Here is a 230,686-nt window from a genome sequence, read left to right as displayed (position 1 = left end):
GAATCAAAAATGAAGATTAGAAAATAAACGGTTGCTAACAGCCGGTCATACGCAATTGCCGGGTCGTGCGGGTGCTAATGTTATCTCACTTAGCATCATCAGTGGGTAACCCGACACCAAAGCGCCCTGAACCGGCAACAGCGTATACCGGCGAGCGTTAGCAACAAGCCTAAAAAAAAACCGACAACTTACTACCCGATTGAAAATTGAAAAAGAAAAAAACAAACACCCCGACACACAAAAGCAAGAGTTTGGCAGCCCTTCCCTGCAAGCTTCGCTTCGCTGCCAAACACATGCTTTTCTCCCACCGCACCTGCTTCGTGGATAGGGTCGTGCTAAATTGAAACATGGATTTAAAATAGATAGAAATGAAAGAAACCGACAAAAAACTCAAAATACGAAATATCAAACCAACAGCCATGCGTGAATTGGTTTTAAAAGTATTAACCGAACAGGATAGAGCAATTAGTTTAGCTGATTTAGAACAAAAATTTGACAACGCCGATAAAACAACATTATACCGTACACTCAAAACATTTGAAGAAAACAAACTTATCCATAGTATTGATGACGGTACAGGTTCAATAAAATATGCTCTTTGTAAGGAAACCTGTCAATGCAATCCATCCGATTTACACGTTCATTTTCTTTGTACAAAGTGCAAACACACATATTGCTTAAACGATATAGCGATACCAACCATTATATTACCTGCTGACTTTAAACTCGAAAACATTAATATGGTTGTTAAAGGTGTTTGTGCAAGTTGCAAATAAAAACTTTGCAACTCAGTTGCATGAACATTTTGCATATCTTCGCCGTTGTTATAGCAAATGAAAATACTAACGCTCATATTATCTATTTATGTTTTGGTTCTCACCGCAATTCCTTGCGTTGATGTTCCAAAGGAAAATAGCATGAACAAATATGAACTTACCAATACTTCATCTGACCAACACGAGAATGACACCGACCATTGCTCTCCTTTCTGTACTTGTGATTGTTGTGTTTCTCCTATTTTAAACAATTCGACTATTCATTTTACTTGTACTCCTATTACACAAAAATTAATAACAGAGTACAATAGCTCTTTAGTTTCTTCCCTTTTTGCTACCATCTGGCAACCGCCCAAATTAAGTTAATACAAATTCTCATCCGATTTAAACCTCGCATTCTTTTCATAAAAAGCATGTGTTGGAAAACTATGTATTAACCTTTTTCTAATAGATTATGATTGAACATATAATTCGTTTTTCGATAAAGAACAAGATAATTATCGGGTTATTTGCCCTTGCATTGGTTGCATGGGGTACATATTCGCTTGTTCATCTGCCCATTGATGCAGTTCCCGATATTACAAACAATCAGGTACAGGTTATCTCTCGTGCCCCATCGTTGGCAGTTCAGGAAGTTGAAAGTTTCATTACCGCACCTGTAGAGGTTTCGGTAGCCAATATCCCCGATGTGGTAGAGCTTCGCTCCATTTCACGATTGGGATTATCGGTTGTTACGGTAGTTTTTAAGGAAAATGTTGATATCTACTGGGCTCGACAACAGATTGGCGAACGGCTCAAAGAAGCCGAAGACCAGATACCGCAAGGTTTGGCAAAAATTGAAATGGCTCCTATCTCAACTGGTTTGGGCGAGATTTTTCAATACACCCTCGAAATAAAAGACGGGTTCAAAGACAAATTTACACTTATGGATTTGCGTACTTATCAGGATTGGATTGTACGCCGTCAAATGCTTGGAACGCCTGGTGTTGCTGATGTAAACAGTTATGGTGGGTTTGTAAAGCAATACGAAATTGCCGTAAACCCTGAACGCTTACGAGCAATGAACCTTTCTTTGACAGACATTTTCGAAGCCCTCGAAAACAACAATGAGAATACTGGGAGTGCTTATATTGATAAAAAACCCGAAGCATTTTTTATTCGTGGCATTGGATTGGTTAAAACCCTCGACGACATCGAAAATATTGTTGTAAAAACCATAAACGGTATTCCTGTTTTGGTGCGTGATGTAGCAACTGTCCAGTTCGGACATGCTACCCGTTACGGTGCATTAGTTTCCGATACCAGCGAGGCTGTGGGGGGTGTGGTAATGATGCTCAAAGGGGCTAACGCCAATGAAGTTATCGGACAGGTTAAGGAAAAAATCACATCTATTCAAAAGTCACTACCCGAAGGCATTGAAATAACCCCTTACCTCGACCGTACCGACTTGGTCGACCGTGCCATTGGCACAGTTACTCGCAACCTTCTCGAAGGAGCTTTGATTGTTATTTTTATTCTCGTTTTATTGCTTGGAAATTTTAGGGCAGGAATAATTGTAGCCTCAGTGATACCTCTTGCCATGCTTTTTGCAATTGGCATGATGCAACTTTTTGGCGTTTCAGGCAACCTTATGAGCCTTGGAGCTATCGACTTTGGTTTAATAGTGGACGGGGCAGTAATTATCGTCGAGAGTATTGTTCACCGTATTACCTTGAGCAAGCACCATCATACGGGCATAAAACGTCTCACACAGCCGCAAATGGATGAAGAAGTTTTCCTGGCTTCCAGTAAAATCCGTACCGCAGCAGCTTTTGGCGAAATTATTATCCTGATAGTATATTTACCAATCCTTGCATTGGTGGGTATCGAGGGTAAAATGTTCAAACCTATGGGTCAGGTAGTGAGTTTTGCCATTCTTGGAGCGTTTATATTGTCGCTCACATGGGTTCCCATGATTTCATCTTTATTCCTTAGCAAGAATACCGAACACAAACGGAATATTTCCGATAAGATTATGGATTTCATGCACAAAGCCTTTAATCCCGTTATTGCTTTTGCACTTCGCCGTAAACTGGCAATTATTGTTACTTCGGTAGTCCTATTTATTGGTAGTCTGTTCCTTTTTACCCGATTGGGAGGCGAGTTTATCCCTCAACTTGAAGAAGGCGACCTTGCAGGATTGGTTATTACTTTGCAGGGTGGTTCACCATCGAACACCGTTGAAGAAGTGAAACGTGCCAATACCATTTTGCGTGATAACTTTCCCGAAATAAAACATCTGGTTTGCAAAATCGGACCCGGAGAAATACCTACCGACCCCACTCCAATGGAAACAGGCGACTATATAATAACGCTTAAACCAAAAAGCGAATGGACAACTGCCGATACCCGTGAAGAACTGGTTGAAAAAATGGAAGAAAAACTGGCAGTGATGGCAGGGGTTAAATTCGAGTTCTCGCAACCCATACAACTTCGGTTTAACGAGTTAATGACTGGTTCACGACAGGACGTGGCAATTAAATTGTTTGGCGACAACCTCGATACGCTTGCCCTCAAAGCAGCTCAAATCGAAGAATATATACAAAATATCGAAGGAGTAACCGACATTAACGTTGAAAAAGTTACAGGTTTGGCTCAAATACAAGTCGAGTACAATCGCCCACGTATGGCACAGTATGGCGTTTCGGTTACAGAAATAAATAACATCTTAAAGGCTGCCTTTGCTGGTAGTTCCGCAGGTGTGGTTTTCGAGGAGGAAAAACGTTTCGACCTTGTAGTACGGCTCGACGAAGCCCATCGACGTGATATTTCAGACGTTAAAAACCTTAGTATTGCCTTGCCCGATGGTCGTTTAATTCCGCTCGACCAATTGGCAAGTGTTGAAATTAAAACAGGGCCGGCACAAGTGTCGCGCGAAAACACAAAACGCCGTTTAACAATCGGTTTTAACGTGCGTGGTCGTGATGTCGAAAGCGTGGTTGAAGATGCCCGTTCAAAACTCGATGCAAACCTAACATTGCCTGTTGGGTATTACACAACATTTGGCGGACAATTCGAAAACCTTATTGCAGCCCGTGAACGCTTGGCTGTTGCCGTTCCTGTAGCATTGTTGCTAATTTTCGTATTGTTGTTCTTTACTTTCCATTCGCTCAAACAAACCATTCTTATTTATACAGCAGTGCCTATGGCTGCCATTGGTGGAGTAGTTGCGCTGTGGTTAAGGGACATGAATTTCTCAATTTCTGCGGGTGTTGGGTTCATTGCGTTGTTCGGGGTTGCTGTGCTTAATGGCATTGTGTTGATTGCCGAATTTAACCGCCTCGAAAAAGAGGGTGTTTCCGACATCACCGAACGTGTATTACAAGGTTTAAAAACTCGTTTACGCCCTGTGCTAATGACTGCTGCCGTAGCATCGCTCGGGTTTCTGCCTATGGCTTTGTCAACTTCGGCGGGTGCCGAAGTTCAAAAACCTTTGGCAACTGTTGTAATAGGTGGACTTATTACATCAACGCTTCTTACCTTAGTAGTTTTGCCTGTACTTTATATCATTTTTACAAAACGTAATTTCAAACTTCCTTCTAAAAATAGAAAACTGAATACAGGCGGGTTGGCTATGATTCTTGTACTTTTGGGCACATTCTTTTTCAATAAAGCCGAAGCGCAGCAAACCAAGCAAATAACCTTGCAAAATGCCATTCAATTGGCTTTAGACAGTAATTTAGCGGTTCGTTCTGCAGCTTATTCGGTCGATGTGCAGAAAGCCCTCAAAGGTTCTTCGTGGGACATTCCAAAAACTGCTATAGATGGGCAGTATGGGCAGTTTAATTCTTATACTAAGGACAATAGCTTTACCATTTCACAATCTTTTGCTTTCCCTTCGGTTTATATCAATCAAAATAAACTGGCGAATGCAAATATAAAAAGTAGCGAATGGCAGCAAAAGTCCTCTCAACTCGAAATTGCCTCGCAAGTAAAACAGGCTTATTGGCAATTGGCTTACCTGTATTCCAAACAAAAACTTTTGAAGTATCAGGATAGTTTATATTCGGGATTTTTAAGGGCTGCCGAACTTAGGGCAAAAACAGGCGAAACAAATCGCCTTGAAATGATTACAGCACGTTCGCAAAGCCTCGAAATTAAAAACCAATTGCAGCAAACAACAGCCGATATTGAGGTTCTTATTCAGCGTTTACAAACCCTGCTGAATGTCGATTATGCTTTAATTCCTGCCGATACTGTACTTCGACGTTCGGGGTATATTACACTTTCCGATACTTTGGCAGTTTCTTCCAATCCGTCGTTGGGTTACATTCAGCAGCAGGTTGAAGTTGCACGTATCGAGAAAAATTTGGAACGCAGCCGTATGATGCCCGATTTCAGCATTGGATACTTTAGCCAAACCATGCAGGGCGTGCAGGAGATAAACGGGCTGCCCCGCACCTTTGGCACTGGCGACCGGTTTACAGGTATTCAGGCAGGCATTTCCATTCCGCTGTGGTTTGTTCCTTATACTTCTAAAACAAAGGCAGCAAAAATCAAACAGCAGGTGGCAAGCACCAACGCCGAGTATTACACCAAATCACTATCGGGTAGTTATCAGGCTCTTTTGAGTGAATACAGCAAGTTCAACAACAGTGTTGAGTTTTACGAAAAACAAGCCGTTCCCGAAGCCGATTTGATTATCGAGCAATCTACCCGCAGCTACAAAGCAGGTGCAATGGATTATCTCGATTATATCCTGTCGCTCAACCGTGCATTGTCTATCAAACAAAGCTATCTCGATGCACTCAACGGCTATAATCAAACTATTATTTCAATTGACTTTATTACAGGTAAAACATTTTAATTCTGATTTTTTATGAAAACATTAAAATATAGCATCATTCTTTTAGTAATGATTAGTGTAGCCGCTTTCACAGGCTGCAACAGCAAGAAACTTGATGAACACGGCCACGAGGCGGGAGCTCATGCCGAAAGCTCCGAAAAAGAAAGCCACGAGGGGCATAACCACGCCGAAGGCGAACATGAAGAAGAAGGCGAACACGAAGAGTTGCCCGAAGACATCGTTGAAATGAATGCAGAACAAATCAAACTGGCAGGTGTGCAACTGGGCAAAGTCGAAATGCGTCAGGTAAGCGGTGTTATCAAAGCCAACGGTATAGTTACCACTGCGCCCCAAAATTCGGCTTCTGTTAGTGTTCCATTGGGAGGGTTTGTAAAATCGTCAAGCCTTTTACCCGGCAATGCAGTTTCTAAAGGTCATACACTCGCAATCATCGAGAATACCGAGTTTGTCGATTTGCAGCAAAATTACCTCGATATAAAAAACAAGTACGAGTTTGCCGAAGCGGAATATAAACGCCACACCGAACTTTATAAGGACGATGTCTATTCCGAAAAAAACCTGCAACAAACTACCTCCGAATATCGGAGCCTCAAAGCACAATTAAAAGGCATAGGTCAAAAATTACAGGTTATTGGCGTAAACCCCGCCACACTTTCTGAAGATAATATCTCTGCAACCATTGCTCTTGTTTCGCCTATCAATGGTTATGTAAAAACGGCAAACCTCAGTATTGGTAAATATGTTTCGCCAACCGATGTGCTTTTTGAAATAGTTGGCAATGATAATTTATTGCTCGAACTCAGTTTGTTCGAAAAGGATGCAAATACCATTTCTATTGGTCAGTTTGCACATTTCACAATCAACAACGAAACACACGAGCATAAAGCAAAAATTTATCAGGTTGGCAAATCAATAAATGCTGATAAAACCTATAAAGTGTATGCAACCGTTCAGCAGCCTTGCAATAATGTGTTGCCTGGTATGTATGTATTGGCACATATCGAAAAAACCGACAAACAGGTAACTTCTGTCCCTGCCGATGCAGTGGTATCATTCGATAATAAGTATTACATATTTGCTTTTGAGAAAGATAAAGAAGAAGGCGGTAAACCATTTACCGAATACCGCTTTATCGAAATTACCAAAGGCGATACTAACGATGGCTTTACAGAAATTCTTTTACCCGCAGGTTTTGATATTCAAAACACCAAAATCGTAACCAAAGGGGCGTACAAATTACTTTCGGCTAAAAAGAACGCAGGAGAAATGACTTGCGGTTAATCTTTAATGAGTTTCAGTATGATTAATATTAAATCTATATTAAAATGTCCAAATTGTGGCTTTGAGCAGAGTATAACAATGCCTATGGATGCTTGTATGTACTACTATGAATGTAGCAATTGCAATAAAGTTATAAAGCCTAAATCGGGAGATTGCTGCGTTTTATGTTCCTATGGTACGGTAAAATGTCCTCCAATGCAAGTGCAAAACGATATAAAATAACATGGAGCACCAACATTCACACAGTCACGATATTAATTTAGGAAATGCCTTTAAAATAGGCATTTCCATAAATATCGTTTTTATTATTATTGAAGCAACCTACGGTTTTTTCTCAAACTCAATGGCATTGGTTGCGGATGCAGGGCACAACCTAAGTGATGTTCTTGCTTTAGTTTTCTCGTGGGTTGCGGTAATTCTGTCGCAACGCAAGCCAACGCTAAAATTTACCTATGGCTTCCGCCGTTCAACAATTCTCATCGCGCTGCTAAATACCATTTTGCTTTTAGCTGCTGTGGTGTTTATTATCTGGGAAACCATCGAACGACTAGGTAAACCGCTCGAAATTAACTCAAATAGTGTTATTACTGTTGCTGCCATTGGTATAGCCGTAAACGGCTTTACGGCATGGCTGTTTATGAAAGGCAAAAAGCACGATTTGAATATCCGCAGTGCCTTTATCCATTTTATTGCCGATGCCCTTGTGTCGTTGGGGGTAGTAGTAGCTGGTATAATTATGGCTTTCACCGGTATAGTTTGGGTCGATTCGTTGGTATCATTTGCAATCATTGCAGTAATCCTTTACAGCTCGTACCATTTACTTATCGATTCTGTAAACCTTGCCCTCGATGCCGTTCCCGAAAACGTGAATATCCAAGCCGTGCGAGACTACCTGAAAAGTTTGCCCGAAGTTTCCGACATACACGACCTGCATATTTGGGCATTAAGCACCACCGATGCAGCCCTTACCGTGCATTTGGCAACCAACACCCAAACCGATGTTACGTTTATCACCAACGTTCAACACCAGTTGCACCAGCAGTTTGATATTGAACACGCTACCATACAGGTTGAATATGGCAAAGCCGATTGCGAAACAAATTGTAATTTTTAATTTGCACTTCCCCATGATTAAAAGCACATATATTATCAGCAAAATGGATTGCCCTTCAGAGGAGAGATTAATTCGTATGAAACTGGATGGCATTTCCGCCATTCATGATTTGCAGTTTAATATAACCGAAAGAACGTTGATAATCGTACATTCCGAAAACAACGAGATTGAACGCAAATTAAAAAGCCTTGATTTGGGTTCCGAACTTAAAGAACAATCTGTAATTGATTGGCAATCGGCTAAGAACAAAAACGATGTACAATCAAAACTTTTATGGGCTGTTCTGGTCATCAATTTCGGATTTTTCCTAATCGAGATTGTTGCGGGATTATTTTCAGGCTCAATGGGCTTGGTTGCCGATTCGCTTGATATGCTTGCCGATGCTTTTGTTTACGGACTTAGTCTTTGGGCTGTTGGCAGTTTGGTTCATCGTAAACAAAAAGTGGCCGCTTGGAGCGGTTATTTACAGCTATTATTGGCATTAATTGGTTTGGTTGAGGTTGTAAGAAGGTTTATTGGTACGGATACCTTTCCCGACTATCGCACCATGGTTGCTGTTTCAGTTTTTGCCATGCTTGCCAATGCAATTTGCTTGTACTTGCTACAAAAATCTAATAGCAACGAAGCACACATGAAAGCAAGCATGATTTTCACTTCCAACGACATAATAATCAATGGAGGGGTTATAATTGCAGGCCTTTTGGTTTTGTTCACAAACTCAAAATACCCCGACCTTGTAATCGGTTCATTAGTATTTCTTATTGTTTTCAGGGGAGCTATCCGCATTTTAAAACTAAGTAAAAATTAATTAGTTATGTTCGAAAAAATATATATCCTATCGTTTTTGGTTGTGTACTTCCTCGTCGTGTTTGTTATCCCGTCAGTTCGGGTAAAACGCAAAACAGGCATTAATCCATATGTGTTTAAAAATACCGATTCGGCACACGACTTTTTGGGCAAGGTATCAGCACCCATAACATCATTAATCTTTATTGTGGCATTGGTAAACCTCGTTCATCCCGCAGGTTTGCAATATTTCGCACCCTTTGCGTGGCTCGAAATATCAATACTCAAATATGCAGGTTTTGCACTCATTCACCTTGCTTTGTTATGGATAATCATTGCACAGGTGCAAATGAGCAACTCATGGCGTGTTGGTATCGACCATTCGGCTAAAACCGAACTCAAAACCAACGGATTGTTTTCTATCTCCCGAAACCCAGTGTTTTTGGGTATGCTCTTAACATTGGCAGGGATATTCCTCATAATACCCAATGCCATTACCTTATTGGTTTTCGTTGCGTCAACCCTGCTTTTTCAGGTACAAGTAAGGCTCGAAGAAGAATACCTGAGAAGTGTACACGGCGAAAACTATTTACATTACTGCCAAAAAACTGGCAGGTGGTTTTAATATCTAAAATTTTGAAAAGTGAAAACACATATAAAAATCACAGCAATAGTAATGCTGTTAAGCCTTACAGGGCAAATTTTCGCACAACGCCAAAAGGAAATAAAAAACAGCGAAGTCGAGGGCTTGTATCTTACTCCTTCCGATTTCCAAACCGGAAAACTTACCTTTCCTACCGATAAACAGCACAAAGGAGATAAAATCAAACTCAAACAATTCTTTATCTCGCCCGATATTATCAGCATAGAGCAGGACAAAGAAACCGTTTTTTACAAGGATAGTATTTTTGCCATCCGTTTAACCAATGGCGAAAATTACCGCTTTATAAACCGCACCCCTTGTTTAATTGCCGATACTTCATATTTGTACATTTATACTTTCAAAACCACCAAAACCGAATACAAACAATCGGGCAGAAGTCGCAGGTCTAAGGAAGTTCCAATCACCTATTTTTATTTCAGTACAAGAAATCAAAATGCGGTATTCATGCTTACCTTGGCCAACCTTCGTAAATATGCCCTTACCGATACCTTTGTACACAAAACCGTTTGCGACAAATACACAACCGATGAGATGTTGTCTGAAATTAATCCGAAAACGGGTCACTTTACATTAAACGAAACAATTCTTTCAGTAATAAAAAAATGAATATGCTTTTTAGTATTAATTCCAAAATTTTAAAATTATGAAGACAAAATTATTATCACTCGCTATTGTTGGCTTAGCATTAATAAGTTCAACATTTGGACAATCTAACGAAGCTCTTTCAAATAAAAGTGGCTTATATCTGTCAGCTAACGATTTTTCTACAGGCAAGCTCACCTACGAAATAAACTGCCTTACCGAAAAACATAAAATAAGCACCTCCGATTTTTTCGGCTCAAAAACAGTAAAGGTTACCCATCGTGATAGTACCATTAAATTATCTAAATCGGAAATTTGGGGATTTCGCTTGTGCGATGGTAAGGAATACAGGGTATTTCAGGATAAAGAATATGAAATTATCGACAAAGGGCCAATTACAGTTTATCGGATTATAGAAAAATCAACCACAAGCCCTAAATCCAATCAGTCTGTTTCAAAAACAAGTTATTTCTTTAGCGAAGCCGCCAGTAACCCTTTGAAAGAATTAACACTCAAAAATATTGAAACATCATTTGCAAGCAATAAAAAGTTTCATGATTTAATTGATTTACATTTCAAATCAGATGCCGATTTGTTAATTTTCGATGATTATTATAAAATGCTTCGTTTAAATCATATTTATACCGAAAGCCTTAAATAAGTTACTAAAAATAGCCATCGTTTGGCTAAGCATGGTCAAACGATGGTTGTAAAGTTTTATAAGATGAATAAGACAACCTTCAATATTTCAAAAATGGATTGTTCTTCGGAAGAACAATTAATCAGGTTAAAACTCCAGGGTGTAGGTTCAATAAAATCATTGCATTTCGATATACCCAACAGGAAACTCGAAGTATTTCATTCTGGGGATAACGATGTTATTTTTCAAACTATTGACAGTTTGAAGCTCGATACAAAAATCATAGCAAAAGAAGCGTTGCCGGATGATTTTTTAATTTCAGAAGAAAGGGACGAGAAAAACTATTTTTTTGGGTATTTGGTATTAATTTTTCTTTTTTCGTTATCGAACTCATTGCAGGCCTGTTGGCCAACTCAATGGGTCTTGTTGCAGATAGCCTCGATATGTTGGCCGATGCACTTGTTTTTGGTATCAGTTTGTTTGTAGTTGGCAAAGCGCTCTCAAAGAAAAAAGTTGTTGCTAAAATAAGCGGTTATTTACAGCTTACGCTTGCAATTGCCGGGTTATTTGAGGTTATTAGAAGATTTTTAGGGTACGAACATATACCTGATTATAAAACCATGATAATTGTTGCATCTTTTACATTTATCGGAAATGCTCTAAGCCTCTATTTATTGCAAAAAGCTAAAACCAAAGATGAAGTACATATAAAAGCCGGAAAGATATTTCTTGCCAATGATGTACTTATCAGTATAGGCGTAATTATAGCAGGTATTTTAGTATTATTATTATCTTCCAAACTTCCCGATTTAATTGTAGGCTCACTTGTCTTTGTTATAGTAGCCCGGGGGGCTTTCAGGATTTTACAGCTCGCTAAATAAATTGACAATATTTTTAAACATCTAAATTCTAAAACTATGGAATACTATTTTAGCAAATTACTTAATACTTCATTTGATGAAGCAATTAAGTTAACCAATGAAGCTCTAAAAACCGAAGGGTTTGGCGTTATTACTGAAATAAACATGCACGAAAAGTTAAAAGAAAAACTTAATGTTGATTTTAAGCGATATACCATATTAGGCGCATGTAACCCACCATTTGCATTAAAGGCTTTACAGGCTGAGGATAAAATAGGAACCATGTTACCCTGCAATGTGCTTGTTATTGAACAAAGTCAGGATAAAATTGAAATAGCCGCCGTTAACCCGATTGCCTCAATGCAAGCCATTACCAACCCTGCGTTGGGAGACGTTGCCCAACAGGTTACCGCTAAACTTAAAAAGGTAATTGATACACTTTAATTGGCTCAGGATAATTTTTTCATACAAATAACCTTTGTAGATACAATAAAAGATTGCCCCGCATGTTTGCGGGGCAATCTTTGCTTAATTCTTTTCTAGTTCAATATTCAAGTTTGTAGTTTCACCATTTGCAACGGTTATTGTTACTTCCTGTTTTTTGTAACCAATTTTTTCAATTATTACACGATATGTATTTTCTGGCAATGTAGCACGGAATTTACCTTTATCGGCACTCTTTTTAACTATCGGCTTTGCAGTTTCGTTTGTAGCAGCAGCTTTCATCATTCCATTGGTTTCAGCAACAAAAGTAAACGACACCCCTTTCAGTGGTTCACCGCTTCCTGCAAGGTTAACACTGCCTAAAACAGAAGTAGCACCCCCACCTGTTGGGATAATAATTCGGGCAGTTTTATATTGACTGTAAAATTCGGGTTTCGAAGTTTTAAACAGTTCAATATCCAAATCCAAACGCTTAACTAAAAGTTCATCAGCTTCTTTAAACAGTTTGGTAAGGTTTTCAGTAGCCGTTTTAGTTTGCGATTTAGCAGCCTTTGGTTTGGCAAGTGTAGCCGAATAAGCAGTAATAGCAGCCTGTAATTCAGTTATCATAGCAGCAGTAACGCCATAAGTCACAATAGCAGCAGCATTGGCATTAGACTTGGCAAGCACCGTATTGCAAATACCTACAACATCGGTATCTCTCGATTTTTTCAAATCCGAAGCCGTATATTTTATACTTTCAAGCAATTCTGGATTATTTACAACATTCGCATACGACTGTAAACGATTAATCATGAATAGCGTTTTTTCAGTCATGCTGTTACGTTTCGCCGTTTTATCGGTGGTTATACCCGTTGTTTCAAGGGTTTGGGCATCCCTGTTTTGTTCAATCAACGGAATTTTAGCAACCCAAAGATTGTACGTTGCTGCAAATACAGCGTTTGTCGTCCAGGTGGTCTGATACTTTTCGCAAGTATTCTTTACCACGTAGTACATACTAAATTTGTCTTCTTGATTAATGTTCATTACGGTAAGATTTAAGAGTTAATATTAAGAGATTAAGGAAAAACTAACACTAATACTGAATTTCGCACATGGTACATTGATTTTCCTCCACTCCATACCTCTTTTCTTACCAACAATATTGACTCTCTACACAACAACCGAGGATTTCTTCGACCTGTTATTGGATTTCCATGTATAAAATCCGATTTTCACGATGCAAATTATGAATTTATTTTACATAAACTAACATTTCGACATAAAAATTATGATTTTCAACAAATTAAATACATATTTCTCAACAACAATAACGTTTTTCACTCGACCAATCATTGAATTCTTTACGACAATCGCATATTTCTTTACAACAACCATTCATTTCCCTGTTTTGACAGTTTATTACCATTTTGATAATTCACAAAACCCCGAAACAAAAGACAAAAACAAACAGCATACGTTCAAGCCGACCCGCCCATCCCTTCGCTGTCAGGCACATTTGCAAGCCCCCACGAGCCGTCGCTCCATCCAAAGGCTTACAAAAGAGCCTGTCAGCCCGTCCCACGCCAACGCACCAAGAAACGGCAGCACTTCGATTGAAAAGTTTGCGTATATTTGACAAAAAAATGACAAAAAACAAAAAAGGCCAGTTGCTAACACATGGTATAGTGCATGCGGGTTTCAGTGGTTTGCGAGCGTTTGTGGCTCGTAAAAAAGTCGGTGTAAACTGACAAGAAATCGCTTCGTAATCCCGCACGACACCATACCATCAAACGTTAGGTTTCATTGCAAGAGAACTCTACAAATAAAATTTTACTAAATGAATGCCATTAAAATTATTAATTGTACAGATAAATCCATTCCTTTTAATGCGAGAGAATATTTGAATTTTATTAGAAAATCTAATGATTTTTGGTGGAATGAAAACTATGAAAAATGTGAGTGGATTTTTCGTGGTCAATGGAACAGTAATTGGAATTTAAAACCATCTGCTTGGAGAGAGCCAAATACTACATTAGACCCATTAATAAAGAAAATTGATGATTCACAAGATTACCAAGACCAAGACATTAATGAATTTGAAAAAAAATTCATGTTACAAACGCAAGCGGAAATTAAGGCTGTGGCTGATTTCACAAATTTGGCAAGGATTTTAGGTTTTAAAATACCGGAAAAGAATTTTCATACGCCATTGAAAGCTTCCCCTAATTAGTAGCATTTAAAATTAAACTTTTTAAATTAATGTTTATGTCCTGTTGAAATGTGGGAAACTTTGTTGGGCCTTGTGGGCGGTGAAGTTTTCCATATTTCAATAGGAATGATACCGGAGTGTGGTACATCAGCGAACTATGGGGTCGCTCATTATTGTAAGACCATAGCCATGCATTTGAGATTAGTTGTGCCTGTCGGATGTTTTCAAATAGGTAACTATCCAGAACTTCTTCACGATAGCTTCTGTTGAATCGCTCTACATAACCATTTCTATGCGGTTTTCCTTTGGGAATAAACTTGAGTTTTATATTCTTATCGTTTGCCCAGTCTTCCATAGCCTGGGCGATAAATTCCGGCCCATTATCAACCCTTATGTGTTCGGGTTTGCCTCTCCAGTCGATTAATCGTTCCAGTTCCCTGATTACCCGCAGACTTGTAATACTTGTACCTAAGGTGATAGTCAAAGCTTCCCGGTTAAAATCATCGATTACATTAAATGTCCTGAATTTAACTCCGTTATTAAGCACATCATGCATAAAATCCATGCTCCAGGTTAAGTTAGGTAATAGCGGCTGTAACAAGGACTCCTGCGGGCGCAATGGCAGCCTTCTTTTACATTTTCTTCTCAAGTTAAGCTTCATCTCGGTATAAACCCGATAAACTCTTTTATGGTTCCAGAAATGATTTAATTGCCGCAGGTGATAGTGCATCATCCAAAATCCCCACCGGCGATGAACCTCTGCTAGTTCTGCCAGCTTGTCCTTAATTTCCTGATCATTCCCCGCAATGGGTTGATAATAATATACACTCTGGTATATATTAAATAGCACACAGGCCTGCCGAATGCTCAACGTGTGCCTTTGTTGAGCATAGGTTACCAATTCCCGTTTCTCTGCAGGCCTTAGAGCTTTTTTCAATTACATCTTTTAAAACCGTGATATGCAACGCCTGTTCAGCTACAATCTTCTTGTATTGCGAAAGTTCTCGTTCCAGTTCCTTAAGTCTTTTCAACTGGGTTACCTCCATCCCTGAATACTTTGATTTCCACTGATAAAAAGTTGGTTGGCTTATACCATGCTCCCGGCAGATATCCGAAACACTCTTGCCTTGGTCCTGCTCTTTCAGAATCTTGATGATTTGACTCTCTGTAAATTTTGTTGTTTTCATTCTACCAAAGTTAACGATTAAACTATATTTTTAATCGCTACTGTTTTGGGGGAAGCTTTCACCATCATATTCTGATAAAGTTCAACATTCTTCTGATTTTTTTCTTAAAGACCATTTTCCTCTTGCTCAACATCATGGAATCCCAACTAGACTTTTAGATTGGACTACTGACCCTGTATTTGCAGCATATTTTGCAGTCGGCAGAGAATATAGGAATGAAGAAGAATTTGAAAACATATGTATTTGGGCTTTTAATAAAAAAAGATATTCAGAAGTTTGGAGTACAAATGAAAATAAACTGTTTGCTATAAATACCTTTTTTGATTTTAATCATGGAAATGAATACATAAAATCTCAAAAAGGAGTTTTTACAAGAATTGATGGAAAAATAAAAGATTTCTATTTAAAATATCATGAATTTCCAAGTTTGGATAAAACCATTGACATTGAAACAAAAGAAATTGAATTAGAAAATCCGATTCTTTATAAAATAGAATTAGCAAAGAGTGAAGCTGATAATTTATTAGTTTTGCTTGAAAAGGAAGATATTAATCAGGCACAATTAATGCCAAATCTTGATAAGATAAGTGAAACTCTAATTGCAAGATGGAAACATCTGTAGAAGCAACGAAAACCTAACACATGGTCAGCGAGCATGCGGGTTTCCGAGGTTTGCGGGCGTTTGGGGCTCGTAAAAAAGACAGGTAGTAAACTGATAAGAAACAGCTTCGAAATCCCGCACGACTCGCTACCATAAAACGTTACAGCCAAGTGTCACCTGCCAATTTTAAGGTCATTTTACTGATAGTGCATCTAAGTTAGCTCCGGTTTGATAACACATTTTGCATGCCCCAGTCCCACCCCTTCATTTAATTGGAGCGCTATTGTAACGGATTGCAAAGTGTCACAAAACTTGGGTAAAGTTCAAAAACCAGTTCCAAAACCATGAGTAAGCTTTGGCTCTTTTGGCAATAAAGCCTTTTGTCTGCTGAATAATAACCATTTACTCAGCCTCTGAGCCAATGGTTTGGCTAATGGTTTTTGAAACAACTTTTCCGCCACTTTGCTTTGCACCCTGACAAGTCCTGCAGCTATTAAATGCCCGGCAGATAGATGAGATAGCAATTAAATCCGGTTCCGGGGGCAAAATGATGTTCCAAACCTTGTGCGCCCATATAGGTTTGCGCTTTTAACACGCCGCCACCAGGCTATAACAGCCAATATAAGCAAGCTGGGGGTTGCAGAAATAGAAAAGTTTGTATATTTAATCCGCGGTATCGCTGGTTTTTTGGGTTGGCGGTTTTAAGCCCAGCCTGCTCATATTGGCGTACCGTTATGCACAATTTTAAGACAAAAACGCAATTTCAATAATATAACAATAATTATATGGCAACAACTGTAATTGGAGCATTTAATGACTTTTTGAATAATTCTGTTAATCTTGATCCTGATCAAACTAAAAAGGCACGTGGTAGTCGAGACTGGCTAGTTGGTCAAATAGGTTCATTCCCAAGCAAAGACGAAAAGTTTCCAGATATTTATACTGAAAAAAATATTTTCTATGGTTCACTTACAAGAAGGACGAAGAAAAGGCCATTAGATGATATTGATATGATGATTTGTTTAAAAGCTAATGGTTGTACTTATTCTGAGTATTTTGATAGAATCGAAATGATAGTTCCTGAAACTGCATCAAGATTTTTAGAATACAGGAATGATGGAACAGCAATTTTAAACTCCAGAAAAATAATTAATGCTTTTGTCCTTAAGTTAGTTGATATCCCTCAGTATAGAAGCGCAGATATTAAAAGGAATTTAGAAGCTGCTACGTTGAACTTGAACTCTTACGATTGGGTGTTTGACATTGTTCCATGCTTTTTTACCACACCAGAATTAGATGGAAGAACTTACTATATAATTCCTGATGGTAAAGGTAATTGGAAGAAAACTGACCCTAGAATTGATCGTGACAGATTATCCGCTCTCAATACCTCGCATGATGGGAATATTTTAAATGTAATAAGGTCTGTGAAATATTGGAACAAACGAGCGACAATGCCTACAATGAGCTCATATTTGTTAGAAAATATGATTATTGAATACTATATCGGTAGAACGACAAAGGCTTCAAAATATGCGGATATTGAACTTGTCAATGTTTTCTTAGATTTGCATACACGAGTCTACAATACAATCAATGATCCAAAAGGAATCCAAGGTAATATCAATAATTTGTCGCATGAGGATAAAGTTAAAATATCAGAAAAGGCATATAATGATTACGTAACTGCTTTTAATGCACGAGAAATGGAAAAGCGTAATGATATGAGAGGTTCAATCAACAAATGGAGAGAAATATTTGGAAATGAATTCCCTAAATACGAAGAATAATGAGTAACAATATCTTAACAAAAGAGAACGAAAGTTCAAACATAGAAAAGTTATCGGCACAGAGAGAAATCTATTCTCTAGCTAAACGACTTTTCTATTTACAAATATTCATTACTGTTATTAGTCTTGTCTTATTATCATTTGCCCAAATGATCTTTAGTAAGGTAGATTTTACGTTAGTAATTGCTACAGTAAGTTTGTTTGCTGTAATTGTGGATAATCTTTTGGAAAAACATATTAGTGGATTGAAAGAAAAAGCTGCAAAAATTCAAGAGTTTTTTGATACTTATGTATTGGATATTGCTTGGAATAGCATTCTATGTCTAGACAAACCTGAATACAACGAAATATTCAAGTATCATACAATACATAAATCAAAAAAGGATTTATCTAAACTAATAAATTGGTACGAACCTGCAATTGCGACCGTTTCAGAAAAAACAGGAAAGATAATCTGTCAAAAGACAAATTGTAACTACGATTCAAGCATAAGGAAAAAATATGGCAATTTCATTTTAACAATCGGAGTTACAACTATACTCATGATATTGGTTTTTACTATATTCTCTGACATAACACTTCGTAAAGTATTATTAACTGTAATTTTCCCTGCTGTTCCAATAATTCAATGGACACATAAAAATATGTTGACTAATAATGATTCAATCAAAAACCTTGAGCAATTAAATAGTCTAATAAATGCGACTTGGAATGATTTGGTTGCAGGCAATACAGTGAGCGATGAAGCCATAAGACAAATACAAGATGGGATCTATCTTAACAGAAAAGGAAGTCCACTTATTCCTGACTTTGTCTATGACAAACTTCGTGACAAATTAGAAATGCAGACTTACTATTCTGTCGGCCAACTTGTAAATGAAATAAACAGACAATAAAAAACTGTGCATAACAAACGCTATAGCAAATGCGGGTTTGCGTGTTCGTTGAAACATTTGAAATCTTTATATACATTTGTGCTGGCAGACAGTTGAGCAGCAATCTATTCCCGCACTTGCCATAGCGTCAGCCGTTAGCGCCAAGCCTAAAAAAAGACCAGCGACCATGATAACGGATGAAAATGAAAGAAAAAGAGAAAGACCCAGCGCACAAAGCAAAAGTTTGGCAGCCCTTCCCTGCAAGCCTCGCTTCGCTGCCAAACACTTGCTTTCTTCCCACCGCACCCGCTTCGTTGATAGGTTCGTGCTAAACTGATAAGTTGATAAAATGACAAATAATAATTTAAACGTCATGTTCTGGCGTAGTCGATTAATATTTTTGAAATCAAAACAGGATAGCCGAAACCTGATAATAGTAGGCAATTTTTAAAAAACATAATTATGGCAAAAGTTTTATGTAAGTATTGCGGCTCAAGTGCCTCTACAATTTCAAGTTTAACAGCAAACACATGTCCAAGACACCCACTTGGCTCACATAAGGGTAAACATGCACTATATGAAGGTGCTGAAAAATCTCAATATGAATGTAAATATTGTGGTTCAAAAGCTTCATCTATTTCCAGTTTAACAGCCAATACCTGCCCACGTCATCCAAACGGTTCGCATAAAGGTAAACATGAACCTGCTATGTAGTTTATGATAAACTCATTTACAGCAATTGATTTTGAAACGGCTCAAGGCTACCGTTGGAGTATTTGCCAAGTCGGTTTGATTAGAGTTGAGAATGGGGAGATTGTTAAGCAAATCAATTTGCTTGTGCAACCTCCCCATAATTATTATTGGGATAGGTTTATTGATATTCATGGGATTACTCCAGAGGATACCGAAAACGCCCCAACATTTGATATTGTTTGGCCTCAAATAGAACCATACATAACGGGGCAACATGTTGTTGCCCATAATGGATTCTCTTTCGATTTTCATTGTATAAAACAAACACTTGAATACTATAATTTGTGTGTTCCCGAGTACGATAAACATTGTACATATCGGATTTATGGAGCTAATCTTGCTTCGCTTTGCGAAGAATATTGTATAGAACTTAATCATCACGATGCTTTGTCTGATGCTTTGGCATGTGCAAAGCTATTTTTGCAGCATATAAAGAACAATTAACAAACTTCTTAAAGATGGATAGAGAATCAATTATTCGTAAATTGTTTGTCGATACAGACGTTCAATTCGCAATACCACCTTACCAAAGAGCCTATTCTTGGGAAAAGGATAAGCAAATCAAACAGTTTATTACAGATTTAAAAGAACAAAACCCGAAAAAGAAATATTTTTTTGGTCATTTCCTGTTTGAAAAGGACGAGTTTAATGAAAATAAATATTGGGTTATAGATGGTCAGCAGCGATTGACAAGTATAGTTATATTCTTTAGCAGCCTGATTAAATGTTTAGAGGATAGGGAAAAACTTAGAGAAAAGATAATTGATAGTAATAACGATAAAGTAGAGCTTTGGCGTGTTCGGGAGGTTTATCTCTGTATTGGTAAAAAACGCAAATTCAAAACAGTAGATTACGACGATAATTATTTTGAGAACTTAATAATAAACGCTAATCAGGAAATCGTAGCCGACACAGATTCCAAAAAGAAAATTCACGATGCTTGGGAATATTTCAATGAGATTTTTCAAAAAGAGCCGACATCCGAATTGTTGAGATGGAAAAAAACAGTTGAAGAAGCAGTAGTTACAACATTTGAGGTGTCAGACAAGGTACAGGCAACTCAAATATTTGCATTTCAAAATGACCGAGGTAAAGATTTAACCAATCTTGAAAAGCTAAAAGCTTTTCTGATGTATCAAATCTATCTCAATGCAGCCGAAATAAACCCTATTGATGCAATTAAATTTGTTGAAAATGAATTTGCCGATATTTATAAACAAACTGAACGGATTGAAAAGCTTGATGAAGACCAGGTATTAAACCATTACAGCACAGGGTTTCTGAAAGGTTGGGAAAATCCGGTTGATAATATTAAAAAGAGTTGTCCAATGCGTCTGATAAGGAGCAATGGATTAAAGACTTTTGTACAAGTCTGAAAAATACATTTATCAATGTTGAAATCATTGAAAAACGAGCCAATGATAACAGTTATATTGGCGATGTTTTAATACTCGATGCCTACAACAGTTGGCCTTTACTATTAAAGATATTCCACTATCATAATAAAATCGCTGACCCTTCAAATATTGAAAAATACGAGGATTTGTTTCATTTAATGGAAATTACTCTTTTCAAAATGGTTTATAGCTACGGCGATTATCGGACAAACGATTTTCATTCTTATGCTAAACATTATACTGGCAATTCCGAAGATTTAAAGAGTAAACTTGTTGCTTCTTCAAATTCAGGGTTCAAATGGTACTGGCAATTTGACCAGAATTTTATGGCATACTTAAAAGGTAAAAACCATTATAATTCTACAACTCGCTATTTGCTTTGGAAATACGAAAACCATTTAAGGAACAAACATAAAGTTGTTCCTATGAAAGCCAGCGAATACCTGAATAAAATTGGTTCTAAAAAATGGGATAATACAATTGAACATATTACCCCACAGAACCCAGAATACACGACCTATTCAGAGGAGTTTAAAAACGACTTTTTAAATAATTTGGGCAATTTGGTTTTAATGACTTTAGGGAAAAACGCCCAGCTTAATAATGACAGCCCTGTTGATAAAGCAGACGGATTTCAGAACTCCACGTTGCTATCTCAAAAAGTTGTAGGGGATATTATTAAGTTAAAAGGTCAATGGACTGAATCCGAAATACAGGAACGACACAATGAGATTTTGAATTTTGCCATAAACAATTGGAAAATTAATTTGTAAGCACATTGAATTATTTTTCAGCGTCATGTTCTGTCATTGCCTCGGTCTAAATTTGTACTATAAATTAAAATATAGACAAATGAATACCGATTTATTTCAAGACAAATTCATACAATCGCTTCAATTGCGAAAGAATTACGATTTGTTTGGCAGTGATATTACAGAAGATTTACACTGGGGTAAATTATTTATCCATCTTTTTGGCGAATATTTTTCAAGATATAGAATCAGGCACGCTGTCAATAACGAAGAATTGATAAAATGCCTGATTCAAAAATATAATGTTGATTCAAAACATATATTGAGAATTGATAGGACTCTTGAAGAAGATTCTTATAAAATCAATTATGAACGTTCCGAAGTATTGCTAATACTCAAGGATGGTTTGTTTTTTGGAATAATTGACGATTGCATAGATATTATTTATGGTTCCGCTGTTTCAGAAGCAGAACGGCATGAGATTATTAAAATAGTCGATAGTTTTAAGGTAGCGCAAACGGTGGCAAGAAAATTTCACATGGTTCAGTATTCGAAAGGTTCTTTTGACCTTGCTGATTTTGATGTTAAACCTTTTGATATAGACATTCAAACGCATTATAACAACGACTTTATTGGCATCCATGATTTAATATTCGATTCTTTAAAAACAAAAATAAAAAACGGTCTTGTATTGCTTCATGGCAAGTATGGTTCGGGCAAAACGTATTATTTGCGTCATTTAATCAGTCAGATTGAGCGAAAATTTATCTATTTCCCTTTAAATATGATTGAGGCTTTAAACTCACCTGAGTTTTTGCCGTTTATTTCTGACCAGCCTAATTCCGTTTTAATATTAGAAGATTGTGAGAGCCTTCTTGTTCCTCGTGAAAATGGACATAATAATGCCTCTGCATTATCAAATCTGTTAAATCTTGGTGATGGTTTGCTTTCTGATGCTTTGTCGGTCAATGTAATTTGTACCTTCAATGCAGGGATTAAGAAAATTGATGATGCTATTTTGCGTAAAGGAAGATTACTTGCCCGCTACGAGTTTAAAGAACTCGAAATTAATAAGGCTCAGGCTTTAGCTTATAAAATCGGGAAGGATGTAATTATAGACAAGCCAATGACTGTTTCCGATATTTACAATATTGAGGAGCAAAGTTTCGAAAATGTACCTGTTAAATCAGTTGGCTTTACGGTTGCTTAAATATTTAACGACTTAATTATTCAAACAATGTCAAAACGAGATTACATAATTAGGTTCTTATTGATAATCAAAAAGCTTAGAAATTCTAAGTTTGCAACCTTTAATGAGATAAACGACTATATCGAAAGGGAATTTGATATAATGGATTCCCCGAAAAACATTTCATTGCGGACATTTCAGCGTGATTTAAACGAAATCCGCTCCATTTTCAATATTGATATTCATTGTAATAATTTAAACCAGTATTATATTGAGGAAGATGAGCATTCTGGTTTTAATAACAGAATGATGGAGGCTTTCGACATATTTAATTCATTAAGCACAGGGCAACAATTAACTCCTTTTGTCCTTTTGGAAAAACGTTGTTCTTTAGGTACAGAGCATATTTACGGATTACTTCATGCAATAAAAAACCGTTTGGTTGTTCGAATGGATTATCAAAAATTTTACGAAACAAACCAAACGACAAGAGAGGTTGAGCCATACGCTTTGAAGGAATTTAAAGGACGTTGGTATTTACTTTGCAAAGATTTTAAGGATAACTATACAAAAACATTCGCCCTTGACAGGATTCACGGGCTTGAAATAACAAAAAAGAAATATAATTATCCAGCCAATTTAAACCCCAATGATTATTTTGAAAATTGCTATGGTATTATCACTTCCGATGATTCCGACCCTGAAGAAATAGTGTTATCATTTGAGCCATTTCAAGGGAAATACATTAAATCTTATCCGTTGCATGAATCTCAAAAGATTCTTATTGACAATGAAACCGAATTGAGAATAAGCCTTTATTTATATGAAACCCACGATTTATTAATGGAACTGCTATCTTACGGGGCAAACTTACAAGTTATCCAACCCAAAAGTCTGATTGATAAAATGACAGGTGTTGTTAAGGATATGTACAAAATTTACAATACTGAGAAAAATAAAACATGATATAAAAACAAAACCCCGCTTCGCGGGGCTTGTTTTGCTATGCTTTATCGAGTTTTATATCTAAAACACTCATTTCTCCATCACTTACATTCACAGTTACAATTTGCTCTTTATAACCCGGTTTGGTAATAGTAACCTGATATGTACCTTCTGCAAGCGTTTTTATCATAAAACCACCTTTATCGGCAGTTTTCTTGGTTAAATCGCTATTGCCATTGGCAGCTTTAAGTTTTGAAGTTGTTCCGTTTGTCGAAAATTTCAATGTAACCGATTTTAAAGGTTCGCCACTATTCGCATCGGTAACAATACCTTTTACAGAAACACTGCCACCGCCAGTTAAAACAAGTTTACGGGCAGCCTTGTAACCATTATAAAAATTAACTTGAGTCAAACGAATAATTTCAACAGCCGTATCAATATTTTCCAAAGCGGTATCGGCAGTTTTAAAGAGCGCAGCAAGCTGCGTGGTAGATTGTTTTTCTCAGTAATCCCCAATCTTGGTTTAGGAATAGCAGTATTAAAAGCATTAATAGCATTTAATAAAGCTGTTTGGGTGGCAGCAGTAATGCCATAAGTGGCTAACGAAGCAACAATAGGCTGGGCACGGTCATAAATTCCCTGTGCAGCATCTTTCAAATTGGTATCTGCACGGCGTTTCAGGTCGCTTTCACTATAATTTATTTCGCTCAATAAGGTTTGATTGCTTGTAAACTTGGCATAAGCAGTAAGTTTTCGGGAGCTATCCGCAGCAAGTGTAACAAGGGTTTGTTTTAACTGACTTTTACTTCCTGCAATACCAGTTTTATCAAAGTTTTGCAGTTCTCCGCTTGCCTGAATTTGAGTAATCGCATTTTGAAAAGCGGTCTGATTTGTTGCGAAATTAGGCAGTGGGGTCAGGATTGTTGCATTGGCGGTCATATAATCACGAACGACCAAATACATGCTAAGTTTGCTTTCTTGATAATTGTTCATACTTTTTAATTTTTGAAGGGTTAAACAATATGGATTAAGTATTGTAAAAAATGAACTATCAAAATAACGCTGAGCAAGTTATAAAAATTATGCAATACCATCAAAATTATTTTGCATGTCATTTAATCGGCCATGTTTACCATTGAAATCGCTATGATTTTAATTAAAACTCGTATGATTGCCATTAATCGCCTTATGATTATTATCAATCGTGTTATGATTACCATTAAAACACAGTTTATCATCATCAATCGCTCTATGATAACTATTAAAATCCATTCGAGGAGCATTAAAATGTCTTCGCTTTAAATCAAATACCTTTCGCTGTGGATTAAAACCCTTTCGCTCTCCGTTGATACCTTTGCGATAAGGATTAAAATATAAAGAAGGATAGTTCAGTGGCACGCCAACGCTCCCTTCCCTTCGCTGTAAGGCACATTTGCAGCCCCCTCAGACCGACCCTGCAATCCAAAGGCTGCAAAAGAGCCTTCCAGCCCGTCCCGCCCCAACGCACCGTGAAAGGGTAGTGCTTCGATTGAAAAGATTGATTATATTTGACTGATAATAAGACAAAAAATAAAAAAGGCCAGGCGCTAACACGCGGTCATACGCCATAGGGGGTTTAGTGGTAAGGCAAGCGGTGTCACTCGCATCAAAGTTCGTAACGGGTGATAGGTTCGCAGCTCCGAAATCCCCTACGGCGCATACCGCCAAACGTTGGGCGCAACCTTGAAAAAACGAAAACTTGACCTACAATGAATTTTTCTAAAAAAATTTCGGATTTAATTTACATCGATAGATACAAGTTTGGACCTCTTGTTTTATTTCCTATGCTTGGATTAATGCTAATTGGATTCTCTTTTTATAAAATAGAAATTTTAATTGCAGATTTGAAAGACTTATCAATGATTGAAAATAGGATATATGATACAAGAATTGAAAGAAATAATTTTGCAATTAAACTTAATGACAATAAGAGTGAATTTTTTACTGACCACACAGAACTTGAAAATTTTTTAAAACCTGGAGAATTCATAAAGATTTATTATAAAAAAAGAATATTCTTCCCCAAACACTTAATAATATACCAAATTGAGGCGAATGGCAAAATTTTGATTGCATTTGAAATGAAAAAGAAAGAATCTTTGACTATTATGATAATATGTTTCGTTTTAGGATTTTCATTTTTGGGAATTAATTATTTTTATAGAAAACGAGTAAATAAATAAAAGGCAGCGCCCAACACGTGGTATAAAAAACTGCCGAGAGTTGCGCAATTTTCAGGTTCATCACCCGCATCAACACTCGTTTAGCTTGATAAATCATTCGCCCGCAATCGGCAGCTTCTCATACCACCACCGTTACAGCCAAGTGTCACCTGCCAATTTTAAGGTCATTTTACTGATAGTGCATCTAAGTTAGCTCCGGTTTGATAACACATTTTGCATGCCCCAGTCCCACCCCTTCATTTAATTGGAGCGCTATTGTAACGGATTGCAAAGTGTCACAAAACTTGGGTAAAGTTCAAAAACCAATTCCAAAACCATGAGTAAGCTTTGGCTCTTTTGGCAATAAAGCCTTTTGTCTGCTTAATAATAACCATTTACTCAGCCTCTGAGCCAATGGTTTGGCTAATGGTTTTTGAAACAACTTTTCCGCCACTTTGCTTTGCACCCTGACAAGTCCTGCAGCTATTAAATGCCCGGCAGATAGATGAGATAGCAATTAAATCCGGTTCCGGGGGCAAAATGATGTTCCAAACCTTGTGCGCCCATATAGCTTTGCGCTTTTAACACGCCGCCACCAGGCTATAACAGCCAATATAAGCAAGCTGGGGGTTGCAGAAATAGAAAAGTTTGTATATTTAATCCGCGGTATCGCTGGTTTTTTGGGTTGGCGGTTTTAAGCCCAGCCTGCTCATATTGGCGTACCGTTAGCGGCAAGGCAGGAAAAACCGCAGTGCCATTAATGAACTAAATAAACATTGATAATGAAAAAAACGAAAAACAAAGACCATCAGATTTTTAATAATCTTTATGTTTTGATTTATGTCCAATTTATGTTAAACTTTTAAAATTAAAATCTTTATGAAACAATTAAAATTTCTTTTAGTATTCATTGCTTTGGCTATAATTAGTTCTTGCAACAAAGATGAAATGCTTGTTGGCGATACAAATATTTCATCAAAAGGTAGTGTAAATGTTTCGGACATTCCGTTCTCAGACGATGCAACACTCTATGAAATAGGTTCAAATCCTGACAATGTTCCTTACAAAACTGCGCGTAAACTTGCTGTGTTAGAAATGGAACTTGGTATAAAAGAATCCATGAACTGGAATGGCACAAAATTATCTGAAAAGCCTGTTGTTGTTTTTGATGGTAAGTCAAGGGCAAAGTATTACGAATTTATTGTTACTGACGAATCAGGAAAAGCATTAGGAACTGTAACTGCCTGTGCCCAAAAAGAAACAGATGCCGCAGTGTCCCATGTTTTACCTTATGTTCGTGATTATTCCAACCTAACCACAAAAGGAGGCAGTTATAGAATGATTAGCGGAGGCTATCCATCAAGGATTTTACTTGGTGTTCCTGGAAAATCAGGTGATGAACCTTCGGCAGTTATTGACCCTGAGACTGGTAAATCAGTAACAGAAATAGTATCAGAAGATGCACAAGGCATGATTGACGCTTTATTATCTTTAACCGAGGATGAAAAAGAAAAATTGGAAATAACCGATTTAGAGTTGATTATATCAGGTGTTGAACAAAAGGACGCATTGAATCAGGAATATGCTGAGAAATATTGGAGTTTAATAGACACATTAAAAGCCGAGCTTGAATCAATGAGCGATGAAGAAATTGCATCAGCTATTAATGAAAGTAAAGGAAGCTGGACAACCTACGATGAATACAGGATACCTGCATACAATACAACTGCTATGCGCAACACTCGCTGGAGCGGATGGTGTGGGCCAAGTGCTTTAGCATGGGTTTACAGGGGGCAATACACTAGTTATAATGGAACTAATCTGCCTTTAGCTGGAGAGACTGGATTTTATAATGCGAAAGGTAGATTTACAAGTGGTTCAAAGGGTTATTATGATTTTAACGATGATGGTGATAGCGATAATGATAAACGCCAAAATGATTTAGACCCTGATTGGGTAAATTCTGTTAGCAATTCGATTGATGGTGGCTTATATGCAAAACTTGCCAATAATGGTGGTTTATATTTGTGGCCTTGGCTGACAGGTAATCAAAATGGACCAACTTTACCATTCGGTTTAAGTGTTGCTCTTACTTCTGTTACAAATGGAAAATATTCTGTTTGGCCTTCACATTTTAGTTTATTGAGTCTTGAGCCACTTGGCCATCAGCATATACGCAATACCCAGTTACCGATTATATGTATGGTCAATACCTTTTCGCATTATATAGTTGCTTTTGGTTCAAAATATGAATATTGGAATTGGGATGTTGTAATAAAAATATTCCGTAAGCGTATCACCCTTTTTGGTGGTAGTATTAGGACTAATAAATGGTTATTGGTGCAAGACAATGGCGCAACTACATCAAGCAATGGTTATGAACCATACTGGAAAAACGATAAGCTTACTTTCGATTTACAGTATGGTGTAATCAGGTTGTACTAACAAGAGGGAAATATATGAAAGCAATGTTTATTTTAATAACATTAAGCAGTTTTTTCCTATTGTCCTGTGAGGATAAAATAGGTGCTGGCAAAGATGATTGGTATTACATTTATATCACTGGAGATACTGGAAGAATTATAACAATATCCTATTTAGAGCGACCTGCTGGGGTTGAATTGCCTAAAGAAAATGTTACTGTAACCGAATCTGTCACCTTGCCGTTCTTTAAAGAAGTTCATACCATTGATTGGCCAGATGGTTTAGGCCCTGATAATTTTTTGGAAATTAATACTCAAAATGATTCAACAACAAGAGCCACTATATTTGATAATGAACTTTTATTGTCAGATTCCATTTGCAGAGTGTTTTTTGTATGGGAACCCGAGAATGCTCAAAACGAGTGTTCATATTGCAAGGAACTAGCAAAAGATAGCGTTTTAACTTATTTAAAAAGCATCAACTACCCTTGTTATTTGGAGTTCTCTAAAGGTGAAACCGTAAAAAAGGTAAGATTGCATGATTGGTGGTACAAAGGTCATTAATAGCTATGCTACAGAGGCAAAGCAATTGCTTTGCCTCTGTTTTTCTATTGTCATTTTGGTTTTAAGCTCCTGTCAAAAGGATGAATTAAGCGATAATCTTCCATTGAGGACAGTTATCGTGTACATGATTGCCGATAATAATCTCGATTATTTTTCTGTCAAGGATATTAACGAAATGGAAGCTGGCTTTGATAATGGTTTTAACGGCAACATGATTGTTTATGCGGACAGGGCAGAGGGAGCAACGCCCTCACATCCTATTGTTTACAAAATATCAAAAGATACAACTGAAACTATTTCAAGCGAAATTACTTTTGTTTATGGCGAGCAAAATTCTGCTAATGGAGCTGTTATGTTCAGTGTTTTATCCGACATCATAAATAAATATCCTGCTCAAAGTTACGGTTTGATACTTTGGTCTCACGGTACAGCATGGTACCCAGAGGGTACAAAAATAAGCGAAGTAAAAAATACTTTTTTAGGTAATAGTTTAAAACAGTTACCATTAACTAAGTCGTTTGGTAGGGATGGTAAAGGTGAACTAAATATCAAAGAATTAAAAAGTTCTCTACCTGTACACTTTGACTTTATTATTTTTGATGCCTGTTATATGGGTTCAATAGAAGTTGCTTATGAACTTAAAGATAACGCAAATTATATTTTGTCCTCGGCAACTGAAGTTTTATCGGCAGGATATCCATACAAACAAATTACGGGAGAATTGTTTGAGCAAAATGTTAATTATAAAAAAGTGGCAAATGATTTTTTTATTTCTTATGATACACTTTCAAATGCCCTAAAATCGGCAACCGTTTCCATAATAAAAACTTCAAAGCTAAGGGGGTTGGCAAACCAAGTATCTCTAATTATGAATGATACAAACAATTTGAAACAGGTCAATATTTCAGAAATTCAACAATATACAGTCAACAAAGCAAATTTTCTGTTTGATGTAGAGGACTTTATGTGCAATTCAACTACTAATTCAAAAACGCTTGAAGATTTTAAAAGAACATTAAATGAAGTAGTTATATTTAAAGCATCAACTCAAACAATATTAGACGAACTTGAAATAAAAAGCTTTTCGGGATTGAGTATATATGTTCCCGATTCATCTAATTATAAATATTATGATTATTATAAAACACTCGATTGGTATAAGGACTGCGGTTATTACAATTATTTCAATATGCTTAATATTTCTAAATAGCTGTTCGGAGGATATTGATTCTTATCAATTTACAATTAGTAATGAGTATTTTGAGCCTTTGTATCAGACAAAAGTTGGAGCAGTTTTTTTTGATACGATTTTGGTTAACGAGACAACACCAGTTACAATCATAAATCAAGGCTCTTACGACTTTAATACAGAAACAGAATCTGGATTGATTTTAACCTCAAAAATTACATTTAAAGGTGATAGACAATATATAAAACTGATAGTAAATAAAAATGGGAAATTGACAATAGAATGATGCCCAGCCGCTAACAAGCGGTCATATGCCATAGGGGTTTTAGTGGTTTATCAAGCGTTTCATCTCGCATCAAGGTTTGTAACGTGTGATAGGGACGCAGCTCCGAAATCCCCTACGGCGCATACCGCAGACCGTTGGGCACCATTTGAGCACACAGACTGCAATATTGATAAGTGAGAAAAATATAGAATTTTGACTACCAAATTTATGAGAGTTGATAAAGATGAAATAGTAATTGGGATTAGTAAAATTAAATCTTTCATAATGACATTTATTGCATTTGGACTCTTATCGATTGCAGTGTTTGCTATTACAAAGATTTTAAAAATGCCTACTGGATTTGATAGGACATTTTTACTGGCAGGGATTTCCATTTTGACAACAGTTTTTGGACTATCAATTATATCGGGAATTAGAAAACTGCTTTTGAATAATCAGGGATTAATAATTAATGACAAAGGAATTAACATTAATGTCGGACCAAATCGAGGACAATTTATAGAATGGGATGAGATTCGAGGAATTAAATTTCATAATCAGGTTCGTGGAAATATGTTTCTTTTGATTTTTATTGAAAACCCGACAAGGATTTTAAGAGAAGCGAAAGGACTAAACAGATTTCTATTAAAAATGAATAATTTATCTCATAAGACTCCTGTGAGTATTACATCGAATTGGTTAACATCGAATCTAACTGAGATAATGGAGATAATAACAGAAAAAATGAATAAAAACGGTGCCCAACACGCGGTATAAAAAATTGCCGGGTCATTAGGTTATTCAAGGGTTGTAGCCCGCTTCAACTTTTGTGTAACTGGATAGTGAATCGCCCGCAATCGGCAACTTTTCATACCGCCAACGTTAGCACCAATAATATGAAGACACGACACAGCATAAGAATATTGATTTTGTTGACTATGATAGCGATTTTTATAGTCGGATTTATCTCATTTGGGATATTTGTGATTTATAAAAGTTTTTTGACTTCAATAGATTTTATGGGAATTATTACTGGGACTACCCTTCTTTGGATAGGATTAGGATATTTGACGTTGATAGTGGGAAGAATAAAAACAATAGAATTGCGTGATAAGATTCTAATAATAAAAAAACCATTTTTAAATAAACGATACGAGATTGAATTGACTAAAATTAAATATCTGGATTTTGAATGGGAAATGACATGGAATACGATGAAAGGTATTCTGATTAAAATAAATAATAAAATCGAGCAAATTAGCATAAAGGAATACAGTAATTCAAAGGATTTCATTGACTTAATAAAAACTAATTGTGAAAAGGATAATTCTTTAAAACCAGCAATTTGGACAAAAGAATTAAAGCTTTTTTTACTTATTGGATTGATTATTCTATTTGGACTTATTGTATTCAAAATAATAAAATAAAAAATTACTGGTGCTAACACACAATATAGCCAAAAAGGGTTTTCGTGGTATGCGAAGGGTTGTAGCCCGCTTCAATTTTTCGTGCAATTTGATAGGAAATCACCCGCAAACCCTTTCAGGCCATATTGTCAAACGTTGGCCACAATTAAAAAAACGACAAAACATGAGAATATTGATTTTGATATTTTGCTTCTCTCTATTTTCTAATTTTGCTTATTCTCAAGGATTAAGTGAACCAGAAAAATCATTTGAGAACGTTTGGCAAGCATATGAAGATAATTATGCCTTTTTTAATTTATATGCAATCGATTGGAAACAACAACACGACTTGTTTCGAAAAAAAGTTACTCCAAAGACTACTGAAAATGAATTAATAAACATTTTTAAAGAAATGTTAGAATTATTGAACGATTGTCACTCTTATATTTATAAAGGCGATTCGTTAATTTTTAAAACTACCTATAAGTGCTCATTCGACATTGAATTTCCGAACAGAATACTAAAAGACAGTTTGTGGGCAGTATGCAATCATACTCTTACAATGAGTAATTTTGATAACATACAAGGACTCGGACCTGTTGAAAAAGGGATTTCTTTGTTTTATCAGGCAAAGTCCAATGATATTGGATACATCAGGATTAGTCGGTGCTATGGGAAAATAGAGGCTTTATTTGATGATAATTTATTAATTCCTGATAGTGTTAATTCAACTAATTTATTTGATTCAATCTTAACAAATATGATTGATAAAAAAGCATTAATCATTGATTTGAGGAATAATAATGGAGGAAATGACTGGAGCAATTATTTAGCGACCAGATTTTTGGATAAAGAAAGAATTACCTATTATTTAAGTACAAGATTAAATGGAGATCATGAAAGTTTTTCTGAATTGATACCTTATTCGCTAAGGCCAGATAAATCACTGCGTTTTCTTAACCCTATCGTAATATTGACAAACTGTAAGACGGCGAGTGCTGCTGAAAACTTTTTAATTGGAGTAAAGGATTTACCTAATGTTTCAATAATTGGTTCAAGGACAAAAGGCATTTTTTCTAATACTATGAATTATACTATTAATGAAAGTGAAAATGTCTGGGGAACTCTTTCAAATGAGAGAATATATGACGCTAATAAAATTTGCTATGAGAGAGAAGGTATTCCAGCAAACATTGAGATGTATAATAGGATTGAAGATTTGAAAAACAATTATGACCCTTTAATTTTGAAAGCAATAGAGATATTAAGTAAAAATAATTAACTGTGGCCAACAACCGGTATAGCCAATAAGGGTTTCAGTGGTATGCTAAGGTTTGTAACCCGCCTCAAAGTTCGTCGTAACTTGATAGGTGATTCACCCGCAATCCCTTACTGGCCATACCGGTGAACGTTGCCTGCTATAGCGGGAGACACTAACAGCAAAAATAATCTTGATTTGATTTTGAATAAGTAAACTGATTAGTTAACTTTGTGTCATGATTAGAAAAGTAATTGCATACAAGGATAACTTTGTGGACTTTTACAAGAGCCAGGATTCAAAGATTAAAGAGAAAATTGGATATGTTCTTGATTTAGTCAGATTTGAAAAGCATGTACCAAAGAAATTTTACAAATTACTTGAAAACACAGATGGTATTTATGAAGTTCGAGTAATCACGACTTTTAAAAGTATTCGGATTTTATGCTTTCAAGACAAAGGAGACCTTGTTGTACTAACAAATTGCTTTCTTAAGAAAACACAGAAAACTCCACAAAGGGAGATAAAAATGGCTGAGAAGTTGAAAAAGAGTATTTGAAAGAAAAATATGGAGGACAATAAGATGAAAAATGTAACTGATTTCGAAGACTTATTAAAAGAACAGTATGGAAAAAAAGGCACTCCATCGAGAGATAAGTTCGATGCTGATTCACTTGCATTCAGATTAGGAATAATGTTAAAAGAAGCAAGAAAAGAATCTAATGTGACTCAGGAAGAACTTGCCGAAAAGACTGGAACAAAAAAAAGCTATATTTCAAGAATTGAACGTGGACAAAGTGATATTCAGATTTCAACTTATTATAAATTAATTGAAACTGGATTAGGAAAGCATTTGAATATCTCAATTGGTTAAAAAAGCTACAGCAGGCAACATGCAGTATACGCAATACGGGTTGTTTTGCTATATTTGAGGCATGTACATGCAATCAATATTTAGCAGTTCTGACAGTCGGGCTTTCCAAAACTCCCGCACTGCGCATACTGCTGGGCGTTGCGTGCAATGGCATCAAAACCATGACACCTGTAAATCGGATGAAAGTAAAGTACACCGATAGGTATCCTTCGGTATTACATAAACCCATCTTGATTTGACTCTGTAGCCCGGCAAAAGTATTTACTCCGTTTTAAGCTTTCTGCATCAGGATTCCTATCGCTGCACTTTTATTTTGATTTGACCTGCAAGAAATCAATGATGCTGATACCATTTGAACTCAACGCTCGATAGGATTTGAGAAGTTTGTTATGATTTGCTACTGGATATGTATTTAACGTATGAAAACTCTATGATTTAATGATTTAAGAGTTATTGGGAGAGCCAATTCTGACAAGCCTCGCTACTACTCGTATTGTGATTTCCAGTGCAAGTAGATAAGTCAGACACAAATTGATTTCTGACTGCAAGTAGATTTTAATACACGGATTACAAAAAGCCTCTCTCCTACTTATATTATGACTTCCAGTGCAAGTAAATAAGTCAAACACAAATTGACTTCTGGCTGCAAGTAGATTTTTATGTGCTGATTTATAAAGGCTATCGTAAACGTGAGATTTCTAAAAATTAAGCTACAACGGGATTTTAAAATCCAATTGCGCTAAACTGTTTGGATATTTCGCTTTAGCTGTTTATTGGGATTGATAGAACAAAGAAATAAAACAAAAACCCCACTGCACGCAACAAGCAGTATACGCAATACGGGTTGTTTTGCTATATTTGAGCCATGTACAAGCAATTAACATTCAGTAGTTCTGACAGTCGGGCATTTCAAAGTTCCCGCACTGCGCATACTGCTGGGCGTTGCCTGCTATAGCGGGAGACACTAACAGCAAAAATAATCTTGATTTGATTTTGAATAAGTAAACTGATTAGTTAACTTTGTGTCATGATTAGAAAAGTAATTGCATACAAGGATAACTTTGTGGACTTTTACAAGAGCCAGGATTCAAAGATTAAAGAGAAAATTGGATATGTTCTTGATTTAGTCAGATTTGAAAAGCATGTACCAAAGAAATTTTACAAATTACTTGAAAACACAGATGGTATTTATGAAGTTCGAGTAATCACGACTTTTAAAAGTATTCGGATTTTATGCTTTCAAGACAAAGGAGACCTTGTTGTACTAACAAATTGCTTTCTTAAGAAAACACAGAAAACTCCACAAAGGGAGATAAAAATGGCTGAGAAGTTGAAAAAAGAGTATTTGAAAGAAAAATATGGAGGACAATAAGATGAAAAATGTAACTGATTTCGAAGACTTATTAAAAGAACAGTATGGAAAAAAAGGCACTCCATCGAGAGATAAGTTCGATGCTGATTCACTTGCATTCAGATTAGGAATAATGTTAAAAGAAGCAAGAAAAGAATCTAATGTGACTCAGGAAGAACTTGCCGAAAAGACTGGAACAAAAAAAAGCTATATTTCAAGAATTGAACGTGGACAAAGTGATATTCAGATTTCAACTTATTATAAATTAATTGAAACTGGATTAGGAAAGCATTTGAATATCTCAATTGGTTAAAAAAGCTACAGCAGGCAACATGCAGTATACGCAATACGGGTTGTTTTGCTATATTTGAGGCATGTACATGCAATCAATATTTAGCAGTTCTGACAGTCGGGCTTTCCAAAACTCCCGCACTGCGCATACTGCTGGGCGTTACAGCCAAGTGTCACCTGCCAATTTTAAGGTCATTTTACTGATAGTGCATCTAAGTTAGCTCCGGTTTGATAACACATTTTGCATGCCCCAGTCCCACCCCTTCATTTAATTGGAGCGCTATTGTAACGGATTGCAAAGTGTCACAAAACTTGGGTAAAGTTCAAAAACCAATTCCAAAACCATGAGTAAGCTTTGGCTCTTTTGGCAATAAAGCCTTTTGTCTGCTGAATAATAACCATTTACTCAGCCTCTGAGCCAATGGTTTGGCTAATGGTTTTTGAAACAACTTTTCCGCCACTTTGCTTTGCACCCTGACAAGTCCTGCAGCTATTAAATGCCCGGCAGATAGATGAGATAGCAATTAAATCCGGTTCCGGGGGCAAAATGATGTTCCAAACCTTGTGCGCCCATATAGGTTTGCGCTTTTAACACGCCGCCACCAGGCTATAACAGCCAATATAAGCAAGCTGGGTGTTGCAGAAATAGAAAAGTTTGTATATTTAATCCGCGGTATCGCTGGTTTTTTGGGTTGATGGTTTTAATCCCAGCCTGCTCATATTGGCGTACCGTTGCGTGCAATGGCATCAAAACCATGACACCTGGAAATCGGATGAAAGTAAAGTACACCGATAGGTATCCTTCGGGATTATGTGATTCGATTTTAACAAGACTTTATAGTCCGACAAGACTTAGTGCACTTTAATAACTTTCTGCATCAGGATTCCTATCGCTGCACTTTTATTTTGATTTGACCTGCAAGAAATCAATGATGCTGATACCATTTGGACTCAACGCTCGGAAGGATTTTTAGAATTTGATTGTGATTTGCATTTAGTGCAGTTTTTAATGTGTGAGAACTCTATAATTTAATGATTTAAGAGTTATTGGGAGAGCCAATTCTGACGAGCCTCGCTCCTACTCGTATTGTGACTTCCAGTGCAAGTAAATAAGTCAAACACTAATTGACTTCTGGCTGCAAGCAGATTTTAATGCGCTGATTTTTAAACGTCATCGAAAACGTGGGATTTCTAAATAATAAGCTCTCATCGGGATTTAAAATTGTAAAAGACATTAACTAACCGTGGATATTTAGCCTTCACCATCTATTTGGACAAAAGGACAAAATTTTAAAACAAAAACCCACTGCACGCAACAAGCAGTATACGCAATACGGGTTGTTTTGCTATATTTGAGCCATGTATAAGCAATTAACTTTCAGTAAGGCTGACAGTAGGGCTTTCCAAAATTCCCGCACTGCGCATACTGCTGGGCGTTGCCAGCAACTGAAATAATCATCATAACATGAAAATATTTTTAACTGTTTTTTTTGGATTTTGCTTAACTGTGACTCTAAATTCTCAGCAATCAAAGATGAGAGAATTAAAAGATTTGATAAATACTAATGAACCTGGCTGGGAATTAGTATCTGAATGGATTGGAAATGCAACAAATAAAGTTGAGATTCTGCCTAAAGATAATGATAGAGCTGATAGTGCTTTATATCAAGCCCAAGTGACAACTCGGTCACCAATGGGTGCTATAATTTATGAAACTGGCGGAATTTTCGTTGATAATGGATGGATAAGAATTCTAGGGTCTGGTTCACAAAGACTCAATAGAAGCCTTATGGAATGGAATAGAAATAAAACATACAGAAAATTTGGAGAGCAGCTTCCTTTTTTACTGGTAGCAGATGATGTACTGGGAGGGTTTTTTGCCATAAATGCCGGTGGACTGGATAAGAACTCTATTGGTCAAGTATTCTATTTTGCTCCTGACAATTTAACTTGGGAAAATACAAATTTAAGCTATTCCGACTTTCTGATTTTTTGCTTTCAAGGCGATTTAAATAAGTTCTATAAGGGTTATCGATGGGATAACTGGATTGATGATATTTCAAAAATGGATGGTAACCAAGGGATGCATATTATTCCTTTTTTGTGGACAAAGGAGGGAAAAGATATAAATAATACAAGCAAAAAAGCTGTACCAATAGAAGAATTATGGGGTATATATTTTGATGATAGAAATAATAAATAGTTAGCTGCTGGCAACACATGGTCTGCGAGCATACGGGCCTTGGTGGGCGGGCAAAGCAGGTGGCTCGTAAATGTAACTCATTGTACACTGATAGGTGATCACTCCGCACTCCACGCACGACTCGCAACCATCAACCGTTGCGTGCAATGGCATCAAAACCATGACACCTGTAAATCGGATGAAAGTAAAGTACACCGATAGGTATCCTTCGGTATTACATAAACCCATCTTGATTTGACTCTGTAGCCCGGCAAAAGTATTTACTCCGTTTTAAGCTTTCTGCATCAGGATTCCTATCGCTGCACTTTTATTTTGATTTGACCTGCAAGAAATCAATGATGCTGATACCATTTGAACTCAACGCTCGATAGGATTTGAGAAGTTTGTTATGATTTGCTACTGGATATGTATTTAACGTATGAAAACTCTATGATTTAATGATTTAAGAGTTATTGGGAGAGCCAATTCTGACAAGCCTCGCTACTACTCGTATTGTGATTTCCAGTGCAAGTAGATAAGTCAGACACAAATTGATTTCTGACTGCAAGTAGATTTTAATACACGGATTACAAAAAGCCTCTCTCCTACTTATATTATGACTTCCAGTGCAAGTAAATAAGTCAAACACAAATTGACTTCTGGCTGCAAGTAGATTTTTATGTGCTGATTTATAAAGGCTATCGTAAACGTGAGATTTCTAAAAATTAAGCTACAACGGGATTTTAAAATCCAATTGCGCTAAACTGTTTGGATATTTCGCTTTAGCTGTTTATTGGGATTGATAGAACAAAGAAATAAAACAAAAACCCACTGCACGCAACAAGCAGTATACGCAATACGGGTTGTTTTGCTATATTTGAGCCATGTACAAGCAATTAACATTCAGTAGTTCTGACAGTCGGGCATTTCAAAGTTCCCGCACTGCGCATACTGCTGGGCGTTGCGTGCAATGGCATCAAAACCATGACACCTGTAAATCGGATGAAAGTAAAGTACACCGATAGGTATCCTTCGGTATTACATAAACCCATCTTGATTTGACTCTGTAGCCCGGCAAAAGTATTTACTCCGTTTTAAGCTTTCTGCATCAGGATTCCTATCGCTGCACTTTTATTTTGATTTGACCTGCAAGAAATCAATGATGCTGATACCATTTGAACTCAACGCTCGATAGGATTTGAGAAGTTTGTTATGATTTGCTACTGGATATGTATTTAACGTATGAAAACTCTATGATTTAATGATTTAAGAGTTATTGGGAGAGCCAATTCTGACAAGCCTCGCTACTACTCGTATTGTGATTTCCAGTGCAAGTAGATAAGTCAGACACAAATTGATTTCTGACTGCAAGTAGATTTTAATACACGGATTACAAAAAGCCTCTCTCCTACTTATATTATGACTTCCAGTGCAAGTAAATAAGTCAAACACAAATTGACTTCTGGCTGCAAGTAGATTTTTATGTGCTGATTTATAAAGGCTATCGTAAACGTGAGATTTCTAAAAATTAAGCTACAACGGGATTTTAAAATCCAATTGCGCTAAACTGTTTGGATATTTCGCTTTAGCTGTTTATTGGGATTGATAGAACAAAGAAATAAAACAAAAACCCACTGCACGCAACAAGCAGTATACGCAATACGGGTTGTTTTGCTATATTTGAGCCATGTACAAGCAATTAACATTCAGTAGTTCTGACAGTCGGGCATTTCAAAGTTCCCGCACTGCGCATACTGCTGGGCGTTATGCCCAAGCTAAAAAAAGACAATGCCGACTGAATTAACAATATTACAATGGACTGAAATTCTTCTTGACAAGAATATCACAAAGGATTTGGATATTGCCATATTTCAAGGGCTTTACTCTTTTGAAGGGCAAAAAGCTCCAGCAAGTCAAATTGGACTTTTACTCGGTTACACAGGAAAAAACACTTCAAGTCCATTAAACTTAGAAATTGGACGATATGCCAAACGAATAGCGGAACATTATGAAATCAACTTCACGGAACGTTCGACAAGAAAATTTAAGTATTGGGACTTGTTTTTTAACGGTTGGGACGAAGAGCCATTTTTTATTTGGCAACTAAGACCTGAACTTTCAGAAGCACTTGAAGAAACAGGATTAACAGGAGAAGAACAATATCCAGAAGAAATCCCGATTGATGAACAAGCAACCCTAACTGAAGGACTGAAAAGAACAATTTTAGTAAACACATATGAGCGTAATCCAAAGGCAAGAAAGAAATGTATTGAACATTGGAAGCCAGTCTGTTCTGTTTGCGAATTTGATTTTGAAAAAAAATATGGCGACTTAGGAAAAGGATTTATACACGTTCACCATTTAGTTCCTGTTTCGGATATTGGACGAACTTACCAAGTTGACCCAATTAACGACTTGAGACCAGTTTGTCCTAATTGCCACGCAATGCTACACAAGACAAATCCGCCAATTAAAATAGAAGAATTGAAAATTAAAATTAAAGACATATGACAGACCAAGAAAAAATTGCAAGACACGACACTATAGACGAAATAAGGACTCGAATTGGCGGTTGCTTCGGAACAGCTGATGGAATTTTTGCAGGACACCCTTCGGATGAAAAAAGAGCAAAAGATTTAAGAAAACTTGCGAGTAACAACAATTTAACCTTGCAGGAAGTGAGAGAAATTGCTTTGAGTTATTTGTACGGTAAAGGGTATATCGCAGAACACATTTCGAAGCAAATGGACAAAGTGAATAAATTATTCGGCACAAAACTACATTAGCGATGACTAAAACAGAAGAGTATAAAAATGGAGTTATAGGCTTGACCAATCTTGCAAGAGCAATTGAACCTGAAATCGGATATTATCAAGAGCATTTTATAAACGAAAGTTTTGGCTTTTCGGTAAGACTATCTGATAATGGAGCAATTTCAATGTCAAGAGAAATTGCTCAAGACTATGAAGCAATGCCAAATAGCATTACGCAAGACAGAATTGAAAAAGTCGCCAAAACCTATAGAAAAATATAAAGCCAGGGCATAACAATGTATATAAAAAATAGGCGAAACAGTGCTACATTCAAGGTTTTTGGCTCGTATCAAACTTTGTGCTTAACGGAAAGTTTCGTGCTTCGAAAACGCCTACTTTTCATATACTAAACGTTGTATGCAAGGCTGGAAAAACAGCAGTACATTGATAATTTGATAGTTAATTGAAAAAACATACAGACAGAAAAAGAGCATTGATTGGAGGTTTGTGCAAGAAAAAATTAGTTTTTGCCCCCGCGCTTCTGCCCTTCGGGACAGTTTGGGAAGCCAACGCACATTGCACACATTTGCAAATCACACATGCTGCCGCACAAACCAAAATTTGCAAAAGAGTGCAATCTTGCCGACCCACAAATCGATAATCACCAATAAATCCTTTAAATAAAATAATGAAATATCTCGAATGGAATAATACAATATCAGAATACTTTTTCAATCCTGAAAACGCAGGAAAAGATATTCATTTGTATCTAACAAAGATTGATATTATCAATATTGCGAAACAATATTTTAGGGAAGAAACTGAAGATGAAATCTGGGAAAATTTTGTTAATAAAATAAGGATTGGCTTACCTGGAGCAACAGGTAATGTAATCGCACGAGCCAAATATGCATATGATAAACGAAGTTTGAAAAGTATTGATTCCATAGAAATAAAATATCCACCGTATATTTCATATTTAGTTTTTCTTGTACTTCCATTAATTGAAAACGTTGATATCAAAGATAAAAGAGCCAATAATTATTATGGTAGACTTAATGCTTTTTTGAAAAATCATCAAATAATTGAAAGCATTGGCACAACTGATTTTAGAAACAATCAAATAAATTTATTGTGGGAAGATTTAGCGATTTGGGCAAACAATAAAAACAATGGTGATTTTGGTCTGTTCAATGTTGTTCCATTTACAAACGCTAATTGGGTTTATGTAGGGAAAGTTTTCTCTCAATGCGTATTGCCACCCAAATTTTTAAATCGATTACCGGAATTGTTTGAATACATAGGTTTAGTACCTGATACGTTTTATGAAGACCGCTTTATAAAGGAAAAAATAAAAAACAGCCGAACTGATTTAATTCCGAAAACCACATTAGAATTTCTGAAAAAAGATGATGAGTTGTCAAATTCCATTATTCAGACAATACAACGCCAATACAAAAAATGGACAGGTGAAACACACGAAGAAATTGAAGAAGGAACAATTACAAGAAGAAAAAGGAACTATACAATTGCGCCTTTGTTTCTTCAGTTCAAAGTAAATACAAATGAAGAAGAAATTAAATTTTCGTACAGGATTCGTTCTCAAAACGACTATCCTGTAGATTTAAAATTTAAAGAATACGAAAATTTGTATGAAATTAACGGTTGGTCAAAAACACTTCCATTGGAATTTAAAGAAGGGCTTGAATTAAAAGACAGTTTTAATAAATGGATTGCTAAATTTCCTGACCGGGATGTAAGATTATTCGTGAGTGCAGGAATGTTTCAATTGAGCAATGATTTTTGGATTGAAACAGATTTTCTTTCCAAAACAGAACGAATGTATTTGCTATGCAAAAATGATAAAAAATCAATTATTGAAGAATGGGGAGAAACATTTAACAAAGGAAATTTTAAACAAGAAGATTTTGAAGGTTTACCTGAAAACTATTCGTTATTTTGGTTTCACAATCCAACACAAGGACTTTCTGAAATTTCGCTTCTAACACTTTACACCGAAAAACGAATTGAATTAGTTGGTGGTTTGAAAGTGAATTTCAGAACTTACTTCAATGACATCTTTCCAGAAGTTGAGATTGTAAATTCAGACGGTAATGAAAATATTTATCTTCAATACAAAGGAACAGAGGAAAAAATATTTCTAAGTAAAAAAACTTCACTAAATAATCGTTGGTTATTACCCGAAAATACAGCGATTAATACCGATTTTTACATAAATGTTGAAAACGAAAATTTTTCAGGAAATGAACTTGCTTATAATCTGATTTCATCAGAAAATTCAGCCATAAAAATTGATGATTCTAAGTTACCGAAACGAGATTCCTTTGGAAGATACATTACAAATAATGCGGAGCAATACTGTTTTGGTAGCAATATCGTCAATCCAATGTCATCATGCAAAAGATATTCATGTGCTTTAAGTTGGATGTTTACACCAATAACATATCAAATAGCAACGAATATATCAAAAGCAACTCTGAATAGTCATTACGGAAATAAACTTTGTGATTTCCTTTCGTTGAAAAGTGTACTTACAACAGAAGACTTTTTCAGAGCATTTGAATTTTATTACTCAAAAGAATTTTCAGAATACCAAGTAAATTCAAATTTCAATTTAACAAAACTCAAAAGAGCATCATTGAATTTTTATGATTTCATTGGGATACTTGACTACAATTATGAAACAAAAAATATTGTTCTTAATTCTCCTCAGTTTATTTTTATCCCGACTGTACAAGGAAGAAAGGTTTTACTAATTGGCGCAAGAGATTATGGACTCATTGAATCTATAGTAAATACTGCACCGGATTATAACTTACAAGTAGAAATTGTAAAACAATTTTACTCAAATGAAAGATTACTCTTACCAGATGCAATTATCATAAAAGCATTTGGAACAGCAAGTGAAAATTATGGAGAAAGAAATATTAAAGCATTGGCGGATACTTTGAAAATAATATTTTCAAACGACTACTTCCCACAATTAGCACTTCAAGATTTCTCCTCAAACATTTCGGATTACGAAAACTCTTTACAGGAAATTGACGAAAATGATTATGATTGGGCAAGATATATTTTTAATCCTGAAACGTTGAGATTTGAGAAGAGTGAAACCCTAGATTTTGATAAATCATTTTCACTTCTGGAATATAAATTGAATGAGTACACATATGAGCACAAATTATGGAGAGATAATAAGTGTTACCAAGTTGATTTGAATTGGGGAAGATTTTTAGCGTTAAAGCATTATCATAAAAATGTGATTTTGTTTGATAGTACTAGCAAAAAAGTAGCCATTCCTATTGAAACACCTTTACCAAGATTGCTGTCAGAAGCTATTATGTTATTAGCCGGATTAGCGCCAGATTTCAAAGAAATAGGCGGCAAAAAATATAGAGTTTTTGAAAATGTAATAGGAATTTTCACTCAAAATTTATTTAAGTTAAAATTAGGTCAAACAGCAATAAATAAGACATTATGAAAGACCCTATCGGTTCGTTTGAAACCATAAAAGAAAACTTTATTCGCTATATAAAAACAGCATTTGGGACAAAGTTTGAAGGAGTTGAAAAAGAACGTTATGATTTATTGAATTACGATAAGGTGTTTTATCGAAAACCTTGGATTGAGCCTTTGCCTGATTATGTTTCAAGTGGAAAGAAAATTAATGATTTAACTACTGAAGATTTAGGAAACGCATTGAATTCGACTGAATTACAGGTATTTAAAGGTCTTGTAAATACTGGGCTTGTTGGAAATTTCCCTTTGCATTCTCACCAAGCTGAAATGTTGAAACAAGCATTACTTGGAAATAATTGTATTATTACTTCTGGTACTGGTTCAGGTAAAACAGAATCTTTTTTACTTCCATTATTTGCTCAACTTTCAAAAGAGCTTACAAATTGGCAAACACCAAATTTAAAATCTACAAGTGTAAATAATTGGTGGATAGAAAATGGAGGACTTACTGTAAGCGAAATTGTTAATAATTCAAATTTTACTTTGAGTAATGCTGTACGTCAACGCCAACATGAAACAAGAAAAGCTGGAGTTAGAGCCTTAATACTTTATCCTATGAATGCTTTGGTAGAAGACCAAATGAGTCGTTTGCGAAAAGCATTAGATTCTGATGATACAAGAACTTGGTTAAACCAGAACACTAATGGAAATGCTATTTATTTTGGTAGATACAATGGAAGTTCACCAGTTGCTGGAGAATTAAAAAAAGTTAAAGAAGATGGAACACTTGCAATTAACACGAAAAAAGTAAACCAGCTCAAATCGCAATTACAACAAATTGAAACTGATTCAAACCGTGTAGCTCAATATATTCAGCAAACAGGTAAAACAGGAAGCGAAGCAAAAGATTTAAAATCATTTTTCCAACGTTTAGATGGAGCAGAAATGCGCAGTCGATTTGATATGCAAGTTGCACCACCTGATATAATGATTACAAATTATTCAATGTTGAGCATTATGCTAATGCGCGATATTGACAAAGGAATTTTTGATGAAACAAGGCAATGGTTAGAAGAAAATGAAAACAATATTTTTCACTTAATCATTGACGAACTACATTTATACAGAGGAACCCAAGGAACTGAGGTAGCATATTTACTTAAACTTGTACTAAACCGTTTAGGTTTACACCCCAATCACCCCCAATTACGAATATTAGCTTCAAGTGCATCATTGGAAGCCGGAGATGAAGCGAGTAAAAACTTTGTATGTGATTTTTTTGGAATAAGTCAAAACAATTTTCAACAAAAGTTTAAAATCATCGAAGGGAAAAATAATCCCATTACACCATTTCCAGAAAATGGAAGAAAACTTCCAATTAAGCCATTTGTTGGAATTTCAGAGAAATTTACAGAAGTAAAAGGAAATATTGCAAATACAAGTTTTATTTCAACTTGCGAGACAATAGCAACAGAAATTGCACGGTCTTTTAACATTACAGTAAGTGAGAATGGGATTTCAAAATTACTTTCAGTTATTACCAATCCAGACTTTCAATTGAAAGAACGATTGTTTTCGCCTTGCCCAAATTACAAAGCAGTTTGTTCAATACAAGCAACCGGTGATGATGCAGACGGAAGATATTTTGCTGAAATAATTTTTGAAAACGCAACCAAAAAAGAAGATTTAGAAAATGCCTTGCGTGGTTTGTTGATTGTAAGAGCAATGCTAGATGAGAAAGAATTTGAGACCATTGCAAAATCAATTCCTGATGAGAGAAAACTGCCACGTTTTAGATTTCATTATTTCTTTAGGAACATTGAAGGAATTTGGGCATCTGTAAAACCTGATGATGTTGATGATATTTATACAGATAATGAAAGGACAAACGGCAAACTTTATTCAACAACTCGGATAAATTCAGAAAATGGAAATCGAGTTTTGGAGTTACTCTATTGTGATAATTGCGGAACAACATTTTTTGGAGGAAGTCGATTAGTTGCAAAAGACGAAACTAATATTCATTCTTTTGAATTGTTGCCAATCAGTCCAAATATTGAAGGCATTCCTGAAAAAACACCTGCCAAGCTAGTAGAAAAAAGAAGTTATCAAGAATATGCAGTTTTTTGGCCATGTGGTAAGCAGGAATTTGTACAACATGATGCTGAACCTGGAATTTCTCAAAATTATTGGAGACAGCCAACTCTTAATGGTTTTAATCAAGGTGAATTTGAGGCGAATTGGATTCCTGCATCACTTAATAGTATTTCAGGCGATTTAAAATTTCAACATACTAAAGCAAATGAAAAGCCGGTTCAATGGATTAAAGGATATTACTTTACCATAACAGATAATAATTCAACTATAGATATTGCTTTGCCTGATTCAAATGGAAACATTCCCACAACAGAAACACATAAAGCTTTGCCAAGTGTTTGTCCTGGTTGCGGTGTAAATCATCAAAAACGAAGACAGGATTGGAATAAAAGCAAAACTTCCTCAATTCGAGGTTTCAGAACCGGTTTTGCCAAAACAACTCAAATGTTTGCAAAAGAGTTAATGTATCAATTACCAAGCAACGAAGCCGAAAGAAAATTAGTTGTGTTTTCTGATAGTCGTGAAGATGCTGCGCAGATTGCAAACGGCATTGAGAGGAATCATTTTACAGATTTGATGAGAGAAATTTTAGTTGATGAATTGCACAAAAATTTAATGTTACGTTTTCAGATTGTGGGGGCTTTTGATAATAGCGATACGGCAAAACAAAATGAATACAAACAACAAGTTTCATCAATTTTTGATGAAATTGAATACCTTATTGATAACTCAAATTACAATGGAAATAATTCAAACAAATTAAGAGAGAAACAAGAAGCTACTGCAAAAATAAATGCTTATCGTTCTTTAATTGTAAATGTTCGAGATTTAGTTGATATTACCAATTCTGTAAACCTTGCACCACTTATTAAACACTTCGTTGATTTAGGTATTAACCCAGGAGGAAACGAAATTTCACTTCAAACAAGATTATTAAATAGTAATTTTGTCCCGTGGTATGACCTAATTGATTTTACAAATTTTCAATGGTCAGCAGGTGCAGACCAAACTTATATACACGATTTAAAAGAAGGGTCTTTCAGTGGACTTGCTTCAATGTTTTTCGGTTCATTGTTCTATTCATTTGAATCTTCTGCACTAGGCTATGTGACTATTAATCCTGAATTACAAGTTATTACAGACCAAGCAAACAGCTTAGCAATTGCGAGCACAGATTTTCTTCAAATAGTAAATTCTACTATCAGAATTTTAGGTGACAAATACAAACACAACAAAGTTGATGATGTTGACCCATTTAACTTTATTCAATATAGTAACTTTCCCGGTCAAGTAAAAAGATACATTCGTGCGGTTGCAAATAGATTTTCAAAACAAGAAAACGAATTAGGTGAAGCAGTATTTAATACCCTCTCATTAAGCAATTTATTAAGAGGCGACACAGGTATTCAAATAGAAAATCTTTTTATAAAAGTAGCCCGTGCAACTGACTCAATTTGGACAAGTCAAAGAGGTAGTAGACCACACTTGCATTTTAGCGGAGGCATTTGTACTCATTCTGTTACTGCTCTCGAATTACAAGCTGATAAAATATGTGATGATATTTGGAAAGAAAATTACCTTTCTTTCAACGCAATTAAGCAACAAAGACCTCCTATAAGGTTGCATTGCGAAGAACTAACAGGACAAACAGACGACCAATTTGAAAGGCAAAGACATTTTAGAAATATCATTTTACCCGATGAAGGAAACAGGAATGTGAAAGCAATTGACTTGTTGAGTGTAACAACAACGTTAGAGGTTGGTGTTGATATAGGGGCATTGCAAGCTGTGATGTTGGGGAATATGCCACCACAACGTTTCAACTATCAACAAAGAGTTGGACGTGCAGGTCGTAGGGGGCAAGCCTATTCCGTTATTTTAACTTTTTGTAGAGGTAGAAGTCATGATGAATTTTATTTTGCCAATCCTCAAAAAATAACCGGTGATGCACCACCAACGCCTTTCTTAACAATGGGGCAAGAACGAATATTTAAACGATTACTTGCAAAAGAAATTCTACGTAGAGCATATTTTGAAAAAGATATTGATATTACTTCTGATGAAAAATCAAGTGTTCATGGTGAGTTTGGTTCTATTGTAAGTTGGAACAATTACAAAACAAAAATAATTGATTGGATAATTACAAATAGTGGAGCTATTCAAACAACTATAGATGCTTTATTAACACCCCAACTTCAAAACAAAAGAGATGAATTTATCAATTGGATTACTGATACAATAACTGAAAATGGTTTAATAGAAAAAGCACAGAGTATTATCAACAACGAAGAAATTTCAACGAATGATATTTCTGAAAAATTCGCCGAAGGCGGATTATTACCTATGTTTGGAATGCCAACTACTGTAAAGAATTTGTATCATGGTATCAACCAACGTCTTGAACCTCTTTCAATTGACAGAGCCCAATCAATGGCAATATATGAATTTGCACCGGGGGCACAAAAAACTAAAGACAAGGCTATTCATCAAGTTATTGGTTTTACAAGTGATTTTATCAATACTCGCAGAAATGGAACTCAAATTGTAACTAACGTTGAAACCAGCAATCAACTTCCTTTTTCGCTTAATCGATGGTGTGTTCGCTGTAGAGCTTGCGGATTTTTTGAAACTTATTCAGAAGAAAGAAAAATTGAATTGGAAAGCCAAAATCAATTTGGCGTTTGTCCGAATTGTGGTGAAGATAATCCAAGTAAATATCAACCACCTTTCAAATTAAAATCGCCAAAGGCATACAGAACAAATCTTTCTGCAGGTAGCGATACAAAAGATGATTCTGAATTTTTACTTTCACGTCCACCAATTTTTGCAGAAAAATTAGGTTCAGCAAAAATTGAATCAAAAAACAATTCCACAATATCAATTTCTGATAACGATGTTACTTGGCGAGTAAATACAAATTCAGATAGATTTTTTGAAGGGAAACTATACAACACAAGAAATTCCTTTCCTTTTAATCAAAATGGATTTTGGTTCAATAATCAATGGCTGTTGAACGACTTATCTTCAAACATAAATGACAATAATGGTAATTCAATGTTTGTTCAACAAAATGGAACAAGTGCTGATGAGTATATTGCATTAGCAAGTAATAAAAATACTGAGATTTTTAGAATTGCTCCTTCTTCTGTTCCATTTGAACTGGATTTAAATATGTTTTTTAGCGAAACAGATTTGCCACATATTAAAGCACAAAGCAACGGAGTTCGTTCAGGATATTATTCAGCTGCATTTTTACTACAAAGAACTTTAGCTGATAAACTTGATGTTGACCCTACAGAAATTGAAATTGCTGATATTTCAATGAAAGTACTTGATGATGGAACAAATCGAAGAATAGCTGAAATTATTTTGACTGATGAATTGCCTAATGGTTCTGGCTTTGTTAGGTATTTGCACGAAAATTTTGTGAACATCCTTTCCGAAGCAATAAATCCAAGTAAAGCAAATAGTTATTTAGGAAAAATTCATTCACAAACTCATCAAGTAAAGTGCATTGATGCGTGTTACGATTGCTTAAAAGTGTACCGGAATATGAACTACCATAGTTTACTCGATTGGCGTTTGGGTTTATCAGTACTTCGTGTTATGCTCGATTCAACTTTTGTATGTGGAGCAGACGGCAATTTTGGTTTCGTTGAATTAGAACATTGGCTTTCGTTCGCAACACATTTGAGAAACAATTTTGCTCTAAGTTTTGGTTTTTCAAATACTGAAGAAATAAACGGTTTGCCAATTATTAAATTCGGTAGAAACCAACGAAATATAATAATGGTTGTTCACCCATTCTGGGATTTGAGAAATATAAGAGAAGCAAATTGGTTGGCTGAAATAAAAGCTGAGATTGACGAATATGTTGCTCAAAGTGGTGGAAAAATCAGCATCATTGATACGTTCAATTTACACAGAAGACCAGGTTGGTGTTACGAAAGATTAGTGATTAGATGATTAATAAAATTGCAGATATAAGTTTTAAGGAAATTAAACGTATTTCCCCAAGCCAATTTTATTCAATGAAAAATTGTGCTTATAAATCATTATTGGCAGAGGCTTTTAATAAAAATCCATTACTTCCTGTTTCGCCCAATGCTTATTTTGGAACAGTATTACACAAAATGCTTGAATTAATTGCAAAAGGTATTGTTAAAAGCGAGGATGATTTTAATGATGAGTTTGATAAACAAGTTAATTTACTTGAAGATGATTTAATGAAAAAAGGGTTTGACTTTTTTGTTCCGCTTAAAATAAAATTAAAGAATTTCGGACTAAAAAAGGTTCAATTAAGAAAGCATTTGCGTAGCAAAACTGCACAACAAACAAATTTAAGCAACACAATATTTCTTACTGAAAAATGGTTTGAATCACAAGACAATTTAATAGGTGGAAAAATTGATTTGATAATTGAAAATGAAAATGAAGTTGAAATAATAGATTTTAAAACTGGGGCAATTAAACAAGAGAGTTTAGACGATGAAGGAGAAATAATTTCTGAAGTAAAAAATGAATATAAAGAACAACTTAAACTCTACGCTTACTTGTTTTTTGAAAACACAAATATATTTCCTTCAAGTTTGAGTTTGGTTGATTTGGCAAAACAAAAGTTCCCGGTTGAATTTTCTGAAGAGGATTGTAAAGCAATTTTTGAAGAAGCTAAAAACCTTTTAAAGGCAACGAATGATAGTATAAGTACAAAAACATTTTCAGCAACTCCTAATGAGCAAAATTGTAAATATTGCCTATATAGGCCAGCTTGTTCGTTCTTTCATAAAAAACTTGAAATTGATTTTTCCTTTAATGACGTTTTGGGTGAGATTAAAGATGTGAAGAAATTTCAAAATGGAAATGTTAGTTTGTTTTTACAAAATGGGACGAACTATATAACCATTAAGAATTTCACCTCTGAAAGATTTGATGAACTAAATAATAGCAGAAATAAAAAAATAAGTATTTATAACTTAAGAAAAGAAGCAATCGAGTTTGTTTATTCTGTTGCTGACACAACAATAATTTATGAGTAATAATAAAGAGCATAAAATTCCAATTCTTTCATTCTTTTCGGGTGGTGGATTTCTCGATATGGGTTTTGAACAGGCTAGTTTTGATATAGTATTCTCAAATGAATTAGACCCTGATTTTGCTCAGTTTTATCATGAGGGAATGAGTAATTGGTCAGGTAAAAGTAGAACTATTTCTGAAATTTGTAGTATAGACGATATTAATACTAGCAAGATTAAATTGCCACAAAAAGAGTTATTTGGTATAATTGGAGGTCCACCTTGTCAAGATTTTTCTATCAGAGGTTCTAAAAATGGGTTTGAGGGTCTTAGGGGTACTTTAACTTATCATTTCTATGAAAAGATTATGGATTTACATCCTGACTTCTTTTTAATGGAGAATGTGCCTGGTCTCGTTTTATTAAAGAAAACAAAAAAATCATTTGAAGCAATACTAGATTTATTTAAGGAAGAATACTTAATAAGTACAAATAGATTAAATTCACTACATTACGGTGTACCTCAGAGTAGAGAACGGCTCTTTGTATTTGGTGTAAGAAAAAGTTTATTAGAAAAGTCATTAATCGAAAAAGGTGAAAATTGGTTTAATTGGCCAACTCCTTTATATCCTAATGCAGAAAAGTCATTTAAGTGGGGTGAACCTTCAAAGCGTATTCTGAATAATGGGAATTTGCCAACTCCACCTAATTCATTATGTGTTGAACAATATTTAGTTTCAAAATCAGTAGAAGACTCCATACCTAATTCAGAAGAATTATTTAAACTAAAAAAGCTAGAAAAGATTAAGAGAATTGAAGAAGGTGATACTTATCGTCCTTCTTTCAAAAAGTTACATAGAGGTAAGTATAGTCCAACTGTTTGCTATGGTAATAATGAGGTTCATTTACACCCCACTGATAACCGGAGATTATCGGTAAGAGAAGCATTAAGGTTGCAAGGTGTTCCTGATAATTATATATTAACAACACCGGATAAATTAAGTAAAAAGTTTAAAATGATTGGAAATGGTGTTCCAGTACCTCTAGCTAAAATCATTGCAAAATCCATAAGAGTATTCATTGATGAAAATATCAAATAGTCAGCCCACACAGCCAAGCACATTTGCAATTCGCACAAGCCGACACGCAACCAAAAATTGCAAAAGAGCTTGGCTGTTTGCCACCGCTTTTTTGCCGACCCTAAAAACTAATTTTTTCGGGAACAGCAGTGCTTCGACTGAGCGGATTTTAGATTGTAAAAGATTGATAATTAACTGATAATGAATAAAGCCCAGCATACAACACGCGGTATAAAACATTGGGGTTTAGGTGGTTATTCAAACATTCTGCCACGCATCAAGTTTGGTGTAACTGGACAGGATAGTAGACCGCAATCCCCAACGATTTCATACCGCCATCCGTTGGGCGCAACCTTGAAAAAACGAAAACTTGACCTACAATGAATTTTTCTAAAAAAATTTCGGATTTAATTTACATCGATAGATACAAGTTTGGACCTCTTGTTTTATTTCCTATGCTTGGATTAATGCTAATTGGATTCTCTTTTTATAAAATAGAAATTTTAATTGCAGATTTGAAAGACTTATCAATGATTGAAAATAGGATATATGATACAAGAATTGAAAGAAATAATTTTGCAATTAAACTTAATGACAATAAGAGTGAATTTTTTACTGACCACACAGAACTTGAAAATTTTTTAAAACCTGGAGAATTCATAAAGATTTATTATAAAAAAAGAATATTCTTCCCCAAACACTTAATAATATACCAAATTGAGGCGAATGGCAAAATTTTGATTGCATTTGAAATGAAAAAGAAAGAATCTTTGACTATTATGATAATATGTTTCGTTTTAGGATTTTCATTTTTGGGAATTAATTATTTTTATAGAAAACGAGTAAATAAATAAAAGGCAGCGCCCAACACGTGGTATAAAAAACTGCCGAGAGTTGCGCAATTTTCAGGTTCATCACCCGCATCAACACTCGTTTAGCTTGATAAATCATTCGCCCGCAATCGGCAGCTTCTCATACCACCACCGTTAGCAACTAGCCTAAAAAAACCGAAAACCTCGAAAATTTTGCTACAAAAGACAGAAAAGGGGAAACAGCCAACGCACAAAACAGCACATTTGCAAACCGCACATGCCGACACACAATCTTTGTTTGCAAAAGAGCTGTTTCCTTGCCGACGCACCAGCGGAAATTGATACATTTGTAGATATTTGAAACGTTTAAAAAATGAATTTAGCCCAATACATTGACAATATTAACCAACGATATAAACTTGGTAATGCGACTGAACATACTTTCCGTGGCGATTTGCAAACTCTTCTAGAAAGTTTGGTTCCGACAATCAGGGCAACCAACGAACCAAAAAGGCAATCTTGCGGAGCACCTGACTATATTCTGACTAAGAAAGATATTCCTATTGGATTTATTGAAGCCAAAGACATAGGCGATAAAGACCTTGAAGGCGCAAAGAAAACAGGAAATAAAGAACAATTCGATCGGTACAAAGTTTCCCTCAGCAATCTTATTTTTACTGACTACTTAAATTTTCTGCTTTATCGTGACGGACAATTCGTAACCAAAATTGCCATTGGCGAAATTACTGACAAAGGCATAAAACCATTGACAGAGAATTTCATCAATTTTGAAAATCTGATTAAAGACTTTTGTTCACATGTTGGACAAACCATAAAAAGTTCAAAAAAACTAGCAGAAATGATGGCGGGCAAAGCCCGCCTTCTTTCTGATGTTATTGAAAAGGCGTTGACAAGCGATGAAGAAAAGCAGGAAGATAGCACGCTGAAAGACCAAATGAACGCTTTTAAGCAAATTCTGATTCACGACATCACGCCTAAAGGATTTGCTGATGTTTATGCGCAAACCATTGCTTACGGAATGTTTGCTGCTCGGCTGCATGACCCGACTTTACCGACATTTAGCCGACAGGAAGCTGCTGAACTAATTCCAAAATCAAATCCGTTTTTACGCAAGTTGTTTGGCTACATTGCAGGCCCTGACATTGATGATCGAATAAAATGGATAGTTGACAGCTTGACCGAAATATTTTTAGCTTGCGACGTTGAAGAAATTCTAAAAAATTACGGCAAGAGTACTAAAATGGAAGATCCGATTATCCATTTTTACGAAACTTTTTTACGTGAGTACGACCCGAAACTCCGTAAAGCCCGTGGCGTATGGTACACACCTGCACCGGTTGTAAATTTTATAGTTCGTGCGGTTGATGATATTTTAAAAGCCGAATTTGATTTGCCAAAAGGACTTGCCGACAACAGCAAAATCAAAATTAAAGTTGATTATCAAGGAAAAAAGATAGAACAAGAAGTACACAAAGTACAAATACTTGACCCAGCCACTGGAACAGGAACATTTTTAGCCGAAGTTGTAAAACTCATTCACAAAAATTTTGTAGGGCAGCAGGGCATTTGGAGCAATTATGTAGAAACCCAGCTTTTGCCCCGCCTAAATGGATTTGAGTTACTGATGGCTAGTTATGCAATGGCACATTTAAAATTAGATTTGCTTTTAACTGAAACAGGTTACAAACCTATAACTAACCAAAGGTTCAGAGTTTATCTTACCAACAGTTTAGAAGAACATCACCAAGACACGGGAACTCTCTTTGCAAATTGGTTAAGCACAGAAGCCAACGAAGCCAATCACATCAAAAGAGATACGCCAGTAATGTGTGTCATTGGAAATCCACCATACAGCGGAGAAAGCGCCAACAAAGGCGTATGGATTATGAGTCTGATGGAAGATTACAAAAAAGAACCAGGCGGGAAAGAAAAGCTGAAGGAACAAAACTCAAAATTTATAAATGACGATTACGTTAAGTTTTTACGTTACGGACAGCATTTTATAGAAAAAAACGGAAGTGGTATTTTGGCTTTTATTAATCCTCACGGTTATTTAGACAATCCTACTTTTCGTGGAATGCGTTGGCACTTATTGAAAACCTATGACAAAATTTATACAATTGACTTACACGGTAACGCCAAGAAAAAAGAAACAGCACCAGACGGAAGTGCCGACATAAATGTATTTGATATTGAACAAGGCGTTTCAATCAATTTCTTTATAAAGACAGGAAAGAAAAAAACAAATGAATTAGGACAAGTTTTTCATTATGATTTATTCGGGAAACGTGAATTGAAATATGATTTTCTATTAGAGAATAATTTGAAAAGTGTGCCATACAAAAAACTTGAAAATACTCAACCAAATTTCTTCTTTACATCAAAAGATTTTGTTGAAGAAAAAGCATACAGCAAAGGATTTTCAATTCCCGAATTATTCCCACTTAATTCGTTAGGACTTCTTACTAAAAGAGATGATTTGTCAGTTGATTTTGACAGACAGAATTTAGAAGATAAAATAACTTTCTTTTTAGATGAAACAAAGTCAGTAGATGAAGTTTGCAAAAGGTTCAAGTTAGTTATTAAAGACAACGATAAGTGGGATGCGAACCAAACAAGAAACAATGTTTCAAAATCAGATATTAAAGAACAAATAAGGAATTTTCAATATCGTCCTTTTGACAATAGAAAAGTTTTTTATAATCCATATTTCGTTGCAAGACCAAACACAAAAGTTTTAAGCCATTTCATTAAGGAAAACGCAGGTTTAATTATTTGCAGACAAGGTCAGGCTGTTGGTGGTGATGCATGGAATGTTGTTTTCATTTGTAAATATTTGACAGATCAAAACATTTACCGTAGAGGTGGTGGAACAGTTTTCCCCTTATATCTATATCCCGAAACTAACGGACAACAAAGCATTGGCCAAACTACCGAAAGAACGCCAAACCTAAACGCAGAAATTGTAAAGCAAATAGCTGAGAAATTGTACTTGTCCTTTAGCAATGAGAATGGAACAACCGAAAACACTTTTGCGCCAATTGACATTTTAGATTACATCTACGCGGTTTTGCATTCACCAACATACCGTGAGAAATACAAAGAATTTTTAAAAATTGATTTTCCGAGAGTGCCTTATCCAAAAGATACAGACACGTTTTGGAAGTTGGTAAAACTGGGCGGAGAAATACGGCAAATTCATTTATTGGAATCGCCAACCGTTGAGAAATACATAACTCAATATCCAGTTGACGGAAATAATGAAGTTGGTAAAACAAGATATCAAGACGGTAAAGTTTACATAAACGATACACAGTATTTCGACAATGTACCACAACTAGCCTGGGATTTTTACATTGGTGGTTATCAACCAGCGCAAAAATGGCTTAAAGACCGGAAAGAAAGAAAGTTAGAGTTTGATGATATTTTACACTACCAGAAAATTATTGTTGCGTTAACCGAAACTGACAGAATAATGAAAGTAATTGATAAAATTGAAATTGAGTAAAATGGTGAAGAGAAAGTAATTTGAAAATTTGTTTTTGACTACGTTAGACAAACATGAAAGTAAAGAATAATTGATATAATTGCCAACGCTTCGTAGTCAAGCACATTGGCTGGTCGCACATGCCAACGCACAAACCAAAACCAGCCAAAGAGCTTGCCTACCCAGACGCACAGACAGCCAAACAGTGCAGCAAATATGAAAGACAATTCAACCAAAGACAAATAAGGCCAGTTGCTAACAAACGCTATAGCAAATGCGGGTTTGCGTGTTCGTTGAAACATTTGGAATCTTTACATACATTTGTGCTGGCAGACAGTTGAGCAACAATTTATTCCCGCACTTGCCATAGCGTCGGCCGTTATGCGTCACCCTAAAAAAACGGACTGACCAGCAACAATTTGGCAGAAAGCGGAAAGACAGACAGACTGCCGACCCTTCTGCAAAATTAAAAGAGCTGCAAAGCCAGCGCACATGCTGACGCATTTTGCAGCACATTTAATTTTGCCCCGACGCACCCAAAGCTTTACATTCCCCGACAGGTAACACACCATAATTTTGTTAATAACTTTTCAAACCTACTTACGTTTATTATATTTTGACATATTATCTTTGACAAATATTGTCAAACAAACCTATTCAAATGGAAACATTGGGACAGATATTAAAAACAAAACGAGAAACAAAAGGATTGCTTCTTCGACAAGTTGCTGCTTATTTGGACATTGACCAAGCAATTTTAAGTAAAATTGAAAAAGGCAACAGAAAGCCAACTAAAGATAACATCTACAAGCTTTCAGAAATTCTAGAAATCGACAAAGAAAATTTAATGATACAATTTCTAAGTGAAAAAATAGCTTACGAAATTGCAGGAGAAGATTGTGCTTCACAAGCATTGAAAGTAGCAGAGAAAAAAGTTAAATTTATTCAAGCAAATAATAAATAGTATGATAACAAAATGGCATTGGGATCAGGGAAGGTTAAACTACTTTCAGTTTGAAAATCTGAAAGCAATTGCTCATTGCCTAAAAGATCTAGAAGGAATTGTCATTAATCAAAAAGGTGTTGATCCACTAAGGGCAGAACTAGAACGCTATACTGGACTTCCTTTTGCTCCTAACACTTATAGAGTTTGGCGTAATTATAAAAGAGTTTTTGAATGTTCATTCCTTGCAACAACTATAAATGACCGCCTATACATAACTGATTTTTGTAAAAGAGTTACTGAGAACGAGACTAAAAAAATTGATGTTGATGAATTCCTTTCTTTATTTATTCCTCGTTTTCGATTTCCTTTTGTAGCATTTACAGACTATCATAAATCAACCAATCTTGTTTATCCTTTCTGTGCTGTTCTAAAATATCTTATTTCAAATTTCCAATTAGGCAAACAGCTGAGCATCTCATTAGAAGAGGTTTTTGTTTTTATTATCGGCAATAATTGTACTGGTCTTGAACCGCTTGAACATTATACTACACTTAAAAAGACAAACTACGAACCTGAAGGAGACGAGAAAAGGCAAGTAAGAGAGATGTTGATTTTTATTAGTCAATTGAGCATACTTAAATGGTATCATGGTTCTTTATTTCTTGATATTTCTGCAAAAGATTTTGAAGACTACAATGGTTTCCAACATTTAATTAATCCAATATTTAAAGAACCAAAAGAGATAAGGGAAGAGGAATATCTGTCGATGACTTCTTTATCAAAAGAAATAGTATATCCTTTCAAACTTCAATCAAGAGAAATACCAACAGATGATATTTTTGTTGAAGGAAAACGGACGAGAGTTACCCATATAAAAATTGAAAGAAGTCCTCTGCTAAGAAAATTATTTTTTAAAGAATACCCTGAAACTATTTGCGACATGTGTGTGTGTGACACGAAGAAACGCTATCCATGGACAGATAATTTATTGGAAGTCCACCACGTTTTACCACTTTCATCAACACTTCTAATAACAGGATCGGGCACATCATTGTCTGATGTTGTTGGGCTTTGCCCAAATTGTCATAAAAGCGTACACACTTATTACAAGAACTGGCTAAACAAATATAAAGTTGACGACTTTAAAAATCGTACTGAAGCAAAAGAAATCTATCAACTAGCAAAAGGAAGCATAATATTATGAAGATAAACGTTGAAGAAAAAATATCTATTAAAGAACAAATAGCACTTTTATCAAAGTGTATTGATAAAGACTTGAGTTTAAACCAGGAATTGAAAAAACTGGGCTTAACTTACGACCATTTGCGTTACAGAGATTATTCACAAACTGATATTACTTTTAATGAATACAAAAGCATTGAAGAATTAAGACAATCTAAAAAAGGAATCCCATCAGTAAGCTTCTTTTCTGGAGCAGGAGGTCTTGATATTGGATTTGATTATGCTGGTTTTGACAATTTAGCATCAATTGAAATCAATGAGTTATTTTGCAAAACTCTTCGGCTAAATTATCCAAATCAGCTCGTAATTGGTCCTCCAGATTTTTCTGGTGACATGAAACATAGAGAATCTATTGCATCGGTTTTAAAAGAGTCTCTTGGTCTCAAATCACCATTTGACGGCGTTTTTCATGGTGGACCGCCTTGTCAGCCTTTTAGTATTGCTTCTAATCAACGCTTTAGTAAAGAAGATGAAAATTTCAAACGAAGAGGATTTGAGGACAAAGAAAAAGGAGATTTGCTAAATGACTATATTTGGTTTATAACTGAATTTATGCCGAAAGTTTTCATTATTGAAAATGTTCCTGGTCTAAATGAAATTGATAATGGCAAAGGATTGACAAAATCACTTGAACAACTAACTAAAGTCGGATATACTATTTCTAAGCCACAAGTTGTAAATGCTGCTGACTATGGAGTACCACAAAAGCGTTTGAGACTTATTGTTGTCGGGACAAGAGCAAAACAAAAATTTGTGTTTCCAGAAATAAGTTTTTTTCAAACACCATGCTTCGATGTTTTCTCCAAACCAATCGGCGATAATGAAAACCACATCACAAGAGAACATACAGCGCATTCAGTTTTGCGTTACATGGAACTTGATTATGGACAGCGAGATCATTTAGGGAGAGTTGACAGATTAAACCCGTTTTTACCTAGCAAGACAGTAATTGCAGGTGGAACAAAAGGTGGAGGGCGTTCTCACTTACATCCTTATTCTCCTAGAACTTTATCAGTTAGGGAATGTGCTCGCCTTCAAACTTTTCCAGACGATTATATTTTTGTCGGCCCGTCAGCAAGACAATTTACCCAAGTTGGGAATGCCGTCCCTCCATTATTAGCTTACAAATTAGCATTTCAGATTTATAACCAGTATTACAAATAGCCGACGCTTTTGGTAGCACATTTGCATTTTTTGCCAACGCACAAAGCCACATTAAAAAATGCAAAAGAGCTACCAAGCCAACGCACCCAGACAAGACAATTTATAGATACAAGGCAGAAAAACAAGGGCGAACGCATAACAAACGCTATAGCAAATGCGGGTTTGCGTGTTCGTTGAAACATTTGGAATCTTTATCTACATTTGTGCTGGCAGACAGTTGAGCAACAATCTATTCCCGCACTTGCCATAGCGTCAGCCGTTGCGTGCAATGGCATCAAAACCGTGACACCTGGAAATCGGATGAAAGTAAAGTACACCGATAGGTATCCTTCGGGATTGTGTGAACCGATTCAAATCTGACTTGGTAGCCCGGCATAAGTTTCTACTCCGTAGTTAGCGTTCTGCATCAGGATTCCTATCGCTGCACTTTTATTTTGATTTGACCTGCAAGAAATCAATGATGCTGATACCATTTGGACTCAACGCTCGATAGGATTTGAGAAGTTTGTTATGATTTGCTACTGGATATGTTTTTAACGTATGAAAACTCTATGATTTAATGATTTAAGAGTTATTGGGAGAGCCAATTCTGACGAGCCTCGCTCCTACTCGTATTGTGACTTCCAGTGCAAGTAGATAAGTCAGACACAAATTGACTTCTGGCTGCAAGTAGATTTTTATGCGCTGATTTTTAAAGGCTATCGAAAACGTGAGATTTCTAAAAATTAAGCTGCCATCGGGATTTAAAATTGTAAAAGACATTAACTAACCGTGGATATTTGACCTTCATTATCTATTTGGACAAAAGGACAAAATTTTAAAACAAAAACCCACTGCACGCAACAAGCAGTATACGCAATACGGGTTGTTTTGCTATATTTGGGCTATGTACAAGCAATCAACATTCAGTAGTGCTGACAGTAGGGCTTTCCAAAATTCCCGCACTGCGCATACTGCTGGGCGTTACAGCCAAGTGTCACCTGCCAATTTTAAGGTCATTTTACTGATAGTGCATCTAAGTTAGCTCCGGTTTGATAACACATTTTGCATGCCCCAGTCCCACCCCTTCATTTAATTGGAGCGCTATTGTAACGGATTGCAAAGTGTCACAAAACTTGGGTAAAGTTCAAAAACCAATTCCAAAACCATGAGTAAGCTTTGGCTCTTTTGGCAATAAAGCCTTTTGTCTGCTGAATAATAACCATTTACTCAGCCTCTGAGCCAATGGTTTGGCTAATGGTTTTTGAAACAACTTTTCCGCCACTTTGCTTTGCACCCTGACAAGTCCTGCAGCTATTAAATGCCCGGCAGATAGATGAGATAGCAATTAAATCCGGTTCCGGGGGCAAAATGATGTTCCAAACCTTGTGCGCCCATATAGCTTTGCGCTTTTAACACGCCGCCACCAGGCTATAACAGCCAATATAAGCAAGCTGGGGGTTGCAGAAATAGAAAAGTTTGTATATTTAATCCGCGGTATCGCTGGTTTTTTGGGTTGGCGGTTTTAAGCCCAGCCTGCTCATATTGGCGTACCGTTACAGCCAAGTGTCACCTGCCAATTTTAAGGTCATTTTACTGATAGTGCATCTAAGTTAGCTCCGGTTTGATAACACATTTTGCATGCCCCAGTCCCACCCCTTCATTTAATTGGTGTGCTATTTTAAGGCTTGCAAAGTGTCACAAAACTTGGGTAAAGTTCAAAAACCAGTTCCAAAACCATGAGTAAGCTTTGGCTCTTTTGGCAATAAAGCCTTTTGTCTGCTGAATAATAACCATTTACTCAGCCTCTGAGCCAATGGTTTGGCTAATGGTTTTGAAACAACTTTTCCGCCACTTTGCTTTGCACCCTGACAAGTCCTGCAGCTATTAAATGCCCGGCAGATAGATGAGATAGCAATTAAATCCGGTTCCGGGGGCAAAATGATGTTCCAAACCTTGTGCGCCCATATAGCTTTGCGCTTTTAACACGCCGCCACCAGGCTATAACAGCCAATATAAGCAAGCTGGGGGTTGCAGAAATAGAAAAGTTTGTATATTTAATCCGCGGTATCGCTGCTTTGTTGCGTTGATGGTTTTAATCCCAGCCTGCTCATATTGGCGTACCGTTACAGCCAAGTGTCACCTGCCATTTTAAGGTCTTTTTTTGGATTGTGCTTCTAAGTTAGCTCCGGTTTGATAACACATTTTGCATGCCCCAGTCCCACCGCTTCATTTAATTGGAATGCTATTTTAACGGCTTGCAAAGTGTCACAAAACTTGGGTAAAGTTCAAAACCAATTCCAAAACCATGAGTAAGCTTTGGCTCTTTTGGCAATAAAGCCTTTTGTCTGCTGAATAATAACCATTTACTCAGCCTCTGAGCCAATGGTTTGGCTAATGGTTTTTGAAACAACTTTTCCGCCACTTTGCTTTGCACCCTGACAAGTCCTGCAGCTATTAAATGCCCGGCAGATAGATGAGATAGCAATTAAATCCGGTTCCGGGGGCAAAATGATGTTCCAAACCTTGTGCGCCCATATAGCTTTGCGCTTTTAACACGCCGCCACCAGGCTATAACAGCCAATATAAGCAAGCTGGGTGTTGCAGAAATAGAAAAGTTTGTATATTTAATCCGCGGTATCGCTGGTTTTTTGGGTTGATGGTTTTAATCCCAGCCTGCTCATATTGGCGTACCGTTGCGTGCAATGGCATCAAAACCGTGACACCTGGAAATCGGATGAAAGTAAAGTACACCGATAGGTATCCTTCGGGATTGTGTGAACCGATTCAAATCTGACTTGGTAGCCCGGCATAAGTTTCTACTCCGTAGTTAGCGTTCTGCATCAGGATTCCTATCGCTGCACTTTTATTTTGATTTGACCTGCAAGAAATCAATGATGCTGATACCATTTGGACTCAACGCTCGATAGGATTTGAGAAGTTTGTTATGATTTGCTACTGGATATGTTTTTAACGTATGAAAACTCTATGATTTAATGATTTAAGAGTTATTGGGAGAGCCAATTCTGACGAGCCTCGCTCCTACTCGTATTGTGACTTCCAGTGCAAGTAGATAAGTCAGACACAAATTGACTTCTGGCTGCAAGTAGATTTTTATGCGCTGATTTTTAAAGGCTATCGAAAACGTGAGATTTCTAAAAATTAAGCTGCCATCGGGATTTAAAATTGTAAAAGACATTAACTAACCGTGGATATTTGACCTTCATTATCTATTTGGACAAAAGGACAAAATTTTAAAACAAAAACCCACTGCACGCAACAAGCAGTATACGCAATACGGGTTGTTTTGCTATATTTGGGCTATGTACAAGCAATCAACATTCAGTAGTGCTGACAGTAGGGCTTTCCAAAATTCCCGCACTGCGCATACTGCTGGGCGTTAGGTTGCATAAAAACCTCAGATACTACAATAATTATCAATTAAATAATAAACTATGAGAAAACTAATGACATTATTATTGATTTCATTTTCAATAGCTGGGTTTAGTCAAAAATACCTAAAATCTTATGACCCTTATACTGCTAAAAACGGACATGTTTATAAAGTTGGTGATAATATTTATATCACTGAGCCAAAAAACTTTAATAATGAATTTTTATCATTATACACCAACAAGGGTTTAACATCAAAAGCAGATGTATTATATATTTACACAAGTTCGACAGGTGAAAAAACAATCTACGATAGACGATTTAAAAGTTATCCTATTAGATACTTTCTAATACAGCCTGATGGTAAACATATAGCTGCATTAGAAATCAATACACTATTTAATTCTACTTTAACAGATTAAACAAAACCCTTGTAAACATTGATATTTCAAGGAAATTCAGTATCTTCAATGCACAGAAAAACAGGCTTATCGTTCCGAAAAATGTTTAATACAACGTAAAAATAATAATCGATATGGAAAAACACTGACCTCTGTAATAGAGCGAGTTAGTGTTCACCTTAATGATTATCAGCATGTATTTTGTAATTCAACAAAGAAGTTCTTTGACAAAGCACAGCAATATTCATTAGGAATAATACAAAGTCAGATGCGCAATATTGAAAGAATAAGCGAAGATTTGGGAGCTAACTACCATCAAATGCAGCACTTTATAACTGAGTCTAACTGGGATCATCGAGTTTTGATAAATCAAGTAGCCCAGGAAGTAAGCCAGGTTTTACCCAAAAGAAAACTTACAGGATTGATTATTGATGAAAGTGGTTGGGTAAAAAAAGGCGACCATAGCGTAGGCGTTGGACATCAATATTGTGGGAATGTAGGGAAACTATCAAATAGTCAGGTTGCGGTATTTGCTTGTTTAAGTAATGGGGATTTTGCATCAATGGTTGATGCCCGACTATACCTTCCCAAGGCTTGGTGTGACGACAAGACAAGATGCGAAAAAGCAGGCGTTCCTGTAAAGCACCGAACATTTAAAACTAAGCTCGAACTGGCATTAGAAATTATTCGCCAGCAAGTAACCAATGGCATCATCTTCGATTTTATTGGAGGCGATGGTTATTATGGTAACGATGTGGATTTTGCCAGCAGCATAGATTTGCTTGGTTATCTGTACATGCTGGATATCCATAAAGACCAAAAAATATATTTGGAACGTCCTGACTTGGCTATTCCCGAGCGAAAAAGCAATAAGGGTCGTGAACCCAAGAAATTAAAAGCAACTACAGACGAATTAAGTGTATCAAAATATTTACAGACTTTAAATGACGAAAATTGGCAGCGTATTAGTGTTCGTAATACAGCCAAAGGAGTTCTTGTAGCTGACTATCATTTTATAAAGCTTTGGATAATCAATAACAGTAAAATGCAAGTAGAGCAAAGGTTACTGGTTATCCGTAAAACGAAAACCAAAGAAGGCAAGGACGAAATAAAATATTCTTTTACCAATGCTAATCTTGAACAATACACTAAGAAAGCTATAGCCTATATGCAAGCACAACGGTACTTTGTAGAACATTGCATAAAAGAATCAAAACAGATACTCGGGCTAGACCAGTTTCAGACACGAAAATGGCTTGCATGGCAACACCAGGTTGCATTAAACTTTTTGGTCTCGTCATTTATTTTAAAAGAAAAATTGCATTGCTTTGATGATTTACCTTTACTATCGGCTCGTGATATTAAAGAATTTATCACTTTTAAACTTTATAAACAGATGACCGAAGAACAAATGATTGATAGAATTTATGACCGGCATTTAAAACGACAGCGTGATATAAATTACTCATATTCAAAATTGTAAATCTGTTAAAGTAGAATTAATTATTTCGTCGATATTGATAATGCTATCGAGGCAGATGAAATTGCAAATCTCAATAAAAAATTTTACGAATCAATTTGGGGAAATAAGTTTTATATTTCTGATAGTATAGCATTTTTGCAATATATATCAAGAGAGTCTGAGATTACTAAAGATTTAGCAAAGGAGTATTTATACCTATTTGAGAGGGAAAAATTCAATTCAATACGAGAAGATGAATTTGAATTTCATAAAGGAATTAAAAATACTCAAGCAGAGCTAAATAGTTTGATAGCGAAACAAAACAAAAATGAAATATTCACTATACTTTTCGAAGATGAAGTGGAAAACTACGATTTTGATTCAGAGTCTTTTCCTATAAAATGGATTCATAATGGAACACAAGTTTATAGCGACTTATGGGAAGGATTAACACCTGATGATATAAATAGAGATCGTGTTAAATTAACTGACTTGCGTATTAGTTTTATAAATACATCTGAATTTAAAAGTATACCACTACCTATGGATAAGGCAAATGCCTTTGTAAAATTCAAAAAGGATGAAAACGGGAATGTTGATAGGGATATTTTTATGAAAATAGGCTTTAGAATAACTGGAATATCGGACGGAAAAATTGTAACTGAGAGTTATTTTAGCGGAGAAAAGTATCTTTTAGCAGAGATTGTATACATAGACTTTTTTGCTGTTGATAATGAGAGATATATAAATTATTATCATTGGTGGTTGAATAGAATGGAAAAATAAATTACGCAACCTAACACATGGTATATTGCATGCGGGTTTCAGAGGTATTCGAGCGTTTGTAGTTAGTAAAAAAGGTCGGTGTAATCTGATAAGAAATCGCTTCGTAATCCCGCACGACACCATACCATGGGGGCGTTAGCCACAAGGCAATCAAAATACCTCACAATGAAAAAGATAGCAATTATTTATTTTATTCTAATTGGGTTTAGCTGCTCTTGTGATAATGAGACTAAGAATAAGGTGCAAGATATAAACTCAAGTCTTACTGAAAATGCTTCAAAGCAGGATAAAAAAGATGAATCTATTAATCAGAATAATGATGAAATTCCATCGATAAAGGAATTGAATGAATTCAAGAGATATGCTGATTCTATTGGATTGAAAAAATCAAGCGACTTTATTAGTTATTTCAAAATATATTGTAAGATTTATGATCAATTTGGAAATACTAAAAATATTTTTATCAAGAGATATTTGGATGAATATACTTTAAAGCTAAGTTATTTAAACGCATCATATAGAGAGTTATTGGACATAGAGAAGTTTGTAAATGATTCGATTAAAACAGAGGAGAAACGAGCCTTTTATTATTTTAGTTTAATAAGATTTGCAAATTATGAGGGTGAAATTTTTACAGTTCTAAGATATGATTCCATCATTAATAGTTACTATAGTGATTATAGAACAAATAAGTACATCGAGGACATTGAATTGGTTAAAAGGATTTATAAAAAAAATCAAGACTTGAAAAATGGTGATTCTCAAGTTGATTATATTTATTGGCAGTTAGGTAATAATTATTTTGAGTTGTTTAAAAAAGTTGGCAAAGAAGGTGAGGTTATGATTGACATGACCTATCCATTCTCATATTATGATAGCCTCTTAAGTCTTTATCCCAATAGCAAGTATGCAGATGATGTTTTATTTAAAAAATTAGACTACAATGAGAGTGGTTCACATGAAGGAGGTAGTAATTCCGCTAATCTATACTATATTGAGAAGTATTCTGAAATATTATCCAGATACCCTGATACACAATTAAAACCAAGGATACTTGAGAAGTTTTGTTTACTATACTTTAGTTATGAGTGTGAACCGATAGAAAAGAAGAGGTATCTGGAACTTTCAAAGAAATTCGGAGAACAACTTATTCAAGAATATCCCGACTTTGACAATATTGAGAGAATAATTAAAATATTAAATGATATTGATATAAGTCTTACTATGCCCAGTGGCTAACAGCCAATATAAGCAAGCTGGGGGTTGCTGAAATAGAAAAGTTTGTATATTTAATCCACAGTATCGTTAGTTTGATAGCTTGTTGGTTTTAATCCCAGCCTGCTCATATTGGCGGCCCGTTGGGCACTATTAAAATGAAACAGACAATTTCCATATTAGCAATACTGACCTTTCTCTTTGGTTGCCAGCCTAAACAGAGAAACATGAACGATTTTATGGACGATGTAAAAGAAGATTTTGCTAAGCAAGCTGAACAACAGAACAAGGAAGTTTACGCATGGGAAGCTAAAATTGAAGAATTATACAAACGCACAGACAGTAACTTGAGTTTTGGAGTAAACTATGCTGACTCATTAATAGAAAATGACAAATCTCTTGACGAATGGAAGGTTTCTAATCTTCACACTATCATTGGTGAAATCTATTACGACAATGACAAGATTGACCTTGCTCTCGAGCGTTTTAAGACGACAGAATCGTTGACTTTCGACTCTCCAAGAAATATGGCAAACAAGGCAGGCTGTTATGTCAAGCAAAGAGACTATGATAAAGCAATGACCCTACTAAAAGCAGCAGCAGAATTAAATCATGACTTCAGGTGGTATATTGGAAATCTTTACGAAATTCAAGGAGAACCAGAAAAGGCAAAACTAGAGTATCAGTACTTTTATCAGAAAGACACAGCTGTTTACGCATATTACAACCAAAGAATACAAGAATTGAATAACAACCCTGACAGATTGTTGACCGAACTTCGCTATAAAGACAGAAGAAAGAGGACTCTGTTACTATTGAAAGGTGTTGATTCTGATACAAATGAAACGGCAATTAGACGATTGGAAAATGAAAAGAAATAAAATTAACAGTGCCCAACATCATGTATAAAACATTGGGGTTTAAGTGGTTAATTGAAGTATTCTGCCCCGCATCAGCTTTTGCAACGGCAGACAGTGACGAAGCCCGCAATCCCCAACGTTTTATACATGTATCCGTTACAGCCAAGTGTCACCTGCCATTTTAAGGTCTTTTTTTTGGATAGTGCTTCTAAGTGAGCTCCGGTTTGATCACACATTTTGCATGCCCCAGTCCCACCGCTTCATTTAATTGGAGCGCTATTGAAACGGCTTGCAAAGTGTCACAAAACTTGGGTAAAGTTCAAAAACCAGTTCCAAAACCATGAGTAAGCTTTGGCTCTTTTGGCAATAAAGCCTTTTGTCTGCTGAATAATAACCATTTACTCAGCCTCTGAGCCAATGGTTTGGCTAATGGTTTTTGAAGCAACTTTTCCGCCACTTTGCCTGGCACCGTGACAAGTCCTGCAGCTATTAAACGCCCGGCAGATAGATGAGATAGCAATTAAATCCGGTTCCGGGGGCAAAATGATGTTCCAAACCTTGTGCGCCCATATAGCTTTTGCGCTTTTAACACGCCGCCACCAGGCTATAACAGCCAATATAAGCAAGCTGGGGGTTGCAGAAATAGAAAAGTTTGTATATTTAATCCGCGGTATCGCTGGTTTTTTGGGTTGATGGTTTTAATCCCAGCCTGCTCATATTGGCGTACCGTTGCGTGCAATGGCATCAAAACCGTGACACCTGGAAATCGGATGAAAGTAAAGTACACCGATAGGTATCCTTCGGGATTACATAAACCAATCTTGATTTGACTCTGTAGCCCGGCATAAGTTTCTACTCTGTAGTTAACGTTCTGCATCAGGAATCCTATCGCTGCACTTTTATTTTGATTTGACCTGCAAGAAATCAATGATGCTGATACCATTTGGACTCAGCGCTCAGAAGGATTTGAGAAGTTTGTTATGATTTGCTACTGGATATGTTTTTAACGTATGAAAACTCTATGATTTAAGAGTTATTGGGAGAGCCATCTCTGACGAGCCTCTCTCCTACTCGTATTGTGACTTCCAGTGCAAGTTGACAAGTCAGACACAAATTGATTTCTGACTGCAAGTAAATTTTAATACACGGATTACAAAACGCTTCTCTCCTATTTTGTACCGTGACTTCCAGCGCAAGCAGATAAGTCAGACACAAATTGATTTCTGACTGCAAGTAGATTTTAATGCGCTGATTTTTAAAAGCCATCGAAAACGTGAGATTTCTAAAAATTAAGCTAAATCGGGATTTTAAAATCCAATTGCACTAAACTGTTTGGATATTTCGTTTTAGCTGTTTATTGGGATTGATAGAACAAAGAAATAAAACAAAAAACCCACTGCACGCAACAAGCAGTATACGCAATACGGGTTGTTTTGCTATATTTGGGCTATGTACAACTTGGCAACATTTAGTAGTTCTGAAGGTCGGGCATTTCAATTTTCCCGCACTGCGCATACTGCTGGGCGTTGTGGTTAATTACAAATGAGAATTTTATAAAAGATTAAACGGACAAAGATTGGATTTTAGTATCTAATTAGATACTTTTGTGTAAAATGATTTTCAATGCCAACGATTGATAGTTTTAATGGTATTAAGATACATGTTTACAACGGAGAACATAGACCTCCTCATATTCATGCCGATTATAATGAATTTGAAGTTTTAATTGAGATTGAGCGAGGTGTGATTTATTCCGGGAATTTACCGAACAGACAATTAAAACAAGTTTTCGATTGGTTGGCTGGTAATGCTGATTGGGCTTTAGAAGTGTTTTATGAATTAAATCCTGAGTTAAAATGAGACAGAGTATAAAAATACCACGGATTTTAAAAATCAACTGGATTAGTGAATTGGCAATTTCAGTGGTTTTTAATAATGGAGAATCGAGAATTATTGACTTTAGGAAAATCCTTAAAAAAAATGGAGTGAATGAAAACTCACCAGTTAATATTCTATTTGATTCAAAAGAATTTGCAAAAGTTAAACTTGAAGGAAATACTCTTTCGTGGGATAACGTCGAGCAATACATTACGATGAGAAATGGAAAAAAAATGAAAGTCCCTTATGAGATTGGTGCTGATATATTGCTTAAATATAGCCAACCTGAGAAATCAGAACTATCATTAAAACTGGGACAAATGGTCAGAGAGGCAAGATTAAGAAGTGGATTAACACAACAAGATTTAGCTTTGAAAAGTGGTACTTCCAGAACATATATTTCTCGGATTGAGAATGACCGTTCAGATTTGGAGATTGCTACTTTGAGAAAGATAATTGAGACTGGTTTAGGAAGAAAATTAGAAATATCAATTAAGTAACTAACCACAACATGCAGTATACGCAATACGGGTTGTTTTGCTTTATTTGGGCTATGTACAAGCAATCAACATTCAGCAGTGCTGACAGTCGGGCTTTCCAAAATCCCCGCACTGCGCATACCGCCACCGTTAGCGTTCATTGCAAAGAACGACAGTGCATAACATTAACGGTAAAGATTATGGACACAAGTTGAGAACAATTAGAAATGAAAACCTGTCTTGTGAAACGATAAACAAGGCATTGCAATCCTTTTGGTTTTCATTAAATTTGAAAAAGGATTGAATTTTATAGTATTAACCATAAAATAATGATTTTCAATGAAAAATAAATTTCTTTTAGCAATCCTTGCTTTTAGTTTTGGTTTATTCTCGTGTGAAAAGGATAAATTGATACAGGATGAGAGCAATACAACAACAGAAGAACAAACCCACAAGGTATCAGATGGAATAGTAGTATTAGGTGAAAAGATTAATGACCCGTACGCTATCTACAACATGAAAGCTGCCTATTCGAACCTAAAATCAGCAGGTGAAGATGCCCCGGTAGACGAAATCCTACCAAATAAAAAATATCTTAGATTTTTACCGAAAGATGAGGCTGAATGGGGTTTGTTAAAGAGTGACACAAGTTTTGTTCTCTATGATTTTCCACTCGACTATGAAATTGAGGTATACGGTACTTATTACCATGACCCTGAGCTGCCTGATACCACTGTTACATGGCAATATTGTGTTGTACCAATTGACAAAGAAATACCTAATATTCAACACGAATTGTTGTATGAGGTTTTCATCCCAAATTTCGATACATTAGAATTAGACACAACTCTTAAAAGTGCATCAATCGGGGCTAATTTTTATGAGCAATTAGTTTATGAATCATACAAACTAACTGGAAACATAAAAGAAACCGAGAACAATCTAAAAAGCACAAATGGATTGTTTAAGCCAAAAAGATGGCATCCATCAGGTACAATAACTGTACAAGATGACATTTTAGGTTCTATCCCGTTGGAAGGAGCTAATGTTCATGCAAGATGGGCTACTCATATGGAAGATTGCAATACTAATAGTCTTGGGCAATTTAGTATGGGAGGATTTATTTATGAGGTAAACTACTCCATTAAATGGGATAGGTACGAGTATAGCATTCGAAGTGGAACCGCTGGCCAGGCTTGGTATAATGGACCTAAACAAAAAGGAGCTTGGAATTTACACATTTCAAGTGGAGCATCAATTTTTTATGCAACAATTCACAGGGCGGCTTGGCATTATTATTACGGTAATACAGGTGGCATTAAAAGGCCTCCTGGTAATTCTGCACTAAAGGCACAAATGAAAATTGCGGCAATGAATGAAAGTAACGATGATATAAATGGACAGCATGCTGCATGGAAAAGGGTTTTAGGCATTCTTAACTGGATAAAAATATGGAATCCTCAGCATGATGATGATGATATTTACGGAACTGTTATTCATGAATTAGCTCATGCTTCACATTGGGATATGGGACACGGAGATTTTAATGATACTGAAACTATAGTAAAAGAGAGTTGGGCACGGGGAGTCCAGAGAGAACTAACTCGTATGATTTACTCATCATATAACCCATCATATGCACGTATTAACTATACTGGAATTGTGAGAGATATGATTGATGGTTTTGGTACAAAAGGTACTTCATCTTGGTGGGATAACGATAAAGATGATTGGGGTTCTCCACCTTCATATAAGTCATATAACGACCAAGTTTCAGGTTATACCTTGAAACAGATTGAAGATGCCTTAAAAGGTCAAAAAAATTGGAACGGTTGGAGGGATAACATTAAAAATAAATACACAAATGGTACAGAAAATAATTTGGATGCAGCTTTTACTTATTGGAATACTAAGTAGTTTCCAGTCTTGCGATAAAGGAGAAACTGACAAAGTTTCCTACGAGGAATATTATTTTTTTAATAATTCTGATTATGATATCAGCATTAAAGCTATCTCAAAAATTGATGATGAGATTTATAGCAGTACGTATAGCATTGCAATTGACAGTACCTTTATTCAAGAGATAGAAATAATGTTCGGAAGTGTAACAGGTATTATTGCATATTCTGATTCAGTAGTTCTAGAATTTGGAAATGTAAAAGAAATAAACTTTTTGCCAAATTCTGAATCCTCTTATAATATTCTAAATAAGAATAATTACACAACAACAAACAAGGAGAATAATCGTGTTAAATACTCATATACTTTCACAAATGAGGATTTTGAAAACGCGAATAAATAGAGAAGCAACGAAACGCTAACACGGTATATAATTAATGGCGGGGCTTGTGCTACTATCAAGCCCCTTGCTATCTTGATAATGAATCGCTTTGAACTCCGCCACTAATCATATACCCATACGTTACCAACAAGCGTAAAAAGAAAACCATGATATTTCGAGGATTGCACGATCAGACTGTTGAATTTAAAGTGACTAATTATCAATATCCTGAAATTAAAACAGGTGATTGGGATGGAAACTGGTTATTGATTTACTTGAGAGTAAAAAGTAAACTTGGTAATTGGCAAACTGTCGATCCTTCTTTAACTACATGGGAACTAAGAAGATTAGCTAAATGGTTTAAAGATTTATCGCATAACCAGAAAGTTGAAATGAATCCGATAGAATTTACTGAACCCAATTTATGCTTTGAAAAACTAAATGAAGATCTGAATACCCAAACAATAAGAATAAGATTTGATCTTGAATCTAGACCACAATCTGCTGAAGAAAACAAAGAGTATTTCGTTGATTTTGAATATACTTGTAATGAACTTAACGAAGTTGCGATTGAATTACAGAAGGAACTTGATTCGTTTCCAGAAAGATAGAAAAAACGCCTGTTGGTAACATGCGGTATATTCCAGTCGGCGGTGAAGTGCGTGCATGTTGGTTTACAATTCCTATAAAGGTTTGTAACGGCAGAAAGGAAAGCGATTCCTAACGCCGCCCGTATTATACCGCCACCGTTACATGCAAGGCTGATGGCATCCTGCTAAAAATGAAACGATATGGCTGATAAAAAGATTTCAATTTTATTTGGTTCTGGAGTTTCTCTTTATTCAGACCTACCGAATGTAGGGAAAATTACTGATACCATACTTAATGCAGATAATGTTGCTAGAAATGGCGACATGAATTATTATCTCTACAAAAATCCTGAGACTTGTAATTACTCTGCATCGATTCAACTTTTACTAGATTACTTAAAGGATATTATTGAAAAATATCACACCCATGCTGAAATAAGATATGGTTTTAATTACGAAGAGCTGTATTATCTACTTTATCAAATATCAGAAAGTGAGAGTAAAGAATATGAGAATCCTGCCCTGTATCCCTTAATTCAAAAGATACTAACAGATTTCTCAGATGAACTAGGTTTATTTGATAATGACCTCACAAGATATATGAATGAGGCAAAACGATACATTCATTACATAATCTATCAGCTACTACAGCTTTCAAATGGAAATGTCTCTCAATTTGATATTATCTCTAAACTGTTGGATAAAACACCTGACATTGATGTTTATACTCTAAATCATGATATCTTATTGGAAACATATTTTGCTCAGAGTAATCTAGATTTCAATTTTGGATTTGAGAAGAGCGATAAAATTTCCTTCTTTAACAAAAGTTTATTAGCGAAAACTGAAGGATTAAATCTATTTAAACTACATGGTTCGATTGATTGGTTCATTTTTCAAGATAAAAATGGTAGCTCAAACCTATATAAGGTACCCTTAGATTACGATGCACAGATTGATAGGTATTACACTCTAGATGAAAGATTACATTTCACTGACGGATTACCATATTTTCTTATCGGGACTTTTAATAAAATGCTAAATTATTTAAGTGGTTACTATGAGATAGTATTTGATACTTTTAAAAACAGGATTTTAAATACAGATAAAATAATCATTTCAGGTTATGGCTTTTGTGATAAGGGAATAAACACTCGGATTACTCATTTTGCACATCAACCTGGCAAAGAATTAGTAATTGTACATCCTGACAAAAAGCAATTGGAACAGACAGCGAGAGGAAGTTTTCATATTAACTTGCTTAATAATCCATCAGTACGTTTTGTTGAGAAAAAGTTTGAAGAAATTACTCTAGATGAAATATAAGATTAATAAAGCCCAGCATGTAACAGCCGGTATAGTGCATAGGCTATGGCGTGCCACGGGAGATAGGAACGTAAGCCGCAAATTGTTATCTTTCATAGCAAAAACAGTGCGATGCAACGCCTACGACACCATACCGCCAAACCGTTGCCTGCTATAGCGGGAGACACTAACAGCAAAAATAATCTTGATTTGATTTTGAATAAGTAAACTGATTAGTTAACTTTGTGTCATGATTAGAAAAGTAATTGCATACAAGGATAACTTTGTGGACTTTTACAAGAGCCAGGATTCAAAGATTAAAGAGAAAATTGGATATGTTCTTGATTTAGTCAGATTTGAAAAGCATGTACCAAAGAAATTTTACAAATTACTTGAAAACACAGATGGTATTTATGAAGTTCGAGTAATCACGACTTTTAAAAGTATTCGGATTTTATGCTTTCAAGACAAAGGAGACCTTGTTGTACTAACAAATTGCTTTCTTAAGAAAACACAGAAAACTCCACAAAGGGAGATAAAAATGGCTGAGAAGTTGAAAAAGAGTATTTGAAAGAAAAATATGGAGGACAATAAGATGAAAAATGTAACTGATTTCGAAGACTTATTAAAAGAACAGTATGGAAAAAAAGGCACTCCATCGAGAGATAAGTTCGATGCTGATTCACTTGCATTCAGATTAGGAATAATGTTAAAAGAAGCAAGAAAAGAATCTAATGTGACTCAGGAAGAACTTGCCGAAAAGACTGGAACAAAAAAAAGCTATATTTCAAGAATTGAACGTGGACAAAGTGATATTCAGATTTCAACTTATTATAAATTAATTGAAACTGGATTAGGAAAGCATTTGAATATCTCAATTGGTTAAAAAAGCTACAGCAGGCAACATGCAGTATACGCAATACGGGTTGTTTTGCTATATTTGAGGCATGTACATGCAATCAATATTTAGCAGTTCTGACAGTCGGGCTTTCCAAAACTCCCGCACTGCGCATACTGCTGGGCGTTACAGCCAAGTGTCACCTGCCAATTTTAAGGTCATTTTACTGATAGTGCATCTAAGTTAGCTCCGGTTTGATAACACATTTTGCATGCCCCAGTCCCACCCCTTCATTTAATTGGAGCGCTATTGTAACGGATTGCAAAGTGTCACAAAACTTGGGTAAAGTTCAAAAACCAATTCCAAAACCATGAGTAAGCTTTGGCTCTTTTGGCAATAAAGCCTTTTGTCTGCTGAATAATAACCATTTACTCAGCCTCTGAGCCAATGGTTTGGCTAATGGTTTTTGAAACAACTTTTCCGCCACTTTGCTTTGCACCCTGACAAGTCCTGCAGCTATTAAATGCCCGGCAGATAGATGAGATAGCAATTAAATCCGGTTCCGGGGGCAAAATGATGTTCCAAACCTTGTGCGCCCATATAGGTTTGCGCTTTTAACACGCCGCCACCAGGCTATAACAGCCAATATAAGCAAGCTGGGTGTTGCAGAAATAGAAAAGTTTGTATATTTAATCCGCGGTATCGCTGGTTTTTTGGGTTGATGGTTTTAATCCCAGCCTGCTCATATTGGCGTACCGTTGGCCACAATTAAAAAAACGACAAAACATGAGAATATTGATTTTGATATTTTGCTTCTCTCTATTTTCTAATTTTGCTTATTCTCAAGGATTAAGTGAACCAGAAAAATCATTTGAGAACGTTTGGCAAGCATATGAAGATAATTATGCCTTTTTTAATTTATATGCAATCGATTGGAAACAACAACACGACTTGTTTCGAAAAAAAGTTACTCCAAAGACTACTGAAAATGAATTAATAAACATTTTTAAAGAAATGTTAGAATTATTGAACGATTGTCACTCTTATATTTATAAAGGCGATTCGTTAATTTTTAAAACTACCTATAAGTGCTCATTCGACATTGAATTTCCGAACAGAATACTAAAAGACAGTTTGTGGGCAGTATGCAATCATACTCTTACAATGAGTAATTTTGATAACATACAAGGACTCGGACCTGTTGAAAAAGGGATTTCTTTGTTTTATCAGGCAAAGTCCAATGATATTGGATACATCAGGATTAGTCGGTGCTATGGGAAAATAGAGGCTTTATTTGATGATAATTTATTAATTCCTGATAGTGTTAATTCAACTAATTTATTTGATTCAATCTTAACAAATATGATTGATAAAAAGCATTAATCATTGATTTGAGGAATAATAATGGAGGAAATGACTGGAGCAATTATTTAGCGACCAGATTTTTGGATAAAGAAAGAATTACCTATTATTTAAGTACAAGATTAAATGGAGATCATGAAAGTTTTTCTGAATTGATACCTTATTCGCTAAGGCCAGATAAATCACTGCGTTTTCTTAACCCTATCGTAATATTGACAAACTGTAAGACGGCGAGTGCTGCTGAAAACTTTTTAATTGGAGTAAAGGATTTACCTAATGTTTCAATAATTGGTTCAAGGACAAAAGGCATTTTTTCTAATACTATGAATTATACTATTAATGAAAGTGAAAATGTCTGGGGAACTCTTTCAAATGAGAGAATATATGACGCTAATAAAATTTGCTATGAGAGAGAAGGTATTCCAGCAAACATTGAGATGTATAATAGGATTGAAGATTTGAAAAACAATTATGACCCTTTAATTTTGAAAGCAATAGAGATATTAAGTAAAAATAATTAACTGTGGCCAACAATCGGTATAGCCAATAAGGGTTTCAGTGGTATGCTAAGGTTTGTAACCCGCCTCAAAGTTCGTCGTAACTTGATAGGTGATTCACCCGCAATCCCTTACTGGCCATACCGGTGAACGTTGGCTGTAATACAATCGCAGCAGGAACATTCAGATTATGCCATAAATATTAGGGGAGACGAAATTTGAGATTGTCATTTAAGAAAACTAGATTATGAGAAATTATATTTTACTACTTGGATTGATAATTTCAATCAATTTATTTGGACAAGAACTGACCAAAAAAGAAAAGAAATATATTCCAGAGGATTTTAGTGAATCATTAGAGCAGTTAGATAAAATTATTCCTGATTCTTCAAAAAATCTGATAAAAACTATGACTGAAAATGATTTTATTGCTCAAACGCATCTTACCATTGGAATGTGGATTAGGAATTATTGGTTATACAACAGATATTTACTTGGATTAATTGTTACAAAGTCAGATTTAAGAAAGGATTTAGCAGCAAAAGGATTATTTCATAACGATGATATGTCTGGAGTTATTTTACGCTCCTATTATAGAAAATTAAACGGATTGGATATTAATCTTGAACAACAGATTAAAGATATTCATCAATGGTATGTAAATATGAATAATCCTGAATGGAGAGCGGAACAAGATTCAGTTGCTTGGGTAAATCATATGAGTAAGTTTAATATTGGAGACACTATTGCTCAACACATTTATTACGAAAGAAACTGGCTTGGAGAACCAAGAAAAGACAACGTAATACTTGCTGAGATTACTGATAAGAATGAAAAGCAGATAAAAATAGAGATTGTTTCATTCGGAGAAGAAACCGAAAAACAACTTGTTTACGAAGAAATTGAATGCGATTCGACTGACTGTTGGATTTCACCTTATTTCTGGAAAAATATAAATGACTTTGAAGATTAAAGAAGTACTACAGCCAACACAGTATATACAAAATAGGCGCAATAGTAGTAAATTCAAAGGTTGTAGCCCGCTTCAAAATTGTTACGGTTTGATAGGTTTGAAGCCCGCAACCGCCTACTTTGCATATACTAAACGTTACAGCCAAGTGTCACCTGCCAATTTTAAGGTCATTTTACTGATAGTGCATCTAAGTTAGCTCCGGTTTGATAACACATTTTGCATGCCCCAGTCCCACCCCTTCATTTAATTGGAGTGCTATTTTAAGGCTTGCAAAGTGTCACAAAACTTGGGTAAAGTTCAAAAACCAGTTCCAAAACCATGAGTAAGCTTTGGCTCTTTTGGCAATAAAGCCTTTTGTCTGCTGAATAATAACCATTTACTCAGCCTCTAAGCCAATGGTTTGGCTAATGGTTTTTGAAACAACTTTTCCGCCACTTTGCCTGGCACCATGACAAGTCCTGCAGCTATTAAATGCCCGGCAGATAGATGAGATAGCAATTAAATCCGGTTCCGGGGGCAAAATGATGTTCCAAACCTTGTGCGCCCATATAGCTTTGCGCTTTTAACACGCCGCCACCAGGCTATAACAGCCAATATAAGCAAGCTGGGGGTTGCAGAAATAGAAAAGTTTGTATATTTAATCCGCGGTATCGCTGGTTTTTTGGGTTGGCGGTTTTAAGCCCAGCCTGCTCATATTGGCGTACCGTTGCCAGCAACTGAAATAATCATCATAACATGAAAATATTTTTAACTGTTTTTTTTGGATTTTGCTTAACTGTGACTCTAAATTCTCAGCAATCAAAGATGAGAGAATTAAAAGATTTGATAAATACTAATGAACCTGGCTGGGAATTAGTATCTGAATGGATTGGAAATGCAACAAATAAAGTTGAGATTCTGCCTAAAGATAATGATAGAGCTGATAGTGCTTTATATCAAGCCCAAGTGACAACTCGGTCACCAATGGGTGCTATAATTTATGAAACTGGCGGAATTTTCGTTGATAATGGATGGATAAGAATTCTAGGGTCTGGTTCACAAAGACTCAATAGAAGCCTTATGGAATGGAATAGAAATAAAACATACAGAAAATTTGGAGAGCAGCTTCCTTTTTTACTGGTAGCAGATGATGTACTGGGAGGGTTTTTTGCCATAAATGCCGGTGGACTGGATAAGAACTCTATTGGTCAAGTATTCTATTTTGCTCCTGACAATTTAACTTGGGAAAATACAAATTTAAGCTATTCCGACTTTCTGATTTTTTGCTTTCAAGGCGATTTAAATAAGTTCTATAAGGGTTATCGATGGGATAACTGGATTGATGATATTTCAAAAATGGATGGTAACCAAGGGATGCATATTATTCCTTTTTTGTGGACAAAGGAGGGAAAAGATATAAATAATACAAGCAAAAAAGCTGTACCAATAGAAGAATTATGGGGTATATATTTTGATGATAGAAATAATAAATAGTTAGCTGCTGGCAACACATGGTCTGCGAGCATACGGGCCTTGGTGGGCGGGCAAAGCAGGTGGCTCGTAAATGTAACTCATTGTACACTGATAGGTGATCACTCCGCACTCCACGCACGACTCGCAACCATCAACCGTTGCGTGCAATGGCATCAAAACCATGACACCTGGAAATCGGATGAAAGTAAAGTACACCGATAGGTATCCTTCGGGATTATGTGATTCGATTTTAACAAGACTTTATAGTCCGACAAGACTTAGTGCACTTTAATAACTTTCTGCATCAGGATTCCTATCGCTGCACTTTTATTTTGATTTGACCTGCAAGAAATCAATGATGCTGATACCATTTGGACTCAACGCTCGGAAGGATTTTTAGAATTTGATTGTGATTTGCATTTAGTGCAGTTTTTAATGTGTGAGAACTCTATAATTTAATGATTTAAGAGTTATTGGGAGAGCCAATTCTGACGAGCCTCGCTCCTACTCGTATTGTGACTTCCAGTGCAAGTAAATAAGTCAAACACTAATTGACTTCTGGCTGCAAGCAGATTTTAATGCGCTGATTTTTAAACGTCATCGAAAACGTGGGATTTCTAAATAATAAGCTCTCATCGGGATTTAAAATTGTAAAAGACATTAACTAACCGTGGATATTTAGCCTTCACCATCTATTTGGACAAAAGGACAAAATTTTAAAACAAAAACCCACTGCACGCAACAAGCAGTATACGCAATACGGGTTGTTTTGCTATATTTGAGCCATGTATAAGCAATTAACTTTCAGTAAGGCTGACAGTAGGGCTTTCCAAAATTCCCGCACTGCGCATACTGCTGGGCGTTGCCAGCAACTGAAATAATCATCATAACATGAAAATATTTTTAACTGTTTTTTTGGATTTTGCTTAACTGTGACTCTAAATTCTCAGCAATCAAAGATGAGAGAATTAAAAGATTTGATAAATACTAATGAACCTGGCTGGGAATTAGTATCTGAATGGATTGGAAATGCAACAAATAAAGTTGAGATTCTGCCTAAAGATAATGATAGAGCTGATAGTGCTTTATATCAAGCCCAAGTGACAACTCGGTCACCAATGGGTGCTATAATTTATGAAACTGGCGGAATTTTCGTTGATAATGGATGGATAAGAATTCTAGGGTCTGGTTCACAAAGACTCAATAGAAGCCTTATGGAATGGAATAGAAATAAAACATACAGAAAATTTGGAGAGCAGCTTCCTTTTTTACTGGTAGCAGATGATGTACTGGGAGGGTTTTTTGCCATAAATGCCGGTGGACTGGATAAGAACTCTATTGGTCAAGTATTCTATTTTGCTCCTGACAATTTAACTTGGGAAAATACAAATTTAAGCTATTCCGACTTTCTGATTTTTTGCTTTCAAGGCGATTTAAATAAGTTCTATAAGGGTTATCGATGGGATAACTGGATTGATGATATTTCAAAAATGGATGGTAACCAAGGGATGCATATTATTCCTTTTTTGTGGACAAAGGAGGGAAAAGATATAAATAATACAAGCAAAAAAGCTGTACCAATAGAAGAATTATGGGGTATATATTTTGATGATAGAAATAATAAATAGTTAGCTGCTGGCAACACATGGTCTGCGAGCATACGGGCCTTGGTGGGCGGGCAAAGCAGGTGGCTCGTAAATGTAACTCATTGTACACTGATAGGTGATCACTCCGCACTCCACGCACGACTCGCAACCATCAACCGTTGCGTGCAATGGCATCAAAACCATGACACCTGTAAATCGGATGAAAGTAAAGTACACCGATAGGTATCCTTCGGTATTACATAAACCCATCTTGATTTGACTCTGTAGCCCGGCAAAAGTATTTACTCCGTTTTAAGCTTTCTGCATCAGGATTCCTATCGCTGCACTTTTATTTTGATTTGACCTGCAAGAAATCAATGATGCTGATACCATTTGAACTCAACGCTCGATAGGATTTGAGAAGTTTGTTATGATTTGCTACTGGATATGTATTTAACGTATGAAAACTCTATGATTTAATGATTTAAGAGTTATTGGGAGAGCCAATTCTGACAAGCCTCGCTACTACTCGTATTGTGATTTCCAGTGCAAGTAGATAAGTCAGACACAAATTGATTTCTGACTGCAAGTAGATTTTAATACACGGATTACAAAAAGCCTCTCTCCTACTTATATTATGACTTCCAGTGCAAGTAAATAAGTCAAACACAAATTGACTTCTGGCTGCAAGTAGATTTTTATGTGCTGATTTATAAAGGCTATCGTAAACGTGAGATTTCTAAAATTAAGCTACAACGGGATTTTAAAATCCAATTGCGCTAAACTGTTTGGATATTTCGCTTTAGCTGTTTATTGGGATTGATAGAACAAAGAAATAAAACAAAAACCCACTGCACGCAACAAGCAGTATACGCAATACGGGTTGTTTTGCTATATTTGAGCCATGTACAAGCAATTAACATTCAGTAGTTCTGACAGTCGGGCATTTCAAAGTTCCCGCACTGCGCATACTGCTGGGCGTTGCGTGCAATGGCATCAAAACCATGACACCTGTAAATCGGATGAAAGTAAAGTACACCGATAGGTATCCTTCGGTATTACATAAACCCATCTTGATTTGACTCTGTAGCCCGGCAAAAGTATTTACTCCGTTTTAAGCTTTCTGCATCAGGATTCCTATCGCTGCACTTTTATTTTGATTTGACCTGCAAGAAATCAATGATGCTGATACCATTTGAACTCAACGCTCGATAGGATTTGAGAAGTTTGTTATGATTTGCTACTGGATATGTATTTAACGTATGAAAACTCTATGATTTAATGATTTAAGAGTTATTGGGAGAGCCAATTCTGACAAGCCTCGCTACTACTCGTATTGTGATTTCCAGTGCAAGTAGATAAGTCAGACACAAATTGATTTCTGACTGCAAGTAGATTTTAATACACGGATTACAAAAAGCCTCTCTCCTACTTATATTATGACTTCCAGTGCAAGTAAATAAGTCAAACACAAATTGACTTCTGGCTGCAAGTAGATTTTTATGTGCTGATTTATAAAGGCTATCGTAAACGTGAGATTTCTAAAAATTAAGCTACAACGGGATTTTAAAATCCAATTGCGCTAAACTGTTTGGATATTTCGCTTTAGCTGTTTATTGGGATTGATAGAACAAAGAAATAAAACAAAAACCCACTGCACGCAACAAGCAGTATACGCAATACGGGTTGTTTTGCTATATTTGAGCCATGTACAAGCAATTAACATTCAGTAGTTCTGACAGTCGGGCATTTCAAAGTTCCCGCACTGCGCATACTGCTGGGCGTTGCCGGTAATGCTAACACCGCAAAATGACATTTTTTACGTAATTTGAAAGATAGTTGTCTTTTCGGACTACTTTTTGTATATTTGCATCATGACTAAAAAACGTGAACTAATATTTTATAAGGACTATTTTCGGGACTTTTATAAATCGCAAACAAAAAAGGTTCAAACCAAGATTATTTGGACTTTTAGGATTATTGAAGATTTAGACATGATTCCGGAGATTTATTTCAAACATCTTGAAAATACAGATGGATTATATGAGATACGTATTCAATTAGGTAGTAATATTTATAGGATTTTTTGCTTTTTCGATGACCAAAATGTAGTTGTTGTAGGCCATGGATTTCAAAAGAAAACACAAAAGACACCGATAAAAGAAATAGAGAAGGCACAAAAAATAAGGAAGGAGTACTTAGATGAAAAAGAATAATGTAAAGACTTTAGACCAATTTATTGACGAGGAATTTGGCAAAAAGGGGACTAAAAAACGTGAAAAATTTGAAGCTGGATATGAAGCCTTCAAATTAGGAGTTTTGATTCAACAGGCTCGACAAGAAAAGGGCATGACTCAAGAACAGCTTGCAGGGCTAGCCGGGACAAATAAATCGTATATCTCAAAATTGGAAAAGGATTTAAAAGATATTCGATTTTCGACTCTTCAGCGGATTATTACAGAAGGACTTGGCGGACATCTTGAAATTTCGATAAAATTTTAAATGAAAGATTGAAAAAAAAGCACATACCGGCAACATGCAATATAAAAAATTGGGGTTTAATAGGTTATTCAAGGGTTTTGCTTCGTATTAAGTGCTGTTTAGCTTGATAGATAATCGCTCCGAACTCCCCAACTTTTCATATTGCCACCGTTACAGCCAAGTGTCACCTGCCAATTTTAAGGTCATTTTACTGATAGTGCATCTAAGTTAGCTCCGGTTTGATAACACATTTTGCATGCCCCAGTCCCACCCCTTCATTTAATTGGGCGCTATTGTAACGGATTGCAAAGTGTCACAAAACTTGGGTAAAGTTCAAAAACCAATTCCAAAACCATGAGTAAGCTTTGGCTCTTTTGGCAATAAAGCCTTTTGTCTGCTTAATAATAACCATTTACTCAGCCTCTGAGCCAATGGTTTGGCTAATGGTTTTTGAAACAACTTTTCCGCCACTTTGCTTTGCACCCTGACAAGTCCTGCAGCTATTAAATGCCCGGCAGATAGATGAGATAGCAATTAAATCCGGTTCCGGGGGCAAAATGATGTTCCAAACCTTGTGCGCCCATATAGCTTTGCGCTTTTAACACGCCGCCACCAGGCTATAACAGCCAATATAAGCAAGCTGGGGGTTGCAGAAATAGAAAAGTTTGTATATTTAATCCGCGGTATCGCTGGTTTTTTGGGTTGGCGGTTTTAAGCCCAGCCTGCTCATATTGGCGTACCGTTAGCGGCAAGCTATACAGAGCGGTACATTAACAGATTAATTAAAAAACAATGAAAGTAAGACTAATTAGAAAAGAAGAATATAAAAGCTATTTTATTCCGCCTTTGTTTTATGGGCCAATATTAGGACTGATTATTTTTCTTGTATCGCTTGTTGATAATGAATTTAATTCTACTTTAACAGATTAAACAAAACCCTTGTAAACATTGATATTTCAAGGAAATTCAGTATCTTCAATGCACAGAAAAACAGGCTTATCGTTCCGAAAAATGTTTAATACAACGTAAAAATAATAATCGATATGGAAAAACACTGACCTCTGTAATAGAGCGAGTTAGTGTTCACCTTAATGATTATCAGCATGTATTTTGTAATTCAACAAAGAAGTTCTTTGACAAAGCACAGCAATATTCATTAGGAATAATACAAAGTCAGATGCGCAATATTGAAAGAATAAGCGAAGATTTGGGAGCTAACTACCATCAAATGCAGCACTTTATAACTGAGTCTAACTGGGATCATCGAGTTTTGATAAATCAAGTAGCCCAGGAAGTAAGCCAGGTTTTACCCAAAAGAAAACTTACAGGATTGATTATTGATGAAAGTGGTTGGGTAAAAAAAGGCGACCATAGCGTAGGCGTTGGACATCAATATTGTGGGAATGTAGGGAAACTATCAAATAGTCAGGTTGCGGTATTTGCTTGTTTAAGTAATGGGGATTTTGCATCAATGGTTGATGCCCGACTATACCTTCCCAAGGCTTGGTGTGACGACAAGACAAGATGCGAAAAAGCAGGCGTTCCTGTAAAGCACCGAACATTTAAAACTAAGCTCGAACTGGCATTAGAAATTATTCGCCAGCAAGTAACCAATGGCATCATCTTCGATTTTATTGGAGGCGATGGTTATTATGGTAACGATGTGGATTTTGCCAGCAGCATAGATTTGCTTGGTTATCTGTACATGCTGGATATCCATAAAGACCAAAAAATATATTTGGAACGTCCTGACTTGGCTATTCCCGAGCGAAAAAGCAATAAGGGTCGTGAACCCAAGAAATTAAAAGCAACTACAGACGAATTAAGTGTATCAAAATATTTACAGACTTTAAATGACGAAAATTGGCAGCGTATTAGTGTTCGTAATACAGCCAAAGGAGTTCTTGTAGCTGACTATCATTTTATAAAGCTTTGGATAATCAATAACAGTAAAATGCAAGTAGAGCAAAGGTTACTGGTTATCCGTAAAACGAAAACCAAAGAAGGCAAGGACGAAATAAAATATTCTTTTACCAATGCTAATCTTGAACAATACACTAAGAAAGCTATAGCCTATATGCAAGCACAACGGTACTTTGTAGAACATTGCATAAAAGAATCAAAACAGATACTCGGGCTAGACCAGTTTCAGACACGAAAATGGCTTGCATGGCAACACCAGGTTGCATTAAACTTTTTGGTCTCGTCATTTATTTTAAAAGAAAAATTGCATTGCTTTGATGATTTACCTTTACTATCGGCTCGTGATATTAAAGAATTTATCACTTTTAAACTTTATAAACAGATGACCGAAGAACAAATGATTGATAGAATTTATGACCGGCATTTAAAACGACAGCGTGATATAAATTACTCATATTCAAAATTGTAAATCTGTTAAAGTAGAATTAATATATCTACAGTTAAAGCTTTTATTTTAGGTTTTGCTTTTACATTTGGATTACAATTATTCGGATTTATAATAATGGAAATAATCGTCCGTGGAAATCAGATTCAAAAATTACAAAAGGATAATTTTAAAATATTAGAGCAGTATGGAATTTATTTACATGACGATTTAGTGTTTAGAGGAATTTACAATGGATTTTGGATTCAAATTTATCCACATGAAGAAGTGATTAAAAAACGAAAAAAACTCTATTTCACAATTAATTCATACTATGATTATCCAGAAAACTTGGGTGATAAGGATATGAAATGGCATTTTGACCAGAAGAATTGTAATAAGTATGATATTGGGTCAATTAGTTTTGGTGGAAATGCTGTTACAGTGGTACCAATTGATAAATATAATCCCGACTTTAAATCTTCAATCGACTTCTTAATTTTTAAATTGCACGAATTAAAATTGAAACCCCTTGACTTTAAAATTTGGGAAGATAATTTTGTAAGACCAATAAAAGAGAAGCAAGAAAAAGAAAGGAAACTGCGGACTAAACAGATTATAAAGATTGGGAAATTTATAGACATAAAATATGAGAAGCCAGCCGCTAACAATGTATATACAAAATAGGCAAGATAGTAGTAAAGTCAACAGTTGTAGCCCGCTTCAAAATTGCGATGGTTTGATAAGTTTGAAGCCCGCAATTGCCTACTTTGCATATACTGGACGTTATGGGCAATTTTAAAAATGAGAATAGCGGTCAATTATGGACTGACCACCCGAGTATGAGAATAAGATGGAGTGATAAAATTTTAAAAAAATAGTTAAAAACAGTTTAAAACCTTTTAAATTTACAAATGATGAAAAAATTATTGATTTTATTTACAGTAGCAATTGTCTTTGGCAGTTGCCAAAAAGAAGATACCGGCAAAGACATTGTTGGAGATGAAACATTGATTAGCGATATTGATGTTTCAAAACTTAACAACGAAGCAAAAAGGTATTATGGAAACATGGCAAAATTCATGAGTCTTACAACTTCTGAACTAAAAAGTGCCCATGTCAGTAGGCTTAAATCTGCAACAAGTGAAGATTCTGACAGCTTGTTAAACCCTATAGTTGAAGAATTTGCCAATTTGGATATTATTGACGAGTCGGGTTCACAAATTTCATTTTTTGATTTGTCAGATAGCGACAGAGGAGTATTTTTAGACCATTGGGTCACTGCTGGTGCTGCTGATATGACACCTAAGTTGAATGATTCTATTATCGGAGAAGAATTAGAAGAATATGTTCAGATTCAAAACGATGTTTTTGATGAAGTAATGGAAGAATTAGGTAATTCTGATACAACTACATTGAAAAGTGCAGTTGCCAAATTATCGCAGAACGAACTATATGGTATGATTAGTTCAAGGGTTGTAGAAAGAATAAAAGAAAAGAGCGAAGCCTATGCAAAAGAACTGTTACTATCAAATCCAGAATTATCAAGCACTTTGAAAAGTTCGACAAGTCATCCCGACTATGTTGACCCAAGCAAAGTCTTAGGGCAATTGCGGAGTCATGCTGATAGGGGTAACGTATTGATTAACTTACCGGGTTCTGTTTGGCTTTCTGCTTATCTTTTTTATTATAACCCACTTGCTATTACAAGTTATGTGGGTGTTGGCAAATATCCTCCGGGTCATGTTAGTATTGTATTAAAAACCAAAACAGAAATTTCAAATATTTCTTCTAATGTTAGCATTAGTTCACAAAACTATACTAATACTAATGGGGTGCAGTATGAACAAATTGATCCTGAGTGGAACTGTAAGGCTCATTTGTGCTATGTTAAGAAAAGAGAATGGCAATGGAGAGGCTTTAAAAGTGGTTTTAAAACAGTTTACCCAAATGCAGATAAAGTAATTGCATATGCAGAAAGCCAAATAGGTAAGCCATATTGTTCTGGTTGGGATTTTATTACTGCTAAGAGTAGAACAAGTTGCTTTATTTGCACAACAATCACATGGCGTTCGTTTGATAATGAGGGGTTTAATATTCATCGCTTATTAGCTCGATGGATGCCAACCATTGCACCTGCTGATATTCTTTTGTCTGACCATGTTGTGGAAAAAAATAAAATCCAATAGATATGAAGAAAGTTTTTTTTGTTTTAAGTATTGTATTCCTTCTCGCATGCGAGAAGGAATATTTCCCTGATGTGAATGCATATAGGGATGAAGCATTATTTGGAACTTGGATTAATCGTTCAGATGATTTTAATGATTCTGTAATTATTGTTTTTACAAGACAAGGATACTATGACATTGTTAATCCTATGGAAAACGCTCCAACAATTAAATACACTGACCTAGATGGAATTTGGCATATATCAAAAAAAATCGAAGAAAACTCTTCGATTGGTGAAATATATTCTCGTTCGACTAGTTCAAATTTAAGCAACAAAGGTTGGGAACGTTTGGAGGATTACAGAGTTTCTAATTCAATGGATACATTATTCAAAAAAGGTAAAAATGAAGATAAATATCTTATTTTTTTAAAATATCGTTTTCAGTTAATTTATGATGGTGCCAGATATGTTGGTATAGATTCAATTAATTAAAACTGCCCATAACACGGTATATAATTAATGGCGGGGCTTGTGGTAGTGAAAAGGTTTGTGCTACTATCAAGCCCCTTGCTATCTTGATACTGTATCGCTTGTACTCCGCCACTAATCATATATCTTACCGTTGTGCATAATTTTCTAAAATATTTATGGAATTTACAGAACATATACATCCTGATAGAAATTAAATAATATGAAAGCAATTAACATTTTACTATTAAGTCTGATTTTCAGCAATTTATTTTCACAAGAGATTTTAGAAAAAGAAGTTAAAACCGAAGTTAATGAAGTAACGGTTTTCCTTGACGGTGCACAAATAGTTCGAAAAAAAACAGTTGAGTTAACAAAAGGTAAGTCGATTCTCAAGTTTGTTAATTTATCTCCCTTCATTGATGCCAAAAGCGTTCAGGTTAAGGCCGAAGGAGAATTAACGGTTTTATCGGTAAATCATCAGCAAAACTATTTGGATAAGTTGGAAAAATCTGCTGAATTGACAGATTTAGAAAAACAACTTGAAACTATTGAGGAAAATATTAAAATAGAGAATACTTACTTGACTATAATAAAGGAAGAACTTACATTTTTACAGGAGAACCGAAATATTGGCGGAAAAAATGAACAAGTTAATGTTTCAAACCTTCAACAAGCCTCGGATTTTTATAGTAACAAATTGACATCCTTGAAAATGAAAGAAATAGAGAGAAATAAAACTCTTAAAACTTTGAATGAACAAAAGAATGATTTGCAGAATCAAATTAAAACTTTGACAAGTAAAAAAGATTACCCAACAGGAGAAATCTTAGTAAAAGTAGATGCGAAAAACACAAATAAGTTTTCATTGGAATTAACATATTTGGTCGCAAATGCAGGTTGGTTTCCATCGTATGACATTCGAGCCAAGAATATAAATGAACCTGTCCAGTTAATTTATAAAGCAAATGTTAAACAAGACACAAAAGTTGATTGGTCGAATGTGAAACTAAAATTTTCCTCTGCTAACCCAAATGTATCAGGCGTAGCGCCCGAATTACAAACATATTTTTTAAATTATAACACATTACCACCTACATATAAATTGACAACTAATAGCGTCAGTGGAAAAATAGTTGATAGCAATGGAGAACCTCTTCCAGGAGCCAATGTGGTTGTTGAAGGCACTACAATTGGAACGGTAACAGACTTAGACGGAAATTATTCAATTACAATTCCTAACAATTCAAGCCAGTTGACATTTTCTTTCATAGGTTATAATTCAAAGACTTTACCTATTTCAAACACTGTGATGAATGTTTCATTAGAAGAAAGTGAAATGGAACTACAGGAAGTAGTCGTAATTGGATATGGTACCCAGAAAAAAGGATCTATAACCAGTGCTTTACAAGGCAAAGTAGCTGGTGTTAGCGTAGATAATTCTATCAATATCAGAGGTACAAGCAGTTTGGCTATACCAACATCACAAGTTGAGAATCAAACAACCGTTGATTTTGAAATCAACGCACCGTATACTATTAAATCTGATAATAAAAATTATACGGTCGACATGGAATTCTATGATTTACCTGCATTTTACCAATATTATTGTGTACCTAAAGTTGATAAAGATGCCTTCTTGATTGCAAACGTTGTAGATTGGGAAAAATATAACTTATTGGAAGGTGAAGCGAATGTCTTCTTCGAGGATACATATGTAGGTAAAACACTCATGGATGTTCGGTATGCATCTGATACATTGGAAATATCCTTAGGTCGGGATAAAAAAGTATCGGTAAATCGAGAAAAAATTAAGGATTTTACTAACAAACAGCTTATTGGAAATAAAAAGGAAGAAACTCGTGCTTGGAAAACAACCGTTAAAAACAACAAAAATCAAGCAATACATATGATTATCCTTGACCAAGTTCCAGTTTCTACAATCGAGGAAATAGAGGTTGATGTTCAGAATACTTCTGGTGCATTGCAAGATTCTGAGAGTGGAGAAATAAAATGGAAATTTGAATTAAACCCCACTGATAAAAAGGAATTTGAATTAAAATATACGGTGAGATATCCAAAGTACAGAAACTTGATAGTCGAATAAAAACTATGCACAACAAGCATTATACGCAATACGGGTTGTTTTGCTATATTTGAGCCATGTACAAGCAATTAACATTCAGTAGTTCTGACAGTCGGGCATTTCAAAATTCCCGCACTGCGCATACTGCTGGGCGTTGGGCAACATTCCCCACATCAGAGTAACCGATAAATTTCAATTGCTTACGACAAATGTGGGAATTGAAAAGGTGATTAAAATGTGGATAATTGCCAATATATATAAACAACTCATAATCAATAATAAGGCTTAATGTTAGTCGGAATTCTACACAAGAATAGAGATTCAAAGAGTCCTAAGTAGCTTGATTTATTTATTGAATGCTATATTTGAAGTGTTAATAGGTTGGAAAATGATAATTTCAATAAGGCTTTTGTACTGATAATCTGGCGTTAAAAAGAAAAAGACACAATGGAGGGTATTTTATGGCATGCTGAAATTTAGGTTTAAGAAGCCTCAACTTATATACTCAGATTTTAGTAGGAATTATTAATTAAATATGAAACTTATTTATTTGAATTATTAAATGTATATGAAGTATGAGTAAAAAAATATCGATAGTATTAATAATATTTCTGTACTCTCAACAAACATATTCTCAGGATAATGTCTTTATGACAGACATTCTTGGTTTTACACTTTATCCCATTTTATCAAACTCTCAAAATGCTCCTTCTACACTTTACTATTTTGATTTACAATATGAAAGAGGACTGAGCAATGATAGATCGTTACTTATTTCTTTGGAAAAGGGTAGATTAGCTTCCTCTGAGACATTTAGTAATAATATTCCTTTACATAAAATTGAAACAAACTCATTTGCTTTGACCTTTGAATTCAGAGAATATTATTCCAACCGAAAAAGTAGTCCTTTAGGGTTTTATTCTGGTCTTTTCTACAAACATTACTTCGTTAAAGAGAAATATTATGATTATGAAGAAGGAACTTATAATTTCTATGATTCGGATAAAGGGAATATTTTTTCTCTTGGAGGTCGAATAGGTTATAAATTTGGAGATCGAATCATATTTGATCCCTCTGTTCTTTTAAGTATCGCATACACTTCAGGTTTAGAAATACATGATAACCCTTATGATGAAATGAAATGGTTGCGAAGATTTTCTTTCCCTGTTTACTTGAAACTATCTATTGGATATAGATTTTAATGGGAGATAAAACGTTGCCCAACAAAAAATATAGGTCATTTGGCGGAAAGTGCTAATTTTGAGCATGGTAACAATTAATGAATCATGTGGGGGTTTGACAGGTGAGTGCTCCAAAATGCCAAACGACCCATATTTATACCGTTAGGCGCAATTGCAAGAAACCGCTCCGAAGCAAGGTTTTCGGTTGATAAAATGACTGATATATTTGTACAAGAATTATATTGATTTGATGCCATAAAAATTTAAATTTGTGGATTATATGTGAATTGTGATTTATGGAAAAACTAAAATTTATAGACCTGTTTTGTGGGATTGGTGGCTTTAGGACAGCAATGGACCAAGCTTGTATTGAAAACAACCTTATTCCAGAATGTGTGTTTTCGTCTGATATTGATAAATTCTGTCAAGATAGTTATGAAGCGAACTTTGGACACCGTCCAGCGGGTGATATTACTAAAGTTGACGAAAAAGATATTCCTGACCACGACATTTTATTTGCAGGTTTTCCATGCCAACCATTCAGCATTATTGGACAAATGCAAGGTTTTAACGATATTCGTGGTACTCTCTTTTTTGACATTGCACGGATTATTAAACATAAAAAGCCCAAGGCTTTTATTTTGGAAAATGTAAAGCAACTTGTTGGACACAATGGTGGTAAAACACTAAAGACTATTATTAAGACTTTAGAAAAAGATTTGGGTTACAATGTCCAATTTGCTGTATTAAATGCTCTTGACTATGGACTTCCTCAAAAACGAGAACGAGTAATAATTGTCGGACACAGAGAACCTATATTGTTTAACTATCCTTCTCCTGTTAGGCCATTCAAGCCCCTTTCGGAAATTCTTGAAAAAAAGGTTGACAAAAAACATTATGCTTCTGAATATATTGCACAGAAACGAAAAGATAAACACAAGTCAGCGTATCCGCTTTCTATTTGGCACGAAAATAAAGCTGGCAATATTTGTTCTTATCCATATTCTTGTGCTTTACGTGCTGGTGCATCATATAATTATTTACTAGTAAACGGAGAAAGGCGTTTAACACCTCGGGAAATGTTTCGTTTGCAAGGATTTCCAGATAGTTATAAAATTGTTGTAGCAGACACTCAAGCGAGGAAACAGGCAGGAAACGCAGTTCCAGTAAATTTAGTTAAAGCAGTTATTTTAAAACTATTACCGTTTGTTGCAACCTCAATGGATATGACTTCGGTTTTAAGAGAATATGAAGTCAGCTATGGAAAACAATAAATCACCAAAATTAAGAACAGTAAATAAATCCGTTTCGGCTTTTCCATTAAACGAATTTCCGAAAGAGTTTCCTTTTATACTTGGCAAAGAATTAATCTATCTTCTTGCTTCTAAAGGGAAACCTGAACTTGAAGGCTCTGATTGGGAAAGTATTTTCGCAACTTGCATTGGTGCTGATTGGAAACCTTCAAACGTTGGACTTGACGATGTTGTAATGGGCAACACGGCTTGGGGTGCAAAAACTGTTAAAGCGACAAAACCATCAACACAAAAAAGAGTAAGACTGATTTCAGGCAGAAATTCGCCAAACTACTCATTTGGTGAACGTAGCGACCAAAAAGCAGACCCAGTACTAATCGGCAAACTTGTTCTTGAAATTTGGAATGAGAGGGTTTCTGCGATTAGAGAAAAATTTAAACATTTAAGGACAGTTGTTTTGATTAAATCAAACGACTTGTCAGAAGTAGTAGTTTTTGAGTTTGATACAGTTCGTTATGATTATGAATTGTATAATTGGGAGTGGAATAAAAACAATAACCTTGTAGGTACACACAAAAAGACGGATGAACATTGTTTTACATGGCAACCTCACGGTTCACAGTTTACAATCATTGAAGATGTTCCTGAAAAAGGTTTAGTAATCAAAATAAAACAACCCAAAACGCTTGTCAAAGACCAAGTTTTAAAAGCATTGGGTTTTGATAAATCTTGGGTGACAGTAACTCAAAAGACAAGTTAAAACTGACAAAAGAAAAGCAAAAGCGCCTAACACGCGGTATAAAACATTGGGGTTTAAGTGGTTAAATCAAGCGTTCTGCCCCGCATCAAGTTCGGTGTAACTGGACAGGATAGTAGCCCGCAATCCCCAACGATTTCATACCGCCAACGTTGCGTGCAATGGCATCAAAACCATGACACCTGGAAATCGGATGAAAGTAAAGTACACCGATAGGTATCCTTCGGGATTATGTGATTCGATTTTAACAAGACTTTATAGTCCGACAAGACTTAGTGCACTTTAATAACTTTCTGCATCAGGATTCCTATCGCTGCACTTTTATTTTGATTTGACCTGCAAGAAATCAATGATGCTGATACCATTTGGACTCAACGCTCGGAAGGATTTTTAGAATTTGATTGTGATTTGCATTTAGTGCAGTTTTTAATGTGTGAGAACTCTATAATTTAATGATTTAAGAGTTATTGGGAGAGCCAATTCTGACGAGCCTCGCTCCTACTCGTATTGTGACTTCCAGTGCAAGTAAATAAGTCAAACACTAATTGACTTCTGGCTGCAAGCAGATTTTAATGCGCTGATTTTTAAACGTCATCGAAAACGTGGGATTTCTAAATAATAAGCTCTCATCGGGATTTAAAATTGTAAAAGACATTAACTAACCGTGGATATTTAGCCTTCACCATCTATTTGGACAAAAGGACAAAATTTTAAAACAAAAACCCACTGCACGCAACAAGCAGTATACGCAATACGGGTTGTTTTGCTATATTTGAGCCATGTACAAGCAATCAACATTCAGTAGTGCTGACAGTCGGCTTTCTAAAATCCCCGCACTGCGCATACTGCTGGGCGTTGTAGGCAAGCCTGAGAGACAGCTCGTAACAAATAAGCAATGATTAAGATAAAACTAGAAAAATATAAAATTCACAATTATTATATTGATGTTATTAAGGATAAAATGGCAGCGGAGACATGTAAAACGAATTTGAGCCCACAACTGATGTTTAAACAAAGTTTTACAGGGATTACTTTAAAAACTTTCGTTGGTAATTGGACTAAAAATGGATTTTGGATTTCAAAGTTCAGAATGCAACTTATGCAATTACGACCAGATATTATCGCAAAATTTAGATTTATTGATATTTCTGAATATAGTGAGCTTTCAATACGATATTCGATTGGTTTTTCAAGTCTTTTTATTGGATTAATGTGGATTACTATGTTTGCTTTGCCTTTTCTAGCTTTTGGATTAGTTGGATACTTGATTGGTTTAGCTGTAACTATTGGAGGTTATGTTTTATTGTCGATAATTGAACTTGGGAACTTGCAGGAGAAAATTTTAGAAAAGGTATTGAGTAATGTTGCTCGTGAATCTATTGAAACATGATTATATATTTAATATTAGGTCTATTCATACTGACGGCTTACTTTATCTATAAAGATAAAAAGGAGCGAAAAGACTTGATGAATGAGACAAAAAAATTTATTGATAAGAATTATGACAAGTTGGTCAATCTGGATTTATCAGCAACCAAATTTGATTATTTACCTTTAAAAACTAATATTTACTATTTGAAAAAAGGTGATTCTTATTTGATATGTATAAATCAGAAAAAACCTGACATTCAATTGTCTGACTTGATTTATAGTAAACATCAAAGATTTACTCAATACTTGACCAAACATAATGAACCTATGGTTTTTCAAGATAAACGGACGAATCATTTATTTTACCCTGTTAATTCAAACGATATTAATTCTACTTTAACAGATTTACAATTTTGAATATGAGTAATTTATATCACGCTGTCGTTTTAAATGCCGGTCATAAATTCTATCAATCATTTGTTCTTCGGTCATCTGTTTATAAAGTTTAAAAGTGATAAATTCTTTAATATCACGAGCCGATAGTAAAGGTAAATCATCAAAGCAATGCAATTTTTCTTTTAAAATAAATGACGAGACCAAAAAGTTTAATGCAACCTGGTGTTGCCATGCAAGCCATTTTCGTGTCTGAAACTGGTCTAGCCCGAGTATCTGTTTTGATTCTTTTATGCAATGTTCTACAAAGTACCGTTGTGCTTGCATATAGGCTATAGCTTTCTTAGTGTATTGTTCAAGATTAGCATTGGTAAAAGAATATTTTATTTCGTCCTTGCCTTCTTTGGTTTTCGTTTTACGGATAACCAGTAACCTTTGCTCTACTTGCATTTTACTGTTATTGATTATCCAAAGCTTTATAAAATGATAGTCAGCTACAAGAACTCCTTTGGCTGTATTACGAACACTAATACGCTGCCAATTTTCGTCATTTAAAGTCTGTAAATATTTTGATACACTTAATTCGTCTGTAGTTGCTTTTAATTTCTTGGGTTCACGACCCTTATTGCTTTTTCGCTCGGGAATAGCCAAGTCAGGACGTTCCAAATATATTTTTTGGTCTTTATGGATATCCAGCATGTACAGATAACCAAGCAAATCTATGCTGCTGGCAAAATCCACATCGTTACCATAATAACCATCGCCTCCAATAAAATCGAAGATGATGCCATTGGTTACTTGCTGGCGAATAATTTCTAATGCCAGTTCGAGCTTAGTTTTAAATGTTCGGTGCTTTACAGGAACGCCTGCTTTTTCGCATCTTGTCTTGTCGTCACACCAAGCCTTGGGAAGGTATAGTCGGGCATCAACCATTGATGCAAAATCCCCATTACTTAAACAAGCAAATACCGCAACCTGACTATTTGATAGTTTCCCTACATTCCCACAATATTGATGTCCAACGCCTACGCTATGGTCGCCTTTTTTTACCCAACCACTTTCATCAATAATCAATCCTGTAAGTTTTCTTTTGGGTAAAACCTGGCTTACTTCCTGGGCTACTTGATTTATCAAAACTCGATGATCCCAGTTAGACTCAGTTATAAAGTGCTGCATTTGATGGTAGTTAGCTCCCAAATCTTCGCTTATTCTTTCAATATTGCGCATCTGACTTTGTATTATTCCTAATGAATATTGCTGTGCTTTGTCAAAGAACTTCTTTGTTGAATTACAAAATACATGCTGATAATCATTAAGGTGAACACTAACTCGCTCTATTACAGAGGTCAGTGTTTTTCCATATCGATTATTATTTTTACGTTGTATTAAACATTTTTCGGAACGATAAGCCTGTTTTTCTGTGCATTGAAGATACTGAATTTCCTTGAAATATCAATGTTTACAAGGGTTTTGTTTAATCTGTTAAAGTAGAATTAATACTGATTTTCTGATTTTTGAAAAAGGAAGAACTGATTTTGATGATATTTTTACGAAACATAGATAAAGGCCAGCCTACAACAATGTATAAAAATAATAGCCGAGATAGTAGTAAATTCAAGGGTTGTAGCCCGCTTCAACTTTCGTGCAACTTGACAGGAAAGTGCCACGCAGTCGGCTACTATTCTTATACTCAACGTTATGGCCAATACAAAAATACAAAAGCAACTTGACATATAGATGCAAAATATAATTAAAATAGTTCCATTTTTTTTAATATTATCTTTTGGTTCTTGCGGACAGGATAATCATACTAAGAAAATTCAGAAACTTGTTGATTATTATATTAAAGATTATAAATTTAATGGTAATGTAATCATATATGAAGATGATAAATTGATTTTTCAACAATCACAAGGATTTGTTGATTATAAAACAAAACGAAAACTTGACTTTAATATTCCTTTTAGTATTGGTTCTGTTACAAAAACATTTACTGCTACTTGTATAATGATTCTGAAGGAGCAAGGAAAGTTAAATTATACAGATACTATTGGCAAGTTTATTCAAGATTTACCCCATATCATAAATAGAATTTCAATTCAACAACTATTAACATGAAAGCTTCCCCCAAAACAGTAGCGATTAAAAATATAGTTTAATCGTTAACTTTGGTAGAATGAAAACAACAAAATTTACAGAGAGTCAAATCATCAAGATTCTGAAAGAGCAGGACCAAGGCAAGAGTGTTTCGGATATCTGCCGGGAGCATGGTATAAGCCAACCAACTTTTTATCAGTGGAAATCAAAGTATTCAGGGATGGAGGTAACCCAGTTGAAAAGACTTAAGGAACTGGAACGAGAACTTTCGCAATACAAGAAGATTGTAGCTGAACAGGCGTTGCATATCACGGTTTTAAAAGATGTAATTGAAAAAAAGCTCTAAGGCCTGCAGAGAAACGGGAATTGGTAACCTATGCTCAACAAAGGCACACGTTGAGCATTCGGCAGGCCTGTGTGCTATTTAATATATACCAGAGTGTATATTATTATCAACCCATTGCGGGGAATGATCAGGAAATTAAGGACAAGCTGGCAGAACTAGCAGAGGTTCATCGCCGGTGGGGATTTTGGATGATGCACTATCACCTGCGGCAATTAAATCATTTCTGGAACCATAAAAGAGTTTATCGGGTTTATACCGAGATGAAGCTTAACTTGAGAAGAAAATGTAAAAGAAGGCTGCCATTGCGCCCGCAGGAGTCCTTGTTACAGCCGCTATTACCTAACTTAACCTGGAGCATGGATTTTATGCATGATGTGCTTAATAACGGAGTTAAATTCAGGACATTTAATGTAATCGATGATTTTAACCGGGAAGCTTTGACTATCACCTTAGGTACAAGTATTACAAGTCTGCGGGTAATCAGGGAACTGGAACGATTAATCGACTGGAGAGGCAAACCCGAACACATAAGGGTTGATAATGGGCCGGAATTTATCGCCCAGGCTATGGAAGACTGGGCAAACGATAAGAATATAAAACTCAAGTTTATTCCCAAAGGAAAACCGCATAGAAATGGGTATGTAGAGCGATTCAACAGAAGCTATCGTGAAGAAGTTCTGGATAGTTACCTATTTGAAAACATCCGACAGGCACAACTAATCTCAAATGCATGGCTATGGTCTTACAATAATGAGCGACCCCATAGTTCGCTGATGTACCACACTCCGGTATCATTCCTATTGAAATATGGAAAACTTCACCGCCCACAAGGCCCAACAAAGTTTCCCACATTTCAACAGGACATAAACATTAATTTAAAAAGTTTAATTTTAAATGCTACTAATTAGGGGAAGCTTTCAAACACACACCTCAGGGATTCCCGATTATATAGATAACTATCCAACACAATATGATAGATTAAACAATAATGATGTTTTAACCAGTCTAAAATTAAAGAGCTATCTTTATTTTCAACCTGGTTCAGATTATAGATATTCTAACTCTGGATATGTTTTATTGGCTCTAATAATAGAGAAAGTTTCAAATATACCATTTGAGGATTTTATAAAACAAAATATACTTTCCCCTCTTGATATGGATAATACATACTTCTTGGATTCAATAAATTATCTCACGGATAATAGGGCTATTGGATATGATTCTACCGGATTGGTTTGGGATTTGCCGTTGTTTGTTCATGGAGACGGAGGAATGATTTCAACCGTATTTGATTTACATAAGTGGTATCGAGGATTGCTTAGTAATAAAATAATTTCTGACTCTACATTTAGATTGGCAACCCAACCAAATAGATTAACAAATGGCGATACAACTGGATATGGACAGGGATTTGAAATATTAAAAACTAAACTGGGATTTAATATTATTGGACATCGGGGCGGGATTGGTGGTTCAGGAGCATATTTTTTATTTCAACCCAAGGATAAAAATTGTATAATTGTAATGACAAATAATAATTGTCAGAGGACTGAAGAAATGGTTGAGAGAATTTCAATGATAATGAATGATTTCGATTATAAAAAATAATGTACTTGCCATAACACCGCATCATACCCCATAGCCGTTTCGTGGGTATTCGGGCTTTTGTAACACGCATTGGCGGCGGCAACGGGCGATAATTATGTAGCTCCGCAGATACGGCTACGGTGCATATGCGAAACGTTGTGTGCTATTGTAAAAAGACACCGGACATTCTAGAAAAATTGAAATAATGATTACAGAAGAATACATTAAAGCATATCAAGATTTTGCAAAGATTGAATTGGAGTTGACAAGCCAGTACAGCGGGAATGAATATGCAAAAAGAATGACTCCCTATTATAATGGGATGGTTGACCATATTTCGAAAAATCCTGATGAATACATGATTTTTAAAGAAAGTGGAGTTCCTTATTATGAAATGGAATTTGTTGAAGCTGTAGAACCAATTAGAAATGAATTGCTGAAACTTGCAAATCAAAATGGAATTCCATCAAATATTCTTTTTATTCCGAGAGTAAAAATTAACGAAGGTTTTTGGGATAGCATTATTAATATCAATGTAATCAAGATTGTAAGAAAACTATTTGATGAAGCTACAGGAACTGATTTTGAAACATTACGACGGTTCAAAGCCTTTGAGAGATATAGTTCAATTAGCAAATGGATTAAGTCAAAAAACGGAAGAAATTTTCTTTTTGAATTTCAAGTATCAGAGGGCATAAGGTCAGAATTACTAATAAAAAAGCGACTTTATCTATTTGACAAAGAATTTGTTCGTCAACAAATGATGTGGATGAGTGAGCAAATATGGATTCATATCGAAGTAATCAAAGCGTTTGAAAAATGGGAATTAGATAAAACTCTATGGAATAAAATAGACCACATAAAGAGAAAAATTGAACTAAAAGAGATTTTAGATGAAAGTCGTCAAGAAATTAAATTCTTAAGAATTCTTGAAAATGCTGGTTTAAAAGGTCGGTTTATTCACGATGAGCATGTTAGTTGGCAATTAAAATATAGACCTGATTTCTGGTTCATAAATGAGAATCTTATTGTTGAATATGATGAATTAGCCCATAAATTTCGTATTGAAGAGGATATTCGAAGAGAAAAGATTATTAAAAAGCACTTGCCGAATATTCATTTTATTAGAGTTAGCGAAGGTTTTGAACAGGACGGTTTATCTGAAATCCTCTCATTTTTAGATAGTTTTAACAAGTAAATCAATGGGAAAATTTACATACAATGATGTTAATTGGAAAGTTTATAGCAATGTAAACAATGGGACTGTTCTTAATATTCTAAATCCAAAAGAAGAACATAGAAGTAAATTGTTCGGGTTTTTACATAATACATTGGGTATTATGAATTACACAAATAAAAGCGGTTCAATTTTTTATGAAATTAAAGAAATAGAACCAGGGTTTTCAATGACAATTAACTGGACTTCTACAAAACTCAAATCTGAAACCACCCAATACTTTTTACAACTTTTAAAAGACGGAAATAAACCGAATAATATTACAACTGATTGGCGAATTGCAATTTTAAGCTACTTAGAAAACCTTGTTGCAGATTGTACGGTAATAGTTTATAAAATTGAGACCGCAGAAAAAGAGTTTAAAGCAACCTTATATTGCGAAATACCATTTGACAAGTTGTATTCCTTTCCGAAAGGAGAAGACCAAATAGCTGAAAATTTCGATGATAGTGAAAAGGAGTATTCTGTTCCCTACGAACTAATTGAAGATTTTATAACAGAAAACATTCAAGGAGCTTTAAAATATTTTGGAAATGACCACCAAAAATTGTTTGACACCTTGCAACCATTTGAAGGGAAAGAGTTTTTGGCGGATTTTTTGATTGGAGCGACTTATTACCTTTATCTTGATATGCCAAATAAAGCCTATGGCTATTTTCAAAGAGCATTAAACATTGGCACTAAACAAGGTTTAGACGTTCCCCCTTTACTTCTTGACTTTATTGGGAGTATAGAATTCTTAACCGCAACGGACAAAGAAAAAGCAGAGCAAACCTTTATTAAAAGTTTACTTGTAGGGAATGAAAAAGGCTTTCTGAAATTAGCATATTTGTATCTTCAGCAAGGTCGGAATGATAAAAAAGAGATTGCATTTTCCTTAGCTCAGGTCGGAGAACAAATTCTGCCATTTGACGAAGATGAAAACCATAAGATTGCTGGTTATCATATTGTAGCATCGGTTTATCTTTGGAATAGAAAATATTCACTTGCTGAAAATATTCACGGAAATTTTCTTGTAAATCAGACGTGGAACAACGTTTATCCCGAATTAATAAAGGCATATCTTTTATTAGCTATTGTTTTAAATGACCTTGACTTTATTACCAACATCATAACTGATTATTCTTTTTTGACAAAGAGATTTCCTGCAATTTTTGACTGTTGGCAGTGTGAAACTATAAATCCATTTGACAAGAGATTTAAAGGAGAATTTATTGAAACCTTAAGATTATTGGAATTAGCGAAAGAAATATATGACAAAAAATAACAACAGCACACAACATCGTGTATAAAACATTGGGGTTTAAGTGGTTATTCGAGCGTTTTGCCCCGCATCAAGTTCGGTGTAACTTGACAGGAAAGTCGCCCGCAATCCCCAACGTTTCATACACGCAGCCGTTATGGGCAAGCAAAGACGACCACCTACAACATTGAAACATTGATAAGTAGTGATAAATACTATGAAAAGTAGTGATAAATACTATGAATAAAAAATGGGGATTTTTGAGAGAAACAAAAGCAATGGCTGAAAAGGCAGGCATTGATAAGGATACAGGACTTCATAGAACTGGACTTGAAGATTATCTAAAAGTAATTTTCCCAAACATAAGTGACTGGATACATGATAAAACATTAGGGAAAATTAATGGAGTATCATATAGGAGCCGTCCAGACTACAGAAGTGAAGACTTAAAACTAATTATCGAATTTGATGGACTTCCACATTATACAAATCCTGATATAATAGAAAAGGACTTAAAAAATACGGACTTATATAGGGATTTCGGATATAAGGTCATTAGGATTCCTTATTTTATACAATTGACTAATAAAGCAGTCGAAACTTTATTCGACGTTAAAGTTTCAGAGGATTTGTTTTATGGAGCTGTGCCATCTCTTGGGATTAAAGGACGAAATACACCTGCGTATTTATGTCCAGCAGGTATTAAACGAATGGCTAAGGATTTTAAGAAATTCCCAGAACAATATCAAACAAACATTGATGCCTTAAAAAGACAAAATGATATTTTTAAAAGTGGAATTGATTTTTTAGAAAAAGAATACAATAAATTAGATTAATAAAAACGGACTGATGATAGTTGATACTACATTTAATGTATACTCTGATGCACGTGGCGGAGACCCAGATAGTACCAGTCCGACCCTTCGTAATTATCACAAAATATTATGGAGTAAACCTCTTAAGAATGGGACGAAATTTGATTTGACTGATAATAAAAGCGGAATTTATTTATATCATAGTTCAGAACTTGGAGAATTCTTCTTGGGAAGTGATGCTATTACACACTCATACAAGAATCATAAACGGAAACAATGGCTGATAATACAAATCCCTACCGAAGTTGATGAACTTTTTAACTCTGGTTCAACGATTGGTGCATATACTCTTTTTCCAAATAACCGGATTGACGGAAAACATACAATCAATCAAGCACGTGGAGTAAACAGTTTTATAGATGATAGGTTTGACCTGACTTTAGAGTGTATCAGGCTTTTCTATTTAGGACTACAAAGCCCGTTATATGATACTTTGTTGAGATACAAATACTTCTTTGACTTGTTTGATGATTTTTTAGATTATATCAAGTTCTTTTTGCTTGATGACTTATTAGATGATAAGCAGAAAATTAGGTTTTACTTGCCGTTCGATGATTTTAAAACAAAGCCTTCATTTTTAAATATTGACGAATATTTAGTTTATAAAATCGGAGTGATAAATTTCATTGAATCAAGGAATAAAAGGATTGCGAATTATATAAATCTAAAAACGACATGATAAATTGCCAGCCCATAACACACGGTATAGCCAATAAGGGTTTCAGTGGTATGCGAAGTGCAGTAGCCCGCCTCAAAGTTTGTTGTAACTTGATAGGTGAATCGCCCGCAATCCCTTACTGGCCATACCGTCAACGTTAGCGCAAATTATAAAAAAGAAAGTTGTACTTTAGTGAAACATTTTGTATTTTTGTTGCATGGAATCAAAACGGAAATATAGGATTGCAATATTTTATAAAGATTATTTTGAAAGATTCTTTATTGAGCAAACGGATAAAGTAAAAGCGAAAATAATCTGGACGATTGAACTAATTGAGGAATTGGAAAGAGTTCCAGAGGTCTATCTAAAACATCTTGAATCAACTAATGGATTGTACGAGATTAGAATTAAACACGGAAGTGATATTTTTAGAATATTCTGCTTTTTTGACCAAGGAAAACTCATAATTCTGGCAAATGGTTTTCATAAAAAAACACAGAAAACACCTAAGAAAGAGATTGAGCGTGCACTAAAAATTAAGGAGGAATACGAAAATGAAAGCAAATAACAAAATGAACCTGGAAGAGTTCAAGGATAAACATTATGGTTTAAAAGGAACCCAATCAAGAGATGAACTTGAAAATGGTTACGAGAATTTTAAGCTTGGTGCATTACTGCAAGAGGCTAGAATTGAAAAGGGAATGACACAAGCGGAATTAGCAGAAAAAACAGGGACAACGAAATCCTATATTTCCAAGATTGAAAATAATATCAAGGAAGTTAGACTTTCGACTTTACAAAAAATAGTGCAATTAGGATTGGGTGGACAACTTGACCTTTCTATTAGATTGTAAAATAACTTGCGCTAACACGCGGTATAATTTACGCGGGTTTTCGTCGGACAAAAACAGCTTCCTGCTTTTTTCAAATCTCAGGTGGTTGGACAACGACAGAATATGAAATCCGCGCAAACCATACCGCCATCCGTTGTGCGTAATGCCTCGATACGATAATAACCAAACATATTAACCAACAAATAAAAAATATGAAACAAAGATTTGTACTTATTCTTGCCTTGACATTAATAGGGAAACTTTCATACAGTCAGATAATTGACCGATATGGAATTAACGTTGGAACTTCATATTCTACTCAGATTTGGGATTACAAATTAGTAAACGTTGATTCAGATAATGAATATAAATTTGGACTTCAAGCTTTTTTGCAAGCGGAAAAGGATTTTGGAAAACTCTTAGCTCTGCGGACGGAATTTGGATACATACAAAAAGGATTTAAAAATAATTTAACACTTACTTCCGCAGAAGGAACTTTTATTGGAACAAATAATGACAATGTGATATTGCATGACTTAGCACTTAATCTTGGATTAAAAATAAAACTGTTGAAAACTGATTTTTCTCCATATTTTTTAGCTGGATTACGTGGCGATTATATGATTTCATATAAAGACGTAGAAATAGAAGAGCCTGGTTCTGGACTGAAATTTAATATGTATGAATCAACAATAGAAGATTTCAATAAATTTAATATTGGTGGATTAATCGGATTAGGAATTGACATCAAGGATTTGATATATTTTGAGTTAGAATACAATCCAAATTTCACAAAGAATCTTGACAACGCAGGATTGAGTATAAAAGATATTTGTTGGGGAGCAAAAATTGGATTAAACATTAATAAATTGACTGAATAAAAAGCACATACGCACAACAATGTGTATAGTGCATGCGGGTTTCAGAGATATTCGAGTGCTTGTAGCTCGTAAAAAAAGTTGGTGTAAATTGATAAGTTTTCTCCTCGTAATCCCGCACGACACCATACACTCAACGTTGTGTGCAACCCTAAAAGACGACACTACCGACAGAAAATGAACAGAATAATGAAAGAGAAAAAGCCAACGCTTCAGCAAAATCAAAAGAGCTGCATCCCCACGCTTAAAACCGCCCCAATGCAGCACATTTGCTTTTGCCCCAACCCACTCAACAGACATTGTACTAATTAAAATGATATAAGGAAGAATGTTATATACAAGAAATGCTTTCCATTTTCGTAAATTCTACAAAGAAGAAGTTGCAAGAGAAAGAGGTCATTTAGACCTCAATTTTGTTGGTTCCTTACACCCGGACAAAAAACGAAACGAAACAGGATTTTCGAAACTCATATATGGGAACAGAGAAGATTTAGGTAAACTTTTAGGAACAATTGCATTAAACGTAGCGGCAGACGACCAAGCCATTTATGAGCTTATTCAAAATGCTGACGATTGTAAATCGTCATTTTTCAGTGTGAGTTACAATGAAAAATATTTACTCTGTATTAACAACGGTAATTATTTCTCAGACCTTGATATGTCAGCGATTATCAATGTGGCAGGTAACTATAAAGACGGAGAAGATATTGGCACATTTGGTATTGGTTTCAAAATATTACATAGATTAGTTGGTGCTGATGACGGGCGAGAAGCAATAATAAACGATTATGCTGGTCCAATAATTTTTAGTTGGAACAATTACTTTCAGTTAAAAAAATTTATTGAAGGAGAACCAATCTTTGTTTCTGGTATTGGAAAAGCAAAAGAAAATTATGACTACGAAAGGGACAGGGAAAATCCTTGGCTTGTTAAACTTTTATATACCTGTTTCCCTTCAAATTATAAGGAACCAATCAGATTAGGTGATTATGATACAAGGGATATAAAGTTTGATGAAACGGAATTAGCAGAAATGCGAGAGTTTTTAAATGGCTCTTTGCAAAATGTAAATTTAGCTGAGGACAACTATCTCAAGAATGGTTCAATTTTCTTTTTGAGATTAGGTAAAGGGAAAAGCAAATTCTTAGATGAAGGTATCGATAAAATCAAAAGCGGTCTGTCATACTCTTTCAAATTTTTAAATAGCTTGAATAAAATATATATTAATGGTGACGAAATTAAGGCGCAATCAGTTTTAGATTATTCACATTCGTTTCCTATTGATAGCCAAGAATTCATAGACATAAACCCTAAAAATAAAAATCGGGACATAAAATTCACATTCGCATTTTATCGTGATTATAAAAAGGCTGTTGATTTACAAAACGAATTAGCGCCAAATCTTTACACGTTCTTTTCAATGGACGAAGAAAAGAATGGTTTTAGTTTTTTATTGCATTGCAACGCCTTTGATATGAATAATGACAGGCGTAAACTTCAAGCTAATTCACAAATCAATGAAAAGCTTTTACCAATAATCGCAAAGAGCATAATTGCATATGCCAACACACAAAAAGAAAATAACCGTAATCTTTTCTTGTCTTTGTACGGTAATTTTTTGCTATCTAAAAGCCCGAAAAACAAACCACATATAGACAATAACTTTTTTAAATTTATTCATCAATATATACTTGAAAATATTCCTACTAAAAATGGGGTTTCGGACAAACCAGAGAATGTAAAAATCAATAAACTTCAATTAAACCTTGATTTAACTGAATTTGGACTAAATGATATTCAATGGTTTAAGTGGAATAATGAAACAGACATATTGTTGATTGAAGAAGCAAAAAAAGCTGAAAAATTAAGTATTGAAGAATGGGACATCAGAGATATTATTGAAAACGCTGACCTTGAAAGTATAAATAACTGGATTTCAATTTGTGATAATAAAACATACAGAGCATTTTTAAAAGAACTTGAAGAAAGCTATTTACGGAAAGAAACCAAAGATAGGATTTGTCAAATCAAACTTTTTAAATTCTCAAATGGAGAGTATTATTCAATCAACGATGTAATTAAAAAGGTTCGTTCACCTCAAAGCACACAATATAGAACAATTTATAATTTTAATTATAACTTTTCAGATGCCTTTTTTAAAATGACCAAAACAGAAGGCATAATTGATGAACTTGACAAAATTGGAATTATCCTTTCTGAAATTAGTACATCTGAATATCCAAATATTTTTTCTTCCATTGAAAGAATGCCCGATGAAAAGCAGATGTACGCTTTTATTGCAGAAAAATGTAAAACAAACACTTTGTCAGCAAAAGAAAAGAAAAAACTATTTCTCAATTTTATTAACGAAGGAACCAAATTTGACAACGTTGCAGAAAGCACATTAAAAGACTTGCAGTTGTTTTGCAATAGTAATTCAGAAATAAAACCGCTTAACGAACTTATTGGCAAAATTCAATCACCAAGTTGGCTAAACGCATACAAGATAAAACAAGATGAACACTTTCCAGAACTTAATCCATACTTAATTTCAGAATCGGAAGAAATATTCAAAAATATTTACCAACAAAATCAAGCTGATATAATTGCTGAATTAACGACAACAGAAGAAGTCAAATCGCTAATTAAACTTTATCAAGAAAATCAAAAACCCTTTTTCAAAGAATTTATTATCAGAAAAGAGAGTAACGGTTTTGTAATTGATGAAAAAACAAACGAGACTTATCAAGTTCAGTCAGCCGACAAGGATGCAAGGACGTTTTTAGATGATAATTGTAGTGATAACTTATTCGTTCTTCCGTATGAATTTTTGGAATATAAGGACGAAGAAGGCATAATAAAAGCTGATGATTTACACAGTTTGATTTTGGAGTTTGTTGATGTAGATGAACATAAAGATATTCTTGTAGATATTGTTAAGTATAAGGCTAAACACAAATTTTTACAGGAGCTTTCAGAGTTCAGGTTTAATTCAGAAACCCAGTACACCAAAGAGGACTACGAGTATAAAATTTTAGATTTAGCTTGTAGTGTGTTGATGGAAAGCGATTATCAAAAGTTCAAAGACAAAGTTGTCATAGAAACCGAAAATCAAGATTTAAAAATTTCTGAAATTCCACCTTTCATAGAAAAGATAAAAATTGACGATTGTGAATTAAGCCTTGCTAAAATTCTTCCTGACAATTACGAAAACAGCGACCATTTAAGCAGTTTGATAAATCAATTTATTGGACTTGGATTGAACAAAGAACGAATTAGAAATTTGTTTGGCATAAGTGAAGAACCTGAACCAAGCGATATCTTTCAAATGTTTTCAGAACAAGTTACAACGTTAGAGAATGCCGAACAGTTAGCGTTTGCAATTTTAATCGCCAAAAACAATAGTGTTGAGGTAGAAAAATTCAAAGTAGAAACATTAGATGATAAAGTATGGGAGCTTAAATACAATTATTATGTAAAACCATTTTCATTTATAGGCGAAGATTATTTACTAAAACAGCAATATTCTGATATTAGCGAACTACTTAAATTACCTGTAAATATTGGTAATACAGATAATCGAATTTTACTTGAACCCTATTTTGAAGATGAAAAATTTATTTGTCCTTGTTTGAAAACTGATTTATCTGATGAGCAGAAGATAAGTTTTGTGGAATTTTTATTCAATCAATGGAACCAGAAAAGTAAAAAAAATGCAATCAAAAATATTGATTGGAGTAAAATTGATGATGTAGAAACCGAAAACATTTTAGGATTTAATCCAAAAACAGCAGTTTATCCAAGTAAATACGCTTGTGAAAGTGAGGTCTTGCCCGATTATCTAATAAAATGGATTGGTAATGAAGAAATTAAAATTGAATTCCTTTCCGATTTAGGTGTCTGGACAGAAAACACAATTGCTGTTGAGTTACGAAAATATTTAAGTGATAAAATCAAAGATTTTCACAATAACCGTTTGGCACAAGAAACTCGCTTTAACGCAGATGAAACAAATCTATTCAATTCGTTTGAATGGTTAAAAGAAAAAGAAACTACACTCAAAACACCAGAACAATTTGAAACATTCAAGAAAGTAGTTAATGTTATCAATGAAAACAGAAGCAAAAATGGCGATTTAGAAATTAAAGAGGAATTTGATTTTGAAGAGTTGCGAGAAAACGCAGCAGAATGGGAAGAATCGTACTATGAAAATTGGAAAGAGGACTCTGATGTTTCTATATATCTATACGAAGGAGAATTACCTAAAACAATTTCACTTGATGAAATTGAAGATTTTGTGTTTTATTATTTCTATGAAGGAAACACTGCAATTGATGATGAAAATAACATCTACGTTAATCGTAATGCTGATGTTAAAAAAGAATTACGAAAATTAGAATTAGAAAATGACGATTTTAATTTTGACGGACTGTGGCAAAACAAATTAGATGTATTAGAAAAAGAGAATGCTCAATTAAGAAGAGCAAACGAAGCTACGTTAGGCTCTGAATTTAGCACAGATATTTCTATGAACGACCAAAAAGAAGCAAACCGAGAAGCAAAAGAAATTGTCAAAGAAAAATTAGAAAGAGAAGGATTTGAATTTACAGAAGGAATGGGCAGATTCTCAACAATAGACGGTGTATATAAAGATGATGTTGAATTTCCGCTTGTAGTAAAAAGTTATAAATACCAAGACGAACCTTTAAAAATTGGCGCAAACGAATGGATACAACTAATGAAACCAAACTCTATGTTTTGGTTACATTTTGGAAATAGAAAATTAGGTTGCTTAAAATTGTATGAGTTATTGAGAAATCAAGATAAGCTTACAATAAGTTTTAGTACAGAAAACCTTGATGTAGAGGACAGGTTAGAGAAATTTGCTGAATTGCTTCATTATTTCGGTAATGTTCATTTTGATTTCAACAGTGTAAAACCAAGCGATTACAGCGTAGCTAAAGATTTGAGCGATTATCGTTTTGACGAAAGAAGAAACGAAGAGGATTTAAGCGGTGATGACGAAAGCATATTGTAAAAATGAAATATACAAGGCAAGAACATAGTAATTTTCTTGAAGAAGAGCTTCAAGCACAAACGAAAGCATTTAACCAAAAATTAAATACTTCCGCTAAGTTTTTGCTTCAAGAAAGAGAAGAGCTTTTTGTTGCTCAATTTCTAGCATTCAAAGACGGAGAAATGATACTAAAATTTTCTACTAAGCGAGGTTTGCCACGCAAAGGAGAATATTTGTATTGTTTTACCGTTCCAAAGGATTTAAGAGATTTTAGAAATTGGGGAGAAAAAACTTATGGCGATTTAGTAAAAGAAAAAGCAAATTTTACTGAAACGGTTTGTGTGTGGCAAGCACCTTCAAAAGACAAGGATGGAAATCTTGAAAAAGATTTTTATATCGCTGGTTTTCGGGGTGTAGAAATAGAATTTTCTGTCAATATTTCAGAGGCAGAAAAGATGATTTTGCTTTTGGGGCCAAATAGACCACCTTTTGAATACATTGCCAATCTTCAAAAAATAGTTCAGAACAACTATTCAGAAAACGTAAGTTCAATTTTAGACCAAGATTTTCTAAAAACAAATTGGCAACCTTCATTACTTGACAACAAAAACGACATCCCGAATTTCATATTAAGTCAACTATCCTTAACAGACCAAGTTGTATTAATTGGACCGCCTGGAACAGGCAAAACATATCAAATTGCTGAAATATGTAAACGTTTATGTGAACAAGGCAAATCGGTTTTAGTAACATCACTTACAAACAGAGCGTTAATTGAAGTTGTTGAAAAACCAGCATTATCAAATTTATTAGATAACGGTATGATTTTTAAAACTAAAATCTCAACCGATGAGAAAAATGAATTTCCAAAATTGCAACCGACAAAAGAAATAAATCCGCAACCAAGTAATTTAGTTTTATCAACATTCTTTATTGCAAGCAGCGAAGCCGCTAAATTAAATGACAAACCACCTTTTGATTATGTAATAGTTGATGAAGCAAGTCAAGCATTACTTGCTATGTTTGGTGCAGCAAAACTTTTAGGAAAGAAGAATATTTGGATTGGCGACACAAAACAGTTACCGCCTGTTGTTGCTATCAATGATGATAAAGTTAGTAAAAAGAATTATGATTTTTTAGTGGACGGTTTGAAAGCTCTTTCGGATACTTCATCAGTTCCTATTTTTCAATTGACTGAAACATACCGTTTGCCCCAAAGAGGTTCTGATTACACAGGAATATTTTATAACAATAGCCTTAAATCAAGAGCTAAGACAGAAATACGATTATCTTTTCCTGAAATTCCTGATGACATAAATGTGTTTTTCAACCCGCAAGGTGGTTCTACTCTCATAAAAGCGGATTTAGAGGTTGGAAACAAAAAACCTTCTAATGCTATAGAAATAGCCAGAATGTTAGTGGCTCATTTGTTGAAAGTCAAAGAAAATTTGCACATATCTGTTTTAAGTAATTACATTGACACAGTAAAAGCCCTGCAAAAAAATATCTACGGTTCTATTGAAAATCCGAAAAATTTACTCATTGAAACTGTTGCACGTATACAAGGGTTAACAACTGACATAACAATATTTGTAATTCCAAATTCAGGTTACAATCATTCATTAGAAAAGCGTTTGTTTAATGTTGCTACAAGCCGTTCAAAACGTCATACAATCATTATTGCAGATAAAGATATTATCAGTTCTTACCCCCATTTAGACGAAGACGTGAAAATGTATCTTCAAAAACTAAATGATGAATATTCATTTTATTACACCACTGATAAAAAACTAATTGCAAGCAAAACCTCAGTAAAGAATGAACCACAGGTTGAAGAAAAGTTAGAAAGCCAAACAGGATTAAAAGTTCTTGGCAAAATAGACCTTTCTAAGTTTGAAAAGCCTAAGAAAGAAATCGTTAAAGGGAAGGAAAATATTTACATTATTGACACCAATGTATTTGTTGACCAACCCGACATAATTTCAAAAATTGACAAACAGTATCAAGTTGTTTTATCAGCAAAAGTTATTGATGAATTAGACAAATTGAAAGTTACATTACCGACAGAACAACAAAAACAAAATGTTCAAAAGGCAATTAAACAAATCAATGACAGCTTTGACAAACGCAATATAAAAATGGACACAGCCGACCTGACTTTGTTACCAAGCGACTTTGACAAAAAATCGCCAGACAATTTTATTTTGACAGTTGCCCTAAAATACAAAGACGAAAATCCGATTATGCTTACGTCTGACAATGGTTTACAGCTTAAATCAAAAGGTTTCGGAATAACGACAATTAAACTTAAAGACTTTTTAAAACAAATGAAATATTAGCCAGCGCATTTGGTGGCACATTTGCAAAACCGCACAAGTCCACTCTAAAGCCAAGTTTTGCAAAAGAGCCACCAAGCCAACGCACAACAAAAACGGACACTAAATGACTGATAGACAAAATGAAATGAAAAAAGGGCAGCACACAACATCATATATAAAATATTGGGGTTTAGGTGGTTACTTGAAAGTTTCTGCCCCGCACCAGCATTTGTAACGGCAGACAGTGATGACGCCCGCAATCCCCAACATTTCATATATGTGACCGTTGCGTGCAATGGCATCAAAACCATGACACCTGGAAATCGGATGAAAGTAAAGTACACCGATAGGTATCCTTCGGGATTATGTGATTCGATTTTAACAAGACTTTATAGTCCGACAAGACTTAGTGCACTTTAATAACTTTCTGCATCAGGATTCCTATCGCTGCACTTTTATTTTGATTTGACCTGCAAGAAATCAATGATGCTGATACCATTTGGACTCAACGCTCGGAAGGATTTTTAGAATTTGATTGTGATTTGCATTTAGTGCAGTTTTTAATGTGTGAGAACTCTATAATTTAATGATTTAAGAGTTATTGGGAGAGCCAATTCTGACGAGCCTCGCTCCTACTCGTATTGTGACTTCCAGTGCAAGTAAATAAGTCAAACACTAATTGACTTCTGGCTGCAAGCAGATTTTAATGCGCTGATTTTTAAACGTCATCGAAAACGTGGGATTTCTAAATAATAAGCTCTCATCGGGATTTAAAATTGTAAAAGACATTAACTAACCGTGGATATTTAGCCTTCACCATCTATTTGGACAAAAGGACAAAATTTTAAAACAAAAACCCACTGCACGCAACAAGCAGTATACGCAATACGGGTTGTTTTGCTATATTTGAGCCATGTACAAGCAATCAACATTCAGTAGTGCTGACAGTCGGCTTTCTAAAATCCCCGCACTGCGCATACTGCTGGGCGTTGCGTGCAATGGCATCAAAACCATGACACCTGGAAATCGGATGAAAGTAAAGTACACCGATAGGTATCCTTCGGGATTATGTGATTCGATTTTAACAAGACTTTGAAGTCCGGCAAATGTTTCTACTCCGTTTTAAGCTTTCTGCATCAGGATTCCTATCGCTGCACTTTTATTTTGATTTGACCTGCAAGAAATCAGTGATTCTGATACCATTTGGACTCAGCGCTCAGAAGGATTTTTAGAATTTGGGTCTGATTTGCAAAGGGATTAGCTTTTAATGTGTGAAAACTCAATGATTGAAGGAATATTGGTAGAACCGATTACAAAACGCTTCTCTCCTATTTTGTACCGTGACTTCCAGTGCAAGTAGATAAGTCAGACACAAATTGACTTCTGGCTGCAAGTAGATTTTAATATACTGATTTTTAAAGGCTATTGAAAGCGTGAGATTTCTATAAATTAAGCTAAATCGGGATTTTAAAATCCAATTTCCCCTAAACTGTTTGGATATTTCGCTTTAGCTGTTTATTGGGATTGATAGAACAAAGAAATAAAACAAAAACCCACTGCACGCAACAAGCAGTATACGCAATACGGGTTGTTTTGCTATATTTGGCCTATGTACAACTTGGCAACATTTAGTAATTCTGAAGGTCGGGCTTTCCAAAATTCCCGCACTGCGCATACTGCTGGGCGTTAGCGTTCATTGCAAAGAGCGACAGTACATAACATTAACGGTAAAATTATGAATACATCCTGAGAATAATGAGAAATGAAAACCAGTCTTGTGAAATGATAAACGAGGCATTGCGATCCTTGTGGTTTTCATTAGATTTGGATTAGGATTGAAGTTTTTTATTCTTATTTACCTTAAATCAATGATTTTCAATGAAAAATAAATTTTTTATAGCAGTCCTTGCTCTATGTTGTGGTTTATTCTCGTGTGAAAAGGATAAATTGGAACAGATTGAGAGCAATACACCAATCGAAGAACAACCCCATAAAGTAACAGATGGTATGGTGGTGTTAGGTGATAAAATTAACGACCCATACGCTATTTACAATATGAAAGCAGCGTATTCAAACCTAAAATCAGCTGGTGAAGATACGCCAGTAGACGAAATTCAACCAAATAAGAAATATCTTAGATTTTTGCCTAAAGATGAGATTGAATGGGATTTATTAAAAACCGACACAAGTTTCGTACTCTATGATTTTCCACTCGACTATGAAATAAATGTATATGGCACTTATTACCATGACCCTGATTTGCCAGATACCTCTGTAACATGGCAATATTGTGTTGTGCCAATTGATAAAGAGATACCAAATATACAGCATGAACTATTGTATGAAGTTTTCATCCCGAATTTCGACACACTTGAACTAGATACAACACTAAAAAGTGCCTCGATTGCATCAAATTTTTATGAACAGTTAGTATATGAATCATACAAGCTTACTGGAAATATCAAAGAATCAGATGATATTTTGAAAAGTACGAAAGGTTGGAATCCTTTTAAACCCAAAAGATGGCATCCTTCAGGAAGGATAACTGTTCAAGATGATGTTTTGGGTTCAATTCCGCTCGAGGGAGCTAATGTTCATGCAAGATGGGCTACTCACATGGAAGATTGCAATACCAATAGCAATGGAGAATTTAGCATGGGTGGTTTTATTTACGAGGTTAACTACTCAATAAAATGGGATAGATATGAATTTAGTATAAGAAGTGGTACAGCCGGTCAGGCATGGTTTAATGGACCTAAGCAAAAAGGAGCATGGAATTTACATATCTCTAGCGGTGCGTCAGTATTTTATGCTATTATTCATAGGGCAGCCCATCACTATTATTATGGTAATACAGGTGGAATCAAAAGACCACCACAAAATAATTTTTGGGATGCTCAAATGAAAATAGCAGCAATGAATGAGAGTAATGATGATGTTAATGGACAGCATGCTGCTTCGTTAAGAATTTTGGGAATTTTTAATTGGATTAAAATATGGAATCCCCAAAATAGGGATGATTATATTTATGGTACAACCGTTCATGAATTAGGTCATGCTTCTCATTGGGAAATGGATCATGGAAAATACAATGATTCTGAAACTAAAGTGAAAGAAAGCTGGGCAAGGGGTGTACAATGGCATCTTACACGAATGGTCTATACTGGCTATACTCCCGATTATTTTGGCAATTATACTGGTATTGTTCAAGATATGGTTGACGGTGTAAGTGGTTATGATCAAGTAAGTGGATATACAATGGTCGAATTGGAAAATGCCATTAAAGGACAAACATCATGGAATTCATGGAGAGATAACATAATAAATAGATATAATAATGGAACAGAAGGTAATTTACAAGCTCTTTTTACTCATTGGTAGTATATTGATGCTTAACAGCAGTTGTGAAAAAAATGATGTTGATAAAATTGTAACGAATACCTACAATTACATCAATAATAGTGGGAAACAACTACAAATGAAAATTTATAGTTCAAGTGATGAAATCATTAGTAATAATGAAATCCCTGTTGGAGACACTTTATCTTTTAAATTGAAAGCAGAAGGTGGGGCTGGTCCATTTCAGTTTGAAACGTCTCATGGAGATTCTATATATATAAACTTCTCAAATGAGCGTTATCAAATTTATCGAAAAGATTATGATAGCATATTTTTCGAAAAAGGATATAATAAGACTAAGATTTCTGACCAAGAATTTCAATTATTCTATGTGTTTACAACTGAAGATTATGAAACTGCAACCGTAATTGAATAGCAACGAAACGCTAACACGGTATATAATTAATGGCGGGGCTTGTTGTGGTGCAAAGGTTTGTGCTACTATCAAGCCCCTTGCTATCTTGATACTGAATCGCTACGAAATCCGCCACTAATCATATACCCTTCCGTTACCTGCTATGTTAAAAAAAACGACCGTGCAAATTGACAACGACATAATTTGACTGATTGAGAATTTAAATTAGCAAAATAAACGGAGAAGCCGAAAACCGATTTAGAGTAGGCAGAATTATAAACAAAAATATTATGGCACTTTACAAACTAACAGCACCAAGACAATTCGGAGATATGCCGAAAGGGTACACTTTTCAAGTTCCTTCTGCTACATCGCCGACACCAAATGCCCAAGATGTAGAAAAAGAAATCATAAGATTGGGATTTAACAAACAAGCTCAATCATACAAAAGTGCTGGAAATTTTAAAGTAGAAAAAATTAGCTAATGTCTTTAGTTGAAAACATTAAGCTAAATGACATTCTGAAAATTGAAAATTTAGACAATGTAAAAATTAGACTAAATCTTTCAAATGCTTCTTGGAATGCTTTGGAATTATATCACAACAATCCAGACTTACTGCTGATTGGTAATTTTCATAATAGTACTAAAAAGAGATGGTTTAAAGAAAATCAAATTGTCATTGGATTAGCTCAAATAAAAAATGATGATTGGTTATTAATTGACATTTCCATAATTACCAAAAGCTACAATAATTTTTGGGATGGCGTAACTCATTCTAACGTTCATACATTTTACGAACACGACAAATTGAGTGAATTTGAAAAGTATTGTGGAAGATTGATTGTGCAGTTTCACAAAAATAATGCTTACGTTACTTTATCAGGTAACAGCATTGACGATTTTATTGTGAAAGAAATATTGCCAAGCTCTTTAGACAAGGATTTGTTTCCCGGTTATGACAAAGTGAATATTTCTTGGGAAACAATGAAACGAGTATTGGAAAAAGACATTTGGAAAACTGCATTAGAAAACCAAAAAGGAGTTTATCTCATTACTGATATATCAAATGGCAAAAAATATGTTGGTAAAGCATCTGGCGAACATATGATTTTGGGGCGTTGGAAATCTTACATTCGGACAGGACACGGTGATAATGTTGAGCTTAAAAAGCTACCTTTTGATTATATTAAAAAGAATTTTAGATACTCGATTTTAGATATTTACAAATCTTCCACAAATGACCAAATAATTACAGACAGAGAAGGTTGGTGGAAAGAAGTATTATTGAGTAGACAGGAACAGTATGGTTACAATAAAAACTAAACGACAACGTTGTAGATGAAAAAAACACAGCAGGTAACACCGTATATAAAACATTTGGCAGTCACTGGGTTATCGAAGGTTTCAGCCCGTATCAAAAGTACTTGTAACTTGACAAGAAAGTGCTTCGAAATGCCAAACGTTTCATATACGTAAACGTTGTGGTGCATTTTAAAAAACACAGCCATAGCACGTTACAATTCATTTGATTTCTTAAATATTTCGAATTAAACCTTTCATAAATAGAAAAGATTGCATAAATTTGTATCCGAATGAATACACATTAATAAATGTATATAATTGAGAAAACAGACGAATTTGACAAATGGCTAAGAAAACTTAAGGATTTAAGAGCCAAAGCCAAAATATTGTTTCGCATTCAAAAGATTGAGATTGATGAGCACTTTGGAGATTGTGAACCTGTTGGCAATGGGATTCGGGAATTAAAAGTTGACTACGCTAAAGGATACAGAGTATATTTTAAAGAATCTGACGGAAAAATTATTATTCTGCTTATTGGTGGAGATAAGTCGACTCAGCAGAAAGACATAGAAAAGGCAAAGGAGATTTTAAAACGAATTAAAAAGTAAAGAGATGGAAACTTCAAAATTTGATATAGCAGACTATTTAGATAGTAACGAAATGATTACAGAATATCTTAATGCTGTTTTAGCAGAAGGGAATGATTCAGATGTAATTGCAGCAATCGGACATATTGCAAAATCAATTGGAATGACAAAAATTGCTCAAGAAACTGGATTAAGCAGGCCAAGTTTATACAAAGCTTTATCTGATGGCGCTAAACCTCAATTTGAGACTATAATGAAAGTACTAAGAGCAATCGGCGGACAAATACAAATAAATCCGGACAGCTTAAGAAAAAACGCACCACAACACGCAATATAGCCAATAAGGGTTTCAGTGATATGCGAAGCTTTGTAGCCCGCTTCAGCTTTTCGTGTACCTTGATAGGATATCGCCCGCAATCCCTTACTGGCCATATTGTCACCGTTAGCGCAAATTATAAAAAAGAAAGTTGTACTTTAGTGAAACATTTTGTATTTTTGTTGCATGGAATCAAAACGGAAATATAGGATTGCAATATTTTATAAAGATTATTTTGAAAGATTCTTTATTGAGCAAACGGATAAAGTAAAAGCGAAAATAATCTGGACGATTGAACTAATTGAGGAATTGGAAAGAGTTCCAGAGGTCTATCTAAAACATCTTGAATCAACTAATGGATTGTACGAGATTAGAATTAAACACGGAAGTGATATTTTTAGAATATTCTGCTTTTTTTGACCAAGGAAAACTCATAATTCTGGCAAATGGTTTTCATAAAAAAACACAGAAAACACCTAAGAAAGAGATTGAGCGTGCACTAAAAATTAAGGAGGAATACGAAAATGAAAGCAAATAACAAAATGAACCTGGAAGAGTTCAAGGATAAACATTATGGTTTAAAAGGAACCCAATCAAGAGATGAACTTGAAAATGGTTACGAGAATTTTAAGCTTGGTGCATTACTGCAAGAGGCTAGAATTGAAAAGGGAATGACACAAGCGGAATTAGCAGAAAAAACAGGGACAACGAAATCCTATATTTCCAAGATTGAAAATAATATCAAGGAAGTTAGACTTTCGACTTTACAAAAAATAGTGCAATTAGGATTGGGTGGACAACTTGACCTTTCTATTAGATTGTAAAATAACTTGCGCTAACACGCGGTATAATTTACGCGGGTTTTCGTCGGACAAAAACAGCTTCCTGCTTTTTTCAAATCTCAGGTGGTTGGACAACGACAGAATATGAAATCCGCGCAAACCATACCGCCATCCGTTGCGTGCAATGGCATCAAAACCATGACACCTGGAAATCGGATGAAAGTAAAGTACACCGATAGGTATCCTTCGGGATTATGTGATTCGATTTTAACAAGACTTTATAGTCCGACAAGACTTAGTGCACTTTAATAACTTTCTGCATCAGGATTCCTATCGCTGCACTTTTATTTTGATTTGACCTGCAAGAAATCAATGATGCTGATACCATTTGGACTCAACGCTCGGAAGGATTTTTAGAATTTGATTGTGATTTGCATTTAGTGCAGTTTTTAATGTGTGAGAACTCTATAATTTAATGATTTAAGAGTTATTGGGAGAGCCAATTCTGACGAGCCTCGCTCCTACTCGTATTGTGACTTCCAGTGCAAGTAAATAAGTCAAACACTAATTGACTTCTGGCTGCAAGCAGATTTTAATGCGCTGATTTTTAAACGTCATCGAAAACGTGGGATTTCTAAATAATAAGCTCTCATCGGGATTTAAAATTGTAAAAGACATTAACTAACCGTGGATATTTAGCCTTCACCATCTATTTGGACAAAAGGACAAAATTTTAAAACAAAAACCCACTGCACGCAACAAGCAGTATACGCAATACGGGTTGTTTTGCTATATTTGAGCCATGTATAAGCAATTAACTTTCAGTAAGGCTGACAGTAGGGCTTTCCAAAATTCCCGCACTGCGCATACTGCTGGGCGTTGCGTGCAATGGCATCAAAACCATGACACCTGGAAATCGGATGAAAGTAAAGTACACCGATAGGTATCCTTCGGTATTACATAAACCCATCTTGATTTGACTCTGTAGCCCGGCAAAAGTATTTACTCCGTTTTAAGCTTTCTGCATCAGGATTCCTATCGCTGCACTTTTATTTTGATTTGACCTGCAAGAAATCAATGATGCTGATACCATTTGAACTCAACGCTCGATAGGATTTGAGAAGTTTGTTATGATTTGCTACTGGATATGTATTTAACGTATGAAAACTCTATGATTTAATGATTTAAGAGTTATTGGGAGAGCCAATTCTGACAAGCCTCGCTACTACTCGTATTGTGATTTCCAGTGCAAGTAGATAAGTCAGACACAAATTGATTTCTGACTGCAAGTAGATTTTAATACACGGATTACAAAAAGCCTCTCTCCTACTTATATTATGACTTCCAGTGCAAGTAAATAAGTCAAACACAAATTGACTTCTGGCTGCAAGTAGATTTTTATGTGCTGATTTATAAAGGCTATCGTAAACGTGAGATTTCTAAAAATTAAGCTACAACGGGATTTTAAAATCCAATTGCGCTAAACTGTTTGGATATTTCGCTTTAGCTGTTTATTGGGATTGATAGAACAAAGAAATAAAACAAAAACCCACTGCACGCAACAAGCAGTATACGCAATACGGGTTGTTTTGCTATATTTGAGCCATGTACAAGCAATTAACATTCAGTAGTTCTGACAGTCGGGCATTTCAAAGTTCCCGCACTGCGCATACTGCTGGGCGTTGCCGGTAATGCTAACACCGCAAAATGACATTTTTTACGTAATTTGAAAGATAGTTGTCTTTTCGGACTACTTTTTGTATATTTGCATCATGACTAAAAAACGTGAACTAATATTTTATAAGGACTATTTTCGGGACTTTTATAAATCGCAAACAAAAAAGGTTCAAACCAAGATTATTTGGACTTTTAGGATTATTGAAGATTTAGACATGATTCCGGAGATTTATTTCAAACATCTTGAAAATACAGATGGATTATATGAGATACGTATTCAATTAGGTAGTAATATTTATAGGATTTTTTGCTTTTTCGATGACCAAAATGTAGTTGTTGTAGGCCATGGATTTCAAAAGAAAACACAAAAGACACCGATAAAAGAAATAGAGAAGGCACAAAAAATAAGGAAGGAGTACTTAGATGAAAAAGAATAATGTAAAGACTTTAGACCAATTTATTGACGAGGAATTTGGCAAAAAGGGGACTAAAAAACGTGAAAAATTTGAAGCTGGATATGAAGCCTTCAAATTAGGAGTTTTGATTCAACAGGCTCGACAAGAAAAGGGCATGACTCAAGAACAGCTTGCAGGGCTAGCCGGGACAAATAAATCGTATATCTCAAAATTGGAAAAGGATTTAAAAGATATTCGATTTTCGACTCTTCAGCGGATTATTACAGAAGGACTTGGCGGACATCTTGAAATTTCGATAAAATTTTAAATGAAAGATTGAAAAAAAAGCACATACCGGCAACATGCAATATAAAAAATTGGGGTTTAATAGGTTATTCAAGGGTTTTGCTTCGTATTAAGTGCTGTTTAGCTTGATAGATAATCGCTCCGAACTCCCCAACTTTTCATATTGCCACCGTTGCGTGCAATGGCATCAAAACCATGACACCTGGAAATCGGATGAAAGTAAAGTACACCGATAGGTATCCTTCGGGATTATGTGATTCGATTTTAACAAGACTTTATAGTCCGACAAGACTTAGTGCACTTTAATAACTTTCTGCATCAGGATTCCTATCGCTGCACTTTTATTTTGATTTGACCTGCAAGAAATCAATGATGCTGATACCATTTGGACTCAACGCTCGGAAGGATTTTTAGAATTTGATTGTGATTTGCATTTAGTGCAGTTTTTAATGTGTGAGAACTCTATAATTTAATGATTTAAGAGTTATTGGGAGAGCCAATTCTGACGAGCCTCGCTCCTACTCGTATTGTGACTTCCAGTGCAAGTAAATAGTCACCCCTTAAAATGACATTATGTTATTGTATATTAACATGTTATGTTGATAATTTTCCCTAGAAAGGCGATATAATTTGCAAGAAATTTGATAATTTGCTGAAAAGCTTTGCAAAATGGTGGCAAAAACAGAAAGGCATCCTCAATTGAGCATCTTCAGAACCCCGTTGAAACAGTTTATTAATTTGGATCATGAAATCTGCGTTTTGGCAGACAGAATTGATTGGGAATCAGTGACGAATGATTTTAAAGGGTATTACACGGAATTTGGACGACCCTCAGTTCCTTTACGAAGAATGATTGGGCTTGTCCTTCTCAAGTACATCTATAACCTTAGTGATGAGAATATTGTGGATAGATGGGTTGAAAATCCTTATTGGCAATATTTTACCGGAGAAACTAATTTTCAGACTGATAAACCATTCGATCCCAGTGAGTTTGTGCATTTCAGAAAGCGGATAGGTGAAAAAGGAGCCGAAAGATTATTGAAGTTATCCATTGACATATTTGGCAAAGAAGCCAAAGAAAAAGAAGTGCTGATTGATACTACTGTACAGGAAAAAAATATCACCTTTCCGACCGATACCAAGTTGCATAAGAAAATCATAGATAAGTGCAATACAATCGCTAAAACTGCCGACATACCACTTAGGCAAACCTATAAACGCACAGTTAAGCAATTAATGATAGATCAACGTTTTCGAACTCATCCGAAACGCAAAAAGAAAGCCATGGCAGCCGCCAGGAAGATTAAAACCATAGCCGGTCGGCTTGTACGAGATTTGCAAAGAAAAATGACTGATGATCAACTTAATTTTTATGGTCCAAGGCTCGAACTATTTCAACAAATACTACAACAACAAAGAGATACAAAGAACAAGATATACAGCATCCATGAACCTCATGTAAAAATGCATAGCAAAAGGAAAGGAAGCAAAACCTTACGAATTCGGAAATAAAAGTAGTATTGTAAAAACCCGTAAGAGTGGGATAATAGTTGGAGCCCTGGCATTTAATGAAAACATTTACGATGGAGATACCCTGGATCCACAATTAGCACAAATTCAACGGGTTGCTGCTTATAGCCCAAAAGTAGCCATTGTTGACAGGGGTTATCGGGGAAGGAAATATGTTGCAGACACACAAATACATACTCCAAAACATTTACCTTCTTCTGCCACAAAATATCAGAAACAACAGGCCAGAAAACGTTTTAGAAGCAGAGCCGGAATAGAACCCGTAATAGGCCACTTGAAACATGATCATCGTATGATCCGCAACTACCTTAAGGGTGAATTAGGTGACAAAGTCAACACAATAATGGCAGGAACTGCTTTTAATCTGAAGAAAATGCTCTTAAGAATTAAAGCAGATCTAAAGAATATTTTATGCCAATATATTGAAACAATTTTTCAAAGAACTTTTGATATTATTTTGATCTCAAAATATCCTTTAGCGTAAAAAGTGACTTTTTAAGGGACGACTAAATAAGTCAAACACTAATTGACTTCTGGCTGCAAGCAGATTTTAATGCGCTGATTTTTAAACGTCATCGAAAACGTGGGATTTCTAAATAATAAGCTCTCATCGGGATTTAAAATTGTAAAAGACATTAACTAACCGTGGATATTTAGCCTTCACCATCTATTTGGACAAAAGGACAAAATTTTAAAACAAAAACCCACTGCACGCAACAAGCAGTATACGCAATACGGGTTGTTTTGCTATATTTGAGCCATGTACAAGCAATCAACATTCAGTAGTGCTGACAGTCGGCTTTCTAAAATCCCCGCACTGCGCATACTGCTGGGCGTTGCGTGCAATGGCATCAAAACCATGACACCTGGAAATCGGATGAAAGTAAAGTACACCGATAGGTATCCTTCGGGATTATGTGATTCGATTTTAACAAGACTTTGAAGTCCGGCAAATGTTTCTACTCCGTTTTAAGCTTTCTGCATCAGGATTCCTATCGCTGCACTTTTATTTTGATTTGACCTGCAAGAAATCAGTGATTCTGATACCATTTGGACTCAGCGCTCAGAAGGATTTTTAGAATTTGGGTCTGATTTGCAAAGGGATTAGCTTTTAATGTGTGAAAACTCAATGATTGAAGGAATATTGGTAGAACCGATTACAAAACGCTTCTCTCCTATTTTGTACCGTGACTTCCAGTGCAAGTAGATAAGTCAGACACAAATTGACTTCTGGCTGCAAGTAGATTTTAATATACTGATTTTTAAAGGCTATTGAAAGCGTGAGATTTCTATAAATTAAGCTAAATCGGGATTTTAAAATCCAATTTCCCTAAACTGTTTGGATATTTCGCTTTAGCTGTTTATTGGGATTGATAGAACAAAGAAATAAAACAAAAACCCACTGCACGCAACAAGCAGTATACGCAATACGGGTTGTTTTGCTATATTTGGCCTATGTACAACTTGGCAACATTTAGTAATTCTGAAGGTCGGGCTTTCCAAAATTCCCGCACTGCGCATACTGCTGGGCGTTGCGTGCAATGGCATCAAAACCGTGACACCTGTAAATCGGATGAAAGTAAAGTACACCGATAGGTATCCTTCGGGATTATGTGATTCGATTTTAATAAGACTCTTTAGTCCGGAAAATGTTTTTACTCTGTAGTTAACGTTCTAAATCAGGATTCCTATCGCTGCACTTTTGTTTTGATTTGACCTGCAAGAAATCAATGATTCTGATACCATTTGGACTCAACGCTCGGAAGGATTTTTAGAATTTGATTGTGATTTGCATTTAGTGCAGTTTTTAATGTGTGAGAACTCTATAATTTAATGATTTAAGAGTTATTGGGAGAGCCAATTCTGACGAGCCTCGCTCCTACTCGTATTGTGACTTCCAGTGCAAGTAAATAAGTCAAACACTAATTGACTTCTGGCTGCAAGTAGATTTTTATGTGCTGATTTTTAAACGTCATCGAAAACGTGGGATTTCTAAATAATAAGCTCTCATCGGGATTTAAAATTGTAAAAGACATTAACTAACCGTGGATATTTAGCCTTCACCATCTATTTGGACAAAAGGACAAAATTTTAAAACAAAAAACCCACTGCACGCAACAAGCAGTATACGCAATACGGGTTGTTTTGCTATATTTGAGCCATGTACAAGCAATCAACATTCAGTAGTGCTGACAGTCGGCTTTCTAAAATCCCCGCACTGCGCATACTGCTGGGCGTTAGGCGCAAGGTAACAAAACCCAAAACATAGACAACATCCCGATAAATTGACAAAAAACAAAATAGTACCCCACGCACAAAGCAAGAGTGTGGCAGCCCATCCCTGCAACCGTCCCTGCGCTACCACACACTTTCTTTTTTGCCGTCACACAGTCAAAGTGGAATTCCAGAAAAATATTTATACCCGGACTAACATAGTATTTTTTGAGTTCAGAGACTATAAATTATTCTTCATTGGCTCAGCTTATTTAAATTTTACTAATTTATTACTCTATTAATTTCAATGCTAAGTATTTAAACTTAGATTAAAAATAAAGAAGATTATGTGGTATTGGAGTTTATCTTTAAAGGATATTTTCATTACATAATGATTGGTAATATGAATCCAAAGGTGAATCGTGAATCATAGAATAGTTAGTAAAAGGTAAGTGGGCAATAAAACATTTAGCAGAAAATGAAATCGTTTTTTTATATCTAAAGATTTGGCTTATTAAGAAAGTTGTATATTTTTGCACCTATTAATTATTTTTATTCTTGTATTAAAATATATCCGCCTTCTCTAAAACCTTAAGTCAGAATAAACAAATTTTAGAGGCATAATTGAGCGGAATAGAAGCTAATATTTTCATTCGTAGAAAGGAGGTGAAAACTAATAGTATATGTTAGGCCCAGCTGATCTAGGATCTTAAAGGCACAGATAATTTTGTTGTTACAAATAATCCGTAAAAAAAGCAAACAAAAAACCCCATCCTTCAAATTGACCGTGAAATCAGAATAAGGATGAGGCAGTTAACACAAAGTATTAACCTATAAATTTAACCAAAATGAAACGAATAGATATCTTTTTAAAAGAATCCCTAAATTTTTATTAATCCTTGCAACTATTTTACTTAACTCTTGTGATAAGTTAGAACAAGTAATTGATGAGAATTCCAACCAAGAAATCGAAAACCAAGAAATTACGGTTGAAAATGGTTATCTAAATTTTCCTAATCAGCTGTCTCTAGATAACTACATTTCTGAGATTGAAAATGAACTTAAAAATAATTCAACTGAAAAGAGTGGTTTAAAATCATCACATAAAATTACTATACCCGCAGGTTTTGAATCTCTTGCTGGTAAACTATCGCAAATAGAAAACAAATTAATTCTACTTTAACAGATTAAACAAAACCCTTGTAAACATTGATATTTCAAGGAAATTCAGTATCTTCAATGCACAGAAAAACAGGCTTATCGTTCCGAAAAATGTTTAATACAACGTAAAAATAATAATCGATATGGAAAAACACTGACCTCTGTAATAGAGCGAGTTAGTGTTCACCTTAATGATTATCAGCATGTATTTTGTAATTCAACAAAGAAGTTCTTTGACAAAGCACAGCAATATTCATTAGGAATAATACAAAGTCAGATGCGCAATATTGAAAGAATAAGCGAAGATTTGGGAGCTAACTACCATCAAATGCAGCACTTTATAACTGAGTCTAACTGGGATCATCGAGTTTTGATAAATCAAGTAGCCCAGGAAGTAAGCCAGGTTTTACCCAAAAGAAAACTTACAGGATTGATTATTGATGAAAGTGGTTGGGTAAAAAAAGGCGACCATAGCGTAGGCGTTGGACATCAATATTGTGGGAATGTAGGGAAACTATCAAATAGTCAGGTTGCGGTATTTGCTTGTTTAAGTAATGGGGATTTTGCATCAATGGTTGATGCCCGACTATACCTTCCCAAGGCTTGGTGTGACGACAAGACAAGATGCGAAAAAGCAGGCGTTCCTGTAAAGCACCGAACATTTAAAACTAAGCTCGAACTGGCATTAGAAATTATTCGCCAGCAAGTAACCAATGGCATCATCTTCGATTTTATTGGAGGCGATGGTTATTATGGTAACGATGTGGATTTTGCCAGCAGCATAGATTTGCTTGGTTATCTGTACATGCTGGATATCCATAAAGACCAAAAAATATATTTGGAACGTCCTGACTTGGCTATTCCCGAGCGAAAAAGCAATAAGGGTCGTGAACCCAAGAAATTAAAAGCAACTACAGACGAATTAAGTGTATCAAAATATTTACAGACTTTAAATGACGAAAATTGGCAGCGTATTAGTGTTCGTAATACAGCCAAAGGAGTTCTTGTAGCTGACTATCATTTTATAAAGCTTTGGATAATCAATAACAGTAAAATGCAAGTAGAGCAAAGGTTACTGGTTATCCGTAAAACGAAAACCAAAGAAGGCAAGGACGAAATAAAATATTCTTTTACCAATGCTAATCTTGAACAATACACTAAGAAAGCTATAGCCTATATGCAAGCACAACGGTACTTTGTAGAACATTGCATAAAAGAATCAAAACAGATACTCGGGCTAGACCAGTTTCAGACACGAAAATGGCTTGCATGGCAACACCAGGTTGCATTAAACTTTTTGGTCTCGTCATTTATTTTAAAAGAAAAATTGCATTGCTTTGATGATTTACCTTTACTATCGGCTCGTGATATTAAAGAATTTATCACTTTTAAACTTTATAAACAGATGACCGAAGAACAAATGATTGATAGAATTTATGACCGGCATTTAAAACGACAGCGTGATATAAATTACTCATATTCAAAATTGTAAATCTGTTAAAGTAGAATTAAAAAATGCTACTGTAGATAGCTCAAGTTTTGAAATTGAAAGGTTTTATGCTGAGTTAAATAAAGCTCTGATCCCCGAAGATATCATTCACTATGTTGTTGATACTGCAAGAAAAATGAAATTAGAAGGAAAAATTTATCAAATTACAGAAGCAGGCACTTTTATTTACACAGAAGATTTAAAATACGAATTTGAAGATTTATATACAAATTTCTTAGACCGCTATAAAAGTTATTCTTATCAAGTCGATAGCCTTACTTACCAGTATGGCAATATTAGGTTTATTGATTCATACAATTTTGTAAATAATGATAACCTTAGTATAGAAAATATTATTGCACTTATTAGTGGAGAAAATACGACTAAGGAAGAATTTTCACTAAAATCTGCAAGTGACAGGATTATCTCTGGTTATACATCCACATACAATTTAACTGATTATCTTGTTGGTGGCGGAACAGCGGTTGGAAAGGCATTTAGTAACATAGGTCTTAATAATTGGCGTAGCAAAGAATTTGATGGTGATCATCGAGTAAATGTCTGTTTGTATGCCTTAAACTATGGTTTCTTTAAATGTGCAGGTTTCAAGGTAAAATTCCAATATAAACATTATTCTAAAGTGAATGTTGGTGTTCTTGGTTGGAGAACCTGGGTTACCCTTGCTAGTTATTGGCTAACTACAAATGCATCTGAAATGGTTATCGGAATAGATTATTTCAAAGGATATACTTCTTTTAACTATAATTTAGAGCCCTCAGATTATACAGGAATTGCAAAGAAATTTTCTAATAATTTTGGTTCTGCAACTAGTAATATGGTTTTTAAAGGGTTTCTAAAAGAGCCTGAATCATTAGTTCGTGATTGGGTCAGTAATATTCATATTTTTGGTGGCAGTATCGACTTTATGGGCAATACGTACCAAGATACTGATGCATATAATGCTTTATATAGGAGTGGTTACGAATGGCTTACTAATGAACTAAAAAAGCGAACATCTTCTTTTGTATATGATAATGTAAAGAGTTCAAATTCTCCAGTAATGATGGTTTCTCCAGGAGTAGGTATAAGTGGCAGCAAAGAATATTTATATTTAAATGGAGTTTCTTCATATTTAGATAGATCTGAAAAGGGAATTCGATTAGGTTTTCCTTCTGCGGGGCTGAAGCTTATTTGGAATTCATCAGGGTACACACCATCTAGTTATGCTCCGTATCTTCCAATTTCATTTCAGGTTGAAGAAGCCTATATTTTCGGAGCTGTAAAATATAATGGAGTTTGGAAGGGTGTAAGAATGTATGTTCCTTAACCACTGTTAACAAAACAAAATGAGAGCGCTTATTATCAAAGGCGTTCTCATTTAATAGAAATAAAAAATACAATGAAACATCCATGAGCAAATAATCATTATTTCACACTAAAAATTTGATTATTTGTAAATGGTAATCCCGAATGGTTATCGGACAAAAAAATAAACACATGAGATATTTTTTCATATTTGGATTATTTGCTCTTTCAATGCACGCGGAAGCGCAGTCATTTAATATCGATGCAAGCATAGCAACTGATCCAGAGAATAGTATAATGATTTACAATGTAAGTCCTGGTTTGGGTTATTCTTTTACCAATAGCGATTATCTCTATGGAGGGATAAAATTTCAATCGTACAGTTTGGTTCCACGATACAGTAGAGATCAAAACGACCTTTGGTCAACCACAAATGTTCTAAACTTTATGTTTTATGGAGGAATACGATATAACATCCCACTTTTTAAAATTAAAAACGATGCTGATTTAGAACATATTATAGGCATTTTTCCTGAAAGTAGATTATATTTCAACCCTTATGTTCCACGCCAATTAAAATATATCGATGAAAATAATGCAGAAGTTACTGCTACTGGTGAATATGCAACTCAATTCGCCTATGGTATAGGCTTTGGCATATACATAAAAGAAAAAGAAAATAATGCCTCTTTTGCCTTAAAGTTTGAATACAGCAATATCGACGCTTTTCAAACCTTGCGAGAACTTGACTACGGAAACAAGCACTTCGATTTTCCTTCCACTACACAATATTCAATTGGGATTTCGTTATTCTTTCTATAACAATTATTAATAAAAATGAAGAAACTAACTTTTTTTATAATAGCAGCTTTTTATCTATTATTAAATGCCCAAACACAACAAGCAAGCATAGAAGAAAGAATGTTCGGAGTACAAGCGGGCTTTTTCGGCATCTGGGGTAATTATGAAAAAAACTGTCAAATACAACTACATTAAAAACAGAAATAGGTCTTGATTATGGCTTATGGCTAGAGGCCAACGAATACTTGGGATATTTCTTTGCACCCGCATTAATAGTAGAACCAAGATACTATTATAGTCTGCAAAAAAGACAAGCAAAATCAAAACGTATTGACGGAAACAGCAGTAATTACATTTCGTTATTCTTACGTCATCACCCCGATTGGTTTGTAATCTCAAACTATAATCTGGGGAGTGTAGTTCCAGATTTATCAGTAATTCCTACATGGGGTATTCATAGACGAATAGGAAAAAATTTCAACTTCGATACTTCGGTTGGTTTAGGCTATCGGTTCTACTTCATCAATAATAACGAAGTTTCATCAAATTATGGTGAACTAGACTTTAATATAACCCTAAGAATAGGGTATGAGTTTTAAATGATTGTCTTTTTAGTTTTGTCATAGTTTTGTATATTGCAATATATCAAACCGTTATTACTATTATTGTTATATAACCTAAGTTCAATTTAAATCTTACAATTATGGCAAAAAATCGAAATTACAGTTGTAAAGATGTCGATATGCTTATGGCATCAAAAACCATCGCCGAAAGTTTCAAAACAAACATTTCAGAACTTTCTACTACCCGTACAGATTGGACAGAACAGTATGCAACCGATTTGATTACACGAATCGACAATGCAATCGAAACCCATTTGGGTGTTGATGCAAAAAAAGATTTACGTAATGCAACAGCAACGTTGGCATCAATACAGGTTCCGGCCAAACGGGATGTATCCTACTTCAAAACACAAATAGACGAAGACTTTAAGAAAGAAACATCAAAACGTGATGAAATCCTTAAAAATCTTGGTTTTGCAAAACATCTTCGTGGAGTACAAAAAGGCAACCAGGAATCATTAATCCAGTTGCTCTATCAGTTCAAAACCAATATGAGCGAAACGTTACGTCAGGAAATTATCGTCAAAGGATTAAGCGCAACGCTTATTGACAACATTATCGGATATGCCGATTCCTTTAAACAAGCCAATGTTACACAAGAGACATTTAAAGGTTCAACCAAAGAAATTACACAAGAGGTAACCGATGTTTTCAATGCTATTTACGATGAGATAATTGGTATCTGCAAGAAAGCATCAAATTACTATCAGTACGAACCCTTAAAGAAAGAGCAATTCACCTTTGCAAAGGCACTTTCCAATCTTGGGGCAGCAGCTAAAGTAGCTGGTAAAGAAACTGCACAGGCATAAAATTAGTCTGACAAAATAGGGACAACGTTCTCAGAGAAGGGCCATCATCTGACAGACAAGGGAGCTAATATGACAAAGAAGGGAATGAATCTGGCAGACAAGGGACTTAATTCTCAGAGAAGGGAGCAAACCCGTCAATGAAGGGACACAATCTGACAGAAAAGGGCGCAAAGTTGACAAAGAAGGGAGTTAATCTGACAGAGCAGGGAGTTAACTTGACAAAGAAGGGACAATATCTGACAGACAAGGGAGCACGTACATAGCCCTTCGCACACCGTCCCTTCTGCTTGAAGGCACATGCGGCAAACCCCGCAGGCAAACACACAAGCAAAGTTTGCCGCAAGAGCCTTCAAGCCCGTCCCACCCCAACGCACGAAGGACACCCTACACCGATAGACAGTCCATTAAACGGATACTGAAACGATAGATAAATAACTGATAATCAATAACACCCAGCGCCTAACAGCCAATATAAGTAAGCTGGGTGTTAGTGGTTTACGAAAAGTACGTATATTTAATAAAATTTTTAGCGGTCTGACAAGTAAGTGGCTCCGAAATCCCAGCCTACTCATATTGGCCAACCGTTAGCGTTCATTGCGAAGAACGATAGTGCATAACATTAACGGTAAAATTATGGATACAAGTTGAAAATTAGGAAAAATGAAAACCAGTCTTGTAAAATGATAAAATAGGCATTGCAATCCTTTTGGTTTTATTAAATTTGAATAAGGATTGAAATTTTGTTCGTATTAACTTTAAAATAATGATTTTCAATGAAAAATAAATTTTTTATAGCAGTCCTTGCTTTAAGTTTTGGTTTATTCTCTTGTGAGAAAGACAAACTAGAACATAATGATAGCAACGCATCAACTGAAGAACAAACCCACAAGGTATCAGATGGAATGGTGGTGTTAGGAGAAAAAATAAATGATCCTTACGCCATTTATAACATGAAAGCTGCGTATTCAACCCTAAAATCAGCTGGTGAAGATGCACCAGTTGAAGAAATCCAACCCAATAAGAAATATCTAAGATTTTTGCCTAAAGATGAGATTGAATGGGATTTATTAAAAACCGACACAAGTTTCGTACTCTATGATTTCCCACTCGACTATGAAATAGAAGTGTATGGTACATATTATCATGACCCTGAACTGCCTGATACTGCTGTAACATGGCAATATTGTGTTGTTCCAATTGACAAAGAAATCCCTAATATTCAGCATGAGTTGTTGTATGAGGTTTTCATCCCGAATTTCGATACACTGGAATTAGATACAACACTTAAAAGCACATCAGTTGCAGCTGATTTTTATGAACAATTGGTTTATGAATCTTACAAACTTACTGGAAACATTAAGGAATCTGATGATAATCTGAAAAGCACGAAAGGTTGGAATCCATTTAAACCCAAAAGGTGGCATCCATCGGGAAGGATAACTGTACATGATGACGTTTTGGGTTCAATTCCCCTCGAAGGAGCAAATGTACACGCAAGATGGGCAACTCATATGGAAGATTGTAATACTAATAGTAATGGAGAATTTAGTATGGGTGGGTTTATTTATGAGGTTAACTACTCTATTAAATGGGACAGATATGAATTTGGAATTAGAGAAGAAGATTGGGGTCAAGCATGGTATAATGGGCCTAAACAAAAAGGTGCTTGGAACTTGCATATTTCTTCAGGTAAATCTTTAAGGTATGCAACAATACATAGGGCTGCCCATCAATATTATTATGGAAATACTGGTGGCATAAAAAGACCACCACAGAATAGTTGGTACAATAGAAAATTGATAATCGGATATTACCACAGAAAATCAAATGATGAAATAAATGGAGATGCCAATCCTTATTGGCCACAATGGTATACTTGGCCTGATTTAAGAATTTTCGGTGAGAATTCTTCTGGCTGGAGGAATACGCAGGATATTTATTCAACAACCATACATGAATTAGCACATGCTTCTCATTGGGACTTAAGTGGAAAAACGACTTTTATTGGTACAAATACTAAAGTTGCGGAAAGTTATGCAAGAGGAGTTCAATGGTGGTTGACTCGTATGGTGTATACTAACTATCGAGGAGGTCCAACAATCAGGCCTAATTATACTCAACTCGTTGTAGATTTAGTTGATTCAAGGACTGATGATTTAACGAATAATGGAGCAAATTTTCCGGATGACAAAGTAGCTGGTTATACCATGAAGGAAATAGAAGATGCCTTAAAGGAGCAAAAAACATGGAATGGATGGAGAGATAATATTAAAAACAAATACAACAATGGAACAGAAAATAATGTGGATGCGCTATTTACTTTTTGGAATTAGCACTATTATTGCAATTTTGACATTTAGTTGCGAAAGGACTAAAGACTATAGTGTAAATACTAAGTGGATTTATATTAATGAAACAAGTCATTCAATCACCTACGAACCAAGTCCAATATGGGATGAATTTAATATTTCTGGAAACGACACAGTAGTATATATTCAAAATAGTGAGGGGCCGAAAAATGTAGAAGCAAATGATTTTGTGCCTCCTATTAATGCTAATGTTTTAATTAACAGCTTGATATGTGACAGTTCGTTAACAAGTAAAATTCATAATATTTCTGAATATGAGAGTACTAAGCTATCGGAAAGAAACTTTGAATTTACTTTTAGATTCACTGATATTAATATTAATCTGACAGATACCTGTAAATAGCAACGAAACGCTAACACGGTATATAATTAATGGCGGGGCTTGTAGTGGTGCAAAGGTTTGTGCGGCTATCAAGCCCCTTGCTATCTTGATACTGAATCGCTTTGAAATCCGCCACTAATCATATACCCAACCGTTATGGGCAAGCAAAGACGACCACCTACAACATTGAAACATTGATAAGTAGTGATAAATACTATGAAAAGTAGTGATAAATACTATGAATAAAAAATGGGGATTTTTGAGAGAAACAAAAGCAATGGCTGAAAAGGCAGGCATTGATAAGGATACAGGACTTCATAGAACTGGACTTGAAGATTATCTAAAAGTAATTTTCCCAAACATAAGTGACTGGATACATGATAAAACATTAGGGAAAATTAATGGAGTATCATATAGGAGCCGTCCAGACTACAGAAGTGAAGACTTAAAACTAATTATCGAATTTGATGGACTTCCACATTATACAAATCCTGATATAATAGAAAAGGACTTAAAAAATACGGACTTATATAGGGATTTCGGATATAAGGTCATTAGGATTCCTTATTTTATACAATTGACTAATAAAGCAGTCGAAACTTTATTCGACGTTAAAGTTTCAGAGGATTTGTTTTATGGAGCTGTGCCATCTCTTGGGATTAAAGGACGAAATACACCTGCGTATTTATGTCCAGCAGGTATTAAACGAATGGCTAAGGATTTTAAGAAATTCCCAGAACAATATCAAACAAACATTGATGCCTTAAAAAGACAAAATGATATTTTTAAAAGTGGAATTGATTTTTTAGAAAAAGAATACAATAAATTAGATTAATAAAAACGGACTGATGATAGTTGATACTACATTTAATGTATACTCTGATGCACGTGGCGGAGACCCAGATAGTACCAGTCCGACCCTTCGTAATTATCACAAAATATTATGGAGTAAACCTCTTAAGAATGGGACGAAATTTGATTTGACTGATAATAAAAGCGGAATTTATTTATATCATAGTTCAGAACTTGGAGAATTCTTCTTGGGAAGTGATGCTATTACACACTCATACAAGAATCATAAACGGAAACAATGGCTGATAATACAAATCCCTACCGAAGTTGATGAACTTTTTAACTCTGGTTCAACGATTGGTGCATATACTCTTTTTCCAAATAACCGGATTGACGGAAAACATACAATCAATCAAGCACGTGGAGTAAACAGTTTTATAGATGATAGGTTTGACCTGACTTTAGAGTGTATCAGGCTTTTCTATTTAGGACTACAAAGCCCGTTATATGATACTTTGTTGAGATACAAATACTTCTTTGACTTGTTTGATGATTTTTTAGATTATATCAAGTTCTTTTTGCTTGATGACTTATTAGATGATAAGCAGAAAATTAGGTTTTACTTGCCGTTCGATGATTTTAAAACAAAGCCTTCATTTTTAAATATTGACGAATATTTAGTTTATAAAATCGGAGTGATAAATTTCATTGAATCAAGGAATAAAAGGATTGCGAATTATATAAATCTAAAAACGACATGATAAATTGCCAGCCCATAACACACGGTATAGCCAATAAGGGTTTCAGTGGTATGCGAAGTGCAGTAGCCCGCCTCAAAGTTTGTTGTAACTTGATAGGTGAATCGCCCGCAATCCCTTACTGGCCATACCGTCAACGTTAGCGCAAATTATAAAAAAGAAAGTTGTACTTTAGTGAAACATTTTGTATTTTTGTTGCATGGAATCAAAACGGAAATATAGGATTGCAATATTTTATAAAGATTATTTTGAAAGATTCTTTATTGAGCAAACGGATAAAGTAAAAGCGAAAATAATCTGGACGATTGAACTAATTGAGGAATTGGAAAGAGTTCCAGAGGTCTATCTAAAACATCTTGAATCAACTAATGGATTGTACGAGATTAGAATTAAACACGGAAGTGATATTTTTAGAATATTCTGCTTTTTTGACCAAGGAAAACTCATAATTCTGGCAAATGGTTTTCATAAAAAAACACAGAAAACACCTAAGAAAGAGATTGAGCGTGCACTAAAAATTAAGGAGGAATACGAAAATGAAAGCAAATAACAAAATGAACCTGGAAGAGTTCAAGGATAAACATTATGGTTTAAAAGGAACCCAATCAAGAGATGAACTTGAAAATGGTTACGAGAATTTTAAGCTTGGTGCATTACTGCAAGAGGCTAGAATTGAAAAGGGAATGACACAAGCGGAATTAGCAGAAAAAACGGGACAACGAAATCCTATATTTCCAAGATTGAAAATAATATCAAGGAAGTTAGACTTTCGACTTTACAAAAAATAGTGCAATTAGGATTGGGTGGACAACTTGACCTTTCTATTAGATTGTAAAATAACTTGCGCTAACACGCGGTATAATTTACGCGGGTTTTCGTCGGACAAAAACAGCTTCCTGCTTTTTTCAAATCTCAGGTGGTTGGACAACGACAGAATATGAAATCCGCGCAAACCATACCGCCATCCGTTAGCAGTAACCCTAAAAAATGACTCATCAGTGCATTAGATAATATAATAATAAAAAATATGGCAAAATTTTTGACAACAAAACAAATTTCTTCACAGTTAGAAGAACTTATTCAAGAGGCTGACAAAACACTTTATCTCGTGAGTCCTTATCTAAAACTTTCAAAGGATTTCCAGGAACTAATTAATTCAAGGAATAAAAACGAAAAGAAAACAATAATCATTTATGGTAAGTATGAACTAACTCCAGAGCAATTAAAATTTCTGACTGGTTTACGCCATGTATATTTAAAGTTTCATGAAAATCTACTGGAACTGCTATTTTTATCCGGACAGTAAGTTAAGCTAAAATGCTTAATTTAACGGATATGAGACAAAGAAGAAGATTTGATCGTGAGTTTAAACAGATGGTTATTGAACTCAGTTATAATCGGGAAGACATATCTGCACTGGCATCCGAACTGGATATAAGTGCCGATCTGATCTACCGATGGCGAAGAGAGGCAGAGCTTCATAGAGGTGCGAGCTTTCCTGGTCAGGGCAATAAGATTCTGACCGATGAGCAAAAAGAAATCGCAAGATTAAAGAAAGAGCTTCGTGATGCACAGCTAGAGCGCGACATCTTAAAAAAAGCTGTAAGCATTTTCTCCAAGAACGATGGCAAATATTCCAGTTTATAAGGTTAAATGACTCCATATTTCCCATTGAGAAGATGTGTAAAGTATTAAAAGTAAGCAGGAGTTCATATTACAGTTGGCTGATTCGTAAGCCCGGGAAGCGGGATATCGAGAACGAAGATTTATCAAATCGCATAAAAAGGATTTACGAGTTCAGCAAAAAGACCTATGGCAGCCCCAGGGTTACAATAGCACTTTTGGAAGAAGGGATCCCTGTGTCAAGACAAAGAGTAGCCCGGTTAATGAAAAAACAACATTTGCAGAGCATTATTCGTAAGAAGTGGGTTGTTACAACTGACTCCAGACATCATTACCCTGTGGTGGAAAATAAGCTCAATAGAGACTTTACGGTGACCAGAAGAGCGCAGGTGTGGGTGTCGGATATCACTTATATTAAAACCTGGCAAGGGTGGCTCTATTTGACGGTTATAATAGATCTTTATGATAGAAAAGTAATTGGTTGGGCATTTAGCAGATCTTTAAAGGCAATTCATACAACCATTCCGGCCTGGATGATGGCGGTCAGGAACCGCCCTATAACCCAGGTGCTTATTTTTCATTCTGACCGTGGTGTTCAATATGCCTGCAATGAGTTTAAAGAATTACTCGCATCCTACAAACTTGTCGAAAGAAGCATGAGCCGTAAAGGGGATTGTTGGGATAACGCTGTTGCTGAAAGTTTCTTTAAGACACTGAAAGTTGAGCTTGTTTATCAAAACAGTTTTAAAACTTTCGAAGAAGCTCAATTGTCTGTATTCGAATACATTGAGGCATGGTATAATGTAAACAGGATTCATACGACAATAAAAACATCAATAAGAAACAAAAAAGAGATTTTAATAAATCAATTAGTGGCTTAATAAAATGTCCGGAAAACTATTGCAGGATCATACATGCGAAATGTTACTTGAATGACACTAAGTTAATTATCACCTCGCTTAACTTCTATGAGTACTCAATGATTAACAATAAGGAAATGGGCGTTTTATACGACACTACAAATCCTGACGACCAAGAAATATATTCTAAGGCATTGGAACATGTTAAATTTATCGAAGAAAACAGCAACGATAAGCCCTTTGAACTCAATAGTAGCAATGCTAAACAGAATCCTATAATTGATAAAAAAGCTGATACAACTAAACAACAAATAGCTGTAAAAACAGAATCTAAAAATAGCAATAGTAAATTGACAGGTTATTGCATAAGGACAGGAGTAGAAATTCCATTCAATGTTGAAAAACCAATGTGTTATGAAGCGTTTAAATCTTGGAGCAAATATAGTGACCCTGACTATGCAGAAAAGTTTTGCCACTTTTCAGGTGAACCATCCAACGGTGAGACAAGTGTGAGTAAGCCGATTCTGAAAAAGAATTGGAAAAAAGCAAAGGAAATGTTTGACTTATAGACGAGTTGAAAAAAGGGCAACTGCTAACACGCGGTATAAAATATTGGGGTTTAAGTGGTATGCCAAGTGCATCGCTCGCTGGCAAGTTCTCTATCGGTTGATAGAGAAGCGTCCACGAACTCCCCAACATTTCATACCGCCAACGTTACAGCCAAGTGTCACCTGCCAATTTTAAGGTCATTTTACTGATAGTGCATCTAAGTTAGCTCCGGTTTGATAACACATTTTGCATGCCCCAGTCCCACCCCTTCATTTAATTGGAGCGCTATTGTAACGGATTGCAAAGTGTCACAAAACTTGGGTAAAGTTCAAAACCCAATTCCAAAACCATGAGTAAGCTTTGGCTCTTTTGGCAATAAAGCCTTTTGTCTGCTTAATAATAACCATTTACTCAGCCTCTGAGCCAATGGTTTGGCTAATGGTTTTTGAAACAACTTTTCCGCCACTTTGCTTTGCACCCTGACAAGTCCTGCAGCTATTAAATGCCCGGCAGATAGATGAGATAGCAATTAAATCCGGTTCCGGGGGCAAAATGATGTTCCAAACCTTGTGCGCCCATATAGCTTTGCGCTTTTAACACGCCGCCACCAGGCTATAACAGCCAATATAAGCAAGCTGGGGGTTGCAGAAATAGAAAAGTTTGTATATTTAATCCGCGGTATCGCTGGTTTTTTGGGTTGGCGGTTTTAAGCCCAGCCTGCTCATATTGGCGTACCGTTGCGTGCAATGGCATCAAAACCGTGACACCTGTGAAAGCTTCCCCTAATTAGTAGCATTTAAAATTAAACTTTTTAAATTAATGTTTATGTCCTGTTGAAATGTGGGAAACTTTGTTGGGCCTTGTGGGCGGTGAAGTTTTCCATATTTCAATAGGAATGATACCGGAGTGTGGTACATCAGCGAACTATGGGGTCGCTCATTATTGTAAGACCATAGCCATGCATTTGAGATTAGTTGTGCCTGTCGGATGTTTTCAAATAGGTAACTATCCAGAACTTCTTCACGATAGCTTCTGTTGAATCGCTCTACATAACCATTTCTATGCGGTTTTCCTTTGGGAATAAACTTGAGTTTTATATTCTTATCGTTTGCCCAGTCTTCCATAGCCTGGGCGATAAATTCCGGCCCATTATCAACCCTTATGTGTTCGGGTTTGCCTCTCCAGTCGATTAATCGTTCCAGTTCCCTGATTACCCGCAGACTTGTAATACTTGTACCTAAGGTGATAGTCAAAGCTTCCCGGTTAAAATCATCGATTACATTAAATGTCCTGAATTTAACTCCGTTATTAAGCACATCATGCATAAAATCCATGCTCCAGGTTAAGTTAGGTAATAGCGGCTGTAACAAGGACTCCTGCGGGCGCAATGGCAGCCTTCTTTTACATTTTCTTCTCAAGTTAAGCTTCATCTCGGTATAAACCCGATAAACTCTTTTATGGTTCCAGAAATGATTTAATTGCCGCAGGTGATAGTGCATCATCCAAAATCCCCACCGGCGATGAACCTCTGCTAGTTCTGCCAGCTTGTCCTTAATTTCCTGATCATTCCCCGCAATGGGTTGATAATAATATACACTCTGGTATATATTAAATAGCACACAGGCCTGCCGAATGCTCAACGTGTGCCTTTGTTGAGCATAGGTTACCAATTCCCGTTTCTCTGCAGGCCTTAGAGCTTTTTTTCAATTACATCTTTTAAAACCGTAATATGCAACGCCTGTTCAGCTACAATCTTCTTGTATTGCGAAAGTTCTCGTTCCAGTTCCTTAAGTCTTTTCAACTGGGTTACCTCCATCCCTGAATACTTTGATTTCCACTGATAAAAAGTTGGTTGGCTTATACCATGCTCCCGGCAGATATCCGAAACACTCTTGCCTTGGTCCTGCTCTTTCTGAATCTTGATGATTTGACTCTCTGTAAATTTTGTTGTTTTCATTCTACCAAAGTTAACGATTAAACTATATTTTTAATCGCTACTGTTTTGGGGGAAGCTTTCAAGATGAAATGTATATTAAATGGCTTACATTATTAAAGACAGAACCAGAAAAATATTTAGATAAAAAAGTAATTTATAAATTTGAAAACAAATAATCCTGAAATTATGAGAAAACTAAAATTATTAGGAGCTTTTGTATTTATTGGATATATTTCGGTAAATGCACAAAACCCATTAAAACAGTACGGTTACGATAAAGAATTTTTGACCTTAAGTAATGGGCAGTTTAACGAATTCTTTTACAATGATACTGTCGTTCAAGTTGGAACTGTACTTTTTAATACAATTACCAATAAAATTGTTGCTTTCATTGAAGAAGGTAATAATACTTATTCATTTTCAAAAGGTGATGTAAGCCGCTGGTTATCAGTTGACCCTTGGGCAGAAAAATACTATAGTTGGACACCTTATAAATTCTGCTATAATAATCCAATCCTATTTGTTGACCCAGATGGTCGAGGTGAATTTATTGATAATAAAGGCAACGTGATAGGTAATGACGGCATAGATGATAATAAAGTTTATGCAATGAAAACAACCCAAAAAGATTTTGATAGTAAAGCTAATAGTGCAGGTATATCTAAAAAAGATTATAAAAGTACAGTAGCATTCATTAAATCTAATAGTGGCAATAGTGATGCTTTTTCGGGAAATAATACAGCATATTCAAACAGTGTAGAAATTGAAGGTTCTCAAGATACTAGGCAAGCAATGTCAGATGCTGTTAGTCAAGATAATGGAAGAGGTGGGACAGATGCAAATAATAATAGGGAATATGGAGGAGCAGTAGACAAAAATGGAAATGTAACTGTTGCAACTCCTGGTGATGTCGCTAATCCATCAGTACAATCTGAGGCAAGTGTTACCATTACGACTACTTCTAATACAAATTCAACATTTCATAGTCATCCAAGTGGTTCTGTTGTGGTTGGAGGTAATTCTAATTCGTCAGGAGCTAGTACAAGTATTGGAGGAACAACAACTACATATAGCTTTGCACAAGCTCCTTCACAAACTGATATTAGAAATGCAGGAAGTCATACTGGTTATGTCTTTGGCAAAGGCAATAATACAGTTTATATTTATAATAGTAGTGGAGTCGTAGCAACAATTCCAATGAATAGATTTGTAAACTTTAAACGATGAAAAAAATATTAATAATATTGGGTTTAGTGACATGCATTTCTGCATTCTCACAGGAATATAATGACACAACAAACATTTATTACAAAAGTCTAAAATTGCATATTGCGTATTTAAAGAGCAATGTCAATAATGGTAGCAATAATGTAATTGTTGAGTACAATGAGCAAACTACAATAAATTTACCCACTCAAATCGATAATTTTAAAATTTCATATTCAAATAGAGATGAAATTAAGAAACTATCAGCAAAGGAAGCCATTCAGCTAATAGTAATTAAACCTGTAGTCATAAATCAGAATCGTATTTTTGTGAATATTATTGATTTTACAGTTAATTACAAAAGAGGTAATTTTAACTATGTTAACTGTGGTGGTAGTAAAATCGAATTTAAATATGATTGTTTGAACAACTATTTTAAAGTTGAAAATTTAAAGCAAGGTGGTATATGAAAAAAAGACCCTGATTGCTCAGGGTTCTTTTTTTATGCTTTATCAAGTTTAATATCTAATACACTCATTTCCCCATCACTCACATTCACCGTAACTGTTTGTTCCTTATATCCCGGTTTACTGATAACAACCTGATAGGAGCCTTCGGCAAGCGTTTTAATCATAAAACCACCTTTGTCGGCAGTTTTTTTGGTTATTTCGCCATTACCGTTTGTCGCTTTAAGTTTTGCAGTTGTTCCATTTGTTGCAAACTTTAAAGTTGCAGATTTCAAAGGTTCACCAGTTGAAGCATCGGTAACAATACCTTTTACCGAAACACTACCGCCGCCAGTCAATACAAGTTTTCTGGCTGCTTTGTAGCCATTATAAAAATTAACTTGTGTAAGTCTAATAATTTCAACCGCAGTATCAATGTTTTCCAAAGCTGTATCAGCAGTTTTAAAGAGCGCAGCAAGCTGGCTGGTTGATTGTTTTTTCTCTGTAATCCCTAATCTTGGTTTAGGTATGGCAGTATTAAACGCATTTATAGCGTTTAATAAAGTCGTTTGGGTTGCAGCAGTAATCCCGTAAGTTGCCAACGAAGCAACGATTGGTTGAGCACGGTCATAAATGCCCTGTGCAGCATCACGCAAATTTGTGTCTGCACGCCGTTTCAGGTCGCTTTCGCTATAATTTACTTCACTCAAAAGTGTTTGATTGTTAGTAAACTTAGCGTAAGCCGTAAGTTTACGGGAAGCATCGGCAACAAGGGTTACAAGTGTTTGTTTCAATTGACTTTTACTTCCTGCAATACCTGTTTTGTCAAAGTTCTGTTGTTCACCGCTTGCCTGAATTTGGGTAATCGCATTCTGAAAAGCAGTTTGGTTCGCAGCAAAGTTAGGGAGCGGGGTTAAGATAGTTGCATTGGTGGTCATATAATCACGAACCACTAAATACATACTGAGTTTGCTTTCTTGATAATTGTTCATACTTTTTAAATTTTTAAGGGTTGGACAATGTGGATTAAGTATCTAAATAATTGAACTATCAAAATAACGATGAACAAGTTATAAAAATTATGCAACACCATCAAAATTATTTTGCAAGGCATTTAATCTGCTATGTTTGTCATTAAAATCGCCATGATTTCAATTAAAACCCTTATGATTATCATCAATCGTGTTATGATTGCCATTAAAACCTAATCTATCGTCATCAATCGCTCTATGATAACCATTAAAACCCGTTCGAGTGGCATTAAAATGTCTTCGCTCTAAATCAAATGCCTTTCGCTTTGGATTAAAACCCGTTCGCCCTTCATTGATACTTTTGCGATAAAGATTAAAATATAAAAAAGGACAATTCATCGGCACGCCAACGCTCCCGTCCCTTCGCTGTAAGGCACATTTGCAGCCCCCACAAGCCGACCCTGCAATCCAAAGGCTGCAAAAGAGCCTTCCAGCCCATCCCGCCCCAACGCACCTTGAAACGGAAGTGCTTCGATTGAAAAGATTGTTTATATTTGACTGATAATAAACGAAAGACAAAAAAGGCCAGGCGCTAACAAGCGGTCATAAAACATTGGGGGTTAAGTGGTTATTCAAACGTTCTGCCTCGCATCAAGGTTCGTAACGGGTGATACAGACGCAGCTCCGAAAACCCCAACGTTTCATACCGCCGACCGTTAGCAACAAGCCTAAAAAAACGCTTCGACGACAATTATCGACTGATTTGAAAGAGAAATAAAAAAGGATTTCCGCATCTGGAAACCCCTACACATGGATTTTAATTTTTTTGCCCACGCTCTTTGCGCCTTTAAGGGCGCATTAGGATACGCACCTATCAATAGCCCACGCACATTGCAGCACATTTGCAAACCCGCACGAGCCAACGCTCAACCCAAAGGTTTGCAAAAGAGCTGCAATCTACCACCGCACCAGTGCCGACATTTAAATTGTGCTATCTGTATAAATGTTTTAAAGAATCCATTAAATTCATTAATTCAGCAGGTGTTTTATCATTGTGTGTTTGATAAATACCGGAATGAAATTCGTTTATTTCTTCAAAAACAGATAAAGTTTTTTTCCATTTATTCGTGCTGATACAAGCTAAAAACATTTGAATTTCGTCCGAAATCTTTCTTCCAGATAATTCAAGGACTTTTTTCCCTTCATTTGTAATTACTAATAATTTTGCTCTTTTGTCTGCTTCATCAGGCATTTCTTCAAGTAACCCATTATTAACTAATCGTTTTATGGTATCCATTCCCGTAGTGTAATCAACCAGATGGGTGTTAATTAATTCCGTTTTCTTTGCCTCTCTCCTTTTACTTACCGTATATAAAAAAAGATATTCCAATCGGTTATTTATAGGTAGGTCACTAAAAAATTTTTTGATGTAAAAATCATGAAGTCTTGATATTCTTGAAGTATATTCTAAAAACCTGATGGGCTCATCCAATTTTTTAAATAACATCTCTTTCTCAGGTTCTTCATTTTTAACTCTCCTTTTGGTCAGTTTTAAGTTTAATTCAGGTTTTTCTTTTAACCTTAATGTCAGCCATTCAGCAAACTCAAGTAATTCTTGTTGGTCTGTTTCTTCTTCATAAGCTTCCCAAAGCTCTATCAACCTCTTAATTGAATTGTACTTGTTCCCCATTTTTTTATTCTAAAAAAGTTTTTTACCTTTGCATCGAATCCGATACAAATATAAATCGAAACCGTTTTATTTATGTGTCGGATTTAAGTTTTTATATATACACAAACATACATTAAAATAAAGTTTTTACCGAAAATTAAACCATTCGGCACAATTGAAAGGGCAAGTATTATGGCAAAAAAAGGAAATATTACTGAAAGTGTTACTACAATTACAGTAACACAGTTGGATTTTTTAAGGTTAACTAAACTTATTCAAACTTTACGTGATAATAAAAGTGTTGACCCTGAATATTTAAAATTTCTTGGTATTGAATTGCAAAAAGCCTTAAAAATAGATTCAAAGCTTATAACTCCTGATTTTGTGACGATGAATTCAGTAATGAATGTAGTTTTTTTAGATACTGGTAAAACTATGGAATTGCGTTTAGTATATCCTCAAAGTGCCAATTTCTCAAAAGGTCTAATTTCTGTTCTTTCGCCTTTGGGCTGTGCTTTATTGGGCTATAAGGCCGGAGACGAGGTTACATTTAAAGCTCCTAAAGGCGAGCAAAAAGTAATGATTGAAAAAGTGATTTATCAACCGGAGGCTAATGGAGAGGATTTGTTATAGAATGTTGCAATTCTTGAAAACACTAATTTATCTCATATACAGGTTTAAATTATTTTTCAGACCAAGAAGAATTGTATCAGAGACTGACTATAAGAACATGAATATTATGTTTAAATATTTCGAAAAAAAATACCCTTATAGTACGAATCTTTCTTTTTTACTCTTCAAAGCTGAGATAGGAAGGGCTAAGAAAATACAGACTTGTGATATGCCGGATGATATTGTAAAAATGGATTCTGTTGTAACTTTTAAAAATATGCAAACAGACAAGAACTTAACTATCCAGTTAGTTTTTCCCAACGGTGAGCAGTTAAATACCTTAAAGTTATCGGTGTTTTCAGCCGTTGGTATGGCCTTATTCGCACAAAAATCAGGAAGAACGGTGTCCTGTTTTGAAGCTAAAAGAAAGATTCATTTAAAAATACTAAGTATTGTTTAACTAAATTCAAGTATCATGGAAAAAGAAAAAATTGGAACTGATGCCGGAAATATTTGGCAAATCCTTAACGAAAAAGGAAACGTTAAGATAATTGATTTAAAAAAAACTACTAAAATGGATATTAAGGATATATATCTTGCTTTAGGTTGGCTCGCAAGAGAAAACAAAATACAATTCTTCGAAATGGAAAAAGAATTAGCTGTATGTATTATCAGTTGATAAATTTGGGTTTAGGTTATTGGTTAATGCAAAAGCCGGAAGCCTCTTCCGGCTTTTTTAAAAATTCAAGAGGATATTAAATTTAAAAACAAGTAATTATGGATATTGATTGGAGTGTTAATGATGCGGATTTAAAAAAGATTACTGATTTTGTAAACCAGCAATCAAATGAGCATGTGGCAAACCGTATTGCCAGAAATATTAATTCTCAGGGTTTGCTTATTAACCGTGATACAATACTTCATGCTCTTTTGTACAGCATGTTATTGCCCAATCAGAAACATAGTTCAGATTCGCCAATTACATCTTTTTTTCAAAAAAGCCCGTCACCCTTTCTGTATATAACAATAATAAATGTGCCGGATGTTAAAAAATATGTTTTTGATACAATGAAAAAGCATGGTGTAATTTTGGACATAAATAAATCGCCCGAATACTTTGCCCATAATTTTCATTTGCTCGAATCTGCAAATTGGGCATTATTAGATATACTTATTAAAAAGTTGTGTCAAAAGGGAGGCAAACAGGCTGAAAGAGAAATTGCTGATTACGTTGATACTATGTTTAAAGGATTTGGAGCTATTGAAGCCCGCATTTTTCTTCAATATCTTGGCTTAACAAAATACGAAATACCAATTGATTCCGTTGTTTCTGATTGGCTAAATAACTTTGGGTTCCCGGTTAAATTATCTACAACAGCCCTTCAGGACAGGAACTACTATAATTTTGTTTCCGATGGTATTCATTTATTATGCAAAAAGGCAAATGTATATCCTTGTGTTTTAGAAGCTGCTATTCATTCAAATAATATTTAATAAGCAATAATAATCATGAAAAACCTCCTGTTAATAACAGCAAGTTTGGCTTTTTTTTGTCAGTGTCATTCACAAACTAACAACCAGCCCGTTGCAGTTTCGAAAGATTATATGAAAATTATTAGTCAACAATGCGCTAGACCCGACATTATTGAAGTGGAATCTACACCTGATGGATACGTAGAAATTGAATATTTCTGCGATGGCAAACGATATGAAATTGGCATAAAAGACAATACCCTGTTATTTAGCGAGCATGCCATGAAACAGGAAGAAATTCCATTGGACAAAATAAACCGCAAGCTCGAAAAAAAATATCAGGGGTGGACAATAGACGAAGTTGCACAAGTATCTGTAAATGATACAACCTTTATCAAAATAGAAATTTTGAAAGACGGCATTGAGCAAAATGTTTATTTTACCAACGACGGCAAATGGTTTAAAATTAAAGCTATTGATATTACTTCAACATTCGACCCCAAATCAATCGAAAAAAGCACAGTATATCAATCAGCAAAATATAAATTTCACCAGCCAGACAGTACTTATGAAATGCCTGATTTGTTAAAGGAAATTTCGGGTTTGGCGCTTGGAAGCGAAAATAATGTTTATTGCGTTCAGGACGAAATCGGTTCAATATTCGAGTATGAACTAAAAAAACAGGAAATCATCAAGTCGCACCGCTTTACCGATATTGGCGATTTTGAAGATGTTGCTATCAATAAAAACACTTTATATGTTCTCAGGAGTGATGGAAATATTTTTGTTTACGATTTAAAAAATAAAACAAAAACAAGCCAGTCAATGCTTCAAATAAATTCGCTGAATATTGAGGGTATATGCCATAACGGGGGTTACATTTACATTGCCTGTAAAGACGCATTGGTAAACCAACATGAAACAAAACGGATGGTTTACAGGGTAAATGCCAATAAATTAAACAACATAGAACCTTATTTAGAAATAAATGCAGACGATTTATCGAAATTTATAACAAGCAATTATCCCGAAACAGGGATTTCAAACATACACTTTAATCCTTCGGCTATAGCAATACATCCTGTAACAAAAGAAATGTATGTTCTTTCAGCTACCGACAGATTTATTGCTATATATAAAGAAAAACAGCTTAAAAACGTTATCCCATTGGTACCCGAAATTTACTATAAACCCGAAGGGTTGAGTTTTTACGAGAATGGCGATTTGCTTATTTCCTCAGAAGGCGATAAGAAAGGTTTTGTTAAGGGAACAATTAATTTGCTTAAATACAAATAAACATAGCTGCTTTTGAGAAACTATCTACTTTATGTTATCATATTTATACAAAAAAGATATTGCAGAACTCTATAATACGCCAATAGTGCAGCAAACGGCATTCTGGTCATTAGTCAAAAGTAAATTAGGGTTTAGTACGGTTGCTATAAATTTTCATGCCAATAATAGCGATTTATTTTGCAAACACAATTCGGACTTGTTTATCAATTCCGACTTGTTAATTATTGTACAGCAAATAAATAAAAGCGACAGTATTGCGTACGTGCCTTATGGTCCCGAATTAGAACCTGATACAGAATATCAGGGTGCATTTCTCGAAGAATTATCGGAATGTTTACGTTCTTTTTTGCCCAATAATTGTATTCTGATAAGATATGATTTATGTTGGGAATCATATTGGGCAAAAGAGAATCAATTTTATGATTCTGATGGAAACTGGTTGAGAGAGCCAGAAAGGTTCGCACAGGAAATAAGGTTTAACTTCAATACAATTAACAAAAATTTCAGAAAAACACAATCTAACATTCTCCCTTCAAACACAGTTTATCTTAACTTAAAGCCTGGTACTGATGATATTTTAGGGAAAATGAAACCCAAAACACGGTATAACATTCACTTGTCCGACAGAAAAGGGGTAATTGTAAAAGTGGCTGATATGAATAGTATAGATATTTGGTACAATTTATACAAGGAAACAGCCATAAGAAATAAAATTCACCTGAACGATATTAAATATTTCGAGGCATTGCTGAGCGCTAAAGCCGATAATACCAAATCGCCAGCCGAAGTGCAATTGCTAATTGCTGAAATAAGCAACACCCCTCTGGCTTCAATGTTTTTAATCATTTCAGGGCACAGGGGTTCTTATTTATATGGTGCTTCATCAAATGTGAACAGAAACTATATGGCTACTTATGCTTTGCAATGGGAAGCAATGAAAATTGCAAAAGAAAAAGGATGCACAGAATATGACATGTTTGGCATTTCTCCAAATCCCGATATATCCCATCCTTTGTATGGCTTATACAAGTTTAAAACAGGCTTCGGGGGCGATATATTTCACAGCCTTGGTTGTTGGGATTATCCGTTGGACGAAGAGAGATATAACTATTTCAAAACATCAGAGTTAACACTTCAAGGTTTTCATATTCATTAAAACAATATAAATTAATGATTCATCTTTATTTCATACCTATATTACTAATCCTTAAATATTTAAAAAAATGGCAAGTACAACAGAAACCGGACACGCAAAAAATGTAGCAAATTTCGATGATTTAATTTCATTCGTTTCAGGTTACGGAACAGCTTTCAACCCTTCAAAAGCTTCTATCAAATTAACCGCTTTACAAACCCTTTCAACCAGTGCTAAAAATGCAATTAATGCAGTAAACGCTGCACTTCCTGCATACAGCAATGCAGTTGCAGCCCGTGAAGCAGCGTTTGAACCTTTAAACAAACTCATTACACGAGTAAACAATGCCCTCAAAGCAACCGACACCACCGAACAAGTGGACGAGAGTGCAAAAACCTTAGTTCGTAAGATTCAAGGAACAAGGGCAACCGCAAAAAAGACAGATGAAGAAAAAGCAGCCGAAAAAGCAGCAGGTAAAGAAACCAAAGAAATTTCCGCTTCTCAAATGAGTTACGACAGTCGTTTAGATAACTTCGATAAACTCATTAAATTGTTGACCAGTGTTACCCTTTACACACCAAACGAGGCAGATTTAAAAGTAACAGCATTAATAACCCTTTACAACGATTTAAAAGCAAAAAATACAGCCGTTGTGACAGCAACTACACCGTTAAGTAACGCCCGTATTTCTCGCAACGATATTCTCTACAAAGCAAACACAGGCTTGGTTGATATAGCACTCGACACAAAGACTTATATTAAGTCGCTCTATGGTGCAACAAGCCCACAATACAAGCAAGTTTCAAAGTTGGAGTTTAAAGCAGTCAAAGCATAATTGCAAACAGACAACTTCGTTCTTTGAACAACGTACTCACTTTATCAATAAATAAACTGCGGTTGTCGTTATGACAACTGCGGTTTTAAATACACAAACTGATAGTTTCGATAAATTAACTGCGATATTAAAAATATCAACTGAAAGTTTCAAGAAACGAACTGTGGAAACAAATAAGCGGCCTGAAAATACAACAAGCAAACTGATAAGTTCGAGCAAGTCCCCGCACAAGTCCAAGCACATTTGCAATTCGCACAAAACCCACCCGCAGACCAAAAATTGCAAAAGAGCTTGGCCTTTTAGCCCCCCGCAAGGATAGTTTCGTGTAACTTGAAAGGTTTTAAAAGCCCCACGCTAAAAAAATTAAAACCCCCAACGCACCATCCACCTTGATTGAGACACAAATCATCTGGATAGGTTTGCAGATTGAAAAAATGATTTATATTTGACTAAAGATTAAAAAATAAAAAAGGCCAGTTGCTAACAAACAGTATAACCTATGCGGGTTCACGTCAGAAAAAAACAGCTCCCTGCTTTTTTCAAATTTCAGGTTGGCTGGACAATGAAGAACATGAAGTCCGCACAGGCCATACTGTCGAACGTTGGCAACAAGTGTAAAAAGACAGACGACCAGACAGATACGATAACGATAATAAATAACGAAAGAAAGGATTTAGCTTTTTGACAGGTCAGTGCAAATTTGATGGAAATTTATTTTGTTTTTTTCTCCCCTCGCGCAAAGACAAAATGAAACCCAGCCCGCAAACAGCACATTGGCAAACCACACAAGCCGACACACAACCAAAGTTTGCAAAAGAGCTGTTTTTGCCTACACACCTTTAGCATATTCATTGTACATTTGCATTTATGAGTAACGAAATAGATAAAAAATTAATACAAAAAAATATTAAGCCAACAGCTATGCGGGAGTTGGTTTATGAAGTATTAGACAAGAACAAAAAGGCGTTAAGCCTTTACGAAATAGAACAGCAATTCGATAATGTTGAACGTTCTACCATTTTTCGAACCCTTAAAACCTTTCAAGATAAAAATCTAATTCATAGTATTGATGATGGCACAGGAGCCGTTAAATATGCACTTTGCGATGATGATTGCACATGTAATTTAGATGACCTTCACATTCACTTTTTATGCAATAAATGCGGTCAAACCCATTGCCTGAAAAATATGCCTGTACCTCAAATGGATTTGCCCAAAGGCTTCACCTTCGAAAGCGCCAATTTTGTTATTAAGGGAACCTGTCCAAATTGTAAGTAGCATCTTTGCAATACTGTTGCAGAAGTTATTGCCGTAGATTTGCAGTATAAAATTTGTAAATTTAATGCAATGAAATATTTAATCTCAAGCCTACTTATCCTGTTCTCATCAGGGATTATTTTAGCACAGAACTCAGTTAGTTTTAAAGTAAAAGAAGAATCTGGCGAATCGCTGATTGGTGCAAATGTGGTAATTGAAGGGACAACAAATGGTACAATTACAAACACAGATGGTATTGCTAAATTTGAAAACCTACCCAACGGAGAAATCGAGTTCGTTATATCCTTCATAGGGTTCGAAGAAAAAGAAATCAAATTATCATTTCCCGAAAACAACAACAAATCAATTGAAGTTGAATTGGAGGAAGGTGAGGGAGAAGAACTTGAAGAAGTTGTTATTTCAACAACTAGGTCATCACGTACAATTCAGGATATTCCGACACGACTTGAAGCCATAACAGGAGAAGAATTAGGTGAGAAATCAGCAATGAATTCAACCAATATTGGCATGCTGTTACGAGAAACCACGGGGGTTCAAATGCAACAAACCTCGCTAAGTTCAGGGAATATGAGCATTCGCATTCAGGGGTTGGATGGACGTTACACCCAAATATTAAAGGATGGGATGCCTCTGTATGGTGGCTTTGCAGGCGGATTATCTATAATGCAAATACCACCACTCGATTTAAAACAAGTTGAACTTATTAAAGGAAGTAATTCGACCTTATATGGTGGTGGTGCGATTGCAGGTCTTGTAAATCTTGTTACAATCAAGCCACTTGATAAACCAAAGCTGGACATCATGCTAAATCAAACCAGCGCATTAGGAACAACAGGGAATGCTTTCTATGCGCAAAAATATGGTAAAGTAGGACTTTCTGTGTATGGCTCGGCAACTAATCAATTAGCATATGACCCTGATGATGATGGTTTCTCTAATATGCCAAAATCGCAAACTTTCAGTCTAAACCCAAAATTGTATTATTATTTAAATCCGAATACAGAACTAAGCTTAGGTTTAAACACCACCATAGATAACAGGTCTGGTGGAGATATGGAAGTGGTTAAGGGAAAGACCAGTGCAGAACATATTTTTTTAGAAGAAAACAAATCAGAGCGTTATGCTACTCTATTTAATTTCAGTAATACAAAAGACAACCGTACAATTAATTTCAAAAATAGTATTTCATATTTTGATAGAAAACTTTCAATCCCTGATTATGTTTTTGATGGTAATCAGGTTTCCAGTTTTACAGAGGCATTATATAATTTACATAGAAATGAAAAATCGGAATGGCAGTTTGGTATAAATCATTACCTCGAACAATTTACCGAAGAAAACGCCGATTCATTTCCAATTAGAGATTATACTCATAATTCAATTGGTGGGTTTATTCAAAATACATCTGATTTTGGTGAAAAATTTGTTTTAGAAACAGGATTAAGAACCGATTACAATACCGACTATGGAATTTTTGTTCTACCTCGATTTTCGCTTCTATTAAAGGCCAACAATAAACTTAGCTCTCGTATTGGTGGAGCAATGGGCTACAAACTTCCTACTATTTTTACTGAAGATGCAGAAAAACTCTACTTTAGGGGAATTAAACCTTTGTCAACCGACCAAGTAGAAGCTGAAACTTCCTTAGGTGGTAATTTCGATATAAATTATAAAACAACTTTGGGCGATAAAATGACTTTTTCAATTAACCAGCTGTTCTTTATTACTCAGCTTAAAAATGCGCTCGTTTTGAGAGAAGATAACTCGACAAATCTTGCTTTTTACGAAAGTGCTGATGGTAATATTTTAAGTTCTGGTTTTGAAACCAACATCAAGTTATCTTATGACAATTTTAAGCTTTACGTAAACTATGCCTTAATTAAAACCGATTTACAATACGATAATATCAATAACCAAAAACCATTAACCCCAAAACATAATGCTGGTTTTGTGTTATTTTACGAAATTGAAGAAAAGTGGTCAGCAGGATACGAAGTGTATTATACAGGACAACAGTACGATAATTTGTACAATTCAAAAAACGATTTCTGGACTATGGGTATAATGCTAATGCGCCATTGGGAGCGCCTATCGGTATTTGTGAATTTCGAGAATTTTACAAACATAATGCAGTCTGATTATGAACCTTTGGTATTACCACCAACAAATAATCCAACATTTCCTGACATTTGGGCACCGACTGATGGTTTTGTTTTTAACGGAGGCATAAAATTCAGTATATTTTAAAATTGGCGTAATGATTTTAAAATCAACCTACCTGATTTCAAAGATGGATTGCCCATCCGAAGTGAATATGATTCGCATCCAACTGGATGGATTACAAGTCATAAAAAAACTTGAATTCGATATTGAAAACCGTAACCTTACTATATTCCACTTAAAGGAAGATAAAGAGATATTATCTCGTTTGGAGAAATTAAATTTAGGGGCTAAACTAATAGAAATAAGTTCTATTGAAGATAATAAGATAGTGGCAGAAGATTCCAATGTGCAATTAAAGCTACTTTGGTCTGTTTTAATTATCAACTTTGGGTTTTTCATAATTGAAATGACAACAGGACTTATCTCTAAATCAATGGGTTTAGTAGCTGATTCTCTTGATATGTTAGCCGATTCCTTTGTATATGGTTTAAGTCTTTGGGCCGTTGGCTCCACAGCAATGAGAAAAAAGAAAGTAGCCCTATTAAGCGGATATTTCCAACTTACACTAGCGTTATTAGGCATAATTGAATTAACAAGACGTTTTATAAGTTCCGAGACAATGCCTGATTATCGAGTAATGATAGGTGTATCAATATTTGCATTAATAGCTAATGCAATTTGTTTGTATTTACTACAAAAAGTAAAAAGTAAAGAGGCTCATATAAAAGCAAGTATGATTTTCACCTCTAATGATGTGATTATTAATGCAGGTGTAATTATTGCAGGTGTTCTGGTACTATTCACCCAATCAAAATATCCAGATTTGATTGTAGGAACCATTGTCTTTTTGATTGTAATTAGAGGTGCTGTTAAAATACTGAATTTAGGTAAATAAAGAAAAGTTTTTATCAATTGCCACCCCACAGTCGTAAGCACATTTTCAAGCCCGCACAAGCCACCGCTAAAACCAAAGGCTTGCAAAAGAGCTTCCGCCTCTCCAGCCCGAGTAACCGCCTTTCAGGACGGTTTTAGGATTGCCCACGCTCAAAAAAACAAAATAAATTTGTACTTTGCGTATAGATTTTTGAAGATTGTTAATGAGAATATAATAAAGTTAAATAACTGACTAACAGTTTGAAATGAATGAACACCAGTTGCCAACACACAATATAGCCAATAAGGGTTTCAGAGGTATGCGAAGGGTTGTAGCCCGCTTCAACTTTGTATGTACCTTGATAGGAAAACGCCCGCAATCCCTTACTGGCCATATTGTCAAACGTTGGCTGTAATACAATCGCAGCAGGAACATTCAGATTATGCCATAAATATTAGGGGAGACGAAATTTGAGATTGTCATTTAAGAAAACTAGATTATGAGAAATTATATTTTACTACTTGGATTGATAATTTCAATCAATTTATTTGGACAAGAACTGACCAAAAAGAAAAGAAATATATTCCAGAGGATTTTAGTGAATCATTAGAGCAGTTAGATAAAATTATTCCTGATTCTTCAAAAATCTGATAAAAACTATGACTGAAAATGATTTTATTGCTCAAACGCATCTTACCATTGGAATGTGGATTAGGAATTATTGGTTATACAACAGATATTTACTTGGATTAATTGTTACAAAGTCAGATTTAAGAAAGGATTTAGCAGCAAAAGGATTATTTCATAACGATGATATGTCTGGAGTTATTTTACGCTCCTATTATAGAAAATTAAACGGATTGGATATTAATCTTGAACAACAGATTAAAGATATTCATCAATGGTATGTAAATATGAATAATCCTGAATGGAGAGCGGAACAAGATTCAATTGCTTGGGTAAATCATATGAGTAAGTTTAATATTGGAGACACTATTGCTCAACACATTTATTACGAAAGAAACTGGCTTGGAGAACCAAGAAAAGACAACGTAATACTTGCTGAGATTACTGATAAGAATGAAAAGCAGATAAAAATAGAGATTGTTTCATTCGGAGAAGAAACCGAAAAACAACTTGTTTACGAAGAAATTGAATGCGATTCGACTGACTGTTGGATTTCACCTTATTTCTGGAAAAATATAAATGACTTTGAAGATTAAAGAAGTACTACAGCCAACACAGTATATACAAAATAGGCGCAATAGTAGTAAATTCAAAGGTTGTAGCCCGCTTCAAAATTGTTACGGTTTGATAGGTTTGAAGCCCGCAACCGCCTACTTTGCATATACTAAACGTTAGCAACAAGCTTATTTCAATCCAAAAACTTAAATAAACCAAAAGAAAGAGAGCCATCTCACAAAAGCAAAAGTTTGGCAGCCCGTCCTTGCAGGCATCGCTTCGCTGCCAAACACTTGCTTTTTATACGTCCTTCTCTTAATAATATGTTATGCATAAAACAACTTAGATATAATTATAACTACTTAAAATTTAACAACATGAAAAGAATTATTGTTTTTCTAGTTTTTTCTATGTTCGCTTTAAAATTTGTTTATTCTCAGGACTTTATTTCTGATGGTATTGCTTATCAGATAATTTCTTCGTCAGAACCCTATTCAGTTTCTGTAACAAGCAAAGAACCTAAATATGAAGGTGTAATTTTAATTCCTGATACAGTAACTTATAATGCAGTTAAATACATTGTAAAATATATTGGAGTTTCGGCATTTTCAGGATGTGGTATTACAGAAGTAACCTTGCCAGTAACAATAAAGATAATTGCACCTGAAGCATTCCAAGGGTGTGAATTTTTAAATTCTATTAATATACCTGATTCAGTAACAACAATTGGTTATTCTGCTTTTGCAGGATGTTCAAGTTTGACGGAAATAATAATTCCGAATTCAGTAAAGTTTATTGAGCAAGGTGCATTCTCAGGTTGTTTGAATTTAATTAACCTCCAACTAGGAAATTCTTTATCTACTATTGGTAAATATGCATTCTTTGATTGTAAAAATCTAACTTCAGTTTTCATTCCAGCATCAGTTTCAAATATTGAAGGAGGTCCATTTGGACGATGTACAAATCTTAGTGATATTATCGTTTCTATAGACAATCCTCATTATAAATCGGAAGATGGGTTATTATACTACGAAAATTTTGAACTAATTCAGTGCCCAGCTGCAAAAACATCCATTAATATAGTAAACACGATACGCCTAATAGGTTGTGGAGCTTTTGCAGGTTGTTCTAATCTAGCGAGTATTATTTTACCAGATTCAGTTTATCAAATTGGTGATGACGCTTTTAATTATTGTACGGCACTAAAGTCAATTGTATTACGAGACTCAGTTTCATATATTGGCTCGGGTGCTTTTAATGGATGTAGCGGACTAATTTCTATTTCATCCTATGCAATAAATCCTCCAAGTTTAGGAACTTGGGTATTCAATGATGTACCCAAAGATATTCCTATATGTGTTCCAAATGAGAGTAAAGAAAAATATTTGGTTGCAGAACAATGGAATGAATTTAATATTCTTGCTAAACCTGATGTAGCAGGTTTAATTACTGGTGAAACTTCTGTTTGTGCTGGGCAAAATAATGTTGTCTATAGTGTTGAAAATATTGATAATGCCATTTCTTATATATGGAATCTACCAGCAGGAGTGAATGGAGAAAGTTTTACAAATACAATTAATGTCGACTATAGTTTAAGTGCTGAAAGTGGAGAAATTTCTGTCAAAGGAATAAATGATTGTGGTGAAGGTGAACTTTCGACTCTTATCATTACTGTAAATGAAAAACCTGAAACTCCTGTTATAACATTTAATCAAGAAACAAATACTTTGCATTCAAATGCACCTGCTGGCAATCAGTGGTATAATCAGTTTGGAGTTATTCCAGGCGAAACAAATCAGGAATTTCTTGTTTTACAAAGTGGTGAATACTATTCGATAGTTACTTTGTTTAATTGTAGTTCAGATACTTCTTACAAAATAGACATTTCTATTACTAGTATTGAAGAACATGTGCATTCTATAAAACCTTATATTTTCCCTAATCCAACTAAAGATAAGCTGTCCATAATAATGGATAGTGAAAAATATGGCAACGATATTTATTTTATTGAGTTTGTAAATTCCTCTGGTACAACCATATTAAGAGAATTAATTTTAGATAATAATTTAGAATTTGAATTGGAAGAGCTTTGTTCAAAAGGAATATGTTTTATTCGAATATTAAGTAGCGCGAATGATATATTATATACTGGAAAAATAATAATTGAATAATAATTATACTTACGACATTTGATGATTGTAGGTAGGAGCTAGCCAACGCGCCCATCCCTTCGCATGAAGGCACATTGCGTTTTTCCTCTCGCACGCGAGTCATCACGCGCATAAAAAAACGCAAAGAGCCTTCCTGCCCGTCCCGCGCAAACACACAAATGAGCGATGGCACTTCGAAGCATTGTTTTAAAAGCAAAAAATTATAACATGCCAAAAAACATTGTTACGCCAGTTGCTAACACATGGTCTGCGAGCATGCGGGCCTTGGTGGGTGGGCAACGTAGGTGTCTCGTAAATGTAACTCATTGTAAACTGATAGGTTATCGCCCCGCACACCACGCACGACTCGCAACCATCAACCGTTACAGCCAAGTGTCACCTGCCAATTTTAAGGTCATTTTACGGATAGTGCATCTAAGTTAGCTCCGGTTTGATCACACATTTTGCATGCCCCAGTCCCACCGCTTCATTTAATTGGAATGCTATTTTAACGGCTTGCAAAGTGTCACAAAACTTGGGTAAAGTTCAAAAACCAGTTCCAAAACCATGAGTAAGCTTTGGCTCTTTTGGCAATAAAGCCTTTTGTCTGCTGAATAATAACCATTTACTCAGCCTCTGAGCCAATGGTTTGGCTAATGGTTTTTGAAACAACTTTTCCGCCACTTTGCTTTGCACCCTGACAAGTCCTGCAGCTATTAAATGCCCGGCAGATAGATGAGATAGCAATTAAATCCGGTTCCGGGGGCAAAATGATGTTCCAAACCTTGTGCGCCCATATAGGTTTGCGCTTTTAACACGCCGCCACCAGGCTATAACAGCCAATATAAGCAAGCTGGGTGTTGCAGAAATAGAAAAGTTTGTATATTTAATCCGCGGTATCGCTGGTTTTTTGGGTTGGTGCTTTTATTCCCAGCCTGCTTATATTGGCGTACCGTTAGAGCGCATTTAGCAGAAACACACAGATAACAATGGATACAGAAAAAAGATTTAGAACAAAAACAGGATTTTGCCATATTTTATCGGACAAGATAGTCTTAACAAGAGACGGCATTGTAGGAAATCTTGCAAAAGTTACTGTTGGAAATTCCATTTCTAGGATATTAATAATCTATGGATTAGTTACCCTTGGATTGATATATTTTGCCTTTGATAATTTCAAAAAACAAGACAATTTCATGGCAGTATTATTATTACTGTTTGCTGTTTACCTTTTTTATGGAATAGTTGCAAGCCTAAACAATTCTGCAACGCCTATGATTGATAGAAAATCGATTCAACAAATAAAATTCAAAAAAGGGATTACAGGATTAACACGTACTAGATTCGAAGTGATTTTTACGGAGGAAAATGGTAAGTCTAAAAAGCGTTTGATTATGTTGCCAGGTTCATTGACTGGTGGACAAACTGAGACTGATATTGCTTATAAAATAATGACTGAAGAAAAATTACTATAAAACAAAATGCTAATAATATGATTAAGAAAATCATAGATAGATTTGCGTTAGTCCTTTGGATTATTTTAAGTGCAACATATCTGTTATCCTTATTTACATCCATTGAAATTTCGTCTTTAACACTTCGAAACATTTGTTTTCTAACGACAATTTCAGGTTTAATATTAATTATTCTGAGATTGTTAAAGATTAAGCTTAAAGAAAATATTTACAGGATTGTGATATTTTCATCCATTTTAATTGGTGGTTTTGTAATTACATGGTTTAAATGGACTGGAGATTGGAAAACGCAGACCATAATTTATGAGAATGGACATATAAGTTGCAAGACAATTGAGTTTCAAATGCATGATAAGGGAGCATTAGGATATAATAAACGAATAGTGGAAGTAACTAAATTGACTGGATTCTTAAAATTGATTGAACCTATAGATACCGCTGATATAGGACTCCCTTGGATTAAAGTAGATAAGGAAATAAATGAGTTGAAAATAAAATATTAATATAAACGCGCTCTAACAAATGGTAGAGTTCATGCGGGTTTCAGAGGTTTTCGGGCGTTGGTGGCTCGTAAAAAAAGTAGGTAGTAAACTGATAAGAAAAAGCTACGAAATCCCGCACGAAACCCTACCATAAAACGTTACAGCCAAGTGTCACCTGCCAATTTTAAGGTCATTTTACTGATAGTGCATCTAAGTTAGCTCCGGTTTGATAACACATTTTGCATGCCCCAGTCCCACCCCTTCATTTAATTGGAGCGCTATTGTAACGGATTGCAAAGTGTCACAAAACTTGGGTAAAGTTCAAAAACCAATTCCAAAACCATGAGTAAGCTTTGGCTCTTTTGGCAATAAAGCCTTTTGTCTGCTGAATAATAACCATTTACTCAGCCTCTGAGCCAATGGTTTGGCTAATGGTTTTTGAAACAACTTTTCCGCCACTTTGCTTTGCACCCTGACAAGTCCTGCAGCTATTAAATGCCCGGCAGATAGATGAGATAGCAATTAAATCCGGTTCCGGGGGCAAAATGATGTTCCAAACCTTGTGCGCCCATATAGCTTTGCGCTTTTAACACGCCGCCACCAGGCTATAACAGCCAATATAAGCAAGCTGGGGGTTGCAGAAATAGAAAAGTTTGTATATTTAATCCGCGGTATCGCTGGTTTTTTGGGTTGGCGGTTTTAAGCCCAGCCTGCTCATATTGGCGTACCGTTATGGGCAAGGGAAACAGAGATCCCGACATAGAAAATCTGATAAAAATCTGGAATTAATAATTAAACAGTAATTTTGTGGGAAAATAAGTCAGATGCAAGAAAATCAAAATATTGAATGGAAAGAAAATTGGAAAGATGAATACCTTAAATGGATTTGTGGTTATGCAAATGCATCTGGAGGAAGTATAATAATTGGGAAAAATGATAACGGAAGGATTGTTGAACTAAAGAATTCTAAAAAGCTTCTTGAAGATATTCCAAATAAGGTAAGAGACATTCTTGGCATTCTGGTTGATGTTAACCTACACACCACCAAAGAAGGAAATTTCATTGAAATAATCGTTGAATCACAACCTTTTCCTGTAAATTACAAGGGTCAATATCATTACCGAAGTGGAAGCACTAAACAAGAATTAAAAGGAGCCGCATTAGATAAATTCTTGCTTGAAAAGAAAGGCAAAAAGTGGGATGGCGTTCCGGTTCCAAAAGTTTCTGTGAATGATTTAAAGAATGAAACGTTTGAGTTTTTCAAGAAAAGGGCAATGATAAGTAAAAGAATTGATGAAAGTGTTCTAAATGAAAACAAAATCAACATCCTTGAAAATCTTAAATTAATAGAAAAACCTTATTTAAAACGAGCAGCAATATTACTTTTCCATCCCGACCCAGAGAAATATGTTACTGGAGCCTATATAAAAATCGGTTATTTTCAAACAGATACAGAATTAGTTTTTCAGGACGAAGTAAAAGGAAATCTATTTGAGCAAGTAGAAAGGACGATTGAAATTCTCTTTACAAAATACATCAAAGCCATTATTTCGTATGATGGTATACATCGGGTCGAAACTTATGAATATCCCAAAGATGCTATTCGTGAAGCATTACTGAATGCACTTGCACATAAAGATTATTCAAGTAGCACTCCAATTCAAATAAGTGTTTATGATGACAAAATAATGATTTGGAATTATGGTCAATTACCTGAAGACTGGACTGTTGACAATTTATTGCAGAAACATTCATCAATCCCTTACAATCCAGACATTGCAAACGCTTTTTTTAGAGCAGGTTATGTTGAGTCGTGGGGAAGAGGAACAATTAAAATTATTGAACAATGTAAAGAATTCAATATGCCAAAACCTGATTTTCAGAATAAAGGCAAAGATTTTTGGGTTATATTTAAAAAGGATATTTTTAATAAAGAATCCTTACAGAAATTAAACCTAAATGAAAGACAGATTAAGGCTTTACTCTTCGTAAAGGAAAAGGGAGAAATTTCAAATAAAGATTATCAAGAAATATGTAAAGTTTCAAAAGGAACAGCGACAAAGGAATTGCGAGAACTTATTGATGAATTTAATATTTTAGAAAGAAAGGGTAACGTTGGTGCTGGGACAATTTATGTAATAAAGTAAAAACGAATTGGATAATAATTGGATAAATTGGATAATCCAACCCCAGCCCATAACAGCCGGTATAAGTAATTTGGCACTTTTTGGTTTGCTAAGGTTTGTACTTTTATTTATGTTTACATTAACTTGATAACTATAAGCTACGAATCGCCAAACTACTCATACCGGCGGGGCGTTACAGCCAAGTGTCACCTGCCAATTTTAAGGTCATTTTACTGATAGTGCATCTAAGTTAGCTCCGGTTTGATAACACATTTTGCATGCCCCAGTCCCACCCCTTCATTTAATTGGAGCGCTATTGTAACGGATTGCAAAGTGTCACAAAACTTGGGTAAAGTTCAAAAACCAATTCCAAAACCATGAGTAAGCTTTGGCTCTTTTGGCAATAAAGCCTTTTGTCTGCTGAATAATAACCATTTACTCAGCCTCTGAGCCAATGGTTTGGCTAATGGTTTTTGAAACAACTTTTCCGCCACTTTGCTTTGCACCCTGACAAGTCCTGCAGCTATTAAATGCCCGGCAGATAGATGAGATAGCAATTAAATCCGGTTCCGGGGGCAAAATGATGTTCCAAACCTTGTGCGCCCATATAGGTTTGCGCTTTTAACACGCCGCCACCAGGCTATAACAGCCAATATAAGCAAGCTGGGTGTTGCAGAAATAGAAAAGTTTGTATATTTAATCCGCGGTATCGCTGGTTTTTTGGGTTGGTGCTTTTATTCCCAGCCTGCTTATATTGGCGTACCGTTACAGCCAAGTGTCACCTGCCAATTTTAAGGTCATTATTGGGATTGTGCTTTTCAGTTACCTCCGGTTTGATAACACATTTTGCATGCCCCAGTCCCACCCCTTCATTTAATTGGTGTGCTATTTTAAGGCTTGCAAAGTGTCACAAAACTTGGGTAAAGTTCAAAAACCAGTTCCAAAACCATGAGTAAGCTTTGGCTCTTTTGGCAATAAAGCCTTTTGTCTGCTGAATAATAACCATTTACTCAGCCTCTGAGCCAATGGTTTGGCTAATGGTTTTTGAAACAACTTTTCCGCCACTTTGCTTTGCACCCTGACAAGTCCTGCAGCTATTAAATGCCCGGCAGATAGATGAGATAGCAATTAAATCCGGTTCCGGGGGCAAAATGATGTTCCAAACCTTGTGCGCCCATATAGCTTTGCGCTTTTAACACGCCGCCACCAGGCTATAACAGCCAATATAAGCAAGCTGGGGGTTGCAGAAATAGAAAAGTTTGTATATTTAATCCGCGGTATCGCTGGTTTTTTGGGTTGATGGTTTTAATCCCAGCCTGCTCATATTGGCGTACCGTTGGCGGTAATTATACCTGCGACAGAAATTAGGGGTAACGATTTTTTGATTTGTCTCACGTAAAAAAACTATGAAAAGAATAATTGGATTATTATTATTGGTTTCAATTTCAGAATTATGCTTCTCGACAGGACAAGTTCCAGATTATTTGGTTATTGATAATGATACGATTGCAATTTTTGCGAATCCGCTTGAGCAATATTTCGAAAAAGTTAACAATCGAGAGATAATTGGATTAAAGGGCTGTGGTTCTACTGCATGCTGGAGAGGATATAAAGCCATTTGGAGACTACGAAATGATAGTTTATTCTTGACTGCTATCACAAGCTGTCATTCAGGAGACTGGTGCACTGACATTAGAGACGCTGATTTGGATTTAATGTTTGGTGAGAATTATAAAAATAATTCTGTTTTTGCATCATGGTTTACAGGCGACATTATGGCTCCAAAAGGTGAATTAGTCCAATATATACATATGGGATATGGTTCAATTTATGAAGAAGAACAGTATTTTACATTTGAGAAAGGTATTAAAATAAAAGAAAGAATAAAGTCAAATAGGAAAATCGCAGACAAGATTAGATTTCACAAGAAAGAAATGGAAGTTTCTAAGCAAGTTCAAGACACATTATTTTATTATGTGAAAAAAAATGTGAGTTGGGATACTATAACGACTCCTTGGTTCATGCTTTGTGATGAAAAATATATTTTGACTTTTAATCGAAGAGGAAAAATAAAGAAAGCATGGGTAGACTGGGAAGGTGAAACTTTTCGAGAAAAGATTGATGATTGGTGGTGGAATAATACAGATGACAGAAAATGCCGAATGACTATAAAAAAAGCCATAAAACCATTAAGATTATCATATTTAGATTTACCGAAAAAAAGATTTAAAATTACATTTGAGATTTTGTATGATAGGAAAACTGGAAAGATTGAATTATGGAAAGAATATTGGATGGAAAATGAATAATAACTACCGCCAACAAATGGTAGAGTTCATACGGGTTTCAGCGGTTTGCGAGCAGTTTTGGCTCGTAAATAAAGCAGGTAGTAAACTGATATGAAACAGCTTCTAAATCCCGCACGAAACCCTACCATAAAACGTTACAGCCAAGTGTCACCTGCCATTTTAAGGTCTTTTTTTGGATTGTGCTTCTAAGTTAGCTCCGGTTTGATAACACATTTTGCATGCCCCAGTCCCACCGCTTCATTTAATTGGAATGCTATTTTAACGGCTTGCAAAGTGTCACAAAACTTGGGTAAAGTTCAAAAACCAATTCCAAAACCATGAGTAAGCTTTGGCTCTTTTGGCAATAAAGCCTTTTGTCTGCTGAATAATAACCATTTACTCAGCCTCTGAGCCAATGGTTTGGCTAATGGTTTTTGAAACAACTTTTCCGCCACTTTGCTTTGCACCCTGACAAGTCCTGCAGCTATTAAATGCCCGGCAGATAGATGAGATAGCAATTAAATCCGGTTCCGGGGGCAAAATGATGTTCCAAACCTTGTGCGCCCATATAGCTTTGCGCTTTTAACACGCCGCCACCAGGCTATAACAGCCAATATAAGCAAGCTGGGTGTTGCAGAAATAGAAAAGTTTGTATATTTAATCCGCGGTATCGCTGGTTTTTTGGGTTGATGGTTTTAATCCCAGCCTGCTCATATTGGCGTACCGTTACAGCCAAGTGTCACCTGCCAATTTTAAGGTCATTTTACTGATAGTGCATCTAAGTTAGCTCCGGTTTGATAACACATTTTGCATGCCCCAGTCCCACCCCTTCATTTAATTGGAGCGCTATTGTAACGGATTGCAAAGTGTCACAAAACTTGGGTAAAGTTCAAAAACCAATTCCAAAACCATGAGTAAGCTTTGGCTCTTTTGGCAATAAAGCCTTTTGTCTGCTGAATAATAACCATTTACTCAGCCTCTGAGCCAATGGTTTGGCTAATGGTTTTTGAAACAACTTTTCCGCCACTTTGCTTTGCACCCTGACAAGTCCTGCAGCTATTAAATGCCCGGCAGATAGATGAGATAGCAATTAAATCCGGTTCCGGGGGCAAAATGATGTTCCAAACCTTGTGCGCCCATATAGCTTTGCGCTTTTAACACGCCGCCACCAGGCTATAACAGCCAATATAAGCAAGCTGGGGGTTGCAGAAATAGAAAAGTTTGTATATTTAATCCGCGGTATCGCTGGTTTTTTGGGTTGGCGGTTTTAAGCCCAGCCTGCTCATATTGGCGTACCGTTGGGTGTAATGCCAGAAAAACCTCACAAACTTGCTAAATTCTCGTTGATTTTTGGTAAATTTGAATTATGAAACAGAATCCTCAATATATTGATATAGAGATTGATAAATTGACTAATTCGATTGAGAACGTCATAACGGGAGATAGCTTTCAGACAGACGTTACGTTGATTGATAAAAGTGACTTAAAATCAATTACAAAGAAAAACGGATGGCTATTTAATTGGAAAAACGAGTACCAACAACCTGATCGTGACGTTTATAAACTGACAATTACAGGAAATCCAGACATAATCCAGGGATTGGTAAGTATAACTGAACGAGAAGACCATGTTTATATGCACCTGATTGAAAGTGCTCATTTTAATCTTGGTCGAAATAAAGTGTATTTAGGAGTACCAGGAAATCTTGTTGCATTTGTATGTCGAATATCATTTCATCGTGGATTTGATGGTTATGTTTCATTTACCTCAAAAACTCAATTAATTGAGCATTATGAAAAGACACTTGGAGCGAATAATGTTGGTGGCCATTTAATGGTTATCAATACGGATTCTGCGTTAAAGTTGATTGATAAATATTTTAAAAATTAAATACTATGGGATTGATTAGAGAACCTTTGGAAGTTGATTTCTTTGTTGACCCAAAACCATTGACAGAAAAAGAGAAAAAATGATCAGTGATTACATTAAGGCTGACAAAGAGAAAAGAAAGAGTAAAAAGCACATAAGAAAAGGCACATACACCCAACACGTGGTATAAAAAACTGCCGGGAGTTGTGAAATTTGCAGGTTCATCACCCGCATCAACAATTGTGTAGCCTGATAAATAATTCGCCCGCAATCGGCAGCTTCTCATACCACCACCGTTAGTGCTAATTAAAAATGAAATACCTACTTAAAAAGAAATATAGTCTTGACTTGAATTTTTCAGAAGAAGATTTTCGCAGAAAGTTCAAATCAAAGTTCTCTGAGAGGAATAAAGATTCCATACGAGGATTAAAAGGTGTAGTAGAGGCAAAGACATTTACTATTAATCATCCTTATAATATACTGATCCCTGATTATTCTGGAGATAGGTTTATATACAGTCTCTTTGAATTAATAGGTAGCTATAATTGTCATGAGGGAAAAACAAAAGTTGATTTAACTGTTAGACTTACCGTTTTTACAAAGTTTATGATGTTGCTCTGTCTAGGCATCACAAGCACTTTGATATTTGTTGCAAGTGGTATTTATGGCTTTCTGATATGCCCTTTATTAGTTGCTTTATTATATCTCTTTTTAAGGGTTGGCCTTTATATTTCAGAGCCTTTATATCTGGATAATTTCAAACTTGCTTTTGGACTTATTAACGAAGTATTAAAAGACTATAGTTTTGAGGTTAAAGAAAACATAGCAACCATTCGAATTAGCAGAAAAAAAAAATTCTCTATAACATATTAGCCATATCGATTTTATCTGCCGTATACCTATCTATGGTACTAACATCAAGTGACCAAGAATATATTTTATCAACAATCATCTTTATTTTTATTATACTTACTTCTCATCAAAACCATCTTGATTATAGCATAAAACTAATATTGAAAAATTCTCAAGTTGTTGATTTTTGGTTATTTTATAAAATGGCATTGATACCTGTTCCAAGTCTACTTTTTAAGATTAAAAAATCCCAAAAAAATGAAATTAAAAAACTGAGATTTAAATACAATATAATAACAGGACTTCTATATGGGTGTATAGTTGGCATGATATTCTATTTCTTATTTTGATTTAGGTGTCCTATAACTAGCACTAACAGCCAATATAAGCAAGCTGGGGGTTGCAGAAATAGAAAAGTTTGTATATTTAATCCGCGGTATCGCTGGTTTGTTTGGTTGGTGGTTTTAATCCCAGCCAGCTCATATTGGCGGCCCGTTAGCCTTAATTTTAGAAAATTCACATCAAGCATGAAACATAAACTGATAATTATAATAGTATTTTTAACTGGATTGATTTCTCAATATTCGTTTGGACAAAATGAGAAATCACCTGAAATAAATGTTGTTTATGGTGACAAGCATATTTTTACAATTGAAACTCCAAATGGTTGGATAAATGATAAAGAATCTGCTCAAACAATTGGATTGGTTTGTTTCTTCTATCCGAAGACAGAGATTGGTAAATCACACTTTAATTATTGTTATGCAAATGGATATGACAAAGTAAAATCCGATGAGAGCCTTTTCGATTTTATTAAAGGCGATTTGGATAAGTTCAATAAAAAATATCCCGATTTCACTTATAACAAACTTCCTATTGAAATAACTGGCGGTCTTAGAAATGCAGTTTTATACTCCTTTTCAAATCTCCCAGACAGATATAGAGAAGAAGTTCTTTATTCCGAAACGGACGATTCATTTATTATTTTTTCATTTTCAGCAAAGACCGAAGAGGATTATAAAGCCTATCAACCGATATTTGATGGTTTGATTGCATCATTTAATTATCGTGGAAATAATCCGAAACCGTTTTTGGATTTTATGAATAGTAAGAAATAATGAGATTTTAATAGTTCTATCTTTTAAATTACTCTCGTGAGACAGACAATTATATTGATAAGTCTTTTTCTATCGGCAAATCTTTTAGCACAATATAGATTTCCTGATATATCGAATGATTTTAAATCGGATATCTTGATAGGTATCGATAAAAACAAGAAGTTTAGAGACTACGATTTCATCTTGATTAAGTATGAAGACAACTATTGGTATTCTAATATTAATTATCGGCTATTTGCATATCGAGACAATTCAGTCGATTTTTATCATGTAATTAATTCTACTTTAACAGATTAAACAAAACCCTTGTAAACATTGATATTTCAAGGAAATTCAGTATCTTCAATGCACAGAAAAACAGGCTTATCGTTCCGAAAAATGTTTAATACAACGTAAAAATAATAATCGATATGGAAAAACCTGACCTCTGTAATAGAGCGAGTTAGTGTTCACCTTAATGATTATCAGCATGTATTTTGTAATTCAACAAAGAAGTTCTTTGACAAAGCACAGCAATATTCATTAGGAATAATACAAAGTCAGATGCGCAATATTGAAAGAATAAGCGAAGATTTGGGAGCTAACTACCATCAAATGCAGCACTTTATAACTGAGTCTAACTGGGATCATCGAGTTTTGATAAATCAAGTAGCCCAGGAAGTAAGCCAGGTTTTACCCAAAAGAAAACTTACAGGATTGATTATTGATGAAAGTGGTTGGGTAAAAAAAGGCGACCATAGCGTAGGCGTTGGACATCAATATTGTGGGAATGTAGGGAAACTATCAAATAGTCAGGTTGCGGTATTTGCTTGTTTAAGTAATGGGGATTTTGCATCAATGGTTGATGCCCGACTATACCTTCCCAAGGCTTGGTGTGACGACAAGACAAGATGCGAAAAAGCAGGCGTTCCTGTAAAGCACCGAACATTTAAAACTAAGCTCGAACTGGCATTAGAAATTATTCGCCAGCAAGTAACCAATGGCATCATCTTCGATTTTATTGGAGGCGATGGTTATTATGGTAACGATGTGGATTTTGCCAGCAGCATAGATTTGCTTGGTTATCTGTACATGCTGGATATCCATAAAGACCAAAAAATATATTTGGAACGTCCTGACTTGGCTATTCCCGAGCGAAAAAGCAATAAGGGTCGTGAACCCAAGAAATTAAAAGCAACTACAGACGAATTAAGTGTATCAAAATATTTACAGACTTTAAATGACGAAAATTGGCAGCGTATTAGTGTTCGTAATACAGCCAAAGGAGTTCTTGTAGCTGACTATCATTTTATAAAGCTTTGGATAATCAATAACAGTAAAATGCAAGTAGAGCAAAGGTTACTGGTTATCCGTAAAACGAAAACCAAAGAAGGCAAGGACGAAATAAAATATTCTTTTACCAATGCTAATCTTGAACAATACACTAAGAAAGCTATAGCCTATATGCAAGCACAACGGTACTTTGTAGAACATTGCATAAAAGAATCAAAACAGATACTCGGGCTAGACCAGTTTCAGACACGAAAATGGCTTGCATGGCAACACCAGGTTGCATTAAACTTTTTGGTCTCGTCATTTATTTTAAAAGAAAAATTGCATTGCTTTGATGATTTACCTTTACTATCGGCTCGTGATATTAAAGAATTTATCACTTTTAAACTTTATAAACAGATGACCGAAGAACAAATGATTGATAGAATTTATGACCGGCATTTAAAACGACAGCGTGATATAAATTACTCATATTCAAAATTGTAAATCTGTTAAAGTAGAATTAAATAGTGTATTGATTTCTAATGCAGCTATATGTTTACCATCAGGCTGTATTAGAAAGTATCTAATAGGATAACTTTTAAATCGTCTATCGTAGATTGTTTTTTCACCTGTCGAACTTGTGTAAATATATAATACATCTGCTTTTGATGTTAAACCCTTGTTGGTGTATAATGATAAAAATTCATTATTAAAGTTTTTTGGCTCAGTGATATAAATATTATCACCAACTTTATAAACATGTCCGTTTTTAGCAGTATAAGGGTCATAAGATTTTAGGTATTTTTGACTAAACCCAGCTATTGAAAATGAAATCAATAATAATGTCATTAGTTTTCTCATAGTTTATTATTTAATTGATAATTATTGTAGTATCTGAGGTTTTTATGCAACCTAACGCCCAGCAGTATGCGCAGTGCGGGAATTTTGGAAAGCCCTACTGTCAGCACTACTGAATGTTGATTGCTTGTACATAGCCCAAATATAGCAAAACAACCCGTATTGCGTATACTGCTTGTTGCGTGCAGTGGGTTTTTGTTTTAAAATTTTGTCCTTTTGTCCAAATAGATAATGAAGGTCAAATATCCACGGTTAGTTAATGTCTTTTACAATTTTAAATCCCGATGGCAGCTTAATTTTTAGAAATCTCACGTTTTCGATAGCCTTTAAAAATCAGCGCATAAAAATCTACTTGCAGCCAGAAGTCAATTTGTGTCTGACTTATCTACTTGCACTGGAAGTCACAATACGAGTAGGAGCGAGGCTCGTCAGAATTGGCTCTCCCAATAACTCTTAAATCATTAAATCATAGAGTTTTCATACGTTAAAAACATATCCAGTAGCAAATCATAACAAACTTCTCAAATCCTATCGAGCGTTGAGTCCAAATGGTATCAGCATCATTGATTTCTTGCAGGTCAAATCAAAATAAAAGTGCAGCGATAGGAATCCTGATGCAGAACGCTAACTACGGAGTAGAAACTTATGCCGGGCTACCAAGTCAGATTTGAATCGGTTCACACAATCCCGAAGGATACCTATCGGTGTACTTTACTTTCATCCGATTTCCAGGTGTCACGGTTTTGATGCCATTGCACGCAACGGTTTCATAATAGCGAGTCGTGCGTGGTTGGCGCAGTGATCACCTATCAGTTTACAATGCTTTTGTTTACGAGAGGTGAGGCCTGCAAACCACTGAAGCCCGCATGCTCGCTATTATGTGTTGTGTGCCGTTATTCATATTTTTCCATTAACATTGTATCAATATTTCCAACAGGTAAAAAATCCTTTGGTCTTTCAGAAGTGTCAAAGTTTAATCTTATTTTCATTTTCTTTTCATTTATAAATTCAATAATGCCAAGTAATCGACCAAGTTCTTCTTTAGTATCAGATAGAGATGCAATAAAATCTATAGTTATTGGAGTTACATTAGTATCTATTTGATAAGTTAGAACTTGTTTGTTTTCGCTTCCAGTTTGTTTTTTCCCGCCTAATGTATCATTCTGAATAATAATCATAGCATAACCAACAGAATCAAAACTTAAATATCCTACCTCCCCTTGTTCGTCTGTACCTTTCCACAAACCAATAAGAGATTTTTGACAATAAATATTTAATTCTACTTTAACAGATTAAACAAAACCCTTGTAAACATTGATATTTCAAGGAAATTCAGTATCTTCAATGCACAGAAAAACAGGCTTATCGTTCCGAAAAATGTTTAATACAACGTAAAAATAATAATCGATATGGAAAAACACTGACCTCTGTAATAGAGCGAGTTAGTGTTCACCTTAATGATTATCAGCATGTATTTTGTAATTCAACAAAGAAGTTCTTTGACAAAGCACAGCAATATTCATTAGGAATAATACAAAGTCAGATGCGCAATATTGAAAGAATAAGCGAAGATTTGGGAGCTAACTACCATCAAATGCAGCACTTTATAACTGAGTCTAACTGGGATCATCGAGTTTTGATAAATCAAGTAGCCCAGGAAGTAAGCCAGGTTTTACCCAAAAGAAAACTTACAGGATTGATTATTGATGAAAGTGGTTGGGTAAAAAAAGGCGACCATAGCGTAGGCGTTGGACATCAATATTGTGGGAATGTAGGGAAACTATCAAATAGTCAGGTTGCGGTATTTGCTTGTTTAAGTAATGGGGATTTTGCATCAATGGTTGATGCCCGACTATACCTTCCCAAGGCTTGGTGTGACGACAAGACAAGATGCGAAAAAGCAGGCGTTCCTGTAAAGCACCGAACATTTAAAACTAAGCTCGAACTGGCATTAGAAATTATTCGCCAGCAAGTAACCAATGGCATCATCTTCGATTTTATTGGAGGCGATGGTTATTATGGTAACGATGTGGATTTTGCCAGCAGCATAGATTTGCTTGGTTATCTGTACATGCTGGATATCCATAAAGACCAAAAAATATATTTGGAACGTCCTGACTTGGCTATTCCCGAGCGAAAAAGCAATAAGGGTCGTGAACCCAAGAAATTAAAAGCAACTACAGACGAATTAAGTGTATCAAAATATTTACAGACTTTAAATGACGAAAATTGGCAGCGTATTAGTGTTCGTAATACAGCCAAAGGAGTTCTTGTAGCTGACTATCATTTTATAAAGCTTTGGATAATCAATAACAGTAAAATGCAAGTAGAGCAAAGGTTACTGGTTATCCGTAAAACGAAAACCAAAGAAGGCAAGGACGAAATAAAATATTCTTTTACCAATGCTAATCTTGAACAATACACTAAGAAAGCTATAGCCTATATGCAAGCACAACGGTACTTTGTAGAACATTGCATAAAAGAATCAAAACAGATACTCGGGCTAGACCAGTTTCAGACACGAAAATGGCTTGCATGGCAACACCAGGTTGCATTAAACTTTTTGGTCTCGTCATTTATTTTAAAAGAAAAATTGCATTGCTTTGATGATTTACCTTTACTATCGGCTCGTGATATTAAAGAATTTATCACTTTTAAACTTTATAAACAGATGACCGAAGAACAAATGATTGATAGAATTTATGACCGGCATTTAAAACGACAGCGTGATATAAATTACTCATATTCAAAATTGTAAATCTGTTAAAGTAGAATTAAAAAGAAAAAAAATGACCGAATCAAGGTGAAGCGAAAAATCACTGCCGACTATTCAGATTTTGTAATCTTGATTGATTCCCTCATAAATAAAGGACTTTTCCATTTATCGGTTGATGATTTAAATAGTGATATTGTTAATTCCGATGGTTCGATAACAAGGCATCAGATTTCTGATGGAATTTCTGAAGTATTTGTGACTTATTCTAATGGAAAATCATGGGGTCTTGAGGTATATGAGCCTAAAAGTCATTATGATTTTTCAAGTAAAGAAAGTTTTAGGATTGTTTTGGAATCAATAGATTTGATTAATGAATATTACAGAAAAACTAAGGCTAACAAATGGTAGAGTTCATGCGGGTTTTGGAGGTTTGCGGGCGTTTGTGGCTCGTAAAAAAGGTAGGTAGTAAACTGAAAAGAAACAGCTTCGAAATCCCGCACGAAACCCTACCATCAAACGTTACCTGCAATTCTGTTAATGCCATTTACCCCATTTATTTTGGCGAAAGGTTAATTTATTGTTTGATTGAATTTAATACTGTGAATAATAAAGAATTAAATATTGATAGCATTGAATTTAAAAAGATTAAAAAGTATTTAATTCTTTTAAATTTCAAGACGCTATTTGGCCTATTTTTTTTCTTAATTGGATTAGTCTTTACAATTGTGATTATTCAATCATTTAATAGAAGCAGCTTTATCTTAGATTGGGGAGAAACTTTTATAGCTGAAGGCAGAATAGTAAAAGTTAATAAAACTATGTTCGGTTATGGAGATGAGAATAGCCATGAGCCAATTTATGAATATTGCTATAGCTATATTGTAAATGACGTTGTATTAAGGGATAAGGCTTATGGCACCAATAAAATCTATTCAGTTGGAGATATTGTAAAAGTAATTGTTAAATCTAAAAATTACAATATTAGTAAGATATCAGGTTTACGTAAATCGCCATTTGGATTATTAGCTTTAAGTCTTATAATTCTGCCAATAGCTGGGCTAATAGTTTTAATAAGTGGTATTTTATGGGGAAAAAATAAATCAAAAATTCTATCAAATGGAGTTTATACAATAGGTAGATGTTTTAAGAGCATTGAAGATAATTCAGCTCAATCGGATGATAAATATTTTAAACACTTTCTTGAATATATAGATTTAGATGGGAACAAATGTGTTACGTCATATTCTAATTTAAAAAAAGAAATCAAACCTGAGATTGAATTAGTCTTTAATAAAACAAATCCTCAAGAAAATTATATTTTTGATTCAATGCCAATAATTTTTAAAAATAAAATCATCAAAAACTGCAGGTAACAAATAACAACGTGCATGCGGGTCAAGGCAGGTGTAGCAAGGGTTACAGCCCGTAAACAAAGTTAGTGTACACTGATAGGTGATCACTTCGCACTCCGCGCACGTCTCGTTGTTATCAACCGTTGTGGGTAATGTTAAAAAACGACACGAAAATGAGACTAATAACTACATTGATTTTTATTTTTTTGCTTTATAGCAGTGTGATTTTTTCACAAGAAAAACATAAAGTTGTTTTTTACAATTACAATGAGTTTAACTCAAGAATCACGACTATTTTTAGCTCAGATACACTTATAATTACTCAATCAAGCAATTCGGATAGTATTTATTACTATGAATCATTCGGATACTTTAATATAAAAATGAAAGTTAATACAAAGCTGAAAACAGCTACATATGAAAATGGATTTTACGACGAGGATGGCAATGATGAAAACTCAAGAAATGAAATAAGAAATTCATTTGAAGTCAAATATATAGATAATAAAAACTTTGAATATAACGACAAGAAAATTCTTGTATATAGACTTTTAGTATTCAATAAAAAGGTTAATGAAAGTGCCGTTTTAGTTTTTTGGACAAAGGATTTTGGAATAATAATGCAAAAAGACCTTTATGTCAATAGCTTAATCAGATTTGATTATGCGAATAATGAGCAAAAGAATAAAACTATTCATCACTTATGCTATTTTGTGTTTAGTGATGCAGCGTTTAACAATTTGAAGGATTGGAAAGAATTCTTGAAATAAAAACACTACCCACAACACGTGGTATAAAAAACTGCCGGGAGTTGCGCAATTTGCAGGTTCATCACCCGCATCAACACTTGTGTAGCTTGATAATTCATTCGCCCGCAATCGGCAGCTTCTCATACCACCACCGTTGTGCCGCATGCAAGAGAAGCTTTCTGCCAACTAAAAAAAATTGTTTTTGTATTTATTTTTGAAATATTAAAGACTTAAATTCTAAATGTAAATTTATCAAACATGAATGAAATGATTAAATGTCCGACATGTAAGACTGAGTATGAACAACAACCTGATAATTGCGGAAATTGTGGCTACCCATTTTCAGGAACAGATAAAGAAAAATCACATTTTGTTGCTCACCAAATATTAAAAAAAGGAAAGATTTCAGACACAAAAGAAAATATTAGAAATGCAAGAATAATTTTATTTGTAATTGCAGCATTTAATATTTTATTGCCCATACTTAAATATTCAGAAGTTACAAATGGGGGTGTACAAATTGGTATAGGAATATTTATTGGATTTATATTCTTATTCTTTGGTATTATAGCAAAGAAAAAGCCATTTATCTCTATACTAATACCACTTATATTGTTAATTATTTTTTACGCTTTGATTGCCATAATCCAGCCAATTTCTTTGGTTCAAGGAGTAGTTTGGAAAGTAATATTTATTACTGGGTTAGTATATAGTTTGATAACAATTAAAGAATCTGACAAAATTAAAAAAGAGAGTAGTCATTTATCTAAAATAGATTACAAATAACTTTTTGCACGACTGCACAACACATAACAACGAGCATGCGGGTCAAGGCATGTGTAGCAAGTGTTACAGCCCGTAAATAAAGTTAGTGTACACTGATAGGTGATCACTTCGCGCTCCGCGCACGTCTCGTTGTTATCAACCGTTGTGCTTCATGCTTTTGGACATCTTCACATTTCAAAACAGTACTTTGTAAATTCAGTTTAAAACTATAAATGAAGTTTTTGGGGGTATTAGATTTAGTATTGTCAAACAGTAACTCTAATCTTAAATGATTTTTATTTATGAAAAAAACAGCCTTTATAATAATTATTTCAATTCTCTTGATAAATTTATCAGGACACTCGCAAGGTCTAAGAACTACTATATTAGATACTATCAATTCATTCGATTCATTTAATTTCGAAATTTCAAGCCCCTATAAAAAAGCAGATTTTAAAAAATATACTGAAAATATAAGAAAACTTTTTTGGCTTAAAGAATCAATTACCGAAAATGAATTAATTTATTTAATAAATTCATCTGATTCAATGTTGGTAGCTTTTGCATTTGAAGTTTTATACGAGAGGAAATCGCCAATACTGGCTGAGAATTATATAAATCTCTTACAAAAGGAGCCCTTATTGTTAAAAAGGATATTCAGACCTAGTTGCATAATTGTTCAAGATAACGAGATATATGATTTCACTTTAACTTTCTTTGAAAATGTCTATAATGTAAATTTATCTGAGAAAGAAAAAGATATAATTGATAGTATATGTTTATATAGTGATGGCAGGAATAGGGCGCTTCAGTCTGGAACGCTTGCAAGTACTAAACCTAAAGCAGAATATTATGAGAGGGTGAGGAAATTAGCATTAGATACAACAACTTCTAATTCAATATTTACTCTTCTTGCTAAATACAGAAAACAGCAAGATATTGAATTAATACAAACTTTGTATTGCAAACCAGATTCTAAAAATCAATTTATTAGAGCTGTTAGGTACTTTCCTGATTCAGCCTTCAAACCGCAGATTAAAAACATTTGCTATGATTTTGTTGATAAATCGAAAAATGGACTAAAAAGCGATATAAGCTATAGACTGTTTTGTTCATTATTAATTCAGTATCAAGGCAAATGGTTTGGAGATCTTTATTATTATGCAGAGAATAACCTAAATAAAGAAGATCTTAAGAGATTCAATGAGGCGATGTTGTATGCTTTAACTATATTTCCTAAACATATTTATTCTTCGACTTATAATTATTTGGTTAAAGATTTAAGTTTATTTGATCAAAGTGAATATATTTATCACATTAGGTCTTATTACGAAAAAGGATTTGATATTATTCATTAACTGTAGACAATAACCAGAAAGTATTAAATAATGCACGAAAGCACAACACACAATATAAAACAGTTGGGGCACAATGGTTTGCGAGGGTTTGGTTCCCGCTTCAGCTTTCTTGTCGGTGGACAGGAACGCGGCCCGCAAACCCAACCGATTTATATTGTCAACCGTTACAGCCAAGTGTCACCTGCCAATTTTAAGGTCATTATTGGGATTGTGCTTTTCAGTTACCTCCGGTTTGATAACACATTTTGCATGCCCCAGTCCCACCCCTTCATTTAATTGGTGTGCTATTTTAAGGCTTGCAAAGTGTCACAAAACTTGGGTAAAGTTCAAAAACCAATTCCAAAACCATGAGTAAGCTTTGGCTCTTTTGGCAATAAAGCCTTTTGTCTGCTGAATAATAACCATTTACTCAGCCTCTGAGCCAATGGTTTGGCTAATGGTTTTTGAAACAACTTTTCCGCCACTTTGCTTTGCACCCTGACAAGTCCTGCAGCTATTAAATGCCCGGCAGATAGATGAGATAGCAATTAAATCCGGTTCCGGGGGCAAAATGATGTTCCAAACCTTGTGCGCCCATATAGGTTTGCGCTTTTAACACGCCGCCACCAGGCTATAACAGCCAATATAAGCAAGCTGGGTGTTGCAGAAATAGAAAAGTTTGTATATTTAATCCGCGGTATCGCTGGTTTTTTGGGTTGGTGCTTTTATTCCCAGCCTGCTTATATTGGCGTACCGTTACAGCCAAGTGTCACCTGCCAATTTTAAGGTCATTTTACTGATAGTGCATCTAAGTTAGCTCCGGTTTGATAACACATTTTGCATGCCCCAGTCCCACCCCTTCATTTAATTGGAGCGCTATTGTAACGGATTGCAAAGTGTCACAAAACTTGGGTAAAGTTCAAAAACCAATTCCAAAACCATGAGTAAGCTTTGGCTCTTTTGGCAATAAAGCCTTTTGTCTGCTGAATAATAACCATTTACTCAGCCTCTGAGCCAATGGTTTGGCTAATGGTTTTTGAAACAACTTTTCCGCCACTTTGCTTTGCACCCTGACAAGTCCTGCAGCTATTAAATGCCCGGCAGATAGATGAGATAGCAATTAAATCCGGTTCCGGGGGCAAAATGATGTTCCAAACCTTGTGCGCCCATATAGCTTTGCGCTTTTAACACGCCGCCACCAGGCTATAACAGCCAATATAAGCAAGCTGGGTGTTGCAGAAATAGAAAAGTTTGTATATTTAATCCGCGGTATCGCTGGTTTTTTGGGTTGATGGTTTTAATCCCAGCCTGCTCATATTGGCGTACCGTTGGGCGCAACCTTGAAAAAACGAAAACTTGACCTACAATGAATTTTTCTAAAAAAATTTCGGATTTAATTTACATCGATAGATACAAGTTTGGACCTCTTGTTTTATTTCCTATGCTTGGATTAATGCTAATTGGATTCTCTTTTTATAAAATAGAAATTTTAATTGCAGATTTGAAAGACTTATCAATGATTGAAAATAGGATATATGATACAAGAATTGAAAGAAATAATTTTGCAATTAAACTTAATTCTACTTTAACAGATTAAACAAAACCCTTGTAAACATTGATATTTCAAGGAAATTCAGTATCTTCAATGCACAGAAAAACAGGCTTATCGTTCCGAAAAATGTTTAATACAACGTAAAAATAATAATCGATATGGAAAAACACTGACCTCTGTAATAGAGCGAGTTAGTGTTCACCTTAATGATTATCAGCATGTATTTTGTAATTCAACAAAGAAGTTCTTTGACAAAGCACAGCAATATTCATTAGGAATAATACAAAGTCAGATGCGCAATATTGAAAGAATAAGCGAAGATTTGGGAGCTAACTACCATCAAATGCAGCACTTTATAACTGAGTCTAACTGGGATCATCGAGTTTTGATAAATCAAGTAGCCCAGGAAGTAAGCCAGGTTTTACCCAAAAGAAAACTTACAGGATTGATTATTGATGAAAGTGGTTGGGTAAAAAAAGGCGACCATAGCGTAGGCGTTGGACATCAATATTGTGGGAATGTAGGGAAACTATCAAATAGTCAGGTTGCGGTATTTGCTTGTTTAAGTAATGGGGATTTTGCATCAATGGTTGATGCCCGACTATACCTTCCCAAGGCTTGGTGTGACGACAAGACAAGATGCGAAAAAGCAGGCGTTCCTGTAAAGCACCGAACATTTAAAACTAAGCTCGAACTGGCATTAGAAATTATTCGCCAGCAAGTAACCAATGGCATCATCTTCGATTTTATTGGAGGCGATGGTTATTATGGTAACGATGTGGATTTTGCCAGCAGCATAGATTTGCTTGGTTATCTGTACATGCTGGATATCCATAAAGACCAAAAAATATATTTGGAACGTCCTGACTTGGCTATTCCCGAGCGAAAAAGCAATAAGGGTCGTGAACCCAAGAAATTAAAAGCAACTACAGACGAATTAAGTGTATCAAAATATTTACAGACTTTAAATGACGAAAATTGGCAGCGTATTAGTGTTCGTAATACAGCCAAAGGAGTTCTTGTAGCTGACTATCATTTTATAAAGCTTTGGATAATCAATAACAGTAAAATGCAAGTAGAGCAAAGGTTACTGGTTATCCGTAAAACGAAAACCAAAGAAGGCAAGGACGAAATAAAATATTCTTTTACCAATGCTAATCTTGAACAATACACTAAGAAAGCTATAGCCTATATGCAAGCACAACGGTACTTTGTAGAACATTGCATAAAAGAATCAAAACAGATACTCGGGCTAGACCAGTTTCAGACACGAAAATGGCTTGCATGGCAACACCAGGTTGCATTAAACTTTTTGGTCTCGTCATTTATTTTAAAAGAAAAATTGCATTGCTTTGATGATTTACCTTTACTATCGGCTCGTGATATTAAAGAATTTATCACTTTTAAACTTTATAAACAGATGACCGAAGAACAAATGATTGATAGAATTTATGACCGGCATTTAAAACGACAGCGTGATATAAATTACTCATATTCAAAATTGTAAATCTGTTAAAGTAGAATTAATGACAATAAGAGTGAATTTTTTACTGACCACACAGAACTTGAAAATTTTTTAAAACCTGGAGAATTCATAAAGATTTATTATCATTAGTGGGCACTTAAAACCCACTGATTTTTAATTGTTTAACTTGAAGTTCTTTGACATATTTGTAATCGCATTTTGTAAGTATCTCTCTTACAGGCGTTTTATCGAGTAGAGAAATGCTGAATATTTGTAATATTTCGTAGATTGGACGGTCAACTTTCAGTTTGTTTCCAATTATGGCGACTAAACAGTAAGCAATGATCCCACAATATATTTGGATCTTAACAGCATTCATTGAATTTCCCCAAAAGGATTTAATCTTTAAGTGTTGTTTCATCCATTTGAAAAATAGTTCAACTTCCCAGCGTTTCTTATACAACATGGCGATCTCTTTGGCTTCTAACTCGGTATTATTGGTTAAGAAAACAAGTTCATTTTTACTTTCCTGATCATAATACTTTATTCTGCGAAGTTTATCGGGATATTCCTTTTTCGAATAGTGTGTTTCTAGCTTTCCAACCTGATCATATTGTACTCCTTTTGTTTTGTCAACAACTCTGGAATATAGTCGCCTAAAACGCATATTTTCTTTGGCTCTTGTTACAAAATATGCGCCTTGAGAATGCAATCTATGCAAACGACGGAAGTCAATATATGCTTTATCAACCACATAAAAACTTCCAGCTTCAAATTGGATGAGATCAAGTATATTGACATCATGGACACTTGCTTTGGTGATATGTAAAAAGCTTGGGATGGATGTCTTCACATCATATAAGGTGTGAAGTTTTATGCCTCCCTTTGCCTTTCGGAACTCAGCCCACCAAAAAACACTCAAACATAGATCAATAGTTGTGGAATCTAATGCATAAACGTTACCGTCTACCTTGACTTCGAAATCGGTTTTGTAGCAACTCCTTCTGGCCTGCTCAATTAAAACGTAAGCAAACTCTTCAAATATTCTATAACTGCGTTTTGCATTTGAAGTGCCTAGATTTCGTCGGGATACTGAAGGCCCAAATCCAAGGTGATAATATTTGGGTTGATGTGCTTCCAAACTAAGCATTAGATCACGCATACTGTCTCTTGAAGTTAGCTGTCCAAAGACCATGCAAAGCATCTGATTCCAACAAGTGAATGTTCTAACATACTTATTCCCTTCATGATTTTGAACAATCCGATCAAAAACCCTGCGGGGTAAAAAATCTGTAAGTTGTGCGAAGATAAATTTACCTTGATTCATAGAATTTGCTTGTTTTGAAGCAAATATCTAACTATTCAATTCAAATCGTCACGCTATCAAAAAACGCTACAACTGCGATGTACAAAGAATTTCAAAGAACGTAACTTAATTTATAATGCCCACTAGTGATTTATTATAAAAAAAGAATATTCTTCCCCAAACACTTAATAATATACCAAATTGAGGCGAATGGCAAAATTTTGATTGCATTTGAAATGAAAAAGAAAGAATCTTTGACTATTATGATAATATGTTTCGTTTTAGGATTTTCATTTTTGGGAATTAATTATTTTTATAGAAAACGAGTAAATAAATAAAAGGCAGCGCCCAACACGTGGTATAAAAAACTGCCGAGAGTTGCGCAATTTTCAGGTTCATCACCCGCATCAACACTCGTTTAGCTTGATAAATCATTCGCCCGCAATCGGCAGCTTCTCATACCACCACCGTTGTGTGCAAGTGTTTTAGAACCAAGATACATTGATACTTAATGGAAATCTGACATAAAAAATATGTTGGAAATTTAAAGTTTATATTATTGCATTTTAAAAATATTTTTTAATTTTTCATCAGATTAAATATTGTAATAATAGAACTTGCCGCATTTTCAAAACACTTAAACACACGTTTATCGAAAAAAAATAACATACCTTTTTATTTCACTTAAGTCAAACCTCAAAAACCCAACATTATGTTATTCAAACACATTAACCGTTTACAGCAAATTGACCAGCTAATACGGCAACAAAGAACAGGAAATGCCGATGAACTTGCAGAAAAGTTACAATTAAGCAGGCGACAAGTTTATAACTGGCTCGATGAATTGAAAAATTATGGCCTCGAAATAGATTATAACCGCGTTATAAAATCCTTTGTTTATTTAAAGCCATACCAGATTAATATTTTACTTGACATTCAAGAATTAACTTTAGAAGAAACCACAGAATTAGAAGCGGGAATAAATTTTTTCGAAAAGACTTGTTTTGTGCAATGAAATTGCACAAACGTAAAATATATTTGAACCAGCAAACTAATCATAACCCTACAGGCCTGTTAGTTCATAATGATGTTTGTTAGGCGATATTGCCAATATTTAACTAAAGATTACTAGGCATGAATACAAAAATTGATTTAAAAAATCTTTCCTTAGAAGAAATGTCGCACATTTCTGGGGGTAATATTGCACTTGCAATATCTATATTGGGTGCATGTATTTATATTTATAATAATTCTGGTGATTTTGCAGCAGGCTATAGGGCTGCTAGGAATTAATGTATTTTTAACATTACAAAATATACTATTATGCTTAAAGTAGAAGAATTATCGTTAAACGAAGCAATTGAAATATCAGGTGGTGATAAGTTCATGTATAATGTTGGATATGCAGTTGGGATGATTGCTAATCAACTCGACTATTGTCATCTATTTTTGCTTTGGTGATTTTTGAATTTTAATTAGAGGGCTGCTTTATGAATTTGAAGCAGCCTCTTTAATACAATAATATTTCAATCTTAATAGTTATGCAAGAAAACAATCTCGAAAAAAAAGTCAAAAGACAAAAGACCATTATTATTATATTAACAATCTATGTTGTATTATCCGTTATTATACAGCTTTTTAATATGCTTTTTTGTTAAACTCTCTGGTATCAACAAAGCTTTTTTATCTATTAGTTTTTTTCATTTTTTTCTCCAAACCACCCTACCAAAATCAATCTAAATTGTAGTTGTTTTGTCCTTTATTGCATTATTTTTTGCAATCCTTTCATATGTAAGCTCCACTTTTCCCCTTAATACCAAAACCATTTTCTTTGTTGCTTCAGCTTCCACACAACTCGTGGTAAAGCCAAGTTCATATGTTTCTTTAAAAAAAATGTTTTGTGCAATGAAATTGCACAAACGTAAAATATATTTGAACCAGCAAACAAATCATAACCCTACAGGCCTGTTAGTTCATAATGATGTTTGTTAGGCAATATTGCCAGAACAATTTTTAATAATAATACAATGAATATTGAAAATCTTCAACCTCTAAATTCGAAAGAATTAGTCGAAACCAATGGAGGTATTTTAGCTTTATTTATTATTGGTATTGCAGTCGGAATATCAATTGCTTTAATGATTAAGAATTAAAAAAGGAACAAATGGAAATTAGAGATTTAACACAATCAGAATTAGTCGAAACAAACGGTGGCAGCATCTTTTTGTTGGGCGTTTTAGTAGGATTCATAATTGGATACTATTTTTTGGATTAATTATCAAGTAGCGGACAATTGTTCGCTACTTTTTTAATCACTTTTATAATCATATTTTTAATCTATACAATTATGGAAAACAATGAATATCTCACTTTAAACAAATTTCAATTTTTATAAGGTGAAGAAGTATATTTTTAGTTTAATATGCCCTTTTGTATTTTACTTCCCCGTATATACACAAAATACTACTAATAATAGTCTATCTTTTATAATAGTAGATTCACCAACTCAATTATCAACAATGCGCCAATTTAATCAAAATTACATGAGCGCATTCACATATTCGACTAATAAGCTTTATGAAAAAGTTGATACTACTATTTCTGATTTAGCTGTTTTATTAATAAGTGGCTTATTTTCAATACCTTTAACTCATGAAGAAGGCCATCGTTCTATTTTAACAGCACAGAACATTGGTTCAATTTCAAAACCTTATCCAAACAAACACCTTGCAGCCTATGTAATTGGATTGGAAGATAATACTCTTATTAATTTAAGAGATAATCATTTTGAAGAATATATTCGATTACATACTGCTGGTCTTGAATCAGACTATTGCTTGACAAAAAAAGCGATTTCCATTTTAATAACTAATGACGTTAATAATAGAGGTGTGTATTTGGATAATTTAATGAGGGTAGGATCAGATGTTTTATATCTTACTTCTGGCTTATTCAAACTGAAAATTGGAATAACCGAGGAAGATGATGAATTAAAAAGAGATATAGTTGGCCATGATATTTATGGCATGGTACGGCATCTTCACAGACCGGACATGGATTTTTACCGTTATACCGAGTATGAAGATTTAACCTATGAGGAACAAAATTTTGTAAAAAGAATTGGCTATCGTTCTTTTATTAATCTTTTAAGTCCTACATTAATAGGGAAAAGATTCTTTCTAACAAAAAACTCATTAAAATATAATTTTAGCTTAGGTTACTCCTTATCTCCTTTTGGTGATTATATCGATGAAAACTTTTGGCTTGTTACGCAAAAAAGACATCTGATACATATATATTTAAGGCAATATCAAAATAAGTCAGATTGGTTTCCGGCAGGAGGTGTTACAATTGAAAATATGAGCTTTTTAAATGAACAACTATTACTAAACCTTTCCCTGCATGGTTGGTTACAGCCTGAAAATCAATATTTTATTAGTTCAAATAGTTCACAGGGATATGGAATAGATTTCTTATTTAAAGTGCCTTTAAAGTTAAAAACACACAGTAACGTTTTATCAATTGATTTTGGTTGTATTTATAAAACTTCTGGGTTCTTGCCTGAGGAAGTTAATATGGGTGAACATATAGGATTTAGACTTGGAACATCTTTTTATTTAAGGTAATATGATTATGTTAAAACTAAAATTTAAGCATAGCATTAATAGCAAAGATCTTAGTATTAATTATCAAATTGATGCTGATAAGGTTCTTATAGAAGTAAATGAAACTTTGATTCTCTATTTAAAAGAGAAGAATTGCTGTTATCGGGTAAATTCCTTATTTAATACTTTAACCCACATCGATTACAATAAATCTTTAGCACAGATTAATCATTTTAAAGAACAAGTAGGTGATATTGTATTCAAGAATGCGAACCTAAACTATCAAGAAAATATCCAAACTAGGAAAACCTTCTCAAACACAAATGAATTATTAAAGGTCCAAGGTGAATTTGAAATAACCAAAATTCAAGGGCTTGACAGCACTGCATACAACTCATTTTATAAATTTGATAGACAACAACAACTGATCGATATTCCTTTAGAGGATGATGAAATTATCTGTAAACTAAAAAGTGAAATTAATATGCAGCAATCTATCCAAATACAAATACTAGAGCTCATTTCATACGAAACTGGTTATGAAAATACTTTAAATGAATATTCAAACTATTCTATCATAAATTGAAATGACTAATCAACTACTTCCCTTCCAATCGTTTAATTCTAAAGAATCATTGATAGCTGACAATAAGGTTAAGACAAATCTTATTTATATCACAGTTATAATTGCGGTAATAACTACTATTGCTTTATTACCCATAATCAAAATATCCCTCTCCATTCAAGGCCGTGGCATTATTCGCCCCATAACCGAAAAAACTGAAATTAAGGCCATTCAGTCCGAAATGGTAACTGCTTTAAGTGTTCAAGAAGGTCAATTTGTAAAGCAGGGTGATACCCTTTTGCAATTACGGCAAGATATTCTAATTGGCAAGTTAACCTACCTTCAATCTGAACTCGACAAACAAAAAACTTTCATTAGTGATCTCAAAGGTTTAACTCTTAAAAATATAGTTCCGCCAACTTCTGGGTACTATTTAAGTAACTTCAATTCTTACCGACAAAGGCTAAAAGAAATTGAAAATAAAATTACAAAAGCGAAGGGTGAAATAGAACGAAATAAGGGTTTATACGAAAACGATGTGATACCTAAAAAAGACTATAGCGACCTTCAATTCAATCTAAGCCTCTTAGAAGAAGAAAAAAGCACACTAAAATATGAGCAACAAGCGCAATGGAAATCAGACTTGGATAAATACACCACAAGTGTGAATGACCTGAACAACCAAATATCAGAAACCGAGAAACAAAAGCAATTTTTCGTTATTACAGCCCCTGTATCCGGCACAATCGAGGAGTTTTCCGGTATTTATATTGGTAGTATGCTCCAGGCAGGCCAAACCATAGCGGTGATAAGTCCCGAATCGGAAAAAATTGCAGAAGTGTATGTTTCTGCAAAAGATATTGGTTATTTAAAAGAAGGTCAATTGACAAAAATACAGATAGATGCCTTCAATTACAACCAGTGGGGTTCATTACAGGGCGAGATAGCCGATATTTCGGGTGATTTTATACTTGTCGACAATACTCCTGTCTTTAAGGTAAAATGCAAACTCGACAAAGATTATCTGGAGCTTAAAAACGGAATAAAGGGAAAGCTTAAAAAAGGCATGACAGTGAATGCACGGTTTATGATTGCAAAGCGTTCACTGTTTGATTTATTATATCAGAAATCCGATGATTGGTTAAATCCCACAAGAAATTTAGCGGCACACTATTAGGTTTAAATAGGTTAACAAATGGCTGCCATGGGGTTCCTATGGCAGCTTAATCTTTTTTAATGAGGCAATGAATAAAAAAGTTAAGGTAAAACAACATGACATTACTGATTGCGGGGCAGCTTGCCTTGCATCAATAGCCGCTCATTATAATTTACGAATTCCTGTTGCACGTATTCGGCAATTTGCTTCAACAGATAAGCGCGGAACAAATGTACTGGGACTAATTGAAGCCGCTGAGAAGCTCGGGTTCACAGCTAAAGGCGTAAAAGGGCCTTTTGAAAGCCTTGAGAAAATTCCGAAACCCGCTATCATGCATGTGATTGTAAAGGAGGTATTGCATCATTTTGTGGTGTTCTATGGCATCACAAAAAAACATGTAATTGTCATGGACCCGGCCGATGGCAAAATATATAAAAAAACTCATGAGCAATTTCGTAAAGAATGGACAGGAATTATTGTTCTATTGGTGCCATCGGAAGAATTTAAAACCGGAAATAGCAATGAATCAATCGGAAAGCGATTTATAAGGCTGCTTGCTCCCCACAAAACAGTAATGACACAGGCATTTTTCGGGGCAGCTATTTATAGTTTATTGGGCTTAACAACCTCTTTATATGTTAAAAACATAGTTGACCATGTGTTGATAGATGGTAACCTAAACTTGTTAAGTCTTATGAGTATGGTTATGATTGTCGTTCTGGTGCTAAAAGTTTACATAAGCTTCATGAAAAGCATCTTTGCACTTAAAACAGGACAAAAAATTGATGCAACCTTAATTCTGGGATATTATAAGCACTTGCTTACGTTGCCACAGCGTTTTTTCGATACCATGCGGGTAGGGGAAATAATATCACGGGTTAACGATGCAGTTAAAATCAGGACTTTTATAAATAACGTTTCGCTGGATATTGTTGTAAACATATTAATTGTTGTATTTACATTGGGTTTAATGTTCGTATTTTCATGGAAACTGGCTTTGGTTGTTTTAATTGGCATACCGCTGTACTTTATTGTTTATGCAATATTTAATAAGTTGAACAAACTGTACCTGCGTACAATAATGGAGAGTGCAGCCGAACTGGAATCGCACCTTGTTGAATCGTTAAATGGCGTTGCAACGATAAAACAATTTGGTACAGAATATTCAGCAAACATTAAATCAGAAACCCGATTTGTACAGTTACTTCGTTCTACATATAAGTCATCGAAAAACTCAATTATATCTATAAATGCTTCCGAACTTATTGCTGGTGGGTTAACAATCGCAGTTTTATGGTATGGCTCCGTCTTAGTAGTTAATCAAGGAATGACTGCCGGAAAATTGCTTTCCTTTTACGCCTTACTTGGATACATTATTTCGCCTATTGCGCAGCTTATAAGTTCTAACCAAACCATTCAAGATGCCATTATCGCTGCTGACAGGTTGTTTCAGATTATGGATTTAGAACGCGAGGAGGATAAAGAGAACAAAATCATTCTCACAAAAGAACTAATTGAAGATATTCATTTTAAAGATGTTTCATTTCGATATGGTACCAGGGTGCAAGTGTTCGAAAAATTAACCCTACAAATTCCCAAAGGAAAAACAACAGCCTTTATTGGCGAGAGTGGCTCGGGAAAAACCTCATTGGTTGCACTGATTCAAAAGTTATACCCGCTGCAGTCAGGTTCCATAGAAATAGGCAATTACAATTTACAGCATATTGAAAATAACAGCCTAAGGCAACTGATCGGTGTTGTTCCGCAAAAAATAGAATTGTTTGCAGGTTCAGTTATTGAGAATATTGCCTTTGGCTCCTTTGAACCTGATATGAAGCAAATTATTGATATCTGCGATTTTTTAAATATCAGGGAATTTATTGAGAATCTTCCGGGAGGCTTTAATTCTTATCTGGGAGAACATGGCGTTTCATTGTCGGGTGGAGAACGCCAAAGAATAGCTATAGCCAGGGCCTTATACCATAATCCGGAAATTCTTATACTCGATGAAGCAACATCAGCCCTTGATTCAGCATCAGAAGAATATATTAAAAAGGCAATTGATGTGATGAAGCAACAGCATAAAACCATAATTCTTATTGCACACCGCCTGAGCACAGTTATGCAAGCCGACAAAATATGTGTATTACATAAGGGCAACTTGGTGGAAGAAGGTGATCACTATGGGCTAATGCAAAAACAGTCTTATTATTTTAATATGTGGAAGCAGCAGATCCCGATATTAGAAGATGTTTTTCAAGCAACAACAGTGAATTAAATAAGTACTGATTTTTTAAGATTTATTACTGATTCTTATTGCGATGGTTTGTGCAAGGCAGAAATTTGATAAACACGTTTTTAGGTTAATCGCTCTTAGAACCTATAAAGAGTAACACCAGCACACAACAAGCAGTATACGCAATACGGGTTGTTTTGCTATATTTGGCCTATGTACAACTTGGCAACATTTAGTAGTTCTGAAGGTCGGGCATTTCAAAATTCCCGCACTGCGCATACTGCTGGGCGTTACAGCCAAGTGTCACCTGCCAATTTTAAGGTCATTTTACTGATAGTGCATCTAAGTTAGCTCCGGTTTGATAACACATTTTGCATGCCCCAGTCCCACCCCTTCATTTAATTGGAGCGCTATTGTAACGGATTGCAAAGTGTCACAAAACTTGGGTAAAGTTCAAAAACCAATTCCAAAACCATGAGTAAGCTTTGGCTCTTTTGGCAATAAAGCCTTTTGTCTGCTGAATAATAACCATTTACTCAGCCTCTGAGCCAATGGTTTGGCTAATGGTTTTTGAAACAACTTTTCCGCCACTTTGCTTTGCACCCTGACAAGTCCTGCAGCTATTAAATGCCCGGCAGATAGATGAGATAGCAATTAAATCCGGTTCCGGGGGCAAAATGATGTTCCAAACCTTGTGCGCCCATATAGGTTTGCGCTTTTAACACGCCGCCACCAGGCTATAACAGCCAATATAAGCAAGCTGGGTGTTGCAGAAATAGAAAAGTTTGTATATTTAATCCGCGGTATCGCTGGTTTTTTGGGTTGGTGCTTTTATTCCCAGCCTGCTTATATTGGCGTACCGTTGCGTGCAATGGCATCAAAACCATGACACCTGTAAATCGGATGAAAGTAAAGTACACCGATAGGTATCCTTCGGTATTACATAAACCCATCTTGATTTGACTCTGTAGCCCGGCAAAAGTATTTACTCCGTTTTAAGCTTTCTGCATCAGGATTCCTATCGCTGCACTTTTATTTTGATTTGACCTGCAAGAAATCAATGATGCTGATACCATTTGAACTCAACGCTCGATAGGATTTGAGAAGTTTGTTATGATTTGCTACTGGATATGTATTTAACGTATGAAAACTCTATGATTTAATGATTTAAGAGTTATTGGGAGAGCCAATTCTGACAAGCCTCGCTACTACTCGTATTGTGATTTCCAGTGCAAGTAGATAAGTCAGACACAAATTGATTTCTGACCGCAAGTAGATTTTAATACACGGATTACAAAAAGCCTCTCTCCTACTTATATTATGACTTCCAGTGCAAGTAAATAAGTCAAACACAAATTGACTTCTGGCTGCAAGTAGATTTTTATGTGCTGATTTATAAAGGCTATCGTAAACGTGAGATTTCTAAAAATTAAGCTACAACGGGATTTTAAAATCCAATTGCGCTAAACTGTTTGGATATTTCGCTTTAGCTGTTTATTGGGATTGATAGAACAAAGAAATAAAACAAAAACCCACTGCACGCAACAAGCAGTATACGCAATACGGGTTGTTTTGCTATATTTGAGCCATGTACAAGCAATTAACATTCAGTAGTTCTGACAGTCGGGCATTTCAAAGTTCCCGCACTGCGCATACTGCTGGGCGTTGTGTGTAATGCTTACAGACACCAAGTAACAAAAAGATTGCTCATGAATAATCACATTAATCCAAAATATTATTTTTATCAAAATATAGATATATCTCCTATTCTTCAAGTGGGGGAAATTTATTTTTGACTTTAACAAGAAAGCAAGGATTTGGAGTTTATAGTTACACAATTAAGGTGGAGATTGAAAACATAGAAAATAAAGAACAAACAGAAAGGGAGATAGAAGAAATTTGTTCCGAATACATTGAAAATCCTGATAATTTTTCAAAAAAAAATAAAGAGATAATGTTGGAATCTGAAAATACTAAAAGAGCTCTTAAAGAGTGGATTTCAAAAAATGAGTAAACATTAACAATTAGGGATATGAAACAGACAATTGGATTGAGTATTATTCTTTTGATTCTTTCATTAAATTCTTATGCACAGAATAGCATAATTGATAAGATTGACAATAAAACATGGTTTGAGGAAAATGGGTTCGCAGGTACAACAATTGTTTTTTACCAAACTTCAAATGGACTTAATAAAGCGATAAAACAGATTAATGGTTCGGGAGTGCCAGTTGTTGCCTCTGGGATTTATGATGTAGAATTTCAGACAGATTCAATTATTTTGTTTAACGGATTAAATTTAAATACTTCTGATAAATTAGAGGACAGTAAATATTCGTATGATAAAACTTCTGGACATATTAGTTCTTTGGGAATAATGTTTGATGTCCCAACACTGTACACTTGGACAGATAAAAGGAAAGATGTTAATACACAGATTGATGTAAAAAGATTGACTGATATTCCTATTAAGACTAATGAGATTTATAAAGAAGAAGATTTAGTGAAAATATTGATTGATAAATAAAGCACATACACACAACAATGTATATACAAAATAGGCGTGATAGCAATGAATTCAATGGCTGTAGCCCGCTTCAAAATTATAACGGTTTGATAAGTTTGAAGCCCGCAATCGCCTACTTTGCATATACTCAACGTTGCGTGCAATGGCATCAAAACCGTGACACCTGGAAATCGGATGAAAGTAAAGTACACCGATAGGTATCCTTCGGGATTACATAAACCAATCTTGATTTGACTCTGTAGCCCGGCATAAGTTTCTACTCTGTAGTTAACGTTCTGCATCAGGAATCCTATCGCTGCACTTTTATTTTGATTTGACCTGCAAGAAATCAATGATGCTGATACCATTTGGACTCAGCGCTCAGAAGGATTTGAGAAGTTTGTTATGATTTGCTACTGGATATGTTTTTAACGTATGAAAACTCTATGATTTAAGAGTTATTGGGAGAGCCATCTCTGACGAGCCTCTCTCCTACTCGTATTGTGACTTCCAGTGCAAGTTGACAAGTCAGACACAAATTGATTTCTGACTGCAAGTAAATTTTAATACACGGATTACAAAACGCTTCTCTCCTATTTTGTACCGTGACTTCCAGCGCAAGCAGATAAGTCAGACACAAATTGATTTCTGACTGCAAGTAGATTTTAATGCGCTGATTTTTAAAAGCCATCGAAAACGTGAGATTTCTAAAAATTAAGCTAAATCGGGATTTTAAAATCCAATTGCACTAAACTGTTTGGATATTTCGTTTTAGCTGTTTATTGGGATTGATAGAACAAAGAAATAAAACAAAAACCCACTGCACGCAACAAGCAGTATACGCAATACGGGTTGTTTTGCTATATTTGGGCTATGTACAACTTGGCAACATTTAGTAGTTCTGAAGGTCGGGCATTTCAATTTTCCCGCACTGCGCATACTGCTGGGCGTTGTGGTTAATTACAAATGAGAATTTTATAAAAGATTAAACGGACAAAGATTGGATTTTAGTATCTAATTAGATACTTTTGTGTAAAATGATTTTCAATGCCAACGATTGATAGTTTTAATGGTATTAAGATACATGTTTACAACGGAGAACATAGACCTCCTCATATTCATGCCGATTATAATGAATTTGAAGTTTTAATTGAGATTGAGCGAGGTGTGATTTATTCCGGGAATTTACCGAACAGACAATTAAAACAAGTTTTCGATTGGTTGGCTGGTAATGCTGATTGGGCTTTAGAAGTGTTTTATGAATTAAATCCTGAGTTAAAATGAGACAGAGTATAAAAATACCACGGATTTTAAAAATCAACTGGATTAGTGAATTGGCAATTTCAGTGGTTTTTAATAATGGAGAATCGAGAATTATTGACTTTAGGAAAATCCTTAAAAAAAATGGAGTGAATGAAAACTCACCAGTTAATATTCTATTTGATTCAAAAGAATTTGCAAAAGTTAAACTTGAAGGAAATACTCTTTCGTGGGATAACGTCGAGCAATACATTACGATGAGAAATGGAAAAAAAATGAAAGTCCCTTATGAGATTGGTGCTGATATATTGCTTAAATATAGCCAACCTGAGAAATCAGAACTATCATTAAAACTGGGACAAATGGTCAGAGAGGCAAGATTAAGAAGTGGATTAACACAACAAGATTTAGCTTTGAAAAGTGGTACTTCCAGAACATATATTTCTCGGATTGAGAATGACCGTTCAGATTTGGAGATTGCTACTTTGAGAAAGATAATTGAGACTGGTTTAGGAAGAAAATTAGAAATATCAATTAAGTAACTAACCACAACATGCAGTATACGCAATACGGGTTGTTTTGCTTTATTTGGGCTATGTACAAGCAATCAACATTCAGCAGTGCTGACAGTCGGGCTTTCCAAAATCCCCGCACTGCGCATACCGCCACCGTTGCGTGCAATGGCATCAAAACCGTGACACCTGGAAATCGGATGAAAGTAAAGTACACCGATAGGTATCCTTCGGGATTGTGTGAACCGATTCAAATCTGACTTGGTAGCCCGGCATAAGTTTCTACTCCGTAGTTAGCGTTCTGCATCAGGATTCCTATCGCTGCACTTTTATTTTGATTTGACCTGCAAGAAATCAATGATGCTGATACCATTTGGACTCAACGCTCGATAGGATTTGAGAAGTTTGTTATGATTTGCTACTGGATATGTTTTTAACGTATGAAAACTCTATGATTTAATGATTTAAGAGTTATTGGGAGAGCCAATTCTGACGAGCCTCGCTCCTACTCGTATTGTGACTTCCAGTGCAAGTAGATAAGTCAGACACAAATTGACTTCTGGCTGCAAGTAGATTTTTATGCGCTGATTTTTAAAGGCTATCGAAAACGTGAGATTTCTAAAAATTAAGCTGCCATCGGGATTTAAAATTGTAAAAGACATTAACTAACCGTGGATATTTGACCTTCATTATCTATTTGGACAAAAGGACAAAATTTTAAAACAAAAACCCACTGCACGCAACAAGCAGTATACGCAATACGGGTTGTTTTGCTATATTTGGGCTATGTACAAGCAATCAACATTCAGTAGTGCTGACAGTAGGGCTTTCCAAAATTCCCGCACTGCGCATACTGCTGGGCGTTATAGCCCATTTTAGACGACCAAACGAGCAACTTTATCAAAAATAGAAAAGAATGAAAATACCGCAATTGATAATCATATTACAGTTCTTGATTGTAGGAATTCCTCTCAATGCACAGGATTTTGGATATATCAATGACCCAGACGGATATACAAATTTGAGACTTGAACCAAATGGAAAATCAGAAATTATTGGAATAGTTATAGCTGGACAGGTTTTTAAGTATTATCCTGATAACAATATAGATTGGTGGAAAGTTGATTTCAAATTCCGAACTGGATTTATGCACAAATCAAAGATTAAAGATTTCAATAAGGCAAAATCAGAGATAAGTAAATACTTTCAAGACTATTATTCAGCTGACAGAAACAATGTTGAATTAAGTGAGGGGAATAATGAGAAATTATTTAAGGTAACTCTAGATTATCCATTAGCAACAATGCAAGCATTTTGTGAACAATCAAAGGAAATCCAAGACTATTTGATTTCTGAATATAAATCGCCGATTCACGACATGATTGATTTACAGTTGATTTATTCTCGTTTGGAGGGCGAAAAAACAGAATGTTCAGAAATTTCAAAAATCAAAGATGCAATAATAAGAGCAGGGAAAAGTATCGGATTGGAAATAATTGAAAACGATATTGATTTCAATAAAATTCCAAACGAGAATAAGCCATGCGAAAAACTTTGGGGAGTAAATAATAATTTCACTGAAATTTTAAATGGAAAACCTATTACTTTTTATCTTAACAATCCTCAAATAGACAGATTTTCTAAAATGTATTATCAAGGACAATTTAAACTCTATGATAATTCTGAAACATTTGCGTTTCTTGACTCAGTAATGACTTTGAATAATGAAATACGACCATTTTATTTTTATATTTTCAATAGCGTTTTAAATCAAAGTGATGGAGCTTTGTCAGAATATGTTTCAGTGTTTTGCTTGAAATATTTCGAAACACAACCATGTGAATTTTTTAATTATTGCAAAAATGGTGAATATAAAGTAGACAAATCAAAATGGACTGGATTTATTGGTTTTCAATTATATTCAAAAACTGATTTTGATAAATTTGTAATAACAACTGACAGGAAAATTAATGGCAATTGTCAGGTACTAAAAAGTGATTGGAATATTTTAAAAAACGAGATAAAGACTAAACTAGAAGAATAAAAACGGGCTATAACACATGGTATAGTGCATGCGGGTTTCAGAGGTTTTCGAGCGTTTGTGGCTCGTAAAAAAAGCCGATGTAAACTGATAGGGAATTGCTTCGTAATCCCGCACGACACCATACCATCAACGTTACAGCCAAGTGTCACCTGCCATTTTAAGGTCTTTTTTTTGGATAGTGCTTCTAAGTGAGCTCCGGTTTGATCACACATTTTGCATGCCCCAGTCCCACCGCTTCATTTAATTGGAGCGCTATTGAAACGGCTTGCAAAGTGTCACAAAACTTGGGTAAAGTTCAAAAACCAGTTCCAAAACCATGAGTAAGCTTTGGCTCTTTTGGCAATAAAGCCTTTTGTCTGCTGAATAATAACCATTTACTCAGCCTCTGAGCCAATGGTTTGGCTAATGGTTTTTGAAGCAACTTTTCCGCCACTTTGCCTGGCACCGTGACAAGTCCTGCAGCTATTAAACGCCCGGCAGATAGATGAGATAGCAATTAAATCCGGTTCCGGGGGCAAAATGATGTTCCAAACCTTGTGCGCCCATATAGCTTTTGCGCTTTTAACACGCCGCCACCAGGCTATAACAGCCAATATAAGCAAGCTGGGGGTTGCAGAAATAGAAAAGTTTGTATATTTAATCCGCGGTATCGCTGGTTTTTTGGGTTGATGGTTTTAATCCCAGCCTGCTCATATTGGCGTACCGTTGGCTGTAATACAATCGCAGCAGGAACATTCAGATTATGCCATAAATATTAGGGGAGACGAAATTTGAGATTGTCATTTAAGAAAACTAGATTATGAGAAATTATATTTTACTACTTGGATTGATAATTTCAATCAATTTATTTGGACAAGAACTGACCAAAAAGAAAAGAAATATATTCCAGAGGATTTTAGTGAATCATTAGAGCAGTTAGATAAAATTATTCCTGATTCTTCAAAAAATCTGATAAAAACTATGACTGAAAATGATTTTATTGCTCAAACGCATCTTACCATTGGAATGTGGATTAGGAATTATTGGTTATACAACAGATATTTACTTGGATTAATTGTTACAAAGTCAGATTTAAGAAAGGATTTAGCAGCAAAAGGATTATTTCATAACGATGATATGTCTGGAGTTATTTTACGCTCCTATTATAGAAAATTAAACGGATTGGATATTAATCTTGAACAACAGATTAAAGATATTCATCAATGGTATGTAAATATGAATAATCCTGAATGGAGAGCGGAACAAGATTCAATTGCTTGGGTAAATCATATGAGTAAGTTTAATATTGGAGACACTATTGCTCAACACATTTATTACGAAAGAAACTGGCTTGGAGAACCAAGAAAAGACAACGTAATACTTGCTGAGATTACTGATAAGAATGAAAAGCAGATAAAAATAGAGATTGTTTCATTCGGAGAAGAAACCGAAAAACAACTTGTTTACGAAGAAATTGAATGCGATTCGACTGACTGTTGGATTTCACCTTATTTCTGGAAAAATATAAATGACTTTGAAGATTAAAGAAGTACTACAGCCAACACAGTATATACAAAATAGGCGCAATAGTAGTAAATTCAAAGGTTGTAGCCCGCTTCAAAATTGTTACGGTTTGATAGGTTTGAAGCCCGCAACCGCCTACTTTGCATATACTAAACGTTGGGTGTAATGCCAGAAAAACCTCACAAACTTGCTAAATTCTCGTTGATTTTTGGTAAATTTGAATTATGAAACAGAATCCTCAATATATTGATATAGAGATTGATAAATTGACTAATTCGATTGAGAACGTCATAACGGGAGATAGCTTTCAGACAGACGTTACGTTGATTGATAAAAGTGACTTAAAATCAATTACAAAGAAAAACGGATGGCTATTTAATTGGAAAAACGAGTACCAACAACCTGATCGTGACGTTTATAAACTGACAATTACAGGAAATCCAGACATAATCCAGGGATTGGTAAGTATAACTGAACGAGAAGACCATGTTTATATGCACCTGATTGAAAGTGCTCATTTTAATCTTGGTCGAAATAAAGTGTATTTAGGAGTACCAGGAAATCTTGTTGCATTTGTATGTCGAATATCATTTCATCGTGGATTTGATGGTTATGTTTCATTTACCTCAAAAACTCAATTAATTGAGCATTATGAAAAGACACTTGGAGCGAATAATGTTGGTGGCCATTTAATGGTTATCAATACGGATTCTGCGTTAAAGTTGATTGATAAATATTTTAAAAATTAAATACTATGGGATTGATTAGAGAACCTTTGGAAGTTGATTTCTTTGTTGACCCAAAACCATTGACAGAGAAAGAGAAAAAAATGATCAGTGATTACATTAAGGCTGACAAAGAGAAAAGAAAGAGTAAAAAGCACATAAGAAAAGGCACATACACCCAACACGTGGTATAAAAAACTGCCGGGAGTTGTGAAATTTGCAGGTTCATCACCCGCATCAACAATTGTGTAGCCTGATAAATAATTCGCCCGCAATCGGCAGCTTCTCATACCACCACCGTTAGTGCTAATTAAAAATGAAATACCTACTTAAAAAGAAATATAGTCTTGACTTGAATTTTTCAGAAGAAGATTTTCGCAGAAAGTTCAAATCAAAGTTCTCTGAGAGGAATAAAGATTCCATACGAGGATTAAAAGGTGTAGTAGAGGCAAAGACATTTACTATTAATCATCCTTATAATATGCTGATCCCTGATTATTCTGGAGATAGGTTTATATACAGTCTCTTTGAATTAATAGGTAGCTATAATTGTCATGAGGGAAAAACAAAAGTTGATTTAACTGTTAGACTTACCGTTTTTACAAAGTTTATGATGTTGCTCTGTCTAGGCATCACAAGCACTTTGATATTTGTTGCAAGTGGTATTTATGGCTTTCTGATATGCCCTTTATTAGTTGCTTTATTATATCTCTTTTTAAGGGTTGGCCTTTATATTTCAGAGCCTTTATATCTGGATAATTTCAAACTTGCTTTTGGACTTATTAACGAAGTATTAAAAGACTATAGTTTTGAGGTTAAAGAAAACATAGCAACCATTCGAATTAGCAGAAAAAAAAGAATTCTCTATAACATATTAGCCATATCGATTTTATCTGCCGTATACCTATCTATGGTACTAACATCAAGTGACCAAGAATATATTTTATCAACAATCATCTTTATTTTTATTATACTTACTTCTCATCAAAACCATCTTGATTATAGCATAAAACTAATATTGAAAAATTCTCAAGTTGTTGATTTTTGGTTATTTTATAAAATGGCATTGATACCTGTTCCAAGTCTACTTTTTAAGATTAAAAAATCCCAAAAAAATGAAATTAAAAAACTGAGATTTAAATACAATATAATAACAGGACTTCTATATGGGTGTATAGTTGGCATGATATTCTATTTCTTATTTTGATTTAGGTGTCCTATAACTAGCACTAACAGCCAATATAAGCAAGCTGGGGGTTGCAGAAATAGAAAAGTTTGTATATTTAATCCGCGGTATCGCTGGTTTGTTTGGTTGGTGGTTTTAATCCCAGCCAGCTCATATTGGCGGCCCGTTACCGGCAACCTTAAAAAATGACAGATTCGAACGATAAATATTAACTAATTATGGCAGAATTTTTAGACACACAAGGAGTATCTTATTACTTGAAAAAGTTGATTAATAATTCAAATGACAAGTTATATCTTATTAGTCCTTATTTACAGCTTAATAATCAACTTAAACTCTCACTTGAGGATAGACATAAATTTTCAATTGATATTGTTATAATTTATGGCAAAGTAACGGATATTAATCCCGATGATAGTGAATGGCTAAAGTCAATGCCTGGGATTAAATTGATGTTCCATAAAGACCTTCATGCAAAATGCTATTTCAACGAGCAGGAAGCGATTATTACATCAATGAATTTATATATGTTCTCTCAACAAAACAATGTTGAGATGGGGATATATATTTCCAAGGAGAAAGATGAAGAACTTTATAAGCAGATTGCCTCTGAAGTTGACAGAATAAAAAGAGGGAGTGAACATCGGACAATTTCTGTTCAAAAAGTAGAAGCAATAAAACCAGAGACAAAATCAGCTTCAAAACCTAGTCAAAAGCAGACTGGATACTGTATTCGGACTGGAGTTGAAATCCCTTTCAATATTGATAAACCTTTAAGTAAAGAGGCTTATAAGAAATGGAATGAGTATGCGGACCCTGAATATAAAGAAAAGTATTGCCATTTTTCAGGAGAGCCGTCTAATGGTGAGACAAGTGTGAGTAAGCCGATTTTAAAAAAAAATTGGAAAAAGGCTCAAGAGATACATGGATTTAAATAAAAAAGGCAGCCGGTAACACATGGTAGAGTTCATGCGGGTTTCAGAGGTTTTCGGGCGTTGGTGGCTCGTAAAAAAGCAGGTAGTAAACTGATAAGAAACAGCTTCGAAATCCCGCACGAAACCCTACCATAAAACGTTGTGCGTAATGCCAAATGATATTTAGGTTCAACAATTGAGTGTTATAAACTAATTCTACTTTAACAGATTAAACAAAACCCTTGTAAACATTGATATTTCAAGGAAATTCAGTATCTTCAATGCACAGAAAAACAGGCTTATCGTTCCGAAAAATGTTTAATACAACGTAAAAATAATAATCGATATGGAAAAACACTGACCTCTGTAATAGAGCGAGTTAGTGTTCACCTTAATGATTATCAGCATGTATTTTGTAATTCAACAAAGAAGTTCTTTGACAAAGCACAGCAATATTCATTAGGAATAATACAAAGTCAGATGCGCAATATTGAAAGAATAAGCGAAGATTTGGGAGCTAACTACCATCAAATGCAGCACTTTATAACTGAGTCTAACTGGGATCATCGAGTTTTGATAAATCAAGTAGCCCAGGAAGTAAGCCAGGTTTTACCCAAAAGAAAACTTACAGGATTGATTATTGATGAAAGTGGTTGGGTAAAAAAAGGCGACCATAGCGTAGGCGTTGGACATCAATATTGTGGGAATGTAGGGAAACTATCAAATAGTCAGGTTGCGGTATTTGCTTGTTTAAGTAATGGGGATTTTGCATCAATGGTTGATGCCCGACTATACCTTCCCAAGGCTTGGTGTGACGACAAGACAAGATGCGAAAAAGCAGGCGTTCCTGTAAAGCACCGAACATTTAAAACTAAGCTCGAACTGGCATTAGAAATTATTCGCCAGCAAGTAACCAATGGCATCATCTTCGATTTTATTGGAGGCGATGGTTATTATGGTAACGATGTGGATTTTGCCAGCAGCATAGATTTGCTTGGTTATCTGTACATGCTGGATATCCATAAAGACCAAAAAATATATTTGGAACGTCCTGACTTGGCTATTCCCGAGCGAAAAAGCAATAAGGGTCGTGAACCCAAGAAATTAAAAGCAACTACAGACGAATTAAGTGTATCAAAATATTTACAGACTTTAAATGACGAAAATTGGCAGCGTATTAGTGTTCGTAATACAGCCAAAGGAGTTCTTGTAGCTGACTATCATTTTATAAAGCTTTGGATAATCAATAACAGTAAAATGCAAGTAGAGCAAAGGTTACTGGTTATCCGTAAAACGAAAACCAAAGAAGGCAAGGACGAAATAAAATATTCTTTTACCAATGCTAATCTTGAACAATACACTAAGAAAGCTATAGCCTATATGCAAGCACAACGGTACTTTGTAGAACATTGCATAAAAGAATCAAAACAGATACTCGGGCTAGACCAGTTTCAGACACGAAAATGGCTTGCATGGCAACACCAGGTTGCATTAAACTTTTTGGTCTCGTCATTTATTTTAAAAGAAAAATTGCATTGCTTTGATGATTTACCTTTACTATCGGCTCGTGATATTAAAGAATTTATCACTTTTAAACTTTATAAACAGATGACCGAAGAACAAATGATTGATAGAATTTATGACCGGCATTTAAAACGACAGCGTGATATAAATTACTCATATTCAAAATTGTAAATCTGTTAAAGTAGAACTAATTTGATATTTTTACTTTGTGATAGAGTATTAATCAAGTAACTAATTCTAATTACCAAACCAAAATGAAAACTATATTACAACTCACTTTAATCTCAATTATCTTTTTTGGATGTGGAGATGATAACAAAGAAGAATCTGTAATTTCATACCAAAACATTAATGTTTCCATTAATTCAATAAACTATACATTTGAATTATATTTGATGTGTTACTATGCTTCACCGGAAGACTCCTCAGCATCAATTCTTGTTGATATAGATAATGATAATAATATTGATTTAGAACTAAGTGTTTCTCATCATATGGAATATGTGCTGCCAAGCAGATGCGAAGATATAATAGAAACATGCTTTATAAAGTCAATTTCATCTTCATACTCTATTGCCAAATTGAATGTAAATTGTGTTAAAACTTTTAACCAAAACGAAAGTATCAATAATAACAATGTTTGGGAAACAGAAGCTATAATTAATGATTCTTTTCAATATTGTTCCAATAATGATACCATCATTATTGGAATCAGAAATATTGAAGCTGATAAAATTAACTATGGGTGGTTGAGATGCCGATTTGACAGATATCGACATCAACTTGTCATTTTTGATTGTGCTTATAACTTAACTAATAATAATGAGATTTTTGCTGGTCAAATTAATTAAAGCACATACGCACAACATGCGGTATAAAAAATTTCCGGTTCATTAGGTTATTAAAGGGTTGCAGCTCGCTTCAACTTTTGTGTAACTTGACAGGAAATCACCCGCAATCGGCAACTTTTCATACCGCCGGCCGTTGTGCGTAATGCCTCGATACGATAATAACCAAACATATTAACCAACAAATAAAAAATATGAAACAAAGATTTGTACTTATTCTTGCCTTGACATTAATAGGGAAACTTTCATACAGTCAGATAATTGACCGATATGGAATTAACGTTGGAACTTCATATTCTACTCAGATTTGGGATTACAAATTAGTAAACGTTGATTCAGATAATGAATATAAATTTGGACTTCAAGCTTTTTTGCAAGCGGAAAAGGATTTTGGAAAACTCTTAGCTCTGCGGACGGAATTTGGATACATACAAAAAGGATTTAAAAATAATTTAACACTTACTTCCGCAGAAGGAACTTTTATTGGAACAAATAATGACAATGTGATATTGCATGACTTAGCACTTAATCTTGGATTAAAAATAAAACTGTTGAAAACTGATTTTTCTCCATATTTTTTAGCTGGATTACGTGGCGATTATATGATTTCATATAAAGACGTAGAAATAGAAGAGCCTGGTTCTGGACTGAAATTTAATATGTATGAATCAACAATAGAAGATTTCAATAAATTTAATATTGGTGGATTAATCGGATTAGGAATTGACATCAAGGATTTGATATATTTTGAGTTAGAATACAATCCAAATTTCACAAAGAATCTTGACAACGCAGGATTGAGTATAAAAGATATTTGTTGGGGAGCAAAAATTGGATTAAACATTAATAAATTGACTGAATAAAAGCACATACGCACAACAATGTGTATAGTGCATGCGGGTTTCAGAGATATTCGAGTGCTTGTAGCTCGTAAAAAAAGTTGGTGTAAATTGATAAGTTTTCTCCTCGTAATCCCGCACGACACCATACACTCAACGTTGCGTGCAATGGCATCAAAACCGTGACACCTGTAAATCGGATGAAAGTAAAGTACACCGATAGGTATCCTTCGGGATTGTGTGAACCGATTTTAATCTGACTTGGTAGACCGGCAAAAGTTTTTACTCCGTAGTTAGCGTTCTGCATTTGGATTCCTATCGCTGCACTTTTATTTTGATTTGACCTGCAAGAAATCAGGGCATTGACACCATTTGGACTCAACGCTCGGAAGGATTTTTAGAATTTGATTGTGATTTGCAAAGGGATTAGCTTTTAATGTGTGAAAACTCAATGATTGAAGGAATATTGGTAGAACCGATTACAAAACGCTTCTCTCCTATTTTGTACCATGACTTCCAGTGCAAGTAGATAAGTCAGACACAAATTGATTTCTGACTGCAAGTAGATTTTAATACACGGATTACAAAAAGCCTCTCTCCTACTTATATCGTGATTTCCAGCGCAAGTAGATAAGTCAGACTCAAATTGACTTCTGGCTGCAAGTAGATTTTAATGTACTGATTTCTAAAGGCTATCGAAAACGTGAGATTTCTAAAAATTAAGCTGAATCGGGATTTTAAAATCCAATTGCGCTAAACTGTTTGGATATTTCGCTTTAGCTGTTTATTGGGATTGATAGAACAAAGAAATAAAACAAAAACCCACTGCACGCAACAAGCAGTATACGCAATACGGGTTGTTTTGCTATATTTGGCCTATGTACAAGCAATCAACATTCAGTAGTGCTGACAGTAGGGCTTTCCAAAATTCCCGCACTGCGCATACTGCTGGGCGTTGGCTGCCATTTTGGAAGACACTACACAATGATAAATTAAACATATTGAAAGAATTAAAAAAGTAACGATATGATAACAAACCTTGACAATTACTTAGTCGGTATCGTGATTGGAATAAGATATAGAGCAAACTTTTCAATCGAAGATTCCCTTGGTGCCATTGTAGATAAAGTTCTTTATGACAAGAAAGCATTTTTTAATCCAAATATTTTTCCTTTAGTCCAAAATACTGGGAATGGAAAGCTTCTATTCAATGATAAAAACAGTGACAGACTAACAATTAATAATTCAAATATTGTTCTTGATTTATTATTTGATGGTTCTTTCCCCAAAGAAGATTGTGAACTCGTGATAAACAAATTCAATGAGCAAATAATTGAAGGGATTATGAAACAATATAAAATTACTGAGATAATAAGAATTGGAATTGTAATTCTACTTTAACAGATTAAACAAAACCCTTGTAAACATTGATATTTCAAGGAAATTCAGTATCTTCAATGCACAGAAAAACAGGCTTATCGTTCCGAAAAATGTTTAATACAACGTAAAAATAATAATCGATATGGAAAAACACTGACCTCTGTAATAGAGCGAGTTAGTGTTCACCTTAATGATTATCAGCATGTATTTTGTAATTCAACAAAGAAGTTCTTTGACAAAGCACAGCAATATTCATTAGGAATAATACAAAGTCAGATGCGCAATATTGAAAGAATAAGCGAAGATTTGGGAGCTAACTACCATCAAATGCAGCACTTTATAACTGAGTCTAACTGGGATCATCGAGTTTTGATAAATCAAGTAGCCCAGGAAGTAAGCCAGGTTTTACCCAAAAGAAAACTTACAGGATTGATTATTGATGAAAGTGGTTGGGTAAAAAAAGGCGACCATAGCGTAGGCGTTGGACATCAATATTGTGGGAATGTAGGGAAACTATCAAATAGTCAGGTTGCGGTATTTGCTTGTTTAAGTAATGGGGATTTTGCATCAATGGTTGATGCCCGACTATACCTTCCCAAGGCTTGGTGTGACGACAAGACAAGATGCGAAAAAGCAGGCGTTCCTGTAAAGCACCGAACATTTAAAACTAAGCTCGAACTGGCATTAGAAATTATTCGCCAGCAAGTAACCAATGGCATCATCTTCGATTTTATTGGAGGCGATGGTTATTATGGTAACGATGTGGATTTTGCCAGCAGCATAGATTTGCTTGGTTATCTGTACATGCTGGATATCCATAAAGACCAAAAAATATATTTGGAACGTCCTGACTTGGCTATTCCCGAGCGAAAAAGCAATAAGGGTCGTGAACCCAAGAAATTAAAAGCAACTACAGACGAATTAAGTGTATCAAAATATTTACAGACTTTAAATGACGAAAATTGGCAGCGTATTAGTGTTCGTAATACAGCCAAAGGAGTTCTTGTAGCTGACTATCATTTTATAAAGCTTTGGATAATCAATAACAGTAAAATGCAAGTAGAGCAAAGGTTACTGGTTATCCGTAAAACGAAAACCAAAGAAGGCAAGGACGAAATAAAATATTCTTTTACCAATGCTAATCTTGAACAATACACTAAGAAAGCTATAGCCTATATGCAAGCACAACGGTACTTTGTAGAACATTGCATAAAAGAATCAAAACAGATACTCGGGCTAGACCAGTTTCAGACACGAAAATGGCTTGCATGGCAACACCAGGTTGCATTAAACTTTTTGGTCTCGTCATTTATTTTAAAAGAAAAATTGCATTGCTTTGATGATTTACCTTTACTATCGGCTCGTGATATTAAAGAATTTATCACTTTTAAACTTTATAAACAGATGACCGAAGAACAAATGATTGATAGAATTTATGACCGGCATTTAAAACGACAGCGTGATATAAATTACTCATATTCAAAATTGTAAATCTGTTAAAGTAGAAGTAAAGAGATATCTATTTCAACTAGAGGATTTAGCTGAAAGTTTTATAAATAAAACCATAGGAAACACATTAGATGGGATAAATGATATTAATCTAAGGTTTTCTAAGAAAATCCCAACATCTGAAGCAATGGTTCATCGTGAAGTGCTTGACTATAGCAATGTTATCTTTAATATTATAAAGCAAGCGGATAAAAATGAACTGTTTGTGTCAATGGATTATCAAAAGTATTTCGACCCATTTTTGTCATCAGTCAATGAGCTGAAATATGACGATTTTATAAAAACTATGAATAGTTTTAATAAGAACAATTATTTATCATGGCTAAATAAAAATTATCTAAATGAGTAGAGCAAAAGGACACGTTCCAAAATCTGGACAAGAAAGAGCTGCATATGTAGACTATATCCGAAAGCTCGATTATGAACCTACAAAAGATGAAGCTTTAGATTTTAGTGAATCTACAGATAAAGAGCCTGATTATAGTATACAAAAAGCAAATAAGGTTAAAAGATTATCAACATGGGAGCAATTTCAACTTCACTTTGAGGATAATTGGGTAAAATGGGTTATAGCTGGTGTCGCTATAGTGATTTCATTTTTTATTGTTACATCTCAAGTTTCAATAAGTGGTCTGGGAATTAAACAAGACCAAACAAATAAAGACATTGAGAAAATAAATGGAGACATTGATGATTTGGAAAAGGCAAATAGTGCACAGGATTTGAAGATTCAAAAAAATGAAATAAACATTGAAAATCTCAAGGAAAATCAAAAAAACAAGCAAGAGAATAAATAAAAACGGCAGCCAACACATGGTATAGTGCATGCGGGTTTCAGAGGTTTTCGATGGTTTGTAGCTCGTAAAAAAAGTCGGTGTAAACTGATAGGAAATCGTCTCGCAATCCCGCACGACACCATACCATAAAACGTTAGGTGTAAGCAACGGAAACCACAGTGCCACGATTTCATTTCATAAAAAAAGAGAGTTATCTTTGAAAAATGAAAACAAAAGAAGAACATATTGATTTTTGGCTAACTCAGGCTGATGACGATTGGACTGCTGTTGATACCTTATTCAAAGGTCGAAATTATTTGCAATCATTGTTTTTTGCCCACTTGGTGATTGAAAAAATATGTAAAGCATTATGGATTAAGCATAATGATGGAAATGTACCTCCGAGAACTCACAATTTAATTCATTTGCTTTCAACTACACCAATAAAATTGGATGATGATAGAAGTGAATTCATGTTGAGTTTGAACCGATTTCAGTTAGAGGGTCGATACCCAGATTATTTGACAAAAATGCATAATATTTGTAATGAGCCATTTACGACCGATATGATTGATAAAACAAATAAATTGAGATTATGGTTACAAGAGAAAGTGCAATAAATACAGCAAGATTATTTATTAATGATTGCCAATCAAATGGACTGACTTTTCATAAGGTATTTTTATTTGGTTCTGCTGCAAAAGAAATGACTCATGAGTGGTCTGACATTGATTTGTTATTAATTTCCGACCAATTCAGTGATAATGTTTTTGAGAATTTAAAATTGTACTCAAAGATTAATATAAAATATCCTGTGATTGAGACTCACCCCTATCCAACAAAATATTATTATGAGGGTGATGATTTTATTAAGGAGATAAGTAAAGAAAGTATAGAAATAATGCCTACACCTAACACGCGGTCATAAAACATGCCGGTTTTAGTGGGTATTCGAGCGTTTCGTCCCGCCTCGTAGGTTCGTAACGGGGGATACGGACGCAGCCCCGCAATCCGGCACGTTTCATACCGCAAAACGTTAGCGGTCAGCTAAAAAAGACACACACTACTGACATAGGGTTATCAATTGGACAATATAATTTTGAAGTAAAAGCAAAATGAAAATTGAGAATTTAAAACCGTTTAACGGACAACATTGTGAAACGACGGCGACAGGAACTTTGTTGCTACAACTAGGAATTGAACTTTCTGAACCAATGCTTTTCGGTTTAGGTGAAGGACTTGGGTTTATCTTTTGGAATATGAAATCAATGAGTTTTCCATTTATTGGAGGACGAGTAAAACCAGACGTTTTAACAGAAAACATTGCAAGAAACCTAAACCTTGAATTGACTGTGAAAGAAACTTCGTCAACTCAAAAGGCTTGGGAAAATGTAAAAGAACTTATTGATAATGGACAAGTTGTTGGGCTGAAATTGGACTGCTATCATTTAGAGTATTTTTCAAGACCATTTCATTTTGCTGGACATTATGCTGCACTTTATGGTTATGATAGTGAAAACGCCTTTTTGGTGGACACTAATCAACAAGGCGGACAAGTGAAAACAAGTTTGAAAAGTTTAGCATTGGCACGGGCAGAAAAAGGACCAATGTCATCGAAAAATCTGTTTTACTCATTACGTAAGACAGACAAAATGTTTGATATAAAAAGTGCAGTAATTACAGCAATTAGAAATAATGCGACAGAACATATTAATCCACCCATTACAAATATTGGATATAAGGGAATTCTAAAAACAAGTTCTGAAATAATTAAGTGGTTTAAGGCAAGTAAAGACATTGAAAATGACTTCAAAACAACTGCAATGCTTATGGAAAAGGCAGGAACAGGTGGCGCATTGTTTAGAAATTTATACCGGGACTTCTTAAAAGAATGTTACGACTTGCTAGAACTTGACAAAATAAAAGCAGGACACGAAGCATTTGTAGAAATTGCTGAACTTTGGAGTTCCGTTTCTCTATTATTTGAAAAAGTAAGCCAAACGAAAGAATTTCAGTATATTTTGCAAGCATCAGACATCTTGAAAACAATTTCGGAAAAAGAAAAAAAGACAATGGAATTATTGACGACAATATAGCCGAACCGCTAACATGCGGTATAAAACATTGGGGTTTAAGTGGTTACGTAAGCTTTCTGCCGTGCATTAAATTCGTTGTAACTGGATAGGAAAGTAGCCCGCAATCCCCAACGATTTCATACCGTCAACCGTTAGCGTTCAGCAAAAAACTGCAATATTGAGAATTTATGATACTGTTTAATGACAAATATAATCTTGAATTAAATATCTCTCATCGAGTTTTTATTGATGGACTTCTAAAGATGACTGAGTTACGAGAAGATTTAAGTAATGATATATTCCCCAACAAGAAAAAAGACTTTCTGGGGCAGATTGAATATAATAGATTTACAATTGTTAAAAATAAAAGTTTTTTCCTTCAAAACAATTATAAGATTGTAGGACAGATAATTGAGCAAGGAGATAAAATTCATATAAATGGTTCGATAAAAGGGTATAAATTGCTTTTACTATATGTTTTGACATTTTCTTTATTTTCTTTTAGTGGAATGATTGTCCAACTATTCTTTATTGATGGACAAGAAGACTTAAGAAATTTCTTTTCTATACTTACCTTGGTTGGAAGCACAAATACTTACATAGTTGTAAATGGATTTAACAAGTATAAAAAACAATTCATTGAAAAGATAAAAAGTATAAATTGAATATAATTGCCGAAACGCTAACAAACAACACCGATCATGCGGGTAACAGAGCGGGTTTTGGGTGGTTGTGGCTCGTAAACAAACACATTGTAAACTGATAGGTTATCGCCCCGAAATCCACGCACGTATCGGTGTCGTCAACCGTTAGTGGCAAGGGCAAAGAAATAAAATGCGGAGTATAGAATGAATTATATACGCAAAATGTGCGGATTTAATTTGGATATGCGGAGAATAAATGCTATTTTGGACGCATAATTAGCGGGGAAAATGAATTATGTATCTATACAACAATCAAAATTGGCCAATTTTTCAATGGAATAGTGAAAAACTTTTACCATTGCTGTCATATGTGAGAAACAGGCAAGGAAAGCTTATTGGGAAAATGGGAGCATTGGGATTCGAACTACGCAACGAAGCAAATCTTGAAATTTTAACTCAGGAGATTTTAAAATCTACAGAAATTGAGGGTGAATTTCTCAACAGAGAACAAGTAAGATCGTCAATCGCGAGACGACTAGGATTAGAAATATCAGGATTAGTATATTCTGAACGTAATGTTGACGGAATTGTTGATCTGATGATAGATGCAACCAAGAACTATGACAAAGAACTAAATAGAGAACGGCTATTCTCTTGGCATTCTTCGCTTTTTCCAACTGGACAAAGTGGAATGTACAAAATAATAGCTGGAAACTGGCGTGACGATTCAACCGGACCAATGCAGGTTGTGTCTGGAGCATTAGGAAAGGAAAAAGTTCACTATCAAGCGCCGCCAGCGGCTCAACTTGAAAATGAAATGCGGATTTTCTTTGATTGGTTTAATTTGGAACAAAATACTGATTTGGTACTTAAATCTGCAATTGCACATTTATGGTTTGTAACACTTCATCCTTTTGAAGACGGGAACGGTAGAATTTCAAGAGCACTAAGTGATATGTTGCTAGCACGTTCTGATGAACAATCGTATAGATTTTATAGTATGTCGACACAAATCAGAAAAGAAAGAAATTCCTATTATGACATATTGGAAAAAACTCAGAAAAGTGGTTTAGACATTACCAGTTGGCTCGAATGGTTTTTGAATTGTTTATTACATTCCATTGAGAATTCTGAATCGCTTCTTGAGAAAATAATTTATAAACACTCTTTTTGGTTAACGCAAACTAGAGTAAACATAAATGACAGACAAAGAAAAATTCTGAATATGCTAATGGACGAATTTGAAGGAGTATTAAATACAACAAAATGGGCAAAGATTGGAAAATGTTCACAAGATACAGCTTTGCGTGATATTCAAGATTTAATTGAAAAAGGAATTTTGATAAAAAGTGAACAAGGAGGTCGAAGTACAAATTATGAAATGAAATGAACAATAATAAGTCCCAGCCACTAACACATAATATACGTAAGCCGGGGGTTGCGGGTAATTCAAACTTTTGTACATTTACTAAAGTTTGTAACGGCTTGACCGGTTTATGCTTTTAATTCCCGGCCTACGCATATTATCATCGTTGTGTGCCATTGCGTCCAGAGATATTTTATTCATACAAAATTCAATAATTTGAATTAAATAAAAGACAAATAATTATACTTTAATAGATTTTACTTATGGAAAGGAATAAAACTAACCTGATTAGAAGGAACTGTTTCTTAATAATTTTGATGTTTTTTACATTAATTCTACTTTAACAGATTTACAATTTTGAATATGAGTAATTTATATCACGCTGTCGTTTTAAATGCCGGTCATAAATTCTATCAATCATTTGTTCTTCGGTCATCTGTTTATAAAGTTTAAAAGTGATAAATTCTTTAATATCACGAGCCGATAGTAAAGGTAAATCATCAAAGCAATGCAATTTTTCTTTTAAAATAAATGACGAGACCAAAAAGTTTAATGCAACCTGGTGTTGCCATGCAAGCCATTTTCGTGTCTGAAACTGGTCTAGCCCGAGTATCTGTTTTGATTCTTTTATGCAATGTTCTACAAAGTACCGTTGTGCTTGCATATAGGCTATAGCTTTCTTAGTGTATTGTTCAAGATTAGCATTGGTAAAAGAATATTTTATTTCGTCCTTGCCTTCTTTGGTTTTCGTTTTACGGATAACCAGTAACCTTTGCTCTACTTGCATTTTACTGTTATTGATTATCCAAAGCTTTATAAAATGATAGTCAGCTACAAGAACTCCTTTGGCTGTATTACGAACACTAATACGCTGCCAATTTTCGTCATTTAAAGTCTGTAAATATTTTGATACACTTAATTCGTCTGTAGTTGCTTTTAATTTCTTGGGTTCACGACCCTTATTGCTTTTTCGCTCGGGAATAGCCAAGTCAGGACGTTCCAAATATATTTTTTGGTCTTTATGGATATCCAGCATGTACAGATAACCAAGCAAATCTATGCTGCTGGCAAAATCCACATCGTTACCATAATAACCATCGCCTCCAATAAAATCGAAGATGATGCCATTGGTTACTTGCTGGCGAATAATTTCTAATGCCAGTTCGAGCTTAGTTTTAAATGTTCGGTGCTTTACAGGAACGCCTGCTTTTTCGCATCTTGTCTTGTCGTCACACCAAGCCTTGGGAAGGTATAGTCGGGCATCAACCATTGATGCAAAATCCCCATTACTTAAACAAGCAAATACCGCAACCTGACTATTTGATAGTTTCCCTACATTCCCACAATATTGATGTCCAACGCCTACGCTATGGTCGCCTTTTTTTACCCAACCACTTTCATCAATAATCAATCCTGTAAGTTTTCTTTTGGGTAAAACCTGGCTTACTTCCTGGGCTACTTGATTTATCAAAACTCGATGATCCCAGTTAGACTCAGTTATAAAGTGCTGCATTTGATGGTAGTTAGCTCCCAAATCTTCGCTTATTCTTTCAATATTGCGCATCTGACTTTGTATTATTCCTAATGAATATTGCTGTGCTTTGTCAAAGAACTTCTTTGTTGAATTACAAAATACATGCTGATAATCATTAAGGTGAACACTAACTCGCTCTATTACAGAGGTCAGTGTTTTTCCATATCGATTATTATTTTTACGTTGTATTAAACATTTTTCGGAACGATAAGCCTGTTTTTCTGTGCATTGAAGATACTGAATTTCCTTGAAATATCAATGTTTACAAGGGTTTTGTTTAATCTGTTAAAGTAGAATTAAATATTTATTGTCAAAAATCTCTTATTGGTTTGTGGAAAGGTACAGACGAACAAGGGGAGGTAGGATATTTAAGTTTTGATTCTGTTGGTTATGCTATGATTATTATTCAGAATGATACATTAGGCGGGAAAAAACAAACTGGAAGCGAAAACAAACAAGTTCTAACTTATCAAATAGATACTAATGTAACTCCAATAACTATAGATTTTATTGCATCTCTATCTGATACTAAAGAAGAACTTGGTCGATTACTTGGCATTATTGAATTTATAAATGAAAAGAAAATGAAAATAAGATTAAACTTTGACACTTCTGAAAGACCAAAGGATTTTTTACCTGTTGGAAATATTGATACAATGTTAATGGAAAAATATGAATAACGGCACACAACACATAATAGCGAGCATGCGGGCTTCAGTGGTTTGCAGGCCTCACCTCTCGTAAACAAAAGCATTGTAAACTGATAGGTGATCACTGCGCCAACCACGCACGACTCGCTATTATGAAACCGTTGCGTGCAATGGCATCAAAACCGTGACACCTGGAAATCGGATGAAAGTAAAGTACACCGATAGGTATCCTTCGGGATTGTGTGAACCGATTCAAATCTGACTTGGTAGCCCGGCATAAGTTTCTACTCCGTAGTTAGCGTTCTGCATCAGGATTCCTATCGCTGCACTTTTATTTTGATTTGACCTGCAAGAAATCAATGATGCTGATACCATTTGGACTCAACGCTCGATAGGATTTGAGAAGTTTGTTATGATTTGCTACTGGATATGTTTTTAACGTATGAAAACTCTATGATTTAATGATTTAAGAGTTATTGGGAGAGCCAATTCTGACGAGCCTCGCTCCTACTCGTATTGTGACTTCCAGTGCAAGTAGATAAGTCAGACACAAATTGACTTCTGGCTGCAAGTAGATTTTTATGCGCTGATTTTTAAAGGCTATCGAAAACGTGAGATTTCTAAAAATTAAGCTGCCATCGGGATTTAAAATTGTAAAAGACATTAACTAACCGTGGATATTTGACCTTCATTATCTATTTGGACAAAAGGACAAAATTTTAAAACAAAAACCCACTGCACGCAACAAGCAGTATACGCAATACGGGTTGTTTTGCTATATTTGGGCTATGTACAAGCAATCAACATTCAGTAGTGCTGACAGTAGGGCTTTCCAAAATTCCCGCACTGCGCATACTGCTGGGCGTTAGGTTGCATAAAAACCTCAGATACTACAATAATTATCAATTAAATAATAAACTATGAGAAAACTAATGACATTATTATTGATTTCATTTTCAATAGCTGGGTTTAGTCAAAAATACCTAAAATCTTATGACCCTTATACTGCTAAAAACGGACATGTTTATAAAGTTGGTGATAATATTTATATCACTGAGCCAAAAAACTTTAATAATGAATTTTTATCATTATACACCAACAAGGGTTTAACATCAAAAGCAGATGTATTATATATTTACACAAGTTCGACAGGTGAAAAAACAATCTACGATAGACGATTTAAAAGTTATCCTATTAGATACTTTCTAATACAGCCTGATGGTAAACATATAGCTGCATTAGAAATCAATACACTATTTAATTCTACTTTAACAGATTTACAATTTTGAATATGAGTAATTTATATCACGCTGTCGTTTTAAATGCCGGTCATAAATTCTATCAATCATTTGTTCTTCGGTCATCTGTTTATAAAGTTTAAAAGTGATAAATTCTTTAATATCACGAGCCGATAGTAAAGGTAAATCATCAAAGCAATGCAATTTTTCTTTTAAAATAAATGACGAGACCAAAAAGTTTAATGCAACCTGGTGTTGCCATGCAAGCCATTTTCGTGTCTGAAACTGGTCTAGCCCGAGTATCTGTTTTGATTCTTTTATGCAATGTTCTACAAAGTACCGTTGTGCTTGCATATAGGCTATAGCTTTCTTAGTGTATTGTTCAAGATTAGCATTGGTAAAAGAATATTTTATTTCGTCCTTGCCTTCTTTGGTTTTCGTTTTACGGATAACCAGTAACCTTTGCTCTACTTGCATTTTACTGTTATTGATTATCCAAAGCTTTATAAAATGATAGTCAGCTACAAGAACTCCTTTGGCTGTATTACGAACACTAATACGCTGCCAATTTTCGTCATTTAAAGTCTGTAAATATTTTGATACACTTAATTCGTCTGTAGTTGCTTTTAATTTCTTGGGTTCACGACCCTTATTGCTTTTTCGCTCGGGAATAGCCAAGTCAGGACGTTCCAAATATATTTTTTGGTCTTTATGGATATCCAGCATGTACAGATAACCAAGCAAATCTATGCTGCTGGCAAAATCCACATCGTTACCATAATAACCATCGCCTCCAATAAAATCGAAGATGATGCCATTGGTTACTTGCTGGCGAATAATTTCTAATGCCAGTTCGAGCTTAGTTTTAAATGTTCGGTGCTTTACAGGAACGCCTGCTTTTTCGCATCTTGTCTTGTCGTCACACCAAGCCTTGGGAAGGTATAGTCGGGCATCAACCATTGATGCAAAATCCCCATTACTTAAACAAGCAAATACCGCAACCTGACTATTTGATAGTTTCCCTACATTCCCACAATATTGATGTCCAACGCCTACGCTATGGTCGCCTTTTTTTACCCAACCACTTTCATCAATAATCAATCCTGTAAGTTTTCTTTTGGGTAAAACCTGGCTTACTTCCTGGGCTACTTGATTTATCAAAACTCGATGATCCCAGTTAGACTCAGTTATAAAGTGCTGCATTTGATGGTAGTTAGCTCCCAAATCTTCGCTTATTCTTTCAATATTGCGCATCTGACTTTGTATTATTCCTAATGAATATTGCTGTGCTTTGTCAAAGAACTTCTTTGTTGAATTACAAAATACATGCTGATAATCATTAAGGTGAACACTAACTCGCTCTATTACAGAGGTCAGTGTTTTTCCATATCGATTATTATTTTTACGTTGTATTAAACATTTTTCGGAACGATAAGCCTGTTTTTCTGTGCATTGAAGATACTGAATTTCCTTGAAATATCAATGTTTACAAGGGTTTTGTTTAATCTGTTAAAGTAGAATTAATTATTTCGTCGATATTGATAATGCTATCGAGGCAGATGAAATTGCAAATCTCAATAAAAAATTTTACGAATCAATTTGGGGAAATAAGTTTTATATTTCTGATAGTATAGCATTTTTGCAATATATATCAAGAGAGTCTGAGATTACTAAAGATTTAGCAAAGGAGTATTTATACCTATTTGAGAGGGAAAAATTCAATTCAATACGAGAAGATGAATTTGAATTTCATAAAGGAATTAAAAATACTCAAGCAGAGCTAAATAGTTTGATAGCGAAACAAAACAAAAATGAAATATTCACTATACTTTTCGAAGATGAAGTGGAAAACTACGATTTTGATTCAGAGTCTTTTCCTATAAAATGGATTCATAATGGAACACAAGTTTATAGCGACTTATGGGAAGGATTAACACCTGATGATATAAATAGAGATCGTGTTAAATTAACTGACTTGCGTATTAGTTTTATAAATACATCTGAATTTAAAAGTATACCACTACCTATGGATAAGGCAAATGCCTTTGTAAAATTCAAAAAGGATGAAAACGGGAATGTTGATAGGGATATTTTTATGAAAATAGGCTTTAGAATAACTGGAATATCGGACGGAAAAATTGTAACTGAGAGTTATTTTAGCGGAGAAAAGTATCTTTTAGCAGAGATTGTATACATAGACTTTTTTGCTGTTGATAATGAGAGATATATAAATTATTATCATTGGTGGTTGAATAGAATGGAAAAATAAATTACGCAACCTAACACATGGTATATTGCATGCGGGTTTCAGAGGTATTCGAGCGTTTGTAGTTAGTAAAAAAGGTCGGTGTAATCTGATAAGAAATCGCTTCGTAATCCCGCACGACACCATACCATGGGGGCGTTGGGCGCAACCTTGAAAAAACGAAAACTTGACCTACAATGAATTTTTCTAAAAAAATTTCGGATTTAATTTACATCGATAGATACAAGTTTGGACCTCTTGTTTTATTTCCTATGCTTGGATTAATGCTAATTGGATTCTCTTTTTATAAAATAGAAATTTTAATTGCAGATTTGAAAGACTTATCAATGATTGAAAATAGGATATATGATACAAGAATTGAAAGAAATAATTTTGCAATTAAACTTAATGACAATAAGAGTGAATTTTTTACTGACCACACAGAACTTGAAAATTTTTTAAAACCTGGAGAATTCATAAAGATTTATTATAAAAAAAGAATATTCTTCCCCAAACACTTAATAATATACCAAATTGAGGCGAATGGCAAAATTTTGATTGCATTTGAAATGAAAAAGAAAGAATCTTTGACTATTATGATAATATGTTTCGTTTTAGGATTTTCATTTTTGGGAATTAATTATTTTTATAGAAAACGAGTAAATAAATAAAAGGCAGCGCCCAACACGTGGTATAAAAAACTGCCGAGAGTTGCGCAATTTTCAGGTTCATCACCCGCATCAACACTCGTTTAGCTTGATAAATCATTCGCCCGCAATCGGCAGCTTCTCATACCACCACCGTTACAGCCAAGTGTCACCTGCCAATTTTAAGGTCATTTTACTGATAGTGCATCTAAGTTAGCTCCGGGTTGATAACACATTTTGCATGCCCCAGTCCCACCGCTTCATTTAATTGGAATGCTATTTTAACGGCTTGCAAAGTGTCACAAAACTTGGGTAAAGTTCAAAAACCAATTCCAAAACCATGAGTAAGCTTTGGCTCTTTTGGCAATAAAGCCTTTTGTCTGCTGAATAATAACCATTTACTCAGCCTCTGAGCCAATGGTTTGGCTAATGGTTTTTGAAACAACTTTTCCGCCACTTTGCCTGGCACCATGACAAGTCCTGCAGCTATTAAATGCCCGGCAGATAGATGAGATAGCAATTAAATCCGGTTCCGGGGGCAAAATGATGTTCCAAACCTTGTGCGCCCATATAGGTTTGCGCTTTTAACACGCCGCCACCAGGCTATAACAGCCAATATAAGCAAGCTGGGTGTTGCAGAAATAGAAAAGTTTGTATATTTAATCCGCGGTATCGCTGGTTTTTTGGGTTGGTGCTTTTATTCCCAGCCTGCTCATATTGGCGTACCGTTGTGCAAAATTGAAAAACATACTCTATATGAATATATTTAAAAAGATATCGAAAGAATTATGGTTTGTTCTAATAATTCTAGTAGTAGGATTTCTATTTTTATGGTTTTTTGGAAATAATAACAAGAAACAAGATAGACTAATATTGGAAAATGGAATTGAAACAACAGGAACAATTATTTGCAAACTAAAAGGCTCAGATAATTCAGCTAAAACTTTTGGTTTAAAATACGATTTTAAAATTGGAGACACATTATATGCTGGCTATTTAGATTTATATAATAACAGTTTTTACTATAAGAAAGCAATCATAGGGATGAAATATAAAGTAAAATATTTGCCAGGAAATACTCAAAACCATAATAATTCTAGAATTTATATTGACCATCCTATTTTGGAAGAGTTTAACAATATTAAAGCTGAAAGAGATAGAATTATTAATGTTTATGAAAATGGGGCAAAATGTTTAAAAGATACTTGTTCAGTTATTGAAGGAAGAATAATATTAGGTTTATAATTACAATTAACTTTGCACAACACATGGTCTGCGAGCATGCGGGCCTTGGTGGGCGGGCAAAGTAGGTGGCTCGTAAATGTAATTCATTGTACACTGATAGGTTATCGCCCCGTACTCCACGTGAAAGCTTCCCCCAAAACAGTAGCGATTAAAAATATAGTTTAATCGTTAACTTTGGTAGAATGAAAACAACAAAATTTACAGAGAGTCAAATCATCAAGATTCTGAAAGAGCAGGACCAAGGCAAGAGTGTTTCGGATATCTGCCGGGAGCATGGTATAAGCCAACCAACTTTTTATCAGTGGAAATCAAAGTATTCAGGGATGGAGGTAACCCAGTTGAAAAGACTTAAGGAACTGGAACGAGAACTTTCGCAATACAAGAAGATTGTAGCTGAACAGGCGTTGCATATCACGGTTTTAAAAGATGTAATTGAAAAAAAGCTCTAAGGCCTGCAGAGAAACGGGAATTGGTAACCTATGCTCAACAAAGGCACACGTTGAGCATTCGGCAGGCCTGTGTGCTATTTAATATATACCAGAGTGTATATTATTATCAACCCATTGCGGGGAATGATCAGGAAATTAAGGACAAGCTGGCAGAACTAGCAGAGGTTCATCGCCGGTGGGGATTTTGGATGATGCACTATCACCTGCGGCAATTAAATCATTTCTGGAACCATAAAAGAGTTTATCGGGTTTATACCGAGATGAAGCTTAACTTGAGAAGAAAATGTAAAAGAAGGCTGCCATTGCGCCCGCAGGAGTCCTTGTTACAGCCGCTATTACCTAACTTAACCTGGAGCATGGATTTTATGCATGATGTGCTTAATAACGGAGTTAAATTCAGGACATTTAATGTAATCGATGATTTTAACCGGGAAGCTTTGACTATCACCTTAGGTACAAGTATTACAAGTCTGCGGGTAATCAGGGAACTGGAACGATTAATCGACTGGAGAGGCAAACCCGAACACATAAGGGTTGATAATGGGCCGGAATTTATCGCCCAGGCTATGGAAGACTGGGCAAACGATAAGAATATAAAACTCAAGTTTATTCCCAAAGGAAAACCGCATAGAAATGGGTATGTAGAGCGATTCAACAGAAGCTATCGTGAAGAAGTTCTGGATAGTTACCTATTTGAAAACATCCGACAGGCACAACTAATCTCAAATGCATGGCTATGGTCTTACAATAATGAGCGACCCCATAGTTCGCTGATGTACCACACTCCGGTATCATTCCTATTGAAATATGGAAAACTTCACCGCCCACAAGGCCCAACAAAGTTTCCCACATTTCAACAGGACATAAACATTAATTTAAAAAGTTTAATTTTAAATGCTACTAATTAGGGGAAGCTTTCACTACGACCAACCTTGACATAAATAAACTTCCAGACGGAATAAAATTTACAGGTACAATTAAATCAGCGATTCGTTGGACAGACAAATTAGGTGATAACATCGTTGTGACGACTGAAACTGGCGAGATAATTAACAAGACAGCCCCTTCAGACAATTACAGAGACGCATCACTTTACGCTTACCACTACATAGTTGGTAAGGATAGTATCCGTTTGACATGGAAGGTTTACGACTTTATTAAAGAATGCCCAGTTGACATTGAGGTCAATTTTGTAAAAAACACTTTTCAAGTAACCGACCTAAATAGTGATGGAATTGCAGAAGTGTGGTTAATGTATAAAACCTTTTGCCACGGTGACGTAAGTCCGTGTGACATGAAAATAATCATGTATCAAGGACAACAGAAATACGCAGTGAGAGGACAAAATAAAGTTCAGGTTTCAGACAAAGAGTTTTACGGTGGGGACTATAAATTTGACAAAGCATTTGCTGATGGACCAAAAGAGTTTTTGGAGTTTGCAAAAAAGTTGTGGGATAAAAATATTATGCAGAAATGGAGTGAATAGAAGCACGAACCGCTAACACGCGGTATAAAAAATTGCTGGTTCAGTAGTTTATTTAAGGGTTGTAGCCCGCTTTAATTTTTGTGTAACTTTGCATTATATAGCCCGCAAACAGCAACTTTTCATACCGCGGGCACGTTAGGTTTCATTGCAAGAGAACTCTACAAATAAAATTTTACTAAATGAATGCCATTAAAATTATTAATTGTACAGATAAATCCATTCCTTTTAATGCGAGAGAATATTTGAATTTTATTAGAAAATCTAATGATTTTTGGTGGAATGAAAACTATGAAAAATGTGAGTGGATTTTTCGTGGTCAATGGAACAGTAATTGGAATTTAAAACCATCTGCTTGGAGAGAGCCAAATACTACATTAGACCCATTAATAAAGAAAATTGATGATTCACAAGATTACCAAGACCAAGACATTAATGAATTTGAAAAAAAATTCATGTTACAAACGCAAGCGGAAATTAAGGCTGTGGCTGATTTCACAAATTTGGCAAGGATTTTAGGTTTTAAAATACCGGAAAAGAATTTTCATACGCCATCATATTCTGATAAAGTTCAACATTCTTCTGATTTTTTTCTTAAAGACCATTTTCCTCTTGCTCAACATCATGGAATCCCAACTAGACTTTTAGATTGGACTACTGACCCTGTATTTGCAGCATATTTTGCAGTCGGCAGAGAATATAGGAATGAAGAAGAATTTGAAAACATATGTATTTGGGCTTTTAATAAAAAAAGATATTCAGAAGTTTGGAGTACAAATGAAAATAAACTGTTTGCTATAAATACCTTTTTGATTTTAATCATGGAAATGAATACATAAAATCTCAAAAAGGAGTTTTTACAAGAATTGATGGAAAAATAAAAGATTTCTATTTAAAATATCATGAATTTCCAAGTTTGGATAAAACCATTGACATTGAAACAAAAGAAATTGAATTAGAAAATCCGATTCTTTATAAAATAGAATTAGCAAAGAGTGAAGCTGATAATTTATTAGTTTTGCTTGAAAAGGAAGATATTAATCAGGCACAATTAATGCCAAATCTTGATAAGATAAGTGAAACTCTAATTGCAAGATGGAAACATCTGTAGAAGCAACGAAAACCTAACACATGGTCAGCGAGCATGCGGGTTTCCGAGGTTTGCGGGCGTTTGGGGCTCGTAAAAAAGACAGGTAGTAAACTGATAAGAAACAGCTTCGAAATCCCGCACGACTCGCTACCATAAAACGTTGTGTTTAATGCTATGAGAGACCGTGCACATGCCGACCCGCAAACAACACATTTAAAAATCCCACAAGCAAACCCACTTCCAAAATTTTTAAAAGAGTTGTTTTTTTGCCATCGCACAAAGAAATCGTAGTAATAATTTGAGATCGGTAGATTAATTTGATACTTTTATCGAATACTTACTAAACATGAATGCAAAAGAATATATAAAATATCTGTTATCAATTGAGAACTACTCATTTTCATTGGATGAGATTGCTAAAGAAACAGCAGGTAGCAGTAATTCTTTAAAATTTGAACTCCTTAGATTGTCAGAGAAAGGAGAAATAGTAAATCTTAGAAAGGGATTTTATTTAATAATCACACCTAGATATTCTTCAGCGAAAAAACTCCCTCTACAACTTTACTGTGAAAAATTATTTAAATATCTGGATAGGAATTATTATGTAGGCTTATTTTCCGCAGCTAAATTTAATGGAGCAAGTCACCAACAGGTTCAGCGAGATTACTTAATAACTGAGAAACCAAAATTTAACGATATATCAAAAAACAATATAGACATTCGGTTTTTCACAACAACCAACTGGTCTGATAAAAATATTCAGCAAAAGAAATCAGATGCAGGGATTTTTAAAATTTCCAGCCCGGCTTTGACAATTGTTGATTTAATACATCATCAGACAAAATTGGGTGGAATAAACAGATTGCTTGCAACAATTGAGGAACTGACAGAAGAGTTAACAGAATCTGATTTGTCAGAACTTTTAAACTGGTATCCGAATAAAAGTACTTTGCAAAGATTCGGATTTTTGCTTGAAGAACTTGGTATGGATGAAAAGTTTCAAGAAATGATTTATACAGAACTAAAAACAAAAAACTTCTTCCCAGTTTTATTAAGCCCAAAATCAAAAGAAAAACCAGGTGCAGTTGATAATAAGTGGAAAGTAGATGTTAATGTAAAATTAGAAAGCGATTTATGATACCTAAACCATATATAGCAAAGTGGCAGGAACACGCACCATGGAATGAATTTTCTCAGGTTGAGCAGGATTTGATTATTTCCCGAACCTTAGTGGAAATATTCTCTGATGACTTCCTGAGAGAAAATCTTGCATTCAGAGGAGGAACAGCTTTGCATAAACTCTATCTTAATCCAGCACCTCGATATTCTGAGGATATTGATTTGGTGCAAATTAAAGAAGGCCCAATAAAACCCATAATGGAAAGGTTAAACGAGGTAATTACCTTTTTTGAAGAACCAAGAAAAACGCAGGTAAGAGGACATGGAGCAAAAGCATTATATCGTTTCACATCGGAATATGAAGAAATACGAATGCGATTGAAACTCGAAATTAACTGCAAGGAACATTTTAATGTGCTTGATTGGGTTGATTTTCCTTTTAAAGTTAAAAGCGAATGGTTCTCTGGTAAAGCTGAATTGAGAACTTACAATATAAACGAACTTTTAGGAACAAAACTTAGGGCATTATATCAAAGAAGCAAAGGAAGAGATTTGTTTGATTTAGATTATTCACGGCAAAATATTAATTTGGACTATGAGCAAATCATAACTTGTTTTAAGGAATACACTTCGTTTGCAACAGGGAAAAGACCACCAAGTAAAAAAGAGTTCTTACTTAACATTGAAGAGAAAGAGGTTAGTTTTGAGTTTATAGGTGATATGGAAGCATTGCTAAGACCAGATATTAAATACAATCAACGTGATGCTTTTAATTGGTTGAAAAATGAATTGATTGAAAAAATGTAGAAAAATTGGATATTATGGATGAAACTAAAATAAGGGCAAAGTTAACTGAAACAATAGCAAATGACCCTAACAATATTGATAAAATATTGAAGCTTTCACACCAACTTGCCTCTTTAGACAAGAATAATGTCCGATTTTCAGTAGACTCAGGTGTTATTGATAGGCTTGGTAAAGAATTAGTTGCAAGACACGAGACAGCTGTTTCTGAATTGGTTAAAAATGCTTACGATGCTGATGCTTCAAAAGCGACACTGCATTTTTTAAATGTTGATAATATTGGAGGAACATTAATTATTGATGATGATGGTGCAGGAATGACCAGAGACCAATTAATAAATGGTTTTATGCGCATTTCTTCAACATCAAAAATTCATGAGCCGGTCTCACCTATTTATGAAAGAAGCAGAGCTGGCAAAAAGGGAATTGGAAGATTCTCTACTCAGCGTTTAGGGAACAAATTAACCATTATTACACAAACGAAGAATTCCGAATCGGCTTTAAAAATTGTAGTAAACTGGGTAAAGTATTTAATGGATGAAGACCTTTATGTTATATCTAATAAAATAGAAGAAATACCAAAAGAAAAAGAACAAGGTACAAAGCTAATAATTGAAGACTTACGTGAGTGGTGGTCTGAATTAATGATTAAACGTGTTTATAGGTATGCAATTGATGTAATACAACCTTTTCCTGTTTCAAAAAAAGAGAAAAGAAAAGACGCTGCAATCGTTGACCCTGGGTTTGAAATTCTTTGCTCAAAAGATGGTATTGAAATAGCCAATCAACAATCAATGTTTTATCAACATGCTTTAGCTGAAATTGAAGGTTATGTTGAAAAAGGTATAGGATATTGGATGATTAATAATAGCAAAGTTGATGCTATTACAAAAAAACCGGTTGAGTTAAGTGGTTCAGACGAAAACAAGTATTTAAAATTAAGTGGAATTAGATTCAAAGCATATTATTTCATTTATTCTTCTGGTTTAATTCCTAAACAAGCAGAAAGTTATATTAGAGAAGTTACAAGGGAACAAGGTGGTATTAGAATGTATAGAAATGGATTTAGAGTGCTACCATATGGAGAACCGAATAATGATTGGTTGGGTTTAGATGCATCTGTTCGTAAAAGGATTATTTTGCCAGCTCATGGTAATAATAATTTTATTGGATTTGTTGAAATAGATGACGAGAACGGTAATTTTCAAGAGTTATCAAGTAGAGAAGGTGTTTTTTACAATGAAGCATATGAAGAGTTAATTGATTTCGTATACAAAGCATTAACTGCAGCTGTCACTCGAGTTGCTGAAGCTCGTGGACGAAAAACTCAAACAACGCAAAAAGGATGGACTGAGAAATACTCTAAAAGTCCTAAAGAATCTATCTTAGAAACAGCTGATGATTTGGAAAAAATTGCAGATGATATTGAGAAAAAGAGTGAAGAGAGCAATGCCAATGAGGATAATAAAGATGATAGTTCAGAAAGTGAACACGATAAGCAGGAAGAGAAAGAGAAAGCTGAAGAATATAGAAAAAAAGCACAGCAATTGAGAGATGCCGTTAAAAGTATTGATGAGTTAAATATGATTCGGGTTCTTGCAGGACTTGGATTGATTATAGGCGAGTTTACACATGAGATAATGAACTACCTCGGAACTTTTGATATTGATACCAAATATATTTTAGAAAATCTCAACAGGGCATCTGAAGAATATAAAAGAGCCATAAGACTGCGAAGAACATTTCAATCTTTTAACGTGTATGCCTCCTATTTCGATGAAACCATATCGCAAAATGTGAATCAGGAGTTAAAACCTGTTGAAATCAGAGACGTGATAAAACCATTTGTGCAAACAATCAAGCCAGATAGGGAACGAAATAATATTGATATGAACTCTGAAATTAATGGTTACGATTTGTTTACCTGCAAAATGCACACTTCAGAATGGGCTTCAATACTATTTAATTTATACAGTAATTCAAAAAAGGCAATTAAAAGAGCGAAACCAGATAAGGGACAAATTCTTATTAAAGCGAGTAAAATAAATAACACAATAAATGTTGAATTCATTGATAACGGCGATGGAATTCCATTAGAAAATAGAGAAAAAATATTCAATGCATTTTTCACTACATCCTCTCCTAAAGGTCACAAAGCTTCGTCAACAGATGAGTTAACAGGAACGGGATTAGGATTAAAAATTGTCCGTGACATTGTTGAAAGTTACAACGGGGAAATTTCAATTGAAAATGCTCCAGAGGGATTTTCTACTAATATTAGAATAACAGTACCAGTTGCAAAACCAGAAGAAAAGGAAGATTATGGCTTATAAAGTAATATATATTGATGATGAAAATGAAGATAGGAGTCAAGCATATGCTGATGGCTTATCGACATTAGGTTTAATCGAGATATCGATTAAAAAACCTACGAGTTTTGAGACATTACGAGATGAATTAATCCATGAACAATCTAATATTGATGCCTTAATTCTTGATTTAAGATTGGATGGAAACCAGCAAGGTGAAAGAGTTGCTAAATACACTGCTCCAATTCTGGCAACAGGAATTCGTTCTCATTTTTTAATTGAAGATGGTTTCAAAAAAGAATTTCCAATATTCTTGATTTCTAGCAAAGATAATCTTATAAAGTATTTTGATTCAGATACATCTAGCCACGATTTATTTGATTACACATTCACTAAGGCAACTGTTGGTAGTGAAGGCACCAATTACGAAAAACTAATAGCATCAATAACAGAAGCTTATAAATTAATTGGTGAAGGGAAAACAGATTTTGCAAAAATGCTTGACTATCCATCTGTTAAAGATATTGAAAATAGGATATTTACATCAAAATTCCTTACTGGAGAAGGGACTTCAGTGTCAGAGATTTCTCAATATATTTTTAATGAAATCATTCGTAAATCAGGGATTTTAATTGACGAGAAAATATTGGCTGCACGATTAGGGATTAACGTAGAAAAATCAGAAGATTGGAATAAAATATTAGGTTATCTAAAAGATTATAAATACTCGGGAGTCTTTTGTAACGTATTTGAAAGATGGTGGTTTAATGGTATTATGGATTGGTGGAGTAAAAATTTTCCAAATATATTATTAATCCGCCTAAATGCTGAAAATAGAGTCCAATTGATAAAAGAAAAATTTAAACTTAAAGAAATACAAGTAGCAGAACCAATCGCTAAAACGACAAGTACAAAGTTCTGGACAGTTTGTCAGGCATATCTAAAACCTTTAGACCCTAAAGATGGGTTCCTGGTTGATGGAAATCAATTAAAACCTTGGCAAGATAAGATATACATTTCTTTAGAATCAATTCTTGAACGCGATGCAAAAGAAAAGGGATTGGTAATACATCCTGAAGAAAAGGAACGCTTTGAGGAGATTAAACAGGAGTATTTGTAATGCCTGTTTCAAATGATAAAATGAAAATCAGGAATAAAATTGCAACTGACCTAAGGAAGTTGCAAGGAATCCTATTGACTTATTTCCCTACGGCTGAGATAAGCTCATTTGAAAGTGCAATGTCAGAGCTTAGAAATAATGAGAGAATTCAGAAGATCCCGAATGGGAATGCTAATAATAACTATTGGGGTTACTCTTTAAATCAACTTATATTCAATTTTAATAGCACCCCAAGACATACTATACCTGACGATTGCAAAGATTTAAAACTTATTTTGGATATCAAAGCCATAGGTGATTGTAATGACCTAAATACATTACGAGATACTTTTAAATGGCTTGAATTTAATATTGTGATTGAAGGTACAAGGGTTATTGATAAAGAGCCAGTCATTTTAACAACATCATATCATCTTGATAGACATATTCAAGGAGAAGAAGATGGAGAAGCTGAATATCCTCACCCACTCTATCACTTTCAATTTGGAGGAAGAAAGCTAAAAGAAAATAATCAAGCTCTTGAAACCGGGCATCTAATTGTTTTTGATAGCCCAAGAGTTGCTCATTATCCAATGGAAGCAATTTTGGGGATTGACTTTACACTCTCAAATTTTTTCCCACAAACTTGGTCAAAAATGAGAAAGGAAAGCAATGAATACATGAATCTTATTGTAGAATATCAAAACCTCATTCTTAAACCATATATCCATACCCATGCTAGTCAATGGAAGTATTCTCATAATGATATTGAAGTTAGCGACTTGTGGAGTCCCATAACTATTTGCCCACAACTAATTAATTCTTAAAACATTGGATATAAATCAAAACATACTTAGGTTTCTCAAAGAATACTCATTTAAAGTAAGGGATATAAATAGATTGTTGGTTAGTTCTTTTGTAGCGCTAAATGGTCTTAAAAATATTAAGAATAAGTTAATTCAAAATTATTTAATATCAGAAGATGAAGAAGAATTAAAACTGTTGGGTAGTTTTTTAACCCTATTTAAAGGAGTAGGTCTGGATATTGAGGAACTAATAAAACTGTTTGAGTTTGTTGTATCACCTGCAGACAAAGAAGTTAATGGTGCAGTATATACACCTAAGTTTATCAGGGAATACATTGTGTCAGAAACAATTCATAAATTCAAAAAAGAAAAAAAAGAAGCAGAGATTATTTTTGGTGATATTGCATGTGGATGTGGCGGCTTTTTTATAACAATTGCCAATATTGTCAGAAGAAACACAAATAAAAGCTTCTATGAAATTTATAGTAAGAGTGTTTATGGACTAGATATTCAGGGATACAGCGTTGAACGTACAAAAATTCTTCTATCCTTACTTGCAATATCAAAGGGTGAAGATTGTGAAACCTTTGAATTCAATTTATTTCAAGGAAATGCGCTTGACTTTGATTGGAATAAAGTAAGACATGTTAGTCAGAATAATGGCTTCGACATTATCGTAAGCAATCCGCCTTATGTTGGTTCAACAAAAATTGATTCTGAATCAAAGCATTTATTGAAGAATTGGTCTGTATCAAGTTCAGGGAAAGCTGATTTATATATCCCGTTCTTTCAAATAGGGTTAGAAAACCTTAATAATATTGGTATACTTGGATATATTACGGTTAATACATTCATAAAAAGCTTAAATGGTAGAGCAATCAGAAAATACTTTTCAGAAAATGAATTTGACCTTACAATAATTGATTTTGGAGGTGAACAATTGTTTAAAAGTCGTTCTACATATACCTGTATCTGCACAATTGGTAAGCAACAATCACCTGTAATAAAATATTTAAATACCAATAGTGGTAGTATAAATAATATTAAGAAAAAAGATTACATAAAAATTCCATATTCAAAACTGGATGATTTTGAGGGCTGGTATTTAAACCAAGATAGGATTAACACACTTATTTCAAAAATCGAAAATACAGGAGAACCTCTAGGAAAAAAATTTGAAATACGTAATGGATTTGCAACTCTAAAAAACGACATCTATGTTTTTAAACCCATCAGAGAAACAGAAGAGTTTTACTTTTTCGAACAAGATGAAAAAGAAATTAAAGTAGAGAGAGGCATTTGCAAGAATGCAATTAAGCCAAATACCTTAAAATCAGAATTAGAAATTGTGAACCATACAGAGAAACTTATATTTCCATATGAGTTGATTGATGAAAACGATTTGTTTGATGAATCTAAAAGATTGATTAAAATATTTGAAGAACCTTATCTAAAGTCACAATTCCCTTTTGCATATCAATATCTAAAGTCAAAGCAAGAAATTCTAGCACAACGTGATAAAGGTACGAGAGAATATGAAAAATGGTATGCATATGGCAGAAACCAAGCATTGACAATATTTGGGTACAAACTATTATTCCCATATATATCAAGTTCACCTTGTTTTGTATATACAGACGATAAGAATTTACTTTTTTATAATGGCTATGCAGTTATCTCTGACTCAAGTGAAGATTTGTTGATTCTTCAAAAGATTCTTATGTCCAAAATATTTTGGTTTTATATTAAACACACGAGCAAACCCTATTCTGGAGACTTTTTTTCGTTAGCAAAGAACTATGTGAAAAATTTTGGATTATGCTCTTTATCGGAGCAAGAAAGACTTATATTGACTGAAATGACTATCAAAACTGAAATTGACAATTTTCTATTAGAAAAATATAATATTGAAGAACATGAAATAACTTTATAAATACCTACCCTTCGCAACCATACACATTGCCAAGTCGCTCAAAAATGCCAACGCATAGACCAAAACTTGTCAAAGAGTATGGCTGCCCAATCGCACGGACAGACTGCGGAGAATAAAGCACTAAAACACAACACACGATACCGAGCAAACGGGGCTCACTGGGGTGCGTAGGTTTGCAGCTCGTAAACAACGTAATTGTAAACTGATAGGTGATCACCCCGCCAACCCGTCCGACTCGGTATCGTGGGACCGTTGGGCACAATAGCTAAAAACCCCTTCAAACATTGAAAATTTTAATAATGATGAGAATATTTAGTCGTCCCTTAAAAAGTCACTTTTTACGCTAAAGGATATTTTGAGATCAAAATAATATCAAAAGTTCTTTGAAAAATTGTTTCAATATATTGGCATAAAATATTCTTTAGATCTGCTTTAATTCTTAAGAGCATTTTCTTCAGATTAAAAGCAGTTCCTGCCATTATTGTGTTGACTTTGTCACCTAATTCACCCTTAAGGTAGTTGCGGATCATACGATGATCATGTTTCAAGTGGCCTATTACGGGTTCTATTCCGGCTCTGCTTCTAAAACGTTTTCTGGCCTGTTGTTTCTGATATTTTGTGGCAGAAGAAGGTAAATGTTTTGGAGTATGTATTTGTGTGTCTGCAACATATTTCCTTCCCCGATAACCCCTGTCAACAATGGCTACTTTTGGGCTATAAGCAGCAACCCGTTGAATTTGTGCTAATTGTGGATCCAGGGTATCTCCATCGTAAATGTTTTCATTAAATGCCAGGGCTCCAACTATTATCCCACTCTTACGGGTTTTTACAATACTACTTTTATTTCCGAATTCGTAAGGTTTTGCTTCCTTTCCTTTTGCTATGCATTTTACATGAGGTTCATGGATGCTGTATATCTTGTTCTTTGTATCTCTTTGTTGTTGTAGTATTTGTTGAAATAGTTCGAGCCTTGGACCATAAAAATTAAGTTGATCATCAGTCATTTTTCTTTGCAAATCTCGTACAAGCCGACCGGCTATGGTT

The 230,686-nt window shown here is 34.9% G+C and carries 194 protein-coding genes and 7 pseudogenes (2 of these 201 only partly in view); 186 read left to right on the top strand and 15 right to left on the bottom strand.

Features of this window, described 5'->3' with window-relative positions; translation table 11 throughout:
- The 11 genes and pseudogenes from IPM71_16415 to IPM71_16365 form a co-directional block, all read left to right on the top strand.
- Positions 1–27 carry the end of a hypothetical protein gene (locus tag IPM71_16415; protein QQS51116.1) on the top strand. It extends 783 nt beyond the left edge of the window, so 27 of the gene's 810 nt are visible here — the last part of the coding sequence; the start codon falls outside the window, past its left edge; its stop codon occupies positions 25–27.
- A gap of 341 nt (positions 28–368) precedes the next feature.
- Positions 369–776: a transcriptional repressor gene (locus IPM71_16410; GenBank protein ID QQS51115.1), complete on the top strand. Its 408-nt coding sequence runs from the start codon at positions 369–371 to the stop codon at positions 774–776.
- Positions 777–1,230: 454 nt separating this feature from the next.
- Entirely contained in the window at positions 1,231–5,622 is a 4,392-nt protein-coding gene (locus IPM71_16405; protein ID QQS51114.1) for a CusA/CzcA family heavy metal efflux RND transporter, read from the top strand.
- 12 nt (positions 5,623–5,634) lie between these two features.
- Positions 5,635–6,903, top strand: coding sequence for an efflux RND transporter periplasmic adaptor subunit (locus tag IPM71_16400; protein QQS51113.1), 1,269 nt, complete (start codon positions 5,635–5,637; stop codon positions 6,901–6,903).
- A 223-nt stretch (positions 6,904–7,126) separates the two neighbouring features.
- Positions 7,127–8,017 carry a cation transporter gene (locus IPM71_16395; GenBank protein QQS51112.1) on the top strand — a complete coding sequence of 297 codons (891 nt, stop codon included), beginning with the start codon at positions 7,127–7,129 and terminating at the stop codon, positions 8,015–8,017.
- A gap of 13 nt (positions 8,018–8,030) precedes the next feature.
- The gene (locus tag IPM71_16390) at positions 8,031–8,825 is read left to right on the top strand and encodes a cation transporter (GenBank protein QQS51111.1); all 795 of its coding nucleotides are present in this window, start codon (positions 8,031–8,033) and stop codon (positions 8,823–8,825) included.
- Positions 8,826–8,831: 6 nt separating this feature from the next.
- Entirely contained in the window at positions 8,832–9,428 is a 597-nt protein-coding gene (locus IPM71_16385; GenBank protein ID QQS51110.1) for an isoprenylcysteine carboxylmethyltransferase family protein, read from the top strand.
- 18 nt (positions 9,429–9,446) lie between these two features.
- Positions 9,447–10,073 carry a hypothetical protein gene (locus tag IPM71_16380; GenBank protein ID QQS51109.1) on the top strand — a complete coding sequence of 209 codons (627 nt, stop codon included), beginning with the start codon at positions 9,447–9,449 and terminating at the stop codon, positions 10,071–10,073.
- A 37-nt stretch (positions 10,074–10,110) separates the two neighbouring features.
- Positions 10,111–10,710 (top strand): hypothetical protein, encoded by a 600-nt coding sequence (locus IPM71_16375; protein ID QQS51108.1) that lies wholly within the window; start codon positions 10,111–10,113, stop codon positions 10,708–10,710.
- Positions 10,711–10,773: 63 nt separating this feature from the next.
- Positions 10,774–11,570 (top strand): annotated as a pseudogene (locus IPM71_16370) (cation transporter).
- 36 nt (positions 11,571–11,606) lie between these two features.
- A complete protein-coding gene (locus tag IPM71_16365; protein ID QQS51107.1) occupies positions 11,607–11,993 on the top strand; it encodes a DUF302 domain-containing protein in 387 nt (128 codons plus the stop codon).
- A gap of 84 nt (positions 11,994–12,077) precedes the next feature.
- Here the strand turns inward: IPM71_16365 and IPM71_16360 are convergent, their stop codons facing one another.
- Positions 12,078–13,019 carry a carboxypeptidase regulatory-like domain-containing protein gene (locus tag IPM71_16360; GenBank protein ID QQS51106.1) on the bottom strand — a complete coding sequence of 314 codons (942 nt, stop codon included), beginning with the start codon at positions 13,017–13,019 and terminating at the stop codon, positions 12,078–12,080.
- Between the two features lie 244 nt (positions 13,020–13,263).
- On the opposite strand from IPM71_16360, the gene IPM71_16355 reads away from it, so the two are divergent.
- Both IPM71_16355 and IPM71_16350 read left to right on the top strand, forming a co-directional pair.
- On the top strand, positions 13,264–13,611 hold the full coding sequence (locus IPM71_16355) for a hypothetical protein (GenBank protein ID QQS51105.1): 348 nt from the start codon (positions 13,264–13,266) through the stop codon (positions 13,609–13,611).
- A 201-nt stretch (positions 13,612–13,812) separates the two neighbouring features.
- On the top strand, positions 13,813–14,205 hold the full coding sequence (locus IPM71_16350) for a hypothetical protein (protein ID QQS51104.1): 393 nt from the start codon (positions 13,813–13,815) through the stop codon (positions 14,203–14,205).
- Positions 14,206–14,299: 94 nt separating this feature from the next.
- Here IPM71_16350 and IPM71_16345 read toward each other — a convergent pair.
- Positions 14,300–15,371: pseudogene (locus IPM71_16345) on the bottom strand (IS3 family transposase).
- A 40-nt stretch (positions 15,372–15,411) separates the two neighbouring features.
- Between IPM71_16345 and IPM71_16340 the strand changes: the two are divergent.
- From IPM71_16340 to IPM71_16300, 9 genes are all read left to right on the top strand, one after another.
- On the top strand, positions 15,412–15,993 hold the full coding sequence (locus tag IPM71_16340) for an FRG domain-containing protein (GenBank protein QQS52881.1): 582 nt from the start codon (positions 15,412–15,414) through the stop codon (positions 15,991–15,993).
- Between the two features lie 764 nt (positions 15,994–16,757).
- Positions 16,758–17,762, top strand: coding sequence for a nucleotidyltransferase (locus IPM71_16335; protein ID QQS51103.1), 1,005 nt, complete (start codon positions 16,758–16,760; stop codon positions 17,760–17,762).
- A complete protein-coding gene (locus tag IPM71_16330) occupies positions 17,762–18,658 on the top strand; it encodes a hypothetical protein (protein QQS51102.1) in 897 nt (298 codons plus the stop codon). The genes IPM71_16335 and IPM71_16330 overlap by 1 nt, the downstream gene beginning before the upstream one ends.
- Positions 18,659–19,099: 441 nt before the next feature.
- Positions 19,100–19,351 carry a hypothetical protein gene (locus IPM71_16325; GenBank protein ID QQS51101.1) on the top strand — a complete coding sequence of 84 codons (252 nt, stop codon included), beginning with the start codon at positions 19,100–19,102 and terminating at the stop codon, positions 19,349–19,351.
- Positions 19,352–19,357: 6 nt separating this feature from the next.
- Positions 19,358–19,834 (top strand): 3'-5' exonuclease, encoded by a 477-nt coding sequence (locus IPM71_16320; protein QQS52880.1) that lies wholly within the window; start codon positions 19,358–19,360, stop codon positions 19,832–19,834.
- Positions 19,835–19,848: 14 nt separating this feature from the next.
- Positions 19,849–20,766 carry a DUF262 domain-containing protein gene (locus IPM71_16315; GenBank protein QQS51100.1) on the top strand — a complete coding sequence of 306 codons (918 nt, stop codon included), beginning with the start codon at positions 19,849–19,851 and terminating at the stop codon, positions 20,764–20,766.
- Positions 20,712–21,560, top strand: a complete 849-nt coding sequence (locus IPM71_16310) for an HNH endonuclease (GenBank protein QQS51099.1) — start codon at positions 20,712–20,714, stop codon at positions 21,558–21,560. The genes IPM71_16315 and IPM71_16310 overlap by 55 nt, the downstream gene beginning before the upstream one ends.
- A 79-nt stretch (positions 21,561–21,639) precedes the next feature.
- Positions 21,640–22,749, top strand: a complete 1,110-nt coding sequence (locus IPM71_16305; GenBank protein QQS51098.1) for an AAA family ATPase — start codon at positions 21,640–21,642, stop codon at positions 22,747–22,749.
- A 27-nt stretch (positions 22,750–22,776) separates the two neighbouring features.
- On the top strand, positions 22,777–23,694 hold the full coding sequence (locus IPM71_16300) for a WYL domain-containing protein (GenBank protein QQS51097.1): 918 nt from the start codon (positions 22,777–22,779) through the stop codon (positions 23,692–23,694).
- A gap of 37 nt (positions 23,695–23,731) precedes the next feature.
- Here the strand turns inward: IPM71_16300 and IPM71_16295 are convergent, their stop codons facing one another.
- Positions 23,732–24,121, bottom strand: coding sequence for a carboxypeptidase regulatory-like domain-containing protein (locus IPM71_16295; GenBank protein ID QQS51096.1), 390 nt, complete (start codon positions 24,119–24,121; stop codon positions 23,732–23,734).
- Positions 24,082–24,666, bottom strand: a complete 585-nt coding sequence (locus tag IPM71_16290) for a hypothetical protein (protein ID QQS51095.1) — start codon at positions 24,664–24,666, stop codon at positions 24,082–24,084. Before IPM71_16290 ends, IPM71_16295 begins: the two co-directional genes overlap by 40 nt.
- Before the next feature lie 755 nt (positions 24,667–25,421).
- Here IPM71_16290 and IPM71_16285 point away from each other — a divergent pair.
- From IPM71_16285 to IPM71_16195, 19 genes are all read left to right on the top strand, one after another.
- Entirely contained in the window at positions 25,422–25,895 is a 474-nt protein-coding gene (locus tag IPM71_16285) for a hypothetical protein (GenBank protein QQS51094.1), read from the top strand.
- Positions 25,896–26,753: 858 nt separating this feature from the next.
- The gene (locus IPM71_16280; GenBank protein QQS51093.1) at positions 26,754–28,319 is read left to right on the top strand and encodes a hypothetical protein; all 1,566 of its coding nucleotides are present in this window, start codon (positions 26,754–26,756) and stop codon (positions 28,317–28,319) included.
- A 14-nt stretch (positions 28,320–28,333) separates the two neighbouring features.
- Positions 28,334–28,861, top strand: a complete 528-nt coding sequence (locus tag IPM71_16275) for a hypothetical protein (protein ID QQS51092.1) — start codon at positions 28,334–28,336, stop codon at positions 28,859–28,861.
- On the top strand, positions 28,836–30,071 hold the full coding sequence (locus tag IPM71_16270; GenBank protein ID QQS51091.1) for a hypothetical protein: 1,236 nt from the start codon (positions 28,836–28,838) through the stop codon (positions 30,069–30,071). The genes IPM71_16275 and IPM71_16270 overlap by 26 nt, the downstream gene beginning before the upstream one ends.
- A 457-nt stretch (positions 30,072–30,528) precedes the next feature.
- Positions 30,529–31,092: a hypothetical protein gene (locus IPM71_16265; GenBank protein ID QQS51090.1), complete on the top strand. Its 564-nt coding sequence runs from the start codon at positions 30,529–30,531 to the stop codon at positions 31,090–31,092.
- Positions 31,093–31,253: 161 nt separating this feature from the next.
- Entirely contained in the window at positions 31,254–31,742 is a 489-nt protein-coding gene (locus IPM71_16260; protein QQS51089.1) for a hypothetical protein, read from the top strand.
- 163 nt (positions 31,743–31,905) lie between these two features.
- Positions 31,906–33,003, top strand: a complete 1,098-nt coding sequence (locus tag IPM71_16255) for a S41 family peptidase (GenBank protein ID QQS51088.1) — start codon at positions 31,906–31,908, stop codon at positions 33,001–33,003.
- 214 nt (positions 33,004–33,217) lie between these two features.
- Entirely contained in the window at positions 33,218–33,538 is a 321-nt protein-coding gene (locus tag IPM71_16250) for a type II toxin-antitoxin system RelE/ParE family toxin (protein ID QQS51087.1), read from the top strand.
- Between the two features lie 24 nt (positions 33,539–33,562).
- The gene (locus tag IPM71_16245) at positions 33,563–33,853 is read left to right on the top strand and encodes a helix-turn-helix transcriptional regulator (GenBank protein ID QQS52879.1); all 291 of its coding nucleotides are present in this window, start codon (positions 33,563–33,565) and stop codon (positions 33,851–33,853) included.
- Positions 33,854–34,880: 1,027 nt separating this feature from the next.
- Positions 34,881–35,225: a type II toxin-antitoxin system RelE/ParE family toxin gene (locus IPM71_16240; protein ID QQS51086.1), complete on the top strand. Its 345-nt coding sequence runs from the start codon at positions 34,881–34,883 to the stop codon at positions 35,223–35,225.
- Between the two features lies 1 nt (position 35,226).
- Positions 35,227–35,517 carry a helix-turn-helix transcriptional regulator gene (locus tag IPM71_16235; GenBank protein ID QQS52878.1) on the top strand — a complete coding sequence of 97 codons (291 nt, stop codon included), beginning with the start codon at positions 35,227–35,229 and terminating at the stop codon, positions 35,515–35,517.
- Positions 35,518–37,029: 1,512 nt separating this feature from the next.
- Positions 37,030–37,698, top strand: a complete 669-nt coding sequence (locus tag IPM71_16230; GenBank protein QQS52877.1) for a DUF2625 domain-containing protein — start codon at positions 37,030–37,032, stop codon at positions 37,696–37,698.
- 1,767 nt (positions 37,699–39,465) lie between these two features.
- The gene (locus IPM71_16225; GenBank protein ID QQS51085.1) at positions 39,466–40,188 is read left to right on the top strand and encodes an HNH endonuclease; all 723 of its coding nucleotides are present in this window, start codon (positions 39,466–39,468) and stop codon (positions 40,186–40,188) included.
- The gene (locus tag IPM71_16220; GenBank protein QQS51084.1) at positions 40,185–40,463 is read left to right on the top strand and encodes a hypothetical protein; all 279 of its coding nucleotides are present in this window, start codon (positions 40,185–40,187) and stop codon (positions 40,461–40,463) included. Before IPM71_16225 ends, IPM71_16220 begins: the two co-directional genes overlap by 4 nt.
- 2 nt (positions 40,464–40,465) lie before the next feature.
- The gene (locus tag IPM71_16215) at positions 40,466–40,711 is read left to right on the top strand and encodes a hypothetical protein (GenBank protein QQS51083.1); all 246 of its coding nucleotides are present in this window, start codon (positions 40,466–40,468) and stop codon (positions 40,709–40,711) included.
- Between the two features lie 407 nt (positions 40,712–41,118).
- On the top strand, positions 41,119–43,932 hold the full coding sequence (locus IPM71_16210; GenBank protein ID QQS51082.1) for a hypothetical protein: 2,814 nt from the start codon (positions 41,119–41,121) through the stop codon (positions 43,930–43,932).
- Entirely contained in the window at positions 43,929–49,973 is a 6,045-nt protein-coding gene (locus tag IPM71_16205) for a DEAD/DEAH box helicase (protein QQS51081.1), read from the top strand. Before IPM71_16210 ends, IPM71_16205 begins: the two co-directional genes overlap by 4 nt.
- Positions 49,970–51,043, top strand: coding sequence for a PD-(D/E)XK nuclease family protein (locus IPM71_16200; GenBank protein ID QQS51080.1), 1,074 nt, complete (start codon positions 49,970–49,972; stop codon positions 51,041–51,043). Before IPM71_16205 ends, IPM71_16200 begins: the two co-directional genes overlap by 4 nt.
- Entirely contained in the window at positions 51,036–52,118 is a 1,083-nt protein-coding gene (locus IPM71_16195; protein ID QQS51079.1) for a DNA cytosine methyltransferase, read from the top strand. The genes IPM71_16200 and IPM71_16195 overlap by 8 nt, the downstream gene beginning before the upstream one ends.
- Here the strand turns inward: IPM71_16195 and IPM71_16190 are convergent, their stop codons facing one another.
- Positions 52,119–52,337, bottom strand: coding sequence for a hypothetical protein (locus IPM71_16190; GenBank protein QQS51078.1), 219 nt, complete (start codon positions 52,335–52,337; stop codon positions 52,119–52,121). It lies immediately after the preceding gene.
- 140 nt (positions 52,338–52,477) lie between these two features.
- Between IPM71_16190 and IPM71_16185 the strand changes: the two genes are divergently transcribed.
- The 35 genes from IPM71_16185 to IPM71_16015 all read left to right on the top strand — a co-directional run bounded on the left by IPM71_16185 (position 52,478) and on the right by IPM71_16015 (position 95,637).
- Positions 52,478–52,951, top strand: a complete 474-nt coding sequence (locus IPM71_16185; protein ID QQS51077.1) for a hypothetical protein — start codon at positions 52,478–52,480, stop codon at positions 52,949–52,951.
- A gap of 331 nt (positions 52,952–53,282) precedes the next feature.
- On the top strand, positions 53,283–56,438 hold the full coding sequence (locus IPM71_16180) for an N-6 DNA methylase (GenBank protein ID QQS51076.1): 3,156 nt from the start codon (positions 53,283–53,285) through the stop codon (positions 56,436–56,438).
- A 640-nt stretch (positions 56,439–57,078) separates the two neighbouring features.
- Positions 57,079–57,381: a helix-turn-helix transcriptional regulator gene (locus tag IPM71_16175; GenBank protein QQS51075.1), complete on the top strand. Its 303-nt coding sequence runs from the start codon at positions 57,079–57,081 to the stop codon at positions 57,379–57,381.
- Between the two features lies 1 nt (position 57,382).
- The gene (locus tag IPM71_16170; protein ID QQS51074.1) at positions 57,383–58,567 is read left to right on the top strand and encodes an HNH endonuclease; all 1,185 of its coding nucleotides are present in this window, start codon (positions 57,383–57,385) and stop codon (positions 58,565–58,567) included.
- A gap of 2 nt (positions 58,568–58,569) precedes the next feature.
- Positions 58,570–59,769 carry a DNA cytosine methyltransferase gene (locus IPM71_16165; GenBank protein ID QQS52876.1) on the top strand — a complete coding sequence of 400 codons (1,200 nt, stop codon included), beginning with the start codon at positions 58,570–58,572 and terminating at the stop codon, positions 59,767–59,769.
- A gap of 3,434 nt (positions 59,770–63,203) precedes the next feature.
- Complete coding sequence (locus IPM71_16160) at positions 63,204–63,563, top strand: hypothetical protein (GenBank protein ID QQS51073.1); 360 nt, start codon at positions 63,204–63,206, stop codon at positions 63,561–63,563.
- A gap of 247 nt (positions 63,564–63,810) precedes the next feature.
- Positions 63,811–65,025, top strand: coding sequence for an IS701 family transposase (locus IPM71_16155; GenBank protein ID QQS52875.1), 1,215 nt, complete (start codon positions 63,811–63,813; stop codon positions 65,023–65,025).
- Between the two features lie 135 nt (positions 65,026–65,160).
- Positions 65,161–65,790 carry a DUF4852 domain-containing protein gene (locus IPM71_16150; protein QQS51072.1) on the top strand — a complete coding sequence of 210 codons (630 nt, stop codon included), beginning with the start codon at positions 65,161–65,163 and terminating at the stop codon, positions 65,788–65,790.
- 165 nt (positions 65,791–65,955) lie between these two features.
- Complete coding sequence (locus IPM71_16145; GenBank protein QQS51071.1) at positions 65,956–67,029, top strand: hypothetical protein; 1,074 nt, start codon at positions 65,956–65,958, stop codon at positions 67,027–67,029.
- 203 nt (positions 67,030–67,232) lie between these two features.
- Positions 67,233–67,886 (top strand): hypothetical protein, encoded by a 654-nt coding sequence (locus IPM71_16140; GenBank protein ID QQS51070.1) that lies wholly within the window; start codon positions 67,233–67,235, stop codon positions 67,884–67,886.
- Between the two features lie 1,602 nt (positions 67,887–69,488).
- Positions 69,489–69,725, top strand: coding sequence for a DUF4160 domain-containing protein (locus IPM71_16135; protein QQS51069.1), 237 nt, complete (start codon positions 69,489–69,491; stop codon positions 69,723–69,725).
- Positions 69,722–70,243, top strand: coding sequence for a helix-turn-helix domain-containing protein (locus tag IPM71_16130; GenBank protein QQS51068.1), 522 nt, complete (start codon positions 69,722–69,724; stop codon positions 70,241–70,243). The genes IPM71_16135 and IPM71_16130 overlap by 4 nt, the downstream gene beginning before the upstream one ends.
- A 318-nt stretch (positions 70,244–70,561) precedes the next feature.
- Positions 70,562–72,139, top strand: coding sequence for a hypothetical protein (locus IPM71_16125; protein QQS51067.1), 1,578 nt, complete (start codon positions 70,562–70,564; stop codon positions 72,137–72,139).
- Positions 72,087–72,524, top strand: a complete 438-nt coding sequence (locus tag IPM71_16120) for a hypothetical protein (protein QQS51066.1) — start codon at positions 72,087–72,089, stop codon at positions 72,522–72,524. The genes IPM71_16125 and IPM71_16120 overlap by 53 nt, the downstream gene beginning before the upstream one ends.
- A gap of 146 nt (positions 72,525–72,670) precedes the next feature.
- Positions 72,671–73,114, top strand: a complete 444-nt coding sequence (locus IPM71_16115; protein ID QQS51065.1) for a hypothetical protein — start codon at positions 72,671–72,673, stop codon at positions 73,112–73,114.
- Positions 73,115–73,294: 180 nt separating this feature from the next.
- Complete coding sequence (locus IPM71_16110) at positions 73,295–74,419, top strand: SIR2 family protein (protein ID QQS51064.1); 1,125 nt, start codon at positions 73,295–73,297, stop codon at positions 74,417–74,419.
- A gap of 229 nt (positions 74,420–74,648) precedes the next feature.
- On the top strand, positions 74,649–74,969 hold the full coding sequence (locus tag IPM71_16105; GenBank protein QQS51063.1) for a type II toxin-antitoxin system RelE/ParE family toxin: 321 nt from the start codon (positions 74,649–74,651) through the stop codon (positions 74,967–74,969).
- Positions 74,970–74,993: 24 nt separating this feature from the next.
- Complete coding sequence (locus IPM71_16100) at positions 74,994–75,284, top strand: helix-turn-helix transcriptional regulator (protein QQS52874.1); 291 nt, start codon at positions 74,994–74,996, stop codon at positions 75,282–75,284.
- Between the two features lie 738 nt (positions 75,285–76,022).
- Positions 76,023–76,619, top strand: a complete 597-nt coding sequence (locus tag IPM71_16095) for a hypothetical protein (GenBank protein ID QQS51062.1) — start codon at positions 76,023–76,025, stop codon at positions 76,617–76,619.
- A gap of 8 nt (positions 76,620–76,627) precedes the next feature.
- Positions 76,628–77,119 carry a hypothetical protein gene (locus IPM71_16090; GenBank protein ID QQS51061.1) on the top strand — a complete coding sequence of 164 codons (492 nt, stop codon included), beginning with the start codon at positions 76,628–76,630 and terminating at the stop codon, positions 77,117–77,119.
- Between the two features lie 223 nt (positions 77,120–77,342).
- Positions 77,343–78,068, top strand: coding sequence for a hypothetical protein (locus tag IPM71_16085; protein QQS51060.1), 726 nt, complete (start codon positions 77,343–77,345; stop codon positions 78,066–78,068).
- Between the two features lie 804 nt (positions 78,069–78,872).
- A complete protein-coding gene (locus tag IPM71_16080; protein ID QQS52873.1) occupies positions 78,873–79,541 on the top strand; it encodes a DUF2625 domain-containing protein in 669 nt (222 codons plus the stop codon).
- 938 nt (positions 79,542–80,479) lie between these two features.
- Positions 80,480–81,148, top strand: a complete 669-nt coding sequence (locus IPM71_16075) for a DUF2625 domain-containing protein (protein QQS51059.1) — start codon at positions 80,480–80,482, stop codon at positions 81,146–81,148.
- 1,832 nt (positions 81,149–82,980) lie between these two features.
- On the top strand, positions 82,981–83,322 hold the full coding sequence (locus tag IPM71_16070; protein QQS51058.1) for a type II toxin-antitoxin system RelE/ParE family toxin: 342 nt from the start codon (positions 82,981–82,983) through the stop codon (positions 83,320–83,322).
- Positions 83,309–83,608, top strand: a complete 300-nt coding sequence (locus IPM71_16065; protein QQS51057.1) for a helix-turn-helix transcriptional regulator — start codon at positions 83,309–83,311, stop codon at positions 83,606–83,608. Before IPM71_16070 ends, IPM71_16065 begins: the two co-directional genes overlap by 14 nt.
- A gap of 1,156 nt (positions 83,609–84,764) precedes the next feature.
- Positions 84,765–85,979 (top strand): IS701 family transposase, encoded by a 1,215-nt coding sequence (locus tag IPM71_16060; protein ID QQS52872.1) that lies wholly within the window; start codon positions 84,765–84,767, stop codon positions 85,977–85,979.
- 93 nt (positions 85,980–86,072) lie between these two features.
- Entirely contained in the window at positions 86,073–86,621 is a 549-nt protein-coding gene (locus IPM71_16055) for a hypothetical protein (GenBank protein QQS51056.1), read from the top strand.
- A gap of 227 nt (positions 86,622–86,848) precedes the next feature.
- The gene (locus IPM71_16050; protein ID QQS51055.1) at positions 86,849–88,123 is read left to right on the top strand and encodes a hypothetical protein; all 1,275 of its coding nucleotides are present in this window, start codon (positions 86,849–86,851) and stop codon (positions 88,121–88,123) included.
- A 2-nt stretch (positions 88,124–88,125) separates the two neighbouring features.
- Entirely contained in the window at positions 88,126–88,596 is a 471-nt protein-coding gene (locus IPM71_16045) for a hypothetical protein (protein ID QQS51054.1), read from the top strand.
- Between the two features lie 199 nt (positions 88,597–88,795).
- Positions 88,796–90,679 carry a mucoidy inhibitor MuiA family protein gene (locus tag IPM71_16040; GenBank protein ID QQS51053.1) on the top strand — a complete coding sequence of 628 codons (1,884 nt, stop codon included), beginning with the start codon at positions 88,796–88,798 and terminating at the stop codon, positions 90,677–90,679.
- 629 nt (positions 90,680–91,308) lie between these two features.
- Positions 91,309–91,860 carry a hypothetical protein gene (locus IPM71_16035; GenBank protein QQS51052.1) on the top strand — a complete coding sequence of 184 codons (552 nt, stop codon included), beginning with the start codon at positions 91,309–91,311 and terminating at the stop codon, positions 91,858–91,860.
- A gap of 275 nt (positions 91,861–92,135) precedes the next feature.
- The gene (dcm, locus tag IPM71_16030) at positions 92,136–93,113 is read left to right on the top strand and encodes a DNA (cytosine-5-)-methyltransferase (GenBank protein ID QQS51051.1); all 978 of its coding nucleotides are present in this window, start codon (positions 92,136–92,138) and stop codon (positions 93,111–93,113) included.
- Positions 93,100–93,852 (top strand): hypothetical protein, encoded by a 753-nt coding sequence (locus tag IPM71_16025; protein QQS51050.1) that lies wholly within the window; start codon positions 93,100–93,102, stop codon positions 93,850–93,852. Before dcm ends, IPM71_16025 begins: the two co-directional genes overlap by 14 nt.
- Before the next feature lie 892 nt (positions 93,853–94,744).
- The gene (locus IPM71_16020) at positions 94,745–95,239 is read left to right on the top strand and encodes a hypothetical protein (GenBank protein ID QQS51049.1); all 495 of its coding nucleotides are present in this window, start codon (positions 94,745–94,747) and stop codon (positions 95,237–95,239) included.
- Positions 95,236–95,637 carry a hypothetical protein gene (locus IPM71_16015; GenBank protein ID QQS51048.1) on the top strand — a complete coding sequence of 134 codons (402 nt, stop codon included), beginning with the start codon at positions 95,236–95,238 and terminating at the stop codon, positions 95,635–95,637. Before IPM71_16020 ends, IPM71_16015 begins: the two co-directional genes overlap by 4 nt.
- On the opposite strand, the gene IPM71_16010 is transcribed toward IPM71_16015, so the two are convergent.
- Entirely contained in the window at positions 95,626–96,840 is a 1,215-nt protein-coding gene (locus IPM71_16010; GenBank protein QQS52871.1) for an IS701 family transposase, read from the bottom strand. The genes IPM71_16015 and IPM71_16010 overlap by 12 nt on opposite strands.
- A 510-nt stretch (positions 96,841–97,350) precedes the next feature.
- Here IPM71_16010 and IPM71_16005 point away from each other — a divergent pair.
- The 37 genes and pseudogenes from IPM71_16005 to IPM71_15825 all read left to right on the top strand — a co-directional run bounded on the left by IPM71_16005 (position 97,351) and on the right by IPM71_15825 (position 139,047).
- Complete coding sequence (locus tag IPM71_16005; GenBank protein ID QQS51047.1) at positions 97,351–97,731, top strand: serine hydrolase; 381 nt, start codon at positions 97,351–97,353, stop codon at positions 97,729–97,731.
- Positions 97,732–97,789: 58 nt separating this feature from the next.
- Positions 97,790–98,862, top strand: a pseudogene (locus IPM71_16000) (IS3 family transposase).
- Between the two features lie 88 nt (positions 98,863–98,950).
- On the top strand, positions 98,951–99,664 hold the full coding sequence (locus tag IPM71_15995) for a beta-lactamase family protein (protein QQS51046.1): 714 nt from the start codon (positions 98,951–98,953) through the stop codon (positions 99,662–99,664).
- A 184-nt stretch (positions 99,665–99,848) separates the two neighbouring features.
- A complete protein-coding gene (locus IPM71_15990; GenBank protein QQS51045.1) occupies positions 99,849–100,841 on the top strand; it encodes a hypothetical protein in 993 nt (330 codons plus the stop codon).
- Between the two features lie 4 nt (positions 100,842–100,845).
- On the top strand, positions 100,846–102,147 hold the full coding sequence (locus IPM71_15985) for a hypothetical protein (GenBank protein QQS51044.1): 1,302 nt from the start codon (positions 100,846–100,848) through the stop codon (positions 102,145–102,147).
- Positions 102,148–102,401: 254 nt separating this feature from the next.
- A complete protein-coding gene (locus tag IPM71_15980; protein ID QQS52870.1) occupies positions 102,402–102,959 on the top strand; it encodes a DUF559 domain-containing protein in 558 nt (185 codons plus the stop codon).
- Positions 102,960–102,972: 13 nt separating this feature from the next.
- Positions 102,973–103,677 (top strand): hypothetical protein, encoded by a 705-nt coding sequence (locus IPM71_15975; protein QQS51043.1) that lies wholly within the window; start codon positions 102,973–102,975, stop codon positions 103,675–103,677.
- 196 nt (positions 103,678–103,873) lie between these two features.
- Positions 103,874–104,224, top strand: a complete 351-nt coding sequence (locus IPM71_15970) for a type II toxin-antitoxin system RelE/ParE family toxin (GenBank protein QQS51042.1) — start codon at positions 103,874–103,876, stop codon at positions 104,222–104,224.
- Positions 104,211–104,510: a helix-turn-helix transcriptional regulator gene (locus tag IPM71_15965; protein QQS51041.1), complete on the top strand. Its 300-nt coding sequence runs from the start codon at positions 104,211–104,213 to the stop codon at positions 104,508–104,510. Before IPM71_15970 ends, IPM71_15965 begins: the two co-directional genes overlap by 14 nt.
- A 191-nt stretch (positions 104,511–104,701) precedes the next feature.
- Positions 104,702–105,370 (top strand): PorT family protein, encoded by a 669-nt coding sequence (locus IPM71_15960; GenBank protein ID QQS51040.1) that lies wholly within the window; start codon positions 104,702–104,704, stop codon positions 105,368–105,370.
- A 325-nt stretch (positions 105,371–105,695) separates the two neighbouring features.
- Positions 105,696–110,405, top strand: coding sequence for a hypothetical protein (locus IPM71_15955; GenBank protein ID QQS51039.1), 4,710 nt, complete (start codon positions 105,696–105,698; stop codon positions 110,403–110,405).
- Positions 110,406–110,407: 2 nt separating this feature from the next.
- Positions 110,408–112,723 carry an AAA family ATPase gene (locus IPM71_15950; GenBank protein QQS51038.1) on the top strand — a complete coding sequence of 772 codons (2,316 nt, stop codon included), beginning with the start codon at positions 110,408–110,410 and terminating at the stop codon, positions 112,721–112,723.
- 1,857 nt (positions 112,724–114,580) lie between these two features.
- On the top strand, positions 114,581–116,083 hold the full coding sequence (locus tag IPM71_15945) for a hypothetical protein (GenBank protein QQS51037.1): 1,503 nt from the start codon (positions 114,581–114,583) through the stop codon (positions 116,081–116,083).
- Positions 116,040–116,477 (top strand): hypothetical protein, encoded by a 438-nt coding sequence (locus IPM71_15940; GenBank protein ID QQS51036.1) that lies wholly within the window; start codon positions 116,040–116,042, stop codon positions 116,475–116,477. The genes IPM71_15945 and IPM71_15940 overlap by 44 nt, the downstream gene beginning before the upstream one ends.
- 269 nt (positions 116,478–116,746) lie before the next feature.
- Positions 116,747–116,941 (top strand): hypothetical protein, encoded by a 195-nt coding sequence (locus IPM71_15935; GenBank protein QQS51035.1) that lies wholly within the window; start codon positions 116,747–116,749, stop codon positions 116,939–116,941.
- A complete protein-coding gene (locus tag IPM71_15930; GenBank protein QQS51034.1) occupies positions 116,941–117,780 on the top strand; it encodes a GIY-YIG nuclease family protein in 840 nt (279 codons plus the stop codon). The genes IPM71_15935 and IPM71_15930 overlap by 1 nt, the downstream gene beginning before the upstream one ends.
- Positions 117,781–118,067: 287 nt before the next feature.
- Positions 118,068–118,367 (top strand): type II toxin-antitoxin system RelE/ParE family toxin, encoded by a 300-nt coding sequence (locus tag IPM71_15925; protein ID QQS51033.1) that lies wholly within the window; start codon positions 118,068–118,070, stop codon positions 118,365–118,367.
- A 4-nt stretch (positions 118,368–118,371) separates the two neighbouring features.
- A complete protein-coding gene (locus tag IPM71_15920; protein QQS51032.1) occupies positions 118,372–118,683 on the top strand; it encodes a putative addiction module antidote protein in 312 nt (103 codons plus the stop codon).
- A 165-nt stretch (positions 118,684–118,848) separates the two neighbouring features.
- A pseudogene (locus IPM71_15915) lies at positions 118,849–119,200 on the top strand (type II toxin-antitoxin system RelE/ParE family toxin).
- Positions 119,187–119,486, top strand: a complete 300-nt coding sequence (locus tag IPM71_15910; protein QQS51031.1) for a helix-turn-helix transcriptional regulator — start codon at positions 119,187–119,189, stop codon at positions 119,484–119,486. The pseudogene IPM71_15915 and the gene IPM71_15910 overlap by 14 nt, the downstream one beginning before the upstream one ends.
- Positions 119,487–121,216: 1,730 nt before the next feature.
- On the top strand, positions 121,217–121,558 hold the full coding sequence (locus IPM71_15905; protein QQS51030.1) for a type II toxin-antitoxin system RelE/ParE family toxin: 342 nt from the start codon (positions 121,217–121,219) through the stop codon (positions 121,556–121,558).
- Positions 121,545–121,844 carry a helix-turn-helix transcriptional regulator gene (locus IPM71_15900; protein QQS51029.1) on the top strand — a complete coding sequence of 100 codons (300 nt, stop codon included), beginning with the start codon at positions 121,545–121,547 and terminating at the stop codon, positions 121,842–121,844. Before IPM71_15905 ends, IPM71_15900 begins: the two co-directional genes overlap by 14 nt.
- Before the next feature lie 647 nt (positions 121,845–122,491).
- A complete protein-coding gene (locus IPM71_15895) occupies positions 122,492–123,334 on the top strand; it encodes an IS5 family transposase (protein QQS51028.1) in 843 nt (280 codons plus the stop codon).
- Positions 123,291–123,836, top strand: a complete 546-nt coding sequence (locus IPM71_15890; GenBank protein QQS52869.1) for a transposase — start codon at positions 123,291–123,293, stop codon at positions 123,834–123,836. Before IPM71_15895 ends, IPM71_15890 begins: the two co-directional genes overlap by 44 nt.
- A 3,168-nt stretch (positions 123,837–127,004) precedes the next feature.
- Positions 127,005–128,219 (top strand): IS701 family transposase, encoded by a 1,215-nt coding sequence (locus IPM71_15885; protein QQS52868.1) that lies wholly within the window; start codon positions 127,005–127,007, stop codon positions 128,217–128,219.
- Between the two features lie 133 nt (positions 128,220–128,352).
- Positions 128,353–129,543, top strand: coding sequence for a hypothetical protein (locus tag IPM71_15880; GenBank protein ID QQS51027.1), 1,191 nt, complete (start codon positions 128,353–128,355; stop codon positions 129,541–129,543).
- Between the two features lie 170 nt (positions 129,544–129,713).
- Positions 129,714–130,343: a hypothetical protein gene (locus IPM71_15875; GenBank protein ID QQS51026.1), complete on the top strand. Its 630-nt coding sequence runs from the start codon at positions 129,714–129,716 to the stop codon at positions 130,341–130,343.
- A 682-nt stretch (positions 130,344–131,025) separates the two neighbouring features.
- On the top strand, positions 131,026–131,754 hold the full coding sequence (locus IPM71_15870; GenBank protein QQS51025.1) for a hypothetical protein: 729 nt from the start codon (positions 131,026–131,028) through the stop codon (positions 131,752–131,754).
- A 773-nt stretch (positions 131,755–132,527) separates the two neighbouring features.
- Complete coding sequence (locus IPM71_15865; GenBank protein ID QQS51024.1) at positions 132,528–134,087, top strand: hypothetical protein; 1,560 nt, start codon at positions 132,528–132,530, stop codon at positions 134,085–134,087.
- Positions 134,041–134,466, top strand: coding sequence for a hypothetical protein (locus IPM71_15860; protein QQS51023.1), 426 nt, complete (start codon positions 134,041–134,043; stop codon positions 134,464–134,466). Before IPM71_15865 ends, IPM71_15860 begins: the two co-directional genes overlap by 47 nt.
- A 256-nt stretch (positions 134,467–134,722) precedes the next feature.
- Positions 134,723–135,280, top strand: coding sequence for a DUF559 domain-containing protein (locus IPM71_15855; protein ID QQS52867.1), 558 nt, complete (start codon positions 134,723–134,725; stop codon positions 135,278–135,280).
- Positions 135,281–135,293: 13 nt separating this feature from the next.
- The gene (locus tag IPM71_15850) at positions 135,294–135,998 is read left to right on the top strand and encodes a hypothetical protein (protein QQS51022.1); all 705 of its coding nucleotides are present in this window, start codon (positions 135,294–135,296) and stop codon (positions 135,996–135,998) included.
- A gap of 196 nt (positions 135,999–136,194) precedes the next feature.
- Complete coding sequence (locus tag IPM71_15845) at positions 136,195–136,545, top strand: type II toxin-antitoxin system RelE/ParE family toxin (protein ID QQS51021.1); 351 nt, start codon at positions 136,195–136,197, stop codon at positions 136,543–136,545.
- Positions 136,532–136,830 (top strand): annotated as a pseudogene (locus IPM71_15840) (helix-turn-helix transcriptional regulator). The gene IPM71_15845 and the pseudogene IPM71_15840 overlap by 14 nt, the downstream one beginning before the upstream one ends.
- A 192-nt stretch (positions 136,831–137,022) precedes the next feature.
- On the top strand, positions 137,023–137,301 hold the full coding sequence (locus tag IPM71_15835) for a hypothetical protein (GenBank protein ID QQS51020.1): 279 nt from the start codon (positions 137,023–137,025) through the stop codon (positions 137,299–137,301).
- Positions 137,302–137,312: 11 nt separating this feature from the next.
- Positions 137,313–138,499 (top strand): IS3 family transposase gene (locus IPM71_15830; GenBank protein QQS51019.1). Its coding sequence is split into 2 segments (ribosomal slippage): positions 137,313–137,598 and positions 137,598–138,499, totalling 1,188 coding nucleotides; the frame shifts between segments, so codons are not numbered across the junction.
- Between the two features lie 98 nt (positions 138,500–138,597).
- The gene (locus tag IPM71_15825) at positions 138,598–139,047 is read left to right on the top strand and encodes a hypothetical protein (GenBank protein ID QQS51018.1); all 450 of its coding nucleotides are present in this window, start codon (positions 138,598–138,600) and stop codon (positions 139,045–139,047) included.
- Positions 139,048–139,911: 864 nt separating this feature from the next.
- On the opposite strand, the pseudogene IPM71_15820 reads toward IPM71_15825, so the two are convergent.
- Positions 139,912–140,984: pseudogene (locus tag IPM71_15820) on the bottom strand (IS3 family transposase).
- Positions 140,985–141,125: 141 nt separating this feature from the next.
- Between IPM71_15820 and IPM71_15815 the strand changes: the two are divergent.
- Both IPM71_15815 and IPM71_15810 read left to right on the top strand, forming a co-directional pair.
- Positions 141,126–142,190, top strand: a complete 1,065-nt coding sequence (locus IPM71_15815) for a hypothetical protein (protein QQS51017.1) — start codon at positions 141,126–141,128, stop codon at positions 142,188–142,190.
- Positions 142,187–142,639 carry a hypothetical protein gene (locus IPM71_15810; GenBank protein QQS51016.1) on the top strand — a complete coding sequence of 151 codons (453 nt, stop codon included), beginning with the start codon at positions 142,187–142,189 and terminating at the stop codon, positions 142,637–142,639. Before IPM71_15815 ends, IPM71_15810 begins: the two co-directional genes overlap by 4 nt.
- 32 nt (positions 142,640–142,671) lie before the next feature.
- Here the strand turns inward: IPM71_15810 and IPM71_15805 are convergent, their stop codons facing one another.
- Both IPM71_15805 and IPM71_15800 read right to left on the bottom strand, forming a co-directional pair.
- Positions 142,672–143,607, bottom strand: coding sequence for a carboxypeptidase regulatory-like domain-containing protein (locus IPM71_15805; protein QQS51015.1), 936 nt, complete (start codon positions 143,605–143,607; stop codon positions 142,672–142,674).
- A 970-nt stretch (positions 143,608–144,577) separates the two neighbouring features.
- On the bottom strand, positions 144,578–145,276 hold the full coding sequence (locus tag IPM71_15800) for a MarR family transcriptional regulator (protein ID QQS51014.1): 699 nt from the start codon (positions 145,274–145,276) through the stop codon (positions 144,578–144,580).
- 171 nt (positions 145,277–145,447) lie between these two features.
- Between IPM71_15800 and IPM71_15795 the strand changes: the two genes are divergently transcribed.
- From IPM71_15795 to IPM71_15700, 20 genes are all read left to right on the top strand, one after another.
- Entirely contained in the window at positions 145,448–145,888 is a 441-nt protein-coding gene (locus IPM71_15795) for a GreA/GreB family elongation factor (protein QQS51013.1), read from the top strand.
- Positions 145,889–145,994: 106 nt separating this feature from the next.
- Positions 145,995–146,327 (top strand): GreA/GreB family elongation factor, encoded by a 333-nt coding sequence (locus IPM71_15790; GenBank protein ID QQS51012.1) that lies wholly within the window; start codon positions 145,995–145,997, stop codon positions 146,325–146,327.
- Positions 146,328–146,342: 15 nt separating this feature from the next.
- Complete coding sequence (locus tag IPM71_15785; protein ID QQS51011.1) at positions 146,343–146,546, top strand: winged helix-turn-helix domain-containing protein; 204 nt, start codon at positions 146,343–146,345, stop codon at positions 146,544–146,546.
- 98 nt (positions 146,547–146,644) lie between these two features.
- The gene (locus IPM71_15780) at positions 146,645–147,361 is read left to right on the top strand and encodes a hypothetical protein (protein QQS51010.1); all 717 of its coding nucleotides are present in this window, start codon (positions 146,645–146,647) and stop codon (positions 147,359–147,361) included.
- 111 nt (positions 147,362–147,472) lie between these two features.
- Positions 147,473–148,636, top strand: coding sequence for an SdiA-regulated domain-containing protein (locus IPM71_15775; protein QQS51009.1), 1,164 nt, complete (start codon positions 147,473–147,475; stop codon positions 148,634–148,636).
- Positions 148,637–148,667: 31 nt separating this feature from the next.
- Entirely contained in the window at positions 148,668–149,792 is a 1,125-nt protein-coding gene (locus IPM71_15770; protein ID QQS51008.1) for a peptidoglycan bridge formation glycyltransferase FemA/FemB family protein, read from the top strand.
- Between the two features lie 67 nt (positions 149,793–149,859).
- Positions 149,860–150,606, top strand: coding sequence for a hypothetical protein (locus IPM71_15765; GenBank protein QQS51007.1), 747 nt, complete (start codon positions 149,860–149,862; stop codon positions 150,604–150,606).
- Positions 150,607–151,473: 867 nt separating this feature from the next.
- The gene (locus IPM71_15760; GenBank protein ID QQS51006.1) at positions 151,474–151,884 is read left to right on the top strand and encodes a transcriptional repressor; all 411 of its coding nucleotides are present in this window, start codon (positions 151,474–151,476) and stop codon (positions 151,882–151,884) included.
- A 69-nt stretch (positions 151,885–151,953) separates the two neighbouring features.
- Complete coding sequence (locus tag IPM71_15755; protein QQS51005.1) at positions 151,954–154,131, top strand: TonB-dependent receptor; 2,178 nt, start codon at positions 151,954–151,956, stop codon at positions 154,129–154,131.
- Between the two features lie 13 nt (positions 154,132–154,144).
- Positions 154,145–154,942 carry a cation transporter gene (locus IPM71_15750; protein QQS52866.1) on the top strand — a complete coding sequence of 266 codons (798 nt, stop codon included), beginning with the start codon at positions 154,145–154,147 and terminating at the stop codon, positions 154,940–154,942.
- A gap of 638 nt (positions 154,943–155,580) precedes the next feature.
- Positions 155,581–156,144 (top strand): hypothetical protein, encoded by a 564-nt coding sequence (locus IPM71_15745; GenBank protein ID QQS51004.1) that lies wholly within the window; start codon positions 155,581–155,583, stop codon positions 156,142–156,144.
- 336 nt (positions 156,145–156,480) lie between these two features.
- Complete coding sequence (locus IPM71_15740; protein ID QQS51003.1) at positions 156,481–158,274, top strand: leucine-rich repeat domain-containing protein; 1,794 nt, start codon at positions 156,481–156,483, stop codon at positions 158,272–158,274.
- A gap of 968 nt (positions 158,275–159,242) precedes the next feature.
- On the top strand, positions 159,243–159,728 hold the full coding sequence (locus IPM71_15735; GenBank protein ID QQS51002.1) for a phosphoribosylaminoimidazolesuccinocarboxamide synthase: 486 nt from the start codon (positions 159,243–159,245) through the stop codon (positions 159,726–159,728).
- 17 nt (positions 159,729–159,745) lie between these two features.
- Entirely contained in the window at positions 159,746–160,231 is a 486-nt protein-coding gene (locus tag IPM71_15730; protein QQS51001.1) for a hypothetical protein, read from the top strand.
- An 803-nt stretch (positions 160,232–161,034) separates the two neighbouring features.
- Positions 161,035–162,357 carry a putative DNA binding domain-containing protein gene (locus tag IPM71_15725; protein QQS51000.1) on the top strand — a complete coding sequence of 441 codons (1,323 nt, stop codon included), beginning with the start codon at positions 161,035–161,037 and terminating at the stop codon, positions 162,355–162,357.
- A 1,385-nt stretch (positions 162,358–163,742) separates the two neighbouring features.
- On the top strand, positions 163,743–164,645 hold the full coding sequence (locus IPM71_15720; GenBank protein QQS50999.1) for a hypothetical protein: 903 nt from the start codon (positions 163,743–163,745) through the stop codon (positions 164,643–164,645).
- Positions 164,646–165,987: 1,342 nt separating this feature from the next.
- Positions 165,988–166,515 (top strand): hypothetical protein, encoded by a 528-nt coding sequence (locus IPM71_15715; protein ID QQS52865.1) that lies wholly within the window; start codon positions 165,988–165,990, stop codon positions 166,513–166,515.
- Between the two features lie 291 nt (positions 166,516–166,806).
- Entirely contained in the window at positions 166,807–167,367 is a 561-nt protein-coding gene (locus tag IPM71_15710) for a hypothetical protein (GenBank protein QQS50998.1), read from the top strand.
- Between the two features lie 506 nt (positions 167,368–167,873).
- Complete coding sequence (locus IPM71_15705; protein ID QQS50997.1) at positions 167,874–168,464, top strand: hypothetical protein; 591 nt, start codon at positions 167,874–167,876, stop codon at positions 168,462–168,464.
- 543 nt (positions 168,465–169,007) lie between these two features.
- Positions 169,008–170,222: an IS701 family transposase gene (locus IPM71_15700; GenBank protein ID QQS52864.1), complete on the top strand. Its 1,215-nt coding sequence runs from the start codon at positions 169,008–169,010 to the stop codon at positions 170,220–170,222.
- Here IPM71_15700 and IPM71_15695 read toward each other — a convergent pair.
- Both IPM71_15695 and IPM71_15690 read right to left on the bottom strand, forming a co-directional pair.
- Positions 170,211–170,579 carry a hypothetical protein gene (locus IPM71_15695; GenBank protein ID QQS50996.1) on the bottom strand — a complete coding sequence of 123 codons (369 nt, stop codon included), beginning with the start codon at positions 170,577–170,579 and terminating at the stop codon, positions 170,211–170,213. The two genes, IPM71_15700 and IPM71_15695, sit on opposite strands and share 12 nt — an antisense overlap.
- Before the next feature lie 890 nt (positions 170,580–171,469).
- Complete coding sequence (locus IPM71_15690; GenBank protein ID QQS50995.1) at positions 171,470–171,820, bottom strand: hypothetical protein; 351 nt, start codon at positions 171,818–171,820, stop codon at positions 171,470–171,472.
- A 299-nt stretch (positions 171,821–172,119) separates the two neighbouring features.
- Between IPM71_15690 and IPM71_15685 the strand changes: the two genes are divergently transcribed.
- From IPM71_15685 to IPM71_15650, 8 genes are all read left to right on the top strand, one after another.
- Positions 172,120–173,334: an IS701 family transposase gene (locus IPM71_15685; GenBank protein QQS52863.1), complete on the top strand. Its 1,215-nt coding sequence runs from the start codon at positions 172,120–172,122 to the stop codon at positions 173,332–173,334.
- 45 nt (positions 173,335–173,379) lie between these two features.
- A complete protein-coding gene (locus tag IPM71_15680; GenBank protein QQS50994.1) occupies positions 173,380–173,700 on the top strand; it encodes a hypothetical protein in 321 nt (106 codons plus the stop codon).
- A 191-nt stretch (positions 173,701–173,891) separates the two neighbouring features.
- A complete protein-coding gene (locus IPM71_15675; GenBank protein QQS50993.1) occupies positions 173,892–174,665 on the top strand; it encodes a DUF3592 domain-containing protein in 774 nt (257 codons plus the stop codon).
- A gap of 152 nt (positions 174,666–174,817) precedes the next feature.
- The gene (locus IPM71_15670) at positions 174,818–175,414 is read left to right on the top strand and encodes a hypothetical protein (protein ID QQS50992.1); all 597 of its coding nucleotides are present in this window, start codon (positions 174,818–174,820) and stop codon (positions 175,412–175,414) included.
- Positions 175,415–175,651: 237 nt separating this feature from the next.
- On the top strand, positions 175,652–176,179 hold the full coding sequence (locus IPM71_15665) for a hypothetical protein (protein QQS50991.1): 528 nt from the start codon (positions 175,652–175,654) through the stop codon (positions 176,177–176,179).
- 281 nt (positions 176,180–176,460) lie between these two features.
- Positions 176,461–177,516, top strand: a complete 1,056-nt coding sequence (locus IPM71_15660) for a hypothetical protein (GenBank protein ID QQS50990.1) — start codon at positions 176,461–176,463, stop codon at positions 177,514–177,516.
- A gap of 1,345 nt (positions 177,517–178,861) precedes the next feature.
- Entirely contained in the window at positions 178,862–179,092 is a 231-nt protein-coding gene (locus tag IPM71_15655; GenBank protein ID QQS50989.1) for a hypothetical protein, read from the top strand.
- A 247-nt stretch (positions 179,093–179,339) separates the two neighbouring features.
- Positions 179,340–180,554 (top strand): IS701 family transposase, encoded by a 1,215-nt coding sequence (locus IPM71_15650; protein ID QQS52862.1) that lies wholly within the window; start codon positions 179,340–179,342, stop codon positions 180,552–180,554.
- 115 nt (positions 180,555–180,669) lie between these two features.
- On the opposite strand, the gene IPM71_15645 is transcribed toward IPM71_15650, so the two are convergent.
- A complete protein-coding gene (locus tag IPM71_15645; GenBank protein QQS50988.1) occupies positions 180,670–181,839 on the bottom strand; it encodes an IS4 family transposase in 1,170 nt (389 codons plus the stop codon).
- 691 nt (positions 181,840–182,530) lie between these two features.
- Between IPM71_15645 and IPM71_15640 the strand changes: the two genes are divergently transcribed.
- The 28 genes from IPM71_15640 to IPM71_15505 all read left to right on the top strand — a co-directional run bounded on the left by IPM71_15640 (position 182,531) and on the right by IPM71_15505 (position 211,015).
- Positions 182,531–182,833, top strand: a complete 303-nt coding sequence (locus IPM71_15640; protein QQS50987.1) for an HTH domain-containing protein — start codon at positions 182,531–182,533, stop codon at positions 182,831–182,833.
- A 119-nt stretch (positions 182,834–182,952) separates the two neighbouring features.
- A complete protein-coding gene (locus tag IPM71_15635) occupies positions 182,953–183,111 on the top strand; it encodes a hypothetical protein (GenBank protein ID QQS50986.1) in 159 nt (52 codons plus the stop codon).
- Between the two features lie 30 nt (positions 183,112–183,141).
- Positions 183,142–183,279 carry a hypothetical protein gene (locus tag IPM71_15630; protein QQS50985.1) on the top strand — a complete coding sequence of 46 codons (138 nt, stop codon included), beginning with the start codon at positions 183,142–183,144 and terminating at the stop codon, positions 183,277–183,279.
- A 1,082-nt stretch (positions 183,280–184,361) separates the two neighbouring features.
- Entirely contained in the window at positions 184,362–185,444 is a 1,083-nt protein-coding gene (locus tag IPM71_15625) for a hypothetical protein (GenBank protein ID QQS50984.1), read from the top strand.
- A gap of 7 nt (positions 185,445–185,451) precedes the next feature.
- Positions 185,452–186,009, top strand: coding sequence for a hypothetical protein (locus tag IPM71_15620; protein ID QQS50983.1), 558 nt, complete (start codon positions 185,452–185,454; stop codon positions 186,007–186,009).
- 1 nt (position 186,010) lies between these two features.
- Positions 186,011–187,165 (top strand): HlyD family efflux transporter periplasmic adaptor subunit, encoded by a 1,155-nt coding sequence (locus tag IPM71_15615; protein ID QQS50982.1) that lies wholly within the window; start codon positions 186,011–186,013, stop codon positions 187,163–187,165.
- Between the two features lie 67 nt (positions 187,166–187,232).
- Positions 187,233–189,422: a peptidase domain-containing ABC transporter gene (locus tag IPM71_15610; GenBank protein ID QQS50981.1), complete on the top strand. Its 2,190-nt coding sequence runs from the start codon at positions 187,233–187,235 to the stop codon at positions 189,420–189,422.
- A 1,750-nt stretch (positions 189,423–191,172) separates the two neighbouring features.
- Positions 191,173–191,394 (top strand): hypothetical protein, encoded by a 222-nt coding sequence (locus tag IPM71_15605; protein ID QQS50980.1) that lies wholly within the window; start codon positions 191,173–191,175, stop codon positions 191,392–191,394.
- Between the two features lie 18 nt (positions 191,395–191,412).
- Positions 191,413–191,907, top strand: coding sequence for a hypothetical protein (locus IPM71_15600; protein QQS50979.1), 495 nt, complete (start codon positions 191,413–191,415; stop codon positions 191,905–191,907).
- Between the two features lie 1,026 nt (positions 191,908–192,933).
- Positions 192,934–193,170 (top strand): DUF4160 domain-containing protein, encoded by a 237-nt coding sequence (locus IPM71_15595; GenBank protein ID QQS50978.1) that lies wholly within the window; start codon positions 192,934–192,936, stop codon positions 193,168–193,170.
- The gene (locus IPM71_15590; protein QQS50977.1) at positions 193,167–193,688 is read left to right on the top strand and encodes a helix-turn-helix domain-containing protein; all 522 of its coding nucleotides are present in this window, start codon (positions 193,167–193,169) and stop codon (positions 193,686–193,688) included. The genes IPM71_15595 and IPM71_15590 overlap by 4 nt, the downstream gene beginning before the upstream one ends.
- An 886-nt stretch (positions 193,689–194,574) precedes the next feature.
- Positions 194,575–195,702 carry an SH3 domain-containing protein gene (locus IPM71_15585; protein QQS50976.1) on the top strand — a complete coding sequence of 376 codons (1,128 nt, stop codon included), beginning with the start codon at positions 194,575–194,577 and terminating at the stop codon, positions 195,700–195,702.
- Positions 195,703–196,662: 960 nt separating this feature from the next.
- Positions 196,663–197,226, top strand: coding sequence for a hypothetical protein (locus IPM71_15580; GenBank protein QQS50975.1), 564 nt, complete (start codon positions 196,663–196,665; stop codon positions 197,224–197,226).
- A 200-nt stretch (positions 197,227–197,426) separates the two neighbouring features.
- Positions 197,427–197,954: a hypothetical protein gene (locus IPM71_15575; protein QQS52861.1), complete on the top strand. Its 528-nt coding sequence runs from the start codon at positions 197,427–197,429 to the stop codon at positions 197,952–197,954.
- 5 nt (positions 197,955–197,959) lie between these two features.
- The gene (locus tag IPM71_15570; protein QQS50974.1) at positions 197,960–198,124 is read left to right on the top strand and encodes a hypothetical protein; all 165 of its coding nucleotides are present in this window, start codon (positions 197,960–197,962) and stop codon (positions 198,122–198,124) included.
- A 122-nt stretch (positions 198,125–198,246) separates the two neighbouring features.
- On the top strand, positions 198,247–199,137 hold the full coding sequence (locus IPM71_15565; GenBank protein ID QQS50973.1) for a hypothetical protein: 891 nt from the start codon (positions 198,247–198,249) through the stop codon (positions 199,135–199,137).
- A gap of 197 nt (positions 199,138–199,334) precedes the next feature.
- Positions 199,335–200,054 (top strand): phospholipase D family protein, encoded by a 720-nt coding sequence (locus IPM71_15560; GenBank protein ID QQS50972.1) that lies wholly within the window; start codon positions 199,335–199,337, stop codon positions 200,052–200,054.
- 456 nt (positions 200,055–200,510) lie between these two features.
- The gene (locus IPM71_15555) at positions 200,511–201,725 is read left to right on the top strand and encodes an IS701 family transposase (GenBank protein QQS52860.1); all 1,215 of its coding nucleotides are present in this window, start codon (positions 200,511–200,513) and stop codon (positions 201,723–201,725) included.
- An 83-nt stretch (positions 201,726–201,808) separates the two neighbouring features.
- Positions 201,809–202,405 carry a hypothetical protein gene (locus IPM71_15550; GenBank protein QQS50971.1) on the top strand — a complete coding sequence of 199 codons (597 nt, stop codon included), beginning with the start codon at positions 201,809–201,811 and terminating at the stop codon, positions 202,403–202,405.
- 191 nt (positions 202,406–202,596) lie between these two features.
- On the top strand, positions 202,597–203,265 hold the full coding sequence (locus tag IPM71_15545; protein QQS50970.1) for a PorT family protein: 669 nt from the start codon (positions 202,597–202,599) through the stop codon (positions 203,263–203,265).
- A 1,002-nt stretch (positions 203,266–204,267) separates the two neighbouring features.
- Positions 204,268–204,642 carry a hypothetical protein gene (locus tag IPM71_15540; GenBank protein ID QQS50969.1) on the top strand — a complete coding sequence of 125 codons (375 nt, stop codon included), beginning with the start codon at positions 204,268–204,270 and terminating at the stop codon, positions 204,640–204,642.
- A gap of 255 nt (positions 204,643–204,897) precedes the next feature.
- Positions 204,898–206,112, top strand: a complete 1,215-nt coding sequence (locus IPM71_15535) for an IS701 family transposase (protein QQS52859.1) — start codon at positions 204,898–204,900, stop codon at positions 206,110–206,112.
- A 359-nt stretch (positions 206,113–206,471) separates the two neighbouring features.
- Entirely contained in the window at positions 206,472–206,927 is a 456-nt protein-coding gene (locus tag IPM71_15530) for a hypothetical protein (protein QQS50968.1), read from the top strand.
- A 203-nt stretch (positions 206,928–207,130) separates the two neighbouring features.
- On the top strand, positions 207,131–207,526 hold the full coding sequence (locus IPM71_15525; protein ID QQS50967.1) for a HEPN domain-containing protein: 396 nt from the start codon (positions 207,131–207,133) through the stop codon (positions 207,524–207,526).
- Entirely contained in the window at positions 207,502–207,834 is a 333-nt protein-coding gene (locus IPM71_15520; GenBank protein ID QQS50966.1) for a nucleotidyltransferase domain-containing protein, read from the top strand. Before IPM71_15525 ends, IPM71_15520 begins: the two co-directional genes overlap by 25 nt.
- Positions 207,835–208,021: 187 nt before the next feature.
- Positions 208,022–209,002: a BtrH N-terminal domain-containing protein gene (locus tag IPM71_15515; GenBank protein ID QQS50965.1), complete on the top strand. Its 981-nt coding sequence runs from the start codon at positions 208,022–208,024 to the stop codon at positions 209,000–209,002.
- Between the two features lie 167 nt (positions 209,003–209,169).
- Positions 209,170–209,646: a hypothetical protein gene (locus IPM71_15510; GenBank protein QQS50964.1), complete on the top strand. Its 477-nt coding sequence runs from the start codon at positions 209,170–209,172 to the stop codon at positions 209,644–209,646.
- 274 nt (positions 209,647–209,920) lie between these two features.
- Complete coding sequence (locus IPM71_15505; protein ID QQS50963.1) at positions 209,921–211,015, top strand: Fic family protein; 1,095 nt, start codon at positions 209,921–209,923, stop codon at positions 211,013–211,015.
- A 325-nt stretch (positions 211,016–211,340) separates the two neighbouring features.
- Here IPM71_15505 and IPM71_15500 read toward each other — a convergent pair whose 3' ends face one another.
- Positions 211,341–212,555 (bottom strand): IS701 family transposase, encoded by a 1,215-nt coding sequence (locus tag IPM71_15500; protein ID QQS52858.1) that lies wholly within the window; start codon positions 212,553–212,555, stop codon positions 211,341–211,343.
- 299 nt (positions 212,556–212,854) lie between these two features.
- Between IPM71_15500 and IPM71_15495 the strand changes: the two genes are divergently transcribed.
- Together IPM71_15495 and IPM71_15490 are read left to right on the top strand one after the other, a co-directional pair.
- Positions 212,855–213,205: a hypothetical protein gene (locus IPM71_15495; protein ID QQS50962.1), complete on the top strand. Its 351-nt coding sequence runs from the start codon at positions 212,855–212,857 to the stop codon at positions 213,203–213,205.
- An 890-nt stretch (positions 213,206–214,095) separates the two neighbouring features.
- A complete protein-coding gene (locus tag IPM71_15490) occupies positions 214,096–214,464 on the top strand; it encodes a hypothetical protein (GenBank protein ID QQS50961.1) in 369 nt (122 codons plus the stop codon).
- On the opposite strand, the gene IPM71_15485 is transcribed toward IPM71_15490, so the two are convergent.
- On the bottom strand, positions 214,453–215,667 hold the full coding sequence (locus tag IPM71_15485) for an IS701 family transposase (protein QQS52857.1): 1,215 nt from the start codon (positions 215,665–215,667) through the stop codon (positions 214,453–214,455). The genes IPM71_15490 and IPM71_15485 overlap by 12 nt on opposite strands.
- Before the next feature lie 385 nt (positions 215,668–216,052).
- Between IPM71_15485 and IPM71_15480 the strand changes: the two genes are divergently transcribed.
- The 13 genes and pseudogenes from IPM71_15480 (at position 216,053) to IPM71_15420 (ending at position 229,642) form a co-directional block, all read left to right on the top strand.
- Positions 216,053–216,682 (top strand): DUF4852 domain-containing protein, encoded by a 630-nt coding sequence (locus tag IPM71_15480; protein ID QQS50960.1) that lies wholly within the window; start codon positions 216,053–216,055, stop codon positions 216,680–216,682.
- A 173-nt stretch (positions 216,683–216,855) separates the two neighbouring features.
- Positions 216,856–217,329, top strand: a complete 474-nt coding sequence (locus tag IPM71_15475; protein QQS50959.1) for a hypothetical protein — start codon at positions 216,856–216,858, stop codon at positions 217,327–217,329.
- A gap of 732 nt (positions 217,330–218,061) precedes the next feature.
- Complete coding sequence (locus IPM71_15470; GenBank protein ID QQS50958.1) at positions 218,062–218,550, top strand: hypothetical protein; 489 nt, start codon at positions 218,062–218,064, stop codon at positions 218,548–218,550.
- Positions 218,551–218,732: 182 nt separating this feature from the next.
- Positions 218,733–219,805: pseudogene (locus IPM71_15465) on the top strand (IS3 family transposase).
- A 218-nt stretch (positions 219,806–220,023) separates the two neighbouring features.
- Positions 220,024–220,485, top strand: coding sequence for a hypothetical protein (locus IPM71_15460; protein ID QQS50957.1), 462 nt, complete (start codon positions 220,024–220,026; stop codon positions 220,483–220,485).
- A 179-nt stretch (positions 220,486–220,664) separates the two neighbouring features.
- Positions 220,665–221,321 (top strand): FRG domain-containing protein, encoded by a 657-nt coding sequence (locus IPM71_15455; protein ID QQS50956.1) that lies wholly within the window; start codon positions 220,665–220,667, stop codon positions 221,319–221,321.
- A 77-nt stretch (positions 221,322–221,398) separates the two neighbouring features.
- Positions 221,399–221,593, top strand: a complete 195-nt coding sequence (locus IPM71_15450; protein QQS50955.1) for a hypothetical protein — start codon at positions 221,399–221,401, stop codon at positions 221,591–221,593.
- 325 nt (positions 221,594–221,918) lie between these two features.
- The gene (locus IPM71_15445; GenBank protein ID QQS50954.1) at positions 221,919–222,710 is read left to right on the top strand and encodes a type IV toxin-antitoxin system AbiEi family antitoxin; all 792 of its coding nucleotides are present in this window, start codon (positions 221,919–221,921) and stop codon (positions 222,708–222,710) included.
- Positions 222,707–223,498 (top strand): nucleotidyl transferase AbiEii/AbiGii toxin family protein, encoded by a 792-nt coding sequence (locus IPM71_15440; protein QQS50953.1) that lies wholly within the window; start codon positions 222,707–222,709, stop codon positions 223,496–223,498. Before IPM71_15445 ends, IPM71_15440 begins: the two co-directional genes overlap by 4 nt.
- A 14-nt stretch (positions 223,499–223,512) precedes the next feature.
- Positions 223,513–225,828: an ATP-binding protein gene (locus IPM71_15435; protein QQS50952.1), complete on the top strand. Its 2,316-nt coding sequence runs from the start codon at positions 223,513–223,515 to the stop codon at positions 225,826–225,828.
- Positions 225,818–226,924, top strand: coding sequence for a hypothetical protein (locus IPM71_15430; GenBank protein QQS50951.1), 1,107 nt, complete (start codon positions 225,818–225,820; stop codon positions 226,922–226,924). Before IPM71_15435 ends, IPM71_15430 begins: the two co-directional genes overlap by 11 nt.
- Entirely contained in the window at positions 226,924–227,730 is an 807-nt protein-coding gene (locus tag IPM71_15425) for a hypothetical protein (protein ID QQS50950.1), read from the top strand. The genes IPM71_15430 and IPM71_15425 overlap by 1 nt, the downstream gene beginning before the upstream one ends.
- Positions 227,731–227,740: 10 nt before the next feature.
- The gene (locus IPM71_15420) at positions 227,741–229,642 is read left to right on the top strand and encodes an SAM-dependent DNA methyltransferase (GenBank protein QQS52856.1); all 1,902 of its coding nucleotides are present in this window, start codon (positions 227,741–227,743) and stop codon (positions 229,640–229,642) included.
- A 338-nt stretch (positions 229,643–229,980) separates the two neighbouring features.
- Here the strand turns inward: IPM71_15420 and IPM71_15415 are convergent, their stop codons facing one another.
- Positions 229,981–230,686: the 3' portion of an IS5 family transposase gene (locus IPM71_15415; protein QQS50949.1), read on the bottom strand. The gene runs 638 nt beyond the window's last position; 706 of the gene's 1,344 nt are visible here — the last part of the coding sequence; its start codon lies beyond the right edge, outside the window; its stop codon occupies positions 229,981–229,983.

Source organism: Bacteroidota bacterium (genome assembly GCA_016699695.1).
Taxonomy (GTDB): domain Bacteria; phylum Bacteroidota; class Bacteroidia; order Bacteroidales; family UBA10428; genus UBA10428.
This window is presented reverse-complemented; position numbering and strand designations above follow the sequence as displayed.

What these genes read in the sequence shown, in the direction of transcription:
- IPM71_15670 (QQS50992.1), top strand. Translation starts at nt 174,818, where the DNA reads ATGAGACTAATAACTACATTGATTTTTATTTTTTTGCTTTATAGCAGT.
- IPM71_16035 (QQS51052.1), top strand. Translation starts at nt 91,309, where the DNA reads ATGACAGACATTCTTGGTTTTACACTTTATCCCATTTTATCAAACTCT.
- IPM71_15935 (QQS51035.1), top strand. Translation starts at nt 116,747, where the DNA reads ATGGCACTTTACAAACTAACAGCACCAAGACAATTCGGAGATATGCCG.
- IPM71_16010 (QQS52871.1), bottom strand. Translation starts at nt 96,840, where the DNA reads ATGCGCAATATTGAAAGAATAAGCGAAGATTTGGGAGCTAACTACCAT.
- IPM71_16330 (QQS51102.1), top strand. Translation starts at nt 17,762, where the DNA reads ATGAGTAACAATATCTTAACAAAAGAGAACGAAAGTTCAAACATAGAA.
- IPM71_15910 (QQS51031.1), top strand. Translation starts at nt 119,187, where the DNA reads ATGAAAGCAAATAACAAAATGAACCTGGAAGAGTTCAAGGATAAACAT.
- IPM71_16180 (QQS51076.1), top strand. Translation starts at nt 53,283, where the DNA reads ATGAATTTAGCCCAATACATTGACAATATTAACCAACGATATAAACTT.
- IPM71_15920 (QQS51032.1), top strand. Translation starts at nt 118,372, where the DNA reads ATGGAAACTTCAAAATTTGATATAGCAGACTATTTAGATAGTAACGAA.
- IPM71_15485 (QQS52857.1), bottom strand. Translation starts at nt 215,667, where the DNA reads ATGCGCAATATTGAAAGAATAAGCGAAGATTTGGGAGCTAACTACCAT.
- IPM71_16095 (QQS51062.1), top strand. Translation starts at nt 76,023, where the DNA reads ATGAGAATATTGATTTTGATATTTTGCTTCTCTCTATTTTCTAATTTT.
- IPM71_15950 (QQS51038.1), top strand. Translation starts at nt 110,408, where the DNA reads ATGAAATATACAAGGCAAGAACATAGTAATTTTCTTGAAGAAGAGCTT.
- IPM71_15770 (QQS51008.1), top strand. Translation starts at nt 148,668, where the DNA reads ATGTTATCATATTTATACAAAAAAGATATTGCAGAACTCTATAATACG.
- IPM71_16240 (QQS51086.1), top strand. Translation starts at nt 34,881, where the DNA reads ATGATTAGAAAAGTAATTGCATACAAGGATAACTTTGTGGACTTTTAC.
- IPM71_15730 (QQS51001.1), top strand. Translation starts at nt 159,746, where the DNA reads ATGATTAAGAAAATCATAGATAGATTTGCGTTAGTCCTTTGGATTATT.
- IPM71_15595 (QQS50978.1), top strand. Translation starts at nt 192,934, where the DNA reads ATGCCAACGATTGATAGTTTTAATGGTATTAAGATACATGTTTACAAC.
- IPM71_15720 (QQS50999.1), top strand. Translation starts at nt 163,743, where the DNA reads ATGAAAAGAATAATTGGATTATTATTATTGGTTTCAATTTCAGAATTA.
- IPM71_16375 (QQS51108.1), top strand. Translation starts at nt 10,111, where the DNA reads ATGAAGACAAAATTATTATCACTCGCTATTGTTGGCTTAGCATTAATA.
- IPM71_16235 (QQS52878.1), top strand. Translation starts at nt 35,227, where the DNA reads ATGAAAAATGTAACTGATTTCGAAGACTTATTAAAAGAACAGTATGGA.
- IPM71_15985 (QQS51044.1), top strand. Translation starts at nt 100,846, where the DNA reads ATGGGAAAATTTACATACAATGATGTTAATTGGAAAGTTTATAGCAAT.
- IPM71_15705 (QQS50997.1), top strand. Translation starts at nt 167,874, where the DNA reads ATGAAACATAAACTGATAATTATAATAGTATTTTTAACTGGATTGATT.
- IPM71_15550 (QQS50971.1), top strand. Translation starts at nt 201,809, where the DNA reads ATGAAAACTATATTACAACTCACTTTAATCTCAATTATCTTTTTTGGA.
- IPM71_16040 (QQS51053.1), top strand. Translation starts at nt 88,796, where the DNA reads ATGAAAGCAATTAACATTTTACTATTAAGTCTGATTTTCAGCAATTTA.
- IPM71_15515 (QQS50965.1), top strand. Translation starts at nt 208,022, where the DNA reads ATGAAAATTGAGAATTTAAAACCGTTTAACGGACAACATTGTGAAACG.
- IPM71_16205 (QQS51081.1), top strand. Translation starts at nt 43,929, where the DNA reads ATGAAAGACCCTATCGGTTCGTTTGAAACCATAAAAGAAAACTTTATT.
- IPM71_15870 (QQS51025.1), top strand. Translation starts at nt 131,026, where the DNA reads ATGGCAAAAAATCGAAATTACAGTTGTAAAGATGTCGATATGCTTATG.
- IPM71_16290 (QQS51095.1), bottom strand. Translation starts at nt 24,666, where the DNA reads ATGAACAATTATCAAGAAAGCAAACTTAGCATGTATTTGGTCGTTCGT.
- IPM71_15685 (QQS52863.1), top strand. Translation starts at nt 172,120, where the DNA reads ATGCGCAATATTGAAAGAATAAGCGAAGATTTGGGAGCTAACTACCAT.
- IPM71_15850 (QQS51022.1), top strand. Translation starts at nt 135,294, where the DNA reads ATGATAGTTGATACTACATTTAATGTATACTCTGATGCACGTGGCGGA.
- IPM71_15510 (QQS50964.1), top strand. Translation starts at nt 209,170, where the DNA reads ATGATACTGTTTAATGACAAATATAATCTTGAATTAAATATCTCTCAT.
- IPM71_15570 (QQS50974.1), top strand. Translation starts at nt 197,960, where the DNA reads ATGGGATTGATTAGAGAACCTTTGGAAGTTGATTTCTTTGTTGACCCA.
- IPM71_16025 (QQS51050.1), top strand. Translation starts at nt 93,100, where the DNA reads ATGGAAAACAATAAATCACCAAAATTAAGAACAGTAAATAAATCCGTT.
- IPM71_16005 (QQS51047.1), top strand. Translation starts at nt 97,351, where the DNA reads ATGCAAAATATAATTAAAATAGTTCCATTTTTTTTAATATTATCTTTT.
- IPM71_15800 (QQS51014.1), bottom strand. Translation starts at nt 145,276, where the DNA reads ATGGGGAACAAGTACAATTCAATTAAGAGGTTGATAGAGCTTTGGGAA.
- IPM71_16275 (QQS51092.1), top strand. Translation starts at nt 28,334, where the DNA reads ATGAAAGCAATGTTTATTTTAATAACATTAAGCAGTTTTTTCCTATTG.
- IPM71_15780 (QQS51010.1), top strand. Translation starts at nt 146,645, where the DNA reads ATGGATATTGATTGGAGTGTTAATGATGCGGATTTAAAAAAGATTACT.
- IPM71_15940 (QQS51036.1), top strand. Translation starts at nt 116,040, where the DNA reads ATGGAACAGAAGGTAATTTACAAGCTCTTTTTACTCATTGGTAGTATA.
- IPM71_15700 (QQS52864.1), top strand. Translation starts at nt 169,008, where the DNA reads ATGCGCAATATTGAAAGAATAAGCGAAGATTTGGGAGCTAACTACCAT.
- IPM71_15650 (QQS52862.1), top strand. Translation starts at nt 179,340, where the DNA reads ATGCGCAATATTGAAAGAATAAGCGAAGATTTGGGAGCTAACTACCAT.
- IPM71_16190 (QQS51078.1), bottom strand. Translation starts at nt 52,337, where the DNA reads ATGTTTTATACCGCGTGTTGTATGCTGGGCTTTATTCATTATCAGTTA.
- IPM71_15860 (QQS51023.1), top strand. Translation starts at nt 134,041, where the DNA reads ATGGAACAGAAAATAATGTGGATGCGCTATTTACTTTTTGGAATTAGC.
- IPM71_15900 (QQS51029.1), top strand. Translation starts at nt 121,545, where the DNA reads ATGAAAAAGAATAATGTAAAGACTTTAGACCAATTTATTGACGAGGAA.
- IPM71_15875 (QQS51026.1), top strand. Translation starts at nt 129,714, where the DNA reads ATGAGATATTTTTTCATATTTGGATTATTTGCTCTTTCAATGCACGCG.
- IPM71_15470 (QQS50958.1), top strand. Translation starts at nt 218,062, where the DNA reads ATGAATATATTTAAAAAGATATCGAAAGAATTATGGTTTGTTCTAATA.
- IPM71_16260 (QQS51089.1), top strand. Translation starts at nt 31,254, where the DNA reads ATGATAGCGATTTTTATAGTCGGATTTATCTCATTTGGGATATTTGTG.
- IPM71_15925 (QQS51033.1), top strand. Translation starts at nt 118,068, where the DNA reads ATGTATATAATTGAGAAAACAGACGAATTTGACAAATGGCTAAGAAAA.
- IPM71_16085 (QQS51060.1), top strand. Translation starts at nt 77,343, where the DNA reads ATGAGAAATTATATTTTACTACTTGGATTGATAATTTCAATCAATTTA.
- IPM71_15980 (QQS52870.1), top strand. Translation starts at nt 102,402, where the DNA reads ATGGCTGAAAAGGCAGGCATTGATAAGGATACAGGACTTCATAGAACT.
- IPM71_16300 (QQS51097.1), top strand. Translation starts at nt 22,777, where the DNA reads ATGTCAAAACGAGATTACATAATTAGGTTCTTATTGATAATCAAAAAG.
- IPM71_16355 (QQS51105.1), top strand. Translation starts at nt 13,264, where the DNA reads ATGATTTTCAACAAATTAAATACATATTTCTCAACAACAATAACGTTT.
- IPM71_15425 (QQS50950.1), top strand. Translation starts at nt 226,924, where the DNA reads ATGCCTGTTTCAAATGATAAAATGAAAATCAGGAATAAAATTGCAACT.
- IPM71_15885 (QQS52868.1), top strand. Translation starts at nt 127,005, where the DNA reads ATGCGCAATATTGAAAGAATAAGCGAAGATTTGGGAGCTAACTACCAT.
- IPM71_15710 (QQS50998.1), top strand. Translation starts at nt 166,807, where the DNA reads ATGAAATACCTACTTAAAAAGAAATATAGTCTTGACTTGAATTTTTCA.
- IPM71_16365 (QQS51107.1), top strand. Translation starts at nt 11,607, where the DNA reads ATGGAATACTATTTTAGCAAATTACTTAATACTTCATTTGATGAAGCA.
- IPM71_15580 (QQS50975.1), top strand. Translation starts at nt 196,663, where the DNA reads ATGACTGAAAATGATTTTATTGCTCAAACGCATCTTACCATTGGAATG.
- IPM71_15585 (QQS50976.1), top strand. Translation starts at nt 194,575, where the DNA reads ATGAAAATACCGCAATTGATAATCATATTACAGTTCTTGATTGTAGGA.
- IPM71_15845 (QQS51021.1), top strand. Translation starts at nt 136,195, where the DNA reads ATGGAATCAAAACGGAAATATAGGATTGCAATATTTTATAAAGATTAT.
- IPM71_16400 (QQS51113.1), top strand. Translation starts at nt 5,635, where the DNA reads ATGAAAACATTAAAATATAGCATCATTCTTTTAGTAATGATTAGTGTA.
- IPM71_16145 (QQS51071.1), top strand. Translation starts at nt 65,956, where the DNA reads ATGAAAAAGATAGCAATTATTTATTTTATTCTAATTGGGTTTAGCTGC.
- IPM71_15445 (QQS50954.1), top strand. Translation starts at nt 221,919, where the DNA reads ATGAATGCAAAAGAATATATAAAATATCTGTTATCAATTGAGAACTAC.
- IPM71_16080 (QQS52873.1), top strand. Translation starts at nt 78,873, where the DNA reads ATGAGAGAATTAAAAGATTTGATAAATACTAATGAACCTGGCTGGGAA.
- IPM71_16055 (QQS51056.1), top strand. Translation starts at nt 86,073, where the DNA reads ATGGAAATAATCGTCCGTGGAAATCAGATTCAAAAATTACAAAAGGAT.
- IPM71_15645 (QQS50988.1), bottom strand. Translation starts at nt 181,839, where the DNA reads ATGAATCAAGGTAAATTTATCTTCGCACAACTTACAGATTTTTTACCC.
- IPM71_16140 (QQS51070.1), top strand. Translation starts at nt 67,233, where the DNA reads ATGAACGATTTTATGGACGATGTAAAAGAAGATTTTGCTAAGCAAGCT.
- IPM71_16210 (QQS51082.1), top strand. Translation starts at nt 41,119, where the DNA reads ATGAAATATCTCGAATGGAATAATACAATATCAGAATACTTTTTCAAT.
- IPM71_15555 (QQS52860.1), top strand. Translation starts at nt 200,511, where the DNA reads ATGCGCAATATTGAAAGAATAAGCGAAGATTTGGGAGCTAACTACCAT.
- IPM71_16255 (QQS51088.1), top strand. Translation starts at nt 31,906, where the DNA reads ATGAGAATATTGATTTTGATATTTTGCTTCTCTCTATTTTCTAATTTT.
- IPM71_16065 (QQS51057.1), top strand. Translation starts at nt 83,309, where the DNA reads ATGAAAAAGAATAATGTAAAGACTTTAGACCAATTTATTGACGAGGAA.
- IPM71_16020 (QQS51049.1), top strand. Translation starts at nt 94,745, where the DNA reads ATGATTAAGATAAAACTAGAAAAATATAAAATTCACAATTATTATATT.
- IPM71_15905 (QQS51030.1), top strand. Translation starts at nt 121,217, where the DNA reads ATGACTAAAAAACGTGAACTAATATTTTATAAGGACTATTTTCGGGAC.
- IPM71_15960 (QQS51040.1), top strand. Translation starts at nt 104,702, where the DNA reads ATGAAACAAAGATTTGTACTTATTCTTGCCTTGACATTAATAGGGAAA.
- IPM71_16060 (QQS52872.1), top strand. Translation starts at nt 84,765, where the DNA reads ATGCGCAATATTGAAAGAATAAGCGAAGATTTGGGAGCTAACTACCAT.
- IPM71_15785 (QQS51011.1), top strand. Translation starts at nt 146,343, where the DNA reads ATGGAAAAAGAAAAAATTGGAACTGATGCCGGAAATATTTGGCAAATC.
- IPM71_16195 (QQS51079.1), top strand. Translation starts at nt 51,036, where the DNA reads ATGAGTAATAATAAAGAGCATAAAATTCCAATTCTTTCATTCTTTTCG.
- IPM71_15930 (QQS51034.1), top strand. Translation starts at nt 116,941, where the DNA reads ATGTCTTTAGTTGAAAACATTAAGCTAAATGACATTCTGAAAATTGAA.
- IPM71_16105 (QQS51063.1), top strand. Translation starts at nt 74,649, where the DNA reads ATGATTAGAAAAGTAATTGCATACAAGGATAACTTTGTGGACTTTTAC.
- IPM71_15755 (QQS51005.1), top strand. Translation starts at nt 151,954, where the DNA reads ATGAAATATTTAATCTCAAGCCTACTTATCCTGTTCTCATCAGGGATT.
- IPM71_15540 (QQS50969.1), top strand. Translation starts at nt 204,268, where the DNA reads ATGATAACAAACCTTGACAATTACTTAGTCGGTATCGTGATTGGAATA.
- IPM71_15955 (QQS51039.1), top strand. Translation starts at nt 105,696, where the DNA reads ATGTTATATACAAGAAATGCTTTCCATTTTCGTAAATTCTACAAAGAA.
- IPM71_16130 (QQS51068.1), top strand. Translation starts at nt 69,722, where the DNA reads ATGAGACAGAGTATAAAAATACCACGGATTTTAAAAATCAACTGGATT.
- IPM71_15500 (QQS52858.1), bottom strand. Translation starts at nt 212,555, where the DNA reads ATGCGCAATATTGAAAGAATAAGCGAAGATTTGGGAGCTAACTACCAT.
- IPM71_16185 (QQS51077.1), top strand. Translation starts at nt 52,478, where the DNA reads ATGAATTTTTCTAAAAAAATTTCGGATTTAATTTACATCGATAGATAC.
- IPM71_16110 (QQS51064.1), top strand. Translation starts at nt 73,295, where the DNA reads ATGGCTGATAAAAAGATTTCAATTTTATTTGGTTCTGGAGTTTCTCTT.
- IPM71_16285 (QQS51094.1), top strand. Translation starts at nt 25,422, where the DNA reads ATGAATTTTTCTAAAAAAATTTCGGATTTAATTTACATCGATAGATAC.
- IPM71_15435 (QQS50952.1), top strand. Translation starts at nt 223,513, where the DNA reads ATGGATGAAACTAAAATAAGGGCAAAGTTAACTGAAACAATAGCAAAT.
- IPM71_16160 (QQS51073.1), top strand. Translation starts at nt 63,204, where the DNA reads ATGAGAAAACTAATGACATTATTATTGATTTCATTTTCAATAGCTGGG.
- IPM71_16410 (QQS51115.1), top strand. Translation starts at nt 369, where the DNA reads ATGAAAGAAACCGACAAAAAACTCAAAATACGAAATATCAAACCAACA.
- IPM71_16270 (QQS51091.1), top strand. Translation starts at nt 28,836, where the DNA reads ATGATTGGTGGTACAAAGGTCATTAATAGCTATGCTACAGAGGCAAAG.
- IPM71_16015 (QQS51048.1), top strand. Translation starts at nt 95,236, where the DNA reads ATGATTATATATTTAATATTAGGTCTATTCATACTGACGGCTTACTTT.
- IPM71_15565 (QQS50973.1), top strand. Translation starts at nt 198,247, where the DNA reads ATGAAATACCTACTTAAAAAGAAATATAGTCTTGACTTGAATTTTTCA.
- IPM71_16315 (QQS51100.1), top strand. Translation starts at nt 19,849, where the DNA reads ATGGATAGAGAATCAATTATTCGTAAATTGTTTGTCGATACAGACGTT.
- IPM71_15610 (QQS50981.1), top strand. Translation starts at nt 187,233, where the DNA reads ATGAATAAAAAAGTTAAGGTAAAACAACATGACATTACTGATTGCGGG.
- IPM71_15835 (QQS51020.1), top strand. Translation starts at nt 137,023, where the DNA reads ATGGCAAAATTTTTGACAACAAAACAAATTTCTTCACAGTTAGAAGAA.
- IPM71_15590 (QQS50977.1), top strand. Translation starts at nt 193,167, where the DNA reads ATGAGACAGAGTATAAAAATACCACGGATTTTAAAAATCAACTGGATT.
- IPM71_16280 (QQS51093.1), top strand. Translation starts at nt 26,754, where the DNA reads ATGAAACAATTAAAATTTCTTTTAGTATTCATTGCTTTGGCTATAATT.
- IPM71_15695 (QQS50996.1), bottom strand. Translation starts at nt 170,579, where the DNA reads ATGAGAAAACTAATGACATTATTATTGATTTCATTTTCAATAGCTGGG.
- IPM71_15520 (QQS50966.1), top strand. Translation starts at nt 207,502, where the DNA reads ATGGTTACAAGAGAAAGTGCAATAAATACAGCAAGATTATTTATTAAT.
- IPM71_15620 (QQS50983.1), top strand. Translation starts at nt 185,452, where the DNA reads ATGTTAAAACTAAAATTTAAGCATAGCATTAATAGCAAAGATCTTAGT.
- IPM71_16325 (QQS51101.1), top strand. Translation starts at nt 19,100, where the DNA reads ATGGCAAAAGTTTTATGTAAGTATTGCGGCTCAAGTGCCTCTACAATT.
- IPM71_15530 (QQS50968.1), top strand. Translation starts at nt 206,472, where the DNA reads ATGAGTAGAGCAAAAGGACACGTTCCAAAATCTGGACAAGAAAGAGCT.
- IPM71_16335 (QQS51103.1), top strand. Translation starts at nt 16,758, where the DNA reads ATGGCAACAACTGTAATTGGAGCATTTAATGACTTTTTGAATAATTCT.
- IPM71_15560 (QQS50972.1), top strand. Translation starts at nt 199,335, where the DNA reads ATGGCAGAATTTTTAGACACACAAGGAGTATCTTATTACTTGAAAAAG.
- IPM71_15745 (QQS51004.1), top strand. Translation starts at nt 155,581, where the DNA reads ATGACTGAAAATGATTTTATTGCTCAAACGCATCTTACCATTGGAATG.
- IPM71_16225 (QQS51085.1), top strand. Translation starts at nt 39,466, where the DNA reads ATGCCGACTGAATTAACAATATTACAATGGACTGAAATTCTTCTTGAC.
- IPM71_16220 (QQS51084.1), top strand. Translation starts at nt 40,185, where the DNA reads ATGACAGACCAAGAAAAAATTGCAAGACACGACACTATAGACGAAATA.
- IPM71_15600 (QQS50979.1), top strand. Translation starts at nt 191,413, where the DNA reads ATGAAACAGACAATTGGATTGAGTATTATTCTTTTGATTCTTTCATTA.
- IPM71_15655 (QQS50989.1), top strand. Translation starts at nt 178,862, where the DNA reads ATGAATTTTTCTAAAAAAATTTCGGATTTAATTTACATCGATAGATAC.
- IPM71_15440 (QQS50953.1), top strand. Translation starts at nt 222,707, where the DNA reads ATGATACCTAAACCATATATAGCAAAGTGGCAGGAACACGCACCATGG.
- IPM71_15740 (QQS51003.1), top strand. Translation starts at nt 156,481, where the DNA reads ATGAAAAGAATTATTGTTTTTCTAGTTTTTTCTATGTTCGCTTTAAAA.
- IPM71_15790 (QQS51012.1), top strand. Translation starts at nt 145,995, where the DNA reads ATGTTTAAATATTTCGAAAAAAAATACCCTTATAGTACGAATCTTTCT.
- IPM71_16125 (QQS51067.1), top strand. Translation starts at nt 70,562, where the DNA reads ATGAAAAATAAATTTCTTTTAGCAATCCTTGCTTTTAGTTTTGGTTTA.
- IPM71_15640 (QQS50987.1), top strand. Translation starts at nt 182,531, where the DNA reads ATGTTATTCAAACACATTAACCGTTTACAGCAAATTGACCAGCTAATA.
- IPM71_15760 (QQS51006.1), top strand. Translation starts at nt 151,474, where the DNA reads ATGAGTAACGAAATAGATAAAAAATTAATACAAAAAAATATTAAGCCA.
- IPM71_15765 (QQS51007.1), top strand. Translation starts at nt 149,860, where the DNA reads ATGGCAAGTACAACAGAAACCGGACACGCAAAAAATGTAGCAAATTTC.
- IPM71_16070 (QQS51058.1), top strand. Translation starts at nt 82,981, where the DNA reads ATGACTAAAAAACGTGAACTAATATTTTATAAGGACTATTTTCGGGAC.
- IPM71_15430 (QQS50951.1), top strand. Translation starts at nt 225,818, where the DNA reads ATGGCTTATAAAGTAATATATATTGATGATGAAAATGAAGATAGGAGT.
- IPM71_15505 (QQS50963.1), top strand. Translation starts at nt 209,921, where the DNA reads ATGTATCTATACAACAATCAAAATTGGCCAATTTTTCAATGGAATAGT.
- IPM71_16390 (QQS51111.1), top strand. Translation starts at nt 8,031, where the DNA reads ATGATTAAAAGCACATATATTATCAGCAAAATGGATTGCCCTTCAGAG.
- IPM71_15975 (QQS51043.1), top strand. Translation starts at nt 102,973, where the DNA reads ATGATAGTTGATACTACATTTAATGTATACTCTGATGCACGTGGCGGA.
- IPM71_16350 (QQS51104.1), top strand. Translation starts at nt 13,813, where the DNA reads ATGAATGCCATTAAAATTATTAATTGTACAGATAAATCCATTCCTTTT.
- IPM71_15475 (QQS50959.1), top strand. Translation starts at nt 216,856, where the DNA reads ATGAATTTTTCTAAAAAAATTTCGGATTTAATTTACATCGATAGATAC.
- IPM71_15735 (QQS51002.1), top strand. Translation starts at nt 159,243, where the DNA reads ATGGATACAGAAAAAAGATTTAGAACAAAAACAGGATTTTGCCATATT.
- IPM71_16155 (QQS52875.1), top strand. Translation starts at nt 63,811, where the DNA reads ATGCGCAATATTGAAAGAATAAGCGAAGATTTGGGAGCTAACTACCAT.
- IPM71_15630 (QQS50985.1), top strand. Translation starts at nt 183,142, where the DNA reads ATGCTTAAAGTAGAAGAATTATCGTTAAACGAAGCAATTGAAATATCA.
- IPM71_16135 (QQS51069.1), top strand. Translation starts at nt 69,489, where the DNA reads ATGCCAACGATTGATAGTTTTAATGGTATTAAGATACATGTTTACAAC.
- IPM71_16170 (QQS51074.1), top strand. Translation starts at nt 57,383, where the DNA reads ATGATAACAAAATGGCATTGGGATCAGGGAAGGTTAAACTACTTTCAG.
- IPM71_15970 (QQS51042.1), top strand. Translation starts at nt 103,874, where the DNA reads ATGGAATCAAAACGGAAATATAGGATTGCAATATTTTATAAAGATTAT.
- IPM71_15825 (QQS51018.1), top strand. Translation starts at nt 138,598, where the DNA reads ATGATTAACAATAAGGAAATGGGCGTTTTATACGACACTACAAATCCT.
- IPM71_16385 (QQS51110.1), top strand. Translation starts at nt 8,832, where the DNA reads ATGTTCGAAAAAATATATATCCTATCGTTTTTGGTTGTGTACTTCCTC.
- IPM71_15490 (QQS50961.1), top strand. Translation starts at nt 214,096, where the DNA reads ATGAGAAAACTAATGACATTATTATTGATTTCATTTTCAATAGCTGGG.
- IPM71_15990 (QQS51045.1), top strand. Translation starts at nt 99,849, where the DNA reads ATGATTACAGAAGAATACATTAAAGCATATCAAGATTTTGCAAAGATT.
- IPM71_15535 (QQS52859.1), top strand. Translation starts at nt 204,898, where the DNA reads ATGCGCAATATTGAAAGAATAAGCGAAGATTTGGGAGCTAACTACCAT.
- IPM71_16175 (QQS51075.1), top strand. Translation starts at nt 57,079, where the DNA reads ATGGAAACATTGGGACAGATATTAAAAACAAAACGAGAAACAAAAGGA.
- IPM71_15660 (QQS50990.1), top strand. Translation starts at nt 176,461, where the DNA reads ATGAAAAAAACAGCCTTTATAATAATTATTTCAATTCTCTTGATAAAT.
- IPM71_15965 (QQS51041.1), top strand. Translation starts at nt 104,211, where the DNA reads ATGAAAGCAAATAACAAAATGAACCTGGAAGAGTTCAAGGATAAACAT.
- IPM71_15805 (QQS51015.1), bottom strand. Translation starts at nt 143,607, where the DNA reads ATGAACAATTATCAAGAAAGCAAACTCAGTATGTATTTAGTGGTTCGT.
- IPM71_16230 (QQS52877.1), top strand. Translation starts at nt 37,030, where the DNA reads ATGAGAGAATTAAAAGATTTGATAAATACTAATGAACCTGGCTGGGAA.
- IPM71_15775 (QQS51009.1), top strand. Translation starts at nt 147,473, where the DNA reads ATGAAAATTATTAGTCAACAATGCGCTAGACCCGACATTATTGAAGTG.
- IPM71_15810 (QQS51016.1), top strand. Translation starts at nt 142,187, where the DNA reads ATGAAAAAAATATTAATAATATTGGGTTTAGTGACATGCATTTCTGCA.
- IPM71_15665 (QQS50991.1), top strand. Translation starts at nt 175,652, where the DNA reads ATGAATGAAATGATTAAATGTCCGACATGTAAGACTGAGTATGAACAA.
- IPM71_16045 (QQS51054.1), top strand. Translation starts at nt 88,126, where the DNA reads ATGAAGAAAGTTTTTTTTGTTTTAAGTATTGTATTCCTTCTCGCATGC.
- IPM71_16215 (QQS51083.1), top strand. Translation starts at nt 40,466, where the DNA reads ATGACTAAAACAGAAGAGTATAAAAATGGAGTTATAGGCTTGACCAAT.
- IPM71_15455 (QQS50956.1), top strand. Translation starts at nt 220,665, where the DNA reads ATGAATGCCATTAAAATTATTAATTGTACAGATAAATCCATTCCTTTT.
- IPM71_15725 (QQS51000.1), top strand. Translation starts at nt 161,035, where the DNA reads ATGCAAGAAAATCAAAATATTGAATGGAAAGAAAATTGGAAAGATGAA.
- IPM71_16245 (QQS52879.1), top strand. Translation starts at nt 33,563, where the DNA reads ATGAAAAATGTAACTGATTTCGAAGACTTATTAAAAGAACAGTATGGA.
- IPM71_16120 (QQS51066.1), top strand. Translation starts at nt 72,087, where the DNA reads ATGGTACAGAAAATAATTTGGATGCAGCTTTTACTTATTGGAATACTA.
- IPM71_16200 (QQS51080.1), top strand. Translation starts at nt 49,970, where the DNA reads ATGATTAATAAAATTGCAGATATAAGTTTTAAGGAAATTAAACGTATT.
- IPM71_15795 (QQS51013.1), top strand. Translation starts at nt 145,448, where the DNA reads ATGGCAAAAAAAGGAAATATTACTGAAAGTGTTACTACAATTACAGTA.
- IPM71_16115 (QQS51065.1), top strand. Translation starts at nt 72,671, where the DNA reads ATGATATTTCGAGGATTGCACGATCAGACTGTTGAATTTAAAGTGACT.
- IPM71_15525 (QQS50967.1), top strand. Translation starts at nt 207,131, where the DNA reads ATGAAAACAAAAGAAGAACATATTGATTTTTGGCTAACTCAGGCTGAT.
- IPM71_15880 (QQS51027.1), top strand. Translation starts at nt 128,353, where the DNA reads ATGAAATTAGAAGGAAAAATTTATCAAATTACAGAAGCAGGCACTTTT.
- dcm (QQS51051.1), top strand. Translation starts at nt 92,136, where the DNA reads ATGGAAAAACTAAAATTTATAGACCTGTTTTGTGGGATTGGTGGCTTT.
- IPM71_16250 (QQS51087.1), top strand. Translation starts at nt 33,218, where the DNA reads ATGATTAGAAAAGTAATTGCATACAAGGATAACTTTGTGGACTTTTAC.
- IPM71_16050 (QQS51055.1), top strand. Translation starts at nt 86,849, where the DNA reads ATGATGAAAAAATTATTGATTTTATTTACAGTAGCAATTGTCTTTGGC.
- IPM71_15635 (QQS50986.1), top strand. Translation starts at nt 182,953, where the DNA reads ATGAATACAAAAATTGATTTAAAAAATCTTTCCTTAGAAGAAATGTCG.
- IPM71_16100 (QQS52874.1), top strand. Translation starts at nt 74,994, where the DNA reads ATGAAAAATGTAACTGATTTCGAAGACTTATTAAAAGAACAGTATGGA.
- IPM71_15895 (QQS51028.1), top strand. Translation starts at nt 122,492, where the DNA reads ATGGTGGCAAAAACAGAAAGGCATCCTCAATTGAGCATCTTCAGAACC.
- IPM71_15945 (QQS51037.1), top strand. Translation starts at nt 114,581, where the DNA reads ATGAAAAATAAATTTTTTATAGCAGTCCTTGCTCTATGTTGTGGTTTA.
- IPM71_15855 (QQS52867.1), top strand. Translation starts at nt 134,723, where the DNA reads ATGGCTGAAAAGGCAGGCATTGATAAGGATACAGGACTTCATAGAACT.
- IPM71_15615 (QQS50982.1), top strand. Translation starts at nt 186,011, where the DNA reads ATGACTAATCAACTACTTCCCTTCCAATCGTTTAATTCTAAAGAATCA.
- IPM71_15865 (QQS51024.1), top strand. Translation starts at nt 132,528, where the DNA reads ATGAAAAATAAATTTTTTATAGCAGTCCTTGCTTTAAGTTTTGGTTTA.
- IPM71_16360 (QQS51106.1), bottom strand. Translation starts at nt 13,019, where the DNA reads ATGAACATTAATCAAGAAGACAAATTTAGTATGTACTACGTGGTAAAG.
- IPM71_16305 (QQS51098.1), top strand. Translation starts at nt 21,640, where the DNA reads ATGAATACCGATTTATTTCAAGACAAATTCATACAATCGCTTCAATTG.
- IPM71_15545 (QQS50970.1), top strand. Translation starts at nt 202,597, where the DNA reads ATGAAACAAAGATTTGTACTTATTCTTGCCTTGACATTAATAGGGAAA.
- IPM71_15625 (QQS50984.1), top strand. Translation starts at nt 184,362, where the DNA reads ATGAGCGCATTCACATATTCGACTAATAAGCTTTATGAAAAAGTTGAT.
- IPM71_16075 (QQS51059.1), top strand. Translation starts at nt 80,480, where the DNA reads ATGAGAGAATTAAAAGATTTGATAAATACTAATGAACCTGGCTGGGAA.
- IPM71_16405 (QQS51114.1), top strand. Translation starts at nt 1,231, where the DNA reads ATGATTGAACATATAATTCGTTTTTCGATAAAGAACAAGATAATTATC.
- IPM71_16395 (QQS51112.1), top strand. Translation starts at nt 7,127, where the DNA reads ATGGAGCACCAACATTCACACAGTCACGATATTAATTTAGGAAATGCC.
- IPM71_15995 (QQS51046.1), top strand. Translation starts at nt 98,951, where the DNA reads ATGCTACTAATTAGGGGAAGCTTTCAAACACACACCTCAGGGATTCCC.